This window comes from Halobacteriovorax sp. RT-2-6, assembly GCF_047085025.1.
Lineage (GTDB): Bacteria > Bdellovibrionota > Bacteriovoracia > Bacteriovoracales > Bacteriovoracaceae > Halobacteriovorax_A.
Genome location: NZ_JBKIYH010000002.1, coordinates 573,761 through 804,446, shown reverse-complemented (window position 1 = coordinate 804,446; position 230,686 = coordinate 573,761). Strand labels below are relative to the sequence as shown.

Genomic DNA, 230,686 nt, shown 5'->3' with positions numbered 1-230,686 from the left:
CCTGAAAAAGGTGATGACGATTTTACTTACTCTTTATTAGAAAATCGTCCGTTTTTAAGACCTGCTCTTTATGGAAAGGTTATCGATCGTTATTCAAAACAGCCGCTTATTCACTTAGTTGGTCTTCATTTAAAAGCTGGCCCAGATGGAATTAGTGAACGCTTAGAACAAGTTAATAACTTAAATAAGAGAGTACTAGAATACCGTGAAGCTAATTTGCCTGTAGTCATTGCAGGTGATCTTAATACTTACAGAAATACTCGCTATGAAGATAAAGAATCTGACTTAGTCGTTTTAGGTGAAGCATTTAATACAATTAATGTGACAAGAAGAACGAGTGACTATGATTATACTTATCGTAATGGTGGCTCAGGAAATGTTTTTGATCATTTCTATGTTTCAAATACAGTTGAAACAAAGTACGTTGAAATTTGGCGTGCTTGTAGTGGAAGTAGTCGAAACACAAAGAGACTTGAGAATCTTTCATGGTATCAGCGATTTATCTCAGATCACTGCCCAGTTTCATTAAGAGTTGATATTCAGTAGAAAGCTTAATTGTTAGTAAATTTTAACATTCGAATTTAACTTTAATTAGGCCTAACTGTTCATTTTTTTATGCTACTTTTTGTGGCATGAAAGCTTTAATTATTTTATCACTTACTGTTTTAACGTTTGTTTCTGCGCATTTCACGTATGCACAGGATGTGAAACCAAACGTTGTTTTATTAACCTCACTTGAAACACCAAAGGTTTGGTATCGTCCAAAAGGTTGGAAGATTGACCCCAAACTTGAAAAAATCTTCAAGAAGCACTTTAAAAAATCAGGCTACAATATTGTCATAAAGCATAGTGTGGATTTTCACGAGCTTCGCCGACAACTTCATAATCCAAATAATATCGCTGTTTTTTGGGCGTCTCATGCTGCAGGAACAAGTCAGAATACGACAGGTTCAAATAATATGGGAGCTGTCCTAAGTATTAACGGAAAGGATGTTAAGGATCTATTTAAGTCAGTCCATCCTAATATTCGCTACCTTGGTCTCGTTGGTTGTGATGCTCAGGGAATCTTAGATGAAATTTCACGTGAAGGACATTACCGTTATAATCCAAACCTAAAGACTCATTCATTTACAGAGAAAATCGATGCTAGAAAAGGACTTAGAACTTCACTAAAGGCATCGGTTGGACAACTCGGATATACAAAAAGAAGACTATTCTTCTTAAAAAAGAAGTCTCTTATTTTCCGTCACGATTTTTATGGAAGAGAGGATTTATTAAAAGTTAATCAATACTTTCATTGCGCAAAAGAGAATGGATATCTTGTTAAAGGTGTTCGTACATTAACTCAAGATTCGATGGAAGTTGCTATTACGAACCCTCAAGGTATTCTTAAAATTCTTCCGGCAGGAAAAGCTGGAGATCGCCAAGAATTTCAATTCTATCTACCATACCACCCAGAGTTTGCTCGTCGTGATATGAAAATTAATGTGGATAGTCTCATTTATTTTGGAGAAGAAAGAAAATATTTAGGTGAGTTTGATTTTTCAACAGAATGGGGAACAGACTGGCGTGTCTTTGCTAAGCCCGACGGAACGGTCTTAGGAGTTACTAAAAATCTATACTTACCAAGGGGAAGTTTGCCATCATTCGATGATGTTCAAACCTACAAGGAACTAAGTTGTAACGATACTGAAGAAATGAAAGTTCACGTCTTTTAATTAAGCGTGCAGACCCATGTAGCTGTCCGCTTGTAGGGCAGCTCCACCAACAAGGCCTCCGTCAATGTCTTTGCATGATAGGAGGTCTTCTACATTTGAAGGCTTAACTGATCCACCATAGAGAATCGATGTTTTATTTCCATCAATTGATAGATTATCATTTATATACTGACGTATATAGGCATGAGTTTCTTGTGCTTGCTCTGGAGTTGCTGTTACTCCTGTTCCTATTGCCCAAACTGGCTCGTAAGCAATAATAACGTTTACACTGTCAATATCAGCAAGACCTTTACTTAACTGCTCTGCTAAAACCTCTTCGACTTTTCCGGCTTCTCTTTGCTCAAGTGTTTCACCAATGCAGAAAATAACTGTTAGGTCGTTGGCCAGAGCAATCTTTGCTTTTGCATTTAGAGTTGCATCGTCCTCATTGTAGATAGAGCGACGTTCAGAGTGTCCAATGATAACAAAATGTGCACCGATATCTTTTAGTGATGCAGGTGAGATCTCTCCCGTAAATGCTCCGCTATTTTCTGTGGCACAATTTTGAGCACCAATTTTAAAATCATCAGTATTTTGCAGACAAATAGGGATGTGGATTGCTTGTGGAGCAATCCATGCTTCATGACGAAGTTTCGTGCTGTCGATAGCATCAAAGAAGGCGATAACGTCTTCAGTATTCTGATTCATCTTCCAGTTTCCTACGATATACTTCGTTCTCTCAGTCATATTTACATCCCTTATTATTACTTATTTATTCAACACCAAATTTTAGAGCACTAATACCTGGAAGGCTACCTTTCTCGATAAACTCAAGAGAAGCGCCACCGCCAGTCGATACATGACTCATTTTATTCGCAAGACCAGACTTATTAACTGCACTTACTGAATCACCTCCACCAACAAGAGTGTAGGCATTTGACTCGCTTAAAACTTCAGCAATAGCAAAAGTACCTTTTGCATAATCTTCATTCTCAAAAATACCCATTGGTCCATTCCAAAGGATTGTCTTTGCTTCACGAAGAATAGAGCTGTACTTTGCAATTGTTTGCTCACCGATATCTAAACCCATCTTTCCATCAGGGATACCAACTTTATCAACTGCTTCCGGCTTTCCACCAAACTCACTTGAAACGATATGGTCAATCGGAAGAATGATTTTATGTGCCGTACTTTGAGAAAAAATCTTTTTAGCAAGGCTTACATCTTCGTCACTACAAAGAGAAGTTCCAACCTCATTTCCTTTAGCTTTTAGGAAAGGGTAGGCCATAGCTCCACCAATAATAAGATTAGAAACACTTGAAAGAAGTCTTTCAATGATTTTAATCTTGTCACTAACTTTTGCACCACCAACGACTGCAACAAATGGTGTCTCAGGTCTTTGCGTAATTTTTGAAAGAGCTTCGATTTCTTTCTTCATAAGAAGTCCTGCATAGGCCTTGTTTTTGAAGAAAGCATTAATTTCATAAGTTGAAGCGTGTTTTCTATGAGCAGCTCCAAATGCATCGTTAACATAAATGTCAGCATACTCAGAAAGTTTACGTGCAAACTCACGATCGTTTTCAGTTTCTTCTTTGTGGAAACGAAGGTTTTCAAGAAGAATGATCTTATTTGAGTTTAAAGTTAGAAGAGTTTTAATTCCGCGATCAAGACATGACTCAGTTAACGTTACTTCTTCACCCAGTTTATCTGCAAGGTAAGTTGCAACAGGCTCAAGAGAGAAGTCTGAGTTTACTTGTCCTTTAGGACGTCCAAGGTGAGACATCATAATTAACTTAGATGCACCTTTGTCTAGGATTAGCTTGATTGTTTCAAGAGCATTATCAATTCTTGTTGTATCAGTAATCTCTTTAGTTTCTTTATCTAGAGGAACATTGAAATCAAAACGAACAAGAACTTTCTTGTCTTTGATTTTTGAATCATCAATGCTGTCAATAAATTGTAATGCCATAGTTTTTCCTAATTTTTTTTATTAAAGTTGGCTACCGATGAAACCTGCAAGGTCGATAACACGGTTAGAGAAACCTGCTTCGTTATCATACCAAGTAACAACTTTTACACTCTTTCCATCAATTACTTTTGTTAGATCAGCGTCTACACATGAAGACTCTCTCATACCCATGTAATCAACAGATACTAGTGGTTGTTTTTCAAAACCAAGAATACCTTTTAGAGTTGTTTCACTTGCTTCTTTTAGAGCTGCGTTTACTTCTTCTTCAGTAACTTCTGTTTCAACATTTACAGTTAGATCAACAAGAGAAACGTTTGGAGTTGGAACGCGAATTGCGAAACCATCTAGCTTTCCTTTAAGTTCAGGAATAACTAGACCAACAGCTTTTGCTGCACCTGTTGTTGTTGGAACCATTGATACTGCTGCTGCACGAGCACGACGAAGGTCTGAGTGTGAAGCATCTAGAAGACACTGGTCACCAGTGTAAGAGTGAACAGTAGTCATGTGACCGTTGATTACACCAAACTTATCGTTTAGTACTTTTGCAACTGGTGAAAGACAGTTAGTTGTACAAGATGCATTTGAAACAACTGTGTGTTTTTGAGCATCATAAGTGTTTTCGTTGATTCCCATAACGATTGTGTTATCAACGTCTTTACCTGGACAACATAGAATAACTTTTTTAACAGTTCCTGTTACGTGCTTCATTAGTGATTTTTGATCTTTGAAAACACCTGTTGCATCGATTACGATATCAACTTTATCTTGTGTCCAAGGAATTTCACTTGGGTCTCTATACTTGTGAAAAGAAATCTCTTTTCCGTTAATGTGCATTTTGTGTGATTCATCTACACTTACTTCACCGTTGAAACGACCAAATACTGAATCGTATTTGATAAGGTGAACGTAGTCGTGGATATCACCTGGTGAGTTAACAGCAACGACTTCTAAGTTTTCAATGTTGCGGTTAAAAATTTCTCTAAGAACTGTACGACCAATACGGCCCATACCATTAATACCAACGCGGATCTTTCCAGACATACCTGACTCCTGTGCTTAATTATTAAAAAAAATACCACTGTAATATGCCACAATCGAGAGAGATTGCCTACCGAAAGCACATATTTCTAGGAGGATGCGACGTTTTTGCTCACTGCCCAAAAAATAGCTGAACAGGCTATAATTTTACTAATGCAAACAAGTTCAAAAATGCCATCAAATATTATTCACTACAAATCCAAAGCGGATTATGAAAGTGGTGTTAAAAGCGAGGCCCCTGTCCCTGAAAAGCTTGTCAAAAACGCAACGAAAGTTGTGGAGAAAACTGCCAAGGTTGCCGAAGCCGCTGCTAAGGCTTCAATCTCAACAGATGCTCTTGCAATTGCTCAAGCCGGAAAGAAGTTGGCCGTAGATGCTGTGACAACAGTTGCAAAGTCTGCTGTTAATGCACCTGAAGAAGCTAGTGAAGTAAAAGAAGTTAGTCCAATTAAGGAGTTACTTCCAATAAATAAGCCTGCAATTTTCTTTTTAGAGGGACTTCATCTTTCAACTCTGAGTTCTAAAGGTGGACTTGAGGATATCGCCAAGTCATTTAGTGATGGCGAGTTTGTCAGTTGGAGTGATGAAGATAAGGTTTTGGAAGAAGTTTTAAGAAGGCCAAAGGATCAGCCAATTATTCTCGTAGGTCATTCTTTAGGAGGGGACGCTGTTGTTAACCTCGCTAATCGCTTAAATAGTGCGGAAGCAGGATTTCGAAGTGTGGATTTGCTCGTGACACTCGATTCAGTTGGCTTTGATAATGATATCATTCCAAAGAACGTCAAAAAGAATCTTAATTTCATGCTAGATCGATCTTTTATTTTCAATGATGGCCCTAATGTCGCTCGTGATTTTAAGACGACTGATGTGATTAATATCCTACGTCCTGAGGGGCATACGAAAATTGATGAAGCCCCAGATGTGCATCGCGAAATTTTTGAAGAAATCACCCAAATTTTAGACCAAAACTATCTGGCCAAGAGAAAGCAACAACTTGCGGGCCTTTATCGCGCCTTCTATGAGATGAATCAGCAAAATAACTCATAATCCTTTCTAGTCTTTATCTTCTGATTATGCTATGAAGTGTCATGATTCAGACTCTTTTGTTATTATGTATCGCTTTGGCCAGCTCTTGCTTTGCAATTGTTGGGGGGGAAGCTGTTAATAAAGGAGAGTATCAGAGTGTCGTTGCTCTCGTTAGACTTGGCCGTCCATTTTGTACTGGAGTGGCATTAACGCCTACTCATATCCTTACTGCCGCTCATTGTCTTGAGAATAAAAATTACAAATCGATTCGTATCTATACTGGAGCAGGAAAAATTATGACTGCGGCTTCTTCAAAAGAGAACCTTGATGCTCAGTATAGTGTGACTGGAGTGGAGCTTCATCCGAGCTTGAAATTCAAATATCCAAATGGACCTCTAGCAGACTTGGCCAGCTTGAAAACAGTTGATCTTGCTATCTTAACAACTGATGCTCCTCTTCGAGTGAAGAAATTCTACTCTCTTTTAACTGATCCCAAAGAGATTCTAGATAAGATCGCTCCTGGAAAGCTTACGACAGCGGTTGGATTTGGTTATACTGGCGAAATCGGCTTTATGCCAATGGACACTGCCCATGCTCATATTATTTACGGTCAAAAGAGAATGGCCATAATTCCAATTTTTGAAGTCTTTTTTAACGAGATTGATATGAGAAACAAGCAAACAGATACTTGTTATATTGATAGTGGTGGACCTGTCTTTGTTGATGTTAACGGAGAACTAAAAATTGCTGCCATTGTATCTGCTTCATTTGGCTTTTGTGCGGAAGGGAAGTACGCAACACTCTACTCTCTTGCATACCACTCTGTTTGTTGGATTAAGAAGGTTACAGGTATCTCTGATGAGCATAGTGGCTTCCACTGTGGGCGAAATATAAAAATAGCTCAAGAATGTTACGGAATTAAGAATGAGGAAGATCTTCGTAGTTGCGCAGATAAGTACTCTGATGAAATCCTTCGAAGCTATCCTTAGTTGAATATTCAGTAACTTAGAAGATCGATTCATTTTGTTAACCATTTATAAAGATTTTTGTGAATTATATCTCGCGGGCCGCGTGTTATAATCACGCGATGGAAAAATCAAATCTCTCTAATATAAAGAAGCTCTACGAGCACAAGAAAAAAGTTTGTCATGATACTGAAATCAAACCTGAGGTTATTGAGGATTTCGTTGAAGAGGCCCTCAATATTATTTTGCCAGGTTCTGTGCGAATGCAATTTCTAAATTATGAAGACTTTGAATTGTATTTCAATCGCCACATCATTAATACGGATCAAATTTTTAATCATTTGAAACTTGATGCGCATGTCAGAGAAAAGTTAATAGCGTCGTATAGCGAAGAATTAGTGACGTTGGCAAAGAAAATAGAAATTGATGCTATTGCGCTCTTAGAAGGTGATCCTGCTGCACAAAATATCTGTGAGGTTGTTCTATGCTATCCAGGACTTTTTGCAATTGCCTCTCATCGTCTGGCCCATTTTTTCTATGAAAAATCTTTAACAATCTTTCCTCGAATGATTGCAGAATATGCACATAATAAAACAGGTATTGATATCCATCCAGGTGCACAAATTGGAGATTCATTCTTTATCGATCATGGAACTGGTGTCGTTATAGGGGAGACCGCAGTTATTGGTAATCGAGTAAAGATTTATCAAGGGGTAACATTAGGTGCTCTCTCAGTGAGTAAGGACTTACAAAATACGAAACGCCATCCCACTATTGAAGATGATTGTGTGATCTATGCTCACGCAACAATCTTGGGAGGAACGACTGTTATTGGTGAGGGGTCAACGATTGGTGGTAACGTTTGGCTAACACAAAGTGTGAAGAAGAAGTCTATTGTTTATCATAAAAGCGAAGTTCACTTAGATGTGAAGGATCGACAATTCAATATAGAGGAGCTTACATATGAAATTTAATAATATTTTGGAATCTGTTGGAAATACACCACTTGTAAAAATAAATCGTCTCTTTCCTGAGGCAAATAAGAAAAATATAACTATTTATGCAAAGCTTGAGCGCGCAAACCCTGGTGGTTCAATTAAAGATCGAATCGCAAAGAGAATGATTGAAGACGCGCAAAAGAAGGGCCTTGTCAAAGAAGGAACGGTAATTGTTGAGCCTACTTCTGGTAACACTGGAGTTGGTCTTGCAATGGCATGTGCTGTTCTTGGTTACCGCTTAATCATTACAATGCCAGAGAGTATGAGTTTAGAGAGAAGGCGTCTTATGGCACTTTTTGGTGCAGAGCTAGTTTTAACTCCGAAAGAAAAAGGTATGAAGGGAGCGATTGAAAAGGCCCAAGAAATTTGTGAGCAAGAAGAAAATTCATGGATGCCAATGCAATTTGATAATCCATCAAATGTTGATGTACACAGAGATACAACGGCCAAGGAGATTCTCGCTGATATTGATGGAAGTATCGACTACCTTATTACTGGAGTAGGTACTGGTGGACATATTACTGGTGTATCAGAGGTCTTAAAAGAGAAGTTTAATAACCTGAAAGTTGTGGCGGTTGAACCTGCGGATTCTCCTGTTCTCTCTGGAGGTGAGCCTGGGCCGCATCCAATACAGGGAATAGGTGCTGGTTTTGTACCTAGTGTTTTAAATCGAGAACTTCTTGATGAAGTTGTGACAATTAGTAAAGATGAAGCCTTTGAATTTGCAAGAAGTGCTGCCCGTCTTGAAGGTATCCTTCTAGGAATTTCAAGTGGTGCTTCACTAGCTGCAATTGAAAAGAAAATTAGTGAAATGCCAGAAGGCTCAACAGTATTAACATTCTGTTATGATACTGGTGAGCGCTACTTATCGACTGAAGGATTATTTTAATTTAAAGAATAGATTTTCGGCGTTGCTATTAGCAACGTCGATTAATTCTTGAGGATCAATTCCTTTATGAGTTGCAATAAAATCTGCAACACATGGAAGATAGAACGGAGCATTCTCTCTTCCTCTAAATGGAACAGGAGTAAGATACGGAGAGTCCGTTTCTAGTAGCATTTGCTCGACTGGAACAATATCTAAAACATCACGAACGTTAGTAGCATTCTTAAATGTAACAATTCCATTAAATCCAATATGAAAGCCTTCACTAAGGCAAAACGAAGCAAGCTCAATTCCTGAAGTAAAAGAGTGGATAACTCCTTTTCTTTTTAGTGTAGTTGAGAAGTTTTTTAAAATGGCCTTAGTATCTTCATCTGCTTCACGTGTGTGAATAACAACTGGCAGGTCACTATCACAAGCAATTTGCAGTTGCCTTTCAAAAGATTCTTTTTGAATGCTCGGATCTGAAAACTCATAGTAGTAATCTAGACCAATTTCTCCAACTGCTACAATCTTAGGGTTTGCTAAGTTGTCTTGAATTTCTTGATAAGTTTCTTCTGTAATGTGTTTGGCCTCGTGAGGATGAATTCCTTGAGTACCATAGACGATATCATTGGCCGTAAGCTCTCTAACTTTTTTAAGATTGTCTGGAGATACTGCAATTGTCACAACTTTATTAACACCATATTCCTGGCATTTGTTAAGTGTATCAATTAATTCTTGGCCTTTGAGATAGTCGAGATGACAGTGGGTCTCTATTGGACCCACTGTATATTTAGGAATAATTCTTTCTTTTTTTTTACTCATTAGTTCTTAGCTTTATTTTCTTTAAGAAGGTGATCCATAATCGCTGTGTAATCACTTAGTGGCCTAACACCTTCAATTTTTACACCATTAATTAGCTGAGTTGGTGTTGATTGTACATTAAAAGAATTTGCCTGAGCGATCATATCCACGACTGCCTGCTTTGTTTCAGGCTTTGCCATACACTCAGTAACTCCAAATTCCTTACCTTTATCGCTAATCCATTCAGCAGTAAGGTTTGCTTGGTTTTCAAAAATTGCATCATGTACTGATTTAAACTTTTGAGGTCCTACACAACTTGCAAGATAAGCAGCTTCACAAGCTAGTTGATGAAGTGGTCCACTCATTCCCGCATTACAATTGTGATCTAGTGGGTAAAAGAAATATTGGATATTAATTTTCCCTTCATACTTTTTTTCAATCGTTGGAAGAACTAAGTTAAGTGCGTTACAGGCCGGACATTGAAAGTCTGAAAAAACAGACATCTGGATTGGTGCATCTTTAAAGTCCTCTGAAGAAGAAGCTAGACGGTAAGGTGATGCTTTTTCTGGAGTACCTAAATTATTTAGGTTCTTAAACATTGCAACAATTTGTGCGCTTCTAGCAGTTGAATTTTCAACCTTTGAATTTGTAAACGCATAACCAATTGAACCACTAATAAGCATACAGACAGCAGCAGTTGCAAAGAATTTAATATCAAAGTCACGAGCTGCCTTATATTGAAACATCAAAGCTAATGCTAACCAAGAAGCAACGTAGTAAAGAGTACAGAATGGACAAAGTGTACCAAGCATTACAATTGAGTAAATAAATAGTACTAAACATCCAATACCGTTTAGAAGAAGGAGAAGAAATAAGCTTCCTTCTGCATGCTTACTATTTACCATATAAAAAAGCATAACCATGGCACCCATAACAATTCCGAAGATTGAAATAGGAACACCTGCAATATTTGAAAGAGGTGAAAGTGTTGCAGCATCACATGTTAAGAAAGAGTTGATGTTACAAGCCGAAGCCGAACCAAATCCTACTGGAAACTTAATTTGGTAGTAGTGGTTTGTTAGATAAATTGAAAGAATAAACATCGACAGACCTGCGATGAAGAATAAAACTTTCTTGTTAAAATTTAGGCGATTTAAAAAACTATCAGTCATATTTTAATTCCTTTTTAAAATATTATAATTTCTCTTGGTTGTTTGGTTTCTTCTAAAGCTATTATAGTTGAGATTTGCGAATGTGCATATATTGGTAGATATGACATAGGCCTGTGGAAAATGTTCAGCAATTTGCTTCTTCACCTCCATCTCTAAGCTGAATGTTAATCTGCCTTCTACCATGTCAAAAGCTTGGGAGTTAGGAAAATTTTGTTTAAATTCTTCGCTAACCTCATAATTTACAGCACTTATATGAGGTCCAATGAGAATAATTTGAGGCTCTATTGCCTTAACTTCTTTATTTAGAATGATTTCTTGTGCAACTCCACGCCATCCAGCATGAAGATTGGCCACGCCAAACTTTCCTATAATGGCAATTGGTAGACAGTCAGCAGTTTTAATGGCCAATGGTTGGCTCAGTTCAAGTTTAGAGACAATCCCATCGGCCTCAATACTATTTGTGGTAGGTGTTTTAACTACAATATCCGAATGGATTTGCTTTACTTCATCAAATTCAAAGTCTGGACGATCATCGTAGGTTTCAAAGAGAAAATCACCAATTTTTTTTTGATAAAGTAGCTGTGCCATTTCTACTCCGAGTCTGATTCAAGAAAGTTTAGAACCTCTTGAAATACTGGTGGGGGAGGCTCTTCAAAGTAGAGCTTCTGTTTCGTAATTGGATGAACAAATCCAAGAATTTTTGCATGTAAAAATGGATGCTCGTAATCTTTGATAATGGCCTTAAGTCGATTATCAATTCTTAGAAGGTCATTCTTTGGAACACCGTAAAGTGGATCCATTAGAATGGGAGCATTTAGTAGCTGGCTTAAGTGAACACGAATTTGATGTGTTCTTCCCGTTTCAAGCTTTAATTCAACATGGCTTAGATTTTGGTAATATTTTAGTACTTTAAAATTTGTAATAGAGTTCTTTCCACCTCGTACATCAACGGCCATCTTTAAGCGATTATTTGGATGACGTCCTATTGTGGATTCAAGTCTTCCTTCTGGTGGAATTTTAGTACTGACGCTTATGCATTGATAGTAGCGGTCAATATCGTGGGCCTGAAATAATTTTACAAGTTCTTCATGGCATTTCTGGTTTTTTGCAATCACCATAACACCACTTGTTCCTTTATCAAGTCGATGAACAATTCCTGGACGCTTTTCATCCCCAACACCTTGAATGTCTTTACAGTGATGAAGAATAGCGTTTACAAGTGTTCCAGTATAATTACCAGGGGCTGGATGGGTAACCATGCCAACTGGTTTTACAACAATGGCAAGATGCTCATCTTCAAAGAGAATTTTTAAAGGAATATTTTCTGCTTTTGCTGTAGCCTCTCTTGGAGGAGGTATATCAATAGTAACTTCAGTACCTACTGGAGGCATTTTTTTTAATTCGATTTTATTATCAGAAGTAATGGAGCCTTTTTTAAAAAGCTCCTTTAGAAAACTACGAGACTGTTCAAGCTTACTCGCAAGAACTTGATCGAGCCTAGTAAACTCATCATGGTCTTCTTGGGTGATCGTAATAACAAACTTAGAATTTTGATCACTCATGACAGCTTAGTTGCCTTCTTTTAAAGCTTTAACTCTTTGTAGATAAGAGTTTGCAACTAAATCTGGATTAAGTTTTAGTACTTTCGCATATTGATAAACAAATCCTCTAACGTAAACGATAGCAGGCATCTTATCAACTTCTTCATTTTCAATATACTGTAGGAAAGTTTTCGATATTTTTGTCATATCAGACATACGACTTACATCTACTTTCTTGTATTCACGAACTTTCTTTAAGAATTCACCAGTATACTCACTACATTGCTCAATTTCTTTTTCAAATTCAGCATTTTGCTCGTATTCAAGTCCGTAGCGTTTTTTGGCAACGAGACGATTCATTTGATTCGTTACTTTTATTGTATTTTCATCAGCAGGCTTTGACGTTGGAATATAATTTGTATCATCTTCGATTACAATTCCACGAGCTTGATTGTATTTCTTTCTTTTCGTTGGATTGCTTAAAATATTGTAAGCTTCCTCGATAAGTTCAAGTACTTTATGTGCCTCTTCTTCTGATAGGAGAGAGTAAATGGCCAGACTATCTCCACTATAGGCTGCTCTTGCGGCCGCATATGCTTTTTGAATATCGTCTGCCGAAGCATTAGGTGCTACTTCTAATACTTCATAATAGTTCTTCTCTTTACTCATTTATTCCTCATTAATATATTAAACAATTTTCTTCGTTAGATTTAAGATTCTGTTGATTACGTGCTCAAAATTCTTTACTAGTGCAGAATTAGGAAACTCAAGAATAAGAGGTCTCTTCTTCTTCACACTTTGCCAAACTGTTGCATCGTACTCAAGAAAGCCAACGTAATCTAAGTTAATGCCAAAGTATTTCTTAGAAATAATTCTCATGGCAAAACCAATATCGATATCAGCTTGAGTTCGGGCCTGGTTAATAACTAGTTTCGGAGTAATTGCTTCAATTTCTCTTTTTAGTTTTAGACCTTGAGCTTCATTTATTTGCATGGCCTTTTCAATAATTTCAGATGGAGTGCGGTTTTCACCGACTTTTCCATTAAGAACTTTATCAATAAGTGGTCCAAGCTCTAGGAAGTCATCAACTGATTGCAGCTTGCGATGATATATTGACTTGATAAAACGATAAGTGTTTTCAATTGATGTTGGCTCTGGAAGAGTTACTAAGATTCCTTGGTCAGCTCCTAGGAAGAAGTCCAAAGTATTATTAGTTGTTCCCGCACCAAGATCCAGAAGTATATAGTCGGCATCAAGTTCACGAAGATCATTTAAAACTTTTGATTTATGAGCGGCTTTTAAATTGGCCATTCCTAGATTATCTTGAGCACCACTAATTAAACTTAAATTCTTAAGTGGAGTAGGAGTAATAAGATCAGAAAGTTTTGTATTTGGTTTTGTGAAATAATCACTTAAAGTTTTTGATGGAACATTTACGCCAAGACATGTGTGAAGGTTAGCACCTCCAAGATCCATATCAATGGCAATTACCTTCATTCCCATAAGGGCAAGGCAAATTGACAAGTTTGACGTAACAAGACTTTTACCTACGCCACCTTTTCCGCCACCAATGGCCCAGATTTTCTTGCCATTATTTGATGCACCTAGATATTGACCAGCATCTGCTAAATGTGAATTTGTACTATTATTCAAAATACGTCCTTGTATTACTTGCTTAACTTTCCATCATTATAGCCAAAATTAAAAAGCCTCGAAAAGGTCTTTATTTTATTTTTCTAAAATTATATATTGTTGTAATGGAAAGTATTTATAGATTCCCAAGTAAGTTTGAGCCGCACTTATTACGAAAGTTAGTTCATATTTTTGCAGGATTGGGAATTGCCTCAATTTATCTAATTTCAAATCTAGATTCATATAGGTTTTCAATTATTGTTCTTAGTGCAAGTGCCGTGTTTACTTTAATTGAAATTCTTCGATTGAAATTTGATGGAATTAATCAGGTATTCGTTAACTCTTGCCGAGGAATCTTAAGAGATACTGAGGTTAATGGATTTACAGGAACTCCTCTTTTTCTTTTGGGGATCGGGCTTTCATTCTTTCTCTTTGATGAACAAATTGCACTTTTAGCAACTCTTATTCTTTCATTAGCTGATCCGGCATCTTCATTTGTTGGAATTCGTTATGGGAAGAGAAAGGTTATGCAGGATCGTACTTTTGAAGGGTCTTATGCGTGTTTCCTGACAACATTTTTGATTGTTGCATTCTATGGCCTATTGTATTTTCCGCTGAGTCTGAAGATTGTAATCTTTGCTTTTTTTACTGCAATTGCGACAGCTTTTGTTGAATTGTTATCAACTAAGATTGATGATAATTTTACACTTTCATTCTTTAGCGCATGCGCGATGGCCTTAATCAATATATTAGTGGCCCTTGTTTAATTGGCCTGCTTAAGCTGTAGCTTTTCACTAACAAACTCTTCAAAAGCTTGGGCCACGATTGGGTCCTCGTGATAGATGTGCTCATCAGTAATCAAAGAATTTAAAATCTTGATTTTATCATTGATATTATTTTGTTCTAAGAGAAGCTGTCTAATTTGACGACTCTTGATGATAAAGGTTGCCACGTAGTTAATAATTTGATCTGGCTTGTTAAGTGTTTCGATAAAATAGTCGCGATCCTGATCGTTGGGAATATTTGTTTCTAACCAGTTATAAAGGATGCTTTCAAGACGATAAAATTCATCAATATTACTCATCACACATTCATCATCCTTTAAAATAGTCACATTATACATTGGATATGGATTTGATTGAGTAGGGTAATTGACTTGGCATTTGCCAATACAGCGAACGAGTACTTTCAAAGTGTTCCCATCGACTCTCTCAATCATAAGAGGCTGTCCCATTCCAAAAACTTCACATGGATAAGCAAAGTATGTTTCGAAATCTTTTTCCATTGCCAATGAAATACCAACGGGATTTCCTGCACAAGTAGCTTCTTCAAAAATATCTTGAAAAATGTCATCAACGACATATAAAGGAAGAGATGTTCCCGGGAAAAATACTATATTGGGAAGAGTGATAACAGGAATTTCAATTCGTTCTGGAAAGTTTAAAGTCATGCTTTATCATAGCTTTTATAGGCTCTTGAAGCTTATTAAACCTTATTAATATTGGTAAATCTTCTTTGCTCATGCTGTAAAGTACGATAGCATATACTAATGATTCTAAAGCAAATTCCACATTTAGTTACCACTGTTTGGGGTGGTGAAAAGTTAAAAAAATATAAAGACCCTGAGGGGATATTTGAAGGTCCACTGGGCGAAACATGGGAAGTTTCAACTTTAGAAAATGGCCTATCTCTTTGTGAGAATGGCCAAAGCCTTGAAGAAGTTCTTGAAGGAAAAGTATTAACTTATTTAATTAAATTTATCGATACAAGCCAGAATTTATCGATACAGGTTCACCCTGATAATGAGTACGCTCATATTCATGAAGATGCGCTTGGAAAAGATGAATGTTGGTATATTTTAGATGCCGAAGAAGATGCAGGGATTTATCTTGGTCTTAAAGAAGGTGTCACAAAAGAAAGACTACAAGAGGCCATCGAAAGTGGAGAAAATGTAAATGATCTCCTCAATTTCATAAATGTTCAAAAAGGTGATTTCTTTAATATTCCTGCTGGATCAATCCATGCCATTGGTGAAGGAGTAACTCTTGTCGAAGTTCAACAGAACTCGGGCGTTACTTATCGTGTTTGGGATTGGAACCGTATGGGTCTTGATGGTAAGCCTCGAGAACTTCATGTGAAGAAGGCCATGGATGTTATTAATTTTAATCCAAACGCTAATGTCGCGGAATATTTTCAATATAAGAATCTTGATAAGAGTGGACTACTAACAAGCAATAACTATTTTAATGCTAGAGTGAAAGTTCTAGGAGCAGGAGATGAGAGTGTTCTGTCGTTAAATGGTATAAGTTCAATTGTCGTTTTAGAAGGTACTTGTGAAATTGATGATACTGAAATTAAAGAGTATGGGTCTGCGGTAGTTAAGGATATTGAGTCCGCTATCTTGAAGGCAACAACGGACTCTAAGGTTTTAGTTGTAAAACAAGTTTAGATATTATTACAGCTCAGTGGGTAAGTTACTTCGTGCCCATTCTTTGTACGAATAGAAATATAAGTATTCATCTCATTTGAGTTTGTTACATCATCAAAATGAATTTGATATTTCTGGCCAGCAAGTTGGTAGTGCTTTGTTACAGAATTTCCAACTTTGTGAGTGCGTCCGATTAGGGCCTGTGCAGGAGTACGACCTTCTACTTGAATCTGATTTCCCTTTAGATTGAATTCAATATTCTTGCGCATAGTTGAACACTTAAAGTTGACTGCCGCGTGAGCAGAGGCCGTAAAGACTAGTGAAAGTGTAATTAGGCTAAGTAGTTTCATATTCCCTCCAAGATTTAGACAATCTATTAAGAGCAGGAATGATGCCAAGTAATTATTTGTGATATCAGTATGTTAGGTGTCCTAAGAAGGTAAAATGATTTTGCAACTGTCTAAAACTTATTCAAAATCCTTAAGGTAATACTCTGCTAAGTCCTCGTCAGATACCTCTTCATTCAAATCTTGCTTTCTAAGTTCTAGAGGAATATTGCTCGAGTCATCATCAGCTTTTTCGTTAAAGCCAAAAGGGCAATGAAGACAGCCACTTTCACAGCAGTAGCCACGACGTAAGTGGAATTCTTTTGTAAAAACAGTATTACCGTCTTCATTAATATAGAAATCTTTTTTGGAATCGTCGTGAGAGTTTGTCATAGGCTCTAAAAAAGTAAGGCCCCTAATTCAGGGGGCCTAAAGTGTGTGTGGTGTTTTGCAAAACGGTCACTCTTATATCTAATAAAATTTATTACATCAAGGAAATTTTCAAATTTGATCACTATAATGCAACACGCATTTAGATTCCGTATTGTAAGTAGCTAAAAATTAAAATACAATAAAATCTAGACTAAATTTATTAATAGTAACAAATGGAGCTGTCCTGTGACTAAACCTTGGCTTAAGCACTACCAAAATGGTGTTGCTGAAGAAATTAATCCTGAATTATATCCTTCAATTCCAGCATTATTAGATGAGAGTTTTACTAAATTTGCTAATAAGCCATCTTTCCATTGCATGGGAAAGACTCTAACTTATAAAGAGATTGATCATCTTTCAAAGAAATTTGCTTCTTATCTTCAAAATGATCTTGGGCTTAAAAAAGGTGACCGTGTCGCTATTATGATGCCTAATATTCTTCAATACCCTGTTGCTCTTTTTGGTATTCTTCGTGCAGGTATGGTTTGTGTAAACGTAAACCCTCTTTATACTGCTAGAGAACTTGAGCACCAATTAACGGATTCACAATCAAAAGTAATTATCATTTTTGAAAACTCAGCTTCTGTTCTTGCTGAAGTTGTAAAGAATACGCCAATTGAGCACGTACTTGTGACTCAAATTGGTGATATGCTTAAATTTCCAAAGTCACTACTTGTAAACTTTGTTATTAAGCATGTTAAGAAGATGGTTCCTTCATGGGATCTTCCTGGCGCTAAGTCATTTCTTGAGGCACTTGATAAAGGTGATGAGTCAAAATTTAAAAAGCCAGAAATTAATAGTTCTGATCTTGCTTTCCTACAGTATACAGGTGGGACAACAGGTGTTTCTAAAGGTGCAGAACTTATCCACCGTAACATCGTTGCAAACCTACTGCAGGCAGGCGAGTGGATTTCACCAGTTGTAAAAGAAGGTGAAGAAATTATCATTACTCCTCTTCCGCTTTATCATATCTTCTCACTTACAGCGAACTGTTTTACGTTCTCTAAAATTGGAGCACTAAACGTTCTAATTACTAACCCTAGAGATATTCCAGGATTTGTAAAAGAACTGAAGAAGTGGAAATTTACAGCATTTACTGGTGTAAACACACTATTTAACGGTCTTTTAAATAATGAAGACTTTAAATCAGTTGATTTTTCAAAACTAAAATTAACTCTTGGTGGTGGAATGGCCGTACAACGTGCTGTTGCTGAAAGATGGAAAGAGGTAACAAAAACTCCATTAATTGAAGCCTATGGATTAACTGAAACATCTCCAGCTGCTTGTATCAACCCAATGGATCTTAAAGACTACAATGGAATGATTGGTATCCCTGTTTCATCAACTGATGTATGTATCAAAGATGATGATGGAAATACTCTGAACGCTGGTGAGGTCGGTGAGATCTGTATTAAAGGTCCACAAGTTATGAAGGGTTACTGGGGACGTCCTGAAGAGACGGCAAAAGTAATGACTCCTGATGGTTATTTTAAATCTGGTGATATTGGTGTGATGGATGAAGAAGGTTTCTTCAAAATTGTTGACCGTAAGAAAGATATGATTCTTGTTTCAGGATTTAATGTTTATCCAAATGAAATTGAAGAAATCGTAGTTACTCATCCTAAAGTTTTTGAATGTGCTGCAGTTGGTGTACCACATGAAAAATCAGGTGAGATCGTAAAACTATTTGTCGTAAAAAATGATCAGTCTCTAACTGAAGATGAGCTTCTTGCATTCTGTAAAGAAAACCTAACTGCTTATAAGAGACCAAAGATTATTGAATTTAGAACTGAGCTTCCTAAGTCAAATGTTGGGAAGATTCTAAGAAAAGATCTAAGAGGACAATAACCTCATTAAAATAAAAAGGGAGCTAATCAGCTCCCTTTTTTATAACTTTAAACTTTTTAATTGTCTGATTGTATCTTGATTATAAGTATTAATTCTCAACGTCGAATAAGCAGCTTCCTTCACAACAGCATCAACAAATTCTGGCTTTGTCGCTCCTGTTAATGCATCCGTCATATCAGTTGGATGTTTTACTTTTTTAAATACTTCAGGATTGATTCCAATAAGTAGGTGTAGGCGATTGATATCATCGACAGTCATTGGTTTGTGAAACTTTTTAGTTAATCCTGCCTTAGATTTCAGCTTTAGAAATTCATACTTCGTGTTGTAATAGAGTGTAAAGATCACAGGTAGACATGCACTATTACATCCTGTCGTCGTATTTACTTCTCTAATAAATCCAAGCTTTTTACCATTTTTATCATAAGCTATTTGAATCGTAGTATTTATGGGATTCTCACTAATCGTATCAGTAATACTGGTCTTCTTCAGGTCTTCTACACTTGGGAAGATCTCTTTGTGGAAACTAATATTATTTGCAAAAGAAAAGGAGAATGATAAAAAGAAAAGAAAAAATATCTTAAACATAGGCTCCTCAATGAGATTTTTGTTATTAGCGTTAATTCTTTTTCATTCTATGACTTTTGCCCAAAAAGCGCAACGTGACGTTAAGGCCTCAACAGGCCTCGATGAGGGACAATTCGTCATTGTTCCAGGTCCTTCTTATATGCCAAGCACTAAACTAGGACTCGATCTTATTGGGATGTATCTCTTTGATGCAAATAGCGGAAAGTATAAGAATAGTACAAAGACTGTGCCACCTTCTATTATAGGTGCTTATGGAAAGATTACGACAAATGGAACCGCAATGGGGGCCATTGGAACGAAGCTTCATCTCGGTGAAGATAAGTGGCGTATCACAGGTGGTTATCTTGAAGGAAATATATTAAGTCAGATGTTTCAAGCTGAACTTGAGCGATTCCTTGATACATCTAATAAGATTCGTGCTGTTATTGTTAATGTTAACTATCGAGTGTGGGGTGATCTCTTTATTGGTGGTGGGATCATCTGGAATGAGGTTATTTTTAAGGCCGATATAAATCCTGAGAATTATGCAACAAATACAGGTCTTAAATTTAATTTATTCTATGATACGAGAGATAATACATTTTCTCCAACTAAAGGCTTTTACTTAAATACACGAACGAATTTCTATCGAGAAAATCTTGGAGGAGATGATAATATCACTACGCTAGAGGCAACTTTCTCGCATTATATTTCTCTGGCAGAAAATACGAATCATTTGTTTTCATGGCTATTTGATTCAAGCTTTAATCTAGGTGACACAAATCCTAATTATAATTATAACTATGGTTCACGAGGACCGCGAGGTTACACTGGAAAAGTGTATGAAGGTGCTAATATGATACGCTTTGAAGGTGAGTATAAGCACTACTTCCAATCGATTATGGATGGAAAGTTTGGTCTAGCTGGATTTGCCGGAGTTGGTTTTACATTTGGAGGAGAGTCGAGAGTTGGAAACCAGATTCCATCAGACTTATTTGAAGCCGATCCACTAACACATATTGGGACAGGAATTCGTTACAAAATTCTACCTAAGCAAAATCTCAACTCGAGAGTCGACATCGCCTATGGCCGAGAAAAAGAATTTACAATGTATTTTGCCTTAAATGAGGCGATCTGATCGAATCACATGAAGTAGACACTATGTTCATTTTTTAGACACCATGTAATACTGTAAGTAGCCAAAATTATTGATCTTTTGTCCCAGTTAGTTGGCACTGTGATTGCACTATATAGGGCATGAAACTAAAAAAGCTAATCTCATTCATTATTATTTCTCTTTGTTCATTCCAAATGGCGTTTGCTCAGACGATCGAAAATGCTCGATCTGTTGCAAGTGTTTATGACCTAGAGGAAGTTCTTTCAGAGCTTAGTGAAATTAAAAAGAATCTTCGTGGAAATGTTTCAAGTGATCTTTCTGAAGAAGAGCTTGGTCAAATTGCACAAGGCTTTCAAGCACAAAGTGCTCAAGAATCAGAAGGTGAAGCTGAGTTTCAAACTGAATTTATTACTTTTCTTGATTCAATCAAGAAGAATTCTTGTGGTGTAAAAGATTATCAAGATGAGCAAAGAGCACAAGAAGCAAAGAAAACTTCTCGTGGAGAAAACCTTTTTTCAAGCATTGCTTCTGTTCTTGCTGAAGTTGAAGTTGATGCAAAACTAAATCGTACTCAAAATAGAAAAATCGATACTTACTCTAAGCAAGCATTAAATTACTTCACAAGAGCGAAGTCACTTAAGACAAAGATCGAAGACATTATTAATAACACAAATGAAGCTTATGCTGATAAAGAGCAGCTTCTACTTGCTTATAATGATTCAGTTGTTAAGGGCCTATATGATATTAAGGTTATCCTTTCTCCTTTTAGAAATGTGTCTGAAATCAAAATGGATCAAATTCTTCCAAAGTTAACGACTGACTTTATTGAAGAAGAAACTGAGCTTTATAATTTTCTTGTTCACGGTGAAATGAAAGATAAGATTTTCTTCACTGTAAATATTGATGGAAGTGATGTTGAACTAAAGCTTAATTCATTTTTAAATTCTAAAAGAGATGTTGTAACAGTCAATGAATCTCCAAGTGCAAAGAGTTATCTACGTGCTTTAAGAATTCTAACGATTCAAATGATGGCAACTCAAATTAAAAACTACGACCTAATGATAGAATCTAAAGAAGATAAGATCGTGATTCCTAAGAGCTGTCGTAGTGAAGTTAATGGTTCATGGCCACAACTTTTAGAACTAAAAGTTGATGAATCAGTTGCAAAAACTTACCTAGATAACCTTATTAATAACTCTGGCCTTTCATATGATGAATCTAACCTTGAGCTTATGAGCGTTAGAGAGGCTGAGCAACTTAATCCTTTAGCTGAAACAATGGTTGCTTCAACTACTGTTGAAAATTTTCTAAGAGCGGCAAAGGGAAAAGAAGCTACAAACTTCTATCAAAAATATTTGAAAGCAGGTTTTGATGAAGTTAATGCATACAATAAGTTTGTTGATATGAAGATGGGTGAGATCGCTCAAGCCTATAAGAAAAATATCTACTCTTATAAAAGAGGTACAAGAACGCAAACTTCTAAGCAAGTAACAACAAAAGATATTGGCCTTATCAATGATATTATTGGTGTTGTTCCAGAATCGAAGACTATTGAAGTTGATATTTACGAAGGTGACCAGAAGTATGTTGAAAATATTTATCCTTCAGCAATTAATGCTTCACCATACCTGGCCTCTAAAATGGCACAAGCTAGAACTGAGAATTTAGAAGATATTATTAGTGATTCAATTAAAAATGAATTAAAGAACAATAAAGTTGTAATTGAGTTTCCTTCTCTCTATTCTCAAGAGTCATACCGTAACTGGGGACTAAATACTCTTTATCATAAAGCTCTTGAGCTTCAAGATTCACAAGAGTTTAAGGTTGGTTCTCGTCACAATACAATGCTTTTTGGTTTTTGTTACAGAAATCCAGCTCAGATTTGTAAGGGACTTTCAAGAAAAGATAATGTTCTAAAGAGAGTTGTAAGCTATATTGACTCTTTAAAGATTGATGGAAAATTCATTCCTGTTGCACGCCTTGATCAATCAAAAGTTAAAGAGAGTTATGTTACTCTTGCTAAAGTATTTGATTACCTAAGAACTGGTCCAAAAGTATTTTCTGAGCTTGTAACAAATGAATATGATTACTTACTTGACCAAATGCAGGCCCTTAATCCTCTTGCAAAGGTACGATTAGGATACTTAGTTGCTCGTGAAGAGCTGCAAAATATCAGAGATGGGCAGGTTAAGACATATAAGAAAACTTCTCGTGGAATGAGAGTAGATTATAGCTATAAATGTTTTAATAATAATATGAAGGCTTATCTTGAAAACCTTGAAGAGGCAGCTGAAATTCTTAAAGTAAACCGTAGCATCAAACCTAACTTTCTAACGAATGAGTTAAAGAAAGATGAATATGCGAGACTTTGGAACACAATCTTTGATGAGTTCAATAAAGACACGACTCAGATCATGACTGCTGAACTTAACTCTGGAAAAAAAGCATTTGAGTTAATTGACTCTTTATCAAATAAAGTAACTCTAGATCGTAATCAAATTGAAGATGCTGCCAATGAGACAATTGATGGCCGTCTTCTATATCAAACAACTGAGGATATCAACGAGCGCTTACAAGAAGAAGATGTAGAGAAAGTAGCATTCTTTAAAGAAATCTTAGCTGCTAAGTCACACAAAGAAAGATCAGCAATTTTTGATTCTCGTCCAGATAGTATTGATATCTTCGATGACTATGAATTAGTACATAACTTTCTAAAGTTAAATATGGATCTTAAGACTCCTGTATACAAAGAAATCTTAAAAAGATCTGCACTTAAGCGTCAGCAAGATACTTATAAGAAGCTTAATAAATTCTGTCAGATCGATGAAGATGATATCGATAGTTTAAAAGAAAACTTTTATGCAACAGTTAAGATCCAAGATCAACTAAATCAACTACTAGGTATCCCAGCTGTACCTAAAGAGTTAATGGATAGAATGGATGACTGGAATAGCGACGAGAAGTGGGCAATGTTTAATGGTGTATTTGGCTTCCTTTTAGGTATGGGTGCCGTACTTGCTGCAGGTTCATGTACACTTGTAACTGGTGGCCTATGCGGTCTTGCTATTGCAAGTGCTGGTGCAGTTGGATTTGGTATGCAAGCAAATGCCATTCGCTTAGAAACAAAAGTAAAATTTCGTGCCGATAGAAGTGAGGAATACGTAGGTGAGATGGCCGAGCTTGGTTACACAGATTCAAACTCAACTGAAAACGTAGCAAAAGGATGGATGGCCGTAGCATTTGAAGTCATTGGAACGATTTCAATGATCTCAATTCTTACTAGAAGTGTTTCAGTTGGTTCTAAGATCTTTAAAGAATCTCTAAAAGCAATTGTTAAGAATCGCTCTCAACTTGGTATTAAAGAAGCCTTAAAGCAGTCTGGTAAAGATGCTTCGGTTATCGTAAATGAGTCAGAGGTTGAATTTGCAAAGCTAGTTCTTGGTCTTAAGAAATATAGTGATGTATTTAAGAAAATGCTTTCATCAAAGTCGATGGATGATATTGCTCAAAATCTAAGAAATCTTGATCTTGATGAAGAATTTGTCGAGAAAACTCTTAAAAAAATGGACCGTATTGAAGCTAATTACACTGCTGGGAAGCTTTCTCAAGCAAGCTATAACAAAGCAATTAAGAATATTGTTGCAAGTGTTGAAGAAGCAATTACTCGTTCACATGGTGGAATCTACCGTTATACTAGTGATGTTGCTGTTAATTTAAATTACTCTCAAGTAGATGAAGCACTTGGAAGTACAGTTTCAAAGCTATTTAATGGAAGTCCATTAGAGCTTAGACACTATATGGGAAGTTATGTGAAGAGACTTAACTCTACAACTTTCAGTAACTCTTCTAAGGCAGCTCGCTCTAAGCTAAGAGTGAGAAAAGCAGACCAAGGTCACTACATGAGAGGGACAAATTGGATCGTTCGCGCTTGGAATGAAAACACTGCAAACCTTGCTAAGAATCGTCGCCAATTCTTAAAGATTTATGATGAATTACAAAGACTTCCTGAAGCAGAGCTTGCTGATTATATTGCAAAGAATGCTGATACTCTAACTGAGATTTTTGTAAAGATTCCTCTTAGAAAGAGAGACTTTCCATACATGCTAATTCAAGGTGCTCCTCACACTGGTGGATTCTTTGGAAAAAGACTACCTGTGATTTCAGCAGTAGGAGAGGGTGTTCTTATGAGAAAGATCTTTACTGCTCGTGCAAGACTTATTTCAGAAGTTGCTCGTCGCTCAGCACGTGAAACTTTAGGAATGAAGAAAGTTCTTATGGCCGAAACAGTAGGAGATATTTACCGTGGACTTGAAGTTTCAGTTCTTGAAGCTCTTCCTAAGATGAGTAAGAAGGAAGTTACTGAAGTTGAAACGATGATTGCTACTGTTAAAGAAAAGGCTATCTCTGGAATCGTTAGAAACCTAGAGAATGACCGCGCAGCTGTTAAATTCATGAATAAGTATAATGTAAGCTTTGATGGATTAACTCCAGAACAAACATTTAGTGAACTTAATAGAATTCTTTATTCTCCAAATGGAACAGTTGAGAATACTCTTTCACGCTATCTATGGGCAAGTGCAGATGTTGAAGGACTATTTAAGTCTCCAGAGTTTTCAGGATTAGCCTATAAAGTTATGAGAGATACAATGAAAGAAGAAAATATTGGAAGCTTACAACGCTACCTAAATGCTCTCAAAGTTCTAAAGATAAAGGACAATGGATCACTTGGTAGCGTCGAAATTTTTTAATTATTTAGAAAAACACTTAGTATCAGGATCTCTTAAATATTCAATTAATGCCAGCTTCTTTTGACGAGTTGCTGGTGTTCTCGCTTCATCAGCTTCTCTTTGAAGTACATCAAAGAATGCATCCATCGTACCTTTTTTAGTCTCTTTCATTTCATCAGAAGTTGCTTTAAGAAGACGAGTTAACTCCGTCATTTCTGCATCGCTGAATCCACTTGATAGAAACGAATAGAACTTATGTCCATTTGTATTGCTAAATAGGTCAACCTTTCCACCACTAACTGAAACATCTCTAATTGCAGAGATTAGATCTTTCTGCACTGGTGAACCTACTTTTTCGGCAGTTAAGAAATATAGTAATGATTCTTCATCCGTTGCATTTAACATTGGTGTACGGCTTGACCATTTTTGTGTCTTTACGGCAGAGTTTATCTGACGAGACATTTTTACTGGTGAGCTATAACGAGACATCACTTTAAAAATTCTTTGAGAATAATCATCTTTCATTTCAGATAAAACAAAGTTGAAACCAGCATCAGATAAATTTTTGTTCACACAAGGTGCACATGAAAGGATACCACTTTTGTTATACCCATAACGTTGTGATAGGTAGACAAAGTTATTGATAGCATTTTTGATTTCCTCTGGAGACGCGGAATCTTTTGTAAATACTTCTTCCATTCTCTGAAAACGGGCCTTGTCCTGCGATCCCGAAACCATCATCTTAAGGGTATTCATACTAAAGTCTTCTTTCTTTCCAGTGTGAGAAAGATCCTTCATTGCCAATTCAATATTATTCGCAACAACAGACCTCACTTCTTGGTCTGCGATTCCACTCTTAATCAAAAGCTCATCTAGGCCGTGACCTGCTGACTTAAATACACTGAATACCGAACCAAATGACAACTGGCTCGTAAGCATTAGGAATACTATTTTTGATGATAATTTCATTCAAACCCTCTTCTGATAATTTCTTAACTAAAATATCGGCTAATTTTGATCAAATATTTAGTAAGATGCTACGTGTCGGTGGGGAGAATCCTCAAAATACGAAGGAAATCAGGATGTTATGAAGATGAACAATCCTTGAATTAAGAGAATCGCTTGGGTACAATGACGCCTCACTTTGGGGAACGTATTATGGTAAACTTATTTAAGGTATTAGTTTTATCTACTTTTTTACTGCCAAATTTGGCCGTAGCAAGTATCGATGGAGCAACAGAATCTGAAATTGAAACCTGTCGTCGTCTAAGAACTTTCCTCGCTGGTGGCGTTGGTGAAGTTGAGTGCCAAACTGAATATCAAATCTATTCTAAATTCGTTGGAAATTATAATCGTCAAAGAGTTAAGAAAGAGTCCAAGCAAGTTCGCATTGGCGCTTTTAATTTATTTAAGCCAGGTGCAACTCAAACTGAATACAAAGATCACGAGTTAGTGGCAGAGATAATTAATCATTGGGATGTTGTTGCTGCTGTTGAGTTAACTTCAAATAATGGCCTTAGTAAAAGACACAATGATGCAATTGTTGAGTATTATACAAATCGTCTTGCTGAGCTTGAAACAACTAACGCAGATGTAAATGCACTAACAACAAGAAATGAACTTGCTCTAATTCGCGAGCAATACGATTTTCCTGGATATATTCTTCTTTTAAAAGAGCTTCAGAAACTTGATTCTTCTTGGTCACTTGTTCTATCTGGTAAACAAGAGGGAAGTGAGAATGCTACAGTAAAGGAGCTAACAGGTTACTACTATAGAAGTAGTGTTGTTGAGCTAAAGAAGACGGATTACTGCAGCGATCGTTACGGCCGTAATGGTAAATTTGGTTGTCTTCCAGTTTTAGATGAAAAGACATTTGGACGTGATGTTGATGGTCTTTTTTCACGTAGGCCTTTTATCTCGACATTTGAATCAGGGGAGTTTGATTTCACTCTTCTTTCAACTCACGTCATTCACAATGCTCCATCAGATGAAGCACTTCAAAAGAAGATTTTGAATAATGTTTTTGGTGTTGATGACTATAAAGATATTGGTCCAGGTGTAACACAACTTAAATACGCTCGTTTTGCGGAAGTAAGACTAATGGCAGAATTTGTTGATTACCTAAGAAAGTCTTACTATGAGCAAGACTATATTATTTTAGGTGACTTTAATTTAGAAAGTTCAAATAATTACTGGGAAACCTTCTTCAAGGATTTTAATAATCTTGAAATTAGAATTGAGGGAGCAACTTCAATGGCCGTTGGTAAGAGTCTTTCTGATGGGACGATCACTCATGGGACAAAGAGTAACTATGACCACTTTCTATTTGATCCTAAAGAAACGACAAATTGCCAAGGTGATGGAGCTGCTAAAATCTTTAACTTCATTGAAGGTGATTTTTCTCGTCTAATTAATAGAAGATACCTAATTCGTTCAAATGCAATGTACTACTCAACAACAAGAGAAAAAGATATGTACCGTCTAAAAGCAGGCGGACGTGAAAAAGTTGAATCACTTGTTAGTAATTATGTACGTTCAATTGAAAATAAAATGACAGTTAAAAGCGGTCAGCTGGTTAAAAGATTTGATATCGAAGAAAGCAAGCAAGAGTTCTACGATCGCGTGATCGATTCTCAGTTATTTGATAAGACTTATTACAGCTATCTAAAAGAGGTAATAAGTGATCACTTACCAATCTACATGAATTGCTCAAATCAATACGACAACGACTAAGTTTATCAGTGCTTAGGCATTGGTCGAATTTGGGGAACAACGAAATAGAAAGCCTCCGTATGGAGGCTTTTTTATTACCTAAATGCTTAAAAATACATTGTTTTGGGCCGTATTTATCCTGAACGGCCTATGAAATATGTTCACAATAGAAGATATTTAGCCTTATTCGTTCTAAGATCAATTTATTAATCAACTTAATGAAAGGTTTTACTATGAGCAAAGCTAAAGAACTTATTTGTATGACAGCGCTACTAATGGGGCTGACTTCTTGTCAAAATGACAGTGCAACTATTGAGAAAGTAGTCGAGGCAAGTAGTAGTAATATCATCATCGGAAATGATGATCGAAGATCAACGATCGATAATTTAAATAAAACTTTCTATCGAAAAGTTGGCCAGTTAAGGTCTGATCTGAAGCTTGGAAACTCTGGAATTAAAAAAACTGCAACATGTAGCGCGACACTTATAAAAAATAAATTTGTTATTACAGCAGCTCACTGTGTATACCTCTCAGATACAAGTAACTTACTTAAGAATACATACTTTTATCCAGGGATCGATGGTGTCGATAATTTTGATAGCGGACGTTATCCAGTTGTTCGTGTCTATCATCCTGAACTTTATGATAATGAGAGTTTTTCTTCTTCTGAAGATATTGCAATACTTGAACTTGGTGCTGGCAGTGATGGACAACACGCAGGGCAAAGAGTTGGAACGCATGGCTACTGGGGAACAGAGTCATTCCCAAATGGTGAAACACTAACAATCGGCTATCCTGGAGATAAGCCGAGTGCAAAACAATTTTATGAAACAGGTTGTGATATCACTAATAGTAATTATAACCATCTTTCTTTAAATGTAGAATGTGATGTTTTTAAAGGACAAAGTGGTTCTCCAATTTTTGTCTACAACTCAGAATACGATAATTTCTTTATTCATGGGGTAATCACTAGTGAGAGTCCTAGAATGAACTTTGGAAGTTTCCTATCTAAAGAAAGACAAAAAATCATTAATACAATTTTTGATGGAAGCTTTTCGACGAGTAATGAATTTGAAGAAAAGTGGATAACAAAGAAAATTGAACAGGATCTGCTAGTTCGCATCCTTGTTAAAAATACTTGTAAGAGTAATGAGGCGAGAGTCGCTTTAAAATATAAGAATATTGAGAATGAGTGGAATACAGTAGGTTTCTATACTGTTGGTGCAGGAGAAACAAAAGAACTTGCAGTAAGTCCAAACGGAGTTTTCTACTTAGCTGCTAAGAACAGAAGCTGGAAGTCAATTATCAGCGGTTCTTACTCATTTGATTTACCAAATAGTGGAGCCCAGAAATTTAATAAGTATTCAACTCAAAAGTATGGGGACTACGTTGTAACAGTACCGTGTTACTAATATCGAGTGACTTAAAGAACAAAGAAGTATGCCTTAGCACTAATAGCTATTGGCCTCAATAAAAAATACTTTTAATAGCATTTCATGTACCCTACAATAAATTAAGTTTTAATTTACTTAAGGGTTTATTTTGAGAAATCTTCTTACTTTATGCTTACTTGTCTTAATTTTATCGTCATGCACAGAGAGTGACATCGTTGTAGGTGTAGATGTTAATCCTCTGGAGAGCCTCTCTGTTGAAGAAGCATTCTATGCTCAGGCCATAGGTACTTGTACAAATAATACTCGCCAGCATAGGGCCTTGATGTTTACTGGAATTCTTTCAAGAGAAATCGCGGGAGAGCGCTACGTGGCCGAGGTAAAGATTATTCTTGATCGGAATGCAAAGACCTATGACATGATCTATTCGGAATATCCATTTCCGGCCAATATAGACCAAACAAACTTTACAACTAGTTTATCAAGTACATATGAAGTTGTGGAAAATACTATTGCTTTAAATAACTTTGCTATTATTAAAGCAACTGTAGAAAATGATAAAATTTCTCCTCTTATGGAAATCACAAATGACATTCGAAGTATTATTGATACTAGAGCTATTGTAGGACGTGCGAAGTTCTATTCAGATGATGATATTGTTAATGAGTGCTTGTAGATTTTTCTTTTCGTTTTATTCTTCAACTTTCCCATTGCTCCAGAGGCAACAGTCAGCTCCGGCTCCTGCCTCTCGCTGACATACAATTCATCCTTAACATAAAAGCCTGCATAAACGCAGGCTTGTTGAATTTGTTTTCTAGCTAAAGTGTAGGGGAGCTATAACAGCGTCAAATCTTAGCTTCGCTAAGATGCCGCAGTTATTTTAATTCTACCTTAGGGAAAAGTGCTTCCGGCGGTTGAGGCGTATAAGTCGCCTTACCAAACTCCATTAACTCAGATCCATTTACGCTTGAACCAATATATTCAAGAGCAGTCTTTGTACAGTTTGGTAGGAAGGCCTGTAGCATATAAGATGCTGCGGCCATTCCGTAGAAACAGTTATAAGCGATTGGAGCAAATGCTGCTTCATCAGCCTTGTGCTTCCAAGGCTCTTTGTCGTTAACGTAAACGTTGAGGCTAACGATTAGATCCCAAATAGCATCAATTGCTTTATTGTGCTCACGCTTTTCCATGAACTCTTTAGCGCGCTCAAAATATGGAAGAGCATCGATCTCTTGAGTTACACCTTCAGCGTTATAAACTTTATCTGGGAAGCTCTTAAGACCTAGCTTGATAACTCTCATTAGAAGGTTACCGTAGTCATTTGCAAGTTCACTATTGTGTTTATCTACTAACTCTTGCTCAGAGAATTTTCCATCTCCTGAAGAAGAAATATTCTTTAGCATATAGTAACGGAAAGTATCCGTTGGATATTTTTCAAGCATCTCAAATGGATCAACAACATTTCCAAGAGACTTACTCATTTTCTTTCCGTCTTCAGCAAGTACCATTCCGTGAACGTAAACTTGTTTTGGAAGAGGAAGATCAGAAGCCTTTAGCATACATGGCCAGATTACAGAGTGGAACCAAAGAATATCTTTTCCAATTACGTGCATATCTGCTGGCCAAAACTTTTCTCTCTGGTCTGTAGTAAGAGCAGAGTAGTAGTTAATTAAGGCATCAAACCAAGTATACATAACAAATTTGTCATGACCTGGAACTGGAACACCCCAGCCTTGGCTTGGACGAGAGATGGCAAGGTCTCTTAGATCGTCATTTTCAAGGCGAGAGAGGATTTCTTTGTAGCGTGCAGTTGGCACGATAAAGTCTGGATTTGCTTTTAGGTGATCGATAATCCAGTTTTGGTATTCACTTAGCTTAAAGAAGAAACCTTCTTCTTCTTTTAGTTCAAGTGGCTTGTGGTGTTCTGGACAATTGCCATCTGGCGCTTGTGCTTCTGTATAAAAAGACTCACATGAAAGACAGTAATTACCAGAGTAGTGACCGTGGTAAATCAGTCCTTTGCTTTCTAGGTTTTTCCATAGTTCAACACATGTATCAGCATGACGCTTTTCAGTTGTTCTAATGAAATCATCGTATTGGATATTTGCTTTAGCACATAGTTCTTTGAAGATCTCAACATTGGCATTTACGAACTCAAGTGTATCAAGTCCAGCGGCTTTTGCTGATTCAATTAGTTTTTGTCCGTTCTCATCAGTTCCTGTTAGGTAGTGAACTTCTTTTCCAAGAAGTTTATACCAACGAGCGTATGAGTCAGTTACGATCTTCTCATAGGCATGGCCAATATGTGGACGCCCATTAGGGTAGTCAATTGCAGTCGTCGTATAAAATGTATTTTTCATAATTATCCTTTTACAACAATATTACAAATTCTACCTGGTACGTAGATTTCTTTTACAATAGTTCCTGTTAGGAATTTCGCAACTTTCTCATCAGCTTTCGCTTGAGCTAGAAAGTCTTCTTTTGAAATATCTGCTGGAACATCAATTGTTGATCTCGTCTTACCATTTACTTGGATGGCCATTGTGATGAGGTCATCTTTTGCAAGGTCAGCATCAAATACTGGCCAAGCTGCAAGTGAACAAGAAGTCGTCTCACCTAGGTTTGCCCACATCTCTTCAGCAGCGTGTGGTGCAAATGGAGAAAGAAGTCTTGTGAAGGCCTTAGCTGTCTCAACAGAAACCTTGCCAAGCTTGATAACTTCATTATTCATTACCATCATTGCTGAGATAGCTGTGTTAAAACGTAGGTTCTCAACATCTTCAGTAACTTTCTTAATTGTCTTATGTAGGTGCTTTAGAACGTCTTGGTTTGTTTCTTGACCTTCGTAAGTATTTTCTGGGTTACCGTAGAAAGTGAAAGACTTTCTTAGGAAGTTAAATACTCCTTTTACACCTTTCGTTTGCCATGGCTTAACTTTTTCAAGTGGCCCCATAAACATTTCATAAAGTCTTAGAGCATCGGCACCGTATTCAGCGATAATATCATCTGGGTTTACAGTGTTTCCTTTAGACTTACTCATCTTCTCACCGTGCTCATCTAGGATAAGACCTTGGTTGAAAAGTTTTTGGAATGGCTCTTTTGTTGAAACTAGTCCTAGATCAAAAAGAACCTTGTGCCAGAAACGAGCATAAAGTAAGTGTAGAACTGCGTGCTCAACACCACCAACATATAAATCTACTGGCATCCAGTATTCTTCTAATTGTTTATCCCATGCAACTTCAGAGTTTTGTGGATCGATGAAGCGTAGGTAGTACCAACAAGAACCTGCCCACTGAGGCATCGTGTTTGTTTCACGTCTTGCTTTCTTTCCTGTCTTTGGATCAGTTAGGTATAACCAGTCATCAATACGTGCAAGTGGAGATTCACCAGTTCCAGATGGCTCATATTTTTCAACTTCTGGAAGACCAACTGGAAGCTCATCTTCATCAAGGCATCTTACTGTTCCATCTTCAAATTTAAGAATTGGGAATGGTTCCCCCCAGTATCTTTGGCGAGAGAATAACCAGTCACGAAGTTTGTAGTTAATTTCTTTTTTTCCAATTCCTTCAGCTTCAAGGTGAGCGATTGCTTTTGCGATACCGTCTGCCTTATTAAGCCCATCAAGGAAACCTGAATTAATATGAGTTCCGTCACCTGTGAATGCAGCTTCATTTACATCGCCACCTTCAAGTACTGGAGTAATTTCTAGGTCGTACTTCTTAGCAAATTCCCAGTCTCTTTCATCGTGAGCAGGAACGGCCATGATCGCACCAGTTCCGTACGAGATTAGTACATAGTCTGCAATCCAAACTGGAATCTCTTTTCCATTAAGTGGGTTGATTGCATAGGCTCCAGTGAATACACCAGATTTATTTTTGTTTAAGTCTGTTCGATCAAGATCTGACTTAAGAGATGCTTCTTTAATATAAGCTTCTACTTCAGCTTTCTTCTCATCTGTCGTAATTTGAGCAACTAGGTCGTGTTCAGGAGCTAGAACCATATATGTTGCACCAAATAGAGTATCTGGACGAGTTGTGAAAACATCAATTTTCGAATCAACACCTTTTACAGAAAAAGAAACTTGGGCACCTTCAGAGCGTCCAATCCAATTTCTTTGCAGCTCTTTAAGAGACTCTGGCCAATCAAGATCATCAAGGTCTTCTAAAAGACGATCAGCGTATTCAGTGATTTTTAACATCCACTGCTTCATTGGCTTTCTGATTACAGGGTGTCCACCAACTTCAGATTTACCATCGATTACTTCTTCGTTAGCTAAAACTGTTTTTAGCTCTGGACACCAGTTAACAGAGATCTCGTCTTCAAATGCTAAACCTTTATTGTAAAGTTGAGTGAAGATCCATTGAGTCCACTTATAGTAGTCAATACTTGATGTTGCGATCTCACGATCCCAATCATAAGAAAATCCACAGGCCTTTAGTTGTCTTGTGAAATTTCCAATATTTTCTTTTGTGATCACACTTGGGTGTGTTCCAGTTTTGATTGCATAGTTTTCTGCAGGAAGCCCAAAAGAATCCCATCCCATTGGATGAAGAACATTATGTCCGTTCATTCTCTTGAAACGTGCAAGAATATCTGTTGCTGTATAACCTTCAACGTGACCTACGTGAAGTCCTGCTCCAGAAGGGTATGGAAACATGTCCAATACATAGTATTTAGGTTTTGATTTGTCTGTTGAGTCTGTTCTAAAAGTTTTGTTGTCGTCCCAAAACTTCTGCCATTTTGGTTCAATTTCACCAAAGTTGTACTGCATTAAAAGCTCCTGAATTTACTAGTAAAATATCAGGCCGAATTATAAACCCTATAATGTAGATCGTCTATTATGTGTGTCGCGTTAACTTGGGGATGCCCCGCTAAAGGAATTGCCAAAATAAGTCAGTGGATTTATACTTAAGCCATTAAAAGTAGATTAATTTTTTGAATGGAGAAACGATGTATCGTTTAGTGCTTTTTTCCCTAACGCTAGTAGGGCTAGTTCTTGTTATGAACCTATCGGGTTACCAGAGTGTTGAAGTCAACAATGAGAAATATAACTTTGAAAATGCAAAGAAAGCGCACGCTGCTCACTTAGTTGAAGTTGCGGAACTTGCTAAGAAGCACGCAGAAGTAACAGCACCTCCAAAAGTTAGTGATGAAGTTATCGAAGAGAAGACTCTTATTCCTCTAGATACTCCACAACTTGTTAGAGCAGATAAACTTTATAAGCAATGTATTGCATGTCACGCTAAAGATGGTTCAGGGAAAGCTGCAAATAAGGCACCAAGAATCGGTGGTCAAATGGAATGGTATATTGAGAAGCAACTTCTTGATATGAAATCAGGGGCCCGTGTTAACCAACAGATGTTAACGATTGTTAAAAAACTATCGACTGAAGATATTGCAGACCTAGCGGCTTACTTATCTAAGGTGCCATGGGGCGGAGTTAAAAACTAAAATTGAATATCGATAAGAAGCCGCTTTTAAGCGGCTTTTTTTTTGGGAGCAACCATGAGAATATTTTCACTTTTACTACTTTTGACGATTACTGCTTGTGCATCTAAACCAAAGCTTTATCCGAACTCAGCCTATCAAAGATACGGAAAGGTCCAAGCCGATCGCGATATTGAAATTTGCATGGCCAAGGCCGACGAGTTTCTTGAGAGTGATCGTGGAAGACAAATGGTTCGTGAAGGTGGAAAAGGTGCTGCGTGGGGTGCTATTGTAGGCGCTGTGGCAAGTGCAGTCTTTGGTGGTAATGCTGGTAAAGGTGCTGCTCAGGGGGCCGCAATTGGTGGTGCTAGTGGAGCCGCTTCAGCGGGGCTTAGTGAAGATCAGATCAAGCAACGTTTCGTAAACCGTTGTCTTGCGGAGAAAGGCTACGAAGTAATTGGGTGGAGATAAATGACTTTATATCGTTATAAAAATATTGAACCGACAATTGGAGAGGGATGCTTTATTGCAGACTCTGCTGATGTTATTGGTAAAGTTTTCTTGGGAAAGAATGTTTCTCTTTGGTTTAAAGTTGTGGCCCGTGGGGATGTGAACGAGATTCATATTGGCGACAATTGTAATATTCAAGATTTAACAATGCTTCATGTAGAAGATAATATTCCCCTAATCATTAAAGAAAACGTTAGTGTTGGTCATAGTGTGACTCTTCATGCTTGTACAGTCGAAGAAGGCTGCTTAATTGGTATGGGGGCGACCGTCTTAGATGGAGCAGTTATTGGGAAAAACTCAATTGTAGCTGCCGGAAGTGTTGTTCCTCCTGGTAAGGTATATCCTCCTGAGAGCTTTATTATCGGAACGCCTGCTGTGGTTAAAAGGAAGCTTACTCCACAAGAAGTAGAGCAGTATAGTAACCACTATAAATCGTACTTAATAACAAAAGATGAGTATTTAAACGAAGTCGAAGTTATTTGCTAAGCTTTAATAGATTGAAGACTTTATCAACAAGGTCATCTCTTGAGAAAGGCTTAACAAGAACATTTGTTACTCCTGAATTGATTACACTCACCATTGATCGGTTATCTAAGAATCCTGAAATAAGAAGGTATTTCATCTTCTGATACTTCATCGACTTACTTGCTATATCAATGAAGTAAGTTCCATCTTTATCAGGTAATTTGTAATCAATAATAACTAGATCGAAATCTTCATTTCTTAGTTTTAATAAAGCAACACTTACAGAGTCGGCCGTGACAATATTTCTAAAAGCACCAGTTTGCTCCAGAAACGTTTTTATTAAAAAGCAAATCTTATCTTCATCATCTACGATGAGAATAGAAGGTTTTTTAGGTGTAAGTGAATTCTTAGAAGGGGACATGGCCATTAGTCCTGCTCCTCATTTTTAATACCAAGCATATTTAATATATCTTCTCTATTAAAAGGCTTCTCAATAAAGCCTTTAATCTCTTTATGATTATCAAATTTTGATTTATCCGCTACTCCTGACATTACGAAAGTAGGGGTATTGAGACCATTTTTTATGATATCTTTGGCAAACTCAACACCATTCATATTTGGCATATCATAATCAGTGATTATGGCATCAACATCAGTACCTTCTAAGATTCTTTTTGCTTCAATAGCACTTGATGCAAAGATCAAAGTAATAGGTCCTTTTGCAAAAAAGTTCGTAAAAAGATTTAAGATCTTTGGTTCATTATCAATGATTAAAACTTTTTGGAAGCTATGGTTTACACTAAGTTCACTATCCGTAAAAGTTGTCGTTTCCATTTTCGGAAGAGTGATTTGAAACTCACATCCAGTTTTTGTATCAATTAATTCAAGTGATCCCGAATATGAATCAATGATTTTAGAAGAAATTGAAAGTCCAAGACCTGTTCCTTCTCCTACCTCTTTCGTGGTAAAGAATGAATCAAATATCTTTCCTCGATTTTCTTCAGGAATACCTCTTCCATTATCTTTAACTGTAATGATGTAGCAGACATCATTGCTGGAGATTGAAAGTGAAATTTTTGGATCTTTAGTATTTGCCTCACCCAGAGCGTGAATTGCGTTGGTAACTAAATTGATAATAACCTGTTCTATCTCGATAGGATTAACTTTAACGATCGAAGATGTGTTTACATTAAAATCAAGAGATATCTGATTCTGCTCTAATGGTAGTTTCAGTAGGGTAAGAGACTTATTGATAATATCTTCAAGGGTAATAAACTTCTTATCACTCTCTCTATTATGAAGAAAGCTCTTTAAGCCTTTGACGATTTTAGTGATACGATCAATTGACTCACGAGTATCACTAATACTTTCGTGGATAATATCATTTTCTTTTAATTCTTCTCCGGCCAAAAGAACACTAATTAATTCAATATTTCCTGAAGCAATAGTAAGTGGATTTGAAATCTCATGGGAAATCGTTGCTGTAATTTCCCCAATTGTACTTAACTTATCAGCTTGAATAATTTGATTGTGAATTTGCTTCAGCTCTTCAATTTGATAACGATACTTCGTGTAGAGATTTTTCTCGATACTGATGTCGTTAAAACAAATTACTTTCTCGTTGTTGTCACTTTCAATTGCTTTGATAATAACGTGATAGAAGGTTTGATCTTCTAAGAAAATCTCTACTTCTGGCCCTACCTTTACATCATTCATATCTTCAAGAAAATCTTCAATATCAAAGCCGGTAAATAGGGTGCTAAGCTTTGGCGATTTTTTTAAAACTCTTGGCGACTTTTTGAAAAATGAAGCAAAGAAGTGATTATAATAAACTATCTCATTGTCATTATTTATGACACAGATTGGTTCAAAAATGGAGTCGTATAATTCGTATTTTGCCATCAGTTACATCTTTGTTTACTTCATCTGTTTAATGAATTGAAAGTACTGTGCTTCAATTGCATCAAACTCGAGTTCTTCACCTTCATCACTTTTCATAACAGGTGCCTTGTTATCAACGACATCACTTGTTTTAATAAGCATCATTTTTACATCGTCTGAAGATTCTTCGTAATATGGAGCATAGAAGCTTTCAACTTTTATTCCCGGTTTTATAAAGCCATGAACCATATTAATTTGTTCAATAACTGCCTGTGGACAATGAGAGTAGGTGATTGAACCAGTCAGCTCTGAAAGCATATTGATCCATTCACGAATTCCACATGAGTTAATCATCTCAACAGCATCGAAGTTGATATGAAGATTTTTATCTTTAACTCCAAGGATTGGTGTTAGATCAGCATCTTCATCAATTCTTCCAATTAAATTTAAAATCGTTTCATCATTTTCGGCCTTAATTTCGACCTTTAAGTTACTCATATTTTAATCCTTTAAATTATAAAAACTTATTGATGGTATTCTTTTACTAATATCTTTATACCGTTTATTTTTTTCAATATAGATGTAGAAACTAGTGCTATCTTGATTTCCAACAATGTGAAGTTGATCACAATTTTGAAGCATCAGATAAAGTCCAAGCCCTGCTCCACGTCCTTCCTGCCTCGGTGTCTTCTCTACAGCTGCTCGGTAGAGAGAATTTATAATTGAGGATTTTCCCACATTAGTATAACTCCTGTAGTGGAGGATCGTTTTATGTTCATCTTGAGAAATTTCAATTTCTCCATGTTTTTGGCTGTTTACTCGATGAAAAATATCATTCGTGTAAAATTCATTTGTAATCAATTTTAATTTATTTTCAAAGCTATCGTGATAATCTTTTAAGTCAATACCATCGAGTAATTGATGGCACTTCTGATCAAATTCATTTTCAAGAGTTATTTCTATTTTGTTTGTTTTTTTTGAATTGATTCTACTATCAAGATTGTTTTGTTTCTGCTTTGTTAGATAGGCAATAACGCTCTCAACCTCATCTTGTATGCAAGGGGAGGCTCCTATGAGGTGATTTGTTCTGTTGTCTTTAAGGTACTTTAAGTTCACAAGTATATCGTAGCGACTCAAAAAAATATCACTTGAATCGGCTAACTGATCACTGATTTTAAGATCAAGACTCGAGGATTGAATTTTCATTTTTTCAATCTCTTTAAATTGTTCGTTTGCAATCTTAAATTCTATACCCATAAGTACATCACTTTATTTCCTGGCAGATGAGTGTAAGATCATCATCAAATGAATCACTTCCTCTGTGGTCGTATACAACAGAAACTATTGTATCACGAATTTCAGTGGCCGTGTGCTCTCCATATGTCATTAAGATCTTTAGTAATTTTCTTAGGCCCCATTGTTTGCCTTCACTATTTTCTGCCTCTGTTATTCCATCTGTCATATAAACAAGCAGATCACCTTGTTCTAGAATGATCGTTTCATAGTCGTAGCTAGAGTCGGCACTTTCTCCAAGTCTTGGTCCTTTAGCATCAAGTAGGGGAATGATATCTGCTTTAGTAATCTCAGGCTTTTTAGGAACCTTAAGCACTTCTAAGTGACTTGCATTAGTATATGAGTATTCCTTAGTCATTGTGTTATAGACCGATACAAAGGCAGTAAGAAGTATTTTATTATTTGAAAGATTAATAACCTTATTTAGATGTGAAGTAATTAAAGCTGGCGAGATTTGACTCGAATCTTCTGTCAGTCTTATTTTAATACTATTAAATGCAGAATTGATTGCTGAAGTTAGAAGGGCCGCTGGCAGGCCGTGACCTGTTGCATCTGCTATGATGGTAATAATATATTCATTAAATTCGAAGTGTCCCCACCAATCTCCACCACACTCAGAAGCTGGAGCAGCATAAGAGCTTAGGCGAACATTTGGTGTATCAATATCTTTTGGCGGAAAGAACTCTTCTTGCACCATTTTAGCAACTTTCACTTCTTCATCTAAGCGTGCTTTCTCTTTCATTTTTTCAATATATTCTAGAATCTCACGACTCATTTGATTAAATGAGTCTCCAAGTGTCCCGAGCTCATCACTAGTGTTGATCTCTACTGTTGATTCAAAATCTCCCTGACCAATACTGATGGCCCTTTGGTAAAGCTTTTCTATCGGCTTTGAGATTGTTTTTGATAGAAGGATAATAATTATAGTCGACAGAGCAATAATAAAGACTGCAAAGAATATAGCTCGCTGAATAAGAAACTTTGTTACCGATAGTGCATCCGACTCTGAAATTGTTGAAACAACAGAAAGTGCAAATGCCTTTGTTTGTGCTATGGAAACAAGGTAGTCGTCATTATTGAAAGTTAACTTTTTTACAATGTTATTTCCCTTAAGCTCATTCTTATCATAATTATGAAGTCCAATAAGGTCATTTCCAAGAACAAGTGCTCCATCTTTAAAGACAAGCGTATTATATGTTCGATTTTGTGAGAGTAGGTTATTTAAAATATTTGCCTTGATAACAATTGAAGTAAGACCTTTATTTATCTTTTTAGTTAGAATAACAAAAACATCTTCTTTGTATTTGAAAGAAGTAAGTGAGTTATCTCTTGTGCTCTTAGGAATCACTAACTTGAAATCATTTTCATTTTGTTCAAAATCTTTATTGATTATGAATTGGTTCTTTTCAATGAAGGCGAGAATATACTTACTTTCTGCTACGGCCTTTGCTCTAAGTTTATTGTTCTTTATAAGAGATAAATTTTGGAGATCATTCTCAATTTTATTAAGAGTATAGTTCATCTCCTTAGCAACACTTGTAACATTGAATAGTGAGTTCTCATATAAGTAGGCTTTCTTATCCTTTTCAAAAAGGTGAGTGGCATACTTAGTTAGAAAAGCGATAACAATTATTAGCAGCGCTGTATTAAGCGATATTAATTTAAGCTTGATCGGAAATGTCGGTCTTTTGCCCATTATTTACCTATGTAGAAGTCTATTGAATATTTAGATACAATGATATTAACGATTTGCGTCATGCGCAAGAATGAGAAAAGAGTACCAGGAACAATTTTGGGGCGACTAAATTCATTAGTTGATACATTTCTAATCTTGATGTGCCTTTGTGTTGCGGCCTTTGCCGGCAACCAAGTTTTTAACACATCATATATTCCACCAATCATGGGTGGGGAGCGCATTACTTTAGGCCAAGTCTTCGAATTACAAAATGATGTGAGAAGAAGAAGTTTTGATAATTTCTCTTGGCATGATCTTGGTTCAAACGAAGCACTTTTCCATAATGATCGTATTTTCACAGATAGAGATTCTACTGCTCAGTTGGAATTTAGCTCTGGTAACCGCATTAAAGTCTCCGAAGAGAGTCTATTTAAAATCACACAAGAAACAGATGGAATTAATCTTAATATCGAACAAGGTGTTATCTTTGCTACTCTTAATAATGCAAGTGAAGCCTTTGTTGTTAAAGTAGGTGATCAGATCTATGAGATCACTTCAAATGATTCGAAGATTAAGATTTCAAATACAAATGGTAATAAAGAGTTATCTGTTCTTGATGGTAAGGCAAGCGTAAGACTAGGCGATCGTGAAGAAACCATTGAAAAGGGTGTAAGAGTACTGCTTACTGATGAGAGCTATACTATTAAGCAGAGCTGGCCAAGCGAATTTTCTCCCGTTGATGGTGATGTGTTCTATGTTAATGAAAAAAATAAAATTACATTTAAGTTTAATGAAAAAGTAGAAAAGTTATACATTTCAAACTCTCGTGAAGCTTTTGAAAACGGAGAAGCACATACTGTTAATGGACTCGAACTTAAGTTAGAGAATTTAGCTCAAGGCAGTTACTATTGGCAGGTAAGTGATGAAAGTAATGTTTCAACGGAAAAGTCATTTGAAGTTATCTATGAAGTTGTCCCTGAGTTTGAAAACCTCGATGAGATTCAAAACACCGTTTTAGTGAATAAAGAGAAGCTCATTTATACTCAAGCATTTGAAAATATCGAATTAATGATTAATGGAAAAGTTTGGGAAGATTTTGATTATGATGAAGGTGAGTTGAAAATTTCTTTTGAGGAAGTTGGTGAGTATGAACTTTCTTATCGAAATAAAAGTGAGACGCATCCTTATGCGCTCTTTTCTAATCCTGTTCTAATAAAGGCCGTTGCAAAGCCTGGAGATATTGTTTTAAAGAGACCATTTAATGGCGAAGAATATTATTTCTATAATGATGGTACTGTTAAATTTTCTTGGGAAACTCAAGATCTCTTTAGTGGGGTTAGTACTTATCTAGTTTTAAATGGCAAAAGACAACTGGTTGCTGGGAGTTCTTTTTCTACTAGTGTTAATGAAAGTGGAGAATATTTTTGGTCATTGGAGTATGTCCTAAATAATGAAGTGATTGCTCGTTCAAATGAAAATAAATATGTTGTTACTTTTGATAATGACAATAGTGCTCTTGAACAAGGACGTAAGATAGTTGTTAAAAAGCCAGGTGATGTTATTGATTTAACATGGCAGCAACAGGGGAGTGATGAGTTCATTGTTGAGATCTCTCGCGATCGTAATTTTAGTGCTATTAAAGAATCTATAAAGACCACTGAAAGTAATACTAAGCTACTTATTAAGGAACTTGGTGTTCACTATTGGCGTGTTAAGAATGAGGAAAATAAATTTGTTCCTCCCGTTAAAATAATTATTGTACCTCCGCCGCCACCAAAAGCGCCTCGTATTGATAAGGTCGAAAAGAGAGTTCAAGTTATTAGGCAGTCACTACCAATTGCCATCGTAAATTTACTAATTGATCAGGCATTTGCTCAAGAGAAGATTGAACTTAAGTGGGAGCCTGTAAGTGATGTTAAAGAGTATCGTATACAGATTCTTGATGGTGAAAAAATTATCGTTGATGAGAAAGTTAAGAATAATCGTTATGAGTGGGATGACTATCTAACAGGTAACTTCCAGTGGAGAGTTTCTGCAATTGATTATTGGAACCAGGAAAGTCCATTTTCTGCGCTTGAGGATTTAATCATTACAAAAAAGTTTGGTGGAGCAAAGGGGATTGATCTCGTTTCTCCAAGACACGGCCTTGTTATTAATGAAGGTGATATTGTTGAGATGAAGTTTGACCAAGTTCGTGGAGATAAATTCTTTATCGAAATTTCAAAAGATAAGTATTTCACAAATATTAAGGAAATACCTCTTGGAAATAAAACAACTTATACTTTTAGAAATAAATTAGCAGAAAGCTTTTATTGGCGCGTTAAGGCCATTGAAAAGAAGGACGTAATCTATTCTAAAAAAAGAAGAGTTGATGTTTTAAGTAAAAAAATTGCCAAAGTAGAAAACAGTAGAAAAAAGATTTTTACTACAGGTAATAAGAAAGAAAAAAATTGGTATGTAGGCTACGCTCCTGAAAAAACAAATTATGAAGCCATTAGTAATGGAAAGAAAATTGTCGTTGATGATATGAACTTGATCTCATTTTATGCTGGCCTTAAGAAAGATTTTAAGGTCGCTGTAACTGATTTTGAATTACGTCATTCAAGTGGTGTTGTTTTTGATGATCTAGCATTTAATCAAACGCGCTTAAAAGTTAGCAGTCACATGCCCTTAAAGAAGCTCCCTCGCTTCAAATATGGTGCGGCAGTTGCTTTTGATTATCGAAGTACCCTTGCTTATGAGGGAAGTGAAGTTGTTTCAAATGCTGAGTTTACTTTCAATATTGGTATAAGCGGTATTTATGAATTTGAAAAAATTAAGATAAAAGCAGAGTATTTCATCCTTGGTTTTTCTGGCCTTAATGCAGAGGCACTCTATCAGATTAATAATAAATATCAGGTTGGTTTCCAATATCAGACCCTTGAAAAAGATGACCCAAGTATCACGCTTGATAAGATGGCCTTCAAACTTCAGTATAGTTTTTGAAAATATATTTTATAGACTGACCAGTATATGGGCCAGATTTTTGGCCCAATAATCTTAATATTCCCTTCTAAGTTATTGATAATGAATAAAAGTAAGGCCATTTTCGGGGCATGCCGATGGGCGTTTTATAATTAGAGCAGGTTTAAACTTGAACTTGTGAGGGCATTTTGAAAAGAGAAAGTAAAAGGCCACATTCACATTTATATTCGGTAAAGCTATTTGCTTTTCTCGTTGGGGTTATGTTGGTTGCTTCATCTTGTGTTCCACAAGATGAAGTTGAGGATTTAGTAAATGTACCGGGAGCAGATCTACCAACGCTTCCAAATCTTGATGTAGCTTGTTACCAAGATGTGTATGCACCTAAAGAAGAAGATATTACGAGAAATATAGATATTCTGGTTATCCCAGATACTTCTGCTTCAATTATTTCTGAAAGAGCGCAAATTGCAGAAGGATTTAATGCCTTCTTAGATGTTCTTCCATCGGCCGCTGATGTAAATATCGCAGTTATGTTGGGGCATGGGTCTGGATCGACACACTTTGGTAAGCTTTATACAAAGTCGACGGAGCCGACAATTCTTTCAAATCGTTCATTAACAATTGAAGAGATTAAAACACACTTAAGAACAAAAATGGAGAACCCAGCTGGAGACTATCGAACTGATGGTGGGGAGGCCGGACTTGCATCTCTTAATCGTGCACTAGAAGACGATTACTATAGCTCTATTCAAGGACAAGGCTTCTTTAGAGAAGATGCAGCTCTTGTGGTTGTATTTGTCGCTGATGAGCAAGATATTTGTGCGATTTATCCGGAAGGTGTAACACCTGTTCCTGACCCTCAAGGTGGTGAGGATCGTTCACGTCTTACTGAATGTTTTGATGGTGAAACACAAATCGTAACTCCTAAGAGTGTTCTAGATAAATTAAAGGCCCGTTATACAGATCGTCCACTTGTTACAGGTGGTGTTATTTATAACAATCTAAGTACTATTCCATTTGGTGGAGAAAACGAAATTGGATATGGTTATAAAGAGTTTGTTGAATTCGGTGGTGGATTCACTGTCGACATGGCAACTGGTGAATACGGAGATGGGTTATCTAAACTAGGTACACTAGCAATGTCACGTATTGATCCAGTTAATTCATTTAACCTAGAAGTAACGAATATTGATACGAATACGATTCGAACTTTTGTTGATGGAAAAGAAGTACAGTATTCATACGATACTGAACTGAATATTGTTTCACTCAATGAGGAGCGAGGTCCATTTTCAATTGCAGCTGTTCAATACTGTGAAAAGCCTTCAGTTACAAAACAGGTTATTCAAATTGTAGCAGGTGGTTCACACTCTTGTGCTCTTATTGCAAATGGTGAAGTAAAGTGTTGGGGAGATAACTCTAAAGGTCAGTTAGGACAAGGTGATACTGTTAATCGTGGTGATGATGAGGGAATTGATTCGATTCCGGCCATTGATTTAAACGGAGAGCTTGCACTACAAGTCATTGCAGGAAATCTTCACACGTGTATTCTAACTGAATCTAATAAAGTTAAGTGTTTTGGTGACAATACTTATGGACAATTAGGGATGGCATCAACTGATACTTTAGGTGATGACGAACAATTATCAGAATACGGCTATACTGAAATTGGTGGAATTGTAAGAAAGCTTTATGGTGGTACTTATCATAACTGTGCTCTTCTAACGACAGGTGATGTTCGTTGTTGGGGGCAAAACTATTATGGTCAGCTTGGGACTGGTGATACTGAAATAATTGGAGATGATGAAACTCCAGCTCAGGGTAATCTTGTTGCTTTAGGGGCAAAGGCCATTCAAATGGATATTTCTTCGATGAGTTTCCATGCCTGTGCAATTTTATCTGGTGGTACTCTTAAGTGTTGGGGACGTGGGACTCACGGACAGCTTGGCCTAGGAAATACTGACAATGTGAATTCTCCAAGCTTGGCCACTCCAACGCCGAAAGGAGTAATTGCAGTTACAACTGGTGGTATCCATACTTGTGCACTTCTTTCTGATTCGACAGTATATTGTTTTGGGAATAATTCTCAAGGTCAGCTAGGAGATGGAACAAGTGAAGCAATGGGTGATAATGAAACTTTAGATAATCATACTGCTCTAGACTTAGGTTTTGAAGTTGCCTCAGTTGTTGCTTCAAACACTGCAACATGTGCTCTCTCTAAAGCTGGAGATGCAAAGTGTTGGGGTAACGGAACTTCTGGTAAGTTAGGTCAAGTTGGCACGGCCAAGATTACAGGTGATCTTGCAAACCTTCCAGCAATTGAACTTGGAAAGAGCGTTTCACAAGTTTCAGGTGGACTTAATCATCATTGTTTCTTAACAACTGATGAAGGTCTCGTGAAATGTATTGGTAATGGTAGTAAGGGACAACTTGGTAATGGAAATACAGATTCTATCGGTGATGATGAGTCACCTGTATTAGCAAACTTCCTTGCTCTTTTTAATATTTAAGAAATTAATTCCAAATAATAAAATCATAAGAACGATGGCACCGAGTATACTTTCATTATTCGGTGTCATATCTTCTCTCACAGCGCAGCCAGGATCAATTCCAGATTGAAGAGTTTCAAAACCGTTTGCTCCAAGGGTTACTATCGTTGGGTTAGGTGAGTAAGAACCACCAACTCCTGTAATGACTCCATCAACTTCATCAAGACGAATGATCCCGTCTCCGCCATTTCCACCGGCCCTTCCTAAAACTCCACCTGCGGCTCCACCTGTTCCACCAGAAGCATCGAGAGCAGCATTGAGTTCGATATTACCAACTGCTTGTAAGAAGATAACTCCACCGGCGCCGCCACCTGAGCCACCAGAGTCTCCGTTGGCAGAAGTTGTGCCCGGCTGTCCAGCTCCACCATTGGCCAGAATAGGAGCGTTGATATACATATCTCCACCTGCGGCGATATGAATGACTCCACCTCCGCTTCCTCCTGGAGTTGCACCAGTTTCAGTCGCACCACCTTGCTCGCAGCCACCTCCGCCATTTCCGCCACCGGCACCACCAAGCATTTGTGCTTCAAGATTTAAAGCTGAGTCATATGTTACAGATGTGGAACCAGGGGCACTTAGAGTGTCCGATCCATCAACTGGTCCTGAAGAAACACCTGAGCCACCATTTCCACCAAGGGTTGCATGGGAGCCACCGGCACCACCACTACCGCCAATATCTGAAAAGCTTGATCCACCACAGGCTGCATCCGTTGCACTCGATCCTTCTGATCCTGGAAATGCTACTGGACTTAATCCTGCACCATAGCCTCCAGCAAGGCCTTCTGCTACTGAGATTGTGTGAGCAATTGTAACGTCACCTTGAACTTTAATGATTAGTGGATTATTTCCAGTGATTGTAAGAGCACCTGTTGTCGTTAAGTCAGTACAATTATAAGTCCCACTTGGGATTAATCCTGTCCAGTTGCACGAAAGATCACTACCATCGCCAGTGTCAACAGCGGCAAAAGTAGTTGATGATAATAGTAGGAATATGGGTAGGATAAATCTCTTCACTGAAGAAATTTTAACATATCTTAACTATGTCTTTAACTAGGTATAAATGGCTAGAAATTGCCTTGAAAGAAGTTAAAGCGAACCGCCTCAATATCCTTTCTTCCTTGATTATATGAGAAGAAACTTTGTTTCAAAACTTGAGAGCGTACTTCAATCTGCTTTGCAGCTTCGTTAAAGATGAACTCAAGTTGAACTTCTTCATTTGTGGCCTTTAAATAGACCTCATTTCTTTCGATTTGATAGCCACCAATCTTTCTGATGACACTTGCAATCTTTTCAATATTCTCTTCAGGAGTTGCCCCTAGCATTTTAAAAGGCATGATATAACTTGAAGATGCTTTCTTCTCTTTAGAAGAAAGACAGTTGTCGATGGATGGACAAGTAAAATTATCTAGACTCGAAGACTCTTGAATTAGAAATTCCTTTGAGCATGATGCTGTTGTTAAAAGAACAGCAATAATCACTGATAGTCTAGCGAGTCTTTTCATTAAATTAGTCCTTCTCTTTTAATTTTCACTAAAACATACGGCTGAACTATTAGGTATTGGAATTCAGTGTTCTCTTCTTCCCACATTGTGATTTGTTCATCTGTTGGACGAAACATCTGTTCATCAGCAAGCCATTTCTTAATATATTCAACTTCGTCACGCGCCATTGTAAATCCTACGGCCGTAAGCTCAAGTTCATCAGTTATCATGAATAATGCTTCTCTTTCATGGTGAGGCTTTAGTAAGTCCCACTTTGCATCATCAATATCATTAGCTAATCTGTCTAATAGGTTCTCATTGTTATTTTCATCGTTCATATTAATTTCCTATTAAATTGCTTTCATCATTTTCTTATCATTATTAATTTGAGCAATTAACTTTTCATCAGTGTCGATGTAGTTAGAAGTGTGAACTTTTTTTGCTGCTTCAATTAATTCTTTAGAAGGATCTTCTTTGTCGATTTCGTTCTTAAGAAGAGAGTAATATTCTCTTTCTAGTTTATTCTTTTTTTCTTCTTTCTTACGGTAGTATGGAGTTAGGATAAAGAGGAAAGCAAGAACGGCAATCATCGACCAAACAATATGATAAATTTTCAAAAATACACCTCATGATTTAGTTTCGTTATAAATATACTATGTTAAAATTGCTCTGTGAATGATTTAAAGAAACTTGTTATTCTTGCCCAAAGCGGTGATGCACAGGCTTATCACGTCTTTTTGGAAACCGTATCGCAAACAATAAAACGCATTGTTTCTTTTAAGGTTTTTAACGAGTCACATCGCGACGATATATGTCAGGAAATCTTAATAAGTATTCATCATTCACTACCGACATACTCGCCAGATCGACCGATAATGCCTTGGATTAATTGTATTATTGAACGTCGAATAATCGATTACATTCGTAAATACACGAAATTAGAAGAAAGAGAAGAAATATTTGATGAGGCCGTCACAAAAGAGGCTAATGCATCGAATAATACAATAGAAAGAGTTGCGCTCGAGCAGCAGCTAGAGCTGTTGATTGAAAAGTATCTAACTGACGAATTGAGTAAACCGCTTCTCATGGCAAAACTTGAAGGGTTAAAAACGAAGGAAATCTCACAAGAGCTCGGAATTAGCGAGGCTGCGACACGAACGAGAATTTCTCGTGCTATGGCAAAGCTAAAAAAAGCGGTTAGGATTAATAATGGAAAATGAAAAGTTAATAAATTCATTAGTAAGTGACTTGAGGCCAGTAAAGAGATTGGCATCGCCAAGTCTTAGGACATTCTTTTGGCTTATTCCACAAGTCGCGATTAGTTTAATTGCAATTTCGATTAGTTCACCAATTGACTTTAAGTATATGCAAAATGCACAATTTATAATCCAAGTAATTGTTGCCCTAATTGCACTTGCCATTGGTTCTTACTTTGGTTTTGCTAATACTGTACCTGGTCTATTAAGTGAGAAGAAAGCAAAGCTTATTTTCGTACCATTTATTATTTTATTCGCTCTTATTATCTTTAATCTTTTATTTCCTATTGGCCTTGATTCGGCCCATGAGCATCGAGCAAATTGTTATCAAGAATTGAGTGTTCTTATGATTATTGGATTTGCTCACAATTACTATATGCTTAAGAAAGGCTTTATCGCTTTTAATAATGCAACTGTAGCGACAAGCTTATTAACAAGTGGGATGATCCCATTAGTAATTCTTTACTTTGGTTGTTCATTTTCGACAAAGCATCTAGTTATTTCTCATTATCTACCAATCTTGGTTATTACAACTTTAGGTATGATAATTTTTAAATTTACAAAAAAATAAAGTAGAATGTAACAATTTTAATTTTATATTCGAATAATTGAGTAAGAAGGAATTTAGCTTCTTAAAAAAAATAAAGGAGAATATTATGAATTCTAAAAAGTCACTATTAATGGGTGCCGCTGTTGCTGGTCTAATGATTTCATGTACGGGAACAGAAACTAAGATGCCAGAAACGGCTGCTAATGAAGTTATGTGTTACGGAGTAAACTCTTGTAAAGGTCAAGGGGCTTGCCACGGTAAAGTTGATGCTTGTAATGGAAAAAACGGATGTCAAGCAGAGCTTAAGTGTGGTGGACAAAACTCTTGTAAAGGTAAAGGCCTAATTAAACTTACAAAAGATGAGTGTGAAGCTAAAGGCGGAAAAGTAGCTGCAAGGTAAGAAATGCAAAAGTACGGTGTTGGATTAAGACATACACATTTTCCATATTTGGAAAGTGAACACTCGAAGTCACAAGAAGGTGTCGAGTGGTTTGAAGCTCTTCTCGAAAATTATATGGGAACTTACGGGCGACCATATAAAATGCTTGAGAAGATTAGGGCCGATTATCCAATAGCGTTTCACGGAGTCTCTTTATCAATTGCCTCTAGTGAAGAATTAAATTTCGATTATATGAAAAAGGCAAAAGAGCTATATGATAACTTCGACCCTTTCGTGACGAGTGATCATATGTGTTGGACAGGGCATGCCCATTCAAATTTACACAATCTTTTGCCTTTTGCGTATACTAAGGAAAATCTTGAATTCATTGCTGATAAGGTAATGAGAGTTCAAGACTTTTACGCAAGAGAGATGACCTTTGAAAATCTATCGGCCTATTTTACTTTAAATAAATCGACAATGAGTGAAGCCCAGTTCTTAAATGAATTGGCCAATAAAAGTGGCTGTAAAATTCTTTTAGACTTTAATAATGTCTACGTAAATGCAGTAAACCAAAAATTTGATGCAGCTGAATTTTTTGAAACAATTGAGACCAAGAATGTTTCTCAAATACATCTTGCTGGTTACTCTGACTTAGGTACACATCTTTTTGATACTCATTCTCATCCCGTTCACGCCGAGGTGTGGCAATTGTTTAAAAAGTATTGCCATAAATTTGATGTTCCAATTCTTCTAGAATGGGATGAAGACATTCCTGAATTCCCAGTTTTAGAAAGAGAAGTCTTAAAAGCAAAAGAGATTTTTGAAGGAGCCTTATTATGAATCATCATGATTTTCAAAATAAGTTCCTGAAGGGTGTTCTTTCGAAAGATATATCTCACGATATTATGAATGAAATGATTCCTATTGGTGAATTATCAAATGAACAAGTGATGGAAGTTTACCAAAATGACTATCGTGCACGCTTACAAGAAGTTATTGGTGATAATTTTGAAACATGTTGGTTTGTTATAGGCGATGATGACTTCCTTGATATTTCACTGGCCTATGTTGAGTCTAGGCCATCTGAATTTACAAATCTACTTCATTATGGAGATGACTTTCCCGAGTTTATTTCTTCACGTGTAAAAGAAGTTTCTTTTATTAGAGAACTCGCAGAGTTTGAAAAAAGATTTTGGAATTTATTTCATCAAAGAGACAATTCAAAATCGTTTATTCCTCAAGAATTTGGAGAAGGAATTTTTGAAATTCCTTTAAATTTAAAAGATACTTTCTCTCTTTTTTCTAGTGAAGTTCAGTTATCTGAGCTTTGGCAAATGAGAAAAGGTGATAGTGACAAGAGTTATCATGATATTCAAAATAATGAATTAACAATTCTCTATAAGAGAGATGAGAAAATGCAGATTCAAGTGATCTCAGAGGGGATCTTTGAACTCATTACAAACTTAAAGAATCATCAAACAATCCTTGAAGCTGTCGAAGAAATTGAGGAGGATAAATTAAGTGATCCAACTTTGTGGTCAGTTTTCTTCAATCTTCTTGGTTATATTGCCGAGATCAAAGGCAAATAAATCGTTGGCTATATTAAGACAGTCTTCTGTTACTGGGGACTCGATGACGATATCTTCTTGAGTGATTGGATGCTTAAAACATAATTTATAAGAATGAAGAAAGATTCGGTAGAACTTATAATCTTTCCTAAATTGATTGTTAATCGACGAATGGCCATATTTCGCATCACCAACTAAATTGTGCATACGACGAGAAAAGTGTTTTCTGATTTGATGTTGGCGACCTGTGAAGATTTCAATGTCAACAAGACTGTACTCTTCATTTGTAGCGAGTCTTTTAAATGCTGTCTTCGCATCTTGAATACCCTTGTCTGTTTTAATTGGAAAGTCGTACACGCCTTCTTCTTCCGCTACGCCCTTAACCATTGCAACATAGTGCTTTGATACATTGTCACTATTCCATTGTTCCTTCATGAGCTTTGTTGCTTCCTTTGACTTTGCAAAAAGAACAACTCCTGAAACTGGTTTATCAAGCCTGTGAATAGGAAAGAGATAAATATCTGTTTGTTTCTTTAGCGATCTTAGAAGACTTCTTCGATCAGAGCTTCTGGCCTTAAAAGGGTGGACTAAAAGATCACTTGGCTTTGTGGCCGCTATATAGTGATCATCTTCAAATAGGACTTGGATTTTATTCTTCACGAGTAAATATATATCAGATTTGATCGAGGTAAGTATATGAAATTTTAGGAAGTCTTACTCTTTTACTAAGGTACTGCTTATAAGTTACCGATATGTGAGATGTGAGAATATTAAGAGAGAAACTATTTTTTATTTTATTTATATGTGTGGGCCTTTCGCTGCCTTCCATGGCATCTGAATCGGGTGTTCTCTATCGCAATGGAGCGACAACGATTTCGTATGACCGCAGTAAAGATCAATTTATCTTTAGAGATGAAAAATCAGTTTCAGAATATTCAAGATTTCGCTACAACGATTTAATTCTCGAAAAATTTCATCGTATTCCTATCGAGGATCACGGGGAAGTCGAAAGAAGATTAAAAATGGTAAAGAAAACGTACCATCTTTCAGCTCCCGCTCCTGAAGAAATTTTACAGGAGAGTCTGGCCGTTGCTTCAAAAATTAATGAGGCAGATGATTATGGCTGTGGGGATTCGAGAATTAATATCGGAGATGACCAAGTTGCTTATACGGCAGAGATTGAAATAGAAAAGCTTGATGTTAAGAAAGAAGGCTTCTTTGGCCTTGGAGAACTTGAGGGTGCCGAGTTTGAATTAAATACTTCAAATGATAATCCATTACATGGTGGATTAATGGCCCTTGGGATAACTAACTTCAATGAGCGTGATGGTATTGAAGGAGATGATCGAGGTCTGACTTTTGGTGCAAAAATTTCAGCTAAGTTAAAATTTGAAAATGGTGAGGTCCTATTTAGCTATAACTCGAGGGCCTATACTAAACTTGTTGAAAAATCTTGTGGAGTCGTTGAAATCCATGGACGTTTATACGAGAGGTTCTGCTATCAAAACGACGACGGTACATGGAATCAAGAAGGATTAAATAGAGACGATATTGACCTTAGTGTTTATCGATTAATAGGTGATGATAAAAAGAGCTTTGTCCAACTTGGAGCAGGTTTAACAATCCTTGACGACAATGGGCTTGCGATGAATACGCAAAGAGCGTGGCATAAAATGTCTAAGTCCGCGGGAACGGTTCAGTATAAGAACTACGGTCATATGGATCAAGTGGTATCACCAAAAGCACATTTTAAGGTTGGAAAGATCTATGATTATAAAAATGAAGAGGGGACGATTTCAACAACCTCTCAAATCTATACTGGTGGACAACTTTCTCATATTAGTGGAAACGAAAATTATGTCGGCTTAGGTGGCGAGTTTAAAGTTAACTTCAAGCCACAAGATAGTAACGGTAAATTTCCAGCGGTAGAAACTCGTTTCTACTATGACGGCCAATATACACAAGAAGGTGAATTAAATCATTACTATGGTGTTGAAGCTAAAACAAATGTCTATACAACGAAAAAGTCTGTTATCTATATTAAAGCGGGTATGGGAATTGAAGATGATCAGTATACTCGCCAATACGAGAATTATGGAAAGTCTTTTCTTAATCGTAATTTAGATATTCAGCACTACTTAGGAATTGGTATAGAAAAAAGGTTCTAAGCAAAGCAAAGAACCTTTTGTATTTATTATGGTGATTATTTTTCTTGATAGATATGAACATCTCTTTGAGGAAATGGAATCGTAATCCCTTCTTTATCAAACTCTAGTTTTACATTCTCATGCATATCAAACATAACTTGCCAGTAGTCCGCAGACTTTACCCATGGCCTAACAGCAAAGTTAACTGAACTATCTGCAAGAGCAGCAACTGCAACGACAGCTTCAGGTTCATCAAGTACCATTGGATGCTCTTTTGTAAGTCTGATTAGAACTTCCTTGGCCTTCTTGATATCGTCTCCGTACCCAATTCCAAAAGTCATATCAACGCGTCTAATTCCTTCAGCTGAGTAGTTTACAATACTTCCAGATGAAAGTGATCCGTTTGGTAGAATGACAGTTTTATTATCTGCAGTATTTAAGATTGTGCAAAATAGTCCAATCTCTTTTACCTTACCAATAAACCCTTGAGCTTCGATTACATTTCCAACTCTAAATGGCTTAAAGAATAGAATAAGTACACCACCAGCAAGGTTACCAAGAGCTCCTTGTAGAGACATACCAAAAGCAAGACCTGCAGCACCAAGCATTGTAATGAAACTCGTTGTCTTAACTCCCACCATTCCAATGATAGTGATGAATAGTCCAATTTTTAGAGCAATACTTACGATTGAAGTGATAAAACCTCTTAGAGATAATTCAACTTCTTTCTTTTGTAGCGCTTTATCAACTAATCTATCGATGAAATTGATAACTTTAAGTCCGATAATTAGGACGACAATTACTTTGATAAATTGAATTCCATACTCAGCAGCATGATTCATTAATTTTTCAATATTGGCTTCATTTAATAATTCTTTCATTTATTCTCCTAAAAATTCGCCAAAAGACTAATTGTTGTTTTGTAATCGTGTTGATCTCTTCCTTCAACTGGCTCGTTTTCGTATTCCCAAATAACACCAGCTTTTAAAGAAAAAGTACTATTAATTAACATACGAATAGATGGCTCCATATTAATAATGTAATTTTCACTATTCTTTAGACTCGGAATATATTCTAGCCAGTAACGAGCATTCACACCTTTTCGAAGTTCCTTACTAATTTCATAATACGCACGCAGTTTTTGTTCGTGGCTATCTGGCTCATTTTGAACAAAATTTTCTCTTGTATAACGATAACCAAGTTCAGCAAACATTTTATAATCATCTTGATCGTAGAACTTATACTTAAAACCTATTTCCATGTTATTTCTGGCCCAAAAACCTTTAAAGCGATCCGACTCAAATAAGTCGCCAAGATAGATATCTACATTTTTTGAAAGTACGTGATCAAGTCTTAGTAGGGCACTCCATTTTTCATCATCAACAATTTCGTCGGACTCACCATAAGAGTATGTCCCATTAAAAGTCAGGGTATTGGTATCCCATTTATAAGAGTTACGTGATGCAAAGTCATATGTCTTTTTGTTAGTATTTCCACCAGAAGCAATAAATGTTACTTCATCTTCTGATTTAAATTGTGCATGAGTAAATTGGCCTACGATAAGGGCCAAAAATAGTAATTTCTTCATAACAAAATCCTTTTTAAAAAAACTATTCTATGTTCATTGTTAATAATAATTATCCTAAATTCTGTCTATTTATCTTAACTACGATTAACTTTTTTGTACAATTCAACCTTTAGCAAAATAATGCCAATAATCATTGGTTTGAGATAATGCTTATTTGAAACTAGTAATTATTTGGCCAACAATTACAGAAGCTTAAAGACTGATAAAAAAACTAGATTAATAATAGTGGGATTATCGGCAAAATGGAGTAAATGTTTGTAGGAAGTGTTTTTCTCAATTAAAATTAATTAATTGCGAAATTGGAGCTGTAATGGAGTTAATCGAACCTTTTTTAAACGCTTTACTTGAAGTGTTTAAAAAGCAACTAAATATCCCTCTTCTGGCAGGAGAGGTCCATCCAAATTATGAATTCAAGGATGTTGTTGATATTGTAGGACTTATTGGAATTAGTAGTGAAAAGATTAACGGAGAGTTAGCACTATGTTTTAATAAGGATAGTTTTTTAACTATTTATAACACAATGTTTTCTGAAAACCAGACAGAGCTAAATAAGGATATTTCAGATTCAGCTGCTGAATTTGTTAATATGGTTTTAGGTCAGGCCAAAGCTGACATTAATAAAATAACAGGACTTACTGTTGAAAGAACAACACCGGAAGTAATCATAGGGGAGAGTATTAAGAATGATCGAATAACAGGACCAAGAACTGTTACGATTCCATTTGAGCTTCCTGTTGGTATGAATAAACAAGTATTTTATATGAGCCTAACAATCGAAGAGTAATTAATGCAAAAAAAAATATTTCTAATTTCCTTTCTATCTATTTTTCTATTTATTTCATGTAACAAAAATGTAGCGCCTAAAGCTGATTTAAAATATTGGAATGATACTGCGGTAACAAATAAGATTAAAACTTATTTGAAAGATATTTCTGATGAAAAATCTAAAAACTTTATTCCTGTTAGTGAAAGAATTGCTGTTTTTGATAATGATGGAACACTTTGGGGCGAGTACCCGATGTATGTTCAATTTATTGCGTTGTTAGACTTCTATAAAGACATCATTGTTGGAAAGTATGATCGACCAAATGCCTTAGTTGATGAAGTCCTTAAGCAGTTTCCTAATGTTGAAGATAAGGGCAAGCTTTATCAGGCCCTACTTGATATGCAAGCTGGTGTTACTAATGACGAGTATATGGAATACATGGCAAAGTGGTTAGAGACTAAGAAGCACCCAAAGTTAAATAAGAAATACACAGAGCTGATCTACGCTCCAAGTGTTGAGCTAATGAGAACGCTTGAAGATTTTGGTTTTAAAGTTTTTATCGTAACAGGTGGGGGAACACACTTTGTTAGGGTTCTAAATAATATTGTATACGACCTTCCTTCATATCAAATTGTTGGAACAAAGTTTGGTAAGAAGTTTTCTGAAAATGGAAAAGTCGAATTTCAAAATGAGGCAAAGCTTGCTTTTTTAAATGACAAAGAAAATAAGCCTGTCGGTATTCTAGAACATATTGGAAAAGTTCCTGTATTTGTTTTAGGGAATTCAGATGGGGACTTTGCAATGGGGAAGTATGCTACTTTAAATTCAAAATATAAGTCATTTGTTGGTATTATTCATCACGATGATAGTGCACGTGAGTTTGCCTATGATAGAAAATCACACGTTGGTAAACTTGATAAGGTTCTAACTGAAGGTGATAAATACTTTGTAAATCTAATTAGTATGAAAAAAGATTTTAAGCAGATTTATTTTTCTGAATCAGATAAAGGCCATCGCGAATAGGGAGCATGGTCTTATAAAGATCATCTCTCGATTCAATATAGTTATTAAATTCAATGAGCGCATTGGTTGTCTTATCCTCAGGGTCAACAATATCAGAAGCGACCTTGCCATTCCAAAGAACGTTGTCCACAACAATCATACCATTTTCACTGAGTAGTTCTAAAGAGAGTTCTAAGTAGTTCTTATAACTTCCTTTGTCGGCATCAATGAAAATTAAATCAAAGCTTTGTCCTGCTAACTCTTTTAGAACTAAGTTAGCATCACCGAAGCGAGCTTCGATTTTCTTACCTACTTCGCTACGATCCCAGTAAGACTTTGCAAAAGTATTGATTTTTTTATTCTTATCAATGGTAATCACTTTTCCATCAACAGGAATATTCTCTGCCATGGCCAAGGCCGAATAGCCTGTGAAAGTACCGATCTCTAAAATATTCTTGTAATTATTTGAGCGAATAAAGAAGCCCAGAAGGGAAGCGACCAGTTCTCCCGAAATCATGCGTCCAAGTGGATGATTATCTTTTGTATAATCACCCAGCTCAACGCAAAGATCACTTGGGATATTTGATTTATTTAAACAATATTTTTCAATCTCTTTTAAATTTTCCACTGAAACTCGATAAGTTTATTTCCGCTTATTTCATCACAAACGCTAGTTAATTCTTTCGATAAGAATAGCATAGAAATATATGCATTGTATTTAATGATATATTTAAATCCAGGCGAAATATAACGATCGAGTTGTTCTTTTAGCACCATGCACTCTGGTGTATTTGTCATATATGATGTTTCAAAATCTAATCTCTTAAATCCTTTTTGTCTTGAAAAGTCTGCACTATAAAAGCATTGACCATCATTTGACTCAACATCAAGAATAATTCTTCTCGTCGAATCGGAAATACCTAGTTTCGTAAATGAAATATCAAGTCCCGCTATCTCATTTGGTGCAGCGACTTTATCGCGAAAGCTCTTGCACGCAAAAGTTGTAAATTCAGTGACAAATTTCATATCCGTGGCACTTGGAATGATCTCGTCTGAGGCGTAAGTATTTGAAATAAATAGAATTGTAAGCAGGAGTGTCTTCATTTATGAGGTCCTTTATCACTTTTGTTTGATGAGTAAAACATTAATTCTCCTTTTCATACTCCTGTCTTGGCAAAGAGTAAAGTTAGTATGAAAATTTGACGGGCCAATCTTAAAAAAAGTAAATAACCCGATGTTTTTACTAAAGTTTTAAGAAATCTCTCCGATAAGCCCAGTCCTATGGAGCAGTTTTTAAATAATTTTCTATTGGCATCTTCAATCTTACTTCTTTTAAGTATTGTGCTTAGTAAGTCTTCAAGCCGTTTTGGTCTGCCTGTTCTAGTACTATTTCTCTTCATAGGAATGATGGCCGGTTCTGACGGAATTGGTGGAATCAATTTTAGCAATTATGAGTTAACTCACTCTCTAAGTTTAGTGGCCTTATGCTTGATTATTTTTAATGGAGGTTTTGAAACTCCATTTAGTAAAGTTAAGAGGGACTTTGGGAGAGGTGTTGTTCTTTCTTCAATTGGTGTCATGCTCACAACATTTCTTGTGGGTGGTTTCACACATCTTGTAACGGACTTAGGTTTACTTGAATCACTACTCATTGGTGCCATTTTATCGGCAACAGATGCGGCAGCGGTCTTTTCTGCTTTTAAAGATCCAACTGCACAAGTTGGTGATGTTAAAAATATTCTTCGTTTTGAATCGGGAAGTAACGACCCTATGGCCTACTTTCTTGTTTCAGTCATCATTGGATTTATTGAACAAGGAATGGGGGACGTTAAAACAACAGCAATCATGTTTATTTCAAATCCAATTATTGGTCTAATTGGTGGTTGGGTAACTGCTCGCTCATTCATCTTAATCAATAATGTGGTTAAACTAGATTTTAACGGACTGTATCCACCTCTAACAATGGCCATGTTATTTCTTGGCTACTCTTTGACAACGAAGTTAGGTGGAAATGGATTCTTAGCTGTTTATGTATTTGGAATGATGATTGGTAATAGAAAGATTCTACACAAGAACCTACTATCACTATTCTTTGATGGAGTTACTTGGCTTTCTCAAATTGGACTCTTTATTATGCTAGGGCTACTTGTATTTCCAAGTCGTCTGCTTTCAATCGCTCCAGCTGGACTTTTCATTGCTTGCTTCCTGACATTTGCAGCAAGGCCAATAACTGTTTTCCTATGTTTAGTTAAGAGTCGTTTTAACTTAAATGAAAAGCTCTTTGTCTCATGGGCAGGGCTCAAAGGTGCAACACCAATTGTTTTTGCAAGTTTTGCAGCTACACATATCGGAGAAAAAGCACACGTCTTATTTGATATTGTATTCTTCGTTGTAATTGTTTCAGCTCTAATGCAAGGTTCATCTTTAAAGTTTGTAGCAAAGAAATTAGGTCTTATTGTTGAGCAAGAAGATGAAACAAACTTTCCTGTGGATCTGGAACTACTGGAGCAAACAAAGCATGGTATTGTTCAACTAGAAATTAGACAAACAGATTATGCGGTTGAGCACAGGGTTGTCGATCTACGACTTCCGACAGGGGCAATCGTTCTCTTTATTAAAAGACATGGTGCATTTATTATTCCAGATGGTGCAACAGTTTTTGAAAAAGGGGATAAAATTCTTTTAGTGACTAAACTAAAAGAGGATCTAGAAGCGGCTCAAGAGTGTTTCGTAAAAAAAAAGATTGAAGATTTAGATGAAGAGGATGATGATACACAAGAGTTACATGCGGCCTAAAATTAGTTAGGTCACTAACTAAAGGATATTTGTGGAAGCTCGTGATCTTACACAAGGATCTGTCATCAAGTCTTTGTTTAAATTATCGATACCAATTGTAATGGCCAATTTTCTACAAACGGCCTATCAACTTACGGATACATTTTGGGTTGGGCGTTTAGGAACAAACGCTATCGCAGCACTCTCTCTTTCTTTTCCTGTTATCTTTCTTTTAATTTCAATGGGCGCAGGCTTTGCTGTTTCTGGTACAATTCTTGTTTCTCAGTATACTGGTCAAAAAAATACTAAGATGGTTTCAAAAGTATGTCTTCATACTTTATTTATTATTCTTATTACTTCGGCTTTATTAGCAGGTGTTGCCTACGCAGTTATTCCTTATGTCATTCGCGCGATGACACCGACCGTGGATATTCAAGATATAACAATATCGTATTTAAGAATCTCATTTATTGGTTTGATTTTTAGTTATCTCTACATGATGTTTCAATCTCTATATCGAGGAGTTGGAGATGTTAAGACACCATTTTATATTGTTCTATTCTCTGTCATATTAAACTTCATCATTGATCCAATCCTAATCATGGGATATGGGCCTATTAAAGCTTATGGTGTAGATGGAGCAGCGTATGCGACTATTTGTACCCAAGGTTTATCAGCAGTTATTGGACTTTATTTACTAGCAAAAGGTAAGGGGGGAATAAAAATTGATTTCACAAAAATCTCTTTTGATCTTTCTTTGGCCAAAAGAATTATATATCTTGGCTTTCCTGCTTCGACAGAACAGTCCTCAAGGGCCATGGCCATGATGGTTATGACTTTTCTAATTGCAACTTTCGGTGATATTGCTCTTGCTGCTTACGGAATCGGAATTCGAGTTTTAACTTTAATGATTATTCCTAGTCTTGGTTTTGCGATGGCGACCTCAACTCTCGTAGGTCAAAATATAGGTGCGGGAAAAATTGAAAGAACGAAAGTTGTTACGAGTCAAGCGCTATGGGTAATATTCATTGCTTTATCAATTGCTGGAATAGGCTTTTTCATATTTGCTGAACAAACACTTCAGATTTTTGTACCGAATGAAATTGAAGTTATAAATGAAGGGGCGAAGTTTATTCGTATCATCGCTCTCACATTCGGTCTAATAGGTGTACAGCAGGTTGCTTCTGGTGCCATGAGAGGGGGAGGAAGTCCGATGATCTCGATGATGGTGGCCATCGTTTCTTTATGGGTCATTCGTTTTCCAATTGCTTATGTTCTTTCAAAGCATACAAGTCTTGGCCAAACAGGAATCTATTTGTCATTTGTTGTAGGTAATATTCTTGGTGCTTCCATTGCGATTTTTATTATTAAACAGAATCGATGGATTAAGAATCTAACGGATCCAATTACTGAAGAAGAGCGAAAGGTAATAGAAGAGACCATTGTTGAAGATGGTGTAATTTCTTGAATTCACTGGAATATAAAGAATAATTGTTAAGTAAGTAACCTAGTCCTCCGATAAGGTATTGAGAGATTTCTTTGAGAGGGGGGAGACGGTGAGAAAGGTTTACTTGATGCTTTGTATGCTGGCCGTACAGGCTTATGCTGATGCCGTTGTTGTTAATACTTACGAGAAAATTTCAACCTCAAACTATGTCGAAGAAGTCACTAATCAAGTTAATAATGTCGTCGATGAAGCAATTGAAGATATGGAAATGGACCCTGTTTCAAATCCTGAAAGTGCCGTCACTTGTAATCCAAATACAGCTATAGATAATCACGCTCCTGAGGCAAAGAGAGTTCTTGAAGAAGGACTTAAGTTAGCAGAAGCTGCCGCAAGAGGAGAGGATTGCCAATTTTATCAAAGATTTATCGATCAAGGTGTTCCTATCGAGGCACTTAAGCAGTCACTTCTTTATTATAAAGAGAATAAGAATAAGTTTAAGAATAAAAATTACATAACTATTGCTGACTACTCTCAGAATTCTAAAAGGAAACGCTTTTTTCTACTTGATATGAAAACTGGTGATGTGAAAAGTTATAAGGTTTCTCATGGTAGTGGAAAAGTTAAAGGAGTTACTTACGCTGATGCAACAATTGCTGATAGTGGTAGAGTGACTAGGGCATCAAATCATGTTGGAAGGTTAGTTCGCTGTCGTGTTCCTGCAAGGGCGAAACCTCAACATGACCAATGGGCGATGACGAGACCAGGCTTTTTTAAGACAGGTGAATTCTATATGTCTAGTAGTCACGACGAAAGAGTAAAAGGTGAGAGAGGATGGCCAACTTTCAAAGCATCTGGAAGAAATTATAACGGTATGCGATTAGATGGTCTTTCAAAAGGTGTAAATGATAAGGCCCGATCGCAAGGTGTTGTGATGCATGAGGCTTATTATAACCGCGGTAATATTATGGGAAGAAGCTTTGGTTGTCCTGCATTCGTACCAGGTGAGGGGCGAGAGATCATGGAGAAAATCAGCAACGGCTCCCTCTATTATTCATATGTTCCTAATGAAGGATGCCGTAGTGATTATAACAAGGCCCTGGGCGATGTTAAGGGTTGGGAAAGAATGTGTACAGGACGTGATTAGCCCTTATTAACATCAAGTGGATTGGAAAACTCAATTGTACGAATTGGAAATGGAATTGAGATACCATTTTGATCGTAGTACTTTTTAATATTAATAACAGCTTGGTGTCGTGCTTTGTAAAAGGCCACTCCTGTCTTGTAGTGAATCCAAACTCTTGCCGTAAGATTAATTGAACTGGCCCCAAATTCTTCAAAGAACACTTCGACTGGAACATTTTCAAGTCTTCCTTCGATTGCCTCTAGTGCTTCTCTAGTAACTTTTTCTACTTTCTCTAAATCATCATGATAAGAGACTCCAACGGAGATATCTACTCGACGTTGCGGGGTACTTGTGTAGTTGATAAAAGGTTTTGTGAACATATCTTTATTTGGAATAAAGACTTCAAGACCTTGATATGTTGTAATCCCCGTCGTTCTTAATTCAATATTTGTAACCTGACCAACGATCTTATCAATTTCGATAATATCTCCAATTTGATAAGGCTCACGAAAAGCAATCAGAACACCTGAAACGAAGTTTGCAGCAATTTCTTGGAAGGCAAAACCTAAGGCCAAACCAATTACCCCGGCCCCTGCAAGAATTGATGTAACGGTTTTTTCAAGACCGATAATTTCTAGTGCTGTAAATATTCCGACGACGATAACGATGACATTTGTCGTTGTTCCAAGAATCTCGTTAACTGATTTTTTATAAGAAACTTTTTGGAGAACTTTCTTAACTAAGTTTCGAAGAGTTTTTCCAAGATAGAAGAAAACAAATAGAGCGACGATAGCAACGATCAAATTAGGAATATTCTTAATAAATGCTTCGTACCAAAAAGTTAACTTTCCAGAAATAAGTGTAAAAACTCTATTTATATCAAACAATGTAAACTCCATTTAAATTATTTCCCTAAATTTTATCGTATTTAAAAGAAATAAAAAAGGAGCTTATTTGATTGAAATCTTTGCAAGCTTTTCTTTATAAAGATTTGAAATGACTTTAGGAACCTTAAATGGAATTGTTTCGATTATAAGCTTCTTAAAAAATTCAATATAACTTGCCCTGCGATACCATGTTAAGCTTGAAAGATTTTGAGTCATTGGCCCGTAGCCTTCATTGATTAACTCTTTAATACACTTTGAATTATCGAGTCTGTTGTATTTACTTAAGTCGAGAGAGAGGATGATGTCAGCATCTTGAATTTGCTCCCTTGTTCTAAGGTCTATTGCAATATCCATAGCATTACTTATGATCGCAAATGTATCATCTGGCTCCTGATATTTTTGTACACCATTCAAATCCACCGCAACGATAATACCCGCGCCCATATCTTCTAGAGGGGAAACCGGAACGTTCTCTGTGATACCTCCATCAACAAGAGTTCTACCATCGATTACTTGAGGAATAAATGCACCGGGAACACAGACAGAAGCACAGAGCGCATCCGCAAGATTACCCTTATAGAAAACAACTTGCTCTCCAGTTGAGATGTCTGTTGTACAAATTGCTAAGGGAATCCTTGCATCTTCAATATTCACATCTCCTAAATCTTTGATGATCATTTCTCGTATGGACTTCGTACTAAAAAATCCTTTTTTTGGTATTGTTAAGCTTATTGTATCTTTATAATTAAGCTTATTGGCCAATGCTAAGAAGTCATCGTAGTTCTTACCAAATGCGTAATAGGAAGCGATTATTGCACCGACACTTGTTCCTGATAAGTAGGAAATAGGAATTCTTTGTTCCTCAAAAGCTTTTAAGACGCCTATATGTGCGATACCTTTTGCAGCACCACCACCAAGAGCAAGACCAATTTTAGTATTTAGAAAGTTCCATCTCATATTCTAATCTTATAGGAATATGAGGGACATCTCCACATAAAATTGTAATACCTCTCTCTTGAAGAAAAGCGGCTTTTTTATCGAGAGAGTGGGAGTATTTAAGGGCGAAAATATTTTTTCTTAAATATTTGTTTAGAAGCTTTCTTGGTGATTTAAGACCTAGTTTATTGGCATGTTCGATATAGAAGGGAGTCAGAAATGAGCTGCGCCCAAGTGATTCAAGAACATGCTTTAGCATACAATTGTAATTTCCATATTTGCTTTTATCAGAGATCTCATTCTCGATATATTCAACCATTCCTAAGTAATCTTCATTTTTTAGTTGTTTGGATAGCTCGGAGCGAAGCTCTTTAATATCGACTGATTCAATATCACTATATTTTAAACGAGGAGCATGTAGTTTTGTTTCAATTTTTGGGGCCTTACTCATTTCGATAAAATCAAGGCAAAGAATTGGAATACCAGCAGTTCTGTATTTATCTAAACTTAGATTTAAGCTCTTTGCATAGATACGCGAGATCTTTTCTGCAAATATTAAGCTATTAGATATTTTCCTGCTTTCTGAATTTGAGATTTTTGAATAGATTTCACGACGTTGGCGATTGCTAGAGATGGCCGCATCGAGATGCTCTTCAAAACATTCCATGGCCATTGAGTCTTGGGCCAAGTTTAGGAAAACAAGAATGAAAAGAAGCGCTTTCATGCTCTAGTACTACCACTTGGCCAAATTTGAGTAAAGTGAGCATAGAAGTTTTTCAGGGAGCAACGGGTCGAGACTTTGGTGGTGAAATTGTTATAATTAGTCTGTAAAATCAGGAGCTTACCATGCAATATATCAAGCAAGAAGAATGTTACTTAATTAAATTATATAAGGATGAAGATCTTTTCACATCTCTAGAGGAATTCGCTGCTGCAGAAGAGCTGGGGGCGGGGATGTTAAAAGGCATTGGTGCTCTGAAAGACGTTGAGCTAGGCTTCTACCATCTTGATACTAAAACATATGATCGAAAAGAATTCAGTGGTGATTATGAATTATTAAGTCTTGATGGGAACTTGTCTCATTTGGATGGAAAACCATTCTTTCATATTCATACGGTTTTAGGTGATGAAGATTTTTCTTGTAAAGGTGGACATCTGTTTCGTGCCACTGTTGCGGTTACTACAGAAATCTATTTCTTTCCAATCATGCAAAAAATTGAAAGAAAGATGGATGAAGAAATCGGCTTAAACTTATTATCATTACCACAAGCTTTTTCTCGATGTGGAATTAAAGGATAGAATATGAAATTTAATCGCCTATTTTTTATTAAGATTCACCTATACTTATCGGCCCTCGCTTCGCCGCTACTTTTGATGATGGCCTTTACAGGTGTTTCTTACTTATTAGGTTTTAAAGGAAGTGAAGTTGTTGAACCTATAAAAGTTGTACAACTTTCAAAATCTGAACTTACGAAAGAAAATATTTCAGTTCAATTAAATGAAATCGATGAAAGCTATGACTTTGCCTATGTTAAACAAGTTGGAGATGGTGCAATCACTAGACCAACAACTCGTGACTACTATAAATTCCAAGTAAAAGAAGATGGAACACATATCTCTCATGTTAAGCCAAATCTTCTAAAAAGATTGATTGAACTACACAAAGGTCATGGCCCACAATTTCTTCGTTATATTGAAAAGATTATTGGGATTTTTTTACTGCTAATTATTTTAAGTGGATTGTACTTAGCTTATACAATGAAAAAGGAAAGAAAGATCGTAGGGATTTTATTTCTTATTGGACTAAGTGTTTACCTTTTTATGTAGAGGTTATTTAATCCATCTTGTGAAGCGCTCGTGATTGCTTAATCTCTTATTTTCTTTTTGGATTTTAAGCTTCACGCGCTCTTGTAAACTCAAATTTTCATAAATTGGAGCTTCTATAACCTTTGTATTGTCTCCAAACTCTAAAGTCTCAAGATCAATATACATAAGCTTATTTTTAGTTATAAAGAAATAGTTAAGTTGCCATTCAAAGTGATAGCCGTATGGAGCGGTCAGTTCATTTAGGCGAATTTGAATTTCGGAAACTTTTTTGGCCAAATCCTCATCAATTTTTTCTTCAACAAGCCTTGCAAGTTTTCCGTTAGGAATGTCATAGAGAATGAGTGAATCGGTTTCTTTTAGTAGGGTAGGAAGTTCAGGAAATTCCTCATTAAATCTTCTCATCAATGGAAGAGCTTCTGGTTCGATTTCATTTTTTAAGAGCACCATATAATTCTCTTTTTCATATTTCATGAAAAAGAAAAACTTACTTCTTTTGTCGATATAAAGTGTAATACCATCAAAGCCCAGCTCTGATTTAATAAGCTCTTTTGTATCCAAAACAATGACCTCTCTTTATGAGAGTATATCATAGTTTATTAGTTAGTGGGCCTTCTTCGATTTACGTGTTGAAAGACCAAATAGTAAGTATCCTGGGCATACACCAAAAGCACCTGTTGTAAGCGGGATTAAGCCAATTAGCCCCCAGTAAGTTTTTGGACCTACAAATACGAGAGATAAAAGTATTAGTCCTGCAATAATTCGGATACCTCTATCAGTATTATTCTCATTCATTTTCATCGCTAAACTCCTTGTTAACTCCTATGAATTCTATCTCCATAGTCTGAGGTTAGAATGAATTAATGTTAAAGAATTTTAAGAGTTATGCTCTAAGCCAACCGGTTAAAGAAAGCCTTGGCTTAAATGCTGGGAGAACTTCGTGTGGAAGGTCTTCAGAAAGAAAAATTAAGATTCTTCCAAGCATTGGATTAATGCGAGCAACTTCTTGATCTTGATCGTCGTGATGGTAGATAACGACTTCACCACCATCACCATCATTCATATCACTTAGATAAAGAATAACACTTAAGCGCCTTAGGCCTCTTCCACGGTGTTGATCCACATGCTTGCGATAAAATGCACCTTCATCATAACAAGCAAAGTGGCCTTCATATGAGCGAATACCTAGGTAGAAAATAGGATTAAGTAAATCTTTAAGATCATCGAGAAATTTTAAATATTCTTGTAGTGCCGGTGGATGGTCGGCCATCTCTCCCTCAATCCAAGAAGTGAGGTCTCCACGAATCTTTTCATCTAGGCGCTTTGTTAGCTGTCGTCCAACTTTGGCTTCTTGAAAGTCTCCAATGTGAAAACGTGTCTGGGCCTCGTCCTTTAAAGAACGAGCTAGTTCATTTGAAATAAGCGTATCACTCACGTAGTATCGTTTCTCAGTTAAGGATTCGACCAGCGTTTCAAGCTCTTGCATTAAAATGTTCTCACTAGGCCTAGGGCCTTAAAAGGTGACAGGAAGGATTGGTCACCAAAATAATGGATAAAATCATTTAATCCTAAAGGCTATCTAAGTCAATTTAATTGTTATAACATAAATAGAAATAGGATAAATCATGATCAAGGCACTTTCACATTTAGTCATTACCTCTAAGAATGTTACGAATATTTCGAATTTTTTCACTGATGTCTTCGGTGTTGAAGCGCATTTTGCTAATGAAGACTTTGCTGATTTTGTTCTACCTGACAAAAGCCGTGTGGCCTTTTTTCGTCCAGTAGGTAAAGCTTCTAAGTTCTTTGAATTAGTCGAGAATCCGGCCCAGGTCTCATATGGTGTCACTGTTGAGGATGTTGATGACTTCTACCATAAACTTATGGCGCAAAAGGCTAAGTATGAATTTGAAGTGAGTGGTAAACCAAAAGATCATCCGTGGGGAGAAAAGAGCTTTCTTTTGATTGATCCAGATGGAAATCGTTGGGAAATAACGCAGTCACCCAGTGATGATGGTCATCTCGTAAATATCTCATAATTAGATGAAATCTATATTTTTAATATAATTGATAACTGAACGGCCTCGCGGTAAATAAAGCCTGTGTTTATGTGGAGGTCGCTATGAAATCAGTTGTTGTTCTTTTATCAGTTATTCTTTTAAGCTCGGTCATGGCCTGTCCAGAGTTGAATAATGTTGATCTTGCATCAAGCTATGATCGTGATGAATACACTGAAGTTTACTCTGAGAGACTGCCAAAATTATCAAGAGAGGAATTTGCTAAGTATACAGAATTAGCAGATTTCGAATATGAGTACTGTGCAGACGCCCTAGAGCTTAGAAGAGTAGAGGCGACACAAACTGGCACTGTGTACACAATCGTAGTAACTGTTGAAGATAGCTGCGATGGTGGTAATTCTTATGGAAATATTTTCGATGAGTCTGGAAGTAAGATTCTAGGTAGCATCGGCGATTCGTATATTGCTTGTTTCTAATTTAGAAATAATTCAGCTTGCTTTGGGTATCTTTATCACAAAGCAAGTTGTTTTCTTATTTGGTTCTAAGAATAATTCCCCTTGATGCTTCTCTAAAATCCCTTTTGAAATCGATAGTCCTAATCCCGTTCCTTTCCCAACTTCTTTAGATGTATAGAATGGCTCAAAAATCTTATTTCGAAGATCAAGATTGATTCCGGGGCCAGAATCCATTACATAAACTAAAACGGAATCTTCTGTATTTTTTACGGAGATATCAATCCAAGCAGATTCACTTCCTTCAACGGCATCATAAGCGTTATTTAAAAGATTAATGAAGACTTGAGATAATTGGACTCTATCTACATTTACTTTTATGTTAAAGGCATCGTCGTCGAGATCAAATTTAAGTATAACCCCATGGGCCCTAAACTTCTCTGAACAAATGGCCGTCGCATCAATAATAATATCTCTAAGGGGAATAACTTCTTTTTTTATCTCACCGCTCTCGCGAGAAACAACTTTCAAGCTAGAGATAATGCGAGTAATTCGATCAATTGTATCTAGGATACGATTGATATGAATATCATACGCCTCTTTATTCATCTCACCGATACTTAGAAGTCGCTTGATCTGATAAATTGAGCCGTAAATAACTGTTAAAGGATTATTAATTTCGTGAGCGATTCCACCGGCCATTTCACCAATTGCACTTAGACGAGAACTATAGATAAGATTTTCTTTAGTGCTATTAAGCTTATCCATTGTTTCCTGTAAGGCAATCGACTTATTCACTTCACTTCGATAAGTGCGATCCACAAGACTAAGAAGTCTGTAGAAGAGTAGACTTAACATAATCATAGTCAGAGAATGAATTATGATAAGAGAAGTTTCTGGCTCATCAAGAAGTAAGTAACTTGAAGTAACATAGCTAATAATAGCTAAGAGAGTTATGAGTCCACTGTAGATATGCTTACCAGTAACTTCAAAGAAAATATTATTGCTGGCAACAATCATTATAAGATATAGATACCAAAAAGGTGAAAATGGCTCATCAATAATATAAATAGCAAATGGACAAAGAATACAAATTGCAAATACTTGTCTAAAAATTTCAATCTTTAAAGAGTTCTTAACACGAATACTTATTTGAGAAATTGTGAGATTGAAAATAAGGAAAGCGAAGATTCCAAAGAAGCTATTTAGTCTTTGTGAGATTTGATATTCGTAAACACCCACACAAATTGCAAAGAGCATTGCAAACGGTCCAAGAGTATAATCCATAATTCTCAAGATATCTTTAATACTCTCTGTAGGTCTTTTCGGATTTATTCTTAAATTCATTCTTTTCCTAACTAATTGAAGTCATTATAGATTTACCGCATTAATAAACTGAGTTCAATAATATTTAGATGAATTTGAAGTAATGTAAGGGTAGAGATTAGTACTTTTTCTTGTGAAAGTAACAAGTTAGCACAGAAGTTATGTTAAAATCTGTTCTTAATTTATTAAGAATATGAGGGGAGAAATGGATTTAAATCAGCATAATAAGCTATTGGTACAGCAAGTTAGAGAGAATTGGGAGCTTTTGGGCTATGAAACAAGAAATAAGTATCAATTCTTAGATGAGGCGCAAAACCCTATTGGCTATGCGGCAGAACAACAAAAGGGATTCCTTGGCTTTATCATGCGCCAGTTCCTGGGTCACTGGAGGACTTTTGATCTGCACTTCTTTGACCAAGCTCGTAATGAGTATATGATTGCTAAGCATCCATTTTGCTTCTTTTTTCAACGTCTTGAAATACAGGATCTGAATGGGCAGTTGATTGGTTCTCTTCAGCAAAGATTTTCTTTAATAACAAAGAAATTTGATGTCTTGGATGCTCAGGGAAATGTCATTATGGAAATGCGCTCACCAATTTGGAAGCCTTGGACTTATCCTTTCTATTCTCGAGGGCAAGAGGTTGCACTTGTGTTGAAAAAGTTTTCTGGACTATTTTCAGAGATGTTTACTGATCGAGACAACTTTGCCATTGATTTAAAGAGTCAGACACTAACGGAGCAGGAGAAGAAAATTATTCTCGCGACTTCGATTTTCATTGATCTCGTTTATTTTGAAAGAAAAGCAAAATAAAGAGAGTTCTTGTAAGAAAGAAATTGTTTACGGATAAAGTTGATAATTCTATTTTGTGAAAATGAATTGTCGACTTTGCCGTTATGCAATCTCTATTTCTATCCTTTGGTGGCGCTAGTGCGCCTTTCACACATTATTAGTTAATAATAAATTTCGATCTATTTTTTTAAAAAATTTAAGAGGTAATCATGAAAAAGATTATTTTATGCTTTGTTATATTAGGACAAAGTGATTTTACAAATACGAACTATATTAGAAGAGAGGATTCGTGCCATGAATGACTTTATTCAACAATTACATTCTCATCGTTCAATTAGAAAATTTTCTGATAAGGATATTTCACAAAGTGATTTAGAACTCATTCTTAGTGCAGCAGCAAGCGCATCAAGCTCTGGAAATATGCAATCCTTCTCAGTTGTTGTGACTAGAGATAGAGCAATGAAAGAGAAGATGTACCAGGCCCACTTTGAACAAAGTATGTTAATGGATGCTCCAATTTTTTTAACATTCTGTGCTGATTTCTATCGTATGAGAAGGTGGCTTAAATTAAGTGAGGCGGCCAATAACTTTGATAATTACATGAGCTTTATGATTGCTTCTATTGATGCCATTCTCGCTAGTCAGAATGCGGCATTAGCAGCTGAAAGTCTTGGAATGGGACTCTGTTATATGGGGACAACGTTGGCCAGTGCTGGCGAAATTGGTGAGATCTTAGCGTTGCCTGAGAATGTCGTTCCTGTCGTAGGCTTTGCTCTAGGCTACCCAGATGAGGCACCTGATTTAAGAAAGAGGCTTCCACTTGAATCTCTCGTTCATTATGAGAAATATCATAAATATTCAGATGAAGAAGTGCTAGAAATATATCGAGAAAGAGAAGTCGAGGGGATGAAGCGTTATCGTGACAACCCACGATTAAATCAAATGATTAAAGATGTCGGAGCAAAGAATTTGGCCCAAGTCTATACACAGGCGAAATATACAGAAGAGTCCCATCTTAAATATAGTGAAGATTTAATTGCTTATCTTAAACGTCAAAATTTCTTTTGATATTGGCCACTAGGGTATGCGAAAATAAATAAAAAACGTGTACCCTAGGAGTATTGCTTGAAAAAGATATATATATTTATAATCGTCATTATCTTTGTCGTCTCTGCGATACTTTTAAGAGTTTTCTATTTTAAAAATAATTATGAATTAATCTCCCCTAAAAAGGGTGATGTTGTGGAGGCCATTTATGGCCTCGGACGAGTCGATACAGATAAAGAGTTTAATGTAAAAATTGGAGTCTTATCTCTTGTCGAAAAACTCTATGTAAAAGAAGGCCAAAAAGTTAAAGAAGGTGACCGCCTTGTTAGCTTCGACGGCCGTGTTCTATTTAAAGCACCTTTTGATGGTACGGTTACTCTCGTTGCAAATAAAGAAAAAGAAGTTGTACTTCCACAAGTGACAGTTCTTAGAATGCAAAATCTTAATGAAAAATTTATTGAAGTTTCATTAGAGCAAGAAGCTGCACTGAGAGTTATCCCAAATCAAAAAACGAGAATTATTTTTGAAAGCCAGTCCCAAAGAAAATATGAAGGCTATGTAAAAACAATATATCCAAGGGAAGGAGAGTTCATCACGCGCATCGAGGTGAAGGGGTTGGAGAAAAGTATTCTTCCAGGCATGACTGCGGACGTAGTAATAGAAGTTGGAAAGAAAAAAGGTGTTCTTCTAATACCTGTAAAGGCGATAAGTAACGGAAAGGTTCTTCGTATGCGAGATAAGAAGAGGGAAAAAGTCGAAGTTGTTACAGGAAATAATGATGGAATGTGGGTTGAGGTTATCTCTGGAGATATTAAGCTTTCCGATCTACTTTTTATCAAGAGGTAGTCATGCTGTTCTTGTCGATGAAGCAACTATTTTCTAAAAAGAAGCAAACTCTTCTTATTCTGTTAGGTATTAGTTTCGGTACGATGCTCTACGTTGCTATCTCAGGGATTCAACTAGGACTTAGGCAGTATATCATTAAGGCCCTTTTAAATAATACCGCTCATATCCTGATTTCAGGAAAAGAAGATCTTATTGATCGTCCTCTTGTTAATAAGTGGTTTTATGAAAATAAACAAGTTGATTGGATAACTCCTCCATATGGAAAGAGAAGTGAATCAAAATTAGAAAATTATCAAGGCTGGGCCGATCGTCTTTCTCATCATCCAGATGTCTATGACTTTAGCCCCCGCTTAACAATACAGGTTATGTTAAAGCGTGGTGATCTTACTCACAGTATGGGGCTCATTGGAACAAATGCCAGACGACAAATCAGAATTAGTGATATTCCTGATTACATGGTGGAAGGTGATTTTTCGTCACTTGCCAGTGGAGGAAATAAGATCATTCTTGGTGCCGCTGCTGCTGAAGAAATTGGAGCACGTGTTGGTCAGTATGTAGAGGTCATAGCGGGAAGCCTGACACATAAAAACTCATTTAAAATCGTAGGCCTCTTTTCTTTCGGAGATGATCGAGCAGATAAGTCCATAGCATTCTCTCACCTTGAAGATGTACAAAAACTTAATAAGACACCTGGGCGAGTCTCTGAAATAGCAGTTTCACTATTCGACATGAATAAGTCACAAGAGCTTGCTGATCAGTGGTCTCTATTAAGCCATGATAAAGTTGAAGACTGGAAAGAGTCTAATCCCATGTTTATGGAAATGATAATGATGCAAGATATAGTTCGCTACTTTATTACAATTGCCATTCTCATTGTAGCTGCCTTTGGGGTTTATAATGTTCTAACAATTATGATTAACCAAAAGCGAAAGGAGATCGCTATTCTTCGCTCTATTGGCTATGGCCCCAAACGAATTCTTGAGCTTATTATGTATCAAGGCATATTCCTTGGTGTAAGTGGTGGAGTTGTTGGGCTAATCCTGGGATTCATCATTTGTCGAGCTGTCGAAAGTATTGAGTTAAATATAAATATTGGTGGCGATAATCACTTACTTATGGATTATACACCTTCAACGTATATCATTGCATTTGTTGCGGCCCTTGTTGCTTCGCTGGTTGCAAGCTTTCTTCCTGCTCTATCAGCAAGTCGAATGACTCCAATTGATATCATAAGGGGCGAGTAGTGATAAAAGCTGAAAGTATAGTTAAAGAGTTTGGTGATCCTCCACAACGTATTCTTCACAATATCTCCATGGAGATAAATAAGGGAGAGTTTGTTTCTATTTCAGGACGTTCTGGAAGTGGAAAATCAACCCTTCTTTATATTATTAGCTCCCTCGATGAACCAACATTTGGCCATATTTATATTGATGGAAAGAATGTTACTCATATGAGTGTTGATGAAATTCATGAGTTTCGAAATCGCCACATTGGTTTTATTTTTCAATTCCACTACTTGCTCCCAGAGTTGACGGCCTTAGAAAATATTCTATTACCTCCTCGAAATCTTGGTCTCTTAAAAAAGTATGAGCCTCGTGCAAATATGCTACTTGAAAAACTCAATATTCCACATACTCGTAATAAGCTTCCAGGGCAACTATCAGGTGGTGAACAGCAACGAGTTGCTATTGCTAGGGCCCTTATTATGGAGCCAAGTTATATCTTTGCGGATGAACCTACGGGGAATCTCGATACGGCAAATGCTGAGATTGTGATGAATATTTTAAAAGAAACTAATAAAGAGAAGGGAACGACAATTGCTCTGGTTACTCACGATCCTGATTATGCTGCTATGGCAGATCGAGAGATTTTCCTTGTTGATGGCCATGTTTCAGATACTTACACCGGTGACTAAGAATTATTCACCCATTAGAAATCTTACCTTATAGCTTATCTCGATCTATTTTTTTGATAAATTTAAGCTATGAAAACACTAAGCCCAAAACTAAAGAAAATTGTTCTAACGGGAGTTCTTTTACTCTCACAACTAAATCAAGCCGCGACATTTATTCAGGCCGAAGAGACTCCTTATAAGTATATTAAGGCAACGGAAATTGTTAATGACCGTTATATCTTCGAAGAATGTCATGGGAATAGAGAAGAGCTTAAATGCCGCAACCTCTTTTCTGATTACAGAACTTTTGCAAGAAGTGACATTAAGAAGATGGCCGACATGAATGGACGCCACGCTCTTTATGCCGCCGGTGCTGATGTCGCAATCTTAGCAGTTTCTGCTTACCTTGGTCTCATTATTGGTGCAAAGGCCACGGCCGCTTACTATATTGGAACAGGTGTGAGTCTTGATGGTGGTGTTGCCGCTGTTGGTGGGTTCTTCTTTGGTGTACCATCGGGAACGGCCGTGGGGACGACATTTGCAGCAGGCCTTGATGAGCTCGATCCATTTGTTCACAGAGATATGTCAATTGCACTTGAGCAAGTTATCGGCGTTGCTGATAGCGACGATCTTGACGATGTGGAAGCAAGGCAAATTGATGAAGGGATGATTGTTGAAATTGAAGATATTAATTTTGAACAATTAAAAAATAAAATTAAAACTCAGCTTGAAGATATTGATTAACAAAAAAGGCCTCAAATGAGGCCTTTTCTTTTATCTCTACTCAGCATCAACTGCTGGGAAGTATTCTACTTGTTCCCCAATCTTGTGATTTTCTGGGAATTCTTTTGCTAGCTCATCAATCGAGTAAACACTCTCTGGAAGATTTAAAGAGACGCGAAGCTTCTCCATTGTTTCCGGTGCAAATGGCCTAAGCATTACTAAGATATTTCTTAGAATGTAGAAACAAGAATAAAGAGCATCAGTTCTTTCTTTCTCATCAAAGCGGTCATCGTGAGGTTTGTGCGTATTAAATAGTCCGTTAATAATACGAGCATAGTTTTCAAGAGCACCAAGTGCTTTTGGGTATTCTCCCTTTTCCATGAATTTCGTATACTGTTGAACAATCTTAAGTGTTTCTTTTTCTGTCTTACCAATAAGCTCACCCTTAGGAACCACGCCACCAAATTGCTTGTGACAAGCAGAGATTGGCTTTTCAAATGAAGCATTCATTGGCCCAGCAAGAAATGCATTCTTTGCTTTGAAAACTTCAAAATCAAAGTTTGATGCTTTCTCTGAAAGACTTAGAGTTGATAGGAAGTAGCGAACTTGGTCTGCTGTATATCCCATCTCATCAATTAGCTGATCACCTGTGTAGAAGTTTCCTTTTGACTTACTCATCTTCTCACCATTGATTTGTAGGTGGAAATTAGAGAAGACATCTGTTTGTTGAAATTCACCATTAACAGCTTGTCTCATTGGGTCTTCTTGAACACCAAACCACATCGCTCCCTGCATAAGAACATAGAAGAAAACGTTATCAGTTCCAAGGAATTGGAAAACCTTTGCTTCTGGGTCAGTCCAAAATTCTTTGTAAGTTTGCGGATCTAGTCCTTTCTTTTTAAGGGCAACTTTTGTAAATGAGATCGGTGCAATTAATGACTCTGGCCATACATATAAAGTTTTACCTTCCATGCCTGGTTCAATATCTGTCGGAACAGGAATTCCCCATGATACATCACGAGTAATTGCTCTATGTGCCCAACCATCGTTAAGCTCACACTCAATTCCTTTTTCTTCTAAAAGTTTTTTACCTGTTGCAAGATCCGCAAGATTTTCAAATTGTACAAGAACTTTTCTTCCTGGAGCATAACGGCTCTTGTGAGTTGGAAGTGATTCTTTGATTTCTTTGTAATCAGGCTCTGATTTATTTGTGAATGTTACACATGGATAAACAGTTCCAAAAGCTTCTTGAAGAATTGGTTTTCTCCAAGTTTTCTGCTTTGTATTTAACCATTCAATTAACTGATCAGTTACTTTCCACATATTCAGATACCAGTGATCAGTATCTCTAAGCTCTGGTGTCGCATCACTTACTGCTGAAACAGGATTCTTTAACTCATGTGGATCGTAGTTCTTGCCACAAACATCACACTCGTCACTATATGCTTTTGTATTTGAGCAGTCCGGGTTTGGACAATCTCCCTGAACATAGCGATCAGGTAGGAACATATTAAGCTTTGGATCAAACCATTGCTGACTTGTTCTCTTGTCTAACATTCCATTAGCGTGCATTTTTCTAAGAAAATCCTGACAAAGTTCTTTGTGAGCTTCGTAATTTTCTTCTCTTGAAGTTCCAGTATAAGTATCTAGGCCAATCGAGTAGCGCTCCATTGTCTTAGATTGCTTTGCATGAACCTCACTAATGAACTCTTGTGTTGTTTTACCAAGTTTCTTTGCAGCAACTTCACTTGTTGATCCATGATCGTCAGTACCACAAACAAATAGTACGTTATCATCACCAATCAGTAGCCTCATCCAACGCGAGTAAATATCTGCTGGTACGTGGGCACCTGCTAAGTGACCAATGTGAACTGGCCCGTTTGCATATGGCATACCTGCTGTAATAACAGCTTTCTTTGGTCGACTTACACGAGATAGGATTGTTGGAATGTCCTGCTTTGGACGCATGTCTTTTTTGTTTTCTTTTACTTCATTATTCATAGGGAATAATTTAGCATTGCCCTGCGTTTTCGTCTATATAAAGGTACCTTCAAGATTGAGAAGGGCCTCTTTAGTTTGTGCTCCTGCAACGTATCCTGAAAGTTCGCCCGACTTGGCTATGACGCGGTGACAAGGAATCATTAAACAAATTGGATTTTTAGCATTGGCACTACCAACTGCTTGCACAGCGTTGGGGGAACCAACTTTATTTGCAATGTCTGAATAGGTTGTAACTTCGCCGTAGGGTATATCAAGAAGCTGGGCCCAAACTTGTTTTTGGAAGTCCGTTCCCTTGCTAATACTTAGAGGAATTGAAAACTTCTTACGACTACCTGCAAAGTATTCCTCAAGTTGATCGTGGGCCTCATTGAGATATTTTACAATCCTCTCGTCGTCTTCGTAATGAGGACCATCAAAATCTTGCTCTTGCCAACCCAGGTATGAGACACCGTTTTCATTAGCACAAATATAAATCGTGCCAAATTTTGAATGGAATTCAATTTGTCTATCAGTCATGCCGTGATTATAGCACTATCAAATCTTAAAAAGAACTTATGTTTATGTGATCTGTTTTGAAGTTTATTGCGTATATATAGTTAAGAGAGATAAACTTAACCAATTTTTAATTTCTGGAGGAATTATGAAAGTAATCAGTCGTTTATTTATTGCAATGTGTATCATGTTCTCTTTTGCCCATGGGGAAGAAATTAAATTAGGTCAAAGTGTGCCAGAATTTACAGCAAAGAATCATGAAGGCAAAAACTTTTCAATCGTATCACGCAAAGGAAAGTGGACTGTTCTTTACTTTTACCCAAAGGCGGGGACTCCTGGTTGTACTAAGCAGGCATGTGCCTTTCGCGACAGCATTAAATCAATTAGAAAATTAGGTGCTGAGGTTTATGGGATCAGTATGGACTCTGTAAAAGATCAAGCTGCTTTTCACGAAGAGCATGCTCTGCAATTCGATCTTCTTTCGGATGAAAAAGGTGAAGTGACAAAGAAGTTTGGTGCAAAGATGGCCGTATTTAATATTTCAAAAAGATGGACTTTTATTATTGATCCAAGTTTAAAGATTGTAGCAATTGATCGCGATGTTGATCCAATGTTAGATGCAGATCATGTATCGAAGAAATTAGCTGAACTGCAGAAAACGAAAAAGTAATCATTTATGAGTCAAGCGAGTAGTGCTTTATTATTTTTTCTCGTAAATCACGAAAGGAAATATCCTAATCGTAAATTGGCCGCTGCTATTGAGGCTGCATCAACACATGAAGACTACCTATCTATTTTAAAAACTTTTAACTTCAAAAAAGTTAAAGCAAAGGCCCTCAATGCTCTAATGCATTGGGGGAATAATCAATGGGAGTTTGAACTTCTCGATTATATTCCATCACCATATGAGGTTTTAAAGTTTCAAGCACAGGGGATTCGTCCAGTGACATTAATTGAGCAAGAAAACTTTAAACCGATACTCATGCGTGAAGATTGTTTAGAGTTTTTTCTACATGATCTTGAGCATGGCCATATGTTCTTTCACAATGAAGAATTAAAGAAAATGCAGATCAACTTTTTTAAAAAAGTTGAAGACTCTCTTGAGCGTGGAGAATGGAAACCCTATCTAAAATGTCGAGAATTTAAAGAAAAATTCTTCTACCTCATAAGCGACATGAATAGCCATATTGAGCACTATCGTCACTATCTGAACTCTATGCTTCCTCCGAAAGATATCAATAAATTCGAGTACTTATTTAATTAATTGACCTGTTGCGGTGATAGTTAAGAAAAATTAAGTTTGAGCTTCTATAGTCAAAATCTATCCTGATATAGACGAAATATATTATCTTTACACCTGTCTTTCATCGATACTGATTGCATCGAAAACATAGATTTTCAAAGGAGCTAAATATGAAAAGAAAACTTCCTTTGTTAATTGCTGCAGTAACGCTTTTGAGTTGTGCATCGAACTCAAATGATAATATGAAACAGCAATTTGCAAGCGGTGAAGCCAAGCCGAATAACTTTTGGTGGCCTAGCCGAATCGATTTAACACCACTTAGGCAGCACTCTCTCGAGTCAAGTCCATTAGGTCCTAAGTTTAATTATGCAAAAGAATTTAAATCACTAAATCTTTCAGCAGTGAAAAAAGACATCAGAAAAACATTAACAACATCCCAAGATTGGTGGCCAGCAGATTACGGTCACTATGGGCCATTTTTTATTCGTATGGCATGGCACAGTGTTGGAACATATAGATCTCATGATGGTCGCGGAGGCGGCGGTGGTGGTCAACAACGTTTTGAACCACTTAATAGTTGGCCAGATAACGTTTCACTAGACAAGGCCAGGAGATTACTTTGGCCAGTTAAAAAGAAATATGGAAATAAAATTTCATGGGCAGACTTAATGGTTCTTGCTGGTAACGTATCACTTGAAGATATGGGATTTAAAACAATCGGCTTTGCCGGTGGCCGAACAGACGATTGGGAAGCTGATCTTGTTTACTGGGGACCAGAGACTCAGTGGCTTGCTGGTGACAAAAGATATAAAGGTGAGCGCGATCTTGAAAGACCACTTGCCGCAGTACAGATGGGACTAATTTATGTAAACCCTGAAGGGCCAAACGGAAATCCTGATCCATTACTTGCTGCTAAAGATATTCGTGAAACATTTGGAAGAATGGGAATGGATGATGAAGAAACAGTTGCTCTTATCGCTGGTGGACACACTTTTGGTAAGGCACACGGTGCTCATAAACCAGATGACTGTTTAGAAAAAGATCCTGCCGGAGCACCAATTGAAAATCAAGGTTTTGGTTGGAAGAACAAGTGTGGAAAGGGTCACTCAGAAGACACAATTACTTCTGGTCTTGAAGGTGCTTGGAATGCAACACCTACTCAATGGACAACTGGTTACTTAGATAATCTATGGGCATTTGAGTGGAAGCTTACGAAATCTCCAGCGGGTGCACATCAGTGGATTCCAACAGATGAAGGCGCAGCTGATATGGTTCCAGATGCTCACATAAAAGATAAGCGTCACGCACCAATCATGTTCACAACAGATATTGCACTTAAAGAAGATCCTGCATATGCAAAAATCTCTAAGAGCTTTTTAGATGATCCAAAGAAATTTGAATACGCATTTGCTAAAGCATGGTTCAAACTTACTCACCGTGATATGGGGCCACAAGCTCGCTATATTGGTAAGGAAGTTCCAAAAACTTCTTTTAAATGGCAAGATCCAACACCGAAAGGAAAGAAGATCTCTAATGCAACAGCATCTGCAGTTAAGTCTGATATCTTAAAATCGGGTCTGTCTGTATCAGATCTTGTTAGAACTGCATGGGCTTCAGCTTCTACTTATCGTGGAACTGATATGCGTGGTGGTGCAAATGGTGCACGAATTCGTCTGGCCCCACAAAAAGATTGGGCAATTAATAAGGCTTCAAACGTTGATGCAGTGATTGCTAAGCTTTCAAAAATTAGTAAAAGACATGGAGTTTCTTTAGCTGACACAATTGTTCTTGGGGGAGCTGCTGCAATCGAGAAGGCTTCTGGTAACAAAGTTAAGGTTCCATTCTCTTCAGGGAGAGGGGACGCAACTCAGAGACAAACAGATGTAACATCTTTTGCTTTCTTAGAGCCAAAAGCAGATGCTTTCCGTAACTACTACACAGAAGAGTCTGGAAGAACTCCTATATATATGCTTATTGATAAAGCAAATATGTTAGGTCTAACAGTTCCTGAAATGACAGTTCTTATCGGTGGGATGCGCGCTCTTGATGCAAACGCAGATGGATCTAAAAATGGTGTTTTCACAAGTCGTCCTGGAAAACTTACAAATGACTTCTTTGTAAATCTTCTAACGATGGACAACAAGTGGGTTAAATCAAGTACTCCTGGACTATACAATGGTGTGGACAGAAAGTCTGGAAAGGTTAAGTACACTGCGACTCCTGTTGACTTAGTCTTTGGTTCTCATGCTGAGCTAAGAGCTGTCGCTGAAGTTTACGCTGCTAACGATGGTCAAAAGAAATTTATGCAAGACTTCGTTAAGGCTTGGACTAAAGTAATGCAAGCAGATCGTTTTGATTTAAAATACTAATTAGTAATATGCCTGGCCGAGCTTTCTCGGTCAGGTTCTGATGATTCCTCTCTGGAATAGTAAAAATACCGATTATATATTGTTCAGAAAATCTCTCACAAAGTAATGTTAAGCATGGAGAGTCGTCATGTTAGAAACATCATTTGGTCATTTAGTTAAGTTAGATATTAGTCAAGTAAGTGAAGTGAACTTCCTTTCTTTTTCAAAGAGGGGCCGTGCTCATAAGCATCCGCAAAAAGAAGTTGTTTATATTACATCAGGAAGTGGAGCGATTCATATTGAGGGTGAAATTACTAAAGTAAGTAAAGGAGACCTCATCACTATTGATAGAATGAAGTCTCACTATATGGTACCGACAGAAAATGAAGTTTTGGAGTTGATGCTATTTTATAGCTAGAGCCCGTAATACTTACTCATCCAGTAGATTAAAGTGATATCGTAGCCAGGGTTCTCGTCTCTAGCAGCACCTCTTTTTTCATAGCCTACAGTGTATGGTTCTCTTTGCCACATGAATGATCCACCAGGATGGCGATGCCTGATATCAAGTGGGTCTGCGGAAATAGACATGAAACCTTTTCCACCATACTCAGGGTATTGCACAAGTTCAATGTCTTCTAGTGGTGGTTTTACAACACTTACATTTCTTGGAGAGCGTTCTAAGAAGCGTACAAGATTTTCTTGAATTCGTGTGATCTTCTCTTGCGAAACCGCATCAGGATTAAAAGAGTATTCAATTAAATTAAAGAAAGAGTTGTCGTGATTTCCTGTGCTGTACTTAATAACGTTATAGCTTCTAAGCATATCTGCACGGCGCTCTTGGTTCTTTTCAAGTCTAAAGTAATTGTAGAAGTGCATATTAAGTAAGTTGAATTTATAATACTTATTAACATTATCTTTTGCTGTAATATTATGAAAAATATAAGCAGTCTTACTTAATTCAGACATGCGGTTAAGTTCTTGTGTGTATTGTCCAGGAAACATATGTTGTCCAATCAATAACATATTAAGTTGCTGCTCAGGACTTCCAAACCAGACAGTTGGAGCAATTACTTTTGCAGGAGTGATGCTGATTTCACGGTCTTCAGAAATTGTCCAATTATTACGAATAAGATAATCAAGCATCATGCGATAATATGAAGCAGCTTTTGTCTTAATCTCTTCGTCTTCAATAAGATCATAGACGATCGTAAGTCCAAAAATAATTCCTGTGTATTGATCTCTTGTAATACCTTTCTTCTCGTGATGGTTTACCCATTTTTCACCTTTGTAATCGACGATTTCATAATCAAGAGGGTCTCTATTGGCCATCAGAGCACGACCGGCCATGCTGTTAAGGGGTTGTGCAGATCTTGAAAGTAAACCAGTAAACCCATTTACTCCTAATAGATTTCCAATACCATCAAGATTGATTCTAATATTATTTAAGGCTTTTTCATTTTGAGAAACACTATAGCGAAAAGCTTGAGATGCAAGATAGGCACCATTCCAAATCGCAGCATCTGAAAAAGTTCCAAAACCAACGACATTTCCTTTTGTTCCAATACCATTTGGCCCATAAGCATCAAACCAAGAAATATAATCATTTTGATCATAAATTAAATTGAGAACAGTACCATTAATTAAATGTTTTTCTGCTATTTTGTCTTCGATATTTTCAATTGTGTCCTCTAGGTCTGAAAAGCTATAAAGTGGAGGAGTTTTTAGGCGCTCAGGAGTTGCTTGTCTAAAGCGCTCATTTAGTACGAATACTGTTTTTAATTGTTCACTACCTTGCGCCAATAATTTATCAAAGGATTTATTGATTTTCTTTTTTAGAACTTTTTTTGTCGCAACAAGTACACCGTTTAGAAGTACATTTGAAGCTTTAAGATCAAGTTTTAATTTCTTGTCGATAGTATCAATTGACTTAACTCTGATAACACTATTTTCATCTCTGTCATAATTGATAACGTATTTAAACTTTAGCTCTTTGATATTTAGCTTAATAAGCTTTGTCATGCGAAACCATTTTGTTTTGTATCTTAAACGAGCTCTTAGCTTTAATTTCCATTTATTAGAATCTGGAATACCAACAACAATTTTATTATCCGTAATTTCATAGAATTCTATTGGGAAGTCGAGAATATTTGTTTCAGCAATATTGGCACTCATAAGTTTTAAATTACTGCCAATTTCTTTGTTGTTAAAATTTTCTTTAACTTCTTTATTAATATTGAAAATAATGTCTTTTTTGAATCCATTGAATAATGATTTTAATTCATTATTTAGAGTGCTTTCGTGAGAAAAAGCGAATGAATAACTTTGCGCTAAGATGGCAAGGAATAAAACGTACTTCATACTACTATCCTATGTATTACAAGTTTAATTTATCCCTAAGTCAATTTAGAAATACTATAGTGATTCAATTTATTATTTGCAAATATGATAGATGAATTTTTAGGATGATTCTGTCAAAAGTAAGAAACTTAAGAAAAATTAAGTGATCTGACCAGTTGCCTGGTCAGAATGACATCACTTTCTAGTATTTGATTAGTGTTTTTGTATCCATGATAAACTCACCATCACGATCTGGTGAGTAAACTCTGGCCTTGCCATGAGTATAAATTTCAAGAACAATATCGACTTCGTTGTACTTGTCGATAACTTTATCTTCTACGCAAATTTTTTCAAAACACTCAACTGATTTACCTAGTTCTGAATATGGAAATGAGTATGTACCTGGCCCATGAGCAAGCTCTACCTCAACCATATCTTTTGATTGATCAAAGCTTACAACGTATCCAGACCAACCAAAGACATCCATAACCTTATCATCTTGGCATAGTGATTTATAACATTCACCTGCAAAGATAGGCATAGTGAGCATTAAGGTAAAAATAATTTTTTTCATTTAAACTTCCTTGTTTTATTCTTTTGAAAATGTATCAACAAATTTTTTGATTTCATCAACATGCTCAAGAATGTATTTTGCTTTAGTTAAGCCGAAACTCATTACCGTACCATACTTCTCAAGTTCGTTGCCTTCTTCATCAACTTTATAAATTTTGAATATTTTATTTCCTTTAAACTCTTCTACACCAACATTATGTGGAGGTAAGTCATAGCTCATATTAATCCCTTTATAAAATGTAGTTAATTATTCTTATTCTAACATTTAATTGTAAATTCATTAAACTATAAAAATTTAATATCATAAGTGATTATCCGAAAAGTAAAATATTGAAAAAACCATTTAAACTAATTTGATAACCAAGTTTATCACTAAGATATTTAAATATACTTAATTAAATCTATACCAAGGATTTTTTATGGAAAATAAGATCAAAGAAATTGAAAAAGTTTTAGAACTAAAAAATACAAGCTTATCTTACATAAGTTTAAAGAATCTATGTGAAAAGTATGGCGTAAATATTGAAACGCTTCCTCATACAATTAAAATTCTTCTTGAGAATATTGCAAGAAGAGTAGATGGAAAAGATGTTAAGCTCACTGATGTTGAAGCTCTCGTTAAATGGGGCAGTGGCTATGATAAAAAAGCCTCTCTTGCTTTTATGCCTGCAAGAGTTCTTATGCAAGACTTCACTGGTGTCCCGGCCGTTGTCGATTTGGCCGCAATGAGAAGTGCAATGGCCAGAGCAGGGGGAGATCCTAAAAAAGTAAATCCATATGTTGGAGTTGATTTAGTTATTGATCACTCTGTCCAAGTTGATAATTTCGGGCATGCTGATTCATATGAAAAGAACTTGGAGCTTGAATATGAGAGAAATGCAGAACGCTATGCTCTTTTAAACTGGGCCCAACAGGCATTTCAAGATTTTCGAGTGGTTCCTCCTGGTATGGGGATTTGCCATCAGGTAAACCTTGAGCACCTTGGTCATGTTGTTCAGAGTAAGAATGGATGGGCGATCCCTGATACTCTAGTGGGGACAGACTCACATACTCCAATGATTAATGGATTGGGTGTACTTGGTTGGGGCGTTGGTGGAATTGAGGCAGAAGCGGCAATGCTTGGACAACCAATGTTCTTACCTGCACCAATTGTTATCGGTATTCGTACAAAAGGGACATTGCCAGCTGGAGCAACTGCTACTGATTTAGTACTAACTCTTACTGAAATGCTTCGTAAACACGGTGTTGTTGGGAAGTTTGTTGAATTTTTCGGAGATGGCCTGAGTAGTTTAAGTATTGCAGATCGAGCCACTCTTTCAAATATGTCACCAGAATTCGGTGCAACTGCAACTTTATTCCCAGTGGATCAAGTGACTCTCGATTACTTAGTTATGACAGGTCGAGGTGATAAAGTAGAGTTGGTTGAAAAGTACACAAAAGAACAAGGGCTATTTAGAAATGATGGAGATAGAGAGCCTCAGTTTACTGAAGTTTTAGACTTAGATTTAAGTAGTGTTGTACCAAGTCTTGCCGGCCCTAAACTACCTCAGCAGAGAGTTAATCTTAATGATGCTCGTAAATCATTTGATGATAATTTTAAAGTTGGAAAAAATGAGGGAAAAGTTATTAAACATGGTGATGTTGCAATTGCAGCGATAACTAGTTGTACAAATACTTCAAATCCTTCAGTCATGCTTGCCGCAGGGCTTGTTGCAAAGAAGGCAGTTGAAGCAGGTCTTAGTACAAAACCTTGGGTTAAAACTTCTCTTGCTCCTGGTTCTCGTGTTGTTACAAATTATTTAAAAAAGGCAGGGCTACTTCCATATTTAGAGAAACTTGGATTTAACTTAGTAGGGTATGGTTGTACTACATGTATTGGAAACTCTGGGCCTCTACCTGAAGAAGTTTCAAAAGATATTAATGAGAATGAGCTTGCGGTAGTTTCTGTTTTATCAGGTAATCGAAACTTTGAAGGACGAGTTCATAGTCAAATTAAAGCAAGTTACCTGGCCTCACCACCTCTTTGTGTAGCCTATGCTCTCACAGGAACTTTCCTTTGTGACTTATCAACTGAAGCAATAGGGCAAAATAAAGATGGAAAAGATATTTTTCTAAAAGATATTTGGCCTACAGCAAGTGAAATTCAAGACTTGATCGCTTCTTCAGTAAGTTCAGAGCAATATGAGTATGAATACGGACGAATTTTTGCAGGTGATGATAAGTGGAAGAGTATGGCCGTACCAAAAGGTGATCTATTTGAATGGCAAACAAACTCGACATACGTTAGAGAGCCCGACTTCTTTGTAAATTTACCAAAAGATGTAGCACCTCTTAAGAATATCAATGAAGCAAGAGTCATGTGCTTACTTGGAGATTCTATAACGACAGACCATATCTCACCTGCTGGAACAATTGGAAAGGATTCTCCGGCCGGAAAGTATTTAATGGAGCAAGGTGTTTCACAAAAAGACTTTAATAGCTTTGGTTCACGCCGTGGTAATCACGAAGTAATGATTCGTGGAACTTTTGGAAATATTCGATTGAGAAATGATATGGCCCCAGGGACAGAAGGGCCATGGACAACACATCTACCAAGTCGTGAACAGATGAGTATTTATGATGCTTCTAAGCGCTATCAAGAAGATGATATTCCTTTAATTGTCATTGCAGGTAGTGCATATGGCTCGGGAAGTTCACGAGACTGGGCAGCAAAAGGAACGACATTACTTGGGATAAAGGCCGTCTTAGCTGAAAGTTATGAAAGAATCCACCGCAGTAATCTCGTTTGTATGGGAGTTCTACCGCTGCAGTTTAAAGAAGGTCAAAGTGCTAAAACTTTAAAGATTACTGGTTTAGAAACATTTACGATTAAAGGTATTGAAGAAGGTATCAGCCCGCGTAAAGAACTAAGCATCGAAATGAAACGTGATGATGGAAGTATTGAAGTGTTTGATGTTATTTTAAGAGTCGATGCACAAGCTGAAGTTGACTACTATACTCATGGTGGTATTTTACAAATGGTTCTTAGGGAAATGCAGAGTAAATGATTTTTTAGAAAAACTAATTTTTTACTAATTTGACTTAACTTGCTCTGCTATTAGGTGTTTACGTCTATCACGCTGGCCGTTTTGATTCTCTATTTCCGTGTTGTTATTCAATTTATAATGAAGAAACTCACAACAACATAGGAAGGATAATATGACGAACAAAACAGGTGTTTTAACATTCGGAGTGATTAGCTACTTAGTAGGCTTTTCTGCGCTTGTCGGTTGGATTGGTAGTATGCTGGGGCTAATTCCTTTTCAGTATGGAATTGTAAACTATACAACAGACTCTGTGGGAAGTGCCTTTGCAATTGCCATCGGGCTTACTAGTTTATTTGCGATCCAGCATACAGTAATGGCAAGGCAGACTTTTAAAAGATTTATTAATCAATATATTCCAGCTGCGGCAGAGAGATCGCTCTATGTTCTGATGTCGGGTATAACACTTCATTGTGCTATTTTATTTTGGCCTAAAAATGGAGTTGTTCTGTGGAATATTGAAAACTCAATTGCCTCGACTCTCATTATGAGTATCGGTGTTGCTGGTTGGGCCTACCTTTTTGTTGCAAGCTTTGCTTTAAATCATTTTGAACTGTTTGGTCTTGAGCAAACTTATAACTATTATCAAGGCAAGCCGCTTCATCGTGTGCCTTTTCAAGAAAGTTGGATGTACAGTTTTGATCGCCACCCAATCATGACAGGTGCACTTATCGGTATGTGGTTTACTCCTCAAATGACAGTTGATCATCTTATGTTTAGCGGAATTTTCTCTGCCTATATTATCGCAGGCGTTTCAGTTGAAGAAAGGGATCTTGTTAGGCAATGGGGGACGCGATACATGGATTATCGAAGTCGTGTAAAAACAATTGTTCCTACTTTTGATATGATTGGGCCAAGTGATATCAAGGCCAGTGAGTCTAAACAAAATAAACAAAAGAAAGGTGAAGATGAAACGAAAAAAGCAGCATAGTAAATAGTGAAGGAGTCTTTGACTCCTTCATGTTTATTGAAAAAACTTCATGAATGCGAAAGCATTTGTGAATTTGGTCCTATTTGGTGATAATAAGAGCTATGCGCAGGAATCGTTTTCTCTATTCGACAATTATTTCGATAGGAATTCACGGACTATTGATATTTGGATCAGCTTCGACTTTGAAGCCAGAGTCTTTTAATACGCATTTTTCTACAAATACTGCCCAAGTAATTCAAGTTAGACGTTTGGTGAAGCTGAAGAAGATTACCCAATCACCTAAGAAGACAATTCAAAAGAAGGCCAGATCTAAGCAGGTTGCTAGGCCAATATCAACGAAGCCGCTAGAGCAGTCTCTAGAGAATTCGCCAGTGGTAAATAAAGTCGTTAACACGGGACAGGCCAATGAGAAGGCCAGGTATCTCAAGAGTATTAGAGATCAAATTCTTTCCCAAAAGCGCTATCCAAAAATTGCTAAGATGTTAAAAAAACAAGGAATTGTTGATATTTACTTTGAGGTTTCTTATCCAAGTAATCTTTCAAATATTCAAATTCAAAAGGGGAGTGGCCACGCAATTCTTGATAAATCTGCCCTTGAGACAATAGAGGCACTTGATGAGCTGCCTCAAATGCCAGACTTCCTAAAGTCTGAAATTTTGAAGGTAGCAATACCAATTAAATATGAGTTGTTGTAACACGACTAACGCACTGTAAAAACTAACTTCTTTACTAAAACCATTCCAAAAATCATGTCAAATATGATAGTTTGCCTACATGATAAAAAAGTTTGATGGCCAATACAAGCTAGTCTTTTTAGGCCTTCTCTCAAATTCACTTATCTTTGCGCAAGACGTAAATCGTTTGGAGTCGATATATATTACCGACGAGGCGCAAATCTATGAGGATGCTCAAAGCACTGCTTTAGGTCTTCAAGATGAAATTACTTCAGACGAGCTTGAAGAGGAAATTGCTCAAAGCATTGATGATGTTTTAAAAAATACCTCTGGTGCTACAACTAAAGGTGGACCACGTGCTATTGGTGAGACTCCGCAGGTTCGTGGCCTTGAGGCCAATAAGCTTTTTGTTAACATTGATGGCGTGAAGCAGACTTTTTATTTTTCGAATCATAATTACTCGCATCTTGCAGTTGATCCAGATAGCATAAAGAAAGTTGATATCTTTAAATCTAATACAGATTATTCTCAAGGAATTAGTCTTGGTGGCGGAATGTCTTTTGCTACGAAAGATGGGCGAGATTATTTAGAGGCCGGTGAGAAGTCTGGAAGTATTGTTAAATACTCATATGAAGAAGCTTCAAATATGAATGCTGAGTCATTGAAAACTTTTGGTTTAATGGATGGTGGTGATTACCTCATAAGCGCTAGCTATAAAGATTCAAATGATCTTAAGCTAAGTGATAAGACAACTCTTAAGAATTCAGCTTTTGAAAATTATAATATTTCTTCAAAGTTCACTTTTGATCTTGGTAAAGGTCAAAAGTTAAAATTAAGTGGAGAGATTTATGACCTTGAAGATGAGTCGCCATTAAATGCAACTCTTGATCCACCAAGTGATTTAACAACACTTCATGGCAAGACAAGAATCAAACGTGAATCCTTAGGATTAAATTACACAAATAACTCTTACGCAGGAAATCTCTATTATTCTGGCCAGCTTAATAAGCAAGAGCGCGATAGTGATAATCGCCAAGAAGAGCGTAATATTCAAACGCTTGGAGCACGCCTTAAAGATCATATTGAATTTAGAGAAAATCTTAAACTTGTTATTGGTACGGATGCAACGATTGATAAAGTAACTGGAAAAAGCTCTGTAGGTAGTGTTTCTGATTATCCAGATGGACAAATAACTGAAGCCGCTGCATTTGCTCAGCTTAATTATAAGGTAGGTGGACTAACTGTTGCACCTGGGATTCGCTTCAGTGATTATAAACTTGAATCGAAAGATTCTGGTTTTGATGATGTAAAAGATAATAACCTTTCGTCAAAAATTTTATTAAATTACGAGTACAAAGGTTTTAATTTCTTTTCTAACTTTTCTCAGGGCTTTAATTCGCCAGATGTTCAAGAAGTCTATGCAACAGGACTGCACCGCCCGGGAGATGGATTCTTTATTTCAGATAATTACTTTGTGACTAATTTAGACTTAAAGCCTGAAACATCAAATACAATTGAATTTGGAACTGAGTTTAAGAAACAACTTTTTTCTGATTTAGATCTTCTGACATTTAGGGCAAGTGGGTATGTATCAAAGGCCCACAATTATATTGATCAAGAAATTATCGACTATGCCATTTTTGATGGAAAAAATGGAACGACCCAATTTGTTAACCGAGATAAAGTGACTCTTTATGGTCAAGAGTTTGATCTTAAATATCTTTACGACCAATTTGAGCTTGCCGCAAGTTATTCACGAAGTGTTGGTTGGGATAATTCAAGAAGGATGTGGCTTTCTAATATGCCAGCAAATACTTATACTTTTGGATTTAACTATCACCTCGATCAATACGGTATAAAGCTTGGTTATGATGCGCTTATGGCAATGAGGCAAGATCGAGTGAATCCGGCATCACTTGAGAGAACAACGGCAACATCAGGTTATACACTTCACAATGTCTTTGCTTCAAAAGAGTTTGTTTCAGGAGTATTTGAAGGAGTGAAGCTTACGACAAGACTTGATAACTTAAGTGATAAATCATATCGTCGACATGGCTCATATATTAATGAAGTTGGACGAAATTTTAAAATGAGTATTCAATATAAAATAAAGCATTTTTAATAAACGGAGTTTCTAATGAAAACAATTTTAGCCTTTTTAATGGCAACATCAGTATTTGCAACAATCCCTCAAGGGACATATCTTCTTGATCGTATTGAGTGTACGACAGGGGAGACATTAAAGCTTGGTGGTGCCTTTATGAGATATAATGTGACACTTAAAGTTGAAGAAGAGAAAGCTGAAATGACAGCAGTTGCAAAAAGTGCGAAGTGGGCACCGTACTTACTAAATTGTACTCAAGTTAACTCGGGTGACTTTAAATATGTTGGCCCAGGTCAGTATCAAGGTGGACTTGAAATGACTAAAGTTAAATGTAACCTTGGTGTTTGGGAAGGTATTTTAAAGAAGCAACACTTTGGTGTTGAATCAAATGGATCAATCTTTGATTATGAATATAACGACGGAAAGCTTGTCCTAAGTGTTAAAGACACTTTCACAAACTACAAGACATGTCGTGAAGCCGGTGGTTCACCAATTTATCACTATAATAAACAGTAGTATTTTTTATAAAGGTTGTGTCATCTTAGATGGCACAACAAATTTATCAAAATCATCAGCACTTAAAAGCCCTAATTCAATTGCTGATTCCTTAAGAGTAAATCCTTTTTCATGTGCATTCTTTGCAACCTTGGCAGCGTTATCATAACCAATATGTTGGTTTAAAGCCGTCACAAGCATTAGAGAATTACTTAGATGTTTCTCAATATTTTCATAGTTTGGTTCAATTCCAATTGCGCAATTTTCATTAAAAGAATCCATTGAATCAGCAAGTAATGTAAGTGAATGGAGAAAGTTATGAATCATAACTGGTTTATAAACATTAAGCTCAAAATTTCCTTGAGATCCAGCAAAGCCGATTGCAGCATCATTCCCTAGGACTTGTACGCATACCATTGTTAGCGCCTCACATTGTGTGGGGTTTACTTTTCCTGGCATGATAGATGAACCAGGCTCATTAGATGGAATTGAAATTTCTCCAATCCCACAGCGCGGACCACTGGCAAGCCACCTAATATCATTTGCAATTTTCATTAAAGCCGTTGCAAGTCTTCTCATGGCACCAGAACCTGCAACAATAGCATCATGTGCTGCAAGGGATGAGAATTTATTTGGGGCCGTCACAAATTTCTTACCTGATATTATAGTGATTTTTTGTGCTACAAGTTTAGCGTAATCAGGATGTGTATTTAATCCTGTTCCAACGGCCGTTCCACCTAGAGCAAGCTCTCTTAAATTTTCGATAGAATGAAGTATATCTTTCTTTGCTCCTTTAAGCTGAGCTGTGTAACCAGAAAACTCTTGTCCTAAAGTAAGTGGAGTTGCATCCATTAAGTGTGTTCTTCCAATTTTTACGATGTCTTGAAAATCTTCAGATTTAATTTCGAAGGTCTTAATTAAGCGATTGAGTGATGGAATTAATCGTTCTTCGATTTGCTCAATTGCTGCAATATGCATGGCCGTAGGGAAGGTGTCATTTGATGACTGTGACTTGTTGACATCATCATTGGGGTGAATTGGAGATTTAGTGCCCATGGTACCTCCACTAATTTCAATTGCGCGATTTGAAATAACTTCATTGGTGTTCATATTTGTCTGAGTGCCAGAGCCGGTTTGCCAAACAACCAGAGGGAAGTGTTCATCGAGTTTGCCTGCAATGACTTCATCCGCTGCCTGTATTATAAGAGTCGCTTTTTCTTTTGAAAGTTTACCGAGTTCTTGGTTCGCAAGAGCGGCACCTTTTTTAAGGATTCCAAATGCTCGTATCATTTCTCGTGTAAAGTGATCTTTACCAATCTTAAAGTTCTCTAATGAACGTTGAGTTTGTGCTCCCCAGTAGCGAGAAGACTCAACTTTTATTTCTCCATTACTATCTGTTTCAATTCTAAAGTCCATCACAATCCCTTCTGTTATTGTTAAGATTTTAGTACAGAAGCATGGCCGGCCATACCTTAAGAAAGGTTAAGTATGGAACTTTTATAACTCAAAAAGGTCTAATGTGAAGACAACAGGGATTTCTTCTCCCGTTTCGTTTAGAACAACTTCAAATTCTTCAAGTAGTTTTAAAACTTTCTCTTTTAGCACTGGTAGATCTTTTCGTGATATACCAAGTAAGCTTGAATAATGAAGATCATTTTCTCCGACATGATCGACTGACTCCATGGCCTTTTGGCGCCAGTTAACATGATGGCGTGGAAGCATGTCAGAGCCTTGGGGAAGATGGATTCTCGTACTGCCAATGGCAAGTTTTCCATGAGAATCTATCGTGACAAAATTTTTATCGATAAGAAAATCAAGTGCATCTTTAACGACTTTGATATTTAACTTTAAATGAGTCGCTATCTCTTGAGCCCCATTAAATGCAGGAAGTGCTGTTAAGATATGAATTGCAACATAGTACCAGCTTGAGTAGTACTTCATTTGATCTTCAGTAGTTAGTGTATTAGAGGCCTTTATTCGATTCGTAATTTCTTTACGTTTATTTTGTATGTCATTAATTTTTTCTAGAAAATATCTCTCAAGCTCTACACTACCGGCACGATCTTTTTGAACCATAAGAAGAAAATAGTCTTTCTCCTCATCTGTTAATTGGATATAATTTGAGGTTTTAATTGCATGCTCTAAAGATAAGTGAGAGCGAAATGTGAGTACCTGATTGATAAAGGAGAGCTGGCAATTAAGCTCGTCGCTTAGAGACTTCCTCGTAAAGTTCTTAGACTTTGGGCCAAGACATTCTCTTAAGTATTCTCTGTAATCGGTAAAATCATAAATATTCATATGTTAGTATTTTATAACATAATTAGTAATAAAGTTATAACTTTTATATAGAGTCGTGTCATTTATTTAGATATAAAGCCTTCACAATAATAAATATCAATGGAGGCATAAATGAAAACAGTAACTTATCTATTAATTTCTTTAATTTCACTCTCTGTCGCTGCAACTAGCTCTTCAGATTTAAAGTCACGAGTTCTATTAGATCAGCAATTAATTGAGCAAGAATTTTCAATTAATTTGGACTCAACAACTCTTGAATGTTTCTCTGGGTCTGAGTTTGGACACTGTCTTGTTCAAGGCGATCTTAGGGCCCCTAACTCTAGTTGTGACTTTATGATTTCCGTAAGAGCGTCTTCTTACAATGTGTATACGCTTCAATGTGAAGAGTAATTGTCTATGACACAGACAATGAACGTAATTATTTCAAAAAGTCATGAGTATCACTTAGAAGGTGATAAATTTGGAGATATGATGAAAGGTCTATTTTTAGTAACATCTTTATTCTTAGTTCAATCTGCGTTAGCGGAGCAGGTAAAGTGTATACCGTCTTTAGAAGTTCCTAAGGAGATTAAGAAAGATTTTTATCAGAATTATAAAATTCAAACTCAACGACTTGGTGTCGGAAGCAGTGGTGGTGGTGACAATATTCGCCACTACTTTATTTCTGAAGCTAATGAAATTCTCAATGAACTAAAAAAACATCCCAAATTGATTAAGGATCTTGTTTCTCTAAATAGCTTAAAGGAAGTCATTGATGTCAAATATATTAAAGTTACTTCAAAAAAGTTAATTGATAATACCGGCTCTATTGTTGATGCCTTTGCAAGTGAAGGTCAGATATCTTTAAATGAAGAAGTTTGGATTAACTATATCGAAAGAAACGATAATGTAAAATGGCTAGTTCTTCATGAGCTTCTTAGAGCAAGTGGAGTTAATGACGATAATTATATAATCTCTAATAAAATCATCGAGCGAGTGCCTGGAATTACTTTTAAAAGTTACTTAGCAAAATGTGGTGATTATAAATTCATATTGAATTCAAGTATTCCTGTTGCTGCATACGCTGGTGAAAAATATATAAAAATAGATTCTGTTAGTATCCATGATGGGAAAGCAAATATTAGTGTTCATAATAAGAAGTTAACGATAAATGAAAAGTCGTGTGAAAAACAGGCCGTTGAAAACGGTTTAGTTGCACAAATTTTAATTGAGAAAGACAAAATTCAACGAAGCCACAATATTAATCTTGAGACAAATACTTTAACTTGTTTAAAGAAACAGATCTACGGATTTGAAGGTGCATTTACTGGAGTCTGTACAGTAGAAGGAGATTTGAAAGCTCCTAATTCGAATTCGACTTTCTCTTTAAGTGCTTCAATATCAGATGGAACCCCTAGTATTAACTACAATATTTCTGTTATTGATGGTGAAGGGATTGATCCTTTTTAGAATATTAAAACCTTTGCTTGAATCTCTCCATCTTTGAAGGTGAATTCAATTGATAAGTCATTTTGCTTAATTCTCATTTGATTAGTTGGATTCTCACAATAGGTATCTAGCCAAAAGTTCATTCTAAAAATTGACTTTGTCCCATGAAAATTTGGCCTTTGCCAGTGACCATTATTTAAATTAAATCCATAAACAACTTCTTCATCTCCACAAGATAATTGCTTGTAGATAAGATTATCTAAACGTTCAACTTTTCCATTGTAGCTGTAACTTAAGTTTGAGCTTATAAAACTTTTTGCATTTGAAAATAGTCGTAGTGTAAGGGGAAGTTCATCGACCTTTATTTCAAATGATTGCCAATTCGAATCCCATTGATTTCTTACCTTAGTACCTAGTTGATCTAGGTAGCTATGACTAATAATCCCAATCTGGTGTCCTAATTCGTGGATTAGAATACTAATCATGGCAGGAATGTCATTAGCTATAATTTCTGACTCTTCAAGATTTATAAATATATGACTTTGTTGACTGAATCCCGTTTTAGCAATACGTGCCGTCATATCAACACTATTATGAAAGAATTCTCCAGCATATTTCTTACTAACAAAAATTAGAGGTCTTTTCATATAGATCTTATTAATAAATAACTGATTGATCTCTCTTAAAATTGCTTCTTCTAGGGCGTCGATTTGGCACTCGTATTTATTTGAGAGGCAATTAAAGATTGCTCTTTGAAGATTGTGGTAGGCAAAACTGAAGTTTTGTTCGATAAGTCCTGATCCATTACCAACGATATCTCCAGAGCCTAGTGCATCCATGATAGGTTTTGATTTTTTATTAAAATTCTTCGTTAAGATATAACTTTGAGAAGGGCTTAGCCTTTCAAGTTCTTTTGAAAATATATAATTTGAAAATAGTATTACTGATAAAATTAAGTAACTTTTCATTATTTTTTCCTAGTGCTTAACGACTTCCCCAGTATGGGCAAAGAATTGAGTATTTAATTGGTAGAGATTATCTGCTTCATTTGTTGAAAATTTCTCATTGAAGTCTTTTATAAAATCAAATATAAATTTTTTTGCTTCAGATACATCGCTTTGTTTAACTTTCATTGTGACTGATGTAATTTGACGCTCTTCTACTGGTTGTTCTTCGATTGCTTCTAGAGCACGATTTATCATACCGTAGTGATGTCGCTTAATTGCTGAGCTAGGCACATCATTGGTTGTAATAAGACCTTCTTTTTGTACTATCAGGCGGCCATTCTCATTCCTACCAATTGTCTTGGTTTCAAGCATTGTCTCAATAGCGTACTTGATTTGATTGATTGTCGGTTTCTTCCTGAGCTTATGATAGATCCATTCTTCGTCTTCTATAAATGACGGCATTGATATAAGTTGCTTTATTGCCAAAAAATACCAGTCACTAATTGCATTAAACTCTTTGAGGCTAAGAGCGATTGCTTTTCCTCTTGGATTGATTATCGCAATTTTTTCTAGAATCTCTTTTGTATCTTTATTTTTCTTTTGTGCTTTTTCTAGCTGAACAAGAAGCATGAAATATTGCTTCTCTTTCATATTCATTCCCAAATCTTCACTAAGAGCATTAATCATTTCGAGGCTAGGGGATCTTTGTCCCTTAATGACCATTGTTAAGGAACTTGGCGATCGATAACCAAGTCGATTTGCCCATGTTTTAAGATTATTGGATGTATGAGAGTAGAGGCCATCTGGCATCCCTGCCTTAATGAGGAAGTCACAATAATTTTCAAAGTCGAAAATTGAAACTTTTGGATCTTCAATTTTTTGTACTTCTTCCATCTTCGCCCTAATCAAAGAAAGGCCCTTTTAATAAGGGCCTTTAGATTTTTTAAAATTATTCACAAGCTTCAATTGTGTAGTTTTTAGTAAATAGTTTTCTACCCAGTTTATTATCATGTCTTCTACCGTGAAGTGTTTTGTGTACATCGATGTCATATGAAAGTGGGTGAGTATATGAATAAGTTTCATATTCTAGACAGATATCACGTCCATCTCTTCTTCCTTGGAGTGACCATCTTACACATCTTTCTCTTTCTGTAACGATCTCTGCTCTTCCGTAGAAGCTAGTATATGCTGTACAGATACTATCTCTATCGCCACCACGGTGTTGCCACTCAACACATCTCTTAAGCATTTTCTTTGTTCTAATTGTGTCGCCATCAATACAACCAAAGAATACTGAGATTGCTCCACCATTATCTAGGTTTAGTGCTGGCTCATTAAAAGTAACTTTCATAAAGTTGTCTTTGATTGTTTCCCATGAATCATTCTCATTAGGCATACCAGCGAATACTGATGTTGTTACGAATAGTGCGGCAATAAACGTGATTAGTTTTTTCATTTAATTCTCCCTATAGTTAGTTTGATTCAGTTGAATCATGTGATTTTGAATCTAAACTAAAAATATGTAGCAGATAAAAGTATGTAAATAAAATTTCACGATAAAGCAAACTATGTTTTCACAAGATGTGAATCTTGTTGTGCAAAGAGATAGTTGAATCTTGAGTCTAAGGAGTTAAGTTGTGGATTATTCAGGCAAGTTAAAATAGTAAAGATTTCGTTCTTTCTACATATGGAAATAAAATAAAGGCGTGATTTCTCACGCCCTATTCAATTACATTTTAGGTAAAGCTTTAGCTTCAAGTGACCCAAGGAAGGCCTTGATACTTTCTCTGTCTTCAGCAGAGATCTCTACACCTAATTGGTGCTTGGCCATAATAGTGATGGCCTCATCAAGAGTCTTTACGCTTCCATCGTGAAAATACGGAGCTGTCTTTGTGATATTTCTTAGAGTAGGTACCTTGAAGAAGAACTTATCATCTTCATTCTTAGTTACTTCAAAACGACCTTCATCTTTAGTCGGATACTCTTCAGCAAGTCCTAGTTTTTGGAACATTCCACCACCAACGTTGGCACCATCATGACATGTTGTACATCCAATCTCGTTAAACTTTTTTAAACCAACTTTTTCTTGGTAGCTAAGAGCTGAATGATCTCCATTTAAGTACTCATCATAGCGACTTGGTGTTAATAGTGTTTTTTCAAAAGCACCAATTGCAACACCAATATTATTAAAGTTGAAAGCTTCTTTATTTCCAAATGCTCTTTCAAAAAGCTCGCGGTACTCTTGTGTATCGATTTTTTTCATCGCATCTGATGCTTGTGCAAGACCATGCTCAACTGGATTTAAAATAGGGCCAAGTGCCTGCTCTTCAACATCTTTCGCTCTACCATCCCAAAACTGTAGGAAGTTTAAAGCTGCATTATAAACAGTAGGAGAGTTACGTCCACCAAGAGTTCCATCGTGACCTGGTGATGTTGGTAGGTTATCAACACCAAATTGATCTAGCTTGTGGCATGAATTACAAGAGATGGTGTCATTAATTGATAACTTCTTTTCAAAGTAAAGTGTCTTACCTAGATGAATAAGATCCTTATTTGATTTTGTATCAATTAGAGAAGCTGGTAGTGGAGCTAGAACTCCATCGATTTCAGTAAGTAATCCTTTATCATCAAATTGTTTAACCTCTTGCTTGTTACAGCTTACAGCAAGTACGAACATACCTAAAAGCATACACTTTTTCATGTCTTCTCCCTCTTTAAAAATATAGCGTTATCTACTTATTATATAAGATTTATTAAAATCTAAAATAGGAATTATTTCTCATTTAGATATTTAAGAACCTTGTTTTCAAGAGGTGCTTTTGTTAGTCCTGTTCTGCGAGCAAGTTCTGTTGCTTCTTGTTTAGTCATTCCTTCATACTGGTAGAGGTGAGTTAGATACCAAGCTGCTGCACGATTTCCGCTTGAGCAGTGAATATAGATCTTTTTGTCTTTATTAGCATCGATAAGTTTTGATATTTGATAAAGTGAGTTAGCATCAATTTCGCTCTTCTTATTAAAGAATGGGATTCGATGGTATTGAAGATTTAGCATTTTTGCCGTTGCCTCTTCGTTATATCCTTTAAATTCATCTTCTCCTCTTAGGTTTATTACCATTTCATAACCATCTTTTTTGATTTTACTAAGAGTCATTTTCGTCGGTTGCGGAGCAATTGCTAGATTTCCAACAACCTTGGCCTCTTCATAATTCATTACAAGTGGCTCGCTTGTCGAATTATTAGAAGTTGAGCAAGCTGTTAAGAAAATTGCCGTAATGATTATTGAAAGAAGTGATGTGATTGATTTCATATATTATTCCTTTTTTTATTTATAATTCACTAATCATACCTCCAAATTATTAAATGATATTTGACCTACATCAAATAATTCTTCAAGATAGTGGAATAGGATATTTTATATGCAAGAACTTATTCAATTTATACGACACAATATGGTTTTTATTATTATCTCTGCTTTTGTCTTGTGGCGAGTATATCGCTTTTTCAAGTCCAAAAAGGAGGTCGAAAAAATATTGAATTCTAATGATTATCAACTAGTCGATGTTCGTAGTGAAGGTGAGTTTCTCTCATTTTCAATTCCTAACTCAGTAAATATTCCAATTGATCGACTAGCCTCTGACTATGAAAAGCTTGATAAGAACAAGTCTGTCATTGTTTACTGCGCTTCAGGTGGAAGAAGTGCAATGGCCAAATTACACCTTCAAAGACTCGGCTTTAAGAATGTAGTCAATGCTGGTGGTGTACATGCATTATCCCGCATTCTACAGCGAAGATAATGGCCGAAAATCGATAATATTTACCCTAAAATACTATTGAAGTACCATATATTGGTACTATTGTGATAAGTATTTAAAATAGTTCTCGCTTGAACTACTTTCTCTTCATTAACTTAATAGCAAGGAGAATGAAATGAGAAATGACGTATTTGTTGCACTAAAAGAAGTAATGAAGGTTCGTAAGGTTAATTATAAGGATCTGGCGGCCCGAATCGATATGTCAGAGTCTGGCCTTAAGAAGCTTATGGCAAGTCAGGATTGTTCTATAAGTAAGTTAGATCAAATTTGTGATGTTATTAATATTGATCTAGGAGATCTCTTTGCCATTGCTCAGAATTCAAAAGAACCAACTTTAAAAATCAATGATAAACAAGAAGCTCTATTCTTAAAGAAACCAATTATCTATCACTTCTTTACAGAGTTGCTTTCTGTCGATGGCGATTGGAAGAAAATAGCTTCAAAACATCGACTCGATAAGAATGAATGTCTTTCAATGCTAAGAGATTTAGATAAGGTTAATCTTATTGAATTAGGAGAAAAGGATCGCGTAAAACTCCTGTTTAAATGGAGTGATATCAATATCTCTGCGAAGTTAGGTGCTCTAGTCAGCTTCAATATTGATCGTGCATTCTTCGAGTATGCTCAAGAACAATTTCAAATGGAACAAAAGACGTCACATGCTTCTAGGGGAAGTTTTTATCTAAAGAAGGAATCAGTATTAGACTATCTTAAGGCCCTGGATGATGTGCAATCGGAATTTGCTAAGAGGTCAAAGAGAGAAGAGCTGCTGTATGATAAAGAGAATCTTGAAAATATTACTTTCATGACTTATATGGCCTCTGACTTTAGAGCAACGGATTACGTATTCACTAAGTAAATAATTCAAGATTAAAGTTAACTAATGTTATTTAATTTCAAGGTTGCTATATCTCAATAAGTTTATAGAAATCTTTGAGGAGTGAGTATGAGTGGTTTTTTAAATACTATTGGCATAATTGCAATTATTTGCCTTGTTGTTCTGGGGATAGCTGTATTTTCTTCTTTTAAGTATTCAAAAGATGACGATGGTAAGGTTACACTTTCTCTTTTCTGGGGAGCAATTAAAGTTAATGAAAAAGAGCAAAAAGTGAATATCCTAGGGGACTTTATAGCGGTTGACGGTAAGGATGAAAAAGTTAAAGTTGCTGGTATTGTCGATGTTGATGGTAAAGATGAATTGGTAAATATTGATAATGGAAAGATACTTGTAGATGGAAAAGAGAGTGTTATAAAAGTAGAGAAGTCTCTCGTTGTTGAAGTAAAAGAAGATCATGTTATTATTCAAAATAATTTCAATTCTGATATTTTGAAAGTGATTACTTCTTTAAAGAAAAAAGATGATAAAAATTTAAAAGTCGAGGGGAGAGTTGTTGGTGAAGATGATCGCTATCTAATACTTGAGCCTAAGGATGCTTCAAAAATAAATATCAATGTAAAATTTGAGTCTTAATAAAAAAAAACGCCACTTACGTGGCGCCTTTCTTATATAGCATCTTTGAATCTTGAATCATCTGAACTTATTGAGTCAGAGTCAATCAGTTCCAAATTCTTTTTCTTAGAAAATGGCATTTTAATTACTGATGGAGTTACTTTTGACGCTGTCATAGTGCTTGCTCCAGTTTCATTCTCACCAAATACGATCATTTGAATATCTTGAACAATTCTTGAAAGATCGTTTGACTGTTCTTTCAGTTCTGCTGCTTTTGAAGATGATGTGTGGGCAACAGAAGTATTCTGTTGAGTAACCGCATCAAGTTGTTGAACAGCAGTTGTAATTTCGTTAACACCAGCAGATTGCTCTGTTGAAGAAGCTGCAATCTGTCTAACTGAACTATTTACTTCATTGAAGCTTTCTAGGATTTCACTTAGAACAGAATCACATGTTTTGATTTCAACTAAACTTTCATCTACTGACTTCTTACCATGCTCGATAATGCCAGACATTTTAGACTTAGAGCTTTCAACTGTACGGTGTACTTGCCCAATACTTCTATCTAGTAGTTCTGTAATTTCTTGTGCTGCTGTACCACTCATTGCTGCAAGAGCACCAACTTCTTCGGCTACGACAGCAAAACCTTTTCCATGTTCCCCAGCTCTGGCCGCTTCAACCGAAGCGTTGAAAGATAGAAGCTTTGTTTGGAACACGATATCGTTGATAACTTTTGTTTTTTCTGAAATTTCATCAATCACTTTAGTGATATTTTGAATTTCAACATTGTTTTCTTCAACACTCTTGATCAGAACTTCGTTATTCTTATGAATATCTTCGATTTTATGTTTTACGCTACTTACATATCTTTTACCTTCTTGAGCCTTTTCCTGACTTTTTTCTGATAGGTCTGAAGTTGTATTAGCATTCTCTGAGTTTCTATCAACCATTGCAGAGATCTCTGTAATTGAAGCCGAAGTCTCTTGTAAGCTGGCCGCTTGTTGCTCTGTTGCTGATGAAAGATCAGATGAACTTTGAGCTAAGGCATTGGCAGAGTTAAGTACATTGTGTGCTCCAATTTTTAACCCCTCAGCAAGCTTAACAAGGCTATTAGAAATTGTTTTAGCAAAAGTCAGGGCAAGTAGTAGAATTGCAATCCCTGAAATTGTAATTAAAGTCATGATAACTTTTCTTACAGTGTAGAGTGAAGATAAAGCTTCATCTTCATCCATTTCACTTAAGATATACCAGTTTAGACCATTTATGTTTAAAGGTTTATATGCACTAATTACATTTACATCTCTATAGTCTTTAAAGATTTCTGCACCAGACTTTCCTGCAATTGCATGATCTGCTCCAAGTGTATCAATCTTAGTTGCAAGCGCTGAAGTCTTCTTAGACTTCATATAATCGATAGCTTCTTTACTTAATCCAACTTCGTGCATTGTCTTAAAAAAGCTAGCTTCATCTTCTACTATTGTTCTAGAGATACTTCTCATAATCTTATCTTTACCGATTATATAAGTTTCTCCAGTATCACCTTGTCCTTGCTCTTTCCACTTTTCACCGCTTGTTAAGATTTGATTAATCTTTGCAACTGGAACTTGGAATACAAGTACTGCGCTAAGTTTGTTATTTTCAAAAATAGGTGCCGAAATAAATTGAGCAGGAGATTCATAACTTGGGTAATACTTTTTGATATCAGTAAAGAATACTTCATCTTTTGATGTCGCATTCATTGCTAAATTGTATGCTTCTGCTAATCCTGAGTCAGAGTAAGGACCAACTTTTAGATTTGTTGCGAAGTCAGCTTCTTTATATACTGAATAAACAACTTCACCCTTTCCCGCATCAATTAAGAAAATATCGTAGTAGCCAAACTTATTTAAGTAAGTACGAAATGCCTGGTGATATCTTTCGTGTGTTTTTGAATAGCTTGTTCCATCATTAAGAGAAATAAGTGCATCCTTTGAACCAAGAGGATTATTATTTGAACTGATGAAAGCATTTTGAAGAAGTAATTCATTTTTGCTCAGTTCTCTGATAATTTCACTAGTCTTATCAAACTCTTTTCCAATATTTGTTTTATTGTATTGTTGCCCAAACTCATTTGCATAAAAAGATGTTAATGAGGATTTTGCAGCATTAAAGTCTGTTCTCGTCTCTATTTCAAATGATTGAAATGAACTTTTGAACTTCCTAGCAGCATCAATCGTTGAAATATTTTGTGCCAATGCAGATGCCTGTCCGGCCATTGTTTTGTAAAGCTCTTCTAGTTGAAAACTTCTTCCCTCGCGGATCGAAACTAACATATTTTCTGCATTCTCATGTAGTGTCTTATCGACATTACTTAAGACAACAAAAGTAATTGTTAATGAAGGGATGAGCCCGGCCAATAAGAAACCGAGAACTAGTTTTTTATTAAGGGAAAATTTACTTATACTCATTAACTATCCTTTTTCATTACGCTAAAATAAAATTGTTAACTGAGTTATCGAAAACTTTCTAAATAACTTTATAGTAAATATTGATATTTTTTTTATAGATAAACTTTATTGAACTCGTGGGAGTCTTTTGATAACAGTTAGTTAAAGATTTTTTGAATAAAATAGCTGATTTTAATTATAAAAAAAACCTAATTAAAAATTATTAAGATAGGCAATTATGTTACTCGTGATACGAGTTGGAGATAGAGGACAAACTATGGAAGCTTTAAGTTATTTGAAGAGTGTGATGGATTCGTATCATGAGTTATCGAACGATTGTTGGGGAGAGCTTCAACAAGCATTGCGAATAAAGTCTTTTAAAAAGGGGACTGTTTTAGTCGACTTCGGCGATATTCCAACAAAGTTTTATTTTGTCTACAAAGGGCTTGTTAGGGCCTATTCCATGGGACAAGATGAGGCAGCGAAGGAGATCAATAAGAACTTCTTTGATGAAGGCAGGTTTCCATCTGCTGTCGTTGCAACACTTGATAGGACTCCTTCTGAGATATGTATCGAAACACTTGAGGATTCAACTCTAGTTGAAATAGATCATTCTAAGTATCGTGAACTACTTGAGAAGTATGAAGACCTAAAGTGGTATCACATAAAATATTTAGAAAAACACTGGGTAAAGGAAAAAGAGCCCGTTGAGATATCTTTATTGGATGGGGAAGCAAAGGAGCGCTATCTTTCCTTTATCGCAGAAAATCCTCTATTGGCGAAACGAGTCCCTCTCTATCATTTGGCTTCCAAGCTAGGCATTACACCAACCCAGTTGAGTCGAATCAGAAAAACAATTAATTGATTCTTCTCAACATATGTAAAGGAAATGTTACCTCTATTTTTATATATTAGGGGCATGACAAATTTAGCTTTAGTATTATTATCAATTCTTTCGGGATGTCTTATCCTTTTACAAAGTAGTCTTAATGGGCAACTTTCTAAGTATACGCATAATCCCTTCTTTTCATCGTTTGTGCTTTACTTCTTTAGTGCTGTTTTTATGATGTTCATATTTCTAAGTACACGTCTAAAAATACCAAGCCTAGAAGTTATAAAAGAGGTTCCTCTCTACCTTTGGGGAGCTGGAAGTATTCTGAGTATTGTGGGTCTAACTCTCGTTTATTGGTTAATGCCAATTTTAGGGGTTTCAAAAGTATTAAGTGGTATAATTACAGGACAAATTATTGCTGGAATGATTGTTTCTCATTTCGGTTTTTTTGACTTACCTGTAATTGAAATAAATCGTTACAAAATTCTTGGCGTAGCCTTCTTATTTATAGGTGTATATTTTATCAATTGGAGTGCAATTAATGAAACAGTTAAATAATGAAATTAAAGAGTTTCTTCTAAATAACACATTTAACAACATTGATATTTTAATCAGTGATAGAGAAATTTTAAAACTTGATGATGAGAGTTTAGAAAACAAACTTATTGTGAGAAAGCGTGGAGGTTATTGTTTTGAAAATAATCAATACTTCTACACAAAATTAAAAAAGAATGGCCTTGAGGTGAAAAGAGTTTTAGGTCGTGTTGTTTACGGTGATACACCTGATGATAAGCCGAGATCTCATCAGGCTACAGTCATAACACATGATGATAAGTTATACTTAGTGGATGTAGGATTTGGACCATATACACCTGGAGCAGTAATCCCTTTAACTGGTCAGGAAGTAGAAAGCTTCAATAAGCGAACTTATCGAGTTTCTAAAATTAATGATGTTGATTATCAATTAGAAATTAAAAAGGAGGATGGGTTCTTTTCTCTCTATCAATTTAACCTTGCTAATTATAACGATGCTGATTTTAAGGTCGCAAATTACTATACAAATACTCATGATGATTCAAAATTTACGACATCTCTCATCTTGTCTCAACAAATCGAAAATGGAACAAGATTTATCAATAATCTCATCTATTCTGAAATCTATGAAAATGAACGTAAAAGTATTGATATAAACTCAGCAGAGGAGTTATATAAGCTAATTAGTGATTCATTTAACGTTAATTTTACAAAAGAAGAATGCTCTTATCTATTCGATATTGTGAGCAATTTTTAATAAGCTAGTATGCTTAAATTGTTTAGGTTGACGGGAAGCTTATAAAAAGAGACTAATGACTTAATAAATATAATAAAAGAGAAATAAACTATATGAGCAATAGCTTCACTAATTTAAAGATAGATAGCAGATTAAAAAGCAATCTCAAAGATTTAAAGTTTGAGAATATGACACCTATTCAGGAAAAGTCTTTACCAATCATTCTTGAAGGCAAGGATATAATTGCTCAAGCTAAAACAGGTAGCGGGAAAACTGTAGCATTTGGACTTGGTGTCTTAAATACTATTGATGTTAAACAAACAAGACCACAATGTTTAATTTTATGTCCAACAAGAGAATTAGCAGAACAAGTTGCAATGGAGCTAAGGAAACTCGCTCGAGCAATTTCTAACATGAAAGTATTAACAATAACTGGTGGAAGATCAGAGTATCAACAAGAGAAGTCTCTATCTCATGGTGCCCATATTGTGGTAGGAACACCGGGAAGAGTATTGAAGCTTTTAAAAAGAAAAATTCTCGTTCTTGATTTTGTTAAAAATTATGTTCTTGATGAAGCTGACCGTATGCTTGATATGGGCTTTTATGAAGATATCTCGAGAATTTCAGCATTTGTTCCAAAGCAAAGACAGACTTTACTTTTTTCGGCAACATTTCCTGAAGACATCGAAGATTTAAGTAAAAAACTTCAAAACGATGCTATTAGACTTAGTGTTGATGTTGTTCATGAAGAAACAAATATCAAAGAAGAGTTTATTCAACTGGGTTCCCATAAAGATAAAATGGATATGCTTTTTAGAGTTCTTGGAAAGTATCAGTCTAAGCGCTTTATCGTTTTTTGTAAGACAAAGAGAATAACTGATGTTGTTGCTGATGGGCTTTATAAAGCCGGTGTGGCCGTCGAGTCAATTCATGGTGATCTGGACCAAAATGAAAGAACCGCTGTTTTAACGATGTTTTCAAATAAAAGTCTTTCTGGAGTTGCTGCAACTGATGTCGCGGCCAGAGGGATTGACATTAAAGATCTTGATCTTGTTGTTAATTATGATCTCTCTAATGATCCTGAGGTTTATGTTCATCGCATAGGACGTACTGGACGAGCTGGAAATGAAGGAAGGGCCGTTAGTTTCTTTGTTGAACAAGAGATTGATAATTTAGAGAACATAAAAGAGTATCAGTCACGAGATTATGAAATTATTGATCCATCTAATTTTAGTGAAAGCACTGAGTACAATATTAGACCACTTATGGCGACAATCTATATTCATGCAGGGAAAAGAGATAAACTAAGACCTGGTGATATTGTTGGGGCAATCGTCGGTGAGTCTGGAATTGATTCGAAAGAAATTGGTGATATTTCGGTGACTAAGAATATGAGTTATGTTGCTGTAAAAGCTGAGCATATAAAGCATGTCGTTGAAAGTCTTCGAAATGGAAAAATTAAAAAAAGAAAATTTAAGTTAGGAATTCTATGATGAATAAAGAGCTGATGAAGATTTGGGTCGATGCTGATGCCTGTCCTAAAGTTATAAAAGAGGTTTTATTCAAAACATCTATTCGTCTACAAATTCCATTAGTTCTTGTCGCAAACTCTTATATGAATATTCCTCTTCATGAACTTATTACTTTTATAAAAGTTGATAGCGGTGCGGATGTTGCTGATATGTATATCGCTGACAACGCTAAAATTAATGATCTCGTTATTACAGCAGATATTCCTTTAGCTGCAGAGGTCGTAAAAAATGGAACTCTTGCTATAAATCCTAGAGGAGAGCTTTATGATGAAGAAAATGTCGGAGAACGTTTGTCTATGCGTGACTTCATGAAAGAGCTTAGAGATGGTGGTCTTATTACAGGGGGACCTGATGCATTTAGTACTAAGGATAAGGCAAATTTCGCGAACTCGTTAAATAAAATCCTTTCTAAGAAGGGGTTTAAGTAAATATAGTTTACAGAGGGGATTATAAAGGTTGACTTGTATCTCTATTCGGGAGATGAAGAGGGTTGATCTAGATACATTTTAAATATTCGCCTTTGCTAGTATTTGGATTAAGCAATGGCACTAGCGCTTTTTAAGCAAGGATATTTATTATGTCTTCAGTCAAATCTTTTGATTCTTTAAATCTATTACCTGAAATTCTTTCTGCATTAAAAAAGAAAGGTTATACAGCACCAACGCCGATTCAAGCAAATTCAATTCCACACCTATTAGATGGTGGAGATATCTTAGGGATTGCTCAAACGGGAACTGGAAAGACTGCTGCATTCTCTCTTCCTATTTTAAATAATTTAAAAATTAAAAAAATAAAAACAAAACCAGCTCGTATGAGGTGTCTAATCTTAACTCCGACAAGAGAATTAGCATCGCAGATAGAAGAGAATATAAAAGAATACTCTAAAGGATTGGGGATTTCATCCGCAGTTATCTTTGGAGGTGTTAGTCCTAGGCCTCAAGTTCAGAAACTGTCACGTGGAATGGATATTATCGTTGCAACACCAGGCAGACTTCTAGATCTAATGGGTGATGGCCACGTTCGTTTTGAACAACTAGAAACTTTTGTTCTTGATGAAGCCGATCGTATGCTAGATATGGGCTTCATTAGAGACGTTAACAAGATCATTGCTAAACTCCCTGAAAAAAGACAAACTCTCTTATTTTCGGCCACAATGCCTCAGGATATTGTGAACCTTTCTAAGAAATTGCTTGTTAAGCCTAAGAAAGTTGAAGTGACACCTGAGTCGACAACAGTTGAAAAAATTGATCAAAAGATAAATCTTGTTCATAGAACAAATAAGCCGAAGCTTTTAAAGAATATTTTAGAGGATACTACAATTGAGCATGTGCTTGTTTTTACTAAAACTAAGCATGGCGCTAATCGTGTGGTTAAGCATCTGGATCAAGTTGGAATTACGGCCGCTGCAATACATGGCAATAAGTCTCAGGGGGCACGAGAGAAGGCCTTGGGTGGTTTTAGAAAGGGAACTGTTAGGGTGCTTGTTGCTACTGATATTGCGGCTCGTGGAATTGATGTTTCCCATATCACTCATGTTATTAATTATAATCTTCCTGATGATCCTAAGAGTTATGTACATCGTATTGGGAGAACTGCTCGTGCTGGAAGAGAAGGGATTGCTATCTCTTTTTGCGACGATACAGAAACAAAGCTATTAAACGATATTGAAAAAACGATTAACTACAAAATTCCTGTCGACACGAATCATGCTTTTCATGGAGTTGCGGGGCAACCTGACTCACAAGAGGCGCCTAGAGCTCCTAGGACGCCTAGGCTTAGAGCAAAATCTTCTAAAGATAATAACAATAAGCAAAGAAGCGCTAGGCGAAGAAGAGCAAAACAAAAGTCTAAATCATCGTCTCTTTAAGAACACTAAAAACGCGTTAAAAACTCAAAGTAAGTCGCACCATCTAGCATAAAAGTGGTGTAGACTTCTGTGTTTTGACCGATTTTCCCGCCAATTGGGGCAGTATTAATATCTGAGAAATCATAATTCTTATCACCGAATTCCTTAATAACAAAGACGAGTAAACCCGCACCTTGTGAAAGAAATTCTCCAAGTCCATTTTCTTTCGCTACAGCGTAAGCAACTTTAGAAAAGCCTGCATGACACCATTTATTTGAAATATCTCCTTGGTTATGTAAAGCACTACAAGGATCATCATTTTCGATAAAGTAGTCAGACTTAGAATTTGATAAGAAAAGGGCCGATTCACGACTTAGTCCTAGGACTTTAAAATCTTGGGGTCTTTCTTCATTATTCTTTATATATTTTTCAAAAAAGATTGAGGCAGCTCGAGTTGATTGTTCACTGTCTCCAATAACTATATCTTTGTACTTTTCAGAAAGCTCTACATACTCTCTGGCCATTCTAGAATATGAATCTTCTTGTGCCTGCATCATGTTTGGTTTGATGTTAAATCGCATATCACTAATATTTTCAGTGCTCGATAGGGCAGAGAGAGATAGTAAGATACTTAGTGGCATTATCAATTTCTTCATATGTCGTCCTCTTAAATTATTTTGATCATCTTAACTAATTAGTTAGTTTGATGGTGAAAATATGAAAAAATGAGTGCCTGTTCTAAGATTAGACAGACGTGATTTCATATGGTTATACTATGAATTGAGAGTTGGAGGTTATTGATATGAAAAAGATTTCCGAGCAATACAAGCGTGATTTACTGGAGTCGATTCCAGTCGTCTCAGGAATGAAGCTTGAAATTAAGACTGTAGAAGATCAGAAAATCGTACTAAAAGCTCCTTTAAGTAAGAATATTAATTATGAAGGAACTGCATTTGGTGGAAGTATTAATACACTAGCAATTCTTTCTTGCTACCTCTTAACTCATCATACGATGAAAGTTCATAATATTGATTTCAAGTCTCTCGTTATCCAAAATAGTGAGATTGATTATCTTATGCCCGTGGATTCTGACTTTGAGGCCATTGCAGAAATTGATGAAGCTTCAGTAAATAGTTTCATACAATCACTTAAGCGACGCAAAGTCGGCCGCTTAAATGTTCATTCAAAGATTATGGTAGGAGACAGTGTTAGAGCGAGCTTTAAAGGACGCTTTGTTGCTACTTTATAATACGAATTCTTCTCTTATTAGAAAGAAGCGACCACGCCCATTGCATAAAGACCATAACCTTATTTCTAAAGTTGATTAAGAAGAAGATATGGACAAGACTCCACGCAAGCCATGCAATTGGACCTGCTAGCTTAACACCTTTCCATTCTAGTACAGCTTTGTATTTACCTACTGTTGCCATCGATCCTTTATCAAGGTATTTGAAGGCAAAGCGCTTATTTTTTAGTAGTTGCTTGGCAAGATGCTTTCCTTGTTGGGCCGCAACTGGTGCAAGAGAGGGAAGTGGGCTACCGTCTAATGACTGGAAGTTAGCTGCATCTCCTAAAATGAAAATTTCGGGAAAATCTTTTAAACTTAAGTCTTTTTCTACTATTGCACGTCCCATTCTGTCTTGTTCAACACCAAGCTTTGAAATTAACTTTGTTGCGCGATTTCCTGCTGCCCATATGATATTCTTAGATTCAATTTTCTGGCTTTTAGTTTTTATATAATCGTCACCAATTTCTTCAACGACTTCATCTGTTAAAACAATCACACCTAGCTTTTCGAGATAGTTCTTGGCCTTTTCTGAAGTTGGATGGCTATAGCTTGAGAGAATATGTTGACCACCTTCAATTAGATATATCTTTGTTAGTTTTGGATCGAAGTCGTGATATTCGTTAACAAGAGTTTTATAGGCAACTTCTGCAAATGCCCCCGCAAGCTCTACTCCAGTTGGGCCACCACCAATAATAACAATGTTTAACTTCTTTTCTTCTTGATTAAGCTTTATCTCTTCTTTTTCAAATGAGTTAAGGACACGGTCACGAATACTAAGAGCATCAGTTAGAGTCTTTAAGCCAGGGGCACTCTTTTCCCAGTCATCATTGCCAAAGTAGAAAGGTTTTGATCCTGTTGCTACAGCTAGGTAGTCGTATTGATATTCATCACCACTTTTACATTCTATAACTTTTAGATCTTTATCAATTGAGACAACTTCCTGCATGTGTACTTTGATATTTTTAGCATGAGATAAGATTTCACGTATTGGCATTGATATATCTCCTGGAGATAGGGATGCAGATGCTACTTGGTAAAGAAGAGGGTGGAATAAATGATGATTTTTCTTGTCTAGTATCACGACTTCAAAAGAATCTTTATTAGCAAGACCTTTTGCCAGGGCAATTCCTGCAAAGCCAGCTCCAATAATGACCACTTTTATTTTCTTCATGATTTCCCCCTTGTTCTAGTACATTTTAAATTTAATTCAATTTTGCGCTTGAAACAATAAAGCTAATTTGAAATAATTTATTTCTAATATGGAAATAATAGAGAAGACTACATTTGATCGTTTATATGCCCTTCAGGTGGCAACTGTGGTTGCTAGAGAGGGAACATTTGCAAAAGCAGCTAAAGTTCTAGGAACATCAGCTTCAAATATAACTAAAGAGATTCAGAAATTAGAGAGTTATCTCGGAGTTGTACTATTTAAAAGAACAACTCGATCTTTTGTTCTTACCGAAGAGGGAATGCTCACTCTTGAGAAGTCTAAAAATCTTTTAGAGGAATTAAATAATCTAGAAGAGCAGTTACATGGAGTTGTTGACTCAGTTAAAGGTGTTATTCGTATTACTGCGCCAACGACAATCGGTCAAAGCTTCTTGGCGTCAATTTTTGCTGAATTTCAGCTTCATTATCCATATGTTGAAATTGATTTGATTTTGACAGATAGAGTACTTGACCCTGTTGAACATAATATCGATTTAAGTATTAGAACGGCATTTCAATTAAAAGATTCAAATCTTTATATGAAAAGAGTTACACAAATCGACCGTGTTATTTGTGCTTCCCCTTACTATATTGATCATTTTAAAAAGCCAACAAACCTTGAATCTTTAAGCAGGCATAACTGCTTGCTATATCTAAGAGGAGATAGCCCTTTTATTTGGAGCTTCAAGAAAGGTCAAAAGATTAGTCATATTCAAGTACAAGGCTCATATAAATCGAATAATTTAATGTCTCTTATAAAGGCTTGTGAGTTAGGAGTTGGGATTCTCAATGTACCTCGTTACTTAGTAGATGAACAAATACAAAGAGGTGAGTTAATTGAATTATTTAAGAGTTGGGAGCTTCCATCTCATAGTCTATTTTTCTTAACCTCTAGAAAACCTTCTAGTTCAAAGAAACTAGAAGTATTAGAAGAGTTTTTATCGGAGAGATTGACATAAAAAAGATAAGTGAAAAACTTGATTCATATATTATTCATGAGGAAGCGCAGGAATATAATGGTTGTTCATATATATATGAAGGAAAGTACTATATTCAACGATCTTCCAAAGTAACACCTAAGAAAATTGGCCAATTTGTCACATTGTGGAAGAGAGACGAAAGTGGAAAAACAATACCATACCACTTAAATGACCCTCTCGATTATGTTTTGATTATTTGCGATACAGAAAGTGAACAGGGTTACTTCTTATTTCCAAAAGATGCTCTAGTGAAAAAAGGTATTCTCTCTAGTGAATATAAAGAAGGAAAGCGTGGATTTCGTCTTTACCCCAAATGGGATCAACCTACTAGTAAACAGGCTATCAGTTCACAAAAATGGCAACTCGATTATTTCTTTAATGGAACTTTTCAAGGGATTCGTTAGAAGCTAGTATAGCCAAATGAAAAGATTAATACTTGTTACTGTTTTATGGGCATTTTCATTTAGTCTAATAGGGCAATATATTGCTGGTAAGATGGATACCTATCTGGCCATATTTCTAAGACTCTTTTTCGCATTCTTAGTGTTTGTTCCATTTTTAAATTTTAGAAATCTTTTTAGAGTAGAATCTCTTAAGACAATGCTCATTGGAATATTGCAAATCGGAGTGATGTACCTCTTTTATTACAATTCTTTTAAGTATCTATCAGTGTCAGAAGTAGCACTCTTTACTATTTCAACACCTCTCATTATTTCAATTATTGGAAATATTATCGAGAGACGCTTTATCTTAAGACAGCTCTTCAGTGTTTTCTTAGTTGTTTTTGGTGCGGCCATCATAAAGTGGAGTGAGATCTCAAATGATTATATTATTGGCTTCTTGCTTGTTCAGGGAGCAAATATCTGTTTTGGGCTAGGACAGGTTCTTTATCGCAAGATAATCTCTGAGCAAAATCAGATGCAAAAATTTGCACTGTTCTTTTTAGGTGCCCTTATTCCAATCTCATTTGTTTTAATCTCTAGATCAACCTTCGCAAATCTTTCACAAATTACATCCTTGCAGTGGGGAGTCTTGTTGTGGTTAGGCTTTATTGCATCTGGTGTGTGTTACTATCTTTGGAATACTGGTTCTAAGCAAGTTTCATACGGAGAACTCGCTGTTATGAATAATGCAGTTATCCCTGCAGCTATACTTGTTAACGTCTTCTTCTGGGGAGCAAAGATTCAATGGACATCATTTCTACTCGGTGCTTTCATTATAATTTGTGGTATTTTGATTGAAAATAGGAGAACTCAAGATTGTTAATGTAAGAGTTGTGAATATTATTTAAGTTTTTTTGTCCTAAACTGAAATGCTAGAATACATGTATGAAAGCAAATAGTATTCGCACAGAAGTCATAGCAGGAATAACAACCTTCTTAACGATGAGTTATATTATTTTTGTCAATCCGCTCATCTTATCATCAGATGGCACGGGAATGTCTTTTTCTGCTGTTATGACAGGGACTATCCTTGCCAGTTTCGTTGCAACACTTCTTATGGGTCTCATCGCAAAGCTACCTTTTGCCCTTGCTCCTGGAATGGGGCTTAATGCTTTCTTTACTTATACATTAATTCTCGACCAAAAAATTCCCTGGGAGCAAGCCTTGGGCCTGGTCTTTTGGTCAGGTGTTGTCTTTGTTATCTTATCAGTGACGCCATTTAGAGAGAAGTTAGTTAAATCGATTCCAAAGAACTTAAGAATGGCAATGGCCGTTGGGATCGGAATCTTTCTTGCTTTTATTGGACTTAAGAATACCGGTATTATCATTGACCATCCTGTAACACTTGTTCAAACAGCACCGCTTTCAAGTGAGGGGACAGCTGTCATCCTTGGATTTGTTCTTATTATTGCCTTATTTAAGAAGAATATTCCTGGAAGTCTTCTGATAGGGATATTTTTTACTTGGACACTAGGAGCTCTCTTTGGAAAGTCGACTCTTCCTGAAAACTTCTTTGCAACTCCTGACTTTAGCTACTTTATGCAAGCAGATATCTTGGGGGCCTTAAAGATTGCTTATATCCCAAGTATTCTCACTCTTATGATGACTGATCTTTTTGATTCTTTGTCGACTTTTATTGGCGTCGCAGAGACGGCCAATCTTAAAAATGAAAAGGGTGAAATTAAGAATATGAAACAGGCCCTAACTGTTGATGCACTTGCGACTCTCTTTTCTGCATTCTTTGGAACTTCTACGACGACAACCTTTGTCGAAAGTTCCGCAGGAGTAAGCGTCGGTGGCCGCACAGGATTAACATCAGTTATTACAGCAATCTGCTTCCTTCCGTTTCTCTTTCTTGCTCCATTTGCACAGTCCATTCCAAGCTATGCAACGGCCCCTGTTCTTATCTTTGTTGGGATTCTCATGTTTAAGAATATCTCATCAATAAACTTTGAAAAATTTGAAGAAATGATTCCTGCATTCTTATGTATTGTTCTTATTCCACTAAGTTTCTCAATTACAACAGGGATAATGTGGGGATTGTTTGTACATACTATTTTATATATTGTAGCTGGTCGCATAAAGGACTTAAGTCTAACAGAGTGCTTACTTTCTATTGTTGCCTGTCTATATATAATTTTTCATTGATCTCTATCAAATATTTTTTAAGTTTTTATTGGTATAGTAGGATTAAGGAGTGAAAAATGAAAAAAATTATTATCTGTGATTCATGTGGTGCAATTAATCGAATTGATACGACAAAGCTTTCTGCCAGTGGAGCTGTATGTGGAAAATGTTCTAAAGACTTGGACACTAGAGCAAAGGTTCAAAGTATTACCTTTGATAAGCTAGAAAAAATTATTCAACACTCTGAGCTTCCTGTCTTTGTTGACGCTTACGCAGATTGGTGTGGCCCGTGTAAAATGTATGGACCAACTTTTACGGAGTTTGCTCAAAAGAATTGGCAGTCTGCAGAGTTTTATAAAATCGATACTGAAAAGAATCCAATGATCTCGGTTAAGTATGGTATTCGTGGCATTCCCACGACTCTAATCTTTAAAGAGGCGAAGTTAGCGCATTCACAAAGTGGTGTTTTACAAGTTGTGCACTTAGATCAAATGCTTTCTAATTTTTAAAATAACTATCTCCAAATGAGCTTAATGAATTTGTCTACTTCTAGTTCAAAATCAAGTCTAGTTTGACTTAAAGAATTAAGCTCCTTCGTATCTAATGTTGCAGGTAATTTAGATGTCTGATAAAGGCCTATGATATATGTATATGTCATGAGAAGATTCTGAGTGGTCTCTTTAATATCACGTTTAAAATGATTAGCAATATTCTTACTTAAATTTAATAAGTCATCTTGGTGGCCCTTTTTAAAAGGGTAGATAATTTCTTTTGTAATATTTTTCTCTAAAATTAGACTTGCTCTGGATAATAATTCTAAGAATTTTGTGTCCTTAGTAAAAGACTTAACAAGCTCTTTAAGGAATGAATCGATACTAGAGGTATTGATGAGTTCATTATTAATATGCTCGAACCACTTCTGATAAAAGTCATAGAGAATATCTAAGTAAACTTCTTCCTTCGTTTTATAGTAGAGGTAGTATGTACCCTTAGCTACTTGGGCCTTGGCCACGATCTGGTTCACGCTAGCAAGTTCAAAATCTGAACTTATAAATAAATCATAAGCACTTGTTTTTATTAATGTTTTCTTATCCATTCTTACCTCTTTTAAAATTTTACTTGATTACTGACCGGTGGTCAATTAAGCTGTGACCACTGGTCATTTTGTAGGAGTGATAAAATGAATTTGAAAAAGCTAAGTAGAGGACTGTTGTATTTTACATTCTTCTATAACTTATTTGGAACAATCTCTTTTGCTTTCCCTGCTGCCTTTAATAATGCTTCCGGGCTTCCTTTTCCACCCCATGCGGTCTATGCAGCATTTGGGGCCGGAAATATTTTTATCTGGTCTTTCGTTTATCTATTTTTGGCCCGTCAAAGAGAATTTAATCGTCCCTTACTATTAGTTGGTGCCATAGGAAAGTTTAACCTTTTCGTTGCTTTGGTATTCGGTTGGTATGCAAAAGAAGTTGGAGGATCAACCCTGGCTCTCGGCTTGGTTGATGTGGCGATGGGAGTCGTTTGGATTAGTTACTTACTAAACTCAAAAAATCAAAAAAAGGAAATGATATGAATTTAATAAAGTATGCACAACAAAGATACTCTGCAAAATTATATGATGAAAGTAAAATGATACCAAAAGAGAAGGTCGATGAATTAAAGTCAGTCCTTCATCTTGCACCTTCATCAATTAATATTCAGCCTTGGAAGTTTACATTTGTTGAAGATAAAAAAGTAAAGTCTGATCTTGCTGATGCCTCACTTTTTAATGCTGATAAAATTAAACAAGCTAGTCTTCTAGTTGTGTTCAGCGTCCCCGAAGATCTTGAAACTTTTGAAGAAATGATTTCTGGAGAAATGCCTGAACGTACACTCGCAATGTACCAAGGTGGCAAAGAACAAATGTCTCCTGAACAGCTTAATGCGTGGTTTACTCGTCAGCTATACATTGCTCTAGGGCAGGCCTTGACTGCGACAGCACAACTTGGTCTAGACTCGACGCCAATGGAGGGGATAGAGGCGGATAAGTATATGGAGATTCTAAAGATGAAAGACTTTAGGCCTGTGGTGGCCCTGGCCGTAGGCTATGCTGCTAGCGATGATTATAATCGTTTAGAAGTTATGCCTAAATCTCGTCGTGCTTTTGAAAAGGTTATTGAGTCGGTATAGGAGTGGTCTAAACGAAGCTCTTAGTTCCATATTTTGGTACTTTGAAATCAGTTGTTCTGCGCTATCTTAATATAGGGTATGGTTTATTCATCATCTAAATCTCATTAGGTGAATATTTGAAGGAGCGTATCATGTTTAACTATTTAGGAACTATCATTATTAAATAATTTCGAAGCCTCCTTAAGCGGAGGCTTTCTCATTTGTACATATTTTCAAACCCTTACAGTTCAACAATATTGTAAAAGTAACTGATTCCTTAGAAGTCATTTGAATAAGCTCTTCCTTTCTATTAAATTCAGCGAGAATAAAGAAGGGAAATTCATGAAAATCATAATCTTAAGCCTATTATTATCTCTTGGTGTTAACGCTGAAATGGTGTCGATTAGACAATATCAAACTCCAGTTAAGAACCAAAAAGACAGAAATACATGTGCATACTTTGCGGTAACTGCCATGCTTGAGGGTGCTATTAAGAAGAGATTTGATATGGAGTTCGATATTTCAGAGCAATTTCAAATCTACTATGGGAAAGAGCACTTTGGAGAGTATCCAAATGCTGAGCATGGGTACACTTACGAGATTGCACGTAATTTTCGCAATCAATACTTCTTTATCGAAGAGGCCCAGCTTCCTTATCAGATGAGTTATTTTGAAAATAATGGCCCTTGCTCGCAATTCGATCCATTTGATGAAAGCGCGCCTTCATATTGCTTCTCACATGCTCCAGTCGATACTAGATCGCTTAAGAGAGTCAAGATGGATGGATTAGAAGTGAAAATGGTTACAAATTTATGGAGTTCTTGGAAATCCAAAACAGACTTATACGAAGATGAGATTAGAAGTGGGAATGGCCTTGTTGCAACAGTTCTCGTTTATTCTCCTCTTTGGGAAAATGCCCATGTTACACTTCCTGATGAAGTTTTTGCAAAGTGTGAGTCTGGTGAAGTTGCCTGCTATGGCCATGCGATTCACTTTACTGGCTATGACAAAGAAAAGAGAATCTTTCAATTCAAAAATAGTTGGTCAAGTGAGTGGGGTGATGAAGGATATGGTTATATGTCTTATGACTATGTCATGAAGCATGCAGTTGATCCCATCTCATTTAGATGGGACCGTTTCTTGGCCGATATCAGAAAATAATATCAAATAAGATATTTAAAATTCTGACTCTCAATTGAATTAATACTTTCAAATGTTGTCTGTGCAATATTACTTAATGCCTCATGAGTTAAGAAAGCTTGATGAGAAGTAATTAGAACATTTGGAAAAGTCATTAACCTTGCTAGGTCATCATCTTGAAGTACGTCTTGAGAGTGATCGTCAAAGAATAAATTTTCCTCTTCTTCGTAAACATCAAGACCTGCAGCTAAAATCTTCTTTTCTTTCAAGGCTTTTATTAGGGCCTTTGTATCGACAAGCCCACCACGACTTGTGTTGATGAAGACGACACCATCTTGCATCTTCGAAATATTGGCATCATTAATGAGATGATATGAGTTTTTATTAAGTGGGATATGAAGAGAGATGATCTTCGATTCTTTTAAAATCTCATCAAAGCCAACATACTCAACACCTAGATTCTCTAACTCAGAGTCTTTTGTTAAATCAAATGCCAGAACTCGACATCCAAAACCAAGGGCGATTTTACAAAAGGCCTTCCCAATCTTTCCTGTTCCAATAACACCAACAGTTTTCTTATAGAGATCAAAACCAACGAGGCCATCGAGGTTAAAATTATTCTCTCTAACGCGATTATACGCCTTATGAGTTTTTCTATTTAAAGTTAGAATCATTGCCATCGTATGCTCTGCAATTGCTTGAGGGGAGTATTCTGGAACTCTTGTAACAGGGATTTTTTTTGATTTAGCGTATTCCAAATCGACGTTATTAAACCCTGCACATCTTAGTGTGATGAGCTTAATACCAAAATCACTTAGCTGGTCTAGAACTTCTTTACTCACTTTATCATTTGTAAAAACACATACGACATCGTGACCATTAGCAAGTGGAGCAGTTTCTTGATTAAGTTGCTCTTTGATAAAAGTAATATTGTGTCCACTCGCTTGATCTAATAAATATTTTTTTTCAAAATTGTGGGTACTAAAAACAATTATCTTCATACTTCCTCTCTTAGGCGGTAATAAATTATATGTAGTATATGATACAGATTTTGTTAATATTGTAACTTATAATCTTTAAATGGATTTTTAATGAAACAAATAATACTAACACTCTTATCTTTACAAGCATTTGCGCAAGTACCGGCGATTAGACCAAATAACTCTGTTATTATTGAAGATTTTTGTATTTGTAGCGAACAAAAAGATATTCGAGCATCAGCAGGTGAGAGTTGTACTCAAGTATGTCAGAATACTTCTTTTGATATAACAACAATGATTGCTAAAGCTAGCGTAGGAAAAGATATTTCTACCAACCCTGACTTAAGAGATCTTAACGGTTGATGTTCTCATGATCTTGATAATGGAGCACTTAATCCAGCTTCATGCACATTAGTCGTAACTGATGAAGCAGGAGATCAGTATCGATTACTTCCAAAAACATATAATGGCACGAATTCATTTGAAGTTATTTTAAACGACCTTGCTACGAGCAAAGGCTCTGAATATTCTTTTTATTTGGAAGAAAGTGGTAGTGGTGTTGAGTTCGCTAGAAGTAAAGAAGGATATATTTCTTTTTAATGTTCATGAACTTTAAATGGGAATTATAGGAACTTAGTTAATGAAAAAACAAGAATTTAAAATATGGGTGGATGCGGACGCTTGCTATTAACCCACGCGGAGAGCTCTATGATGAAGAGAATATTGGAGAGCGCCTTTCAATGAGAGATTTCATGCAAGAGCTGGCCGAGATGGAGTTGCTATTTCATTTTGTGATGACACAGAAAAGAACCTTTTAAAGGATATTGAGAAAACGATTAAGTATCAAATTCCTCAAGATAAGGATCACCCATTTCATGGTGTCGCAGGAGCTCCTACACAACCTCAAAATAATCGACGTCCAGAAAAGAAGAAGCAGGCTTCTTCAAGAAGTGGTGCGAAGTCTAAAGGCAACAAAACGAGTAAGTCGAATAATCAGCAAAGAAGTGCGAGACGCAGACGTGCTGCAAGTAAAGCGAAGTAGATTGAAATAGGTTAGTGGGATTGCTTCTTTTATAGCCCAATATGCTTCCATACAGAAAGCAGGGTTTTAAGTGTTTGCTTATGATTTAAGTCTTGGGCTTCATTTAAATATTTAACTGTTGCCAACTTTATATCCCTGATAGTTGAATTCTTATTAAGATATTTCATGTAAGCATTGAAAAAAACTTTAGTTGCAACTTCATATCCTACACCCTCAAATTCAACTGTTCCCTCAGACAAGAGATAAAAAGCATTCGTTACTATACCTGCATTATAATAAACATTAGGGCCATTAGGCTTGTATTCGTCAAAGTTACTTGCTTGATCATTTTGTTCTGGGTTTGAAATATCACGTAAGCAAGTACCCTGACCAATATATGCTTCATGTCCTAACTGATAGCAATCTGCACTTGGATTATTTTTAAAGCAAACAAAAACCCCGATAATATCTGCAAATGCTTCATTGAGTGATCCCTGGTCACCTTCGGAAGCAAGTTCTATTGTATTTGCTAACAGCCCATGAGCAAATTCATGGGCAACGATTCCAATACTTGCAGACAAGTGAGTGTGATCTGAAATATTTGAACTCTGCCCGAATGTAATTATATTTTTATCTTTATCCCACCACTTTGCATTATCATTAAATGAGCCTTTTTTTAAAAGCACTGAAATTACTTCCGACCCTTTATTATCAAAGCTATTAAACCCTAAGTGCTCTTTTACGATTCTTATTGTTTTTATAGTATTAACATGAGTATCTACGAGAGCAGGGTTTGAGAATAAGCAATTTTGTGATTGTACAATTTTTCCTGGTACTCCCCAAAAATCATCAGAGAGGAAATACAATGGATCATTGTTTAGGTTGCCATTGCTGTGACCTGTAGTAGTTGTAACTTTATATTCTTTGGAGTGAAGGTATTGTTGAGCACTATAAATATTTTCAACAACGTCAAACACCTGAATCTGACCTCGAGAATCTTTACTATGACATGTGACCATACGGTGATCTTTAAACTGATTAGCAAAGTTATAAGGAAAAGCCTTAAGCGATATGAAAATAGTTACAAGAGCTAATAATTGATACATATGCTCTTATAAGGAATCTAAATATGAGTCGCAACTTATATAGTTATAATTTCAGTGTTTTGTAAAAACTACAGGAGTTCTTAATATAAATATTACAGTACCGAAAGCTTGACCTGCGGTGAGAGCGTAAGCTCTGATCGCTGAGTCTGCATAGGGTTGCGAAAGAATGGAACGAGTGTCAGCTTCGTGAGATTGCAGGGACGCGATACCGAGATGTAATTACAGTACTTTATGCTAAGTAAATAATTTTATTTATTAAGGAAAGCTGACGAAAAACCGATAATATTTATATGAGATTTTTCATTTTAACATTTTCATTTTTTTCAATATTAGTTTCTTGCTCTTCAACAAATAAGGAAGAGTATTCTTTGGTTTATGATCCATCAATAAAAGTTAAAGCCCCCCCCATGTTGAACAAGGAAAAAATAGATTTAGATGTAAATCTTGTTGAATATACTCTTAAAAATTCCTACTCAGGTTATTTTTTTAAAAATAAAAATAACGTAGAACTAGGAATTAAAAAATTAAAAGAATCTGTTGTAAATATTGAATCGATTAAACCAGGAGATTTTTGTAATGTATTAGGGGAATCGTTTTCTCATGTTCAAGATGAGCATTTGACTTTTCAGTTTGGCCCTATGAAATGTGCGAGAAATACATTCGTTGGAAATGTCGGTAAAAGAATCGATAGTGAAGAGAAGAGACTTTGGACGGTAAAAAAAGTTGTTGAAGGTAATAGTAACGTTCTCGTTATCACTATCTCTTGGTTTGCATCACACTCTTCAAATAAATGGGATGGGATGCTTAGAGAAATTAAGACGCATTTAGATAAGATCGATTTTGTTGTCGTTGACCTAAGAGGTAATAGTGGAGGAGATGATACTATTGGATATCAGTTAGCAAAATTATTAACTGGTGGCTCTCCGTTTTCAACACCATATGCAAATCAATACAAAGTCGTTACAAGAGCTGGTTTAGAAAGTCTAGCTAACTTATTTTCTTTCTTGGCACAGAGTGCAGAATCAAAGAAACAAAAAGATTTTTTTTTAGACTTCATAAAAAGAGATAAGCAAAAATATTCTGACTATAAAAAAGAGACCGCTATTGTAAATAAAGAAATACCTGAAGTTATTAGGGCCAAGGCATTAAAGCCAGTCGTGATTTTACAAGATCGTGCTTGTGCATCTTCATGTGAAAGTACAATAGACTTTTTTGAATATATTGATGATGTAACAAGAGTCGGTGAGAACACAGCTGGTCAGGTTCAATTCGGTAATCTTGGATTTGTCGTACTTCCTGAAAGTCGCATTCAGATAAATATACCTTCAACATTTAATAGCTATAGAGATAACAGATTTATAGAGTCTATAGGTATAAAGCCCGATGTTAATGTTCCAAAGGGTCAAGATGCATATGACTTTGCGATAACATATATGAAGAATAGACGTAAGTAATAGAATGTACGGTTAGTTATTAGAATTCCCACTATTTACGATTATTTCAATAATCTGATCATCAAAACCATCAGATTCTTATGTATACTTTTTAGACACTTTTACTTTCTCCATAAAAATTCTTCAATAGGACTGTCTCTCGATCAAGATAATCTATAAAATTGATTCGTATTCACATTTTTACTTTGGCCGAGGAGACACTATGAACAAGATTATTATTGGTTTTTCACTACTTTTAACATTACCAAGCATTACAGCTCAAGCAACACCTGTGTTGACATTTGACTCACTAGTAAACCCTGCAAAAGTAAAGCTTGTAGAAGAAAAAGTAACGAACATTTTAACTACGTCATTAGAGCGATCTAAAGTCTTAAAAGAAAACAACGAATCTGATTATAGAGACCTTGTTGAGCATATTAATATGTCATTCAATGGAGAACTTAAGCTTCTTCTAAAAAATAAAATCAAAACTGTATACGAAAGAAGAAAGAATACTTACACAGCAGATGAATCACTAGAAAGTGATATTGCAGAATTCTTCCAGGAGATTAATGAAATTCATTCAGAAATGTCTGAACTTAGAACTAAGTCTGAAGGAGTTAATGGATGGGAAAAAGATGTCGAGAATAGAACTCACAAGAAAATTGCACAGCTTTGTAAATCTAAAACTTCAAACCTTTGCAATACCTTAGAGAGCCTAATCAGAGGTAGAACATTACATGCAGGTAATAAATGTATTTCGACTTCTCTTTCAAACTGTACTATTGATATTATTAAAGACATTGCTCGTTTAGAAGACAAGCCAGTACGTGAGTACGATAAATCTAAATATATTCCACATAGAAGTATGTATCTTCTTCCGATTAGTTTCCTATCAGAAAATAGTTATATTGATTCTTTAAAAGAAATTCATAGAAATAAGACAGAGATCAAAGTGTCTCATAGTACTTTCTTCAATAACACTATTTCTTATTCAGCTGAGGAAGTAAGTTTCAAGCTTAGTCGTAATGGAGCTTCTAGAGTTATATTTGGAGGCCAATATAGTAAAGTAGAAGATTCACTAGGATATTTTTATGAACTATACTCTCAAAAAGAAACAACACCGAATATGTCAGCTTCATATTAATCAAGAAAAAGTTATATAGAACTTAAAAACAGTGCTTTAGGGTACTGTTTTTTTGTTTTTACTCGAAAAGAATTTTTATCAAATTCATTAAGAAGAACCCTTTAAAGGGGAGACTAATGATTTTGCCATACTGGCATTTCTTATTTGAAATTTAGTGATATTGAAAATGTTAGTGGGATTGCTTGGTTGGTTACCCGAATCGTCCCATCATCGTGTATACGTATAAATGTAGGTTGGAAATTTTGCGGAGAACCCTCTCTCACTCGCATCCTGCTCGGTCGTGCAGGGTTGTTCCGCGCAAAATGCCTTCGTGGCATTTTTCGCGTCCAAAAAAAAAGCCGAGTGGGTTAACTCGGCTTTTAATATCTTAGTCTCCGAAGAGATTAAAACTTGAATGTTACGAAATGAAAATGGCGGGAGCGTAAAGACACGATACCGAGTTAAAATACATATCTTGCAGTTCATTTAGATTTAAATTTAACAAAGAGTATAACAATTTGTGTGGTCATTTTTCTAAAGCTATCTAGGTAGGATAATTTTATGCTATCATTATTCTCAATAGTTTATATTTGTGTGCTCGACAAAATAGCAATTTTTTATAACCTTTGAAAAGGAACTTTTATGAGACTTCTAACTTTAGTTTTCATTGTGTTGTTATCTTCATGTGTGAAAAAAAATAACTTAAATACAAATAAACAAGTATCAATCTTATATGGTGGAGATATTATCACAATGGCCGGTGAGAAGATTGATTATGTTGAGGCACTTGCTCATAGTGATGGAAAGATCTTATATGTAGGAAATAAGGTCGAAGTTCAAGAGAAATATAAAAACGCAAAGATGATAGACTTAAAAGGTGGGACACTAATGCCAGGCTTTATTGAACCTCACTTACATGGTTCATTAGCAGCAGTCTTTCTACAAAATGAAATCATTGCTCCTTATGATTGGGTGATACCATCTGGAGTAAAAAAAGGTGTTGTTGGGCATAAAGCGTATATTAAAAGAATTACGGATTCTATAAAGGCGAATGCTAAAAAAGATAAAATATACTTTATCTGGGGATACCACCAATTATGGCATGGTGATATGTCTCGACAGATTCTAAACAACATTACAAAAGAATATCCCGTTGCTATTTTACATCGTTCATTTCATGAGATTTTCTTAAATGATGCTGCTATAAAAAAACTAGGAATTAAGGAAGAAGACTATAAAGCTAATCCTCAAGTAGAGTGGGGAAGAGGACACTTTTATGAAGGTGGTTGGTTAGCGCTGGTACCTAAAATGGCACCATATCTATTAGAACCTAATAGTTACTTGGCAGGCCTTAGTAATCTATCTAAGCTTCTACTATTAAATGGAGTAACAACTGCTGCAGACCCTGGCTTTCCAAACTCAAACTTTGAACAAGAGCTAAGTCTGCTTATGAAAGAAATGAGTAAGAATCCCCCTTATGATTTCTATCTTATTCCAAATGGTACTCAATTATATGCAATGAAAGGTGGAAACAAAAATACATTAAAGTTCATTGAAACTCTTAGTACAAATCCAGAATATAATAGTACTAATCTGAAGTTTCTTCCAAAGCAGGTAAAGCTCTTTGCAGATGGTGCCATATATTCTCAACTAATGCAGATGAAAGAAAACTATACTGATGGCCATAAAGGTGAATGGATGACTCCACTTGATCTACTTAAAGAACAGATTGAAATGTATTGGAAAAATTCTTACAAAATTCATATGCACTCGAATGGAGACCTTGGTCAGCAACAAGTGATTGATTATGTTAGAATTGCTAAGAAAAAATATCCACGTAATAATCATCGCTTTACACTTCATCACATGGGGTATTTTGATGAGAAGATTGCAAATGATATGTCTGAATTAAATATGGAAGCATCTGTGAATCCTTATTACTTATGGGCCTTAGCAGATAAATACACAAACTATGGTCTAGGAAAAAAAAGAGGTCACAATTTAGTGGCCATGAAGTTATTAATTGACAGAAAAATACCCTTATCTTTTCACTCCGATTTTTCGATGTCACCAGTCGAGCCCTTAACCTTAGCTTGGACAGCAGTCAATCGAGTTACGTCTGAAGGAAGTTCTGTTTCACAAGATCAGAAAATTTCTGTCTTTGATGCTATGAAGGCCATCACGATTACAGCAGCACGAACACTCGATCTTGAAAATGAAATTGGAAGTATTGAAGTAGGTAAAAGAGCAAATTTTACACTTCTAAAAGAGAACCCTTTTAAAGTAAAACCAATAAAGATTAAAGATATTAAAGTTGAAGGTGTGATTTATAATAGTGTCACTTATCTGAATGAGTAGCTTATAAAAATGTTATTGAGATTGCTTAGTTGGTTCTCCTGACCTTATGATCAGGATGATCGGTATGTCTGTGAGAGGCTGGAGCCGAAGCAGACCCCCTTCCGGGTCGGTCATGAGTTGTTCGTCGTCATTTTGCCATCGTGGCATCTTTAGTTTGAAATTAAGTGTTATCGAAAATGTGATTGAGGTTTCAGAGTTGGTTACCCGACTCGTCCCATCGTGGGACTCGCTGGGTTGAATTGCGTCATCTGCTCCTGCAGATGGCCGCAAACAAAAAAAAAAGCCGAGTGGGTTCTGACCTGCGGTGAGAGCGTAAGCTCTTAACGCTGAGTCTGCATAGGCTTGCGAAAGAATGGAACAAGCGTCAGCGCCGTGACATTGTGACCAAAGTTGCAGAAGCAAAAAATTGGCAAAAAAAAAGCCGAGTGGGTTAACTCGGCTTTTAATATCTTAGTCTCCGAAGAGATTAAAACTTGAATGTTACGAAATGAAAATGGCGGGAGCGAAGGGACTCGAACCCTCGGCCTTCTGCGTGACAGGCAGACGTTATAACCAACTTAACTACGCCCCCGCATTTCGTAAGACTTAATATAGGGATTTCGGTTTCATTCGTCAATAGAAAAATTTAAAAAAAGTTCAATTTTTTTTAGCCTGTCTATAAAATTTGTCTATGGTTGTGTGAAAAAGCCAGTAATAAAGGACGTTTCAGAATAATTCTGCTAAGATTGGTCAACGAAAAAAAGGTAAATTTTATGAGTTTTTTAACGTCACTTTGGAATTATTTATTAGTATCGGCTCCGTTTTTAATGTTTGGGCTTCTTGCTGCAGGAGTTATTAAAGCTTTTATCTCTGTTGAGCGCATAAAGAAGGCAATGGGTGGTAAGGGATTAAAGGGAGCGGTAAAAGCCTCTGTCTTAGGTATTCCACTTCCTCTTTGTAGTTGCGCTGTTATTCCTACTGCGGCCACATTAAAAAAGCAGGGGGCTTCAAATTCGGCCACTTCTGCGTTTTTGATTGCAACACCTGAGTCTGGGGTTGATTCAATAGCCATGACTTATGGAATGATGGATATCCCAATGACGATCATCCGCCCAGTCGCTGCTTTTGTGTCGGCGTTTGTTGCTGGTGCTCTTCAATTAGTTTTTAAAACAGATAAAGATGTTGAACAGGTTAGTGGGGAAGTTAAGCCTAGTTGTTGTGGAAGTTCAAAAAAGAAAGATGAAAGTGTTATTGTAAAGCAAAGCTTTGCAAAGAAGGCGCAAGCTTCTGTTCACTTTGGATTTGTTGAGCTTGTTGATGATATGGCCATCTGGCTTGCCTTTGGTATTGTGGCCGGAGCATTCATTGACTTTGCACTTCCTGCTAATTTCTTTGATGGCCTTTCTGGTTGGGGTGGAAGAGGGGCAATTCTACTTGTAGGGATTCCTCTTTATATTTGTGCATCAGCGACGACACCTATTGCAGCTTCTCTTGTAATGAAGGGAATGAGTCCTGGTATGGCATTACTTTTTCTTTTAGTAGGTCCAGCGACGAATATCTCAAATATTTTAGTTATCGGGCAGTATATTGGAAAAAAAGGTGTTGTGATCAACCTTCTTTCAATTGCTCTTGTTGCGCTAGGTTTTTCTTTTTTAACGGACTACCTTTACAGTGCATTTTCATGGCCTCTTAACTTTAATGTTTCTCATCACAATCACGAGACATCAAGCTGGTGGGAAGTTTCATTAGCGGTAGTGTTTACACTTCTACTTCTTCGCTCACTACTATTTGTCGAGCTACCTAAGAGAGTAAAGAAATATTTTGAAGATAAAGGAAATTCAGGTAGCTGTTGCGGTTAACAGCTACCTGTTTGAATATAGAACTCTTTATTATTTGTGGCGTTTTTCGATATCGTCTTTTGACTTATAGATCATACTTCCAAGAGCATTGATAATTGCAGATGAGCGTTTTCCAAAAGCAACCCCTTGAACATTTGCCTCAAAATTTTCGATATCAAAGATCTCCATCTTTTCTGAGTCGTGCCAGTCTCGACTAAAGCGTCTTTCAAAGCTTGCTACTTCTTTCTTATCAAAGATCTGTGCACCAAATTCTCTAAATGAACCTTGGAGAGTATCTGGATTAATATTTGATGAACCACCTAGAACAGTGATTCCATCAATCGATGTAATCTTTCTATGGTTTTCTTGGTGATACTCTTTAGTTGAGCCGTCTGGAAAGTTTGCTGTAATACCATAAGTCTTACGTGCACGTACTTGAATTCCTGCATCAACAAGCTTTTTAACGAATAGGGTATTTGGGAGGCCGTTCATTCCAAAGTTTCCGTTGTGATCGATAACTAGCTTAATATCGAGAAGAGGGTTCTGTCTCTTGGCTTTTACAAGGGCATCGATTACATATGAGTCATATAGGAATAGCTGTTCCATAAAAATATTCTTTTCTGCCTTTGAGATCATATCAACGAGGATATTTCGAACATTCTTAATTGTTCCATCAACATCGGCTTCGGCAAGGCGAATAACGGAGTCACCTTTAATTTCATATTTTTCTTTCTTGATTCGCATATCTTCTAAGATTTGATCTTTTTGAGAGAGGTAGGCACGGTTATCAAAACCTTGTTCTTTATAGTAGAAACCTACTAGCTCTTTTGGGTCTTCCGTAAGTGCCGCTTGAAGATCGCGGTAGTAAGAAGCTTGAACAAGTCCTGCTGCAGCACCTGTTACGTAGATAGCATCATCGTAGTAGTAACCACCACTATGGTCAGTCCAGTTTTTCGAACCAAAATATGCTTGTGCATTTTCAGTGTTTCCATCAACGACAATTACTTTAGAGTGATCAATTTTTGATTCAAAATATGTACTACCTGACTCAAAATATTTGATCGCTTCAGCAGTTTTTGGGATTAGTTTTGTAATTCCAAAAGGGATCCCTGGAGGGTGACGCTGAATATTTGCCTGAAGTAATGAGACACTTTTCTTTAAAACAGGGTCTTTTTCACGACGCTCTTTAATGTATTCAAAGATCGGCATCATCTCATCTAACATATTATAGTTAGTAGCATAGTCGTGTAGTAGGACAACTTTAAAATTAGGATTTTCTTTAAGCTTCTCTTTCGTTTGATCTAAAAGATACTCTGATAGAGTTGCTCCAAGAGTTCCTCCGAAGAGAAAAATATCGATAAAGATTGAGTCCTTAGAACTTGCAATCATATCACGAATCTTAATGTAAATCGGATCCTGTTGAAAAATGATATTTCCTGTAGGATCTTCAGGTGTTGGCATCTTAATATAATCAGAATCGAAGTCTAGAGTCCCACCTGCAAAGATAACTCTTTGATTCAGCCAATCGATACGCTCTAGCGAACGCTCGTTCTCCGAGACGATTTCTGTTTTATTTGAAGGAACAAAACCAAGCGCTGAAAGAGAGTAGTTATTAATATCACTAAATGTTTCTGAAAAATCAATTGTTGCAATTTCATTCTCTTTAATACTTCCGATTACATCTTTACTGCTTGCGATTTTCATTGCCTGTAGCTTTAATGTTGGAAAATAAGTTGAAATAGAATTTGATGTGATTCCTTTTCTCGTGATCTTTGTAAGAAGCTCTTGTGCAGCTTTTTTATCCTTATCCTTCGTTAGAGGATTATCAATAAAGTCTCTGAGTATAAATAGTTTATAGGCCAGGAAGTAGTAGAGAACCTTACCAAGCTCTTTTTCATTTGGAGAAACTTTTGTCCAGTAAGTAACAGGCATTGCTATTTTATTTGGCAAAACTTCGTCAATATTCTTTAAGAACTTTACTGCTTGTTTCTCTTTCGATTTATCGAGCTCTTTTATCGCATCAAAGAAAGTCGGAGCATGAGCATAGTCACGTTTTCCATAGACTGATTCGTAAGACTCTAGAAATAGTTTCTGTGAGTCGAGACGGTCTTTGATATTAAAGCTTGCTGCAAATGATTGCGTAGCAAGAGTTGAAAGTAGAGCTGTTGTTAATAATTTCTTTGTCGATTTCATTGTCGATCCTATTATTTAATAAATTTCTCTAGATTAAGTTTTTGTACAAGAAAGTCTGTATTTTCTTGTAGAAGAGTTTTTCTGATTGCATCTTTAACATGCATTCTTAAATCAAAATCTCTTGGGTTCGTTGTAATACGACTTTTACTCGTAAACTTTTTATCACTGTGGCTGTATACTAAAGTTTTTAGCTCACCGTTGAAGTTTGTACGGATTGTGCCATTAGAGTAGTCTCCTTGAAATTTGAATTTGGAAGTTCTAATGTCGTTCTTTTTATCAAATACACTAAAAAGTCTTTTGAAGAAGCTATCGTACTTCTTGTCAAGGGAAACAATCTCGCCAAAGTGAAAGATCGTTTTAGTTTTCTTAGGAACCAAGCTATCAAGATTGTATTCATAGATTGTATCAACAGTAAGAACTTGTGGTTCTTCATTCTTTGCTTCAAATTCCTGCTCTGTGATATTCAAATATTTTGATTTAAATGAATCTATTTTTAAGTCTGTAGGGTAGTTGATACGATAATACTTACGAAGTCGTACATATCCCTTTATTCCATTCTTTTTTGGATTGGGAATAGGCTGAGATATCTTCCAGTCTGTATCAATTAGCTCTGATGTCAGTGTAATTGCCCCACCGATATATTGATAAATATCGTTAGAAATTGGGATTTGTGTATCTAGGACACGATGTGAGAAATTCTTATTATATGTTTGGAAAGCTTCATAAAGTGATCCTTGAGTCTCAAGGTTTATAAGTTGATTTGTTTGTAACTCATCCTTATATGAAACAGAGTCTTTATTGTAAGGTGTAAACATAATATCGAACTCAAAATTAGAATCGATAAGCTTATGAACCTTAACTGTATAAACAAAAGTATTGAGGAATTCTTTTGTTAATTCAGGAAGTAGTTCCGATTTTAAAGTCGTCCCTTCCTTATTTCCTTTTTCGATAAGTCTTTTGAATCCAGCACTAAGGCCTTTTTCAATTGCTTCTTTACCGTTTTTTGTGAAGTATTTAGCGCCTTTGTCTGACCAGAAGTCTACAGACATCTTGTAGTCGACATTTCCATTGAAGTCTTCATAGATGACATACTCTTCAAAAGGGAATAGTTGTGGGAACTCTTTGTATTCGCCAGGAACTTTTTGAGACGCTGGAGCTCTTCGTTCATGGATTTTTTCTTTCGAATAGACGTTATCAAACTTAGATGTTGAAAAGAATTGATATGCAACAAATGCATTAACACTAAGTACGCACGCTAAAGCAATAAAACTTTGTTTCTTACCTTCACTCATAGTATGTCTCTCTCATTAGTATTTATCCTTCTTATCTTGTCGGATTTTAAATGCAAAAACTTTACTTTAAATTCGTAATCTCTTGAAAATACTTGATAGAAGTAAAGTCAGACTCTATCACTTGTAAAAATAGCGAGTTGTTTTTTATAAAATCTCGCTCGACATATTACCTTTATTTAAGTTTAGAAAAATCTAGTTGGGCGTTATCGTTATTTACAACCAAAAAAAACATGGAGGAAAAAAATGAAAAAGGTAATTCTAAGTCTACTTCTTGCAACAGGTCTTTCTTTTAATGCGTCTGCAGCAGTTGGTATGTTAACAGGTAACTGCTACATCGCTTATACTGGACTACTGGCAATGAAAGTAGGTGTTGGTTACTCAGTAAAAGCAATCTTCTCAGGTGACCAAAAAGATTGGGCAAAAGCCGCTAAGATTGGTCTTGCTGGATTAATTGTTCTTGATAATGAAGGACTAGCAGAGTTTGGCCCTGTGTATGGAACAATTAAAGGTGTGAGTGCAGATCAAATTGCTATCTACAACTCTGAAGTTGAAGAAGCAAATTTAATCCTTGAAGAAGTTGTTGCTCAAATGGATCGAGACACTTCTGTAGCAGAGACTAAAGAAATTTGGGCACGCTACGAATCATCACTATCTCCTGAAACATTAGATGTAATGCGTGCAATTGTTTCAGAATAATAAATAAAACCTTCTACAAAAAGAAAGGCCCTCTTTATTAAGAGGGCCTTTTTATTTTATAAATTTTCTTCGTAAACGAGCTTTTTTATATCCTTTACATTATCTACGTAAAGTTTCCCATATAGATGGTCGATCTCATGTTGAAAAACTGTTGCTAAAAAGTCTTGTGCTTCAAAAACGACTTCCTCTGCCTTTTCATTTAAATATGTCACACGAATATGATTTGGTCTTTCTACATATCCTCTCAGTCCAGGAACCGAAAGACACCCTTCCCAATATCCATCTTCTTGTTCTGTTAAGAACTCAATTCTTGGATTGAAAATAATGAGCTTTCCACTTGGTGTTGCATCTTCGTATCGTGAATCCTCAGGTACATCAATTATTGTAACTTTCTTAGAAACACCAATTTGGGGAGCAGCAATTCCTATTCCACCTACTGCTAGCATTGAATCATTCATATCTTCTAGAAGTTGCTTTGTCTCTTCACTAAGAATTTCTTCTTTAGTAAAATCTTGTGCTATTTCTCTTAGAACTGGATCTCCCATTGTTCTGATTCTTTGTACTGTCATAATTTTATTCCTTTAAATTTACTTTCACCCTCGATTCTATCATAATTTCGTAATGAAAATCTTATTTGTTTGTCTTGGAAATATATGTCGTTCACCGGCCGCTGATGGGGTACTTCTACATCGTATTCAGGAGCTGGCCTTAGAAGAACAGATTCAGGTTGATTCTGCAGGTACTAGTGCCTATCACGCAGGAGAAGGTGCCGATAGACGTATGCAGGAGCATGCCTTGAAAAGAGGATATAAGCTTCCAAGTATTTCAAGAGGTTTCACAAAAAGAGATTTTGAAGAGTTTGATCTTATCGTTGCTATGGATAAGTCTAATTATCGAAATATTTTAAAACTTGACCCTGAGGAAAATTATAAAAATAAGGTTAAATTATTTTGTAGTTTTTGTAGTGGTCCATATACTTCATATGAAGAAGTACCCGATCCATACTTTGGTGGTGCAAGAGGCTTTGAGGAAGTGATGGACCTCGTTGAAAATGGAGTAGAAGGAATTCTAAGTCAATATGGCAATAAAGAAAGATAATTATATTACTCCCAAAGGCTTTGCAAAGCTTGAAGAAGAGTTAAATTTTTTAATGAAAACTGAAAGACCAGAGATAACTGAAACAGTTAAATGGGCTGCTTCACTTGGAGATCGATCTGAAAATGCTGATTATCAGTATGGAAAGAAGAGGTTGCGTGAGATCGATCGTCGCATTCGCTTTCTAAATACAAGAATCAATGCCGCCTTAATTGTTGATCCTCTCTCTGTCACAACTGATAAGATTCAATTTGGTGCAACGGTTACCTTAGAAGATGAGAATGGAAAAGAGAAGAAATATTCAATTGTAGGCGTCGATGAAGTGGACACGACAAAAGGATATGTCAGTTGGAAGTCTCCAATTGCTAGGGCCATGATTGGAAAAGAAGAAGGTGATGAGGTTATTGTTCAGGCACCAGGGGATGATTTTGAGTACACAATTATAGAAATTAATTATATTGATATTGAGGTATAAGATGATTATTGAATGTCCTGTTTCACTTGGTGAGCTCGTTGATAAGATGACTATCTTAAAAATTAAGACAGAGCGTATAGAAGACAATGAGCACGTATCTTTGGCACAGGCCGAATATGATGAATTAGCGAAAACTTTGGCCGAACTAAATTTAGAAGGAATAGAATCTTTTATGAGTGAGCTTAAAGAGATTAATGAGAGGCTCTGGGTAATTGAAGATGATATCCGTCTTAAGGAAAAAGAAGCAGACTTTGGTGAGGAGTTTATCTCTCTGGCACGTAGTGTCTATAAAACAAATGATTTAAGATTTAAGGTTAAAAATTCAATCAATATGAGTTACAATTCAGGCATAAAAGAAGTCAAATCATATAAATAAATAACAAAAGAGTATTTAATGTCGAAAATTCCAACGAATTTAAAGTACGAACTTTATGAAAAGTCAGTCCAAAATCACGAAGTTGATATTGAATTTATCAACAAAGAATATAAGAAGATTTTTGGCCGCTCTCCAAGATCTCTACGTGAAGACTTTGGTGGTACAGCTGCAATGGCCTGTGACTGGGTAAAAGAAGGGAAGGATCGTGAAGCTTGGGGTATTGATCTTGATGAAGAGCCACAGGCATATGGAATGGAAAATCACTACTCTCGTTTAACAGAAGAAGAAAAAACACGTATGCATTATATTAATGGAAACGTGCTTGATGATTATGAATTTAAAGCTGACGTTACGGTTGCTTTTAATTTTTCGTATTTCATCTTCAAAGAAAGAAATGTTCTTCTTAATTATTTTAAACAAGTAAAAAAGAATATGGGACCTGAAAGTATCTTTATGGTGGATATCTTTGGTGGTGAAGAATGTCGTCAAGAGCTAGAAGAAGAGACTGAGCACGATGATCACACTTACTACTGGGATTGTGATAGTTACAATCCATTAACAGAGGAAGTTCAGTACTATATTCACTTTAAAACACATAAAGATGGAAAAATGTATCGTAAGGCCTTCTCATATGATTGGAGACATTGGTCAATTGGCGAGATCAAAGACATCATGAAGGATGCTGGATTTGAAAATATCATTACTTTCTGGGAAGGTGAGGATGATGATGGTTCAGGTGATGGTATCTTCTATCGTTCAACTGTTGAAGAGAACTGTGAGTCTTGGGTGACTTATATCATGGCCTACTAACGTATTTTCAATGCCTTAGTTAGTGTAAATTCGACAGAATTTCTTAAAACCTAAATAAATTCACATTTTTAGTGCTACAAGCTACTGTTTTTAAAATCTAAATAGGACAGTAGCTTGTGAAAAAACTAGTTTCATACTTTGTAGGAAATAGCTTTCTAGTAAACTTATTAAGTATCATGATGGTGCTCTTTGGGATTATCTCCCTTGCCCATATGAAACGAGATCTAATTTCAAATTGGTCATCAAAGAGAATTCAAATCACTGCCACATTGACTGGTGCAGGTGCATCTCAAATTGAAAGGTTTTTAACTTACCCAATTGAGCGTGCAATTAAAGGTAGTGCTGGTATCGATAAAATTTGGTCAAACTCGCAACAAGGGTATATGCGTATCAATGTTGATGTGAAAGATGAGTTTGAGGAAATAGGTGATTTAGAGACTCGAATTAAAGATGCTATTGAAACAATCCGTGGAGATCTTCCATCTGAAACTAAAGATATTGTCGTTCGCCATATTAAGCAAACAGATTCTTGGTTTAATTATTATGCAATTTTAAATTTTGAACAAAGTAATGACTTACACCAGAACTGGTTATTGAAAATAGAAGAAGAGCTTGAAAGAGTCGATGGAGTATCAAGAGTCGATACATATGGATATACAAAAGATCTTTATATTAAACTTAATGTCGATAATATGGCTCGCTATAGAATAGCGCCATCAGATGTTTATAATAAGATTAAAGAAACTTTTAGAATTTACCCTTTAGGAAGTATCCGTAAAGGAAGTGATTCTTATTCGATTGAAATTGAAAACTTAAACTACGATATTGAATCACTTAATAATCTTTTGATTCGTTCAAATAATTCAAACCATACTTTGCGTCTAAGGGACTTAGCAACTCTTGAGTATCGCTTACCTAAAATTAAACGATCTAATTACATAAATGGGAAGCCAGGGATTAACTTTAATATCTTTAAAGATGTTGAAGCCGATTCAATTACACTAAAGGAAAAACTAGAAGAGAAGCTTAAAAAGATTAATGAGCAAGCTCCTGAAGGTGTGAATATCATAAGTGTTGAAGATGGTCCGGCATTCATTGAAAGACAAATTAATGCTCTACAATCAAATGCTCTAATGGGAATCGTTCTTGTTTTGATCACGCTTTGTTTATTTTTAGGTTTTAGAACTGCAATTATGACTTCTCTTGGGATGCCTCTTGCATACTTTTTTACATTTACAGTTCTTGAAACAATGGGGATTTCAATTGATCTAATCTCTGTTGTAGGGATGCTTCTTGTTATTGGGATCCTAGTTGATGATGCTATTATTATCTCTGAACAGTATATGCAAAATCTTGAAAACGGTGCCAGTTCAAAAGATGCGGCCGTAGGTGCTGTTCTTTCGACTTGGAAACCTATTTGTGGAACTGTTGCAACGACACTGATTGCCTTTGCCCCAATTCTTGTTGGGAAGGATTCAATGTCAAATATCTTAATGGCGATTCCTGTTGTGGTTTTCTCGGCGCTTCTTTTAAGTTTATTTGAAAGTTTCTTTATCCTTCCAAACCACTTAAAACACTTTGTAACAAAAGCAAATGCACATCATGAGTCTAATTACTTCCAGCGCTTTAAAAGAGGGTATCTTAAATTACTCGATGGAGCACTAAGATGGCGCTATATTGTTTTAACAGGTTTCATTGTGGCAATGATTGGCTCAATAATCTTTGCGAGCAAGAATATTAACTTCAATTTCAATTTAAATATTTCTTCTGAAACAGTTGAATTTGTCGGTACTTTGAAAGAATCAAAAAATCTTGAAGACTCATATAAACAACTGACTCCTGTAGAAGAGGTTATGAGTAAGATTGACAAAAATAAGTATAATAACTACCAATTCTCAATTGGACAAAATTATACAAATGGTAAGAAGCAAGAGGGGCCACAGTATTTTAGTTATAGAGTTTCTTTTTCACAGCTTGATAATAATGTTGAAGCCAACAAGAAAGATGTACAAGACTTCCTTAAGGAACAACTTAAAGAGCTTGAGAAAACTGGTAAGTTTGAAAGGCTAGAGGTTAAGATTGCAAAGGGTGGAGATGATGAAAGTCGTGAAAACCTTGTCGAAGTAACAATTCAATCTCTTTCTCCATTTAACGTTGAAGAAGTGACAGAGTATACTAAAAAATCGATTGAGGATTTAAAAATTGAGGGAATTAAATCAGTTGATCTTGATGATTCGCTTTTTAAAGACGCTTGGATTTTTACACCTCATAAAAATGAGATTCAATCACGAGGACTTTCTCTGGCTCAAGTCTCAAGTCAATTAGTTCAGTTCATTAGTAAGAATGAAGTTTATGAGTATACAAGTGGTAATCGAAAGATTCGCTTTTTAACTTATGCAGCTGATGGCGATGATCTAAATTTCGAAGAACTAGGTAACCTTCCTGTCGTTCTGGCAAATGGTGAGATCATAAAGTCATCTGATATTGGAGTTTGGAAAAAAGAAAAGAAGCAATCGACAATTAGGCACTCAAATTTAATGAGAAAAGTTGTTGTTGATCTTCCGTTTGATAAAGAAATTATTAAAAAAGAAGTTCTAATTAAAAAGGTTGATCTACTAACTCAAAAGCTTTCAAAGAAGTATCCAGATTTGATGTTTAATGCACAGGATGCTGATGAGCAGTCGAGAAAGAATAAGAGTTCAATGGTTAAGAAATTTGCTTTTGCTCTTCTTGGTATCTTCTTTATTTTAGCGATTGTTTTAAGAAGTATTATGCAGCCGATCTTAATCTGTTCGGCCATTCCTTTTGGAGTGATAGGTGTTATCTGGGCATTCTACTTCCAAGGACTCGACATTAGTTTAATGGCGATTATTGGTATTATTGGTATGGCCGGAGTTGTTGTAAATGACAGCTTACTTCTTGTTGTTACAATTAATGAGAAAAGAAGTGATTGGTTTAGCTTTCATCGTCCAGAGATTTTAGAAGGGGCAGGAAGTCGTCTAAGAGCGATCATATTAACAAGTATTACAACACTTGGTGGTGTATTCCCTATGGCATATGCAATTGGTGGAGATGCCGGATTTACGAAAGGCCTTGCCATGAGTATGGGGTGGGGACTTCTATTTGCGACAGTTTTAACTCTTGTGGTTCTTCCATGTATGCTTCTTATCCAAAGAGACTTCATGGTTTTCTTTAAGCGCAAAATTTTAAGAATGAATAGAGTAGAAGAAGTTGAAGAAGATATTGATGATGTTGTGATCGTGACAAATAAATTAGAAGAAGAAAGTGTTATTCATTAGAATAACTCTTTCTCTGCTTCTTTCGCTTTTTGTTCTTCAATCTTTTTAATCATTGATTCACGTTTTAGAATACGTTCAATTCTATAGAGGATAGTTTTCTCTAGAATTCCATCCGAACGTACAAGGCGCCAACCTTGTAGAAAATCTTTTTCAATCATTTGGCGTCGGTAAATTGAAACCTTAGAAACTTCTTGCTTTCCGCGATATCCTTTAATGACATTGATAACTAATTTAAATTGGGCCGCTTTAACCATCTCTTTTGAGCCGAAGGCATCGGAGAAGTTAATTTGACTCGTGTTGTTGATCCAACGTGTTTTTACGACTCCAGCTTCTTGATTTTTTACTGAAATATCATACTGTTGCATGATCTCAAGAACAGCTTGCCATGTCTGGTTAAAATTCGACTTATAAGTTTTTGAAGGTATTTCTGATTCTTCAACTAATTGTTCAAATTGTTCATATGAACTACAACTAAATAGCAGGGAAAAAAGCACTATTATTTTTAACATTTTCATATAATTATAATAACATAGTCGTAGACTCGATCGAGATAGAAAAATTGACACTAAAGGAGATGGTAGTGGAGCATTTTGGTCAGATGAAGGAAGTTTTAAAACTTGAAGCTGATTCAATTCTAAGAGTAATAGATCTTTTAGATGAGAAGATGTGTAACAAACTGACTGGTGTCTTCGAATATCTGCATGCTCATAACGGCCAGATGGTTTTATGTGGTGTTGGTAAGTCAGGCCTTATTGGAGAGAAATTATCTTCTACATTTAGCTCTCTTGGCCTTCGCTCAATCTTTCTTCATCCAACTGAGGCCCTTCACGGAGACCTTGGGAGAGTTAGTGAAAACGATGCCATTATCTTTTTATCAAAATCTGGTACCACAAGTGAGATCTTAAAATTAATACCATTTCTAAGAATAAGAAAAGAGAACCGTATTGCTCTAGTAGGTGATTTAACGAAACAAATTGCACTTGAGTGTGGGATTTCTTTTGATTGCTCGGTAGAGCGCGAAGCCTGTATTAACGATCTTGCCCCAACTACTTCATCAACTGTTGCTCTGGCAATGGGAGATGCTATTGCTGTTGCCTATGAGAAATTTGTGGGTCTATCACGTGAAGGGTTTGCTATTAATCACCCTGGTGGGAAATTGGGCAAGTCTCTTACGATGAAAGTAAAAGATTTAATGTGGGTGGCGAAAGAGTGCCCAATTCTTAAACCATCAAATCTATTAAAAGATGCCGTTCTTGAAATGACGAATAAACCTCTTGGGGCCCTTGCTGTTATTGAGAATAATAGCTTTAGTGGAATTCTTGTCGAAGGTGATATCAGACGCTCGATTGCTAAAAATGCTAATGCACTTGAAACGGCTCTTAGCGAGATTATGACGAAAGAGCCTAAGAAAGTTTCTTCTGATGACCTTGCTATCGATGCCCTAACATCAATGGAGCAAAATAAGATTTATGTACTCCCTGTGATTGATGGAAATGAATTCAAGGGATTCATTCGAATGCATGATCTTCTTAAAGAAGGTTTTTAATTTTAAAGAGAAAAATCTTTTATTTCTTGTTTAAAATTTTCTGTACGAATTAACTCTCGACCATCTTGTTTGATGACGGCCGAGATTCCAGTATTGGTCGCTCTAATAATTGGAAGATTAAATTCCACAGCTCTCCACTTTGCCAAGAAGAGGTGCTGCTCTTGTTCTGAGTAAGGCCCATACCATGAATCGTTAGTCACATTGACGATGAAATCAATTTTCTCTCCACGCTTCTTCACTTCTTTAATATACTTGCCAACATAGCGAGGAAATAGGACTTCATAACAGATGAGTGAGATAAAGTGTTTATCTTTAACTTCAAAATTTGTGTACTTAGTTCCACTCGCAAAGAATGAGATATTTGTTAAGTAAGGCGCCAGGTATTGGTTAAGTGGCCCAAAAGGTAGTCCTTCTCCAAAAGGAATGAGTACTTGCTTATGATAGACCTGATCAATAATTCCTTCACCTCGAGATAGTACTGTCGCATTATACGTATTCTCTAAGACACTTGGATTTGTTGAAGCAAGATCGTATGTTCCAAAGAAGTAGCTAGCATTACTCTTAATAAAGAGATCCATTAGCTCGTCTGACAACTTTTTACTTTTTTCTGAGAAAACAAATCTAGGATAAGAAGTCTCCGGCCAAATAACCAAATCGATATCTTCAATTCCTTCGGCCAAGCTTAGTCCTTTATAGATATTAATAACTTCTGATGAGGCAAGCTTTATGCCCTGTTCAGATTTAAGCTTTAGGTCATTTCCAATATTTCCTTGAACAATTCGAATCTTAAGATCGTTACTTATATTAGACTTTATTGGGCCTACTCCAAAATTCATCAGTAAAAGTGCAAGGATGATACCACCTTGAACTCTTGGAAGCTTTTGTTTTTGGTAGAACATAAAAATAAGATGCCCAATGAATAAACTTAAGAAGCTATAGAAGGGAACTCCTAGGAGTCGTGCTGGTTTTAAGAATGGAGATATCTTAAGCCACGGATGGCCAAAAAGAGCTGGGAATTGTTGTGGCGTAAAATATTCAAGAATAACGAAGATTAGCGAATAAAGGATTCCTCCCGCTAATGTATCGATCTTCACATACTTCTTTAAAAAGAAAAAGATAATAAGAAAGAGATAGAATTGTGGCGCAATAATAACCGAAAAGAGCTGCCACAGGATAAAGTTAAATGGAAAAAATAGGTTTCCAAACTCGTTTAGTGTGAATGTTAACCAATAGTATCCTGCAAAATTATAACCCCAACAGAATAAGAAAATATTTATGAGGTTATACTTAAAACGAATTTCACTTTTAAGCCCGTAGAATAAAACGGCCGCACTAAAAAAGATTGTTGGAAAGATTGTGAACTTTCCTATGAATGGAAAATTTAATGCGTAAATGATACCTGCAAGAATATGAAGCACAGGTAGAAAGAATTTATTTTTCAGCAGGCTAGACATACTTTATTGTCGTATATGATTTAACATTTGCCAATACTAAGCTTATGAAATTACAATATTCTTATGGATAGAGAATTCTTAAACGACATACAAAAACATCAACATCTCTTCATGGAAGATAATATTGCACAGGATGTGCAACTTATAACATGTCCTAAGTGCGAAAGTGAAAATATTATTGAAGAACGCTGCCAAGATTGTGACTTCGATTTAACTTTTAATCCATTAGGAGAACCATTAGGGGAGAAGAGCTTCTATACTTTTCGTGAAAAGTATTGGCTGACACTTTCTCCTCTTGAAATGGAAAACCCTGCAATTTTCCAAGGTGATGTGAAGTTTAAGAAATTTATGATTAAAGTGCGTCGCCGTTATAATAATCTTCTTGATTACTTCTATAGTGAGCACTCAAAGACTGATAAGCTGAGAGCGCTTTATCTTCAAGAGTTAGTGGATATCGTTATTGAAATGATGAACTCTGGAGTGAGCGAGCAAGAAATTTGGCAACCATATACGCAAAAGGGTATCGAAGAGGTTTCTCTTTATGAGCGTATTAAGGAAGCAATATCTGAAACACGCGAGCTAAATAATAAGAGTCAAATTGAAAGTTTTCTTGATTATAAGATGATGGGATTTTTTAAGGTGTCTTATTTATTGTATGGAATGCTAGGAGTGATCTTTATTATGGGGACGACCCTTGCGCTTACGTCCTATTTTAGGGCCATCTAGGAATTAATTATTTTCTGATAATTACTTTTGGAGTGTTTGCTACTTCTCTTTTGCTTTCTTTGTAGTTAGCTAGTTGACCATTTGTCTTTGTGTTTAGCTTTTCAGCAAGTTCAACAGCTGCTGTAGCATCAACACGTCCTGAAGACTTAACCTTTCCATTAAAAGTGATCTCTTTCTTTGCAGTGATTGAGATGATCTTCTTAATTTGCTTTGCTGAAAGACCTGGGTATCCAGCTTTTAACATTGCTGCTACTCCAGAAACAAAAGCAGTAGCTTGTGAAGTTCCTGTTAGTAGTCCGTTTCTTGAAGTCGGGATAGCAGAGTTGATCTTATATCCTGGTGCAGAAACGTCTACTGTTTGTGCTCCCCAGTTTGAAGAGTTAAGAATCTTCATCGACTGATCGTGAGCAGTTACAGTAATAATATTTGATAACTTGTAGCTTGCTGGGAAGTAAGCAGTATTCTTGTTATCGATATTTTCTTGCTCGTTTCCTGCTGCTGCAACTACGATGATTCCTTTTCTTTCTGCTTTCTTTAGAATTTCAAGTTCTTCTAAATCCGGCTCTGGTCCACCACCTGAGTAGTTAATGATATCAACACCAAGATCAACTGCGTAACGTAGAGCCTTGATTGTTGAATTTAAGTTGTCCTTACCTGAAGCGTGACGGTTGTAGTACTTCAGTGAAAGAATCTTAACATTTGGAAATACTGACTTAATAATTCCTGAAACGTGAGTTCCGTGACGATTCTTATCGTAAGGAGTATTTACATTATCAGCACCTTTAGAGAAATCTAGTCCAAAATTAGAAATGCTAGCATCTCCTTTAGGTACGTAGATATTATCTTTAAGGAATGGGTGAGTTGGATCAATACCTGTATCAATAACAGCTACAACAACTTCTTTTTGTGTCTTTAATTTTTTAAGTGCACCTGGAAGATTAATTGATCCTTGTGCAAAGTTATTTTTGATACCCCAGCTTGAAAAGCGTGAGTGTAGTACGTCAGTATTTGATGTTTCCTGTTGGTATTCTTTTTTGAAAACACGTTGTCTTAGTTGATCAAATGATAATTTCTGACCTTCACCAGCTCCAAAAGCAAAAGAGCTAGCAATTAAAGTAGAAAGTAGTAGAAAAGATTTTAGTTTCAAAAAGTGCTCCTTAGTAACTCAAACTCACTGTTATAGAATGCACAGCTTGTGCCAACACTATGACAGGATTCTACCTACTTAAGTTGTTCACCTATAGCCCATATGGATACTTTATAGATAGGTGTCAAAATCTTATACACTATTTTAAAAGTGGTGGTAGAAAATAAGGCCAAAAAGCCACCGTGTTCATTACTCCACTAAGTTAAGTTGCCGTAATCATTGTACCAGAATTTGGCATGGGCCGTGCTTAATTATGAACAGAAGAAGAACTTACCATGGAGGGTAATTCAGTGAAAACTATTTGGACATTATCAATCAGTATTTTTGTGTTTGCATATGTCATGATCGTCGCGCCAATAAATAATACGAACTCAAGTACAATAAGTCCTAAAGTGGAAGAAGTACTTAAAACAAATGAACAGGTTAAGAAAGTGCTTAAGAGAGACATATCGAAGTATGTCTATATAAAGAAGGAGACCTTTAGTGTAGACGAGGGGATGGCCCTATAAAAAAAGCCTGCATAAGCAGGCTTTTTTACTAACATTTGGAATATGAAAAAAGCTATACGGCTCTTCGCATGTGTTGTTCTTCACGCTCTCTTTCTTCTGCGTGTGTGATACAAAGATCGGCCCATGGTTGATTTTCAAGCCTTTTCTTACCGATTGGCTCGTCACAATCTTCACAGTGCCCATAAGTACCTTCTTCAATTCGGTGAAGGGCCTCTTCGATTTGTCTTAGCTTAGTCATTGCTCGAGCACGCATATTAAATGTAACCTGTTGGTTAATTACTGCGTTTGCTACATCACCTTCATCAGGTAGATCATCTGTCGACATCTTAAGGTCTTCAGTACTTGTTAGAATACCACCGTTAAGAATCTCAGCTTTAGCGGCCAATAACTTCTTTTTAAAATATTCTAGTCTTTCAGCTTCCATTTAGTCCTCCTCCTTAACGAAGTAAAACAAGCAAAGTTTGTTGGTTAAACTATTACGCGACACTTAATTTTAACCCTGAATTTATTTAGTTCAAAAGTCTTCTTAAAAGTCGGCAATTGTTGCTTTTAATACATATTCAATAGTTGCCCTAAAACCTCAGCCTTTGCTTCGCTCTGAAGCTTCATGGGAACCTATTGTAGGCACTCTTCGTGTTTGGCGGGAAAATAATTAAGTTAATTTCTTTTTACCAGTAATATCGGTAAGTTCTGCCGATAATAAAAAAAGGACGCTGAACGCGTCCTTATTTTTTTCGCCTAAATTTATTGGCATTAAACTATGCTTATCGTTGTTCGAACTCTTCTTGAATCATTGGACGATTTAAATCGACAGCTCCTGTTGTTGAATTCACTAGGAAGTACTTATCAAAAGCCGTTGTCGCCATATCTGCAAGAGCGTAATTCGTCCCATTGGTTAGTATCGCTGTATCAAGAACACCTGCAAATGAAGTAGGGTTAATGAATACGTAATGATTCTTTACTAACATTGCTGAACCAGCATTATTCGTGCTGTGAATATCTGTTGGATTGTGTCCATCTTTATGTCCCACGTAGAGAACATTTTCGAAGCTAACATCAAATGTATTATTTCCTTTATTTGAGAAGAATGCATATGTATTGACTGGCGCAGGATCAGTGAACTTATTGCCAATAAACTCAAGATTCTTAAAGGCGAATGTTTCAGCCGCTGATGTTGAGTAAACAATACGGTCAACAAAGAGAGAACCTGTAGGTGAGCCAAATGTATTATTTTTCACACTAATATTTTCAAATACTGGCCCATCTCCGCTATTCTCTGTTGAATAAGTTCCTGCAACTAGTCCTGTTGCTGTACATCCGATACTACTTTCAATCGTATTATTATCAAATTGAATATTATGAAATTGCGCTCGATCATCACCAGAGTTATTGTAGCGACTAATTCTTCCCATGAGAATTCCAGCATCACCTGAAGCATCACAATCGAATTTCACCGTTGAGTTTGCAATTCTTAAGTTTCTGATACGCCCATGTTCAACGTGTGGAAAGATACCATTAAACATTTGATTGGCACCAGTGTAGTCATTGTAGAAATTTGAAATAGTGAAGCCATTTCCATCAAGAGAGCCATTGTATGAATTATTAAAGTCTGATAACTGAAGTGATTGTCCACCCATATCAATGTTATTCATTAGTTTAAAACTAAAATTACTTAGGAATAAATTATTCTTAATGAATGTTAAATCACTTGCATTTGAAATAAGGAATGGACTTTCCTCTAATCCTGTTACGATTGCACGACCGTTAGTTGCAAACTTCATAAAACGATTAAATGCTACGTTTAGTTTTGAGTCTCCAGTTGCTGTAAAGTACTGACTTCCAGCAAAAGTCGAAGGAAGAGATTTATTGGCAAGATCATTGAAAGTAAGGCTTATTTCGCCCCCTGGTGTTCCATACTTTAAAGCACTTTGAGCAAGTGCTGTTGTACTATCACTATAGCCATTGTAAACAACATGATTTGCTGTGATTCTGTCTAGGACGTTTGATAGAGTAGAGTCATTGATAAATCCAATGAAGTCGATAATGTGAGAAGTACTCGTTCCCCATCTTGTATAATGGTGTCCATTAACTATAACGAATGTGTTGATGTCTGGCATAACTCCAACAAGAGATCCACTTGAATTTCCAGTAGCATAGCCAAGGTTATTAAAAAGTAGTCCTGAATAATAATTATTATCAAAGTTTGCTGAGGAAAGATTTGTCGTTGATGAAAGTGTCCCTAGGGCTCCACCAACACCTTCAAGTCCTGCTGATCCCGCAGCTGCACCTGTGACTGAACTTGTTGCGATATGATTAAGTGCAAAATTTGCAGAAGTTCCATCGAGATTTAGTCTTCCAATTAAGCCACCAGCGCTTCCATCTGCACTAACGCTTACACTTGTTGCTGAAGAATAAATTCCAAGTGTGTTACCAGGATTAGTAAAAGCAGCATGACCAATAAACCCACCTGCATTTTTTAATGTCGTATCAATACTTCCTGTTGTAATAGATGAGCGAATCTGAAAAGTTTCAGGATTAAATATCTTTCCAGCAATTCCGCCAGCACCTTGAATCGTACTATATGGAAGATCACTTGAAATTGCTAAGTGAATATTATTTTCACCAAGCTCTAGACGGCCTAGATAGTTTGCGGCCGTTGACTGATGTTGTCCTAGAAGGCCACCAATAATCGCTGGTGCCGCTGAAGTATATGAGTTAGTAAAAACATAACTATTACTATAAGTACTAATATTAGTAAGATTTTCTGAGAAGCCGATTAGGCCACCAACTGATTGTTGTGGATTAGCTGCATCAACTTCGATATTAATATTTCCATTAACATCATAAATTTTAACTTCACGACTATTAGTTGCAGTATCAGTTGAGCCACTTGTTAGGGCACCAATAAGGGAGCCTACGTAAGCACTATCAGAACCAGGAAGTCCCGTACATTTTAAACTAAAGTTACTAAAAGTGATTCTTTCAACTTGTGCGAATACATTCTTTGTTGATGTTCCATCATAGTAAGACTGATTAAATAATCCACCGCACGAGTAACCAAAGCTTGAACCAGGTGGTGTTGTTGATGGATTCGAGTTTGTCATTGAACCTGAGATTATTAATTCATGAAGATTTGAAGAATCGCCTAAGTACTTTGCAAGTGCCGGCCCTGCTGTTAACGAATTAACATTGATATTTAAGTTACTAAGTCCTGACTCAGCGTTAGCAACCGTGCTTCCAATACTATTAAATAATGAGTCAGATGCTCCAATAATATGTGGAAGCTTCTTAAGACTTATAAGAATATCTCCCTCTAATTTTCCACTAAAGTCAGTAGCGCCCGTTGCTGGTGCTGAACCTGCAAAATCAATTGTTCTCGCAACAATATAATTCTCTGAAGGGTAGGAAGCGATATTATTAAATTGATCGGCCGTACAAATAATATTAAATCCTCTTGATCCAGCGCTATCAGCTGCAAATGGAGAGCTTGTTGCCGCTCCTGCAAACGCACAAGAATCAAAGCCTGCAAGTAGAGTAAGACCTGTCGCTGAATCTTCTGTTGCTAGTAGATACTCCTCTGAAGGAAGTCCTGCTGTTCTTGGAATCCTTTTAACTTGAGAGGCTCCAGAGCAAGCAGTATCATAGTAGGCTACAATTTCAACTGGATTATAAAAACCACTATCACTAGTAACAACGTTATAGTCGGCAGTTAGGTCATAGGTGAAAATATCTCCAGCATTTGGTGTTAAGCATTTTGATTCAAGAATTAAGCTTGGATCGACGACTCCTTCAGCATTAATTGAAGGGTAGCGAATCTTAAGTGATTGAGCGTTACTTGGAGCTTCATCGCAGCTTTCTCTTTTTCCTTTCCCAAAAACTTGGACAACCCCGTGACAAGTTTCAACCTTGAACTGATTTCCTGTCGTACTGTCATGAACAACTGTATTAGTTAGTGATGCACAATTGGCCGTTGTCATTACTAGATTCATTGGAGTTTCAGTAGAGTCAACTTGAGTATTAATTTGAGAACAATACTTTGTTCCAACTAGATTCGTTGGAGTCGTTCCTTGGTGCCAACCGATGGCCTTTACATCGTAGTTTCCAAAAGGAAGCTCAATTTCGATTTCAGAAGGGGAGCTTGGATCAAGACCAATTTGAAAAACTTGTTTTGTATCGTTATTTCTTCCAAAGATAAGTACACCACCATCAAAGTTTGAGTTTAAGTCTCCAACTAAGAATTGTGATTTTGAAAAAGTAACTTTTGTGTTTGATGTTTTTACTCCACATGAAGTGAGAAGAAGTGAAACAAGAAATAATCCAAATATATGACGGTGCATACGGTCCCCAAATTCAATTTAATCCACAAAACTCATCGGTTAAGCAAATCTTAACCTTTAAAGAATTGGGGACAAAAACTTACGGGATTTCAGTTGGTTATGGTTTTAACCTCAATAGTGAATGCCATTTCTTAGTGCCATATTAATAATATGTGTAATTAAAAAGCTGACCATTGGCATTTAAGTCAAAATTTCCTGTACCTGCAGGAGAGCCTGTGATTGTAAGTGTACAAGTCGTATAGGGAGAACATGAAATGTCTCCTGAGATTGATAAGGTGTCTGGTGTTGAATAGATACTAAAAGTCACAATACCATCAGTGTTATTATTAAATGTAATTGTCGTGCTTCCACCTGTTGTAATATCAACATTTGATCCAGGTGCTGGTATGAAATCTGAATCCGGAATCATAACAATAGGGTTTGCCATTACGCTAAAGCGCTTCTCTGGAGAATAGATTAATCTACTTGAAGCGTCATCAAAATACGATCCAATCATTCTAAACTCAAAAGTATCTCCAAGATTAAAACTAGTAGTATTACCGTCGAGAACAACATCTCCTGACGTCGTATCAAATGATATAGGGCCTGAGCCGATTGGATATCCACAGGCAACAAAAGTTGAATCATCTGTTCCAGCGACTTTGTACTCACAAGTATAGTTCATCGAGTTGCCAAGATAAGTATCGTTTCCAACATTATATGGGCCACCAACCTGTACTGTCGTTGCAGAGTTTCTTTCAAATGAATAACTCGAATTTGTAAGAGAAAGTTCAAATGGAGTAGGTGGCATAATATAAGTGAAGTATGTGCCATCGTAGAAGTGACGATCGTTTCCTGCTAGGTCTTTTTCACCGATACTGTTCATGGTCATAAGTGTACCAACTGGCCCGGTAGAGCAGTCAGTTGTTCCACTATCTTTATCTTCATATCCTTCTATTCTAAGAGGTAAGTGGAATCCGCCTGTTAGCCTTACTGGAAGAACCATTCCAACAGAAGCATCAAGAACCATTTTAGCATAGTCGACACCATCGAGTAAATTTCCATTAACATTGCTATAGCAAGTATTCATCGATTCATTAAATCTTGATTGAGTATAGATTAGATCCTTATTAATTGGTCCTTCGTAGTGAGGAATACCAAATTTAATAGATAGGTCAGTTGAATTAAATCTTATGTATTCACCAACATTACAAGCTGAAGTTTCACAAACAGACATATATTTGGCGGTTTGTAGGCCATCAATAAACTCAGCACAAGGGTGACTTGTATCAACGACGTTGGCAGGTGCCACTGAATCGACTTGAGTTAGATTGAAAGTAAAAGTTGTCTGCTCTGGGATTGCTGCGTTTTTTACGACTGAACAATAAAGGCTTCCTTCCATCATCTCGCCTGCAGTTGAACCATGCCAACCAAGAATCATAATATTCCAATTTCCATTATCAAATTCGTGATCAAGTGTTGCTTGTGAAAGAGGAACAACATAGAGAAGAGGAGGTTTATCCGCTGGCCCACCAACTGCTAGCATGACCGCACCATTATCAAAGAGTCCTGCTACTTGAGAGAACGCACCTTGAAGCTTTACTTCGACGTTTGAGGACTTTCCTCCACATGAAGTAAGGATAATTGCGAATGATATTAGTAGCATATTGATAATTTTCATAATTCCCTCAGGCAGTTAACTAAATAAATTATCGTCTATAGCTATAATAAACTTTAATTTAGTGTGGACTAAATTTCTCGTGATTCTAGGTGTTTAGTAGGATTCTCATAAAGAGATCTGCCAATAATTAGCGTAAGAACTTCGATTTAATATGCGAGAGGATACTGAAAACGATAAGGGCCGAAAAACCTCCAATGACACCTAAGAATAGGTTTTGCAGTATTTCATAGGTATAGAGGTCTAAGTGAAAGCTATGAGCAAAGATTCCACCAGCTACGAGAAACATTGCAATTGTCCCAACTATTCCAAGTCCTCTCATAATCCAAGGCATTGAACTGACACAAGCGTAGCCAAGTCTCTTATACTCTTTTCTTATAAGGTAGAGGCCAAGATCATCAATTTTAACTAAGACAGCGACAAGTCCATAGATAAGGACAGATGCTAAAAGCCCCACAATTACAAGAGTCATTAGCTGATTTACAAAAGGTCCACTAATGCTATTTTGTGCAATTACGATAATTTCAATTGAAAGAATTAAATCTGTGCGAATCGCTCCTGAAACTTTTTTCTCTTCACTAATTTCGGCCAGGATCTTCTTGCTATCTTGCTTGGTAATCTTTTCGACCACTTTGTGGGCGCCTTCATATGCTAAATAAATTCCACCAATTAGAAGAACGATTTGTAGAGCTGGAGGATAAAAATAGGTAAGGGCAACAACGCCTAAGATGCTGTAGACTTTATTTAAAAGTGAGCCTACAAAAATCTTCCAGACCATTGGAAGCTCCTGATCGGCGTTTACTCCATGGATAACACCTGCATTAACTGCAAGATCATCACTCATTAGAGCACTGGTCTTCTTGATGGCAACTTTAGACATGATGGCCACGTCATCAAATGTTGTTGCAATATCATCGAGAAGAGATAGGAGACTAAACATACTTAACAAATGACTTCGGGCTTAAAACAAGCTCGCCCGAGCGCTCCTTTTCATGAATATACTTTCTTAACTCGTCTTGTGCTTTATTGATTGCTGAAGCTGGCTTTGGTTGATCATACTTCATAAGAAATTCTTCTCTTACACCAGCAGTAACTTCAGAAAGAAGATCATTGATTAATTCTTTAGACGACATTCTTAAAGCACAGGCCATAAGATCAAGACTAAATTGTAAAAAGAACTCACGCTTCATATCGATTGTCATATAGCGAAGGCGATCGATATCTTCTACTGACTCTGAGATATTGATAGCGAGTTGAGGGTTTTTTTCATGTATCTTAGCTAGTTGCTTTTGATAATCATCAGGATTTAGGCCATTGAATAGATTTGTATCAAGACCTTTTAATTTATTTTGTCTCTTTTTAACAAGAGAGCCAATTGAATCATATGTAATTGAGTTTAGCGTTTGTGTGAATTCAACTCCAATGCGTAGGAGGTGAGTTTGAAGTCCTTCTCCTGAAACACGGTAGCGATTAACTGAGGCAATCTTCGCTTCGTGTAGCTCAGGTAATTCCTGATCTGTAATTGAAGTAATAAAAATTGATTTTCCTATTTCGTACTTCGCTTTTCTTTTCGCATCGATAACAAATGCAAGACCTCTTAAAGAGATATCGAGAATAATATCATGTTGAGTTTCATCTTCACCCTCAACTTTGTATGAGATATTTTTGAAGTCTGGATATTTATAATTGAATCTCTCCACACTTCGTCGATCGCGCATACGAACTTCACTAGGAGTCTTGAACGAAAGACCACCATTTTCAAGTTTGAAAATATCTTTTTTGAAAATCATATCCCCAGCAGGATAGTGAAAAAAGACAGGTGAAAGAGGTGCTATTCGAGTATAAAAAGGAGCACTTTCTTTTGTGAGCCTGATAGAGCATTTTTCAATTGTAACTGAGCTGAAAGTTGCAGTGTACTCTTCGCGCATGTCTTCATTGTTTTGCCAAAATTTCAAAACTGCGCCTTCCTCATAAAGTTCAGTAAGCCTCTTGAGGATATATTCCTGATCGAATGATGACCATAATTTCATAGTTAATTACTTCTTTAAGTTTTATTGTTTTTTATTTAAGTCTCGCCAGCTACGCCCCTTACGGTTCGCTCTGTTCTTTTGCCAGTAATCTACTGCCTGGCTGTGTTCTTTGTATGTTTTTGAAAAAACGTGTGTTCCATCATTTTTAGAAACAAAGTAAATATATTCGTGCTTCTTTGGGTTTAGAGCAGCTTTAAGTGCCTCTAGCCCAGGGTTTGCAATTGGCCCAACCGGAAGACCTGAGATCTTATAAGTATTATAAGGAGTTTTCTGTCTTAGGTGCTTTTTGCTGATATTTCCTTTATACGACTCCCAGATCCCGTAAATTGTCGTTGGATCTGATTGAAGACGCATTCTCTTTTTTAAACGATTGTGAAAAACACCAGAAATTGTTGGTCTTTCAAATTTTGCACCAGTTTCTTTTTCTACCATTGAAGCAAGAGTTACTAGTTGGTGCTTTGTTAGTCTTACTTTAGAAAAATCAAGTTCTTTCGTTTTATCTTTAAAGTTGTCATACATGCGGTGAATGATTGCACGTGCTTTCATCTTCTCGTGAAATTGATATGTATCAGGGTAAAGGTATCCTTCAACTCGATCAGCTGGAATTCCTAGTGAGTGAACAAATTTCTTATCTTTTGCTTCTTTGATAAATTCATTTTCATCAACAATTTTCTCGTCGGCCAGAACTTTAGCAATTTGGAATAAGTTATATCCTTCTGGAATTGTCACGCGAACAGTTAAACTCTTTCCGCTAATTAAAAGGTCTACTAGCTCATCCATAGTGATCCCTTTTGGGATGATGTAGCGTCCGGCCTTAAAGCTGGTTAGTTTACCCTCGAATTTCACATAGCGGTGAAAGAGGCGAGGAGAGTAGATAATTTTATCTTGGGCAAGACGGTAGTTGATTGTTCCAAAAGTGTCGCCACTATTAATTTGGAATTCAGTCTCTGGACCGTTGTATTGCCAATGATAAATGTTGTAATAAGTGTGGGCCACTAAAAGGCAGATCGATAATGCTGGTGCTAGCACCAAAAATACAAATAAGTTTTTCTTCATCATAATGATAATAGGATATCTTATTTTTATATTTTGTGAAATTAACTTCTTATGAAATCTTCTAAGATGATCACCGCACTAAGCTCATCAATTTTTGTTGGATCAAATTGAAAATTATACTCCGGAGAGTTAAGCATTCTCTCTTTTGCCGACTTAGTCGTAAGTGTTTCATCTTGTTGATAGAACTTTATACTAGGAAATTTCTCAACTAAAGCGTTAAAAATGGCCTTGTGCTCTTTTGTTTTCTCACTCTCATTGCCATCAACATAATAAGGTATTCCCATAACAATAACTTCTACCACTTGATCATCGATCACTTGTTCAAGTTCTGTATAGAAATGTGCAATTCCCTTATTAATGATACGTCCTGCACCTATTGGGAAAGGCTCACGTCCTGGGCAGAAGAAGCCAAGGCCTATGACTTTTTCACCGTAGTCGATGGAAAGGATGTTGAGACCACGTAATTCTTCAAATTTTGGATAGCTAGAAAACTCATTCATATTAGGTAGTTATGCCCATTTTGGCGCCTCAAGTCAATCTCTAAAGTCAGCTTGACTAGGAAAGGGTGAAGGTTTATGATGAGTTTATCTAATTAAATCAATACCAACCAATTTAATCTTATAAAATCCATGCCATTAATGGATCATTAATAGAGGCAAATTCTAAACCAATCCAATTTTATATATTCAGATATTTCAGGAGTAGTACATTTTATGCATTTAAGTGAATTGAGAGAGATGGAAATCAAAGAGTTAAACAAGATTGCGGAAAAAGCAAAAATTGAAAACTCTGCGGGTATGAAAAAACATGAACTAATCTTTGCTATCCTAAAAGCACATGCAAAAGAGAAGCAGGACATTTTCGGAAACGGTGTTCTTGAAATTTTACCAGATGGTTTCGGTTTCTTAAGGTCTCCAGGCTATAACTACCTTCCTGGTGCCGATGATATTTATGTATCTCCAAGTCAGATTAGAAAATTCGCTCTTAAAAAGGGTGACTCTGTAGAAGGACAAATTCGTCCACCAAAAGACAACGAGAGATACTTTGCTCTTCTAAAGGTTAGCACAATCAATGACCAAACACCTGAAGCGCACAAAAAGACAGTACTATTCGATAACTTAACTCCACTATATCCACAAAAGAAAATCAACCTTGAGTTTAATCCAAGCAATTACTCAACTCGTATGATTGATATGTTCGTACCACAAGGTTTTGGTCAGCGTTGTCTAATCGTTGCACCTCCAAAAGCTGGTAAGACGCATTTACTACAAGAAGTTGCTAACGCAATTACTGAAAATCACCCAGATTCAGTTCTAATCGTTCTTCTAATCGATGAAAGACCGGAAGAAGTAACTGACATGAAGAGAAATGTTAACGCAGAAGTTGTTTCATCAACATTTGATGAGCCAGCAAACCGTCACGTTCAAGTAGCAGAGATGGTTCTTGAAAAAGCGAAGCGTTTAACTGAAGCAGGAAAAGATGTAATCATCCTTCTTGACTCAATTACTCGTCTTGCTCGTGCATATAACACTGTTGTTCCACCGTCTGGAAAGATCCTTTCTGGTGGGGTTGACTCAAATGCTCTACACAGACCAAAGAGATTCTTCGGTGCTGCTAGAAATATTGAAAATGGTGGATCACTTACAATTATCGCAACAGCTCTTGTTGATACAGGTTCAAGAATGGATGAAGTTATCTTTGAAGAATTCAAAGGTACAGGTAACTCTGAAATTCAACTTGATCGTAAGCTTCTTGAAAAGAGAATCTTCCCAGCACTTGATATCAATAAGTCATCGACTCGTAAGGAAGATCTACTTATGGATCAACTTGATCTTCAAAGAACATATGTACTTAGAAAGGTTCTACACCCAATGAGTACAATTGATGCAATGGAGTTCATGCTACAAAGAATTACGAAGACTAAAACTAATGCTGAATTCATGGATTCAATGAATAGCTAAGAAGCAGCTAAAAGGATTTTCAAATGAGCATGTTTGATAAGCTTGATTCAGTTGTACAGCGCTTTGAAGTACTAACTGAAAAAATGGCAGACCCAACATTATATGATAGGCAAGAGGAGTTCAAAAAGATTTCAGCTGAGCGCTCAAATCTTGAAGAAGTTGTTATTGCTTACAAGAAATATAAGCAGATCAAAGAAGATATTGCGGAAGCAAAAGAGATGCTTAAGGAAAATGATCCTGATATGAAGGAGATGGCAAAAGAAGTTCTTGATGAGAACGAGCCATTAATTCCTGAACTTGAAGATGAGTTAAAGATTCTTCTTCTGCCAAAAGACCCATTAGATGATAAGAACGTTATGGTTGAAATTCGTGCCGGTGCTGGTGGGGATGAGGCTTCGATCTTCTCTGGTGATGTTCTAAGAATGTATCAAAACTACGCTCGCTCAGTTGGATGGAAAGTTGAAATTGATTCTCTTTCTGAAAACGATGAGGGGATTAAAGAAGTTATCTTCTCAATCTCTGGTGAGAAAGTTTACTCAAAAATGAAATATGAGTCTGGAGTACATAGAGTTCAACGTGTTCCAAAGACTGAGTCTCAGGGACGTGTTCACACATCAACAATCACTGTTGCAGTTATGCCAGAGACTGAAGATCTTGAGTGGGAACTTGATATGAATGATGTTCGTGTTGAAGTTATGCGCGCATCTGGTTCAGGTGGACAGCACGTTAACACGACAGACTCTGCGGTTCGTATGACTCACATTCCAACAGGAATTGCAGTTTATAACCAGGATCAAAAGTCACAGTTAAAAAATAAAGAGAAGGCGAAGAAGATTCTTGCGGCTCGTATCTTTGATAAAATGCTTCAAGAAAAAAATGCTTCTGAAGCAGCTGAGAGAAAAGGTCTAATTGGTACTGGTGATCGTTCTGAGCGTATTAGAACTTATAACTATCCACAAGGTCGTTTAACTGACCACCGTATTGGCCTGACTCTTTACTCTCTCGATAAAATCGTAGAAGGTGATTTAGCTCCAGTTCTTGATGCTCTTATTGCTCATAACCAAGCTGAACTCTTAAAGGGCCAAGAAGAGTAGTAAATGAGTTTTACAACTCTCGGTGACTACATTAGCTCGTTCTTTAATGAGAATAAAAAATTCTTAGAGGCAAATTACCCTGGAATTACAATTTCTCGCTTAAAGGGTGAGCTAAAAGATTTCTGTCGCATCCTTGAATCTCAATTCGATGACATTTATATTTCTGAAAATAAAGGTGTCATCGAGCAATTCTTAAAAAAAGTCAGGCAGGGGATTCCCCTCGAATATATTAGTAATCGTGCATTCTTTTATCGTTCTTCATTTTACATAAATGAGAATGTTCTTATTCCACGTAGTGAAACTGAAATCATGGTGGAGTGGACTTCTGAATATATTAAAAAAAATAAGCTAAATGATATTTCAATTGCTGATATCGGCACGGGAAGTGGCGCTATTGCCTTAAGTTTAGCAGGTGAGATTGGTGAAATAGAAGCGCGTATTGTGGCCAGTGACATTAGTCCAAAGGCCCTTGAAGTTGCTCGTGCCAATAAATTCTTTCACCGTTACCGTTATCCAAAGACTGTGAAAATAGTCTTTGAAGAGTCTGATTTATTAACTAACCTCAATGAAAATTTTGATATCATCATTAGTAACCCTCCATATATAAAGGAGAGTGCTGACTTAAGTGAAGTGCATGGACAGGTTCATCGTTTTGAGCCACATCTGGCCCTTTACTTAAAAGATGAAGATTACGATAATTGGTTTAAAAATTTCTTCCAACAGGTGGAGGAAAAGCTGAAAGCAGGTGGACTGTTCATAATGGAAGGTAGTGAATTGCATTTAGAACACTTAAAAGATATTTTGAGTGAATATAAATTTACTAATCTCGAGTTGATTAAGGACTACACAGACCGCTACCGTTTTCTAAAAGGAATTAAAAATGGATAAGATTATAGTTAAAGGACCAGCTCGTCTTTCTGGTGAAGTTGAAATTTCTCCTGCAAAGAACGCGTACCTGCCAATTTTAGCAGCAATCCTTTTAACAGATAAGAAAGTAACACTAACGAATCTTCCAAAGCTTCGTGACATCAATACAATGCTTAAGCTTCTTGAAATGATGGGAGTTGAGTGTAATCGTGATGGTAAGAATGTGACTTTCGATGCATCAACTCTAAGTTCTCACGAAGCAACTTATGAGCTTGTTAAAACAATGCGTGCATCAATCTTTGTACTAGGGCCGCTTTTATCACGTCTTGGAAAAGCAAAGGTTTCTCTTCCTGGAGGGTGCGCAATTGGGACACGTCCAATTGATATCCACCTAGATAATCTAGAGAAGATGAATGTAAAAATCGAAATGAAGAATGGTTTTGTTTTTGCTGAAACTGATCATTTAAAAGGCGCACATGTGAAACTTAAGTTTCCATCAGTCGGTGCCACTGAGAATTTAATGATGGCCGGTGTCTTTGCTGATGGTCAGACTATTATTGAAAACGCAGCGATGGAGCCAGAAATTGACGATCTTGCAAACTTCCTAAATACATTAGGTGCAAAAGTTTCAGGTATCGGTACATCTCGCATTGTTGTTGATGGAATTAAAGAATTAAGTGGTGGAACGTACCAAGCAATTGGTGATCGTATTGAAGCTGCTACTTATATTATTGGTGGCCTTATGACAAAGTCAGAGGTTACGGTAAAGAACTTTAATCCTAAGCATCTTTTTAATGTTCTTGAAAACCTTCAAGGCATGGGAGCCAAGCTTGAGATCGGTGATGACTTCGTTAAGACATACCCATCATCACTAAAAGGTTCTAAAGTAATTACAGAGCCATTTCCTGGATTCCCAACTGATGTGCAGGCACAAATGGTAGCACTTCTAACAGTTGTAGAAGGGAACTCTCTTGTAACAGAAAATATTTTTGAAAATCGTTTCATGCACGTACCAGAACTAACTCGTCTTGGTGCAAGTATTGAACAACTTGGTAGCTCTGTCTTTATTGAAGGTGGTAAACCTCTAACAGCTGCACCTGTTATGTGTACAGACCTAAGAGCGTCTGCGGCCCTTGTTCTTGCTGCTCTTTGTGCATATGGTGAAACAAAAATTGATCGTGTCTACCACTTACAACGTGGTTATGAAGATCTACCTGAAAAGCTTAAGAAGCTTGGTGCAAGTGTCGAACTCGTAAACGAATAGGGAGAAGCGTAATGAGTGATTGTTTATTTTGCAAAATTCTAAATGGTGAGATTCCTTCAACGAAGGTATTTGAAAATGAAAATGTTTATGCATTTCAAGATATTCAACCGCTAGCAAAAGAGCACTACTTATTTATTCACCGCAATCACTCTAAGAATATTAATGAGATGAACCGCGATGATATGGCCCAAGTTTTTGATGCCATCAAAGAGTTCTCTCAATCAAATGAGCTTGAAAAGAATGGCTTCCGCGTAGTTTCAAATATCAACCAACATGGCTGTCAAAGTGTATTCCATACGCATTTTCACGTACTTGGCGGGGAACAGCTTAAGGGTTTTGGGTCTTAAGTCGCTTTTTAGTATTCCAAATTAAAAAACAACTATTTCAAAATAGAAAAAATATCTCCTTTGGATTGATTTTCGCTATAACGGCAAAAATTAATTTTAAGGAGATTTTTTATGCGTTCATTTTTTCTGATTCCCATGATCCTACTTCTTTCATGTGGGAAACCTAACGAAAGAGCATTTTATGGCCAAAATCTTAATCCAAGCTTTAAAGGCCAGTCACTTACTGCAACACAAATTCAATGTGAATCAATAAAAACGAATATTACAGACATAGAAATTACGTGCCCTATGTCTTTTATCAATGAAGATAAACAATTTCTTTTCTCTATTGATATGGACGAGCAAGCTATCGATATGAAGAAGTATCCAGAGCTTGGCGAAGTAGAACTTGAAATTTCAATTAAAGAAATGATTCATGCAAGATTCTACCTTGTATCTAAATATGGAAAAAGACTAAGTGAAGATACTTTATTTGACGGAAGTCGTACTCTTAAGTTTCAAGAGTTAAATCGTGGAGATTTTGCGGCCCATGAAATTTACTTAAAGATTAATAATTATTTTACGGGAGATCGTCCGAAAGTCGTATCACCAGAGGAAGATCTAAATTGTAATACAGGTATTTTTAATATTAATGATGTGAATCTTGCAGATCTTAAAGGTCAGTGTGAAAATTTAAAATTCATTCCTCTTGTAAAGGCCAAGGTTATTATTCCAAAAGTGGAGACTGTTTCGACCAATGGAAGGCTTTCAGCACTTACTACAGCAAATAGTCCAATAAAATTACCAAATCGAGATCTCGTAAATTTTAAATATGTATCAGTAAGTGATTTTGAAGAAGGTGAAGTCGATCCAAGTTTATTTTATCTTGAAAGTATTGACCAATATGGCCTTCACTACTTTTTAAATGATTCAAGTTACTGTGTAACTGTAGGAGTGATGGAAGTTTTTAAAGTTAATATCGACAAGAGCTTACATCGTTTGAACATTAGTCATTTTGAAGGTCTTAATATCATAAAAGATAAATCTAGCTATAAAATAAGTCGTCAAAAAAAGTGTTATCCTGTTGAGCCTGTTTTAACTGGATTTGTAGTAGTTAAGGAATAGGGAGAGTTATGAAAGTATTAAGTTTAGTTATGTTATTTGTATTAGTTTCTTGTGGCTCAGGTAGTGACAAAAGTAAAGAAAGTGCTAATCAAGCAATGATCTCAAGCAAATCATTTCTACTTGAATGTAATATGTTAGAGAGTTCTCTATTTAGCGATAGTGAGTGTAACAAGATCGGTATTACAAACCAAAAATTATTTCTATTTAATTTTGATTATTCTAACAATCAAAACATTTATGAAGATGGAGTAGAGAACTTCGTAAATCTTAAAATAAATCTAGGTGAAGATGTTATTGAAGGCCGTTTCATATTGATTTCAAAATATGGGAAGGTTTTATCAAATGAAGCTGTTTATAATCAAAACGAAGGAAAACTTTCGTTTTTTGAACTTGAAGAAGGAAATTTTCTTTCACATGAAGTCTATCTGCAGACAAAGTCCCTAATTCTTACTAATGGGGAAAATATTAAATATGATTTAGGAAAATCTTTAAAGTGTGTAACAGGAAAAGTGAATTTTGAAGAGTTTCAAAATTTAGTTCAACCTGACGGATGTGAAAACTTGAGGATGGAAAAAATCTATACTGGTGCTCTTGTTCAAAAAGCTGAGTTTTATGAAGCTGAAGAAACAAGGTTAGTCACACGCGTAATGAAAAATGGAGTGATCTCTAAGCCTAAGAAAGGGCAAGAATTTGTAAGTATTTCAGTTTTATCAAAATATGAGGTGAAGTTATTTAATCATTTCTCTAAAGAAGTGAAAGAATTTTCTGAAGTATATGAAATAGATGAAGAGTCAGGGACACTTTTTATTAAAAAGGAGAAACAGTGTTTAACAACTGGAATCTTGAAATATACAGATCGAGAAGTTAGAACTGGGAAATGGTTTGTCGTAGCAGATGAGATTGTGATGAAAGCTGCTTCGGGAAGTATTGAAGTTCAAGGTACTATTTTAGATGCAAAAGAAGATTATAAACGAAATGAATGTTTTGATCTAAATCCACAACCGATTGGATATATGTTAATTAAAGAATAAAAAAAGCCTCCGTAATGGAGGCTTTCTTTTTATATGCTGATTAAGCTTTAACAATTGTCATTTTTAGATTTTCATCATCAACCTTAAACTCATGCTCAAGTTCCCCTGTGCTAACAGTTAGAGAGTTAGCAAGAGTTTCTTTTGTGATGTAATCAGTATGAGTCGTGATTGCTTTTGCAAGAAGATCAGTAGCTGCAAAAGTTACTTCAATTCTATCTTCAACATTGAAACCAGAATCTTTTCTTGTTCTTTGGATTCTGTTTACAACCTCACGAGCAAGACCTTCAAGGATTAGCTCTTCTGAAAGGTTCGTGTCGATATCAATTGAGATATAACGATTTGATAGGGCCTGAGTACCTTCTTTTGCTTCACGGAAGATTAAGATATCTGAAGGCTCAAATGTTTCTCCAGCAAGTTCTAGGCTTCCTTTTTCTTCAAGCTCATTCAGCTCAGCTGCTCCAAGCTTTGAGATGATCCCCATAAACTTACCAAAATCTTTTCCTAGACGTTTTCCTAGAACAGGAGAATTTGGTTTAGCGTATAGTTTGATGTAGTGGTCTTCATCAGTAGTATACTCAACAGTTTTAACGTTAAGTTCTGACTGGATATATCCTTCAAGCTTCTTGATTTCATCAAGTAAAGCTTGGTCTTTGTGGATTACACTTAGACGAGCAAGTGGAGTCTTAACCTTGATTTGTACTTGATTACGCTTTTGACGTCCAAGAAGAATAATCTGTTGCATTCTATCAACTGCATCTTCAAGGATTGAATTTTTAAGTTCTTTATTAGCAACAGGGTAGTCACAAAGGTGAACTGAAAGATTCTTTTCACTTGAATCAAATTTCTTAAGTTCACTAAAGATATGCTCAGATAAGAATGGTGCAAATGGTGCCATTGCAATCGTAACTTCTTTTAGTGTTGTGAAAAGTGCAGTGTATGCTTGTTTCTTATCTGATGTTAGTCCTTCGCCCCAGAAACGTGATCGGTTAAGGCGAATATACCAATTTGTTAAATCTTCAATGAAGTGGAATAGGGCAGGAACAACGTTGTAAAGTTGGTACTGTGCCATTTCAGCTTCGATATTTTCTTTAAGAGTTTGTAGTTTTGAGATTACCCAATTGTCAGTAATATTGTCGCCACTTTCAGCATGCTCACTTAAATTCCATCCATCAATTGATGCATATGTTTGGAAGAATTTGAAAGAGTTTAGCCATGGTAGAAGGGCACGACGAACCATGTCCTTAACACCTGCATCTGTAAAGCGTTGTTCTTCACCTTTCACAAGTCCTGAGTTGATTAGGTATAGTCTTAGAGCGTCTGATCCGAATTCTTCCATAAGCTCATCTGGAGCAGTGAAGTTTCTTAGAGACTTACTCATTTTCTTTCCATCTTCAGCAAGAACTAAACCATTAACAATTACGTTCTTGAAAGCTGGCTTATCAAATAGGGCAGTTGAAAGGATTGTTAGTGTGTAGAACCAACCACGTGTCTGGTCTAGACCTTCAGCAATAAACTCTGCAGGGAAACCATTTTCAAACATTTCTTGGTTTTCAAATGGGTAGTGAAGTTGAGCGTAAGGCATTGATCCTGATTCGAACCAACAGTCGAATACATCAGGAATACGCTTATAAGTTCCAGCTTCACCTTCGATTGTAAATGTCACTTCATCTGTGTACTCACGGTGAAGGTCAGTTAGCTCAACACCTGAAAGCTCTTTAAGCTCTGCAATTGAGCCAAGGCATTTCATATTTCCTGTTTCATCGTTGATCCAAACTGGAAGAGGAGTTCCCCAAACACGTGTACGAGAAACTGCCCAGTCGCGAGCGTTCTCTAGCCACTTACCAAAACGACCTGCTTTGATGTGACCAGGTACCCAGTGGATTTGCTCGTTATTTGCAACAAGCTTATCAACGATCTCTTCTACTTTTACATACCACTGTGGGATTGTACGATAGATTAGTGGAGTTCCTGAGCGGTAGCAGAATGGATAGCTGTGCACTAGGTTTCCGTGATCGTATAATTTTGTATTATCTTTTAGTTCTTTGATGATTTCTTTATCAGCATCTTTTACATAAAGACCTGCATAAGTTGAAACTTCTTTTGTAAATTGACCAGCATCATCGATAGGGCAAACTTCTGCCATCATGCCAGCTTCTTTACAAATTCTATTATCGTCTTCCCCGAATGCCGGTGCTTGGTGAACAATACCAGTACCACTGTCAGTTGTTACGTAGTCGTCATTTAAGATTTTGAAAGCACCTTCAGCTTTGAGATCAGCGAAGAAGTCAAAAAGTGGCTCATAAGTAAGACCTAGAAGTTCGCTTCCTTTGAATGATTCCCCAACAACTTCAAGGTTGCGCTTCTTTGCAAAAGCTTCAACTCTTGCTTCAGCGAAGATGATTGTTACACCACGGTCGTTATCTTTTACACGAACGTAATCAACATCTGGCCCAACACAAAGAGCAAGGTTCGATGGAAGCGTCCATGGAGTTGTCGTCCATGCGGCAACATAATCTGCACCTGCTTTAGCTGGATCATCTAATTTGAAAAGTACAGTTACGGCCGGATCTTGAACGTCACGGTAATCAAGACCTGCTTCAAAGTTTGATAGACCTGTTCCTAGACCAGTTGAGTAAGGAACAACTTTTGTTCCCTTGTAGACCATATTCTTATCCCAAAGAGATTTGAATACCCACCAGCATGATTCCATGAAAGTTGGATCCATTGTCTTATAGTCATTGTCAAAGTCTACCCAACGTCCAAGGCGTGTTACAGTTTTACGCCATTCAGTTGTGTAGCGATCAACAATTGAGCGACACTCTTGGTTGTAACCAGCAACACCAAGTTTCTCTAGTGCTTCGTGTGCAGTCATTTCTAATTTTTTATTAATTTCTTGCTCGATCGGTAGACCGTGAGTATCCCATCCAAATCTTCTTTGAACGTAGCGACCTTTCATTGTCCAATATCTTGGAACGATATCTTTTAGCGTTCCAGCAAGTAGGTGACCGTGGTGAGGAAGACCTGTGGCAAATGGAGGGCCATCGTAGAAAATATATGGCTCTTTCTCTTTTGTTTGTTCTAGTGATTTTTGGAAAATTTCATTCTCTTCCCAAAATTTTAAGACTTCATGTTCTGTGTTAACAAAAGAAAATTGTCCGTTATCCTGACTCATCGTATCAACCTTGTCTGTTATAGTTTTGTGTAAATTAATATTTGGCCCAAAATTTAACATGAAACCCATGATTTTGACAGTTTAGATGGGCCTGAAAGTGGCAATTCTTACCGAAAAACTTGCAAATTCGCGGCACAGTTAGGGCCGGTGGCCGAAATTGTCGATAAAGTTCATGATGCTACGTATTTTATTTATTTTAACCATTACACTTTCAACTTTTGCTAGCTCATCAGAGTTAGAAACAAAGTTTAAGGACGACCGTAAGTCTCTAATCAAATGGGATGAGCTTAAGGCCCAGAAGTGGCTAGACTTTGATGAGTGGAAAGAGGAATTACGCTTCAAAGAAAGCTATCCACTTTGGCGTGATCTTGAAAAAATCTCAGGTATCGATGAAGAGATTGGCCGTGTGATCAAATGTGTGGGGGAGTGTACTCTCTTTCGAAAGCTTGGAAATAATAAAATTGGTTTTCGATCTCTGATAAAAGAAAATGATGATATTGAAACTGGTATCGATAGCTACCTTTGGCTTATGCTCTTTGATGGTACATTGATTCGTATAGCACCTGAAAGTTCAATCTCACTAAAAGAAATGAATATTTTAAAAGACGAAGTATTTTTCAATATTCGTATGAATGTAGGAAATGTTCTTTTGATTTCACGCTCAAAAGAAAAACTTAAAGAGTTGGACCAAAGAGATACTGATTCTGTTTTCTTTCCTCTTCCTATTAATAAAACCAATCCCGTCGTCTTTGATAAAGATGTTTCTATGAATGAGTATCTTTTTGAAGATGGACTACGTTATAAATCTCGTACTCGCTTTATTAATGAGGCGATAGAAAAGAACAATAAAAATGTCATAAGAAAGAGTCGATTCTTTATACAATCTCCATTGTATTCATTTGAAGCCTATTCTCCATCATTTGAAACTTATGTTTCAATTGGTGATGATAGCTACCTTAAATTCAGAGATGATGAACAGTTAGGATACAAAAATGACTTGGCCTCATCTCCAAAAGTAAACTTACGTGGTTATGAAAATGATAGTTTTGAAGAGTTAGAATATGGAAGTTGGTATAAATTTTCTTTCATTAATCGAAATGTTTTTGTCACGAAAGACTCTGAAGTTTTAAGTCAAAATGAATTATTTACGAAGCGAATTTACGGAATCTACTATACTCGTGAAATCTTTTTAGAACGCTACGGAAAGCCATTATTTGCTGAAGGTGATGAGGTTCAGCTAGCCAAAAATTATGGTTTGAGACTTTGGAAAAAAGAAGAATTAGAAAAGCGTCTAAAATTTCTATGGACTCATGTTAGAGAGGTTGAAACGACAAATCTTGCGATCGCTGATCGTTATCGAAAGTCTGTTTTAAATCGAGCAAACCGTCGTGATAAAGATGTCCTACGAAAAGATTTTTACACGAAGGCACAAGAAAGTTACTATAAAATCGGTGCGATGGAGAATTCGAGAAGTTATTTTCCAAAGCTTAATTCAGAAAAACAAGAACTATGGAAGAAGTTAAATGGTATCTACACTGAAATTTATCCTGGCCTCAGGGAGTCCACGTCGAAAGGAACTACTATCTTGGATGAAAGTTCCGATTCAAATTAAGCCTTCAGCTGTTGAAGAAATAACAACTAAAGAACATCCAAAAGATATTGTCGAAGAATTGGCCGAGCTAAAGGGAAGAGATATCTTTACGCAAGAATTTCCAAAAGATGGAAATGTCTTTGTTGTCGCTTCTGATACTCTCGTTGCTATAGGTGATAAAGTTTTAGGAAAACCTAATGATCGCGACCATGCAAGGCAGATGCTACTAGAGTTATCTGGTAAAGAGCACGATGTTTTTACAGCTGTATATATGGCCTATAGAGACAAGGAATATACTTTTTCAAGATGTTCAAAAGTAAAGTTCACAGATATTTCACCGGAAATTTTAGAACTTTATTTAGAAAGTGATGAGGCCCTTGATAAGGCGGGGTCATACGGAATTCAAGGACAAGGTCTACTCTTTGTTGAACATATGAGTGGCTCGTATTCAAATGTTGTAGGTTTTCCTCTCGCTGACTTTATTGCTGAAATGAAAACTTTTCTTGATGAGCTTGGATTTGAGAGCAACAATTGGAGAGAATTATTTCAATAAAAGACTATTTAAAAACACAATGCCTGAACTTCATTACTCTTTCGAATAGTGAAAGTGAATTAATAGTTGAACTTGAAGTTTGGGCAAAGCCTGGTGCAAAAGTTGAAAAGGTGAGTGTTGCGGAAACTGGGCAACTTATCGTTAGCACTCAGGCCCCACCTGAAGATGGAAAGGCCAATGCTGGTATTGAAAAGTTAGTTGCAAAGAAATTCGGCGTAGCAAAAAATCAAGTTCAACTTACTCAAGGACTTCAGTCTAAGTTTAAAAAAATGGCCATAAGCTTCGTCTTTGCGCATAATAAAGATACTGAATATTACTTAGCTAAGATAAAAAAGGCCCTAAATTGAAATCAGTTTTAATGACTCTTTTATTCATACCGACTTTGACTGTCTATGCTCAAGCAGACAAAGGTGAGACTCAATCTGAAAAAGAGATGAGTAAAGTAATGTATGCGAAAATTGAAGAGGTGAAGAATATCCCTCCAAAAGATTACGTAACAAAGACTCAAATCATAAGAAAAGAAATTGATCATTATATTGATCTTAAAAAGGGTGTTTGCTCTGGGGATTACTCGACATTTGTTTTAGATCATAAGGATATCGAGGCCAGTCAGCATAAATTAACTAAAATAGAAAAAGATCTTTGCTACAGAGAGCTTAGAGGCTTTCAAGTTACTTATATCAATAACTTATTCATAGCCAAAAAGAATTACCTCAATCATTTACATGAAGAGAGACTGAAAAAACTGGAAGAGATACGCGAGGAAACACTACGTAGCTTAAAAGCTACGTACGACAAGCAGCTGATTTCTCCTAAGGGAAATCGCAAGAAAAGATAAATAAGAAAAAAGCTGTGGGCCTATTCTTATTCCGCGTCTTCTTGTGTTGCTGTTCTACCAAGAACTGCACGAGTTGGTCTTAAGCTTCTCACTTTTAATAGTGATTTTCTTGGCTTTAGTGAAGCTGACTTACGAATAGTCTTTAGCTTAATTTGACCAATTACGCTGTTGTTCGTGTTAGACGATAATTTTTCGTTAGATGTTTCTTGTGATGACATCTCCATCTCCTTATTAAACGATTAAAGGTTAAAAATCACTTACCTTAATCGTAATAAGATTCAAGAGACTCCAGAACTTAAATCCGATTAGGTAAGTAGTTCATCTACTCGTAGAAAAACTACTCTCAATGGTCACTCCGTGACAAAGTTTAGTAACTTAAATATATACTCGGCACAAATTAGCAAAAAATTGAGCCTTTCGAAATATTTCCCTAATCATATCACGAGGTTAGAAATGGTGCAACACGGCTATCACTAAGGGATTTGGGCGTCAATGAAAATGCATTAACCACTTGTAATTACTGAATAGATAAGGCAAATTACTACTATATTAATTATAAGGATCGCCTGTGAATTGCAAAAAAATGTTGGCATTGCTGATATTGTTCATAAATCTAGTTTCTTGCTCAAGTATAAAGAAAGTGGCCACTAACCAGATGGGGGATATGATCTTTGAGACATCTGAGGCCGTTTTTACTGAAGATAACTGGGACTTATTTGAATCGACAATTGATAGCAATATTAAATTAGTTGAAAACCTCTACGCCGCTGATCGCGAAAATCCTGAATTCATTGTTACTCTCATAAAAGCATATAGCGGTAAGGCATTTGCCATCGATGAAACTTACTATCTTAAAGATCAACTTAAAGAACTATCAAATTCAAAATACCGAGTTAATGCTCTTTCAAATTACACTCGTGCTCTAAATTATTCTGCGCTATTTTTTGAAGTACGAGGATTTAAAGATTTTGATTTCACTCGCTACATTTCTTCACCAGAAGATTTTAAAAAATTACTTGATGAAAACTTAAGTGATAACGCTACAAATATCGAAGGTGTTTTTTATACAGGACAAACGCTTGCTTCAATCATTAATCTACAAAGAGATAATATGAGGGCCGTCGCTTATCTTCCTCTTGCAAAGGTTATGTACGACTGGTCATGTGAAAAAAATGGAAATTTAGCGCAAGGTGCTTGTGATATTTTCAATGCTTCTTACGCTGCTTCAAGACCTCGTGGACTTGGTGGGGACCCTGTAACTGGTAAGCGCTTATTTGAAGAAGCTATTCAAAAATGGCCAAATAATATGTTAGTTAGACTTTCATTTATTCAGTTTTATGCAGTTCCAATGTTTGAAGAAAATATCTATCGTAATCAGAAATTAGAAATGAATAAATTTCACCGTGAGCAGATGGAGCCAACTTATTGGAGTGGTGGAAAAATTGAAACACCAAAGGTTGATTACAATAACCTTTTTAATTTAATTGCACGTAAGAGATTAAAAATAATTGAAGGCTTAGAAGAAGAGATCTTCTAATTGGAAAAATCATGTCAAAATTTAAAGCATTATTAATTCTACTATTAACGACGAATGTAATGGCCCTAACTTTAAAAGTTGGTGTTCTAACTCCTGAGGGAACGAACTGGGCAAAGAATCTTAAGAAAATGGCAAAGGCCATTAAGAAAGAAACAAATGGTGAAGTAAAAGTGAAGTTCTACTTCGGTGGATCTCAAGGAGATGAGCCGGATGTCTTAAGAAAGATTCGCGTTGGACAACTTCACGGTGGAGTTTTTACTGCTAAGACACTTGGTGATATCAATGGTGATGTTCGTGTTGTGGAAATTCCTTTTAACTTTTTTCATGATCGCAAGAAGGCCCTAAAGACACTTGATGATTTAACGCCATTTTTAAATAAGAAAATTAATGAAAGTAATTTCGTTAATCTTGGCTTCTTTGATATTGGGATGGTTTACTTTGTTTCAAAAACAAAGATTTCTTCTATTGATAGTCTAAAAGGTGTAAAAATCTGGTCTTGGGAAGGGGATCCTCTTGTTGAAACTATTCTTGGAGAGATGAAGCTTGTTTCGGTTCAGCTACCTCTTCCTGATGTTTTGTCTTCTCTTTCAACTGGAATCATTGAAGCAGCTTATGCACCACCTTTAGCGATTCTATCAATGCAGTGGAATACTAAAGTTAAATATCTTATTGATTTCCCTCTTACAATGTCTGTTGGAGCCTTCTTAGTAAATGATAAAGTCTTTAATAAGATCTCTCCTGCAAACCAAAAGAAGGTATTAGCAATTTCTAAGAAGTATATTGATCTTGTTAAGGCGACAAATGAAAAAGACAATCAAGATGCTCTTGATCTGATGAAGGCATCTGGTGTTGAATTTGTTAAATTTAGTGATGCCGATATTAAACGTGGATATGAAGTACGTGAGGCAACAATTAAAAAGTTAAAAGGAAAATTATTTTCTGAAGAAGCATATAATAGACTTGAAAAAAGTTTAAAAGCTCAAAAGAAGTAGAAAGAACTCATGATACGCAAGATAGAAGAAGTTACAGATCTCGTTGTTGGCTGGCTAGTTGTGGCCAATGTTGCTGTTATGCTAGGCTTAAGTGTTTTGGCCATTATCTTTCGTTGGTTTGATATTTCATTTTCTTGGGTTGATCCACTTGTTCGACATCTCGTATTTGCTCTGGCCTTCTTAGGTGCAACACTTGCCAGTGGAAAGTCGAGGCATATTGCAATTGAGATTTTACCAAAATTTTTAGAGAGTGAAGGTAAACACCGTTCTTTATTCATTCTAAATAAGATAACTCAAGTGTGTATTATTGTTGGAACGACTTGGCTTTTTGCTTCAGGTGTTCAGTTCTATAATGTCGAGAAACAATTTGGAAACTTAACTTCACTGGGATTGCACTCTTCTGTTTTAGTTGCAATCATCCCAATTGGCTTTGCCCTGATCTTCATTCGCACGATCTTGGCATTTTTAAATTTTAAGGAAGATTATGAGCCTCATAACAATTAGTATTGCCGCATTTATTTTGGCACTAATTGGAGTGCCACTCTTTGTAGTTCTTGGAAGTCTTGCCCTTGCAGCTTTCTTTCATAATGGAATTGAGCCGTCGGCCGTCTCTGTTGAAATTTACCGTCTCGCATCGGCTCCGACAATTCTAACGATACCTCTTTTTACTTTTGCTGGTTACTTACTTGCTGAATCGAATGCACCAAAAAGACTATTTCGTTTCACGAATGCGCTACTTTCATGGATGCCTGGAGGAGTTGCTATTGTTGGACTTGTTCTTTGTGCTTTCTTTACTGCCTTTACTGGTGCTAGTGGGGTAACGATTGTTGCTTTAGGTGGATTAATTTATCCAATTCTTATGAATCGCGGCCACGATGATAAATTCACGATGGGATTTATTACGACTTCAGGTTCTTTAGGTCTTCTCTTTCCACCAAGCTTACCAATTATTCTCTATGGAATTGTAGCAGGAGTGGATATTGATCAGCTTTTTAAGGCCGGTATTGTTCCAGGAATGCTTCTCATCATTGGTTTAGCAATTTATTCAATCTTAAAGGCTCCGAAGAACCATAGTGAAAGAGGGAAGTTTGATTTGAAAGAGGCGCTTCTTTCTTTAAAGGGCGCAGCGTTTGAATTATTTTTGGCCCCTGCTGTACTTGTCGGAATTTACGGTGGGATTGTAACGGTTACAGAAGCAGCTGCCTTTACTGCGTTTTATATTTTAATGATCGAGTGCTTTGTCTATCGTGATCTAAGCTTTACAAAGGATGTACCTAAAATCGTTGTGGATTCAATGACAATGGTAGGTGCTATTTTAATTATTCTCTGTTGTGCTCTTGGCTTAACTAATTTCTTAGTAGATGAAGAGGTGCCTAATCAACTCTTTGGTGCTTTTAACCACATTCTTACGAACAAGTACGCTTTTCTTGCTTTCTTGAACATCTTCCTTTTAATTGTTGGAAGTTTAATGGATATATTTAGTGCGATAATTGTCGTCGTACCTCTCATCCTTCCATTAGCTCAAGAGTTTGATATTCATCCAATTCACTTGGCCATCGTCTTTTTAACAAATTTAGAGATCGGCTATATAACTCCTCCAGTGGGAATAAACCTCTTTATTAGTTCTATTCGATTTAAGAGACCGATTACTGAACTGTATCGCTCGGCCTTACCTTTTCTTCTTATTTTACTAATTTGTTTGGCCATTATTACCTATGTTCCTGCCCTGAGTCTTATCTGGGTAAAATAAAGAGGATGAATATTTTTAAATACTTACAAATTTTTGCCTTGGGTTTTACTGCCTCGGCCTTAGACGTGAATAAAGGTGAGTGGGACTTTGAAGTCTATGAAGGACCACTGGACCCTCGATTAGTTATTGATTATCAAAACGATAAACAAGAGTTCCTTGATGAGGTTACAGGGCGCACATACTTTAGTGTAATGCTTGAGCCTGCTATCTTTGATTTAACTCAAGAATTTGATCGCTATATCTATCCTAACTTTGCTTGTTCAAAGCATGAGATGACTGAAAATATTGAGTATATGCGCTACCTAGTGCGACTAACAAGTATTGCAAGTCTTTATGAGTTTTACCGTCAATCAAGTATTGCTCTTTATCAGTTAGGTGATGAAAAGAGTTGCGCTCTTAGCTATGATGCAATTTTTAAATCATGTAAGCCGAAGTCTAAAGATATGAAACTCTTTACTAAAAGAGTATCTGACTACTTTCCCGATATCGTTGACTGGGGGAAGTATCCTATTAAGCTCCAAACGGATCGACGTTTTGATTTAGCAAATTACCATCCAACTTTAGTTAAGATTCTTAGCAGTCACTTTGGTGGTGATAGCAAGACTTCTATTATTAACAGCTGCCAATTCGTTAAGAGTGAAATTCAAAGCTTGTGTAGTGAGGAAGATAGCTATTTATCTGCGCTAAATGTTGAAGAGATTAAGAAAGAAATTTTAACGACGAGTGCCTATAAAATTATCAATGCTAGTGGAAAAGGTGAGTCTTGTTTTTCTCGTTATGAAGAGATGACAAAGGATCAAGTTTCTATCGATAAGAAGAGTGCTGAGATTATTCGTACCGCATTAAAGGGTGAGGATGACTTAAAAGTTTTCTGGTTTGGTTCTTTGCGAGAGTTTGATGAGAAGGGGATTACTTTAGTTGAAGAAAAGGTCGTTAAAGAAGAACCTAAAATTGTAGCAAAGGTTGAAGTTAAAGAGCCTAAGGTTATCAAAACTGTTGATATAAAAACAATTAAAATCATTAGAAAACCTAAGCCTGAACCAAAGAAGCCTGAGCCAGTTAAAGAGATTGTTTTTTCTGCGTTTGAAACGGCAGTCTTAAATTATGAGAAGTCTAAGAAACAAACTGAAGTAGCAATGCCTTCTTTTAAAGACGATTATAAATTCTCAAAGAAAACTCTTGAAAGATTCAACGGTTCATTAAGAAGCTATCAAACAAGAAAACAACTTTCTAAAATGAAGAGAGTTGATAACCTTGGAAGCCTTCAGGCCCCAATGAGTTTAACGTTTATTAAGTATCTAATCGATTATAACCTTCATCAAGGTCTTTATAATATGACAAGTATTCTAGGAAATGAATTCTTTGTTATTAACGATCTAGAGGGGAGAACTCGTCCAATTAAGATTGTTCTTGATAATAATGAAGAGACGAAGTTTAGATGGAAGATTTGGGTTACTCAAGCTGAATAAGAAAGGCCCGCTATAAGCGGGCCTTCTATTTTGTAGATGCTTAATACTTACGTGATAGCTTCTTAAGTCTCTTCTCGTATGCAGATTTAACTGATAGAGCTAGGAAGAAACCTGCGTTTTCACCATTCTCATCTTGACCAAATAGTGAGATGTTACCAACTCTCTTGTCACCAGCTTTGAATGATTTTGTCCATGCAAATCCGTAAAGGTTAAAGTTTTGTAGTGGTACCCAAATACCAAAAACTTTTGGACCAACATAGAATGCCATGTTTTTAACTTTTTCAACAGTAAATGCTACTGCTGGTAGAGCACCTGCTGCTACACCTGGGATCATACGTCCACCAGGAAGAGTCTTAGGGTCTAGTCTATTTACATCTGATGAGAAAATATCATCAAGTGAAACAGTAAACGTTAGAACTGAACCAGCACCTTCTAGGTTAGGGTTAAGTCCGATAAATGACTTCTTGTACTTTGGTACTTTGTAAGTAGCACCTGCCATAATTGAAACATCTTCAAGTACCATTGAAACGACAACGTTATCTTCAAGTAGATTAACATTCGGTCCATCAACACCTGGGATTTCAACATTTCCTTCTCCACAAGAAACAGAGAAGAAAGAGAAGCTTAGTAGAGCCACGACTGTCAGTAGTCTTTTTCTTAATGTGATTTCCATATCCATACCTCACTAGTTTATAGGAAAAAATTCTCTCGTATGTTCATCTATCGACAGATATGAAGGGGTTCTTAATTTTTTTTGAAGAAAAAAAAAGCCCCTAGATTCCTAGGGGCATTTTTCCTGTATAGAATGTTTTGGTCAGTTATTACAGAATTTTTAAAACTTCTGATTAGTATCTATCAGCAAGTCTTTCAAGTGATCTTTCTTGTGAGCTTGAAACTGTAAGCGCTAAGAAGAAACCACCGTTTTCACCATTTGCATCTTCACCAACAAGTGAAAGGTTACCAACTCTCTTGCTATCAGTATAGAAACGAGTTGTAAGCATTGCACCTGCCATATTAAGGTTGTTTACTGGAACCCAAATACCAAAGATTTGTGGACCTACGTAAAAAGCAATATTCTTAATACTTGGTACTGAGAAAGCAACTGCTGGAAGGGCACCACCAGAAACACCTGGAATTGCACGTCCACCTGGTAGAGTAAGTGGATCAAGACGATCAACTTTTCCGCCAAAAATATCATCTAACGATACAGAGAAAGCAAGTAGTGTACCGTTTGATTGAAGGTCTGGTGAAATTTCAACATAAGAATTTGTGTAGTTAGGGATATTGAAACGAGCTCCACCCTCAACAACAACGTTTTCTAAAATAATATCAACTAAGATATCATCACCTAGAAGGACTACTTTTGGTCCATCTACACCTGGAATGTCCATGTTTCTAGAACTGTCCCCCGAACCACATGACGTCGTTAATAGTGACAGGGCCATAAGTGCAGAAGTGATTAAAAGTTTTGATTGCTTAAATACTACAGAATTTTTCATAATTACCTCAAATGACTTTCTATTGATTATTCATTTTCCTTTTAATAGAAGTCTCTTTGAAGGCTTGTGCTCTTTTACAACTAATTGAACTCCACTGACGTACGACAAAGACCACAAATCGTTCTCTCTTCAATTTCGATAAATGCATTATGAAGAAATCAAGAATTTAAACAAGGTGATGTTGATCTGAATTTACTTTTTTTGAAAAAAATGTAAATTTTTTCAGAAATGGTCTTGTTATTTCAGCTACTTACTTGTTCTCTACATGACTTTTTTTGAGGGTGATCGCCTCGGATGGTCGTTTAGAATTTTACTTTCAAAACTGCCGTAGAAAATGGACACTGCCTTTGTAACTAGTCGAAACCTTAATCGAAAAGGCCCATCCCCCGAAATTTTCCACCTAACATCTCAAGTGAGAAAAGGTTAAAATATAGGGGTGAGATTATTAAGTGACAGAACAAATTTACGAACTAATTCAACAACGGCCACTAAGAAAGTAGGGCGTAGTAATGCCGCTGCAGACTTACCTGTTGCTTCAAAATCTACTGGTGGTCAAAGTATCGTTCGACGTGAAAGGCCTTCTGAGCTAAGTAGAGGCGAAATTAAGGCAAAAATAGAAAATCACAAAAGAGAAAAAGAAGAAAAAATGAAGGCCGCAATTGCTGAACATAAAGCTACTAAGCAAGGGCAAGCAGTGCAAAAAGCGTCTTCACCTGTAGAGAAAAAAGCGCAGGCCATTAAAGAGGCGACAAAGGCGGAAGTAAAGATCACTCCTGAAGGAGAGCCTTTTGGTGATATCGCAAAGAATGATCCAAAAGATCCAGCTACTCAAGAAAAGCTTAAGGGTGTACTAACAGCAGGGGCATTTAATTTTTCTGATAAAGAAAGAGATGTTCTGGCAAAAATTCTTAATCAGTAGAGTCTACTTACTCAATCATTAATTCAATTTTTTCAATCACCTCAGGAATGACCTTTGCAAGATTTCCATCAATGATTGTAGCTGCTGAGTGGTTGTGTCCACCACCACCAAGGGCCTGGGCAATCACGCCAACGTCAACTGTTTGATTGACTGAGCGAAATGAGATCTTAACTTTGTCACCAACTTCTCTAAACATACAAGCAACCTCAATACCTTCAAGAATGAGTAGGTGATTGATAAAGCCGTGAGTGTCTTCAGTTTCACAACCAAAGCTTTCAATCTCTTCTTCTGTTAGAGAAATCCAAGCAACCTTGCCATTAGGACTCATTTGACAAGAGGATAGAACCTTTCCTATGAGCTTCATGTATTCAACTTGTTTAACACCGTTGATTTGATTAAATGCTTGAGGAGGAGAAATTCCAGTATCCATAAGTTTTGCAACAATACGATGCGTATTACCTGTTACAGTAGGATAGCGGAATGAGCTTGTGTCGATAATAATTGAAGTATAAAGGGCCAAGGCCATTTTCTTATCAAATTTTACACCAAGCGCCTCAATTAACTCGCCAACTAGTTCTCCTGTTGCTGCCTTTGAAGAATCGACACAGTGGATAGCTGCAATTTCTTTTGGGCAAGGGTGGTGATCGATAAATAGAAGCTCGCTTGATTTTAAAACAAGCTCTTGAACGTTCTTTCCGATGCGAGGAAGAGCGTTAGTATCTGTTACGATAAATAAATCAATTTTATCAAAGTAGTCTTTTGAATCATTGTAATTTGTAATCACACCATCTGGATCTAGGTAGCGATAGCGATCGAATAATTTTTCTTCATTAATGCAGATTGCATTCTTCCCAAGCTTTCTTAAGGCCATGCAAAGGGCAATCTCACTTCCGATACCATCGGCGTCTGGAAAGATGTGAGTTGTAATAACAATATTATTAGCTTTTTCAATAAGCTTCTTGAAGCGTTCTACATTTCTGGTCATATTTATCCTAGTCGGCAGAGTTAGGTAAATGATTAAATTTTAAGACTTTTCTTATTGTTTCATTTTTTGCTAGGATTTTAAAGAAGGATTTTTAATTAAGGACTTATGGAATGAGTGACAATAACCTTGTAGAGTTGTCGGACATTAGAAAAACATTTCCTGGTAAAGATGTTCTCAAAGGGGTGAATCTCACAATTGGTCGCAAAGGAGTTTTAGGATTCCTTGGACCAAATGGTGCAGGTAAGTCGACTCTAATGAAAATCATCCTTGAAGAGCAGGAGTATACGGGGGGAAGTCTCGTTAAAGATAGCGAGCTAACGATTGGCTACCTTCCTGAAGAGCCAGCGCTCTATCGCCATATGTGTGTTAGGCCATTTCTAAAATTCGTCCAAGAAATTTATCAAGTTGAAGAAAATATCTATTCAATCGAAGAAGTTATTGAGAAGTGCGGACTTAAAGAAGTTGCTCATCAAAGAATTGAGAATTTATCTAAAGGTTATAAACAAAAAGTAGGGATTGCTGCTGCAATTTGCCACAATCCAAAGCTTCTTGTGCTAGATGAACCACTTGTTGGGCTTGACCCACATGCCATTATTCAAATTAAGGACGTGATTAAGGATCTTTCAAAAGATCACACGATCTTCATTTCTTCTCATCAGTTAAGTGATCTTGCTTCGATTTGTGATGATATTGCAATCCTTAATGAAGGTATCATTGTTGCTCATGGGCCTATAGGTGATATTGAAAAGCAGCTTGAAGTTGATCAAAGAGTTGAAGTTGAGTTTGAATTAGTTGATGAAAATAAGCTTCAAGGCCTAAAAGAGATGGGAATAAGCTTTATTAAAAAGAATGATCTTTATGAGTTTAGCGGACAAACACAAGACAGTGATTTAAGAATTACGCTATCTAAATATTTTGCTCAAAATGATTTAGCTATTTTATCGCAGCAAAATATTAAGGTAGGACTTGAGGATATCTTTAAAAAGCTAACAGCAAAAAAGGAGGGAACTCATGAATAAGAAGCTTCCTCTGTTTAAAGGTATTAAGTTGATTTATAAGAAAGAAATTAGCGAAAGCTTTTCTTCTCCAATTATTTATATCTTTGCGGCCATCTCAAATTTTATTATGTCTGCAATCTTTTACAATAATCTACAAATGGCACCGCAATTAACAAATAAGACAATAGTGGACTTTGTTATTGCACCGACATTTTCAGCACTTAATTTTATTCTTCTCTTCTTTGCTCCAATGCTAACGATGGGAGCCTTTGTGAAGGAGAAGAGAGAAAATACTTTTGGGCTTTTAAAGCTTTCAAATTTAACTGACGATTCAATCTTCTTTGCAAAGTATTTTGCAGCTGCAACGAAGCTTGTTTTCATTACTTTACCTATTTTTATTATTCCACTTTTCTTAGCGCCAAAAGGCTTTAACGACTTTGCCATTTTATTTACAAATATGCTGGGAATTTATGGACTAGGGCTTTGTTACTTAATTGTTGGGCTTAACGCTTCATTATTAAGTCGCTCTTATATTGCATCCATTGTTATTTCATTTGGTGCACTTTTTTCTTTCTTAATTATTTATGCAAGCTCGAATGTTATTGATAATGAAATGATTCAGGCCATGATGAGATACTTTAGTTTTAGCTCACATATCTTCTATTTCGCTAGAGGAGCTGTTTCTAGCTTTGACTTAGTTTATATCCTTTCTTTCGTTGGCTTCTTTAGCTTTATTGGTATTCGAAACTTGGGAGTTAGAAAATGAAGAAAATTACCCTAAGCCTCTGTGCCATTTTTTATCTTATTGCTTGTTTTCTATTTCTTATAATTCCTGAGCATATTTTTTTAGTTGGCGCGACATTTATCATTGCTCTTTGTTTAACTCTTCTAACTTTTTACTTTCATCTTGAAGAAGTTAAAAATTTTGTTAAGAGTACATTTGGAAAAAATCTTCTATCAAACTTTACTGCCTTCTTTCTAATATTTTGTATCCTTGCAGTATTAAACCTAATTGTTTTTAAACGAGGACCAATCTGGGACTTAAGTAAAAGACAATTAAATACTCTTTCTGAACTAACAATTAAAACTGTTAAGAAGATTGATGATAAGGTTGAAATGGTGGTCTTTTCTAATAAAGAATCAAAGAATGCTATTCTTTCACTACTTGAACTTTATAAGAATCAAAATCCTTCACTTGTGACTAAGTTTTATGATCCTGAGTTAAGGCCAGATATGATTGCTCAATATGGAGTGACAGTTTCTCCTTCAATTGTATTAGCAAAACAAGATGGACAAGAACTTAAGAAAGTTGTGGTGACTCGTATTCTTGAGTTAGGAATTACTAATGGTCTCATTCGACTTGAAAGAGATAAGGATCCAACTATTTGTTTTAATTATAATGCGAAATTTCAAGATAGTTCTGATAATGGTTTTACAGGACTATTACATGTTCTTAAGCAGTCGGCTTATCGTTTAAATGTAGTTGATCTTTTAAAAGCAAATGAAATTCCCAAGTCTTGTGATGTCTTTACGATTCTTGAGCCAACAAATGATTTCTCAAAAGAAGAAATCTCAAAACTAGAAAATTACTACTTCGATGGTGGTCGAGTTTTTGCAGCGATTATGCCGAATTTCCACGGAGAAAAGCTGGCAAATATAAAGAAATTCTTTTCGGATAACGGACTTAATATTGCAAATGACATCGTGATGGATCCTGTTAATGGACTTGAGTCATCAAAAGGGACTGCGCCGATTATTTCTCGCTACGATTCTTTAAATATCAATTCAGACTTTACTGAGAGAGTTTTCTTTCCGCTTGTTTCGTCCATAACTTCAACTCTACCACAAGAAGAGAAGGGAAGTTTCCACGCCCTGGCAACCTCGACGCCTGAAGGCTGGGCAGAGAAGAAGATGATTTCTGTTATCGCTGGGGATGTAAAAAAAGATAGTGAGGATATTGAAGGACCTATTGATATGGCCGCGGCCATTACAAGAGATGGAGTTCCTGCAATTGTTGCTATTGGAAACTCTGCCTTTATTTCAAATAAGTTCTTTAGTTATCAAAGTAATTTTAAATATGTATCAAATCTTTATCACTGGTTATCAGGTCAAGGACAACTGACTTCTCTACACTCAGTCGTATTTAAAGAAATTCCACTTTTAGTTTCAGATATTGAAAAGAAAGTGATTTTTTATTTCTCTATTGTTGTTCTGCCTCTTGTTTATCTTGTGATCGCTTTAGTTCTTTACCAGAGAAGGAAGTTTGCAGCTTAATGAAGAATCGTTATCTCTTTGTCATATTAGTTCTTTCTATTTTTGCAGCGTATTTCTTAGTTGAAAAAGATGAGCAGAAGGAAGTTGCCTTAATAACTCAGAAAAGAAATATTCTTAGCTTCTCTACTTATGGAAAGATTAAATCAATTACTGTTGCTGGAAATACAATTGAGATAAAAGAAGCAATTGAAGATAATCTTAACCTTTTCTATGATGAATTACAGAAGCTGAAAGTTGATCGCATCCTTGAAAGTGATGAAGTAGACGAGAATCTTTTAAAATTTGATGGGGCAGAGACTATCACATTTAATTTTACTAGCGGAAAAGTTGTCAGCTTCTTAGTGGGAAAGAAGATTGAATTAAATCAGTCTTTTTATATGGCCGTAATTGATGGACAAAAGTCGACATGGCTTATTGCTCGCTTCGAAACAGCTTTTCCAGCAGATGCTAACGATAAGAATCGCGATCGCTCAAGTATTCCTTATGAGAAATTTCGTGAAGTTTTACAAACACCTAAAGAGTTTTTTTATACTGAACTTAAAGAGTAGGTCATTGCCTAGTTTCAATTTATGAGGAACTCGATTAAAATAGAGACGTGCTAGAAATATATATTCAATACATTAAATTTCTTCTTTATCCGAAACTTGTGAACTCTAATATAGCTCACCACAGGTTAGAGATAGAACGCATTAAAGAAGCGAGGCTTTTTGAGATCGTTAAAGAGGAGAGTGAGCGTGGAGTTAATTTAAAGTTTGCAGACTTCGCTCTAGCTTCATGGCCCTTTGTTTTCATTTATGGACTATACTCTCTTGCACAAATTCATATTGGAATAAATCTTGCGGGGAAAATGGCCGAAGATGGTTTCTTGCCAGCAATCTTTTCTTCAAGTGAATTTCAACAGAAGCTTTTTCTCTTTTCGACACTTTTTAAAGTCGTCTTCTTTCCACTTTCTGCTTGGGTATTTGTTAAGTTCTGGCGTTTAATTATCACAATGTTTGCAAGTCTATTCGATAAAGACCTAAAGGATATTGAGTTAGAAGATGTGATAGCAGGTGCGTTAGTTGGGAATTTCTTCTTAATCATCCCAATTTTTGGAGATTTTTTAAAATTTATTTCTCAAGTGATCTACTTGTACTTTGGACTGCGTTATAATCTGCAATTCTCATTTGTGCAGAGCTTCTTCATCCTTATGTCTCCGTTATTACTCATCGTGGGCTTCATGCTCTTTATGGTGATGTACCTAACGCTCATGATAAGCTTTATTTAGTCTTTACGCGTTGAGCGCATTGCCTTCCTTTTTTGAAAGAAGATGTAAGTGGCCTAAAACTGGCCCGGCCGTCATAATAGAATTTAGAGACACAACACAAAAAAAATCTGACATTAAGAGGAGTTTAAGTCAATGTACGCAAGTCACGCACACGCAACTGGTGGCATTGAAGTCGTATGCGGCCCAATGTTTTCTGGAAAAACGGAAGAACTTATCCGTCGAGTAACTAGAGCACAAATTGCTCGTCAAAAAGTTCAAATTTTCAAGCCTGTTATTGATGATCGCTATCACAAGACAAATGTCGTAAGTCATTCGTCACGTCATGTGGAAGCTGAGCCTGTCAAAGACGCAGTTGAAATCTTACAGAAGGTTTATGATTCAACTCGTATCGTGGCAATTGATGAGGTTCAATTCTTTGATGCAACAATTATCAAAGTTGTTTCAAAGTTAGCACGTCGTGGAATTCGCGTTATCTGTGCTGGTCTTGATCAAGATTTCAAATCAAAGCCATTTGGTCCAATGCCTGAGCTTTTATGTATTGCTGATGATGTTATGAAGATTCAAGCGATTTGTACTGTTTGTGGCGCACCTGCTTCGAAGTCTTACAGACTACCATCTGACAATAATAAAACAGTATTAGTAGGTGAGGCCGATCTTTACGAAGCTCGTTGTCGTGCTCACTTCGATTACTACGAAGAAGATGAAGATGTTAAGGCATTTTCGATTTCACTTGGAGGCCTAAAAGAGGTAAACTCTAATGGCGAGGTGAAATTGAACAATGAAAACACAATCTAAAAATTCGAACCAATATAAAATTAGTCAAATCGAACATAAGTATGGAGAGAATGTTTTTATTCTCTCCAATCCTCTTGCTGAAAGTTTACTTGCACGCTTCTCAAGCGAAGGTGTTATTCAGCCAGAATTAAATCACTTAATTCATAAACTCTATTTCATTTTATTAGAATCTGTTTTAGGAAACTCGTTTCCTAAAGAAGTCGTGGAAGTGCGCTCTCGTATGGCCGGATTAACAGAGAAGGCCATCTTTAAACAAGAGGTGATAAAAAGGGAACAGCCAGTTCTTTGTGTGGACCTTGCTCGCGCTGGAACTTTTCCAAGTCATATCTGTTTTGAGAATTTAAATTACTTTTTAAATCCTGAACTAATTCGCCAAGACCATTTCTATGTTCAGCGCAAAGTCGATGAGAATGAGCAGGTCATTGGTGTTGATGTTTCGGGCTCAAAAATTGGTGGTGGCCAAGAAAATGCTATTGTTCTGCTTCCTGATCCAATGGGAGCAACAGGTGGTTCAATGTCATTTGCCGTTGGTCATTATAAAGACAAAGTTAAAGGGCGTGCACTTAAGTATATTTCACTTAATCTTATCGTAACTCCTGAGTATATTAAGAGAATGCAAAAAGATCATCCAGATGTTGAAATCTATGCTCTTAGACTTGATCGTGGGCTATCTCCAGATCATGTTCTTAAAACAATTCCAGGAACACTGTGGGATGAAGAAGTTGGGCTTACTGGAAAGCAATATATTGTTCCGGGCGCAGGTGGCGTTGGGGAAATTTTAAATAATTCATTTGTATAGGAATTGGGGAAGAATTCATGGCAATCGAAACTTATTTTTCTGAAGAGAAAATTAACGAAAGAATCAAAGAGCTTGCAACTAAGATTGATTCAGACTTTCAAGGTGAGGAAGTTGTGATCATTGGCGTGCTTAACGGAGCCTTCGTTTTTGTGGCCGATCTAATTCGCCAAATGAGTTCTCCTGTATATTTTGACTTCATTGGAGCAAGTTCTTACAAAGGGACCGAAAGTACTGGAAAGGTTTCCATTACAAAAGATATTAAAGTCGATATCAAAGATAAGAATGTTATTCTTGTTGAAGATATCGTGGACACAGGTCTTACAATTAGTGAGCTAACGAAAATGTTAAAAGAAAGAGGGCCTAAGACAATTAAGCTAGCGACTCTTTTACATAAGAAAGTAAAAACACAACACGAAGTTCAAATTGATTACCTCGGCTTTGAAATTGAGGATAAATTTGTTATCGGCTATGGGCTTGACTTTGATGGCCGCTACCGAGAGCTTCCGTTTATTGGAATTTATAATGGATAATATGATTGCCAAGGCCGAAGGATCGGTTCGCGTTGACCTTCTTGGTGGAACTCTTGATATTGTTCCACTAAATCAGGTCTTAAGACATACAATTACTCTTAATCTTGCAACTTCTCTTAAGGCCAAGGTTAAGGTTGAAGAAATAGAATTTGAGGGTGTTGAGTTTGTTTCAGTTGATTACGATTCGGTAACAAGACACTCTAGCGTAGAATTCACATACGAAGACTTTGATAGTGATACATTTGGAGCTTTATCTTTTCTGGCCCAAATTCTTCATCACTTTAAATTAACTAGTGGTATTCGTTTAACGACAGAGTCTGGTTCTCCTCCGGGGGCAGGCCTTGGTGGTTCGTCTTCTATGGGAGTAACTGTTTATAAGGCCCTGTGTGACTATTGTGGAGTTGAGTTTCATCGCCAAACTGCGATTAATACAGTTCAAAATATTGAGGCCAAGATTTTAAATAAGGGCCCTTGTGGGTATCAGGATTATTATCCTGCTCTTTATGGTGGCGTACTTGCTCTAAAGGCGACAAATAGTTGTATTGAAGTTGAGCAGCTCTACAATGAAGAATTTAAGAGCTTTGTGGAGTCACACTTAACACTTGTGTATTCAGGACAACTTAGACTTTCGGCCATTAATAATTGGCAAGTTTATAAAGACTTCTTTGATAATCAAAATGGTGTAAGAGAAGGGCTTGGAAAAATTCGTGATTTAACTTTTAGCGCATACAATGCAATTCGAAATGGTGAGTACGATGACTTTCTTGGAATGCTTTGCCAAGAGGGTGTGCAAAGAGAAAAGCTATTTTCGGGTATTGTTACAGATGATATGCGAGATATTTATAATAAACTTCGTGAAAAAGACTTGGTTATTGGAATGAAGGTTTGTGGAGCTGGCGGAGGCGGATGTTTCTTACTGGCACATGGCCCTCAGCATAAGTCCCAGGTTTTAAAAGAACTAGCACGTGTAAAAGATATGCAAGTGTTAGAGTTTAGTGTTGAGAAACCGCTATGAATTTAAGCTTCAATCGTGTTGCAGGACTATCAATGAAAGGTGGACGAAGAGATAATTTCTTCTTCTGTCTTCTTGATCATCACGAGGGGAGCGGACGCTGGTTTTTAAAATCAATTCTACATGTAAAAGATGAAGTTCGTGATGAAGACGTTGAGGATGGTGATGATATCCTCAATCAGTGGATAGATAAGTATAATCTTAAGCACGTTATTATCGACTTTCCATTATCGAAGCCTCCTTGTCATAACTGTGACCTTAAGTGTCCAGGTGTCGCAAAATGCCCAGTTGGCGATGTGAAGCAGGTTCGTGAAGATATTGCATCGATCTTAGAGATGGATCGAAAGATGGAAGAGGAAAATCCAAAAGAGTATGAGCGAAAGAGAAATTTTGAAGACCTCACTCATTTTGATCGCGATACATTTGTAAAAGAGTCTAATGATTTCATGCTTTCGAAGTCTTTTAAGAGAAGATTAAAGAAAGGCTTTATTCCTTACTGGAATCGCTCTCTTGATTTTTGGATATGGTGCTCTTATCACGATCAGCTATTAGAGCTCTTCAATACAACTTTTGATTCATTTGGAAATACATCTCTTATGATGCTTTCACGCTTCTCATATATGAAGAGACACTTTCCTGAAGAGTGCCAATTCTATGAAGGACATGTAAACCTCATTCTATTAGAGCTTCTAAAGAGTCGCATTGTCCTTAAAAAAAATATCGTCAATTTAACGGATCTTGATCTTGGAGTTGAGGCACGCCTTGATATCGTTAAAAAGATTGAGAATAAATTGGGAATCTTTATTTACGATAATGATCTTGAAGTTATTGTAAAAAATGTAAGGGCCTTTGACTCATTCTTACTTGCTGTTTGTGGATTGCAAAAAGCAAAGGGACAAGCTCGCAGTATGCCAGATTGGACTCTTCCTCACTTAACAAATTTTATTCTTCCTTCATTTGATCCACGTGCTTAAAGCCTAGTGCATTAAATAAAAGTAAAACCCCTGGAATCATAAACATGGCCACTCTTGGAGTATCAAGATTAAAGAGCGCTATAGAGATCATAAGCACGCCACCTGTCCATGAATAGAGTTTGATATAACTCTGTGCAAACTTTTTATTATAGAGGCGAAAGATATAAATAATTAGGTGAATAATTAAGTAGACACAAATAATTGAGATCACCGTATGGACCATTAATTGGATAACTTGATCTTGAAAGTGAGGATCTTTTATTCCATTTGCAATATTCGGATCAACAAGCCTTAGTGATTGATAAGCAATCTTAAAGCTTTCTCGATAGGTTTGCGGATTTGCGTAAACTAAATAAAGATAAAAAGCGACAAAAGCATCTGCAATCATACATGTCGAAATACTTAGAAATTTGAATTTCTTTTTGCTAAACTTAGAAAAAATATTTTTTAGAAATGAAGAGTTATTTGAATTAGTCATAAGCTAATTATTGGAAATAAAATATGGTTTTACAAGTTGTGTTATTAATTCTTGCTATTGTTATGCTTTACTATGGTGCAGAGTTCGCTCTGGAGTCAGCTGAAAAGATTGGACTTGCTCTAGGGTTATCACCACTTGTTATCGGTTTATTAATTGTGGGCTTTGGGACTTCGCTTCCGGAATTCTTCGTTTCTCAACTTGCAAGTTATCGCGGTGAGCCGGGAATTGCTCTGGGAAATATTGTCGGCTCTAATATTGCCAACCTTTTTCTAATTCTTGGTGTATCTGGATTAATGGGACGTCTTTTCATCTCTGGAACAGAAATCAAGAAACAACTTCTTCTACACCTTGCACTTACAGTAATTCTTGGGATCGTTCTTCTACAAGATCAAATCTACTGGTGGGGAAGTGCTCTACTAATTGGTTTTATGCTTTTCTATCTATGGGACACATTTGCTTCGATGAAAAAAGAGCGTGCTCACCTAGGTAATCAAGAACAGCCTCATCACATGGATGAGAAAATAGGGCCAAAAGAAATCATTCACCTTTTTGCTGGCTTTGCCCTTTTATATGGAGGGGGAGAGTTACTGGTTAAAAGTGGAACAGCTGTTGCTCTTGAGTTTGGAATTTCAAATTATGTTATTTCGGCAATTTTCGTTGCCTTTGGTACTTCATTCCCTGAACTGGTTACGGCAATCATGACAAGTCGTAAGGGAAAGAACTCGGATATCATTACAGGAAATATTATCGGTTCAAATATTTTCAATGCGGCTTTTGTTTTAGGTAGTTTAGTGTTCTATAAAATCAAGATTGCGGAAAACTTTATACCGGAGATGTCCGCTCTACTATTTGCTTCACTATTTTTACTAGCAATCTGTTTTGCAAAAAGGGCCTTTTACCGCATCGCTGGTGGAGTTTTCCTGGCCTGCTATATTGCCATGGTCCTATACTGGGTTCGTTAAAGCACAAAGTTCCTTCTAGTTTATAAACATGGAAGTGTTAAAATAACTCCTATGAGCTTTAACGTACTAGTGGCCGAACCAGATTTTGAACTAAGTGATATTTATGTCTTGGGTATTGAAAATGCATTTCAAGGTGTAAACGTCATTCGTGTTTCAAACTTTCGCGAATTAAAATTAAAGCTTCAATCATCAAAAGATTATAAATTAATTGTCACAGACTATTTTAGAGAAGGTGATGATGATATCTTCTCATTCTATGATTCAATTGATTGTAATATCCCATCTCTTGTCATTACTTCATACACTGAAGCAGAGTTTGTTAACTTTGAAAGAGATGTAACTTATCATAAGAAAAGAGAACATCTACCAAAGCCATTTTCATTTGTTAAATTTGAAAAGCTTCTAACTCAATTAGGTGGTGTTTCTACTTTTGTTCAATCAAGTAGTGCATATAAGAAAATTAATACAGAGTACTTCTTAAGAGGAACTCTGGCCATTTGTGATACATACGTAAAGCTTAGTGACTCTAAATTCGTAAAGGTTATTCACCGCGGAGACACATTTACGATTTCACAAATTGAGAGCTATCTTGATCGCGATATAAACTACCTCTATATCAACAAAGACGATATCGATGAGTACGTTAAGAAAGCAGGAGAGGTTTCATTTTTAAAGTATGATCCCTCAACTCCAGCAGAGCATCTTGATATAGCTCAAAAGTCCATGATGACTCTAAAGCGCCTCGTTGGCCGCTATGGAATTAGCACAGGAACATCTACTGTTGTTGATAGCTATGTTTCAAATATTTCAAAACTTGCGCAGGGAAGTCCAAAACTTCGAAACCTTTTAAAAGAGCGCGAGAATATGACAAATTATCTCTACGATCATTGTTATCTAACAAGCCTCTTTGCCGTTGAAATTTCAAAGCAACTAGAGTGGGGGAAGAAAGATAATATTGAAACTCTTATTCGAACAGCTGTCTTTCATGATCTTCTACTTGAAGATGAGGCCCTTGCTCGTATTTCGTCACAAGAAGAACTACTTAAGGCCGAGCTTACAGATTATGATAAGAACCTTGTCCTTGGGCACGGACGCTTAATTAGTGAGATGCTTGAGAAGGAAGGGCTGGCAGATCAGAATATGTATGAGATTCTAATTAACCACCACGAAAGGCCAGATGGGTCCGGATTTCCTCGTGGACTTTATGCGAATCAGATTAAGCCACTAACGGCCGTCTTTATTGTTGCCCATGAACTTGCTAAGCAAATTGAGCTTCGAAACTACAATCTCGACGAAAGCCGTACTATTTATCAGTACTTAGCGGATAATTTCGGACGCGATCACTTTGAAAAAATCATCAAAATTGTCGATAAAATCTTAAAATAATGATAGGGTGCATCTTATTATTTAATCGTAAGAACGGAATATTTCGTGGCCACTAAATATATTTTAGGTATTGAAACAAGTTGTGATGATACATCAGTAGCAGTTCTAAAGGGAGATCCTGATAAGATTTCTCAAGGTGAAGTGCCTGAGGTGTTGGCCTTTGAGCTATTTTCTCAAGAACAAATGCTCGCCCAATGGGGTGGAGTTGTTCCAGAAATTGCCTCTCGAAATCATCTTGAAAAATTAGCACCTCTTATCAAGCAAACAATTGGTAAGGCCGGTGTAAACCTTTCTGATATTGATCTTGTTGGTGTGACGACTTTCCCTGGACTGCTAGGGCCATTACTTACAGGACTTAATGCTGCTAAGACAATTTCTCTTTTAAAGAAAGTTGATCTCTTTGCAGTAAACCATCTCTTTGCTCACCTGGAAGCAATCCACTTAACAGAAAAAGTCTCATATCCATACTTAGGACTTCTCGTAAGTGGAGGCCACAGCCTCTACACACTTGTGAGCGCAAGTGATGAGATTGAAGTTCTTGGCTCAACAATTGATGACGCCGCTGGTGAAGCATATGACAAAGGTGGAAAGCTAATGGGGCTAGGCTATCCTGCTGGTCGCATTATTGATGATCTTGCAAAAGAAGGTGATATTAATCGCTTTGAGTTTCCAATTGGGCTTAAGACATCAAAAGATTGCAACCTAAGCTTTTCTGGTGTGAAGACATCTTTAAGAACCTTTCTCGATAAGAATCCTCAGTATCTTGTAAAGTCTCCAGAAGATATTAATCAAGATACAAAAGATATTTGTGCTTCTTATCAGCATGCTATCGTTTCAGCTCTTAAGCTTAAGCTACGTTATGCACTTGAAGCAGCAAAAGAGAAGGGATTTAATAATCTTCCAATTGTTGTTGGTGGTGGAGTTGCTTGTAATAGCTATCTTAGAAAAGTGCTTCAAGAAAAGTATAAGCAGGTACATTTTGTACAGCCGAAATTTTGTACCGACAATGGTGCAATGATCGCTAATTATGCTTTTAGAAACTATAATAGTCGTATCCAGTATCCTGATACACTAAGTATCGATGCCAGATCACGATTTATTAATAAGAAAGAACATAGGAAGGCCTAATCATGGAAGAATCAAAATCAAAACTACCTTGGGCCAATAAAGAACTCGGTCAGCACTTTTTAAATAATCAAAATATCATTACTAAAATTACAGATGATTATGCAGATGTTGCAAAGAATATCATCGAAGTTGGACCTGGTCCTGGAATCCTAACAAAGCATCTTGCTGCTCATGATGGCAATCTTAACGTTGTTGAAATGGATACTCGTATGATCGAATATCTTGGACCAATCGTTAAAGAAGAAAATATTCTTTTCACAGATGCCCTTGCGCTAGATTTTGATCAATTTATTAGCGATAAGAATATTAGTGACGAGTTATGGCTGGTTTCAAACCTACCATACAATATCTCGACACCACTTCTTTTAAAATTTCTACAAACACCAGCGATTAAGTATATGACGCTGATGTTTCAAAAAGAAGTTGCTGATAAGGTTTTTGCCTTTGCTTCAAAGAAGAATTACATGGGGTCTTTAATGGCCCTATCACAAACATATTTTAAGACATCTTTGCTTGTAAAAGCGCCTCCAGGTGCCTTTACACCTCCGCCAAAGGTTGACTCTGCTGTAATTAGCTTTGAGCGCCTGGAGAGTCCAGTGATTCCTCTGTCTGAATTTAGTAAATTTGAGAAATTCTTAAGAGCTGTCTTTCAATTTAAGAGAAAACAGCTTGGAAAAGTTCTTAAAACTTATGCTCCAGCGGATAAGATTGCCGAGGCCCTGGCCAAAATCAATCAGCCTTTGACAGTTAGAGCAGAAGCGCTAAAATTAGAGGACCTTCAAAATTTATATAAGTATCTAAATGAGTAAATAATGGGAAAGAAAATAATCGCCAAAAATAAAAGAGCAAAGTTCGACTATCAAATACTTGAACTTTACGAAGCAGGAATGATGTTAGTGGGAACTGAGGTTAAGTCTTTGCGCGCTGGAAAAGTCTCAATTGGTGAGTCCCATATTACAATTGATAAGAACGGCGAAGTTTGGGCCAATAATATCAAAATCCCTGAATACGAATTTGGAAATCAATTCAATCACGAAGAGGCGAGAAAGAGAAAACTTCTTTTAAATGAAAAGGAAATTGCTGAAATCGCTCACCGTGTGAAGGCCGAAAGGCTTACGATTGTTCCAACGATCATCTATTTTAAAGGCTCACGTGTTAAGCTTGAAATTGCTCTTGCAAAAGGGAAGAAGCTTCATGATAAGAGATCTGATCAGCAGAAAAAAGATGTTGAGAAGAAGCTAAGAAAAGGGGACTATCAGTAAGAAACTGAAGTCCCCGTCGTATTTTTAGTGTGTCATTTTTTGATACATTTTATCGAAGTACTCGTCATTTACTCCAGAATAAATTCCATCGCGATCTTTCTTATACCACTCTGGTGATTGGTCACTAGTGTGACAACCAAGACATTTATTCTTAATGGCCGCTTTTGTATGGGCCTTTTTTTGTGTCTCATCTTCAATGGCAAATGGGTGATCTGTTACCATCGAGTGGCAGTTTAGACACTGAACATTAGCAAATGAGTGCTCCACATTGTGTTTCTCATTGGCCTTATCCCATGCAACGCGAATTGATTTTATTTTTTTAGGATCAAGCTTGCGAACAGAAGCAACACCACTAAAGGCCTTTGATACATCCTGCCAGTACTTTTGTTTGTGAGCATTAAATTTGGCATCACTTGTTTTTAAATCTTTAAAGTGCACGATATCGTTGTGGTTGATATAGCCACCTTCTTCATTCATTCCAAGAGAGTGACACTGCATACAGCTCGTTTTATTCTCTTCTTTGGCAATCATAAGAGTTCCAAAAGAAATCGCGTGAGGTGTCTTGGCCCAGTGATCACCTTGATCTGAGTGACACTCAAGACAGCTTTTTGTATCGGCAAGCTTTTTAATACCGCTATCAGCAAAGCTTAGGCTTTTTTGTTCTTTATCGCGAATGCTATCAAGCTCTTGTTTGTGATTATTGATATAGCTTGTAAAAGGGTTATTTGGAATCCTCTCTCCCAACTGCTCACGCATTTCATGGTAAGAGAATTCTTTTTCAATTTTTTCAGTCCCTGCAGAGAAGGCGACTTCTCCGATATAGTGGTTCTTTGAGAGAACTTGAACGATTTGTGTTGTACCAACGTCAATAGAGTAATTTGTAAAACTTTGTGAGTGTGAACCAATTATCCAATCGATCATCGGGTATGTTTCAGCAAATTTCTTATCGTAATCAAGTCCAGCATGGGACATGAGAACTAGTTTATGGAGTGGATTCTTATCATCAAAGCCAGCTTCTTTAAGCGTTGTTAATGTATTTTTAAAGTTTTTAACTGGATTGATAAATAGATCTCTAAACTCTGATTGCAAGCTTCCGGCCGCCACGATTCCTGTTAGAAAGATTGTGCTCTTTCCAAATTGAATCTTTGCATATTCTTGGTGGGGTAGGGACTTCTTATCAGCAAGGTTTGAAACGAGAACTTTAAAACTTACTTGTGAAAGTACTTCTTTGTAGAAATCAAGTCCAGCAGCTAGATCCTGATCTCCTGGGATTGTGTATTTAAGCCCAAGTTTATCTAATCCTTTTGCAAGTGATAAGGCCGCAAATTTCTGAGACTTTTCAATATGGCCAGGAACAACTGATGAAGGAAAGAGCATATCACCAGTGTCAATATAGAGGTATTGATGATCCTTTTTAAAATCACTCATAAAGCCTGCAACTTGCGGAAGACCTCCTAATGGAAATTGGCGGCATCCACATGGGTGAGTCTCTCCAGAGATTGAGTGAGAGAAGAGGATTGAAAATTTTGGTCCTTCAATTTTTAACTCTTCACTATCGCGATCCAGGTCAATAATACTTTGACACGAAAGTGCGAAAGTTAAGCTTAGGAGTCCTAAAATTTTTTTCATGCTATTCCTTATTTTTTGTAGCTTGCTAATAACTTTTTAGCAGTAGGGACGTGGCGACTTTTTGGGAATGACTTAAGCATCTCCTCAAGTGTCACAACTGCTTGTTCGGCTTGGCCTTGTCTTTTAAAAGTTCTGGCCAAATAAACTAGTCCATTAGCATTGTAAGCAGACGAAGGCATTGATGTATAAAGAGTTGAAAAGTATGTGACAGCATCGTCATTTCTTTTTTGGATATACGAGATCATTCCTAGATTGTGAATGATACGACCTCTTCTTTTACCTTTGATTTTATTTTCATTATAGAGTTTTTCAAGAATAGGGCGAGCTTCGCTGTATTTACCTTTTCCATAAAGAAACATGGCCTGATCATAAGGTGAGCGACTTTTAGCTTTCGCTATCTCTTTTCTTTCAGTTTCTTTTTTTTTTAGGAGTGCTAATACTTCCTTGATGAACTTATCTTGTTCTTCAATCTTAGCTGTAAGCTTTGTTACCTCATCAGTTAAGACAGTATTCTGTTCTTCTAGTTTTAGAAGTTTTTGATCAACTGTTTCTAGCTTTTGATCCTTACCGTTTGTGTACTCTTCAAGTTGTCCTTGAAATTGAAGAACGCTATCTTGTAGCTCTTGTACTTTTGAGAGTGAATCAGCATTAAGCTTTTGATTCTGTTGCATTTGCACAGACATCGTATTGATCTTTTGTTCGCGCTCAATTTGTTCTTGTGTTTTACAAGATGTCATTGAAGCACCCATTAAAATTGTTAATGTAATCGTTGTAAGTAGGGAAGGTTTCTTCATGAGAAATTCTCCGAATAAGATATATTAAATGCTATCGAGAGTTTTCTTACGATATGCCTTGAACTCGGCCTTTTCTGAGAATTGCTTAGATAGAATGGCGTACTTCTTAGCTTTGTTAAAAAATTTTCTCTTGTAGCTTGATTTTGCTTTTAAGTAGTAGAATTCGGCTTTTCGGTAAAGGTTAGGGGCGAGTGTTTGTCCGCCAGCTTCCTTGGCCGCAAGGAAAGCAACCTGTGCATAAGTCATTTCTAACTTCGGGCGTACGGTCGTTAGACCGCAGCTACCCAAAGATAGAAGTAAAATTAAAAATGTGATTTTATTTTTTAATTCTTTCATTTTTTAAAGATTACTTAGCAATAATTACGAAGTTTCCTCTTCTGTTTTGTGACCAAGAATCTTCATTGTGACCAAATGAAATTGGTCTTTCTTTACCGTAAGAAGTAGTAGAGATTCTTGAAGCATCAACACCAAGAGCTACTAGGTAGTTCTTAATTGCACGTGCACGGTTTTCACCAAGTGCCATGTTGTACTCACGTCCACCTCTTTCATCAGCGTGACCTTCTACTTGTACTTCAACAGAAGTATTTCCTTTAAGGAAGTCAGCGTTTGCTTCAAGAGTTGCTTTAGTTGATGAGCTAAGTCCTGATGAATTAAATGCAAAATAAACAGTTCTTAGTGCACCAGCTTTACCTGAATCTGAGTCACCATTCACTTCAAGAGAAGCATTGCTGTAATCAACAGATTCTACAGAAGTTGTGTCATCAGTTTTTGATGATGAACCACATGAAGTCATAACTAGTGCAGAACCTAAAAGTAATAGTGTAAAAAGCTTTTTCATTTGTTCCCCCTTTCCATTTTATGTAGAGATTTTATTGTTATCTGGAAAATAGCTATACCTATAAAGTATATAATAAATTTAGGTGTTTAGATACCGGCAGAAAAGGAGATTTCACTAGAGTAATTTGCTCGGGTTATTAAAAACCCATACTTGATTGACTTTATCTTTTGAAAAATGTCTTTTTCCAAAATAAGGAAATCTTCAAATAATTGCCAAGTATTTAAGTAAAGAAAAAGTAAAGTTTAACAAGAGCTATTTACAATGTGATTCGCTCAAAATAATGTTTATTTGAGGTTATTGAAAAGTCCTTATCTTGTGTGTAAAAGCCTGGCCGCCGTCTTTTCCTGTCTCTGCTTAAGTTGCGGCCAGGCATTTTTCAATCCTCAAATTTATAATTAAATCTCAAGTTGCTTTAATACTCCTCACAAAATTTAGATGCACTGAGACTGTTGGTAATACCAATAGGCGGTTTTTTGTGCATAAAGTTAGTCTTTTGAACTTTTAGAAGAAGGGGAGAAATATGAATACAATTGGAATTAGTAAAAAATTAGTTATTTTATCACTTATGGCCGTTGCTTCACATGCAACATTACCTGATGAAATTGATTATCAAAAGTATTCGAAGCTTTATGATACTTCGAAGGCCCAAAGCCATTCAGCGATGTTTAAAGTAGAAGAGCTTAAAGCTGAAATTATGAAAATTGCTGAGCTTCTTGAAGTTAATACTCACGATGTTGAATTAACTCAGAAAATCGTTGCTGATGCGACTGCTATGATTGATCAATTAAGCGGGGAAAGCGAAATTCTCGAAGTTAACTTAAATGAGCTAGTTAGAGAACAGGGGCAAGTAGAAGAGCTCTTAGTTTCTGTAAAAAAGGAACTGAGTGAAGGTCAAGTCATCATTAGTAATAATGAGGCCATGCTTACATCTCTTAAAAAGAGTGTTGAACTTGAGCAGTCAATTCTAAAAGAAACAATCGCACAACTTGATGCTAATAGTCGTTTAGCTAAAGAGAATGAAGATCAACTTATCTCTTTAAAGGCAAGAGTTACTCTTTTAAGTAAGCAAACTGATAATAAGACTGTTGAAGTGAAGAGCTTAACGAATGAGTACAGTAGTGTACTTAGTAAAGTCTCTAAGAATAAGAAGCAGCTCGATACTCTTTTACCAAAAGTTAGACCATTAGAATTAGAAATGGAAAAGCTTGATAATTTTGTTGCCCGAAAAAGAGAAATCTTTCGTTCAGCAAAACTTAAGGCCGAAGAAATTAATATCGACTATAACGAGCAAACAAGTAATATTCGTCCTCTTTTAAGAAAGAGAGATACAATTCTTGCAAATCTTAGTGTTGAAAAGAAAGAATATTCTAAAACTCATGTTGCCCTCATTAAGTACCAAGAAATTATGGATACTGTTAAAGAAGAAGCAACTGCTCTTGAAGCTGAGATTGAAAGAATTGAAGCAGATCAAACGATTAAAAAACATGAATTAGAAAAGATCGAAATCGACTTACTACAGTTAGGTGATGATCAGACTTCTCAAAGAAAAGATTTACTAGCTAGAAAGTTACTCGTTGAAGGTGAAATTAAAGCATTAAATGATGATTTCCAAGCTGTTAAAAAGAAACTTTCAGTAGTTGAGTACAGGATTAAAGAAGGCGATTTAAAGCTAATGTTCCTTGAAAAACAATATATTAGTGCTGAGAAGAAACTAAGATATCAAGAGTCACTACTTGTCTCTGTTGATGAGAGGATTATTAGAACTGCTCCACGATTTAAACAAGTCGAAGCTGCTCTAGAAGAAGCTAAGTTAGAGTTAAAACGTTCTCAAGATGATCTTGGTGCATCGATCAATGATTATGAAGAAGTGAAGCATAAACTTACTGTTTTAAATGGTGAGATTAAAGTACTTAGTGAAGAAGGTGCTGATCTTAGAAAGAAAGAGCTTCTTGCAAAGGATAAGCTAAGAGTTGCTCAAGTGTCTCTTAAAGAACTTAAAGAAGAGCATGTAAATACTCAAAATAAACTCGTTGAAACTGAAGTGAACTCAGGAAAGATCTCAAGAAATCAGACGACTCTTGAATCAAATCGTGACTTACATCAGAAGAAAATTTCAAGTCTTAATGACAAGATTTTTGAAACTAAAAAAATGTCTGAAGATACTGCTAAGAGAACAGAAGAGTTAAATATCATTGTTTCTGAAAAGACTAAGAGAAAATCTGAGCTTACAGATGAAATCATAACAACACGTTCTCGTCTTAGAACAAATTCTTCTGCTATCGTTGAAAATCAAGCGGAACTTAAGGCCGGTCAGGATTTCTTGGCCAAGCTAGAAAAAGAAAGTACAGAACTTCTTATGCGTAAGACTAAGAGTGAAGAAACTCTAATTGTCTCTGAAGCAAGAGCAGAAGAATTAGAGCAAAAAACTCAAGATGCTCGAATTAAGTTTGAAACTCGTCAAAACCTATTCAATGAGTATGTAAGTGAGTCTAAGGTTCTTGGACAAGTTGATGCTATTACTGATGGTGCAAGTATTGGTTCTGAAACAGCATCTGCAGATGCAACAGCGGATGCTAATAAGTACGGTGGTCTAAATGGTCAAAGTGTAGGAGAGTTAGATAGCTACCTTGTTGGTCTTGAAGAAGGACTTGAACAAGGCAAGACTGATGGCTATGAGCAAGGTGTTAATTCAAAAGAAGATTACGACCTAGGACATAATGAAGGTTATGCAATAGGGCTTCAAAATGCCAAAAATATTGCTATGGAAGAAGACTTTCACACTGCGTTTACGCAAGCAAAAGAGCTTAAGATGTCAGTTCTTCCAGACAGTCATGTTGTTCTTGTTAATAAAGTACAAGAAAAAGCTTTCTTTATGGGTGCTGTGGAAATGCCATATCTTGCAGGCCTTGATGAGAACACATCTGATGATACTCATTCAGATCATGTTCCATTTGATCTTGGAAATTCAAAAGATACTTATGAGGAAGAAGTTACTCGTATCCAAGCTGAAATAGAATCTCTTACAAGTAATATTGAAGAGATCAAAGGAAGTGCTGAATATGTATATACAGCGCCAGCTAAGATTGCAGAAGGTAAGGCAGAGCTTCGTTGTCAAAAAGTATATAAAGCGGTTGCTGAGCTAAGGGCCATTTGTGAATCTTCTTATCATGAGCTTTACGGGCAAGAGTTCCTAGCTTCACATCGAAAGGTATACTTTGAAGAGTACGATCAACTCTTTGTCGATGCCAGAGAAGAAGCGAGAACTAACGATCATGCTGACACTCGTAAGATTGGTTTTGATCGTGGACACCGTTATGGATTTGGTGATGCGATGGTTGAAGGTAAGAACGTGGCCTTCGAAAATGGAAAGAAAGATGGAGCACTTTTAGCTGAAGAGGAAAATCTTGGAGAGCTACGCGAACAAATGGCAATGGAAGGAAAAGAGAAAGGAAACGCTCTTTTTGAAGAACAAGCTGTTGTAAGAGTTGATAAGTCGAGAGGGGCCATTTTAACAAGTGGAGATCCTAGAGGACTTGCTCAAGATAGTAACTTTGGAGTTGGACTTGGACTTGTAAACTTCGGAAAGATGGCAAGTGAGAAAGGCGCTATCTCTGCAAAGGTTATTTCTACAACTGATAACGTTGAAGTTTTCGATAAGAAGGTAAACCTTATTGATCTTCCAGCAGAAACTAAGATGGATCTAAAAGATGTGATTTTTGCGAAAATTGCAAATAATGCTCAACCAGGTTCTGAAGTAATTATGGATATTGAACTTACTTACCCAGGTGATAGCTTAAAAGATAAGTATACTGAAGTGACAACTTTCAAATCTGTTGTTCTTCCTAATCCTGACATTAGATATGCGGTTTCATTCGATGAAACTGTCGAGTACGGGAAGTGTTGGCTAGGATGTAAGTATAAAACTCACGATGTTAAGTTCCAACTTAAGGGAGTACGTGACAATATCCCTGGTGAATTTAATGTTAGATTAGAGGTTCTAGAAGGTGGTAAGTATATAGATTTAAAAGAATCAGCACTTACTCTTGGGGTTCCTGGGCAAGGTAAAATTGAGTCAGGAAAACTTTCTTACAAATTTAAAGAGAAGGCTTCTGGAAAAGAGTTAAAATTTAAATTTGAAGTCCTCTATAAGGGGAGCGTACTGCATACCAAAGTTTTCAATGTTAAAGTAAAGTAATGTCAAAAGGGCCCACTTAGCAAATAGGTGGGCCTTTTTGGCCTTTAGATCCTGTAAATATTTCAAATCACAATGTCATATTCTGATAAAAACTTACAATTGCCTCGATAAATTAATTTCTTTTTGAAGTGCCCTCAACATTCTCAAAAGGGAATTATAAAACAATTCTTATCAAAGTGATCAAAAGGAGAGGGAATCATGATGAGATCAATTGCTGAAGTAGCAAAGAAGAGAAATGTTGTTTTATTAGCTGTTATGGCCATGGCCGCCAATGCACATGCGGGGCTTCCAGACGAGATTGATTACCGTACCTATCTTTCCGCATACAACTCAGCTAAGTCTCAAAGTGATGCTGCTAGAATGTCTGCCACTCAAATCAGTGATCTTATCCTTGAAATCGTTGCTAGGCTTGAGGCCAATGGAAGTGAGATCTCAATCTCAAAAAGAGAGATCGAAGAGGCCATCCTTCTTGTTTCTGATTTAAGTACACAAAATATGAATCTTGAAACGACAATTTCAGAGCTAAGCTTTGAAAACCAAGGCCTAGAACAAGAACTTCAAAGACTTGCTGACTCACTAAGCGATGTAAACGGAGAAATTAATCGCACTGAATCTGATCTTTCAGGCCCTCAAAATACGGCCCGCAACCTTAAGCGTGCTCTAGACTCTGTTCTCTCAAGTCTAAGAGCTAATGGAGATCGACTCGATAAAGCACAAAAGAAATTAGACCGCACAAGAGATCAGATCAAATCACTAGAATCAAATATCTCTAAAGCAATAGATGAGCGCGACCGCTTAAATATCAAACTCCCAAAAATCCAAGAAGAAATAAAATCAAAGAAACAAGATCTTGCGCAAGCAACTTCTAAGGTTTCTACTTTTGAGTCACAAGTCGTAAATGCTCGCACAAAACTTCAAACGGCAAATTCTGAAGTTAGTGAAGCACAAGCGCAAGTAACTCAAATCGAAAATAAGATCAGTAAACAAGAACAAGCAGTTAAGCCACTAGTTCAAAAAAGAAGTAATTTACAGTCTCAATTAAGTACTGCTCAAACAGTATTATCTGCTAAAACAAGCGAACTTGAAAAAGCGAAGAGGGAACTTGAGAGTGCAAAGTCACAAATCGATGGACTTAAATCACAAAGAGGTCCTCTTGCTTCTCAAAAGACTAATCTTGATAATAAGAGATCTGTACTAGAAGCTGAAATGGTACAAGTTGAGGAGGCCCTTAAAACTCTAATGGCCGGTGATCGCAACGATCGAGGTAATGCTAATCAAATCAAAAATCTTAGAGAGCGTCGTAAAATTTTAAGAGATAAAATCCAAGAAACAAAAACACGCCTAACTCAAGTGACTACAGAGCTTGAGCAACTTGCTAAAAAGATTGCTAAGGCCGAAAGTACAATCAGTGGTGGTAGCAATCAGATTGCTATCCTTGAGTCTGAAATAAATACGAAAAAGGGTGAGGTTAGAAGTCTTCGCCAAGATATTAAAGATATTGAAGCTGAGATCGCACAAGCGGCACCTCAGCTTGAAAAGCTAAAGCAAAGACTAGTTGCAGCTCAAAATAGTTTAAATAGTGCAAAGACAGCTCAAGCATCGGCCAAGTCTGATCTTGATAAGGCACAAGCTAAGCTTGCCCTAGTTAAATCTGATATAAAGCGTCTTGAAGGTGATATCGCTTCACTTCAAGATCAAAAGCAAAAAGCATCACAAAGAGTCGCACTCATTGATTCAGATCTAAAGAAATTTAGAAATGAACTAAACCGTGAGAAGAATCAGTTTGATAGTCAGCGCCGTGAAGTTGGCTCACTAAGAAATACTCAAAATGCACTCGTGGCAGAACGTGATTCATATGAAAGAAGACTATCAGTAGTTGAGTCAGACATTAAATTACTTGTTGATCGTCTTGATTCACTTCACGTAACTCGCTTAGAGTTAGAAGAGCAGTCTCAAGCAAGAAGTGAAAGACTTGTTGCCAACCAAAATATCATCGCTGATTCATCACAACGAATCATGCAAAACTCAAGTGTTATCGCTTCGAAAAGATCACAGATGGCAAGTAACGAAGACCGTATCGCAGATCTTGAAGTTGAAAGAAGTCGTCTTCTTGAAGATAAGCTAGTTAAAGAGCAAGAGTTTGCAAGAGCAGACACTGTTGCAAGTGATCTTGAAAATATCACAAATAATAAGTACCAAGCGTACCAAGGCCGCAGCAACCTTTATGTTCAATATGAAAGAGATGCAAAAGCTCTTGGAGCATCTCAAGGTGAAGCCGCTGGAGCAACTGCAGGTGAGTACAAGGCAAGTGCTGATGTACAAGAAGATGCAAGTTTCTTTGGAGGTGCCAACGGGAAGAAGCTAGGTGAGTTACGTGGCTACCTTGCGGGACTTGTGGATGGAAAAGAAGATGGTCTTACAAAGGGGTATGAGGCCGGTGTTAATTCTCAAGCAAGCTATGATGAAGGTTTTGCAAAAGGGTATGAAGCTGGTGTTGCAAAAGCTAAGAGCTTAGCAAAGTCACAAGAATTTCCAAAAGGATATGAGCAAGTTAAGAGCGAGACTTTCTCTAATAAACCAACAAATAGAGTGATGTTATCAAATAGTGTTAACGGAAGCCTTTTCCTTGAAAAAGCATTCTCAATGGCACAAGAATTTGTTTCTCCAGCTTTTGAAGCATTAGATTTTATCGCTCCTGAATACACAGCGACTACTGAATCATTAGGTTCAAGATTTACTTCAAAAGTAGATCAAGAGATCGCCAAAACACAAAGAGAGATCGAGTCATATGAAAATGATAGTGCAAAAACAAAAGCGCTTCCTCAGTATGCCTACACTGCGCCAACTCGTATCGATATCGATGAAGACTTCAAAAATTGCTTTGATGTTTACAAAGGTGTTAATGAGTTCAAGAAAGCGTGTGGTGCTTCTTACGATGCCGCTTATAAAGCTGAATTTAGTGTTAGTCACAAAGATACTTACTTCGCAGGCTACGTGGACTTCTTTGAGAGTTCTCGTGATGAAGCTGCCGCTGGTAATTTTGAAGCAGAAACGCAAAAAGGTTTCGACAAAGCTTACAAGACTGCCTTTGCTGAAGCTCGCTTAGAAGGAGAAGGTGTTGCCTTCAAAAATGGTGTTGCAGATGGTGAGGAAGCTGGATTTGATGAAAATATCCAAGCAGCAAAAGAAGAAATGCTTGCTCTTGGTAAGGCCCAAGCAAAGAAGCTATTTGCTAGTAACGCTGTTGTTCGCCTTAACCAAGCAGCACAAACAAGTGTAAAAACTGAAGATGCAAAAGGTCTAACTCAAGATGGAAAATTCTCTGTAGGTCTTGGGCTTGTAAACTTTGGAAAACTTGCTTCAAACCGCGGTGCGATTAGTGCAAAAGTAGTTGCAGCAACTTCAAATGTTGAAATCGTAAACTCTCGTACAAACTTAAGAGTTCTACCAGCACAAGCACAAATTGAGCTAACAGATGTTATCCAAGCGAAAGTTGCCAATAACGCTCGTCCAGGTTCAGATATCGAAATGAAGATCGAGTTAACTTACCCAGGTGATGAGCTAAGTGGAAGCTACACTGAGATTGCAACATTCAATGCAAATGTTGTCGTTAACCCAGAGGTTCAAGTTGCCCTTGATTTTGAAGATAAGGTTAAGGATCGCAAGTGTGCGCTAGGTCTATTTAACTGTAAGTTTAGAAGCCACGATGTAAAAGTTAAGCTAACAGGTCTACGTGACTTTGTTCCTGGAAGCTACGATGTTGCAATCAGTGTACTAGAAGGGGATAAGTTTGTTGAACTTAAGAAAGGATCAACTAAGGTTGCAGCTCCTGGTCGCGGTGTAACAGCAACTGGTGCCCTAACTTACAAGTTTAAGAAAAAGACAAAAGACGACAAACTTAAGTTTAAAGTCGATGTTTCTTACAAAGGCGAATTACTACAAAGTAAAGTAATCGATGTAAAAGCAAAATAAGAATCAAAGAAATTTATAATTAAAATTAGACCCCTCGTCCAAGGGGTCTTTTTTTATTCATTTAGTGGACAATCTTTTTCACTTGCACAATGACTTCTTAACTCATGAAATTGAACAGCAGCATCAGCATTATCATTGTGAGCGATTGTCGCTCCTCCAAGCTCTCCCCAATTTGGAAAGTTGTAGTAAAGGCCGCCATTCTCATTGATTTTAATTCTATTGTGACACATGTGATTTAAAAAAGGTTCGTTGTCGTTGTCTCGTACGCAAAGTTCGATATTTCCATCGACGATTCGATAATCAGAAATTAGGGTTGTATGAGTAAAACCAGCGCTTTCTTTTCTTGTGAAGACAAGTTGTGGCTGTTGGTTATTGTCAATTTTCTTCTTTATATCCTCAAGTAGCTTTTGAGAATCTTCACGCTTCATTGGTGACGTTGACAATGTTGTCTTTAGGCCTTGAAAAGTCATGGCCTTGTTGGCCCACTCTTTTGACATTTTCGTCGCAAGATATGATTGAAGATCTGGATGAGAAGAGAGCTCATAAAGATTGTTAAAGCCAGAAATTTTTCGAACTTTATTATCGGCAATATCATCAATAATCTTCTTGTAGTATTCAAGGGATTCTTTGCGCTCTTTTGAATCTGGAGCAGCATCCAAGTTAGCGCGAGCTTCTTTCTTACTTCCATCAAAGAAGGCAAGGCGATTAAACTTTGATGTTAGAGAAGCATGTCCCCAGCAATACCCCTGAGTCCCTTCAATATCTGATAATGTGATGGAATCGTAATTTCTAAAGGCCATTGAATTATTTATTTTGCTATTTTCAATTATGGGATCGCGTCTTTTGAAAATATCAAAGTTATTTGGACATAGGGTTTCACATGAGCAAGTCTCACTTGTGCAGCTTCCCCAACTCTTACACGAACAAACCTGCTGGCGAACTTCTTTAAGGATATTTCCAAAGTCTTCAAAAGCTGTTTCTCTTGTCGGACGCTGACAATCCACTTGTTCAGATGACAGAAGTTGTACATGTTGCTGAAATGAAAGTCTCTTGGTTTCCTCAGCGGTTTTAATTTGATTGTATTGATAATTACTAATGGCCGACTTCGCTCCACGATAAGGAGTTGTGATAAGATTTTTTACCGCCGTAACAGCTCCTAGTCCTGCTTGGTTACATGAGCCGAGAGCTAGTAAAGAAATAAGAAAGAAAGCGGATACCAGTAACTTCATTACTTAATATCCTTAAGAGCAGAGGCTATATGCACCAGAGCAGGAGCTTCTTTCTTTGCTCTTTCAATTAACTCATTTAATCCCTTATGCTTTAGCTTTCCTGATTTTAAATAGCGACAGATCTCCATCGAGACCGCGTAGGAATTTGGAAACTCTTTAAGCATTTGCTCACAGTAGAAGCCATGCTTTTTACCCTTTAGACGTGAAAGAGTGTCGTATTCAAGCTTGGCATTTATATTTGCATGTTCTAGTCCTGAAGGATTTCTAAGAGCTAGGGCCTTTGAGTATTTCTTCTTGGCCATGAGTTCTTTGACATTCTTATCTTTAAAGAATTGGCCATAGAATCCGCTTTGAATTTGTTTTGAATTAGAAAAGACATTCTTCCAAAAACGCAGGATCTCGTCTTTATCGGAATCTTTAGAAGAAGCAATCGCTTTTTGATATGACTGAAAATAGCTCTTGGCCTTGGCCTGATCGAATTTATAAAGCGCAAAGAGGTAGGACGTTTCTAACTCTAATGGGTCAACTTTTTTAGGTTTAAGTTTTTGGGCCTTTTCATAGAAGTTTACGGCCTTGTCTAAGTGGCCGTAGGTTTCAAGCTCAAATGCTAAGACGATATAGGCATTAAACTTTTCTTCGCTCGTAAGGCCATCTTCAATACCGTGCTTTTTTATAATTTCTTGGGCACTACTTAATAGGGCAGCATCTAATGCAGAGGCCGTGGCATTAAGTAGCATTAAGAGGAGTAAAAGTATTGAAATTACATATTTCTTCACAGACTTCTTATCGGAATCTGTTCGAATATATTGATAGGGTAAGTACTTGATATGTCATTAGATGTCATAAGTTTTTATTAGGCGATGGGACCAGAATTTGGGAGGATATTCCTATGAAAAAAATAATCCTAATCGCAATTTTAAGTCTTAGCTCTTACGCAAATAACTGCTCAAATCTTGAGGTCATCGCAGACACTTACAAAAGTGATCTTAAGGCCGAGCTACAAAAGACATTTTATCCCGAAGACGCCGAAGGCCAGGCCAAGTTTCGCACAAGTGTTGGCCAGAAGCTTAACTACTTAAAGGCCCTAAAGCATCAAGTGGATGTGTGCTATCAAGATTATCAAATGAAGGATGAGGTTTATAATTGCAGTCTATCTGCTGATCTTCTAAAGTCACGCCACCCTGGAGGTCTAACCACAAGTTATACCGGAGCGATCTCTACTGATGGTGATTGTATGGCCTATCTCTATCTTGGGCATACCATGACTCGAAATCGAGAAGGCAAAGTGGTGCTAAAAAACCTTGGTGGGAAATTTGAAATCAACACGCTTTATAAGTGCAGTGGCGCTTATACAACTGAGGAAGATTCATTTCGTAAGATGATCTTATCAGGTGATAATTTCTTTGTGATGGATCAGTACATGATTTATCGCACCGATGTGAAGGTACTTGGCAAAAAGTATGTGACGCAAAACCTTCTTGAGATTAATTATAAAGATTCTGAAATAGTCTTTCATTACGGCGCAGCTGAACTTGCTATATCGACAAAAGATGGAAGTGTTATTCGCACGAACTTCCTGACGATGGATGAGGTGAGTGAGGGAAGTTGTGAGACTTCGTATAGTGAAAAGAATAACTCAATCTATCCACGCACAAATATTGACGAAGAGGCGTGGGGATTTAAGTTAGAATACGTGGCATACTGAGATTTATGATATGAGAGCAAAGAAAGTTTTAATCACAGGCTTTGATGCCTTTGGAAATAATCTCATTAATCCAAGCGGCGAAGTGGTTCAAGCAACCACGGCGAACTTCTCGCACCTTGAGGTTCACAAATTAATTCTTCCAACAGTTTTTGAAAAGAGCTTGGCCATCTTAAAGAAGGAGGCCTTCTTTTTAAATCCCGACTATATCATCTGCTTTGGCCTTAACGAAAAGGCCCGCGAAATAAATCTCGAAGTTCTGGCCCACAACCTTAACGATGCAAATATCGCAGACAACGAAGGCAATTGCCCCGTAAACGAAGTGATCTTTGAGGGAGCAGCCGCAACTTATGATTCCACTCTTCCTATAGGGGAGATTGAAGACGCCCTTCTTGCTGCGCAAATTCCCGTGGCCATCTCTCGCGACTGCGGACGCTTCGTGTGCAATCACGTCTTCTATGGCATTCGCCACATAATTGAAGAAAAAAAGATGCGCGCCAAGGCCGGCTTCGTTCATCTTCCAAACTTTGAGACCATGGGGCTCAGTGATCAGGTTGAGGCGCTTGAGGTGATTTTGGCGGTGGTTAATCATTAGAGTCTTTTCTCTTTTAAAATTTCTTATTTCATTTTGGGAATATTTCGTTTTTGAGGTGTTTCTCACGTAGTTTCGGATAAATTCGTTACTAAGAGGGAGATCTTATGAAGATGATAAAATTAATATTAACAATACTTTTAACTAGCTCCGTATTTGCAGGCCAACAATTATTGTGTACTGATAGAAAATGTGTACAAGATAGAGCTGAGAGTTTTAAGTCCTTTTTACGCCATGAAGAGAAATTTACTAATGAATTAAGTAAATCATTTCCAAATAAACTTCTTGAAAAATTAACATCAAATTTAGTGGATGAGATTCGATTAGACTTTTTAGATCCAACAATCGATCGCAAATCAACTCTTGATCAAATGAAAATCAATATACGAGAAAATGGAGTTCATAGTGGTCTTTTAGATCCAGCTATTGTCTTCATGGATATTTATGCTTCTCTTGGAAAGAAGGATAAAGTTCTAAGTATGGCAAATATTATTAATATTTTAAATCCTGCTATCGGAGATAAGCTTGAAAAGGATTTTGGAATCGAAATCGATCGAAATTATGAGCCAAGTATCGATGTTCCAAAACAAAGGAGCCAGTTACCGTTTAATTTTAACCCTAGATCTATTAATCATGGTGATAATCCATTTGGTGGCCCTCGTATGGCGGGGTTCAATAATCAATTTAATGATAACAATGAGGAAGCTAAAAATAGAGAAAAAAATTTTGCTAATAATGTACTTAAACCTCGTATGGGAGACTCTAAACCTGGAGTTAGAGAAGAAGAAATGATAAGTCCAATTCTTGCTAATAAGCTTGAGCAGGATAAGAATAGTTTGCTTTATTCAATGAATAGTGGAGTTGATACAAGAAGAACAAAGCTGTGTTTTGGTGTATGTGGTGTTGTTACAGGTTTAGGTACACTCGGTTCAATCCTGTCTGGAGGAGCCTTATTACCTGCGGTCATAAAGGGGGGATTATCATGCTCAATTGGTTGCCTAGGTGTTGCATACTCGGAAATGGAAAGTGCGAAAAAGAAAAATGAAAAGCCACAGGAAGCAGATCGTCCTAGAACGAGCGTTGGTGCTCCTGAAGTCCCAGAGAGCAAGCCGGATATTCCTAAGGTTGATCTAGGGCCTAAGTCTGGAGACGACGAAAAGCCGGATGAAGATGGAGATAAGCCTAAAGATGTTGATAAACCAAAAAAGAAAGAAGAGCCAAAGAAGAAAGAAGAAGTAACACCACCAAAAAAAGATATTACAAATGAAGATTGCAATGGTGCTGGTAAATGTGAGGATAATACTGCTGTTAATACTGCTCGAGTAAGAGATGGAGACGAGATTATTTTTGGAAGTATGATAGACTTAAAAGAAAGAGTAGAAGTAAACCTTCAAGAGGTACAGATTAACTTTGGTATACCACAGATTGGGATGTAGGAGATTAAGATGAAAAATAAACGAATGATAAATGTATTGGTTCTTTTTCCACTCCTCGTTGCATTTTATGTAGGTTTTCAAAGTTATGAGAAAAGTATTGGACAAGGAAGTCTGGTAGAGACATGGACTTTCTCTGTTCTTGAAGGAGCTTTATTTTTTATACTTGGAGTAATTATTGAAATTGTCGTTGTTGGGATTATTATCAATATTGTAAAAATAGTAAGGCCATCAATTCAAAAGAGTATAGATGACTACGTAGCTAAAAATCCTATCTTAGAAAAGGTAATACTAAACTCACGAATGGCTGAGTTAGGAGGAGCCCTTGTTCTATTTAATCTTTTTCTTTATAAAAATGTGAACTTAGAGCTAGGATACGAATTAGGAATCATCCACCCTTTATTCACAGCAATGTCAGTAGCCTTTGTCTTCATCGCAGTTATTAAAGTTATTAACTTTGGAGCTTCATTATTTTCTAAGAAGTAATTGCGCTTAGCGCATTTATCGAAAGGTGAGTGAGAGGACGTTTTCGTTTTGCAAATACGCAATAAAACTATGAACCGTTTTCTTTCCACTTTTGAAATGCTGTGCTATACTGCCGCTTACGTATATTTGTTCCAAATATCCGCAAGTCAAAATCTAATGGGGGTGCCCTGGTTTCGACGGGATGGTTGACAGGTATCCGGGCGTGTCCAGGTTGGTCTCCACGGTCCTGGTAAAAAGGAGTCCACCGTTAATTGCAGACGATTATGCAATGCCAATGGCTGCCTAATTAATTAGGAATAGTCTTGTGAGGCGCTACTGCCAAGAAACAGAATGTAGCAATCCAGTTGAATCTGCTGGTTAACTAGGTTTCGAGCCTGCCGGGGCATCTCGTTAATCACTCACCGGGGTTCGCCGAGGTCACGTATCACGGACAGTCTTGTCTTCTGACGATAACCGAAGACTACACACGTAGGCCGCTATCAAGACGCTATTTCGGACGTGGGTTCGATTCCCACCACCTCCACCAGAACTTAGTAACTATTTGAAATTAAAGACTTTTTTCTGGTGATTTTGCCCGATTGTGGCAAAAATGTGGCAGAGTTATTTTTTGGTTAGTGGCATCTAGGGTACTTCTTTTTGAATTCATCTATGAACTTAGTTTGCTTAGAGTCTGTTATGGTACTCATTCCATTTCTAGTTATTTTGTAACTGTGTAAACCTGATAATGTTCTGTCAGGCTTGAAGTTTTTTTTCATTATCATTCCAATCCCTGTAGTACTTTGTTCTCTCTTTGTTAGGTTAAGGGCTTCATATATTTGATTGTATATTTGATCAATTGATGATGGCTTTTCTTCTTTTAGTTGGGCAAAATAAGCTTCAGCCTTTGAATAGTCGGCATTTTCAATAGTTGTACTTAGGTAAGCTAAATCTATTTGATCTTGGTACATATGTAGTGTTTTATTTAAGCCTATTACGTCGCTCTTCTGACAGTAAGTCTTATATTTGTTTTCAGTTTTTAGCTCGGTATCCAGATAACATAACTTTCCATTTAAGTGGCAAGGAGCAAGAACCCAAAACTTTTTAGATTCTTGAGAGCAAAATGAAGAATTATAAAAGTCATTTTTAAAAACATATTTACAACCTAAGTCGTTATTTGCAAGGGTTGTTATACTTATCAAATTTAAAATCATAAGAAATAGTTTTTGTGCTTCCATTGTATTCATATACCTTGTATTGAGTATCACACGTTGTAACGTATGACTTATTACCTTGTTGCCATATTAGTATGTAATCTTTCGGTGTATTATTTTCAAATATTGTTACACTGGGAAATTTGGTAAATTTATAATCTAAACTACCTAGGACATGAATAGATGAAAGTATAATTATGGATGAGAATACAATATTCTGATCTAATACAATATTCTGATCTAATACAATATTCTGATCTAATACAATATTCTGATTTAATGCAATTCTTGCTCTTGTTTTGTAAATTATTCTAATGAAAAGGTATGTTATAAGTGGGATTACAAAAATTTCAGCATTCTTTAGGTAAATTGCAAAAGCTAGAAATATTAAGCCAAATATTGAGAAAAATATGTTTCCAGCCTTGCTAAATATAGAGTCAATTTGTCTTTGTCTAACAATACTGTAGATAGCAATAATAATAGAAAGTATAAAAATCACTTTCTTTTTAAAGAGATACATCATCATAATATTGAAGTCATAAGATGTGGAAAAATTGAAGTTACTTGTATAGCCATGAATATAGGTGAAAGCAAATATTGTAAAAATAAGTGTTAGCAAAGCTATAATAGTAGGAATTCTATCAAACAATATTATTATCCTGTTAATAAAAGGTTAAGTATCAATTTATTTTATTATATTTATGGAAATGGAAAAAGAGGCAAAAGCCTCTTTTTCTATTTTAGAATGAAATAAACTCACACGCTCGTTGCATGAACTTTTTGTCCAAGTGAGCATATATCATTGTTGTCTGAATTTCGTTGTGACCTAAGAGCTGTTGTAGCACGTAGATGTTACCGCCATTCATGACAAAATGACTTGCAAAAGTATGTCTTAAATCGTGGAATCTAATGATCTTAGACACGCCTGAATTGATTTGAGAGGGCTTGAAATTCCTCTGAGTGATATGAACGTAGCGAACTGGAGTTCCATCTTCTTTCGAGAAAATAAATGGACCTCTCATTTGCGTTTTAAGGCGATTTTTTAAGATGGCTCTTACCTTATCATTCATTGGAATGTAACGAGTTTTACCTCTCTTCGTATTTTCAATTAATCCTTCACGCTTCATTGAACGAGAAATCACTAATTGATTACCTTCAAAATCAACTTTAAAAAGGCTCCAGGTACTTTTTCTAAACGCGGTAATTATGAAAAAGCATATTGAACTTTTCCTAGAAATATGCAGATGAGGCATATAGATTTTACTGACTAATAAATCTGTTAGTGGGTCTATACTTGTCAATTCACCATGTAAGCTAAAGAGAACCTAAAGATTAATAAAATCTAATTATTTTATTTAAAACTCCCGATAAGTACTTGTAACCAATAAAAAAGAAAACTGAAATGATCCATTATTGCGATTTGAATATTCAAGTTAGGGAAGAGCTCTCTAAGGCTAAAGAATCTATATGTATCTTTAGTCCTTATATGAAGATAAGTGCTCTAAGAGATATAACAGCTAATTTAGGTGATAATGTTAAGAAAACATTCATCGTAAGCTTTGATGTAGGCTCATTCTGTAGAAATGCTATTGATCTTGAAGTTCTCGAGCAATTTAAAGAAAAGAATACATATGTATACATAAATAATCGTTTACATATGAAGGCGTATTTAAAAGACTTTGAGTCCGGATTGATTGGGTCTGCAAACTGTACAAAACGTGGACTTGGTTTGTGTTCTAATGCAAATTATGAAGTACTTTCACACCTGAACGAGATGAGTGAATCATTTAAATGCTACTGTGACTTTATAATAAGTCGGTCTGTTTTAGTCGATAAGAGTCTTTTTGATAGGATAAGTGAAAAAGTAAAAGAATTAGATATTGAAAAAATCTCAAATCAAGAGATAGATATTATTCAATGTTTGATTCAAGATGAATTTGACAGTTCTGAAGGAGTTTTTGCATCACAACTCCCTCGCTCGAATAGCTTTTCTGAAGTTGTAGAATGCATTTTAAATAATAATGAAAAGTCTTTTAATATTGAATCTGATGCATTGGCTTTTTCTATCTTAGAAAATAGAGATCTAACATATGAGCAAGTAAAGAAGCATGCTGCAGAGGTTTTCTTTAGTCTACCCTTTAGTCGGTATTTACTAAACTCTTTTAATGAGAGTGTGAATTTCGGTAAAATTAGAAAAGAATTAGAGAGGCTATGTTTAGATAACCCTAGGCCAAATCGTGATGAAATAAATGTATTAATTAATAATTACTTGAACTGGCTTGAAGAGCTTGCTGATGAAAAATTATATATTAAGCAATTTAGACATACTAAAGCAATTTTTAAGAATGGAGTAGCAGATGAATAAGGTAGATCCATATGTAGCGATTTGGTCAATCTTAAATTACTTTTATGTGAGTGATACTAGATCTCCTAATATTAAAGACTCTTCTTATGTCCACACTCTTGAAAAATGGAGCTTAGGTGATGGAGAGTACAGGCTTAGGTTTTTTGAAGCTAGTGAGAAGAATAATTTAACAGAGCAAGAGGCTATAAATAATTGTATCGATATATCTGAAAATATTGATGCACTTTTACTTGGGATTTTATATGAAGACTTAAATGAGATACTGTCTAAAGTTCCTGTGTTTGGACAGAGTTTTATGAAAATTTTAAAGATTCATTGGGAACATAAAATTGAAGATCCTGATAATTTTCTTGAATATAATTATGATAGTCGTTCATTCGTACCTAAAAATAGTCTTGCTGCTTTAGGGGTTTTGTTCCTAATTACAATGAAGTCTGATGGACATATAGATAAATCTGAAATTGATAAATTAAAGTCTAATCTCTCTCTTTGGAATAACTCAAATGCAAGAAAGATCTTACTCGCGGTTAATCAGTCAGAGAAAGCTATAGAGTCAAAGAATATTTTAGATATGTTTGATAATAACGATTATTTTACAGACGAAGTAAAATCAACAGTTTTAAGTTGTATAGAATTTTTAAAAGACTCTGAGTACAAAGGCTTAAGGCAAATAATGTATCAGCAAATAATGGGACTCATTAAGGCTGATGGTCAAATTCATGAAAATGAACGTTGGATTAGAGAGAGAATGAGGGAGATTTGGAATGATGCAGAAATCTGATTCCGATATACTTAGTAATTTACTAAAAAAATGTAACTTTGATGAATTAAGAACAGCGCTTGGAGAAGAGATTGTAAATCTCACAGAGTACTTAACAGATGATGTAACGATATCTGATATTGTTAAAGTTGGTATATCTGCATATGGTACTAACTTACTTTTTGACCCAAAAGTACGCTTTATAATTATTTTAAATAATTTGGAACAATCTGAAATTGAGGATCTTTGTAGATGTTTTAAGGTTCCTATATCAAAAAATATACCTGTGATGATTTACGAAGTAGCTCATAAGCCCTTTAAAGATAATAAAGGGACCATAGAGCTTTTAAAGTTGCTTGGATTTAGTCAAGATGTGCTTAATACTCCAATTGAGGCTGTCGATGAGCTGTCTTTTACATTAGAAAAAGATAAGTCTAATGTGTTTTACGAAACTCTTGACTATCAATATGATATTAGACGCAAGGTTATTAAGCTCTTTTTAGAGCAAGAGGCTGCAAGATGTCTTGTTCATATGCCTACAGGAGCGGGAAAAACAAAAACCTCAATGCATATTTTACAGGAACTGTGGAGCTTTAATTATGCTAAAAGAGGAGATATTCTTTGGATTGCGCACTCTGAAGAACTGTTAAACCAAGCTCTAGCCACATTTGTAAATACTTGGGATGTCCTAGGGGCATTCTCCGTTGATGTTGAAAAGCTATGGGGAGCAGCGACTATTCCTGAAAAAAAAGAAAACCCTAGAATAATTTTTGCAAGTATTCAAAAACTGCAAGCCATATTAAAAAAAAGTGAGAGTGATTTTTTAAAACTCACTAAAGATGTAAATTTACTTTTAGTTGATGAGTGTCATAAGGCTCCTGCTAGTAAGACTCATGAAGTTATCTTAAAAGTTCTTAATACTACAAATACCTATGGTCGGCATCCTAATCTGATTGGTTTAACAGCTACTCCTGGGCGAACAAATAGTTATGATATTGAGGATAGAAAATTAAAAATGCTTTTTGATAATGTGAAGTTTGGAATCAGTATGGATATTATTGAACGTTATAGCCCTGTAAATTTTGAAGCAGAAAATGAAATTGATCTTCTTCAGAAAAGAGAAATTTTATCAACGTTTGTAAGAGAGCCAATAAAGCTGTCGGCGACTGATTTAAAACTTTCACCAGCAGAGATTAATAGTATGAAGAGGTCATTAGAGAAAGAAAAAGAATTTTCCTCTGAAATCTTACATAAGTTATCAATAAATAAAGAAAGAAATAGAAGGATTATAAACAAATTAATTGAAGTTGATTCAAAAGGACTTAAAACGATATTTTTTGCCTGTAATATAGCTCATGCAAAGCTAATAAATGCTGCTTTGAAATTGTCTGGAATTAAGTCGGGACTTGTTCTTGGAGAGACTCCTCCTATTGAGAGAAATCGTGTCATTAAGAAGTTTCAAGAGAATAATGACGAATTAAGTATTTTAATTAATGTGGGTGTTTTAACGACGGGATTTGATAGCCCTAATATTGATTGCGTTTTTGTCGGCCGCCCTATCTCTTCTATTATCTTGTATAGCCAGATAATAGGTCGAGGCATCAGAGGGAGGCTAATGGGCGGAAAACAAGAGTGTTTGCTAATCGATGTAATCGACAATGAAAATTTTGGCGATGAAAAGTGGGCTTTTAATTATTTTGATAAATATTGGAGTTAGAAGGGGAGAGATATGTCAGATATTATTAATATAAAGAATTATACAGATGCTTTAAGAAATACTGGATATAGGAATGCGGAAAGTGCAATTGCTGAAATTGTCGATAATAGCCTGGAGGCTGAGGCAAATGACATCCTAATTATATGTACCCAAGACAGTTCTTCAGGTAAACGAAGAAGTATTAATGAAATTGCTATTTTAGATAATGGTATAGGTATGGATATCGAAACATTAAGTAGTTCACTAGTGATTGGAGAGAGTTCTCGAAGAGCGAGAAAAGGCATGGGGAGATTTGGTGTAGGTTTGCCTCAAGCCTCGTTGCATGTATGCCCTCGTGTAGAAGTATATTCTTGGCAAAAAGATGGCGAGATAAATATGGTCTATCTTGATATATCAGAAATAAAAGCAGGAGATCAATCATCTGTCATTTTGAAGAAAAGCGTTAAAGTACCTACTATTTATAAAAGATTTTTTAAAAAGTATGTCCAAAATGATATAGAAATGGATTTCTCAAAATCAGGTACGCTTGTTGTATGGAAGAATTGCGATCGCTTGAAGCCTAAAACAGTAGCTCCATTATTTGAAAGATTTAAAAGATTGTTAGGACGAAAATTTAGATATTTTGTTAATAATGAAAAACATAATATTGGCTTAACTGTAGCAAACTCTAATGCATATGATGAAATTTTAAAACCTAATGATCCACTGTGCTTAATGAAGGATAATTTAGTTCTAGGTGATGTGAAGAATCCAGATAAGATATTATCAAATGGAGAACCTATATTTGAGTTATGGGACAATGGAGATGTATGTGGCGTAGTGGAAAAAGATGTACCATATTACAATTCTAAGGATGAACTTAAAAAATCTAAAATTCAAATCAAGTTCAGTATAGCTAAAGAAGAATATCAGAAAGCTGGAGGGAGCTCTGAAATAGGTAAGTTTTTAAAGGATAATGTAGGAGTATCTATAATAAGAGCAAATCGAGAAATTGACTTTGGAAAATTTGACTTTTTTTCTGAGGTTAATAAGCCAACACATCGATGGTGGGGGTGCGAAGTAATATTTGGGCCCGAACTTGATGAAGTCTTTGGAGTTGCAAATAACAAACAGCAGGTCGAATTGTATGAGTTAAATAAAGATGAATATTCTGAAGAGGAAGTTCAACCTGTCTGGTTCATGCTAAATGATCTTATCTCAAAAGAAATTAATAATATGATTAATTTTCTAGCCGCTAGAGCTAAAGGATCAAGGACAAAGAAAAAAGAACTGGTGACAGAAGAGCAAATTGTTAAGCAGGTAGAAGAAGGAAATACAAAAGAGTCAGCCTCTCAACACTATAAAAATATTACTGAAAAAGAAGAGTTGTTAAAACTTGGGAAAGAGAAGTTAATTGATGGTGGAATTCCTGATCCATCTGAAGATGACATTGAGAATGCTTTAAGTGTTCCTGTTAAGCTTGCGTACAAAGACCTAGGGGATAACTCTACATTTATCGATATTGATGGAAAGATGGGGAATACTTGGCTAACAATTAATACTGGATCAGTGTTTTATAGAGAACTGTATTCAAAAATTGAAGACGAAGATCACTCAGTAAAAAAAGCATTTAACTTAATTCTAATGGCATTTGCAAAAGCTGAGGATGAGTCTTTTAATGATAAGAACTTATACGAATCCTTTAAAGATGTGCGTGAGCAGTGGGGAATAAAGTTACGAAAATATTTACGCACTGACTATAAAGCCTAATCTTTTGTCATTAAATAAAAACTAGATTTAATTTCTTTATTTAAAAGATTCAGTGTTTACTTTCCCCGAAATTTACCCCAAAATTACCTTAGGACAACACACAACCCCTAAGGTAATTTTGCAACATGTTACTTCCACTTTCTGAAAGACAAGAGGAGACCTTGCAGGTCATTCGCACTTTTATTCGCGAAAAAAACTATCCTCCAACAATCCCAGAAGTTCAGGAATGCTTATCTATAAGTAATCCCGGAGCTGTCCATAAGTGCTTTCAAGCGCTTGAAAAAAAAGGTTACATTTTAAGAACTAAAGGAATGCATAGAGGCCTTGATTTGACTCAAGAGGCCAAGGAGTATCTTCAATGAGATTTGGCGCACACCAGACTTTTCACCTTCGTGACACGTGGCTTCTTAAAGGCTATGACGCACTTGAAGTTGATAATAAGTTGTTTAAGAGTACAAAAGCTATTGAGACACTGGGTGTCGGAAAGAATATGGTTGAATCGATTGAGTACTGGATGACTGCTTTAAGTCTTCTTGTAAAAGGTTCTGAAGGCCATGAGTTAACTGAAATTGCAGCCTCTATTTTTACAAATGACCAATTCCTTGAATTAGATGGATCATTAATCTTGCTTCATTACTTATTAGTGACGAATAAAGAGCAAGCGACAAGCTTTTATTGGTTCTTTAATAATTTTGCAGCGACTGAGTTTGATTCAGATTCTCTTCAAGTTTATCTAGAAGCATTTGTTCAATCACAAGATAAAAAAATTAATCCAAATACTCTTAAGAAAGATATTAATTGTTTACTACGTACTTATCGTGAACCAATTTATAAAGATAAAGTTACTCCAGAGTCAGAGAATCCATCACCATTTTCAAGATTTAATTTAATAACTGCTGATAATAAGAAATTTACTAAGAATAAACTTAGACTTTCAGATATTCATCCTCTTGTGTTTATTTATTTAGCTTATTTGTTTTGGAACGATGTTCTTATGGGAGCTGAGTCTTTTAATTTAGATGAGCTACTTAAGAAAGAGATGAGCCCAGGTTTAGTTCTTGGTCTTAATGAAGACGATATTGTTCAAATGATTGAAGAAATAGAAAGAGAATACGGGGATAAGTACTTAACTTACTCTCGTACAGGTGGTTATTTCATCTTAAATTTAAAGTATAAGAATGCCCAAAAAGCTCTAGAAGACTACTATAATGAAACACTCTCAAGGTTAGGAAATTAATATGTCACAATCTCAACTATTTAATAATGATATTGTAAAATTAGCTTCAAGCTTTAATAGATCAACTAATCTAGAGTTAGATTATAAGAGTGGAAATAAACTTAGCGATATTTTTATTACACCTAAATTCTCATCTGCTATTCAGGAAGTTTTGGGTTCGATTACTGAATCAAACTCAAATCAAAGAGTTCGTGTATTATCAGGGTCTCCTGGATTAGGAAAATCAACATTTGCTCTACTTATGTCGACAATTGTTGCAAAGAATAACCCTAAGTCCATTAAGAAACAATTACTTTCAGGTGAAGGGGATAAGATTGAGAGTCTAGTCTCATCATATGAAAAGTTTCAAAAGAGTAAGACGACAAAACTTCTTCCCGTTTTTCTAAATGGGTATATAGGAAATATTGAAGATGCTTTCCTTGAAAAGTTACATGATGCTTTCTCATTAATTGGACTAGAAAAAGACTTAGAGAAAATTATGAAGTCTTCTTCTAAGAAATATTATTCTATAGTGTCTAAGTGGGAAAAAAACTACCCAGAGATATATACAAAATACTTAAGTGAGCTTGAAATTGAAACAGATTCAATTGATGAATTTCATAAATCTTTAAAGAAGGGAAGAGTTTCTGCAAAAGAAGTATTTGAAAGAGTCTATGTTAATGTAACAGGAGGATCATCTCTTGAGACAAAAGCAAATAATGACGTTGTTTCAATTTATAAAAAGGCTATATCTTTATTAAAGGAAAATGGATATCACGGTCTATTTGTTGTTTATGATGAGTTTGGTAAGTATTTAGAGAAGGGGATTCATAACCCTTCTGCACTTAATATTCAGTTCTTACAAGACTTTGCAGAGTTTTGTGATCGCTCAGGGGAGTCTCAGTGTCACTTAACTTTAATTACGCACTTATCAGTTTCTCAATACGCAACTCAATTACCTATTAATATACAAAAAGAGTGGGCCAAGATTGAAGGACGTTTTCATGAAACATCTTTTTATGACCGAGGTACCACTGGCTATGACATGATATCACATGTTTTTGAGCAAAATGTATATGTAGGTGCACCAAAGCTCGCTAATAAAGTAGAGAAGTTCTCAACTAACTTTGTGAAGAAAATGTCTAAGGTTGGATTAGAAGGAGTTGTCGATGGTAAAGGTGCAACTAAACTTTTAACTTCATGTTTCCCTCTACACCCTGTAACTCTAGCTTTCCTTCCATCTCTTTCTCAAAGAGTTGCTCAAAATGAAAGAACGCTTTATACATTTCTTACTCGAGATGAAGAATTTGGGTTAAAGAGATTTCTTGACAAAGGTATTATCGAAGATGAATTAGATTTCATTATGCCTCTTGATTTATATCAATACTTCTCTCCTCTTATCGCAAAAGATGTAGGAGTGGGGGGGTCGTATAAAATTAATCTTATTGTTGAAGAGTCATTTGGAAAAATTAAAAAGGAAGATGAACTATCTAGGCAGATAGTTTCACTTGTCGCTCTTTCTACAATTATTAAAAACTACAACTTTGCTCCTTTAACAAAAGAATTTATTACAGCAACTTTTGAAGGAATTTATTCTGAAAAAGAAGTCGATAAAACACTAAAGTCATTATTGAAGATGAAGATTTTCTTCTTTAATAAGATTCTAAAACAATACGAACTTCAACAAGGTTCTAGTATTGATATTGATGAAGAAATCAACAAGTTTAGAGAAATTAAACTAACAGGAAAAGACCTCGTTAATAAAGTGAAAGCTCATTATAAAAGAGATTTCATCATTCCTAAGCGTTATAATTATAAGAATTCAATTACACGCTTCTGTCGAACGGAACTGATTTCAGTAGAGGAGCTACAAGCTAAGAAGTATATCTCAACTCCAGATTATTATAGAGAAGACGCTTTGCTTTTCTATGTAATTCCATTTGATCAAGATGAATTAGAATTAGCGAGAAAGCTTGTACTTGAGAATAAGGATGAGATGAATGTTTTTGTTCTTCCTAAAACATTCGTTGAGTGTAAAAGAGATATTGAAGAGCTAAATGCAATTAATTCTCTATTCGGAAACAAAGACTTATTAAACTCTGGCCCTCTTGTTAAGAAGGAACTTGAAAGACATAAAGTTATAACTCTTCAGGCGATTAAATCAGTTCTAAATCCATTAATTGGAAAATTTAATTTAGATGCAGAGTTTTTCTACTCTAAAGTAAATATTAGAAAATCTTTATCTAGTTATGCTGATTTAAATATTGAAGTAGGTAGAGTATTTGAAGCTGAATACTCTAAGTTTACACCATTTAATAATGAAATGATTAATAAACATAAAGTTTCTGGGAATATCTCACTTGCTAGAAAACAGATTATTGATCGATTAATTCATAACAAAGATGAGAAAAATCTTGGAATGGAAGGTAATGGACCTGAAGTTTCAATCTATAAATGCTTAAAGCTAGTAAGTGGACTTAAGTACGATAAAGAATCAGATCGATACCAGATTAAAAAGAATTCAGAATACGGTACTCTTTTAAGTGAATACGCAAATATTCTTAAGGACTATCCAAAAGGACTAGTTGTTAAGAAGCTATATGATATATTTGTAGCTCCTCCATATGGTCTTAGAAAGTCAATGATTCCGTTACTTGTGGCAATGTTTGATCAATGCTTGGAACATCCTGTAAATCATTATTTTGATCAAGAGTATATTCCTGTACCAGACGGTGATCATTACGATTTAATGCTGAAGCATCCAAAGAATTGTTTTGTAAAATATGCTGTTATTTCTAAAGAAAAAGTAATGCTACTACAAAGTATTGGACATATTTTTGGTGATAGTAGTGATAAGCCAAATGTTAGCTCAGTTGTAGAAGCTATCTTTAAGTGGAAGAGATCTGTACCAGACTACACTAAGAATAGTGGAAAGCTAACTGTTGAAGAAAAGAAAGTACTAATTTACCTCGAATCAGCTAAAGAGCCTGATACTCTAGTTTTTGAGCTTATACCAGAAGCATTAGGCTATGAACGAATTACTTCAAAAACGACAAAGTCTGATATTGAAGGAATTACAAAAAAATTAAAAGACGCTAAAGACAAAATCTTTGCAGTTTACCCTGCCTTAGTAAAAGAACTTAATGCTTCACTTGTTTCATTTTTACAAAATGTTCAAACTGCGTGTTTAGGTGAGAATGCATTTGAGTATAAGAAAGGATTTAATTTAGCTGCTGAGTTTCAAGCAACATTCTCAAGGCTACCAGAAGAGGTGAGAACTTATTCTTTTAATAGACTTACTGCAAAGTTCTTCGGACGCTTAAAATCTTTCAATTCTGAAAAACATGCTCAGTACTTTATTGAGACTTGTGGTGATGCTCTAACTGAGTCAAATCCTCGAAATTGGTCAGAGAAAGGTAAGTCGCTTTTTGAAATTAACCTAACAAAATGTCTAAATGAGTTAGAGATGGTTACAGAGCTTCTTGATGAAAGCTTTGCTGGCCAGTCAGTCATTGCATTCTTAAGTAAGAATGATGGTGAAAAAGAGTACTTAAGACTTGGTGTTTATACTGAGTCTAAAGAAAATGATGTGAAATCAAAAATGGAGGATCTGCTAAAAGATCTAGACTCAAAAACGAGAAATAATCTACTTTTATCTCTTTTAAAACCTGTTGCTGAAAATAATGAGTCAGTTGAGATCCAAAATATAAAGGGAAAATACATTGAGTAATATATTCGATTTAAAAGATTTCAAATATGATCCAACTCGTCGACAGATTTGTCCTTTATCGGGGGGGAAAGATTCGACAGCTCTAGCAATTCTTCTAAAAGGGAAAATTCCTAACTTAGAATATGTCTTCACAGACACAGGAGCTGAGCTACCAGAAGCTTATGAATACCTTGATAAGCTTGAGGCTTTTCTAGGTCAGCCAATTATTAGACTTAACTCAGAAAAGACTTTTGATTACTTATTACAAAAAAATGGTAATTATTTGCCTTCAGCACGTGCAAGATGGTGTACAGCTGAGATGAAAATTAAGTCTTACGAAAAATTTGTAGGGGACGACTTAATCGAATCTTATGTCGGTATTAGAGCAGATGAGAATAGAGAAGGTTATATTTCTGATAAGGATAATATTAAGCCAAGATATCCATTTAAAGAGTATGGTATTGACTTAGATGGTGTTAACCAATTACTTGAAGAATCAGGTATTGGGATGCCAAAGTATTACGAATGGAGATCTCGCTCTGGTTGTTACTTTTGCTTTTTTCAACGTCAAATTGAATGGGTTGGACTTAAAGAACGTCATCCTGACTTATTTGAAAAAGCTAAAGAATATGAAAAACGTGGATACGTCGGAGAAGGTAGAAACTTTACCTGGGTAAATGGCACATCTCTTGAGGAGATGGAAGCTCGTGCTGATGAAATCAAACAAAAGCATGAAGATAAGATGGCCAAAGCTAAAGCGAAAGCCTGCTCTAAAAAAGATCTTTCAGACATTTTCAAAGATGTCGTTAATGATGACGATGGTGAAGACTCTTGTCTCATTTGTGACTTATAAAGGCATCAAGTGACACTAAGTGAGTTTAGAAAGCTTAAGATCAGTAAACCAATTGTTTACCTCGTTGCAAACTATAACTCGGAATACTTAAAAATTGGTAGGGCCATGCACCCATGCGATAGAATTCGTCAGATCCAAACGGGTAACCCGGGGCCAATTGATATCATTGACTTTATTGAGTCTGATAGCTTCATAGATATCGAAAAAGAGCTTCATGAAAAGCTATCCATGTATAACGTATTCGGAGAATGGTTTGAAAACCGTGATGAAGTTAGAGAAGCATTCCATAAGTGTAAATCGAATGCAATTAACTAGTTGAATTGCCCATCTCAATTATTGCTTTGTGTTGATCAATTTTCTTACATTCGCATTACAATATAGAGCTAAAATGCTATGCTTAAACGATGATATACTTAGACTATAATGCAACTGCACCATATTCTGACTCTGTTAAAGACTACATCTCTAATACAATGATAAACGACTGGGCCAATCCATCATCTGAACATGATGCTGGTTATGCACTGACAATTAAAATTAAAGAGGCCAGATCAAATATTGCAGAATACTTAGATATTAGTACTAAAAACCTATTTTTTACAAGTGGTGCAACAGAGAGTATTAATAATGTTCTCTCATCACAAAACCTTATTTCAAATAATATAAAACGCATTATAACTTCAAAGATGGAGCATCATGCAACACTTGATACTGTAAAGAAGCGTGAGGAAGAAGGTTTTGAAGTTCATTATATCAATAATGATAAACATGGAGCTTTAGATCTATTGGAGTTAGAGGAATTTCTTCAAGATGGAAAACCAACTCTAGTTTCATTACTCTACGTAAATAATGAAACAGGTGTCATTAATGATATTTCAGAAGTATCAAAGCTTTGTAGAACAAATAATGCCTTACTCCATGTCGATGCAGTTCAGGCTCTTGGAAAGATAAAGTTTAGTCTTGATGATCTCGATGTAGATTTTGCTAGTTTCGCAGGACATAAAATAGGTGCAATGAAGGGAGTCGGTTTACTCTATATTGCAAATTTAAAAAAGTTTTCTCCTAATCAAACTGGAGGTGGGCAAGAGAAACGAATTCGTCCTGGTACGTATAATTTACCTGCAATTGAAAGCTTTGCCTTAGCACTAAAGGATATTAAAACTGAATCATATGATAAACTTATTTCACTAAGTTCTCAAACAACTGAATATATAAAAAATAATACAAGTATAGTGATCAATTGTGAGCAATCTATACGATCTCCAAATACATTTAATCTATATCTTAGAGGTACTGATTCACGAACTGTAATGCTTAATTTGAGTCGTTCTGACATTATGTTAAGTACTGGAAGCGCATGCTCATCTGGTAGCTATGAACCTAGTCATGTAATAAAGGCACTTGGCTATGATCGAGAATATGCTTCATCATGCTTAAGGCTTTCTTTTGGTACGAACTCTAGGATTGAAGATATTAAGTTAGCACTAGATAGAATTAATTCATTTTTATGAACACTAATACTTTTTAATGTTATTGAAAAGTATTAGTGTGCATGCTTTAGACTATATTCAGGAATCTTACCAGAAAGTGGCTCCAGGTGATTTTTCTTGAAGCTCATTAGAATATATTTTTTTATTACTAACATTTATATACTTTGTCATTTTAGGCAGTATTTTTCAAACTATGAGTGTATAATCCATCTTTGTAAAAAATATTTTCACAATGTGGACATATATAGTCATCATTTTCATTTACATAAACTTGTTTGCTACAATCAGGACAGTTAAATGTATAGTTATCAGATGTATATTGATTTAGATTATTTTTCTTTATTGATCTTTTTCTACATTTGAATGAACTAGAACTTGATACCTCTAGATATTCATCTGCATAGTATATATACTCTTGATGACCTGGAACCCAGTTAGTAACATCATGGTTGATTAAGTTCTTGATTCCTTTAATTTTATTTCTACCTATTGGTTTACTTGTTAATCCTGTTACACCTTGATAGAGATTCTTAAGAACAAGATCATTCATTGAATAATAGTTGTGTATTTTATAGATGTTTAACTTTTTTATTTCTTTTAGCTCTTTCTCATTGGCACCAACAGCTCCTCCAAAAAAATGAACTTCATGAATTTTGTTAAAAGCGTTCTTATTATTTTCTGATTTTGATAAAGATAGTAGTGTGAAATAAGCAGTTCTAGCACCCAAGCTATGACCCATAAGTGTAAATTTTTGATCAGTTGGCGTCCTAGCAATTAATTCAGCTAGAACTTGACCTGTCGCTTGAGCTTTGTACATTGCTTGATAAAATGGACTGTCTGCAATATCTGCTCCGGCATTAAGAATTGCAAGAATTGTTTTCTTGAAACCTCTTTTTCCTATGAACCTGAGAAGTGCAGATGGACTTTTTACCATATTTGACCAATCTTTTAATTTTTTGGACTCCCACTCAACTTCGTAAGCAATTCTATCTGGATACTTTTCTTTTATAAGCATTAACCATTCTTTTCGATTCATTTCTAAATTAGACATAAAGCCATTTATAAAAATCAGGGCCGGTTTGCTTTTATCACCATTTTTTACTTTTCTTATTTTAAACGGATTAATATCTCCGAAATAACCTTGGGCAATAGCTCCACCTTTCCAAGCACCAAAGGCTGCTCCTGTAGCAGTAAAAATTGCAATACCGCCCGCAACAGAGCCTCCTATAGCTGCTAGTGAGGCACTTGCTAGTGCTGCCCCACTAAGAGAGGCAATTGCCGTACCTGTACCTGCTGCACCTAACACTCCCATGCTACCAGCTTTAGCAGCTACAACAGGAGCAGCCGCTCCTGCTGTGAAAAATGTAACAGCTGCAACAGCGACAGCACTACCAGCTCCAATTGTAATAGTTCTCCAGTTCCATGATCGTCTTTTCATAAAGCTCTCATATTTATCTAAAGAGCTTATTTGCTTGTTTACTGTTTTAAAGTTTCTGATTCCACCTTTATGTTCGGCACAAAAGTAATCAGCAATTTTCATTTTTTCCTGCTTTCCATTTTTATCAAGTTTTGTCGTTAAGGCCATTGCATCGCAACTGGTAATTGAGCAAGTTACTTGTTCAGTTGCACAATTATTACATGTATATGTATCATTACTAAATTTCTTTTTTTCTTTCATTTTGAAATGTGACTTTTGAAAGCAATTAGAACAATATTTATGCATAGCTATTCCTCATATAAGATTATGGTTTTGTATGTTCTTATCGGAAAAATAACATCATTATTAAGTTAATCTATAGGTATTGGTATAAAAATATTGATGAGTTAAACCATTTAAAAGGATTTTTTTATTGTTGAAAGTAGAAATGAAAATGCTTAAATTTATTTCAAACTCATAAAATGAAGGTTTTAGGTGACCTTTTCATTTTGCTAGCGTTTCTTGATTTTTGTAATCTATTTATAATTTTTTAAAAAAAATTAAAAGCTTTTCAAACATATCGAGTTCTTTCGTTTACTTTATTGATAACTCTCTTTGCATATTACTTGTATTTGAGGAGGCGAAATGGGACGAAGAAAAATACTAAGATCTAATAAGTATCCGTATCATGTTGTAGCTAGGTCACATAACAAAACTTGGTTTCCTTTGCCAATAAAAGAGATGTGGATAATCTATTTAAATGCTCTAGAGAAAGTAGTAAAGGATTATAAAGTTAAAATATATGCCTTTACTCTCATGAAAAAACATTTTCACTTAACTTTAAACGTCAATGGCAAATATTGATGAAGTTATGTATTGGATTATGAAAATCTCTACTCTTGAAGTCCAGAAAAACGCCGGTGTTTTAAATTCAATTTATGGTGGTCGTTATAAATCTTCTCTTTTAATTAATGCAAGCTATAGGGCGAATACTTTCAAGTATATTTTAAGAAATCCTGTAAAGGCTAATTTTGTGTCTGAAGTTCAAGAGTCCCCTTATTCAGTTTGCACGCAATTCGGTTGTGAAGTATCTTTTGCTCTCTACGAAGTTGTTAATCTATTTGAGTTTGATCTATTTAAGACTAATGAAAATCTTGAGTGGTTAAATAATAGCTTTAATGTCGATGAAGATAAAAGTATCTCTCAAGGACTTCTTCGTCCAGGTTTTCGTTATTGCAAGGACTTTCAAAATAGAATAGTTGAGCCAGATGTTATTCATCCAAGATACGTTAAATACGATAGCCTTTGGGAAAAGATTATTTCTGTCGATAAATCGAATTCAAATCAAATTTCACTTTTTTAGTTATAGTAAACTATCTCAGTAAAAACTAATACTTAGTCCCTGAAGCTTATGTCTATCTCAAGTTGATGATTTTGTTCAACTTTCTTCTTTAAATTGTCGAATAATAACTAAGAAAAATTACAATAGGTCTACGCGGTGTCAACGAAAAAGCACGTGGAACGAGATCTTTCATTTAACTTAAACTTTAAACAGTCGATAGATAGATATTATTGATTTTTGAATTGAGATAATTGTATGTCTAAAAAAACTACTAAGAAGGTAGCGAAAAAAACCACTAAAAAAGTGGGGAAGAAGGCAGCATCAAAAAAACAATCAGATGAAGCTAAAAAAATTAGTAGAAGAAAAAGAGCAAAGTTTCGGCCAGAATTTAAAGAAAGATCCATGAGATCTTTTGCAATGAGTGTGTTTTACTTAGAGGATATTTCGGATATCTTAAAAGGTGGAGATGAAGATATAGATGGCTTTAACTTAGTATCATCTTGTACTTCGCTTGCTCACGCTTTTGAGATGCTTTCTAAAGCAATCTTAAAACGAGTTAGTCCATATCTATTACTAACGAAGTTAGACTTGTTTGATAACCAGGCATATCAAGTTACAGCTTCATATAAATTTTTGGCAGATAGTTCTGAAGATAAAGCTTCTTATTGCGTTGGGCGTGTGGCATTTGCAAGAGCTCTTAAGTTACTAAAGAACCCTCTTGATGAAAGAGAAACAAGTCTAATCCTTTCTATAATAAATAAAAGAAACCTATTTGAGCATCGTGATAATGCACACATTGTAAACTACGATAATTTCCTAGAAGAACTTGTAGAAGCGATGAGGGTATATAAGAAAGTTTATACACGAGAATTTAGAAGTGCTAATTTATTCAAGGATCTGAAAACTGTCACCTCATTTGGTAACCTAAATTCAATATATGATATTTTAGATAAGCACTTTTCTAATAGGATGAAAGAAGTAACTGCGTTAAAAAAGAAAAAAACTAAAACTGGGAAAAATTTTTATCGTTGTCCTCACTGCTATTATGATTTCTCTGAATCCATCTCTTCGTCTAAACGTAAATGCCTATGGTGTGATACTGTTGTTTTGCTCAAGAAATGCACTGTCGAAGGTTGTGAATATAAGGTTTGGACAACTGATGATAAGGATGTTTTTTGCCAAGATCATCGAATAGAGTATCTTCGACTTCAGAGCGAAAGGTCATTAGCTGCAATTCGTAATTTAAGTGTGGTTTTAAGTTCGTCATTACCCGAACTTAAAATGCCTGAAATGCACGAGATCAAGATGCCGGTGATGCCCAAGATTAAAATGCCTGAAATGCCAGAGATTAAGATACCTGAAATCAAGATGCCGGATCTAAGTATTAAAGTGCCTAAAAGTGACGATGACGAAGAAGATTAAAGCAAGTCGAGATGTTTAAAGTTGTAATTTAAAGTAGGTTACCCTGAAATGAGTTTAGAAGTATCTGGTCCAGTTGTGCATATTATTTCCCTTGCTATATTTAGTTGAAAGGTTTTATTGACTTAGATGTAAGTATGAAGAAGTACCAGATATATAAGTTACTAAGTTGTTTTGGGGCATAGAAAAGGAGGGAGTGATGATTGTTGAAATTGAAGAACATCCAAATTGGTATCATCATGTTGAAGGAATGAGATGCTTAATATTAGGGACTTATCCCCCAAGTGTAAAGCGAAGGAATTATTCTTTCTATTATCCAAATAAGAGTAATAGATTTTGGGAGACATTAGCAGCTGTAGCTGGTCACGAACTAAAGTTCTTTGATGAAGAAAGTGCAGTTGCTGAAAGAATAGGACTTATGGAAGAACTCAAGGTTGGTGTTGAAAATCTGGGGCAAGTGATTGAGCGTATTGATGGAAGTGCAGAAGATAAGAAGATTAAAATAAAAGAGTATAGAGATATACTCGGGATTATAAAGAGAAGTTCAAATCTTAAGAATATTCTACTTACAGGCTTCTCTTCTAGTACAAATACATATGACGATTTTTTAAGGTATCTCTCTCAGAATGAAATTCATATTGAAAGATTCAAGAACCCAAAAGCGAAAGATAGTTTTAAGATCACAGTAGAAGCTAGAGAGATTAAAGTAATTATTGGGAATTCAACATCAAGGGCTGCCCGGCGTGTGAAGGATGAGTCTCTGGTCGAGCAGTTTAAGTTAGCAATATTTAATAATTAGCTTTGAATGGATTCACATATAGTACTTTTTTTATGCTCGTTGACGCTGAAGACTTGTTAAGAATTTCTATATTAATGAGCTGTATCTTCACGTTTTTATTGTATGTAATTTTCTTCTATTCCTATGTTCATTTTTGTCGATAAGAATTACTATGAGAAGTGAACAAGTTTATGATTTTTTAGAAAATAACACTATATATACAATTGCACTGTCCGCCTTGGCCTTGATTTCCGGAATAGAGAGTGTTTTTGAATTTTCATTAGGAAAGACCTTTGTGCCTCATTGGGTTGATTCTGCTGTATTCTCACTTTTTTGCTTTGATCTATTTATGAAAATTGTAGTGTATGTTGGAGAAAAGTTAAAGAACTCGAAAGTTAAGTTCTCTGGACTTTTCAGTCTCTCCTTTACACTTGTTGATTTGGTCGCTCTAGTTCCTGATATTGTTAGTCATATATTTGGAAGTCATTTGATTGATCTAAAAGCACTTAGAGCATTACGTGCGTTGAAGCTTTTACGTTTATCCCGTGTTTTCTCAAAGAATAAGTTACTTTTTGATTATATTCTTAATTTTTTTAGATATCGCCTTTATGGCCAAGGTCTCGTCCTAGGTATTAACCTTTCTGTCCTCGTTGTTTTTGGTGCAGTTTTTTCTTTTGTTCATTACGAATATTTAGTCTACCTAGGTAAATCGAATATCGCTTTAAGTAATTCAATAAACTGGGGACTGAATATTTTTATTAGTCCTTATGGTGAATCCTACACAAATGCTCCAAGTAATAGTTTAAAGGTTATTGCATTTATTGGATCAAGTTTTGGCCTTTTTGTTTACGCCTCTATTATTGGGGTCTTTTCAAATATGTATGACGGAATTTTTGATATTATGGATAAGGGAGTCGGAATGACGACAATTAAGAAAGATGATTTTGTTATTGTTGGATGGAATAATCTTATTCCTAGCCTCTGCGAACATGTTGTTAAAACTTTAGGACGAAGGGTTGTGGTTGTTGCAGGAATGGACAAGTTAAAGGTGAGAGATGCCTTTGAAAACTCATCATGTGGAGAAGTGGTTTTTAACCACTCCCTATTTGAATATGTAAAAACTGATTACTCCTGTAAAGATGAACTAGAAAAAATCAATATCTGGCATGCTTCAAAAATAGTGATAGTCTATGATGAAGAAGTTAAAGAAGGAAATGAAAGCTCTTTTTACTCTGGGAATATAAAAGATGCTAAAATCCTTTTTACAATGAAAACAATCCTTCATATGTTAAAAAAACATGGAGCCGATACGAGAATTGTTTGTGAGATTTTTAGTAAATCAAATACAGGTTTATTTGAAGATTATCCAGAGGTTGAGATTGTAAGTAAGGAATCACTTTTCTCGAATGTGTTTAGTCAGGTTGTATTACAAGATGATATTTTGAATGTATATAAACGTCTTCTAAAAACAGAAGATAAGGAGTTATATGTAGTACCTTTTCAGGATGGGAATTATCAAATTGCAGATTGTCCTTCGAATTACTACTCATATCAGGAGAACTTCTCTAAACAGGGAGTAGGTGTAATTGGTCTCTACTTTGCTAGTTTTATGGGGGAAAGGTCTGGTGTAATTCTTTCCCCATCTGAGACGGAGTTAAAGAATGCGATAGACAACTATCCTAAAAATAGGTTTAAACCAAACTTTATTCTTTTAGCCGAAAGTCCACAGGTTCTTGATGAATTTAAGCTAACAAATAAACTAAGGTGTGCGTAATGAGAAAGTTAAAGTTTGATGGAGTGAAACTGAAGAATGGAAGTCGTACGATTGCTAATGTGAGCGGCGATAAAATTCGTGTGGGGACAGGTTCGCGTACTGTCTTAATTATCAGTGGCGATAAGGTTAGAGAAGGAACCGGCTCAAGAACCCTATTCAATGTAAAGACGATAACCTACGAGAAGGGACGGGGTCAAGGCGCATTGCTGATATGGATGATGTCGATAAAGCTATTGATGGACCAGGTAAGATCGTTAAAGCGGCACTTTGGTTTTACTTTTTGCGATAGACATTAATCTGTTTTGATTTATATTTTAATTCTAACTTTTATATTCATCCTCTATTTAATTGCCTTTTCTCGTATTAATTTGAAGGGAGAGAGGAAAACCGCACTTATTCTAAAAGTCGAGTTAGAAAAAGAAGTATGTAGTTATTACCATGATTTAATTATACCTGCATCAAATGGCACGGCCCAACTGGATCATGTTATCGTTTCAAAGTACGGTTTATTCATTATTGAAACGAAAAGCCTTAAAGGGTGAATATTTGGCGATGAAAGTCAGAGTAAATGGACTCAGGTTCTTTACGGCTAAAAATATTCGTTTCAGAATCCTCTAAGACAAGTCTTCCGACAAAAGTTGGTACTATCTGAGTTTCTGGGTTAAAATGATGAACAAATTTTTCAATCATTTATTTTAATGGCAATTTTAAATTTAAAACAGTTCTACCTGAGAATGTTATCGATACCGGGCTTGGTTATTATATAAAGCGAATTGAGCGTGAAATTTTTAATGATGAAGAGGTGAGCGCTCTTAATGAGAATATCGTCTATCTTATGAATACATCAAAATTAAAATTAGCTGATCACCTCGAATCATTAGATCAACGACATAATTCATTGATTGCTTGTCCGCGTTGTGGTGGAAAACTTTTAAAAAAAGTAGCTCGTAAGGGGAGGCATGCGGGGAAAGGATTTTTGGGTTGTCATAACTATCCAAAATGTAAGTTCACTAGAGATTTATAAATACACGATGTAACCTATTAAGATTATTGATATTTGAACTTGTGTTAAAATATTTGAATGAGTTTAAAGAATATATCTAAATTCAAAAGTTGTGAAAAACGCTCAAAGAAAGAATGGCTTTTTGTTATAGCCGTTGTAGTTTTTGCAATTTATGTCAAAGTAACCTCTACAGAACAAACAAAACGTTATCCTGCAGGCTATCCAAGCCAGATCATTCTACAAAAAGATACTGACGGGAACTCTTATATTGTAAATTAATCTATTAGTTGAAATAAACCGATACGCTATGTATGAAATACATAACCCTCACACTCCTAATCACACTTTTCCAACTAACAACATACGCAACATCAGACTGCACCCACGACGCTAAGAATTTTCGCTGCGTAAAGTATGTGAAGAACTACGACGCGGACACGGTGACATTTGATATTCCAAATGTGCATCCGCTAATTGGAAGTCGAATCAATGTACGAGTGAGTGGGGTGGATACGCCGGAGATTCGAACGAAGAATGCGTGCGAGAAGAGTAAGGGGCGAGATGCGAAGAAGATTGTGACGAATCTTTTAAAGCACGCCAAGCGCATTGATCTAGAGAATGTGCAAAGAGGTAAGTACTTTCGCGTGGTAGCCGATGTGAAAATCGATGGCCAGTCCCTGTCATACTATCTTCTTAAAAATGGCCTTGCCTATGCGTATGACGGCGGCACTAAGAAGAAGGTGGATTGGTGTAAGTCGAATCGCGAGATTGCGTCGGAGAACTAGGATGCTGGGACGCATCCCGAAAAGGTTCCAGGAACCTTTTACATTTTAGAAACCTTCAAGCTTACAGGTTTATATATTTACTTTCTTTTAAGCATTTTAAGGCACTACCTGCTCTAGATGACCAGCTGACCTTCTTGTAACAAGATTCAAGCTGTCTTGAATTTTCAAATTCTTTATTTTTTATAAATGAAAGGCAATCATTAGCTTCGCCAATTTGAGAGCTCCAACTTTCAGAAATGGCATAACATACTGCCACAGCATTTCGATCAAAGAATCCAACATCTACGATCTCCATGCACTTTTCATAACCGTCACTAGATTGACTAGTCCAAGAGCTATCTTGAGAGTCACATACGTCATACGTAGACATTGGAGTAAACTCACCAGCAAAGCTTAAAAAGTTTCCAAGGACAAGAAGTGTAACTAATAACATTCTCATTATATTCTCCTATCATCTATGTAATGTTTAATGAAAAATATTTGTATTGATTATCCCTACTTTTATGATTAGTTTCATTCATTTTGAAGAATTTTTATAGGCCGTTAGAAAGCTAACACTTAATAACTTTTCC

The 230,686-nt window shown here is 36.2% G+C and carries 224 protein-coding genes, 1 tRNA gene, 1 other RNA gene and 1 pseudogene (1 of these 227 only partly in view); 142 read left to right on the top strand and 85 right to left on the bottom strand.

Features of this window, described 5'->3' with window-relative positions; translation table 11 throughout:
* A protein-coding gene (locus ACMAYS_RS12355) for an endonuclease/exonuclease/phosphatase family protein (RefSeq protein WP_103217871.1) crosses the window boundary here: on the top strand, window positions 1-546 show its 3' portion. It extends 354 nt beyond the left edge of the window; the window shows 546 of its 900 coding nt (coding positions 355-900); the start codon falls outside the window, past its left edge; the stop codon is at window positions 544-546.
* Window positions 547-632: 86 nt separating this feature from the next.
* A complete protein-coding gene (locus ACMAYS_RS12350) occupies window positions 633-1,718 on the top strand; it encodes a hypothetical protein (RefSeq protein ID WP_103217872.1) in 1,086 nt (361 codons plus the stop codon).
* On the opposite strand, the gene tpiA is transcribed toward ACMAYS_RS12350, so the two are convergent.
* From tpiA to gap, 3 genes are read right to left on the bottom strand one after another with little or no spacing between them, the layout of a single operon-like run.
* Window positions 1,719-2,444 carry a triose-phosphate isomerase gene (tpiA, locus tag ACMAYS_RS12345; protein ID WP_412463403.1) on the bottom strand — a complete coding sequence of 242 codons (726 nt, stop codon included), beginning with the start codon at window positions 2,442-2,444 and terminating at the stop codon, window positions 1,719-1,721. It lies immediately after the preceding gene.
* Between the two features lie 25 nt (window positions 2,445-2,469).
* Entirely contained in the window at window positions 2,470-3,666 is a 1,197-nt protein-coding gene (locus ACMAYS_RS12340) for a phosphoglycerate kinase (protein ID WP_392993311.1), read from the bottom strand.
* 21 nt (window positions 3,667-3,687) lie between these two features.
* A complete protein-coding gene (gene gap / locus ACMAYS_RS12335; RefSeq protein ID WP_103217875.1) occupies window positions 3,688-4,707 on the bottom strand; it encodes a type I glyceraldehyde-3-phosphate dehydrogenase in 1,020 nt (339 codons plus the stop codon).
* Window positions 4,708-4,857: 150 nt separating this feature from the next.
* Here gap and ACMAYS_RS12330 point away from each other — a divergent pair, with 150 nt between their 5' ends.
* From ACMAYS_RS12330 to cysK, 4 genes are all read left to right on the top strand, one after another.
* Entirely contained in the window at window positions 4,858-5,751 is an 894-nt protein-coding gene (locus tag ACMAYS_RS12330) for a hypothetical protein (protein WP_412463402.1), read from the top strand.
* A gap of 41 nt (window positions 5,752-5,792) precedes the next feature.
* Window positions 5,793-6,719 carry a S1 family peptidase gene (locus tag ACMAYS_RS12325; protein ID WP_412463401.1) on the top strand — a complete coding sequence of 309 codons (927 nt, stop codon included), beginning with the start codon at window positions 5,793-5,795 and terminating at the stop codon, window positions 6,717-6,719.
* 98 nt (window positions 6,720-6,817) lie between these two features.
* Entirely contained in the window at window positions 6,818-7,669 is an 852-nt protein-coding gene (gene epsC, locus ACMAYS_RS12320) for a serine O-acetyltransferase EpsC (protein WP_103217878.1), read from the top strand.
* A complete protein-coding gene (cysK, locus tag ACMAYS_RS12315; protein ID WP_412463400.1) occupies window positions 7,659-8,582 on the top strand; it encodes a cysteine synthase A in 924 nt (307 codons plus the stop codon). Before epsC ends, cysK begins: the two co-directional genes overlap by 11 nt.
* Here the strand turns inward: cysK and ACMAYS_RS12310 are convergent.
* Genes ACMAYS_RS12310 through ACMAYS_RS12285 form a run of 6 tightly spaced genes read right to left on the bottom strand, consistent with a single transcriptional unit; the run spans window position 8,574 to window position 13,728 of the window.
* Window positions 8,574-9,383, bottom strand: a complete 810-nt coding sequence (locus tag ACMAYS_RS12310; protein WP_103217880.1) for a TatD family hydrolase — start codon at window positions 9,381-9,383, stop codon at window positions 8,574-8,576. The two genes, cysK and ACMAYS_RS12310, sit on opposite strands and share 9 nt — an antisense overlap.
* Window positions 9,383-10,534: a thioredoxin domain-containing protein gene (locus tag ACMAYS_RS12305; RefSeq protein ID WP_412463399.1), complete on the bottom strand. Its 1,152-nt coding sequence runs from the start codon at window positions 10,532-10,534 to the stop codon at window positions 9,383-9,385. The genes ACMAYS_RS12310 and ACMAYS_RS12305 overlap by 1 nt, the downstream gene beginning before the upstream one ends.
* 3 nt (window positions 10,535-10,537) lie before the next feature.
* Window positions 10,538-11,122, bottom strand: coding sequence for a polyphenol oxidase family protein (locus ACMAYS_RS12300; protein WP_392993297.1), 585 nt, complete (start codon window positions 11,120-11,122; stop codon window positions 10,538-10,540).
* Between the two features lie 2 nt (window positions 11,123-11,124).
* Entirely contained in the window at window positions 11,125-12,096 is a 972-nt protein-coding gene (locus ACMAYS_RS12295) for an RluA family pseudouridine synthase (RefSeq protein ID WP_103217883.1), read from the bottom strand.
* A 6-nt stretch (window positions 12,097-12,102) separates the two neighbouring features.
* Window positions 12,103-12,744: a helix-turn-helix domain-containing protein gene (locus tag ACMAYS_RS12290; RefSeq protein WP_103217884.1), complete on the bottom strand. Its 642-nt coding sequence runs from the start codon at window positions 12,742-12,744 to the stop codon at window positions 12,103-12,105.
* An 18-nt stretch (window positions 12,745-12,762) separates the two neighbouring features.
* Window positions 12,763-13,728: a P-loop NTPase gene (locus ACMAYS_RS12285; protein WP_158246858.1), complete on the bottom strand. Its 966-nt coding sequence runs from the start codon at window positions 13,726-13,728 to the stop codon at window positions 12,763-12,765.
* Window positions 13,729-13,832: 104 nt separating this feature from the next.
* Here ACMAYS_RS12285 and ACMAYS_RS12280 point away from each other — a divergent pair, with 104 nt between their 5' ends.
* Entirely contained in the window at window positions 13,833-14,474 is a 642-nt protein-coding gene (locus tag ACMAYS_RS12280) for a diacylglycerol/polyprenol kinase family protein (protein ID WP_103217886.1), read from the top strand.
* Here ACMAYS_RS12280 and ACMAYS_RS12275 read toward each other — a convergent pair.
* Window positions 14,471-15,157 carry an LON peptidase substrate-binding domain-containing protein gene (locus ACMAYS_RS12275; RefSeq protein WP_103217887.1) on the bottom strand — a complete coding sequence of 229 codons (687 nt, stop codon included), beginning with the start codon at window positions 15,155-15,157 and terminating at the stop codon, window positions 14,471-14,473. The two genes, ACMAYS_RS12280 and ACMAYS_RS12275, sit on opposite strands and share 4 nt — an antisense overlap.
* A 99-nt stretch (window positions 15,158-15,256) precedes the next feature.
* Between ACMAYS_RS12275 and ACMAYS_RS12270 the strand changes: the two genes are divergently transcribed.
* Complete coding sequence (locus tag ACMAYS_RS12270) at window positions 15,257-16,156, top strand: type I phosphomannose isomerase catalytic subunit (protein ID WP_103217888.1); 900 nt, start codon at window positions 15,257-15,259, stop codon at window positions 16,154-16,156.
* Here ACMAYS_RS12270 and ACMAYS_RS12265 read toward each other — a convergent pair.
* Window positions 16,153-16,485, bottom strand: coding sequence for a hypothetical protein (locus ACMAYS_RS12265; RefSeq protein WP_103217889.1), 333 nt, complete (start codon window positions 16,483-16,485; stop codon window positions 16,153-16,155). The genes ACMAYS_RS12270 and ACMAYS_RS12265 overlap by 4 nt on opposite strands.
* Window positions 16,486-16,602: 117 nt before the next feature.
* The gene (locus ACMAYS_RS12260) at window positions 16,603-16,854 is read right to left on the bottom strand and encodes a DUF5522 domain-containing protein (protein WP_103217890.1); all 252 of its coding nucleotides are present in this window, start codon (window positions 16,852-16,854) and stop codon (window positions 16,603-16,605) included.
* Window positions 16,855-17,079: 225 nt separating this feature from the next.
* Here ACMAYS_RS12260 and ACMAYS_RS12255 point away from each other — a divergent pair, with 225 nt between their 5' ends.
* The gene (locus ACMAYS_RS12255) at window positions 17,080-18,741 is read left to right on the top strand and encodes a long-chain-fatty-acid--CoA ligase (RefSeq protein ID WP_103217891.1); all 1,662 of its coding nucleotides are present in this window, start codon (window positions 17,080-17,082) and stop codon (window positions 18,739-18,741) included.
* A gap of 39 nt (window positions 18,742-18,780) precedes the next feature.
* On the opposite strand, the gene ACMAYS_RS12250 is transcribed toward ACMAYS_RS12255, so the two are convergent.
* Window positions 18,781-19,326: a hypothetical protein gene (locus ACMAYS_RS12250; protein WP_103217892.1), complete on the bottom strand. Its 546-nt coding sequence runs from the start codon at window positions 19,324-19,326 to the stop codon at window positions 18,781-18,783.
* A gap of 10 nt (window positions 19,327-19,336) precedes the next feature.
* Here ACMAYS_RS12250 and ACMAYS_RS12245 point away from each other — a divergent pair, with 10 nt between their 5' ends.
* Both ACMAYS_RS12245 and ACMAYS_RS12240 read left to right on the top strand, forming a co-directional pair.
* The gene (locus ACMAYS_RS12245; protein WP_412463398.1) at window positions 19,337-20,443 is read left to right on the top strand and encodes a BamA/TamA family outer membrane protein; all 1,107 of its coding nucleotides are present in this window, start codon (window positions 19,337-19,339) and stop codon (window positions 20,441-20,443) included.
* Window positions 20,444-20,562: 119 nt separating this feature from the next.
* Window positions 20,563-25,170, top strand: a complete 4,608-nt coding sequence (locus ACMAYS_RS12240) for a hypothetical protein (RefSeq protein WP_412463397.1) — start codon at window positions 20,563-20,565, stop codon at window positions 25,168-25,170.
* Here the strand turns inward: ACMAYS_RS12240 and ACMAYS_RS12235 are convergent, their stop codons facing one another.
* Window positions 25,171-26,118 (bottom strand): hypothetical protein, encoded by a 948-nt coding sequence (locus ACMAYS_RS12235; RefSeq protein WP_103217895.1) that lies wholly within the window; start codon window positions 26,116-26,118, stop codon window positions 25,171-25,173.
* Window positions 26,119-26,307: 189 nt separating this feature from the next.
* Here ACMAYS_RS12235 and ACMAYS_RS12230 point away from each other — a divergent pair, with 189 nt between their 5' ends.
* From ACMAYS_RS12230 to ACMAYS_RS12220, 3 genes are all read left to right on the top strand, one after another.
* Window positions 26,308-27,882: a hypothetical protein gene (locus ACMAYS_RS12230; RefSeq protein ID WP_412463396.1), complete on the top strand. Its 1,575-nt coding sequence runs from the start codon at window positions 26,308-26,310 to the stop codon at window positions 27,880-27,882.
* Between the two features lie 212 nt (window positions 27,883-28,094).
* Window positions 28,095-29,273, top strand: a complete 1,179-nt coding sequence (locus tag ACMAYS_RS12225) for a trypsin-like serine peptidase (protein WP_412463395.1) — start codon at window positions 28,095-28,097, stop codon at window positions 29,271-29,273.
* 130 nt (window positions 29,274-29,403) lie between these two features.
* Entirely contained in the window at window positions 29,404-29,928 is a 525-nt protein-coding gene (locus tag ACMAYS_RS12220; RefSeq protein ID WP_412463394.1) for a hypothetical protein, read from the top strand.
* Between the two features lie 199 nt (window positions 29,929-30,127).
* On the opposite strand, the gene metG is transcribed toward ACMAYS_RS12220, so the two are convergent.
* On the bottom strand, window positions 30,128-31,612 hold the full coding sequence (gene metG / locus ACMAYS_RS12215) for a methionine--tRNA ligase (RefSeq protein WP_103217899.1): 1,485 nt from the start codon (window positions 31,610-31,612) through the stop codon (window positions 30,128-30,130).
* Between the two features lie 2 nt (window positions 31,613-31,614).
* Window positions 31,615-34,023, bottom strand: coding sequence for a leucine--tRNA ligase (leuS, locus tag ACMAYS_RS12210; RefSeq protein ID WP_103217900.1), 2,409 nt, complete (start codon window positions 34,021-34,023; stop codon window positions 31,615-31,617).
* Window positions 34,024-34,202: 179 nt separating this feature from the next.
* On the opposite strand from leuS, the gene ACMAYS_RS12205 reads away from it, so the two are divergent.
* From ACMAYS_RS12205 to ACMAYS_RS12195, 3 genes are read left to right on the top strand one after another with little or no spacing between them, the layout of a single operon-like run.
* Window positions 34,203-34,703, top strand: coding sequence for a c-type cytochrome (locus ACMAYS_RS12205; RefSeq protein ID WP_103217901.1), 501 nt, complete (start codon window positions 34,203-34,205; stop codon window positions 34,701-34,703).
* A gap of 54 nt (window positions 34,704-34,757) precedes the next feature.
* Complete coding sequence (locus ACMAYS_RS12200; RefSeq protein ID WP_103217902.1) at window positions 34,758-35,150, top strand: cell envelope biogenesis protein OmpA; 393 nt, start codon at window positions 34,758-34,760, stop codon at window positions 35,148-35,150.
* On the top strand, window positions 35,151-35,675 hold the full coding sequence (locus tag ACMAYS_RS12195) for a gamma carbonic anhydrase family protein (RefSeq protein ID WP_103217903.1): 525 nt from the start codon (window positions 35,151-35,153) through the stop codon (window positions 35,673-35,675). It begins immediately after the preceding gene.
* Here the strand turns inward: ACMAYS_RS12195 and ACMAYS_RS12190 are convergent.
* The 5 genes from ACMAYS_RS12190 to ACMAYS_RS12170 are packed head-to-tail and all read right to left on the bottom strand — an operon-like array spanning window position 35,665 to window position 40,524.
* Window positions 35,665-36,081: a response regulator gene (locus ACMAYS_RS12190; protein WP_103217904.1), complete on the bottom strand. Its 417-nt coding sequence runs from the start codon at window positions 36,079-36,081 to the stop codon at window positions 35,665-35,667. The genes ACMAYS_RS12195 and ACMAYS_RS12190 overlap by 11 nt on opposite strands.
* Window positions 36,081-37,556 carry an ATP-binding protein gene (locus ACMAYS_RS12185; protein ID WP_103217905.1) on the bottom strand — a complete coding sequence of 492 codons (1,476 nt, stop codon included), beginning with the start codon at window positions 37,554-37,556 and terminating at the stop codon, window positions 36,081-36,083. The genes ACMAYS_RS12190 and ACMAYS_RS12185 overlap by 1 nt, the downstream gene beginning before the upstream one ends.
* 15 nt (window positions 37,557-37,571) lie before the next feature.
* Window positions 37,572-38,033, bottom strand: a complete 462-nt coding sequence (locus ACMAYS_RS12180) for a hypothetical protein (protein WP_103217906.1) — start codon at window positions 38,031-38,033, stop codon at window positions 37,572-37,574.
* A 3-nt stretch (window positions 38,034-38,036) separates the two neighbouring features.
* Complete coding sequence (locus ACMAYS_RS12175) at window positions 38,037-38,792, bottom strand: hypothetical protein (RefSeq protein ID WP_103217907.1); 756 nt, start codon at window positions 38,790-38,792, stop codon at window positions 38,037-38,039.
* Between the two features lie 7 nt (window positions 38,793-38,799).
* The gene (locus ACMAYS_RS12170) at window positions 38,800-40,524 is read right to left on the bottom strand and encodes a SpoIIE family protein phosphatase (protein WP_103217908.1); all 1,725 of its coding nucleotides are present in this window, start codon (window positions 40,522-40,524) and stop codon (window positions 38,800-38,802) included.
* A gap of 60 nt (window positions 40,525-40,584) precedes the next feature.
* Between ACMAYS_RS12170 and ACMAYS_RS12165 the strand changes: the two genes are divergently transcribed.
* Together ACMAYS_RS12165 and ACMAYS_RS12160 are read left to right on the top strand one after the other, a co-directional pair.
* Window positions 40,585-43,488 (top strand): hypothetical protein, encoded by a 2,904-nt coding sequence (locus ACMAYS_RS12165; protein ID WP_412463393.1) that lies wholly within the window; start codon window positions 40,585-40,587, stop codon window positions 43,486-43,488.
* A gap of 167 nt (window positions 43,489-43,655) precedes the next feature.
* Window positions 43,656-45,977 (top strand): RCC1 domain-containing protein, encoded by a 2,322-nt coding sequence (locus ACMAYS_RS12160; protein ID WP_392993260.1) that lies wholly within the window; start codon window positions 43,656-43,658, stop codon window positions 45,975-45,977.
* Here ACMAYS_RS12160 and ACMAYS_RS12155 read toward each other — a convergent pair.
* From ACMAYS_RS12155 to ACMAYS_RS12140, 4 genes are read right to left on the bottom strand one after another with little or no spacing between them, the layout of a single operon-like run.
* Window positions 45,945-47,030, bottom strand: a complete 1,086-nt coding sequence (locus tag ACMAYS_RS12155; RefSeq protein WP_103217911.1) for a hypothetical protein — start codon at window positions 47,028-47,030, stop codon at window positions 45,945-45,947. The two genes, ACMAYS_RS12160 and ACMAYS_RS12155, sit on opposite strands and share 33 nt — an antisense overlap.
* A 50-nt stretch (window positions 47,031-47,080) precedes the next feature.
* On the bottom strand, window positions 47,081-47,518 hold the full coding sequence (locus ACMAYS_RS12150; protein ID WP_392993254.1) for a DUF1499 domain-containing protein: 438 nt from the start codon (window positions 47,516-47,518) through the stop codon (window positions 47,081-47,083).
* Window positions 47,518-47,835, bottom strand: a complete 318-nt coding sequence (locus tag ACMAYS_RS12145; protein WP_412463392.1) for a DUF2288 family protein — start codon at window positions 47,833-47,835, stop codon at window positions 47,518-47,520. Before ACMAYS_RS12145 ends, ACMAYS_RS12150 begins: the two co-directional genes overlap by 1 nt.
* A gap of 12 nt (window positions 47,836-47,847) precedes the next feature.
* Window positions 47,848-48,114 (bottom strand): hypothetical protein, encoded by a 267-nt coding sequence (locus tag ACMAYS_RS12140; RefSeq protein WP_103217914.1) that lies wholly within the window; start codon window positions 48,112-48,114, stop codon window positions 47,848-47,850.
* Between the two features lie 54 nt (window positions 48,115-48,168).
* Here ACMAYS_RS12140 and ACMAYS_RS12135 point away from each other — a divergent pair, with 54 nt between their 5' ends.
* The 5 genes from ACMAYS_RS12135 (at window position 48,169) to ACMAYS_RS12115 (ending at window position 51,274) form a co-directional block, all read left to right on the top strand.
* Complete coding sequence (locus ACMAYS_RS12135) at window positions 48,169-48,717, top strand: RNA polymerase sigma factor (protein WP_103217915.1); 549 nt, start codon at window positions 48,169-48,171, stop codon at window positions 48,715-48,717.
* The gene (locus ACMAYS_RS12130; protein WP_392993248.1) at window positions 48,707-49,324 is read left to right on the top strand and encodes an NrsF family protein; all 618 of its coding nucleotides are present in this window, start codon (window positions 48,707-48,709) and stop codon (window positions 49,322-49,324) included. Before ACMAYS_RS12135 ends, ACMAYS_RS12130 begins: the two co-directional genes overlap by 11 nt.
* 85 nt (window positions 49,325-49,409) lie before the next feature.
* The gene (locus tag ACMAYS_RS12125; RefSeq protein ID WP_392993245.1) at window positions 49,410-49,703 is read left to right on the top strand and encodes a hypothetical protein; all 294 of its coding nucleotides are present in this window, start codon (window positions 49,410-49,412) and stop codon (window positions 49,701-49,703) included.
* A 3-nt stretch (window positions 49,704-49,706) separates the two neighbouring features.
* Window positions 49,707-50,525 carry a DUF692 domain-containing protein gene (locus ACMAYS_RS12120; RefSeq protein WP_412463391.1) on the top strand — a complete coding sequence of 273 codons (819 nt, stop codon included), beginning with the start codon at window positions 49,707-49,709 and terminating at the stop codon, window positions 50,523-50,525.
* On the top strand, window positions 50,522-51,274 hold the full coding sequence (locus ACMAYS_RS12115; RefSeq protein ID WP_412463390.1) for a DNA-binding domain-containing protein: 753 nt from the start codon (window positions 50,522-50,524) through the stop codon (window positions 51,272-51,274). The genes ACMAYS_RS12120 and ACMAYS_RS12115 overlap by 4 nt, the downstream gene beginning before the upstream one ends.
* On the opposite strand, the gene ACMAYS_RS12110 is transcribed toward ACMAYS_RS12115, so the two are convergent.
* The gene (locus ACMAYS_RS12110; RefSeq protein WP_412463389.1) at window positions 51,224-51,913 is read right to left on the bottom strand and encodes an RluA family pseudouridine synthase; all 690 of its coding nucleotides are present in this window, start codon (window positions 51,911-51,913) and stop codon (window positions 51,224-51,226) included. The genes ACMAYS_RS12115 and ACMAYS_RS12110 overlap by 51 nt on opposite strands.
* A gap of 167 nt (window positions 51,914-52,080) precedes the next feature.
* Between ACMAYS_RS12110 and ACMAYS_RS12105 the strand changes: the two genes are divergently transcribed.
* Complete coding sequence (locus ACMAYS_RS12105; RefSeq protein ID WP_103217921.1) at window positions 52,081-53,421, top strand: hypothetical protein; 1,341 nt, start codon at window positions 52,081-52,083, stop codon at window positions 53,419-53,421.
* Between the two features lie 35 nt (window positions 53,422-53,456).
* On the opposite strand, the gene ACMAYS_RS12100 is transcribed toward ACMAYS_RS12105, so the two are convergent.
* Window positions 53,457-54,281: a mechanosensitive ion channel family protein gene (locus ACMAYS_RS12100; RefSeq protein WP_412463388.1), complete on the bottom strand. Its 825-nt coding sequence runs from the start codon at window positions 54,279-54,281 to the stop codon at window positions 53,457-53,459.
* Window positions 54,282-54,289: 8 nt separating this feature from the next.
* Window positions 54,290-54,988 carry a YdiY family protein gene (locus ACMAYS_RS12095; RefSeq protein WP_103217923.1) on the bottom strand — a complete coding sequence of 233 codons (699 nt, stop codon included), beginning with the start codon at window positions 54,986-54,988 and terminating at the stop codon, window positions 54,290-54,292.
* Window positions 54,989-55,298: 310 nt separating this feature from the next.
* On the opposite strand from ACMAYS_RS12095, the gene ACMAYS_RS12090 reads away from it, so the two are divergent.
* Together ACMAYS_RS12090 and ACMAYS_RS12085 are read left to right on the top strand one after the other, a co-directional pair.
* Window positions 55,299-55,772, top strand: coding sequence for a chemotaxis protein CheX (locus ACMAYS_RS12090; protein WP_412463387.1), 474 nt, complete (start codon window positions 55,299-55,301; stop codon window positions 55,770-55,772).
* 3 nt (window positions 55,773-55,775) lie between these two features.
* Window positions 55,776-56,777, top strand: coding sequence for an HAD family hydrolase (locus ACMAYS_RS12085; protein ID WP_103217925.1), 1,002 nt, complete (start codon window positions 55,776-55,778; stop codon window positions 56,775-56,777).
* Here ACMAYS_RS12085 and ACMAYS_RS12080 read toward each other — a convergent pair.
* Both ACMAYS_RS12080 and ACMAYS_RS12075 read right to left on the bottom strand, forming a co-directional pair.
* Entirely contained in the window at window positions 56,731-57,384 is a 654-nt protein-coding gene (locus ACMAYS_RS12080) for an O-methyltransferase (RefSeq protein WP_103217926.1), read from the bottom strand. The two genes, ACMAYS_RS12085 and ACMAYS_RS12080, sit on opposite strands and share 47 nt — an antisense overlap.
* Window positions 57,372-57,860: a hypothetical protein gene (locus ACMAYS_RS12075; protein ID WP_412463386.1), complete on the bottom strand. Its 489-nt coding sequence runs from the start codon at window positions 57,858-57,860 to the stop codon at window positions 57,372-57,374. Before ACMAYS_RS12075 ends, ACMAYS_RS12080 begins: the two co-directional genes overlap by 13 nt.
* Window positions 57,861-58,037: 177 nt before the next feature.
* Here ACMAYS_RS12075 and ACMAYS_RS12070 point away from each other — a divergent pair, with 177 nt between their 5' ends.
* From ACMAYS_RS12070 to ACMAYS_RS12060, 3 genes are all read left to right on the top strand, one after another.
* Window positions 58,038-59,552, top strand: a complete 1,515-nt coding sequence (locus ACMAYS_RS12070) for a potassium/proton antiporter (protein WP_412463385.1) — start codon at window positions 58,038-58,040, stop codon at window positions 59,550-59,552.
* Between the two features lie 31 nt (window positions 59,553-59,583).
* Window positions 59,584-60,999, top strand: a complete 1,416-nt coding sequence (locus tag ACMAYS_RS12065; protein WP_103217929.1) for an MATE family efflux transporter — start codon at window positions 59,584-59,586, stop codon at window positions 60,997-60,999.
* Window positions 61,000-61,087: 88 nt separating this feature from the next.
* Window positions 61,088-62,122 (top strand): murein L,D-transpeptidase catalytic domain-containing protein, encoded by a 1,035-nt coding sequence (locus ACMAYS_RS12060; protein ID WP_103217930.1) that lies wholly within the window; start codon window positions 61,088-61,090, stop codon window positions 62,120-62,122.
* Here the strand turns inward: ACMAYS_RS12060 and ACMAYS_RS12055 are convergent.
* From ACMAYS_RS12055 to ACMAYS_RS12045, 3 genes are all read right to left on the bottom strand, one after another.
* Window positions 62,119-62,988, bottom strand: coding sequence for a mechanosensitive ion channel family protein (locus ACMAYS_RS12055; RefSeq protein WP_158246862.1), 870 nt, complete (start codon window positions 62,986-62,988; stop codon window positions 62,119-62,121). The two genes, ACMAYS_RS12060 and ACMAYS_RS12055, sit on opposite strands and share 4 nt — an antisense overlap.
* A gap of 63 nt (window positions 62,989-63,051) precedes the next feature.
* Window positions 63,052-63,945 (bottom strand): patatin-like phospholipase family protein, encoded by an 894-nt coding sequence (locus ACMAYS_RS12050; protein ID WP_103217932.1) that lies wholly within the window; start codon window positions 63,943-63,945, stop codon window positions 63,052-63,054.
* Window positions 63,920-64,648 carry a hypothetical protein gene (locus ACMAYS_RS12045; protein ID WP_103217933.1) on the bottom strand — a complete coding sequence of 243 codons (729 nt, stop codon included), beginning with the start codon at window positions 64,646-64,648 and terminating at the stop codon, window positions 63,920-63,922. The genes ACMAYS_RS12050 and ACMAYS_RS12045 overlap by 26 nt, the downstream gene beginning before the upstream one ends.
* Window positions 64,649-64,770: 122 nt before the next feature.
* Here ACMAYS_RS12045 and ACMAYS_RS12040 point away from each other — a divergent pair, with 122 nt between their 5' ends.
* Both ACMAYS_RS12040 and ACMAYS_RS12035 read left to right on the top strand, forming a co-directional pair.
* Window positions 64,771-65,223: a PPC domain-containing DNA-binding protein gene (locus ACMAYS_RS12040; protein ID WP_103217934.1), complete on the top strand. Its 453-nt coding sequence runs from the start codon at window positions 64,771-64,773 to the stop codon at window positions 65,221-65,223.
* A 3-nt stretch (window positions 65,224-65,226) separates the two neighbouring features.
* Window positions 65,227-65,751, top strand: a complete 525-nt coding sequence (locus ACMAYS_RS12035; RefSeq protein ID WP_412463384.1) for a PepSY domain-containing protein — start codon at window positions 65,227-65,229, stop codon at window positions 65,749-65,751.
* 3 nt (window positions 65,752-65,754) lie between these two features.
* On the opposite strand, the gene ACMAYS_RS12030 is transcribed toward ACMAYS_RS12035, so the two are convergent.
* The 3 genes from ACMAYS_RS12030 to ACMAYS_RS12020 form a co-directional block, all read right to left on the bottom strand.
* Window positions 65,755-66,309: a hypothetical protein gene (locus tag ACMAYS_RS12030; RefSeq protein ID WP_412463383.1), complete on the bottom strand. Its 555-nt coding sequence runs from the start codon at window positions 66,307-66,309 to the stop codon at window positions 65,755-65,757.
* A 42-nt stretch (window positions 66,310-66,351) separates the two neighbouring features.
* A complete protein-coding gene (locus ACMAYS_RS12025) occupies window positions 66,352-66,549 on the bottom strand; it encodes a DUF2892 domain-containing protein (protein ID WP_392993218.1) in 198 nt (65 codons plus the stop codon).
* Window positions 66,550-66,631: 82 nt separating this feature from the next.
* Window positions 66,632-67,234: a 2OG-Fe(II) oxygenase gene (locus tag ACMAYS_RS12020; protein ID WP_412463382.1), complete on the bottom strand. Its 603-nt coding sequence runs from the start codon at window positions 67,232-67,234 to the stop codon at window positions 66,632-66,634.
* A gap of 139 nt (window positions 67,235-67,373) precedes the next feature.
* On the opposite strand from ACMAYS_RS12020, the gene ACMAYS_RS12015 reads away from it, so the two are divergent.
* Window positions 67,374-67,787, top strand: a complete 414-nt coding sequence (locus ACMAYS_RS12015; RefSeq protein ID WP_103217939.1) for a VOC family protein — start codon at window positions 67,374-67,376, stop codon at window positions 67,785-67,787.
* Between the two features lie 83 nt (window positions 67,788-67,870).
* A complete protein-coding gene (locus tag ACMAYS_RS12010) occupies window positions 67,871-68,242 on the top strand; it encodes a hypothetical protein (protein WP_392993215.1) in 372 nt (123 codons plus the stop codon).
* A gap of 12 nt (window positions 68,243-68,254) precedes the next feature.
* On the opposite strand, the gene ACMAYS_RS12005 is transcribed toward ACMAYS_RS12010, so the two are convergent.
* Window positions 68,255-69,565 carry a sensor histidine kinase gene (locus tag ACMAYS_RS12005; protein ID WP_412463381.1) on the bottom strand — a complete coding sequence of 437 codons (1,311 nt, stop codon included), beginning with the start codon at window positions 69,563-69,565 and terminating at the stop codon, window positions 68,255-68,257.
* A 184-nt stretch (window positions 69,566-69,749) separates the two neighbouring features.
* Between ACMAYS_RS12005 and ACMAYS_RS12000 the strand changes: the two genes are divergently transcribed.
* The 6 genes from ACMAYS_RS12000 to ACMAYS_RS11975 all read left to right on the top strand — a co-directional run bounded on the left by ACMAYS_RS12000 (window position 69,750) and on the right by ACMAYS_RS11975 (window position 74,865).
* Window positions 69,750-70,355: a phospholipid scramblase-related protein gene (locus tag ACMAYS_RS12000; RefSeq protein ID WP_158246863.1), complete on the top strand. Its 606-nt coding sequence runs from the start codon at window positions 69,750-69,752 to the stop codon at window positions 70,353-70,355.
* A gap of 273 nt (window positions 70,356-70,628) precedes the next feature.
* On the top strand, window positions 70,629-71,402 hold the full coding sequence (locus tag ACMAYS_RS11995; RefSeq protein WP_103217943.1) for a nitroreductase family protein: 774 nt from the start codon (window positions 70,629-70,631) through the stop codon (window positions 71,400-71,402).
* Window positions 71,403-71,459: 57 nt separating this feature from the next.
* Window positions 71,460-72,227, top strand: a complete 768-nt coding sequence (locus ACMAYS_RS11990; protein ID WP_103217944.1) for an efflux RND transporter periplasmic adaptor subunit — start codon at window positions 71,460-71,462, stop codon at window positions 72,225-72,227.
* Window positions 72,228-72,229: 2 nt separating this feature from the next.
* Window positions 72,230-73,471: an ABC transporter permease gene (locus ACMAYS_RS11985; RefSeq protein ID WP_103217945.1), complete on the top strand. Its 1,242-nt coding sequence runs from the start codon at window positions 72,230-72,232 to the stop codon at window positions 73,469-73,471.
* A complete protein-coding gene (locus tag ACMAYS_RS11980) occupies window positions 73,471-74,142 on the top strand; it encodes an ABC transporter ATP-binding protein (RefSeq protein WP_199177540.1) in 672 nt (223 codons plus the stop codon). Before ACMAYS_RS11985 ends, ACMAYS_RS11980 begins: the two co-directional genes overlap by 1 nt.
* Window positions 74,143-74,211: 69 nt before the next feature.
* A complete protein-coding gene (locus ACMAYS_RS11975; protein ID WP_412463380.1) occupies window positions 74,212-74,865 on the top strand; it encodes a hypothetical protein in 654 nt (217 codons plus the stop codon).
* A 36-nt stretch (window positions 74,866-74,901) separates the two neighbouring features.
* Here ACMAYS_RS11975 and ACMAYS_RS11970 read toward each other — a convergent pair whose 3' ends face one another.
* Together ACMAYS_RS11970 and ACMAYS_RS11965 are read right to left on the bottom strand one after the other, a co-directional pair.
* The gene (locus ACMAYS_RS11970; RefSeq protein WP_412463379.1) at window positions 74,902-76,845 is read right to left on the bottom strand and encodes a methionine--tRNA ligase; all 1,944 of its coding nucleotides are present in this window, start codon (window positions 76,843-76,845) and stop codon (window positions 74,902-74,904) included.
* Between the two features lie 33 nt (window positions 76,846-76,878).
* Complete coding sequence (locus tag ACMAYS_RS11965) at window positions 76,879-77,361, bottom strand: methylated-DNA--[protein]-cysteine S-methyltransferase (protein WP_392993205.1); 483 nt, start codon at window positions 77,359-77,361, stop codon at window positions 76,879-76,881.
* A 124-nt stretch (window positions 77,362-77,485) separates the two neighbouring features.
* On the opposite strand from ACMAYS_RS11965, the gene ACMAYS_RS11960 reads away from it, so the two are divergent.
* The 4 genes from ACMAYS_RS11960 to ACMAYS_RS11945 all read left to right on the top strand — a co-directional run bounded on the left by ACMAYS_RS11960 (window position 77,486) and on the right by ACMAYS_RS11945 (window position 81,346).
* On the top strand, window positions 77,486-78,007 hold the full coding sequence (locus ACMAYS_RS11960; RefSeq protein WP_103217949.1) for a peroxiredoxin: 522 nt from the start codon (window positions 77,486-77,488) through the stop codon (window positions 78,005-78,007).
* A 6-nt stretch (window positions 78,008-78,013) separates the two neighbouring features.
* On the top strand, window positions 78,014-78,601 hold the full coding sequence (locus tag ACMAYS_RS11955; RefSeq protein ID WP_146037847.1) for a hypothetical protein: 588 nt from the start codon (window positions 78,014-78,016) through the stop codon (window positions 78,599-78,601).
* A 221-nt stretch (window positions 78,602-78,822) separates the two neighbouring features.
* Window positions 78,823-80,949, top strand: coding sequence for a catalase/peroxidase HPI (katG, locus tag ACMAYS_RS11950; RefSeq protein ID WP_368667184.1), 2,127 nt, complete (start codon window positions 78,823-78,825; stop codon window positions 80,947-80,949).
* Between the two features lie 127 nt (window positions 80,950-81,076).
* Entirely contained in the window at window positions 81,077-81,346 is a 270-nt protein-coding gene (locus ACMAYS_RS11945) for a cupin domain-containing protein (protein ID WP_103217952.1), read from the top strand.
* On the opposite strand, the gene ACMAYS_RS11940 is transcribed toward ACMAYS_RS11945, so the two are convergent.
* From ACMAYS_RS11940 to ACMAYS_RS11930, 3 genes are all read right to left on the bottom strand, one after another.
* Window positions 81,343-83,286, bottom strand: a complete 1,944-nt coding sequence (locus ACMAYS_RS11940) for a hypothetical protein (RefSeq protein WP_412463378.1) — start codon at window positions 83,284-83,286, stop codon at window positions 81,343-81,345. The genes ACMAYS_RS11945 and ACMAYS_RS11940 overlap by 4 nt on opposite strands.
* A 181-nt stretch (window positions 83,287-83,467) precedes the next feature.
* A complete protein-coding gene (locus ACMAYS_RS11935; RefSeq protein WP_392993194.1) occupies window positions 83,468-83,839 on the bottom strand; it encodes a hypothetical protein in 372 nt (123 codons plus the stop codon).
* A 15-nt stretch (window positions 83,840-83,854) separates the two neighbouring features.
* Window positions 83,855-84,058 carry a hypothetical protein gene (locus ACMAYS_RS11930; RefSeq protein ID WP_103217955.1) on the bottom strand — a complete coding sequence of 68 codons (204 nt, stop codon included), beginning with the start codon at window positions 84,056-84,058 and terminating at the stop codon, window positions 83,855-83,857.
* A 199-nt stretch (window positions 84,059-84,257) separates the two neighbouring features.
* Between ACMAYS_RS11930 and acnA the strand changes: the two genes are divergently transcribed.
* The 5 genes from acnA to ACMAYS_RS11905 all read left to right on the top strand — a co-directional run bounded on the left by acnA (window position 84,258) and on the right by ACMAYS_RS11905 (window position 91,146).
* Window positions 84,258-86,885, top strand: a complete 2,628-nt coding sequence (gene acnA, locus ACMAYS_RS11925; RefSeq protein ID WP_412463377.1) for an aconitate hydratase AcnA — start codon at window positions 84,258-84,260, stop codon at window positions 86,883-86,885.
* A 151-nt stretch (window positions 86,886-87,036) separates the two neighbouring features.
* On the top strand, window positions 87,037-87,852 hold the full coding sequence (locus ACMAYS_RS11920; protein ID WP_392993187.1) for a methyltransferase family protein: 816 nt from the start codon (window positions 87,037-87,039) through the stop codon (window positions 87,850-87,852).
* Window positions 87,853-87,953: 101 nt separating this feature from the next.
* Window positions 87,954-88,547, top strand: coding sequence for an energy transducer TonB (locus ACMAYS_RS11915; RefSeq protein ID WP_392993185.1), 594 nt, complete (start codon window positions 87,954-87,956; stop codon window positions 88,545-88,547).
* A gap of 79 nt (window positions 88,548-88,626) precedes the next feature.
* The gene (locus ACMAYS_RS11910) at window positions 88,627-90,648 is read left to right on the top strand and encodes a TonB-dependent receptor domain-containing protein (RefSeq protein WP_412463376.1); all 2,022 of its coding nucleotides are present in this window, start codon (window positions 88,627-88,629) and stop codon (window positions 90,646-90,648) included.
* A gap of 15 nt (window positions 90,649-90,663) precedes the next feature.
* A complete protein-coding gene (locus ACMAYS_RS11905) occupies window positions 90,664-91,146 on the top strand; it encodes a hypothetical protein (RefSeq protein ID WP_392993181.1) in 483 nt (160 codons plus the stop codon).
* Between the two features lie 6 nt (window positions 91,147-91,152).
* Here ACMAYS_RS11905 and fumC read toward each other — a convergent pair whose 3' ends face one another.
* Window positions 91,153-92,541 carry a class II fumarate hydratase gene (fumC, locus tag ACMAYS_RS11900; RefSeq protein ID WP_412463474.1) on the bottom strand — a complete coding sequence of 463 codons (1,389 nt, stop codon included), beginning with the start codon at window positions 92,539-92,541 and terminating at the stop codon, window positions 91,153-91,155.
* Between the two features lie 81 nt (window positions 92,542-92,622).
* Entirely contained in the window at window positions 92,623-93,423 is an 801-nt protein-coding gene (locus tag ACMAYS_RS11895; RefSeq protein ID WP_412463375.1) for a TIGR02147 family protein, read from the bottom strand.
* A 111-nt stretch (window positions 93,424-93,534) separates the two neighbouring features.
* Between ACMAYS_RS11895 and ACMAYS_RS11890 the strand changes: the two genes are divergently transcribed.
* Both ACMAYS_RS11890 and ACMAYS_RS11885 read left to right on the top strand, forming a co-directional pair.
* Window positions 93,535-93,813: a hypothetical protein gene (locus ACMAYS_RS11890; RefSeq protein WP_392993176.1), complete on the top strand. Its 279-nt coding sequence runs from the start codon at window positions 93,535-93,537 to the stop codon at window positions 93,811-93,813.
* A gap of 6 nt (window positions 93,814-93,819) precedes the next feature.
* On the top strand, window positions 93,820-94,872 hold the full coding sequence (locus tag ACMAYS_RS11885; RefSeq protein WP_392993174.1) for a hypothetical protein: 1,053 nt from the start codon (window positions 93,820-93,822) through the stop codon (window positions 94,870-94,872).
* Here the strand turns inward: ACMAYS_RS11885 and ACMAYS_RS11880 are convergent.
* From ACMAYS_RS11880 to ACMAYS_RS11860, 5 genes are all read right to left on the bottom strand, one after another.
* Complete coding sequence (locus tag ACMAYS_RS11880) at window positions 94,869-95,819, bottom strand: hypothetical protein (RefSeq protein ID WP_412463374.1); 951 nt, start codon at window positions 95,817-95,819, stop codon at window positions 94,869-94,871. The two genes, ACMAYS_RS11885 and ACMAYS_RS11880, sit on opposite strands and share 4 nt — an antisense overlap.
* A 9-nt stretch (window positions 95,820-95,828) precedes the next feature.
* Window positions 95,829-96,692 carry a DUF4423 domain-containing protein gene (locus ACMAYS_RS11875; RefSeq protein ID WP_412463373.1) on the bottom strand — a complete coding sequence of 288 codons (864 nt, stop codon included), beginning with the start codon at window positions 96,690-96,692 and terminating at the stop codon, window positions 95,829-95,831.
* 55 nt (window positions 96,693-96,747) lie between these two features.
* The gene (locus ACMAYS_RS11870) at window positions 96,748-97,254 is read right to left on the bottom strand and encodes a hypothetical protein (RefSeq protein WP_392993165.1); all 507 of its coding nucleotides are present in this window, start codon (window positions 97,252-97,254) and stop codon (window positions 96,748-96,750) included.
* Window positions 97,255-97,527: 273 nt separating this feature from the next.
* Window positions 97,528-98,499, bottom strand: a complete 972-nt coding sequence (locus tag ACMAYS_RS11865; RefSeq protein ID WP_412463372.1) for a cytochrome c peroxidase — start codon at window positions 98,497-98,499, stop codon at window positions 97,528-97,530.
* A 71-nt stretch (window positions 98,500-98,570) separates the two neighbouring features.
* Window positions 98,571-99,104 (bottom strand): hypothetical protein, encoded by a 534-nt coding sequence (locus tag ACMAYS_RS11860; protein WP_412463371.1) that lies wholly within the window; start codon window positions 99,102-99,104, stop codon window positions 98,571-98,573.
* Between the two features lie 109 nt (window positions 99,105-99,213).
* Between ACMAYS_RS11860 and ACMAYS_RS11855 the strand changes: the two genes are divergently transcribed.
* The 3 genes from ACMAYS_RS11855 (at window position 99,214) to ACMAYS_RS11845 (ending at window position 101,080) form a co-directional block, all read left to right on the top strand.
* Window positions 99,214-99,591 (top strand): rhodanese-like domain-containing protein, encoded by a 378-nt coding sequence (locus tag ACMAYS_RS11855; RefSeq protein WP_392993161.1) that lies wholly within the window; start codon window positions 99,214-99,216, stop codon window positions 99,589-99,591.
* Between the two features lie 133 nt (window positions 99,592-99,724).
* Window positions 99,725-100,468, top strand: a complete 744-nt coding sequence (locus ACMAYS_RS11850) for a helix-turn-helix domain-containing protein (RefSeq protein ID WP_412463370.1) — start codon at window positions 99,725-99,727, stop codon at window positions 100,466-100,468.
* A gap of 87 nt (window positions 100,469-100,555) precedes the next feature.
* Complete coding sequence (locus ACMAYS_RS11845; RefSeq protein WP_392993156.1) at window positions 100,556-101,080, top strand: hypothetical protein; 525 nt, start codon at window positions 100,556-100,558, stop codon at window positions 101,078-101,080.
* A 32-nt stretch (window positions 101,081-101,112) separates the two neighbouring features.
* Here the strand turns inward: ACMAYS_RS11845 and ACMAYS_RS11840 are convergent, their stop codons facing one another.
* On the bottom strand, window positions 101,113-103,506 hold the full coding sequence (locus ACMAYS_RS11840; RefSeq protein ID WP_392993154.1) for a methyl-accepting chemotaxis protein: 2,394 nt from the start codon (window positions 103,504-103,506) through the stop codon (window positions 101,113-101,115).
* A 256-nt stretch (window positions 103,507-103,762) separates the two neighbouring features.
* On the opposite strand from ACMAYS_RS11840, the gene ACMAYS_RS11835 reads away from it, so the two are divergent.
* The 6 genes from ACMAYS_RS11835 to ACMAYS_RS11810 all read left to right on the top strand — a co-directional run bounded on the left by ACMAYS_RS11835 (window position 103,763) and on the right by ACMAYS_RS11810 (window position 108,986).
* Window positions 103,763-104,350, top strand: a complete 588-nt coding sequence (locus tag ACMAYS_RS11835; RefSeq protein ID WP_392993151.1) for a Crp/Fnr family transcriptional regulator — start codon at window positions 103,763-103,765, stop codon at window positions 104,348-104,350.
* Between the two features lie 54 nt (window positions 104,351-104,404).
* Complete coding sequence (locus tag ACMAYS_RS11830; protein ID WP_158246866.1) at window positions 104,405-104,875, top strand: DMT family transporter; 471 nt, start codon at window positions 104,405-104,407, stop codon at window positions 104,873-104,875.
* A complete protein-coding gene (locus ACMAYS_RS11825; protein ID WP_412463369.1) occupies window positions 104,859-105,608 on the top strand; it encodes an arylamine N-acetyltransferase family protein in 750 nt (249 codons plus the stop codon). The genes ACMAYS_RS11830 and ACMAYS_RS11825 overlap by 17 nt, the downstream gene beginning before the upstream one ends.
* A 92-nt stretch (window positions 105,609-105,700) precedes the next feature.
* Entirely contained in the window at window positions 105,701-107,080 is a 1,380-nt protein-coding gene (gene dbpA / locus ACMAYS_RS11820; RefSeq protein ID WP_412463368.1) for an ATP-dependent RNA helicase DbpA, read from the top strand.
* 14 nt (window positions 107,081-107,094) lie between these two features.
* On the top strand, window positions 107,095-107,547 hold the full coding sequence (locus tag ACMAYS_RS11815) for a YaiI/YqxD family protein (RefSeq protein ID WP_103217996.1): 453 nt from the start codon (window positions 107,095-107,097) through the stop codon (window positions 107,545-107,547).
* A gap of 149 nt (window positions 107,548-107,696) precedes the next feature.
* A complete protein-coding gene (locus ACMAYS_RS11810) occupies window positions 107,697-108,986 on the top strand; it encodes a DEAD/DEAH box helicase (protein WP_103217976.1) in 1,290 nt (429 codons plus the stop codon).
* Window positions 108,987-108,991: 5 nt separating this feature from the next.
* Here ACMAYS_RS11810 and ACMAYS_RS11805 read toward each other — a convergent pair whose 3' ends face one another.
* Window positions 108,992-109,621 (bottom strand): hypothetical protein, encoded by a 630-nt coding sequence (locus ACMAYS_RS11805; RefSeq protein ID WP_392993139.1) that lies wholly within the window; start codon window positions 109,619-109,621, stop codon window positions 108,992-108,994.
* 146 nt (window positions 109,622-109,767) lie between these two features.
* Between ACMAYS_RS11805 and ACMAYS_RS11800 the strand changes: the two genes are divergently transcribed.
* Window positions 109,768-110,214, top strand: coding sequence for a YiiD C-terminal domain-containing protein (locus ACMAYS_RS11800; RefSeq protein ID WP_392993137.1), 447 nt, complete (start codon window positions 109,768-109,770; stop codon window positions 110,212-110,214).
* Here ACMAYS_RS11800 and ACMAYS_RS11795 read toward each other — a convergent pair.
* A complete protein-coding gene (locus ACMAYS_RS11795; RefSeq protein WP_412463367.1) occupies window positions 110,204-111,424 on the bottom strand; it encodes an NAD(P)/FAD-dependent oxidoreductase in 1,221 nt (406 codons plus the stop codon). The genes ACMAYS_RS11800 and ACMAYS_RS11795 overlap by 11 nt on opposite strands.
* Window positions 111,425-111,512: 88 nt before the next feature.
* Between ACMAYS_RS11795 and ACMAYS_RS11790 the strand changes: the two genes are divergently transcribed.
* The 5 genes from ACMAYS_RS11790 (at window position 111,513) to ACMAYS_RS11770 (ending at window position 115,521) form a co-directional block, all read left to right on the top strand.
* Window positions 111,513-112,421 (top strand): LysR family transcriptional regulator, encoded by a 909-nt coding sequence (locus ACMAYS_RS11790; RefSeq protein ID WP_392993132.1) that lies wholly within the window; start codon window positions 111,513-111,515, stop codon window positions 112,419-112,421.
* Window positions 112,388-112,846: a MepB family protein gene (locus tag ACMAYS_RS11785; protein ID WP_412463473.1), complete on the top strand. Its 459-nt coding sequence runs from the start codon at window positions 112,388-112,390 to the stop codon at window positions 112,844-112,846. The genes ACMAYS_RS11790 and ACMAYS_RS11785 overlap by 34 nt, the downstream gene beginning before the upstream one ends.
* Before the next feature lie 16 nt (window positions 112,847-112,862).
* A complete protein-coding gene (locus ACMAYS_RS11780; protein ID WP_412463366.1) occupies window positions 112,863-113,708 on the top strand; it encodes an EamA family transporter in 846 nt (281 codons plus the stop codon).
* Between the two features lie 62 nt (window positions 113,709-113,770).
* Window positions 113,771-115,033: an NCS2 family permease gene (locus tag ACMAYS_RS11775; protein ID WP_392993129.1), complete on the top strand. Its 1,263-nt coding sequence runs from the start codon at window positions 113,771-113,773 to the stop codon at window positions 115,031-115,033.
* Window positions 115,034-115,089: 56 nt separating this feature from the next.
* Window positions 115,090-115,521: a thioredoxin family protein gene (locus ACMAYS_RS11770; RefSeq protein ID WP_392858803.1), complete on the top strand. Its 432-nt coding sequence runs from the start codon at window positions 115,090-115,092 to the stop codon at window positions 115,519-115,521.
* Between the two features lie 5 nt (window positions 115,522-115,526).
* Here the strand turns inward: ACMAYS_RS11770 and ACMAYS_RS11765 are convergent, their stop codons facing one another.
* The gene (locus tag ACMAYS_RS11765) at window positions 115,527-116,108 is read right to left on the bottom strand and encodes a TetR family transcriptional regulator (protein ID WP_392993128.1); all 582 of its coding nucleotides are present in this window, start codon (window positions 116,106-116,108) and stop codon (window positions 115,527-115,529) included.
* 84 nt (window positions 116,109-116,192) lie between these two features.
* Between ACMAYS_RS11765 and ACMAYS_RS11760 the strand changes: the two genes are divergently transcribed.
* From ACMAYS_RS11760 to ACMAYS_RS11750, 3 genes are all read left to right on the top strand, one after another.
* A complete protein-coding gene (locus tag ACMAYS_RS11760; RefSeq protein ID WP_412463365.1) occupies window positions 116,193-116,585 on the top strand; it encodes a hypothetical protein in 393 nt (130 codons plus the stop codon).
* On the top strand, window positions 116,582-117,181 hold the full coding sequence (locus ACMAYS_RS11755; RefSeq protein ID WP_392993125.1) for a nitroreductase family protein: 600 nt from the start codon (window positions 116,582-116,584) through the stop codon (window positions 117,179-117,181). The genes ACMAYS_RS11760 and ACMAYS_RS11755 overlap by 4 nt, the downstream gene beginning before the upstream one ends.
* A 321-nt stretch (window positions 117,182-117,502) precedes the next feature.
* The gene (locus ACMAYS_RS11750) at window positions 117,503-118,321 is read left to right on the top strand and encodes a C1 family peptidase (RefSeq protein ID WP_392993123.1); all 819 of its coding nucleotides are present in this window, start codon (window positions 117,503-117,505) and stop codon (window positions 118,319-118,321) included.
* A 2-nt stretch (window positions 118,322-118,323) separates the two neighbouring features.
* Here ACMAYS_RS11750 and ACMAYS_RS11745 read toward each other — a convergent pair whose 3' ends face one another.
* Entirely contained in the window at window positions 118,324-119,301 is a 978-nt protein-coding gene (locus tag ACMAYS_RS11745) for a 2-hydroxyacid dehydrogenase (RefSeq protein ID WP_412463364.1), read from the bottom strand.
* 90 nt (window positions 119,302-119,391) lie between these two features.
* Here ACMAYS_RS11745 and ACMAYS_RS11740 point away from each other — a divergent pair, with 90 nt between their 5' ends.
* Window positions 119,392-119,643 (top strand): hypothetical protein, encoded by a 252-nt coding sequence (locus ACMAYS_RS11740; RefSeq protein ID WP_412463363.1) that lies wholly within the window; start codon window positions 119,392-119,394, stop codon window positions 119,641-119,643.
* 317 nt (window positions 119,644-119,960) lie between these two features.
* Window positions 119,961-120,054: pseudogene (locus ACMAYS_RS11735) on the top strand (DUF188 domain-containing protein); the annotation flags it as partial.
* 297 nt (window positions 120,055-120,351) lie between these two features.
* On the opposite strand, the gene ACMAYS_RS11730 reads toward ACMAYS_RS11735, so the two are convergent.
* Window positions 120,352-121,407, bottom strand: a complete 1,056-nt coding sequence (locus ACMAYS_RS11730; protein ID WP_412463362.1) for a M4 family metallopeptidase — start codon at window positions 121,405-121,407, stop codon at window positions 120,352-120,354.
* A gap of 407 nt (window positions 121,408-121,814) precedes the next feature.
* Between ACMAYS_RS11730 and ACMAYS_RS11725 the strand changes: the two genes are divergently transcribed.
* From ACMAYS_RS11725 to ACMAYS_RS11715, 3 genes are all read left to right on the top strand, one after another.
* Window positions 121,815-122,861, top strand: coding sequence for a S41 family peptidase (locus tag ACMAYS_RS11725; protein WP_412463361.1), 1,047 nt, complete (start codon window positions 121,815-121,817; stop codon window positions 122,859-122,861).
* Window positions 122,862-123,063: 202 nt separating this feature from the next.
* Entirely contained in the window at window positions 123,064-123,987 is a 924-nt protein-coding gene (locus ACMAYS_RS11720) for a hypothetical protein (RefSeq protein ID WP_412463360.1), read from the top strand.
* 621 nt (window positions 123,988-124,608) lie between these two features.
* Window positions 124,609-126,324 carry an amidohydrolase gene (locus tag ACMAYS_RS11715; protein ID WP_412463359.1) on the top strand — a complete coding sequence of 572 codons (1,716 nt, stop codon included), beginning with the start codon at window positions 124,609-124,611 and terminating at the stop codon, window positions 126,322-126,324.
* Window positions 126,325-126,818: 494 nt separating this feature from the next.
* Here the strand turns inward: ACMAYS_RS11715 and ACMAYS_RS11710 are convergent.
* Window positions 126,819-126,895 (bottom strand) — tRNA-Asp (locus tag ACMAYS_RS11710).
* A gap of 181 nt (window positions 126,896-127,076) precedes the next feature.
* On the opposite strand from ACMAYS_RS11710, the gene ACMAYS_RS11705 reads away from it, so the two are divergent.
* On the top strand, window positions 127,077-128,162 hold the full coding sequence (locus tag ACMAYS_RS11705) for an SO_0444 family Cu/Zn efflux transporter (protein WP_412463358.1): 1,086 nt from the start codon (window positions 127,077-127,079) through the stop codon (window positions 128,160-128,162).
* Between the two features lie 30 nt (window positions 128,163-128,192).
* Here the strand turns inward: ACMAYS_RS11705 and ACMAYS_RS11700 are convergent, their stop codons facing one another.
* Together ACMAYS_RS11700 and ACMAYS_RS11695 are read right to left on the bottom strand one after the other, a co-directional pair.
* Window positions 128,193-130,334, bottom strand: coding sequence for a phospholipase D-like domain-containing protein (locus ACMAYS_RS11700; RefSeq protein WP_103219179.1), 2,142 nt, complete (start codon window positions 130,332-130,334; stop codon window positions 128,193-128,195).
* An 11-nt stretch (window positions 130,335-130,345) separates the two neighbouring features.
* A complete protein-coding gene (locus tag ACMAYS_RS11695) occupies window positions 130,346-131,626 on the bottom strand; it encodes a hypothetical protein (RefSeq protein ID WP_392993109.1) in 1,281 nt (426 codons plus the stop codon).
* Between the two features lie 243 nt (window positions 131,627-131,869).
* Between ACMAYS_RS11695 and ACMAYS_RS11690 the strand changes: the two genes are divergently transcribed.
* The gene (locus ACMAYS_RS11690; RefSeq protein ID WP_103219181.1) at window positions 131,870-132,322 is read left to right on the top strand and encodes a hypothetical protein; all 453 of its coding nucleotides are present in this window, start codon (window positions 131,870-131,872) and stop codon (window positions 132,320-132,322) included.
* Between the two features lie 56 nt (window positions 132,323-132,378).
* On the opposite strand, the gene def is transcribed toward ACMAYS_RS11690, so the two are convergent.
* Window positions 132,379-132,891 (bottom strand): peptide deformylase, encoded by a 513-nt coding sequence (gene def / locus ACMAYS_RS11685; RefSeq protein WP_103219182.1) that lies wholly within the window; start codon window positions 132,889-132,891, stop codon window positions 132,379-132,381.
* 52 nt (window positions 132,892-132,943) lie between these two features.
* Between def and ACMAYS_RS11680 the strand changes: the two genes are divergently transcribed.
* The 5 genes from ACMAYS_RS11680 (at window position 132,944) to ACMAYS_RS11660 (ending at window position 138,377) form a co-directional block, all read left to right on the top strand.
* On the top strand, window positions 132,944-133,420 hold the full coding sequence (locus tag ACMAYS_RS11680) for a low molecular weight protein-tyrosine-phosphatase (RefSeq protein WP_103219183.1): 477 nt from the start codon (window positions 132,944-132,946) through the stop codon (window positions 133,418-133,420).
* Complete coding sequence (greB, locus tag ACMAYS_RS11675) at window positions 133,401-133,892, top strand: transcription elongation factor GreB (RefSeq protein ID WP_103219184.1); 492 nt, start codon at window positions 133,401-133,403, stop codon at window positions 133,890-133,892. The genes ACMAYS_RS11680 and greB overlap by 20 nt, the downstream gene beginning before the upstream one ends.
* Before the next feature lies 1 nt (window position 133,893).
* Entirely contained in the window at window positions 133,894-134,268 is a 375-nt protein-coding gene (locus ACMAYS_RS11670; protein ID WP_412463357.1) for a DUF6165 family protein, read from the top strand.
* A gap of 18 nt (window positions 134,269-134,286) precedes the next feature.
* Window positions 134,287-135,078 carry a hypothetical protein gene (locus ACMAYS_RS11665; protein ID WP_103219186.1) on the top strand — a complete coding sequence of 264 codons (792 nt, stop codon included), beginning with the start codon at window positions 134,287-134,289 and terminating at the stop codon, window positions 135,076-135,078.
* Window positions 135,079-135,194: 116 nt separating this feature from the next.
* Window positions 135,195-138,377: an efflux RND transporter permease subunit gene (locus ACMAYS_RS11660; protein WP_412463356.1), complete on the top strand. Its 3,183-nt coding sequence runs from the start codon at window positions 135,195-135,197 to the stop codon at window positions 138,375-138,377.
* Here ACMAYS_RS11660 and ACMAYS_RS11655 read toward each other — a convergent pair.
* The gene (locus ACMAYS_RS11655; protein WP_146037919.1) at window positions 138,374-138,892 is read right to left on the bottom strand and encodes a hypothetical protein; all 519 of its coding nucleotides are present in this window, start codon (window positions 138,890-138,892) and stop codon (window positions 138,374-138,376) included. The genes ACMAYS_RS11660 and ACMAYS_RS11655 overlap by 4 nt on opposite strands.
* A gap of 65 nt (window positions 138,893-138,957) precedes the next feature.
* Here ACMAYS_RS11655 and ACMAYS_RS11650 point away from each other — a divergent pair, with 65 nt between their 5' ends.
* Window positions 138,958-139,923 (top strand): KpsF/GutQ family sugar-phosphate isomerase, encoded by a 966-nt coding sequence (locus tag ACMAYS_RS11650; RefSeq protein ID WP_392993097.1) that lies wholly within the window; start codon window positions 138,958-138,960, stop codon window positions 139,921-139,923.
* A 2-nt stretch (window positions 139,924-139,925) separates the two neighbouring features.
* Here the strand turns inward: ACMAYS_RS11650 and lnt are convergent, their stop codons facing one another.
* Window positions 139,926-141,377 carry an apolipoprotein N-acyltransferase gene (gene lnt, locus ACMAYS_RS11645; RefSeq protein WP_412463355.1) on the bottom strand — a complete coding sequence of 484 codons (1,452 nt, stop codon included), beginning with the start codon at window positions 141,375-141,377 and terminating at the stop codon, window positions 139,926-139,928.
* A gap of 63 nt (window positions 141,378-141,440) precedes the next feature.
* On the opposite strand from lnt, the gene ACMAYS_RS11640 reads away from it, so the two are divergent.
* Window positions 141,441-142,103: a hypothetical protein gene (locus ACMAYS_RS11640; protein ID WP_146037921.1), complete on the top strand. Its 663-nt coding sequence runs from the start codon at window positions 141,441-141,443 to the stop codon at window positions 142,101-142,103.
* Window positions 142,104-142,110: 7 nt separating this feature from the next.
* Here ACMAYS_RS11640 and ACMAYS_RS11635 read toward each other — a convergent pair whose 3' ends face one another.
* Window positions 142,111-143,250 carry a S8 family serine peptidase gene (locus ACMAYS_RS11635; protein ID WP_103219192.1) on the bottom strand — a complete coding sequence of 380 codons (1,140 nt, stop codon included), beginning with the start codon at window positions 143,248-143,250 and terminating at the stop codon, window positions 142,111-142,113.
* A gap of 290 nt (window positions 143,251-143,540) precedes the next feature.
* Between ACMAYS_RS11635 and ACMAYS_RS11630 the strand changes: the two genes are divergently transcribed.
* A complete protein-coding gene (locus ACMAYS_RS11630; RefSeq protein WP_392993094.1) occupies window positions 143,541-143,759 on the top strand; it encodes a hypothetical protein in 219 nt (72 codons plus the stop codon).
* Between the two features lie 52 nt (window positions 143,760-143,811).
* Here ACMAYS_RS11630 and ACMAYS_RS11625 read toward each other — a convergent pair whose 3' ends face one another.
* From ACMAYS_RS11625 to ruvX, 7 genes are all read right to left on the bottom strand, one after another.
* Window positions 143,812-144,183, bottom strand: a complete 372-nt coding sequence (locus tag ACMAYS_RS11625) for a TraR/DksA family transcriptional regulator (RefSeq protein ID WP_103219194.1) — start codon at window positions 144,181-144,183, stop codon at window positions 143,812-143,814.
* A 340-nt stretch (window positions 144,184-144,523) separates the two neighbouring features.
* A complete protein-coding gene (locus tag ACMAYS_RS11620) occupies window positions 144,524-148,096 on the bottom strand; it encodes a hypothetical protein (protein ID WP_412463354.1) in 3,573 nt (1,190 codons plus the stop codon).
* 142 nt (window positions 148,097-148,238) lie between these two features.
* Complete coding sequence (locus tag ACMAYS_RS11615) at window positions 148,239-149,756, bottom strand: hypothetical protein (protein WP_412463353.1); 1,518 nt, start codon at window positions 149,754-149,756, stop codon at window positions 148,239-148,241.
* Window positions 149,757-149,883: 127 nt separating this feature from the next.
* Window positions 149,884-150,693: a DUF808 family protein gene (locus ACMAYS_RS11610; protein ID WP_412463352.1), complete on the bottom strand. Its 810-nt coding sequence runs from the start codon at window positions 150,691-150,693 to the stop codon at window positions 149,884-149,886.
* A complete protein-coding gene (locus tag ACMAYS_RS11605; RefSeq protein ID WP_103219198.1) occupies window positions 150,686-151,783 on the bottom strand; it encodes a FliG C-terminal domain-containing protein in 1,098 nt (365 codons plus the stop codon). The genes ACMAYS_RS11610 and ACMAYS_RS11605 overlap by 8 nt, the downstream gene beginning before the upstream one ends.
* A 21-nt stretch (window positions 151,784-151,804) precedes the next feature.
* A complete protein-coding gene (gene mltG / locus ACMAYS_RS11600; RefSeq protein WP_158246950.1) occupies window positions 151,805-152,839 on the bottom strand; it encodes an endolytic transglycosylase MltG in 1,035 nt (344 codons plus the stop codon).
* A gap of 41 nt (window positions 152,840-152,880) precedes the next feature.
* Window positions 152,881-153,339 (bottom strand): Holliday junction resolvase RuvX, encoded by a 459-nt coding sequence (ruvX, locus tag ACMAYS_RS11595; protein WP_103219200.1) that lies wholly within the window; start codon window positions 153,337-153,339, stop codon window positions 152,881-152,883.
* 213 nt (window positions 153,340-153,552) lie between these two features.
* Between ruvX and rho the strand changes: the two genes are divergently transcribed.
* The 7 genes from rho (at window position 153,553) to ACMAYS_RS11560 (ending at window position 160,507) form a co-directional block, all read left to right on the top strand.
* Complete coding sequence (gene rho / locus ACMAYS_RS11590) at window positions 153,553-154,800, top strand: transcription termination factor Rho (protein ID WP_103219201.1); 1,248 nt, start codon at window positions 153,553-153,555, stop codon at window positions 154,798-154,800.
* A 29-nt stretch (window positions 154,801-154,829) separates the two neighbouring features.
* A complete protein-coding gene (gene prfA / locus ACMAYS_RS11585; protein WP_103219247.1) occupies window positions 154,830-155,894 on the top strand; it encodes a peptide chain release factor 1 in 1,065 nt (354 codons plus the stop codon).
* A 3-nt stretch (window positions 155,895-155,897) separates the two neighbouring features.
* Window positions 155,898-156,782 carry a N5-glutamine methyltransferase family protein gene (locus ACMAYS_RS11580; protein ID WP_412463351.1) on the top strand — a complete coding sequence of 295 codons (885 nt, stop codon included), beginning with the start codon at window positions 155,898-155,900 and terminating at the stop codon, window positions 156,780-156,782.
* The gene (gene murA / locus ACMAYS_RS11575) at window positions 156,775-158,025 is read left to right on the top strand and encodes a UDP-N-acetylglucosamine 1-carboxyvinyltransferase (protein WP_103219203.1); all 1,251 of its coding nucleotides are present in this window, start codon (window positions 156,775-156,777) and stop codon (window positions 158,023-158,025) included. Before ACMAYS_RS11580 ends, murA begins: the two co-directional genes overlap by 8 nt.
* Before the next feature lie 11 nt (window positions 158,026-158,036).
* Entirely contained in the window at window positions 158,037-158,372 is a 336-nt protein-coding gene (locus ACMAYS_RS11570) for an HIT domain-containing protein (protein WP_392993083.1), read from the top strand.
* Between the two features lie 111 nt (window positions 158,373-158,483).
* Window positions 158,484-159,476 carry a hypothetical protein gene (locus tag ACMAYS_RS11565; protein ID WP_412463350.1) on the top strand — a complete coding sequence of 331 codons (993 nt, stop codon included), beginning with the start codon at window positions 158,484-158,486 and terminating at the stop codon, window positions 159,474-159,476.
* Window positions 159,477-159,484: 8 nt separating this feature from the next.
* On the top strand, window positions 159,485-160,507 hold the full coding sequence (locus ACMAYS_RS11560) for a hypothetical protein (RefSeq protein ID WP_412463349.1): 1,023 nt from the start codon (window positions 159,485-159,487) through the stop codon (window positions 160,505-160,507).
* 40 nt (window positions 160,508-160,547) lie between these two features.
* Here ACMAYS_RS11560 and ileS read toward each other — a convergent pair whose 3' ends face one another.
* The gene (gene ileS / locus ACMAYS_RS11555) at window positions 160,548-163,679 is read right to left on the bottom strand and encodes an isoleucine--tRNA ligase (RefSeq protein WP_103219248.1); all 3,132 of its coding nucleotides are present in this window, start codon (window positions 163,677-163,679) and stop codon (window positions 160,548-160,550) included.
* Window positions 163,680-163,851: 172 nt separating this feature from the next.
* On the opposite strand from ileS, the gene ACMAYS_RS11550 reads away from it, so the two are divergent.
* The 4 genes from ACMAYS_RS11550 to ACMAYS_RS11535 are packed head-to-tail and all read left to right on the top strand — an operon-like array spanning window position 163,852 to window position 166,661.
* Entirely contained in the window at window positions 163,852-165,291 is a 1,440-nt protein-coding gene (locus tag ACMAYS_RS11550) for a hypothetical protein (RefSeq protein WP_392993074.1), read from the top strand.
* Window positions 165,269-165,823 carry a Maf family protein gene (locus tag ACMAYS_RS11545; RefSeq protein ID WP_412463348.1) on the top strand — a complete coding sequence of 185 codons (555 nt, stop codon included), beginning with the start codon at window positions 165,269-165,271 and terminating at the stop codon, window positions 165,821-165,823. Before ACMAYS_RS11550 ends, ACMAYS_RS11545 begins: the two co-directional genes overlap by 23 nt.
* The gene (locus tag ACMAYS_RS11540) at window positions 165,802-166,170 is read left to right on the top strand and encodes a DUF167 domain-containing protein (protein WP_103219209.1); all 369 of its coding nucleotides are present in this window, start codon (window positions 165,802-165,804) and stop codon (window positions 166,168-166,170) included. The genes ACMAYS_RS11545 and ACMAYS_RS11540 overlap by 22 nt, the downstream gene beginning before the upstream one ends.
* Entirely contained in the window at window positions 166,167-166,661 is a 495-nt protein-coding gene (locus tag ACMAYS_RS11535; protein WP_103219210.1) for a hypothetical protein, read from the top strand. The genes ACMAYS_RS11540 and ACMAYS_RS11535 overlap by 4 nt, the downstream gene beginning before the upstream one ends.
* 26 nt (window positions 166,662-166,687) lie before the next feature.
* Here the strand turns inward: ACMAYS_RS11535 and ACMAYS_RS11530 are convergent, their stop codons facing one another.
* Window positions 166,688-166,879, bottom strand: coding sequence for a hypothetical protein (locus ACMAYS_RS11530; protein WP_103219211.1), 192 nt, complete (start codon window positions 166,877-166,879; stop codon window positions 166,688-166,690).
* Window positions 166,880-167,301: 422 nt separating this feature from the next.
* Here ACMAYS_RS11530 and ACMAYS_RS11525 point away from each other — a divergent pair, with 422 nt between their 5' ends.
* Genes ACMAYS_RS11525 through ACMAYS_RS11505 form a run of 5 tightly spaced genes read left to right on the top strand, consistent with a single transcriptional unit; the run spans window position 167,302 to window position 172,409 of the window.
* A complete protein-coding gene (locus tag ACMAYS_RS11525) occupies window positions 167,302-168,198 on the top strand; it encodes a TRAP transporter TatT component family protein (protein ID WP_392993069.1) in 897 nt (298 codons plus the stop codon).
* Between the two features lie 11 nt (window positions 168,199-168,209).
* Window positions 168,210-169,190, top strand: a complete 981-nt coding sequence (gene dctP, locus ACMAYS_RS11520; protein WP_103219213.1) for a TRAP transporter substrate-binding protein DctP — start codon at window positions 168,210-168,212, stop codon at window positions 169,188-169,190.
* Between the two features lie 9 nt (window positions 169,191-169,199).
* Window positions 169,200-169,694 (top strand): TRAP transporter small permease, encoded by a 495-nt coding sequence (locus tag ACMAYS_RS11515; RefSeq protein ID WP_103219214.1) that lies wholly within the window; start codon window positions 169,200-169,202, stop codon window positions 169,692-169,694.
* Window positions 169,675-170,940 carry a TRAP transporter large permease gene (locus ACMAYS_RS11510; protein ID WP_103219215.1) on the top strand — a complete coding sequence of 422 codons (1,266 nt, stop codon included), beginning with the start codon at window positions 169,675-169,677 and terminating at the stop codon, window positions 170,938-170,940. Before ACMAYS_RS11515 ends, ACMAYS_RS11510 begins: the two co-directional genes overlap by 20 nt.
* A gap of 5 nt (window positions 170,941-170,945) precedes the next feature.
* Window positions 170,946-172,409, top strand: a complete 1,464-nt coding sequence (locus ACMAYS_RS11505) for a hypothetical protein (protein WP_412463347.1) — start codon at window positions 170,946-170,948, stop codon at window positions 172,407-172,409.
* A gap of 40 nt (window positions 172,410-172,449) precedes the next feature.
* Here the strand turns inward: ACMAYS_RS11505 and ACMAYS_RS11500 are convergent, their stop codons facing one another.
* Together ACMAYS_RS11500 and ACMAYS_RS11495 are read right to left on the bottom strand one after the other, a co-directional pair.
* The gene (locus ACMAYS_RS11500) at window positions 172,450-173,082 is read right to left on the bottom strand and encodes a hypothetical protein (protein WP_103219217.1); all 633 of its coding nucleotides are present in this window, start codon (window positions 173,080-173,082) and stop codon (window positions 172,450-172,452) included.
* A gap of 172 nt (window positions 173,083-173,254) precedes the next feature.
* Complete coding sequence (locus ACMAYS_RS11495; protein WP_103219218.1) at window positions 173,255-173,908, bottom strand: hypothetical protein; 654 nt, start codon at window positions 173,906-173,908, stop codon at window positions 173,255-173,257.
* Between the two features lie 436 nt (window positions 173,909-174,344).
* On the opposite strand from ACMAYS_RS11495, the gene ACMAYS_RS11490 reads away from it, so the two are divergent.
* A complete protein-coding gene (locus ACMAYS_RS11490; RefSeq protein ID WP_103219219.1) occupies window positions 174,345-174,827 on the top strand; it encodes a hypothetical protein in 483 nt (160 codons plus the stop codon).
* A gap of 7 nt (window positions 174,828-174,834) precedes the next feature.
* On the opposite strand, the gene ACMAYS_RS11485 is transcribed toward ACMAYS_RS11490, so the two are convergent.
* Window positions 174,835-175,812 (bottom strand): DHH family phosphoesterase, encoded by a 978-nt coding sequence (locus tag ACMAYS_RS11485; RefSeq protein WP_103219220.1) that lies wholly within the window; start codon window positions 175,810-175,812, stop codon window positions 174,835-174,837.
* A gap of 110 nt (window positions 175,813-175,922) precedes the next feature.
* Here ACMAYS_RS11485 and ACMAYS_RS11480 point away from each other — a divergent pair, with 110 nt between their 5' ends.
* The 10 genes from ACMAYS_RS11480 (at window position 175,923) to ACMAYS_RS11435 (ending at window position 184,461) form a co-directional block, all read left to right on the top strand.
* Window positions 175,923-176,831, top strand: a complete 909-nt coding sequence (locus ACMAYS_RS11480) for an ABC transporter ATP-binding protein (RefSeq protein ID WP_412463346.1) — start codon at window positions 175,923-175,925, stop codon at window positions 176,829-176,831.
* A complete protein-coding gene (locus ACMAYS_RS11475; protein WP_103219222.1) occupies window positions 176,824-177,576 on the top strand; it encodes an ABC transporter permease in 753 nt (250 codons plus the stop codon). Before ACMAYS_RS11480 ends, ACMAYS_RS11475 begins: the two co-directional genes overlap by 8 nt.
* Entirely contained in the window at window positions 177,573-179,084 is a 1,512-nt protein-coding gene (locus tag ACMAYS_RS11470; RefSeq protein WP_412463345.1) for a Gldg family protein, read from the top strand. Before ACMAYS_RS11475 ends, ACMAYS_RS11470 begins: the two co-directional genes overlap by 4 nt.
* Window positions 179,084-179,632, top strand: coding sequence for a hypothetical protein (locus ACMAYS_RS11465; RefSeq protein ID WP_412463344.1), 549 nt, complete (start codon window positions 179,084-179,086; stop codon window positions 179,630-179,632). Before ACMAYS_RS11470 ends, ACMAYS_RS11465 begins: the two co-directional genes overlap by 1 nt.
* A gap of 98 nt (window positions 179,633-179,730) precedes the next feature.
* Window positions 179,731-180,351, top strand: coding sequence for a hypothetical protein (locus ACMAYS_RS11460; RefSeq protein WP_393099598.1), 621 nt, complete (start codon window positions 179,731-179,733; stop codon window positions 180,349-180,351).
* 132 nt (window positions 180,352-180,483) lie between these two features.
* Complete coding sequence (locus tag ACMAYS_RS11455; protein WP_103219226.1) at window positions 180,484-181,146, top strand: thymidine kinase; 663 nt, start codon at window positions 180,484-180,486, stop codon at window positions 181,144-181,146.
* The gene (locus ACMAYS_RS11450; protein ID WP_103219227.1) at window positions 181,130-181,945 is read left to right on the top strand and encodes a uracil phosphoribosyltransferase; all 816 of its coding nucleotides are present in this window, start codon (window positions 181,130-181,132) and stop codon (window positions 181,943-181,945) included. The genes ACMAYS_RS11455 and ACMAYS_RS11450 overlap by 17 nt, the downstream gene beginning before the upstream one ends.
* A gap of 17 nt (window positions 181,946-181,962) precedes the next feature.
* Entirely contained in the window at window positions 181,963-182,475 is a 513-nt protein-coding gene (gene hpt, locus ACMAYS_RS11445) for a hypoxanthine phosphoribosyltransferase (RefSeq protein WP_103219228.1), read from the top strand.
* A complete protein-coding gene (locus ACMAYS_RS11440) occupies window positions 182,468-183,490 on the top strand; it encodes a hypothetical protein (RefSeq protein WP_412463343.1) in 1,023 nt (340 codons plus the stop codon). Before hpt ends, ACMAYS_RS11440 begins: the two co-directional genes overlap by 8 nt.
* Window positions 183,487-184,461: a hypothetical protein gene (locus ACMAYS_RS11435; RefSeq protein WP_412463342.1), complete on the top strand. Its 975-nt coding sequence runs from the start codon at window positions 183,487-183,489 to the stop codon at window positions 184,459-184,461. Before ACMAYS_RS11440 ends, ACMAYS_RS11435 begins: the two co-directional genes overlap by 4 nt.
* Here the strand turns inward: ACMAYS_RS11435 and ACMAYS_RS11430 are convergent.
* Window positions 184,430-184,939, bottom strand: a complete 510-nt coding sequence (locus tag ACMAYS_RS11430) for a hypothetical protein (protein ID WP_392993051.1) — start codon at window positions 184,937-184,939, stop codon at window positions 184,430-184,432. The genes ACMAYS_RS11435 and ACMAYS_RS11430 overlap by 32 nt on opposite strands.
* 23 nt (window positions 184,940-184,962) lie before the next feature.
* On the opposite strand from ACMAYS_RS11430, the gene ACMAYS_RS11425 reads away from it, so the two are divergent.
* From ACMAYS_RS11425 to smpB, 5 genes are read left to right on the top strand one after another with little or no spacing between them, the layout of a single operon-like run.
* Window positions 184,963-185,901 (top strand): calcium/sodium antiporter, encoded by a 939-nt coding sequence (locus tag ACMAYS_RS11425; RefSeq protein ID WP_103219232.1) that lies wholly within the window; start codon window positions 184,963-184,965, stop codon window positions 185,899-185,901.
* Between the two features lie 51 nt (window positions 185,902-185,952).
* A complete protein-coding gene (locus ACMAYS_RS11420) occupies window positions 185,953-187,287 on the top strand; it encodes an HD domain-containing phosphohydrolase (protein ID WP_392993047.1) in 1,335 nt (444 codons plus the stop codon).
* Window positions 187,288-187,332: 45 nt separating this feature from the next.
* Window positions 187,333-188,415, top strand: coding sequence for a tRNA (adenosine(37)-N6)-threonylcarbamoyltransferase complex transferase subunit TsaD (gene tsaD / locus ACMAYS_RS11415; protein WP_158246953.1), 1,083 nt, complete (start codon window positions 187,333-187,335; stop codon window positions 188,413-188,415).
* A gap of 2 nt (window positions 188,416-188,417) precedes the next feature.
* Complete coding sequence (gene rsmA / locus ACMAYS_RS11410) at window positions 188,418-189,224, top strand: 16S rRNA (adenine(1518)-N(6)/adenine(1519)-N(6))-dimethyltransferase RsmA (protein WP_412463341.1); 807 nt, start codon at window positions 188,418-188,420, stop codon at window positions 189,222-189,224.
* A 3-nt stretch (window positions 189,225-189,227) separates the two neighbouring features.
* Window positions 189,228-189,677 (top strand): SsrA-binding protein SmpB, encoded by a 450-nt coding sequence (gene smpB / locus ACMAYS_RS11405; RefSeq protein ID WP_103219236.1) that lies wholly within the window; start codon window positions 189,228-189,230, stop codon window positions 189,675-189,677.
* Window positions 189,678-189,701: 24 nt separating this feature from the next.
* Here the strand turns inward: smpB and ACMAYS_RS11400 are convergent, their stop codons facing one another.
* The 4 genes from ACMAYS_RS11400 to pal are packed head-to-tail and all read right to left on the bottom strand — an operon-like array spanning window position 189,702 to window position 192,938.
* Complete coding sequence (locus ACMAYS_RS11400) at window positions 189,702-191,306, bottom strand: multiheme c-type cytochrome (RefSeq protein ID WP_412463340.1); 1,605 nt, start codon at window positions 191,304-191,306, stop codon at window positions 189,702-189,704.
* An 8-nt stretch (window positions 191,307-191,314) separates the two neighbouring features.
* Window positions 191,315-192,100, bottom strand: coding sequence for a tetratricopeptide repeat protein (locus ACMAYS_RS11395; RefSeq protein WP_103219238.1), 786 nt, complete (start codon window positions 192,098-192,100; stop codon window positions 191,315-191,317).
* Window positions 192,101-192,124: 24 nt separating this feature from the next.
* Window positions 192,125-192,436 (bottom strand): DUF4398 domain-containing protein, encoded by a 312-nt coding sequence (locus tag ACMAYS_RS11390; RefSeq protein ID WP_103219239.1) that lies wholly within the window; start codon window positions 192,434-192,436, stop codon window positions 192,125-192,127.
* 10 nt (window positions 192,437-192,446) lie between these two features.
* Window positions 192,447-192,938, bottom strand: a complete 492-nt coding sequence (gene pal, locus ACMAYS_RS11385; RefSeq protein ID WP_103219240.1) for a peptidoglycan-associated lipoprotein Pal — start codon at window positions 192,936-192,938, stop codon at window positions 192,447-192,449.
* 520 nt (window positions 192,939-193,458) lie between these two features.
* Between pal and ACMAYS_RS11380 the strand changes: the two genes are divergently transcribed.
* Window positions 193,459-197,133, top strand: coding sequence for a hypothetical protein (locus ACMAYS_RS11380; RefSeq protein WP_412463339.1), 3,675 nt, complete (start codon window positions 193,459-193,461; stop codon window positions 197,131-197,133).
* 198 nt (window positions 197,134-197,331) lie between these two features.
* Window positions 197,332-201,105, top strand: coding sequence for a hypothetical protein (locus ACMAYS_RS11375; RefSeq protein WP_412463338.1), 3,774 nt, complete (start codon window positions 197,332-197,334; stop codon window positions 201,103-201,105).
* A 53-nt stretch (window positions 201,106-201,158) separates the two neighbouring features.
* On the opposite strand, the gene ACMAYS_RS11370 is transcribed toward ACMAYS_RS11375, so the two are convergent.
* Both ACMAYS_RS11370 and ACMAYS_RS11365 read right to left on the bottom strand, forming a co-directional pair.
* Window positions 201,159-202,334, bottom strand: a complete 1,176-nt coding sequence (locus ACMAYS_RS11370) for a hypothetical protein (protein ID WP_412463337.1) — start codon at window positions 202,332-202,334, stop codon at window positions 201,159-201,161.
* Entirely contained in the window at window positions 202,334-203,110 is a 777-nt protein-coding gene (locus ACMAYS_RS11365) for a hypothetical protein (RefSeq protein WP_412463336.1), read from the bottom strand. The genes ACMAYS_RS11370 and ACMAYS_RS11365 overlap by 1 nt, the downstream gene beginning before the upstream one ends.
* Window positions 203,111-203,223: 113 nt before the next feature.
* Here ACMAYS_RS11365 and ACMAYS_RS11360 point away from each other — a divergent pair, with 113 nt between their 5' ends.
* The 5 genes from ACMAYS_RS11360 (at window position 203,224) to ssrA (ending at window position 207,073) form a co-directional block, all read left to right on the top strand.
* Complete coding sequence (locus ACMAYS_RS11360) at window positions 203,224-204,039, top strand: hypothetical protein (protein ID WP_412463335.1); 816 nt, start codon at window positions 203,224-203,226, stop codon at window positions 204,037-204,039.
* A gap of 10 nt (window positions 204,040-204,049) precedes the next feature.
* Window positions 204,050-204,631: a pyroglutamyl-peptidase I gene (locus tag ACMAYS_RS11355; protein ID WP_412463334.1), complete on the top strand. Its 582-nt coding sequence runs from the start codon at window positions 204,050-204,052 to the stop codon at window positions 204,629-204,631.
* A gap of 104 nt (window positions 204,632-204,735) precedes the next feature.
* On the top strand, window positions 204,736-206,064 hold the full coding sequence (locus ACMAYS_RS11350) for a hypothetical protein (protein ID WP_412463333.1): 1,329 nt from the start codon (window positions 204,736-204,738) through the stop codon (window positions 206,062-206,064).
* 9 nt (window positions 206,065-206,073) lie between these two features.
* Entirely contained in the window at window positions 206,074-206,547 is a 474-nt protein-coding gene (locus ACMAYS_RS11345; protein WP_412463332.1) for a hypothetical protein, read from the top strand.
* Window positions 206,548-206,705: 158 nt separating this feature from the next.
* Window positions 206,706-207,073, top strand: a transfer-messenger RNA (tmRNA) gene (ssrA, locus tag ACMAYS_RS11340).
* Between the two features lie 85 nt (window positions 207,074-207,158).
* Here ssrA and ACMAYS_RS11335 read toward each other — a convergent pair.
* Both ACMAYS_RS11335 and ACMAYS_RS11330 read right to left on the bottom strand, forming a co-directional pair.
* Entirely contained in the window at window positions 207,159-207,761 is a 603-nt protein-coding gene (locus tag ACMAYS_RS11335) for a hypothetical protein (protein ID WP_412463331.1), read from the bottom strand.
* Window positions 207,762-208,477: 716 nt separating this feature from the next.
* Window positions 208,478-208,990 carry a tyrosine-type recombinase/integrase gene (locus tag ACMAYS_RS11330; RefSeq protein ID WP_412463472.1) on the bottom strand — a complete coding sequence of 171 codons (513 nt, stop codon included), beginning with the start codon at window positions 208,988-208,990 and terminating at the stop codon, window positions 208,478-208,480.
* A 149-nt stretch (window positions 208,991-209,139) separates the two neighbouring features.
* Between ACMAYS_RS11330 and ACMAYS_RS11325 the strand changes: the two genes are divergently transcribed.
* From ACMAYS_RS11325 to ACMAYS_RS11280, 10 genes are all read left to right on the top strand, one after another.
* Window positions 209,140-210,102, top strand: coding sequence for a phospholipase D-like domain-containing protein (locus ACMAYS_RS11325; protein ID WP_412463330.1), 963 nt, complete (start codon window positions 209,140-209,142; stop codon window positions 210,100-210,102).
* A complete protein-coding gene (locus tag ACMAYS_RS11320; protein WP_412463329.1) occupies window positions 210,095-210,883 on the top strand; it encodes a hypothetical protein in 789 nt (262 codons plus the stop codon). The genes ACMAYS_RS11325 and ACMAYS_RS11320 overlap by 8 nt, the downstream gene beginning before the upstream one ends.
* Window positions 210,867-212,579 (top strand): DEAD/DEAH box helicase, encoded by a 1,713-nt coding sequence (locus ACMAYS_RS11315; protein ID WP_412463328.1) that lies wholly within the window; start codon window positions 210,867-210,869, stop codon window positions 212,577-212,579. The genes ACMAYS_RS11320 and ACMAYS_RS11315 overlap by 17 nt, the downstream gene beginning before the upstream one ends.
* A 12-nt stretch (window positions 212,580-212,591) precedes the next feature.
* The gene (locus ACMAYS_RS11310) at window positions 212,592-214,328 is read left to right on the top strand and encodes an ATP-binding protein (protein ID WP_412463327.1); all 1,737 of its coding nucleotides are present in this window, start codon (window positions 212,592-212,594) and stop codon (window positions 214,326-214,328) included.
* A gap of 125 nt (window positions 214,329-214,453) precedes the next feature.
* Window positions 214,454-214,690 (top strand): LexA family protein, encoded by a 237-nt coding sequence (locus ACMAYS_RS11305; protein ID WP_412463326.1) that lies wholly within the window; start codon window positions 214,454-214,456, stop codon window positions 214,688-214,690.
* A complete protein-coding gene (locus tag ACMAYS_RS11300; protein WP_412463325.1) occupies window positions 214,687-215,565 on the top strand; it encodes a DUF4007 family protein in 879 nt (292 codons plus the stop codon). The genes ACMAYS_RS11305 and ACMAYS_RS11300 overlap by 4 nt, the downstream gene beginning before the upstream one ends.
* A 1-nt stretch (window position 215,566) precedes the next feature.
* Window positions 215,567-219,274, top strand: a complete 3,708-nt coding sequence (locus tag ACMAYS_RS11295) for a hypothetical protein (RefSeq protein ID WP_412463324.1) — start codon at window positions 215,567-215,569, stop codon at window positions 219,272-219,274.
* Window positions 219,267-220,106 (top strand): phosphoadenosine phosphosulfate reductase family protein, encoded by an 840-nt coding sequence (locus ACMAYS_RS11290; protein ID WP_412463323.1) that lies wholly within the window; start codon window positions 219,267-219,269, stop codon window positions 220,104-220,106. The genes ACMAYS_RS11295 and ACMAYS_RS11290 overlap by 8 nt, the downstream gene beginning before the upstream one ends.
* Window positions 220,107-220,115: 9 nt before the next feature.
* Complete coding sequence (locus ACMAYS_RS11285; protein WP_412463322.1) at window positions 220,116-220,421, top strand: GIY-YIG nuclease family protein; 306 nt, start codon at window positions 220,116-220,118, stop codon at window positions 220,419-220,421.
* A gap of 89 nt (window positions 220,422-220,510) precedes the next feature.
* A complete protein-coding gene (locus ACMAYS_RS11280) occupies window positions 220,511-221,617 on the top strand; it encodes a cysteine desulfurase family protein (RefSeq protein WP_412463321.1) in 1,107 nt (368 codons plus the stop codon).
* Between the two features lie 151 nt (window positions 221,618-221,768).
* On the opposite strand, the gene ACMAYS_RS11275 is transcribed toward ACMAYS_RS11280, so the two are convergent.
* Complete coding sequence (locus ACMAYS_RS11275; protein WP_412463320.1) at window positions 221,769-223,319, bottom strand: DUF726 domain-containing protein; 1,551 nt, start codon at window positions 223,317-223,319, stop codon at window positions 221,769-221,771.
* A 544-nt stretch (window positions 223,320-223,863) separates the two neighbouring features.
* Here ACMAYS_RS11275 and ACMAYS_RS11270 point away from each other — a divergent pair.
* From ACMAYS_RS11270 to ACMAYS_RS11230, 9 genes are all read left to right on the top strand, one after another.
* Complete coding sequence (locus ACMAYS_RS11270; protein WP_412463319.1) at window positions 223,864-224,376, top strand: hypothetical protein; 513 nt, start codon at window positions 223,864-223,866, stop codon at window positions 224,374-224,376.
* 234 nt (window positions 224,377-224,610) lie between these two features.
* On the top strand, window positions 224,611-225,777 hold the full coding sequence (locus ACMAYS_RS11265) for a hypothetical protein (protein ID WP_412463318.1): 1,167 nt from the start codon (window positions 224,611-224,613) through the stop codon (window positions 225,775-225,777).
* Window positions 225,778-225,973: 196 nt separating this feature from the next.
* On the top strand, window positions 225,974-226,573 hold the full coding sequence (locus ACMAYS_RS11260; protein ID WP_412463317.1) for a hypothetical protein: 600 nt from the start codon (window positions 225,974-225,976) through the stop codon (window positions 226,571-226,573).
* Between the two features lie 328 nt (window positions 226,574-226,901).
* Window positions 226,902-228,326, top strand: a complete 1,425-nt coding sequence (locus ACMAYS_RS11255) for a hypothetical protein (RefSeq protein ID WP_412463316.1) — start codon at window positions 226,902-226,904, stop codon at window positions 228,324-228,326.
* Window positions 228,326-228,622 carry a hypothetical protein gene (locus ACMAYS_RS11250; protein ID WP_412463315.1) on the top strand — a complete coding sequence of 99 codons (297 nt, stop codon included), beginning with the start codon at window positions 228,326-228,328 and terminating at the stop codon, window positions 228,620-228,622. Before ACMAYS_RS11255 ends, ACMAYS_RS11250 begins: the two co-directional genes overlap by 1 nt.
* A 6-nt stretch (window positions 228,623-228,628) precedes the next feature.
* Window positions 228,629-228,868, top strand: a complete 240-nt coding sequence (locus ACMAYS_RS11245; RefSeq protein WP_412463314.1) for a nuclease-related domain-containing protein — start codon at window positions 228,629-228,631, stop codon at window positions 228,866-228,868.
* A 260-nt stretch (window positions 228,869-229,128) separates the two neighbouring features.
* Complete coding sequence (locus ACMAYS_RS11240; RefSeq protein ID WP_412463313.1) at window positions 229,129-229,350, top strand: topoisomerase DNA-binding C4 zinc finger domain-containing protein; 222 nt, start codon at window positions 229,129-229,131, stop codon at window positions 229,348-229,350.
* 57 nt (window positions 229,351-229,407) lie between these two features.
* A complete protein-coding gene (locus ACMAYS_RS11235; protein ID WP_412463312.1) occupies window positions 229,408-229,608 on the top strand; it encodes a hypothetical protein in 201 nt (66 codons plus the stop codon).
* 182 nt (window positions 229,609-229,790) lie between these two features.
* Window positions 229,791-230,114 (top strand): thermonuclease family protein, encoded by a 324-nt coding sequence (locus ACMAYS_RS11230; RefSeq protein ID WP_412463311.1) that lies wholly within the window; start codon window positions 229,791-229,793, stop codon window positions 230,112-230,114.
* Window positions 230,115-230,175: 61 nt separating this feature from the next.
* Here the strand turns inward: ACMAYS_RS11230 and ACMAYS_RS11225 are convergent, their stop codons facing one another.
* Entirely contained in the window at window positions 230,176-230,553 is a 378-nt protein-coding gene (locus tag ACMAYS_RS11225) for a hypothetical protein (protein WP_392992983.1), read from the bottom strand.
* Window positions 230,554-230,686: the final 133 nt, after the last annotated feature.

Coding starts and splice junctions, on each gene's coding strand:
- ACMAYS_RS11565 (WP_412463350.1), top strand. CDS start 158,484: ATGCGTTCATTTTTTCTGATTCCCATGATCCTACTTCTTTCATGTGGG.
- ACMAYS_RS12105 (WP_103217921.1), top strand. CDS start 52,081: ATGGCATCTGAATCGGGTGTTCTCTATCGCAATGGAGCGACAACGATT.
- ACMAYS_RS11705 (WP_412463358.1), top strand. CDS start 127,077: ATGAGTTTTTTAACGTCACTTTGGAATTATTTATTAGTATCGGCTCCG.
- ACMAYS_RS11440 (WP_412463343.1), top strand. CDS start 182,468: ATGGATAATATGATTGCCAAGGCCGAAGGATCGGTTCGCGTTGACCTT.
- ACMAYS_RS12115 (WP_412463390.1), top strand. CDS start 50,522: ATGAATCATCATGATTTTCAAAATAAGTTCCTGAAGGGTGTTCTTTCG.
- ACMAYS_RS12130 (WP_392993248.1), top strand. CDS start 48,707: ATGGAAAATGAAAAGTTAATAAATTCATTAGTAAGTGACTTGAGGCCA.
- tpiA (WP_412463403.1), bottom strand. CDS start 2,444: ATGACTGAGAGAACGAAGTATATCGTAGGAAACTGGAAGATGAATCAG.
- ACMAYS_RS11325 (WP_412463330.1), top strand. CDS start 209,140: ATGATCCATTATTGCGATTTGAATATTCAAGTTAGGGAAGAGCTCTCT.
- ACMAYS_RS12225 (WP_412463395.1), top strand. CDS start 28,095: ATGAGCAAAGCTAAAGAACTTATTTGTATGACAGCGCTACTAATGGGG.
- ACMAYS_RS11960 (WP_103217949.1), top strand. CDS start 77,486: ATGAAAGTAATCAGTCGTTTATTTATTGCAATGTGTATCATGTTCTCT.
- ACMAYS_RS11755 (WP_392993125.1), top strand. CDS start 116,582: ATGAATTTAATAAAGTATGCACAACAAAGATACTCTGCAAAATTATAT.
- ACMAYS_RS12310 (WP_103217880.1), bottom strand. CDS start 9,383: ATGAGTAAAAAAAAAGAAAGAATTATTCCTAAATATACAGTGGGTCCA.
- cysK (WP_412463400.1), top strand. CDS start 7,659: ATGAAATTTAATAATATTTTGGAATCTGTTGGAAATACACCACTTGTA.
- ACMAYS_RS11905 (WP_392993181.1), top strand. CDS start 90,664: ATGAAAACAATTTTAGCCTTTTTAATGGCAACATCAGTATTTGCAACA.
- ACMAYS_RS11380 (WP_412463339.1), top strand. CDS start 193,459: ATGAATACAATTGGAATTAGTAAAAAATTAGTTATTTTATCACTTATG.
- ACMAYS_RS11850 (WP_412463370.1), top strand. CDS start 99,725: ATGAGAAATGACGTATTTGTTGCACTAAAAGAAGTAATGAAGGTTCGT.
- ACMAYS_RS11450 (WP_103219227.1), top strand. CDS start 181,130: ATGAAAACACAATCTAAAAATTCGAACCAATATAAAATTAGTCAAATC.
- ACMAYS_RS11310 (WP_412463327.1), top strand. CDS start 212,592: ATGTCAGATATTATTAATATAAAGAATTATACAGATGCTTTAAGAAAT.
- ACMAYS_RS11495 (WP_103219218.1), bottom strand. CDS start 173,908: ATGAAAAATTCTGTAGTATTTAAGCAATCAAAACTTTTAATCACTTCT.
- ACMAYS_RS12015 (WP_103217939.1), top strand. CDS start 67,374: ATGATCAAGGCACTTTCACATTTAGTCATTACCTCTAAGAATGTTACG.
- ACMAYS_RS11975 (WP_412463380.1), top strand. CDS start 74,212: ATGAAAACACTAAGCCCAAAACTAAAGAAAATTGTTCTAACGGGAGTT.
- ACMAYS_RS11935 (WP_392993194.1), bottom strand. CDS start 83,839: ATGAAAAAAATTATTTTTACCTTAATGCTCACTATGCCTATCTTTGCA.
- ACMAYS_RS11840 (WP_392993154.1), bottom strand. CDS start 103,506: ATGAGTATAAGTAAATTTTCCCTTAATAAAAAACTAGTTCTCGGTTTC.
- ACMAYS_RS12300 (WP_392993297.1), bottom strand. CDS start 11,122: ATGGCACAGCTACTTTATCAAAAAAAAATTGGTGATTTTCTCTTTGAA.
- ACMAYS_RS11430 (WP_392993051.1), bottom strand. CDS start 184,939: ATGACTAATTCAAATAACTCTTCATTTCTAAAAAATATTTTTTCTAAG.
- dbpA (WP_412463368.1), top strand. CDS start 105,701: ATGAGCAATAGCTTCACTAATTTAAAGATAGATAGCAGATTAAAAAGC.
- ACMAYS_RS12070 (WP_412463385.1), top strand. CDS start 58,038: ATGGAGCAGTTTTTAAATAATTTTCTATTGGCATCTTCAATCTTACTT.
- ACMAYS_RS11895 (WP_412463375.1), bottom strand. CDS start 93,423: ATGAATATTTATGATTTTACCGATTACAGAGAATACTTAAGAGAATGT.
- ACMAYS_RS11640 (WP_146037921.1), top strand. CDS start 141,441: ATGGATAGAGAATTCTTAAACGACATACAAAAACATCAACATCTCTTC.
- ACMAYS_RS11395 (WP_103219238.1), bottom strand. CDS start 192,100: ATGAAGAAACCTTCCCTACTTACAACGATTACATTAACAATTTTAATG.
- ACMAYS_RS12050 (WP_103217932.1), bottom strand. CDS start 63,945: ATGAGATGGAACTTTCTAAATACTAAAATTGGTCTTGCTCTTGGTGGT.
- ACMAYS_RS11665 (WP_103219186.1), top strand. CDS start 134,287: ATGTCGAAAATTCCAACGAATTTAAAGTACGAACTTTATGAAAAGTCA.
- ACMAYS_RS11350 (WP_412463333.1), top strand. CDS start 204,736: ATGAAGATGATAAAATTAATATTAACAATACTTTTAACTAGCTCCGTA.
- ACMAYS_RS11235 (WP_412463312.1), top strand. CDS start 229,408: ATGAGTTTAAAGAATATATCTAAATTCAAAAGTTGTGAAAAACGCTCA.
- ACMAYS_RS12260 (WP_103217890.1), bottom strand. CDS start 16,854: ATGACAAACTCTCACGACGATTCCAAAAAAGATTTCTATATTAATGAA.
- ACMAYS_RS12280 (WP_103217886.1), top strand. CDS start 13,833: ATGGAAAGTATTTATAGATTCCCAAGTAAGTTTGAGCCGCACTTATTA.
- ACMAYS_RS11455 (WP_103219226.1), top strand. CDS start 180,484: ATGTACGCAAGTCACGCACACGCAACTGGTGGCATTGAAGTCGTATGC.
- ACMAYS_RS11715 (WP_412463359.1), top strand. CDS start 124,609: ATGAGACTTCTAACTTTAGTTTTCATTGTGTTGTTATCTTCATGTGTG.
- ACMAYS_RS11865 (WP_412463372.1), bottom strand. CDS start 98,499: ATGAAAAAGTGTATGCTTTTAGGTATGTTCGTACTTGCTGTAAGCTGT.
- ACMAYS_RS11270 (WP_412463319.1), top strand. CDS start 223,864: ATGGCAAATATTGATGAAGTTATGTATTGGATTATGAAAATCTCTACT.
- murA (WP_103219203.1), top strand. CDS start 156,775: ATGGATAAGATTATAGTTAAAGGACCAGCTCGTCTTTCTGGTGAAGTT.
- ACMAYS_RS11475 (WP_103219222.1), top strand. CDS start 176,824: ATGAATAAGAAGCTTCCTCTGTTTAAAGGTATTAAGTTGATTTATAAG.
- ACMAYS_RS11425 (WP_103219232.1), top strand. CDS start 184,963: ATGGTTTTACAAGTTGTGTTATTAATTCTTGCTATTGTTATGCTTTAC.
- hpt (WP_103219228.1), top strand. CDS start 181,963: ATGGCAATCGAAACTTATTTTTCTGAAGAGAAAATTAACGAAAGAATC.
- ACMAYS_RS12305 (WP_412463399.1), bottom strand. CDS start 10,534: ATGACTGATAGTTTTTTAAATCGCCTAAATTTTAACAAGAAAGTTTTA.
- gap (WP_103217875.1), bottom strand. CDS start 4,707: ATGTCTGGAAAGATCCGCGTTGGTATTAATGGTATGGGCCGTATTGGT.
- ACMAYS_RS12230 (WP_412463396.1), top strand. CDS start 26,308: ATGGTAAACTTATTTAAGGTATTAGTTTTATCTACTTTTTTACTGCCA.
- dctP (WP_103219213.1), top strand. CDS start 168,210: ATGTCAAAATTTAAAGCATTATTAATTCTACTATTAACGACGAATGTA.
- ACMAYS_RS12020 (WP_412463382.1), bottom strand. CDS start 67,234: ATGCAAGAGCTTGAAACGCTGGTCGAATCCTTAACTGAGAAACGATAC.
- ACMAYS_RS11620 (WP_412463354.1), bottom strand. CDS start 148,096: ATGCACCGTCATATATTTGGATTATTTCTTGTTTCACTTCTTCTCACT.
- ACMAYS_RS11815 (WP_103217996.1), top strand. CDS start 107,095: ATGAAGATTTGGGTCGATGCTGATGCCTGTCCTAAAGTTATAAAAGAG.
- fumC (WP_412463474.1), bottom strand. CDS start 92,541: ATGGACTTTAGAATTGAAACAGATAGTAATGGAGAAATAAAAGTTGAG.
- ACMAYS_RS12120 (WP_412463391.1), top strand. CDS start 49,707: ATGCAAAAGTACGGTGTTGGATTAAGACATACACATTTTCCATATTTG.
- ACMAYS_RS11915 (WP_392993185.1), top strand. CDS start 87,954: ATGCGCAGGAATCGTTTTCTCTATTCGACAATTATTTCGATAGGAATT.
- ACMAYS_RS11985 (WP_103217945.1), top strand. CDS start 72,230: ATGCTGTTCTTGTCGATGAAGCAACTATTTTCTAAAAAGAAGCAAACT.
- ACMAYS_RS12340 (WP_392993311.1), bottom strand. CDS start 3,666: ATGGCATTACAATTTATTGACAGCATTGATGATTCAAAAATCAAAGAC.
- ACMAYS_RS11670 (WP_412463357.1), top strand. CDS start 133,894: ATGATTATTGAATGTCCTGTTTCACTTGGTGAGCTCGTTGATAAGATG.
- greB (WP_103219184.1), top strand. CDS start 133,401: ATGGCAATAAAGAAAGATAATTATATTACTCCCAAAGGCTTTGCAAAG.
- ACMAYS_RS11940 (WP_412463378.1), bottom strand. CDS start 83,286: ATGAAGTACGTTTTATTCCTTGCCATCTTAGCGCAAAGTTATTCATTC.
- ACMAYS_RS11655 (WP_146037919.1), bottom strand. CDS start 138,892: ATGAAAATGTTAAAAATAATAGTGCTTTTTTCCCTGCTATTTAGTTGT.
- ACMAYS_RS11465 (WP_412463344.1), top strand. CDS start 179,084: ATGAAGAATCGTTATCTCTTTGTCATATTAGTTCTTTCTATTTTTGCA.
- ACMAYS_RS11225 (WP_392992983.1), bottom strand. CDS start 230,553: ATGAGAATGTTATTAGTTACACTTCTTGTCCTTGGAAACTTTTTAAGC.
- ACMAYS_RS12145 (WP_412463392.1), bottom strand. CDS start 47,835: ATGAACGATGAAAATAACAATGAGAACCTATTAGACAGATTAGCTAAT.
- ACMAYS_RS11435 (WP_412463342.1), top strand. CDS start 183,487: ATGAATTTAAGCTTCAATCGTGTTGCAGGACTATCAATGAAAGGTGGA.
- ACMAYS_RS12235 (WP_103217895.1), bottom strand. CDS start 26,118: ATGAAATTATCATCAAAAATAGTATTCCTAATGCTTACGAGCCAGTTG.
- ACMAYS_RS11315 (WP_412463328.1), top strand. CDS start 210,867: ATGATGCAGAAATCTGATTCCGATATACTTAGTAATTTACTAAAAAAA.
- ACMAYS_RS12100 (WP_412463388.1), bottom strand. CDS start 54,281: ATGAAAGAATTATTAAATGAAGCCAATATTGAAAAATTAATGAATCAT.
- ACMAYS_RS11580 (WP_412463351.1), top strand. CDS start 155,898: ATGAGTTTTACAACTCTCGGTGACTACATTAGCTCGTTCTTTAATGAG.
- ACMAYS_RS11875 (WP_412463373.1), bottom strand. CDS start 96,692: ATGGAAGAAGTACAAAAAATTGAAGATCCAAAAGTTTCAATTTTCGAC.
- ACMAYS_RS11500 (WP_103219217.1), bottom strand. CDS start 173,082: ATGGAAATCACATTAAGAAAAAGACTACTGACAGTCGTGGCTCTACTA.
- ACMAYS_RS11320 (WP_412463329.1), top strand. CDS start 210,095: ATGAATAAGGTAGATCCATATGTAGCGATTTGGTCAATCTTAAATTAC.
- ACMAYS_RS11730 (WP_412463362.1), bottom strand. CDS start 121,407: ATGTATCAATTATTAGCTCTTGTAACTATTTTCATATCGCTTAAGGCT.
- ACMAYS_RS11605 (WP_103219198.1), bottom strand. CDS start 151,783: ATGAAATTATGGTCATCATTCGATCAGGAATATATCCTCAAGAGGCTT.
- ACMAYS_RS11480 (WP_412463346.1), top strand. CDS start 175,923: ATGAGTGACAATAACCTTGTAGAGTTGTCGGACATTAGAAAAACATTT.
- ACMAYS_RS12125 (WP_392993245.1), top strand. CDS start 49,410: ATGAATTCTAAAAAGTCACTATTAATGGGTGCCGCTGTTGCTGGTCTA.
- ACMAYS_RS12095 (WP_103217923.1), bottom strand. CDS start 54,988: ATGAAGAAATTACTATTTTTGGCCCTTATCGTAGGCCAATTTACTCAT.
- ACMAYS_RS11800 (WP_392993137.1), top strand. CDS start 109,768: ATGAAAAAGATTTCCGAGCAATACAAGCGTGATTTACTGGAGTCGATT.
- ACMAYS_RS11880 (WP_412463374.1), bottom strand. CDS start 95,819: ATGAAAAGTTACTTAATTTTATCAGTAATACTATTTTCAAATTATATA.
- ACMAYS_RS11505 (WP_412463347.1), top strand. CDS start 170,946: ATGAATATTTTTAAATACTTACAAATTTTTGCCTTGGGTTTTACTGCC.
- ACMAYS_RS11545 (WP_412463348.1), top strand. CDS start 165,269: ATGAAAGTTCCGATTCAAATTAAGCCTTCAGCTGTTGAAGAAATAACA.
- ACMAYS_RS11550 (WP_392993074.1), top strand. CDS start 163,852: ATGATGCTACGTATTTTATTTATTTTAACCATTACACTTTCAACTTTT.
- ACMAYS_RS11485 (WP_103219220.1), bottom strand. CDS start 175,812: ATGACCAGAAATGTAGAACGCTTCAAGAAGCTTATTGAAAAAGCTAAT.
- ACMAYS_RS12010 (WP_392993215.1), top strand. CDS start 67,871: ATGAAATCAGTTGTTGTTCTTTTATCAGTTATTCTTTTAAGCTCGGTC.
- ACMAYS_RS12290 (WP_103217884.1), bottom strand. CDS start 12,744: ATGAGTAAAGAGAAGAACTATTATGAAGTATTAGAAGTAGCACCTAAT.
- epsC (WP_103217878.1), top strand. CDS start 6,818: ATGGAAAAATCAAATCTCTCTAATATAAAGAAGCTCTACGAGCACAAG.
- ACMAYS_RS12090 (WP_412463387.1), top strand. CDS start 55,299: ATGGAGTTAATCGAACCTTTTTTAAACGCTTTACTTGAAGTGTTTAAA.
- ACMAYS_RS11695 (WP_392993109.1), bottom strand. CDS start 131,626: ATGAGTGAAGGTAAGAAACAAAGTTTTATTGCTTTAGCGTGCGTACTT.
- ACMAYS_RS12240 (WP_412463397.1), top strand. CDS start 20,563: ATGAAACTAAAAAAGCTAATCTCATTCATTATTATTTCTCTTTGTTCA.
- ACMAYS_RS12170 (WP_103217908.1), bottom strand. CDS start 40,524: ATGGGCAAAAGACCGACATTTCCGATCAAGCTTAAATTAATATCGCTT.
- rsmA (WP_412463341.1), top strand. CDS start 188,418: ATGGAAGAATCAAAATCAAAACTACCTTGGGCCAATAAAGAACTCGGT.
- ACMAYS_RS11570 (WP_392993083.1), top strand. CDS start 158,037: ATGAGTGATTGTTTATTTTGCAAAATTCTAAATGGTGAGATTCCTTCA.
- ACMAYS_RS12025 (WP_392993218.1), bottom strand. CDS start 66,549: ATGAAAATGAATGAGAATAATACTGATAGAGGTATCCGAATTATTGCA.
- ACMAYS_RS11360 (WP_412463335.1), top strand. CDS start 203,224: ATGAAAAAAATAATCCTAATCGCAATTTTAAGTCTTAGCTCTTACGCA.
- ACMAYS_RS12185 (WP_103217905.1), bottom strand. CDS start 37,556: ATGGCAAAATACGAATTATACGACTCCATTTTTGAACCAATCTGTGTC.
- ACMAYS_RS11890 (WP_392993176.1), top strand. CDS start 93,535: ATGAAAACAGTAACTTATCTATTAATTTCTTTAATTTCACTCTCTGTC.
- ACMAYS_RS12075 (WP_412463386.1), bottom strand. CDS start 57,860: ATGAAGACACTCCTGCTTACAATTCTATTTATTTCAAATACTTACGCC.
- ACMAYS_RS11250 (WP_412463315.1), top strand. CDS start 228,326: ATGAGAAAGTTAAAGTTTGATGGAGTGAAACTGAAGAATGGAAGTCGT.
- lnt (WP_412463355.1), bottom strand. CDS start 141,377: ATGTCTAGCCTGCTGAAAAATAAATTCTTTCTACCTGTGCTTCATATT.
- ACMAYS_RS11305 (WP_412463326.1), top strand. CDS start 214,454: ATGTTACTTCCACTTTCTGAAAGACAAGAGGAGACCTTGCAGGTCATT.
- ACMAYS_RS11330 (WP_412463472.1), bottom strand. CDS start 208,990: ATGCCTCATCTGCATATTTCTAGGAAAAGTTCAATATGCTTTTTCATA.
- smpB (WP_103219236.1), top strand. CDS start 189,228: ATGGGAAAGAAAATAATCGCCAAAAATAAAAGAGCAAAGTTCGACTAT.
- ACMAYS_RS11680 (WP_103219183.1), top strand. CDS start 132,944: ATGAAAATCTTATTTGTTTGTCTTGGAAATATATGTCGTTCACCGGCC.
- ACMAYS_RS11750 (WP_392993123.1), top strand. CDS start 117,503: ATGAAAATCATAATCTTAAGCCTATTATTATCTCTTGGTGTTAACGCT.
- ACMAYS_RS12190 (WP_103217904.1), bottom strand. CDS start 36,081: ATGGCCATGTCCCCTTCTAAGAATTCACTTACACCTAAAAAACCTTCT.
- acnA (WP_412463377.1), top strand. CDS start 84,258: ATGGAAAATAAGATCAAAGAAATTGAAAAAGTTTTAGAACTAAAAAAT.
- ACMAYS_RS12150 (WP_392993254.1), bottom strand. CDS start 47,518: ATGAAAAGACTCGCTAGACTATCAGTGATTATTGCTGTTCTTTTAACA.
- ACMAYS_RS11300 (WP_412463325.1), top strand. CDS start 214,687: ATGAGATTTGGCGCACACCAGACTTTTCACCTTCGTGACACGTGGCTT.
- ACMAYS_RS11420 (WP_392993047.1), top strand. CDS start 185,953: ATGAGCTTTAACGTACTAGTGGCCGAACCAGATTTTGAACTAAGTGAT.
- ACMAYS_RS12350 (WP_103217872.1), top strand. CDS start 633: ATGAAAGCTTTAATTATTTTATCACTTACTGTTTTAACGTTTGTTTCT.
- def (WP_103219182.1), bottom strand. CDS start 132,891: ATGACAGTACAAAGAATCAGAACAATGGGAGATCCAGTTCTAAGAGAA.
- ACMAYS_RS11955 (WP_146037847.1), top strand. CDS start 78,014: ATGAGTCAAGCGAGTAGTGCTTTATTATTTTTTCTCGTAAATCACGAA.
- ACMAYS_RS11835 (WP_392993151.1), top strand. CDS start 103,763: ATGGAAGCTTTAAGTTATTTGAAGAGTGTGATGGATTCGTATCATGAG.
- ACMAYS_RS11780 (WP_412463366.1), top strand. CDS start 112,863: ATGAAAAGATTAATACTTGTTACTGTTTTATGGGCATTTTCATTTAGT.
- ruvX (WP_103219200.1), bottom strand. CDS start 153,339: ATGAATGAGTTTTCTAGCTATCCAAAATTTGAAGAATTACGTGGTCTC.
- ACMAYS_RS12165 (WP_412463393.1), top strand. CDS start 40,585: ATGCGCAAGAATGAGAAAAGAGTACCAGGAACAATTTTGGGGCGACTA.
- katG (WP_368667184.1), top strand. CDS start 78,823: ATGAAACAGCAATTTGCAAGCGGTGAAGCCAAGCCGAATAACTTTTGG.
- ACMAYS_RS11810 (WP_103217976.1), top strand. CDS start 107,697: ATGTCTTCAGTCAAATCTTTTGATTCTTTAAATCTATTACCTGAAATT.
- ACMAYS_RS12330 (WP_412463402.1), top strand. CDS start 4,858: ATGCAAACAAGTTCAAAAATGCCATCAAATATTATTCACTACAAATCC.
- ACMAYS_RS11260 (WP_412463317.1), top strand. CDS start 225,974: ATGATTGTTGAAATTGAAGAACATCCAAATTGGTATCATCATGTTGAA.
- ACMAYS_RS11720 (WP_412463360.1), top strand. CDS start 123,064: ATGAACAAGATTATTATTGGTTTTTCACTACTTTTAACATTACCAAGC.
- ACMAYS_RS11355 (WP_412463334.1), top strand. CDS start 204,050: ATGAGAGCAAAGAAAGTTTTAATCACAGGCTTTGATGCCTTTGGAAAT.
- ACMAYS_RS12035 (WP_412463384.1), top strand. CDS start 65,227: ATGAAATTTAATCGCCTATTTTTTATTAAGATTCACCTATACTTATCG.
- ACMAYS_RS12200 (WP_103217902.1), top strand. CDS start 34,758: ATGAGAATATTTTCACTTTTACTACTTTTGACGATTACTGCTTGTGCA.
- ACMAYS_RS11970 (WP_412463379.1), bottom strand. CDS start 76,845: ATGAATAATGAAGTAAAAGAAAACAAAAAAGACATGCGTCCAAAGCAG.
- ACMAYS_RS12045 (WP_103217933.1), bottom strand. CDS start 64,648: ATGAAAGCGCTTCTTTTCATTCTTGTTTTCCTAAACTTGGCCCAAGAC.
- ACMAYS_RS11390 (WP_103219239.1), bottom strand. CDS start 192,436: ATGAAAGAATTAAAAAATAAAATCACATTTTTAATTTTACTTCTATCT.
- leuS (WP_103217900.1), bottom strand. CDS start 34,023: ATGCAGTACAACTTTGGTGAAATTGAACCAAAATGGCAGAAGTTTTGG.
- ACMAYS_RS11400 (WP_412463340.1), bottom strand. CDS start 191,306: ATGAAAAAAATTTTAGGACTCCTAAGCTTAACTTTCGCACTTTCGTGT.
- ACMAYS_RS12295 (WP_103217883.1), bottom strand. CDS start 12,096: ATGAGTGATCAAAATTCTAAGTTTGTTATTACGATCACCCAAGAAGAC.
- ACMAYS_RS11280 (WP_412463321.1), top strand. CDS start 220,511: ATGATATACTTAGACTATAATGCAACTGCACCATATTCTGACTCTGTT.
- ACMAYS_RS11725 (WP_412463361.1), top strand. CDS start 121,815: ATGTTGAACAAGGAAAAAATAGATTTAGATGTAAATCTTGTTGAATAT.
- ACMAYS_RS11870 (WP_392993165.1), bottom strand. CDS start 97,254: ATGAAAAAACTAATCACGTTTATTGCCGCACTATTCGTAACAACATCA.
- ACMAYS_RS11745 (WP_412463364.1), bottom strand. CDS start 119,301: ATGAAGATAATTGTTTTTAGTACCCACAATTTTGAAAAAAAATATTTA.
- ACMAYS_RS11515 (WP_103219214.1), top strand. CDS start 169,200: ATGATACGCAAGATAGAAGAAGTTACAGATCTCGTTGTTGGCTGGCTA.
- ACMAYS_RS11770 (WP_392858803.1), top strand. CDS start 115,090: ATGAAAAAAATTATTATCTGTGATTCATGTGGTGCAATTAATCGAATT.
- ACMAYS_RS11795 (WP_412463367.1), bottom strand. CDS start 111,424: ATGAAGAAAATAAAAGTGGTCATTATTGGAGCTGGCTTTGCAGGAATT.
- ACMAYS_RS12205 (WP_103217901.1), top strand. CDS start 34,203: ATGTATCGTTTAGTGCTTTTTTCCCTAACGCTAGTAGGGCTAGTTCTT.
- ACMAYS_RS11275 (WP_412463320.1), bottom strand. CDS start 223,319: ATGCATAAATATTGTTCTAATTGCTTTCAAAAGTCACATTTCAAAATG.
- ACMAYS_RS11965 (WP_392993205.1), bottom strand. CDS start 77,361: ATGACTGATAGACAAATTGAATTCCATTCAAAATTTGGCACGATTTAT.
- ACMAYS_RS12250 (WP_103217892.1), bottom strand. CDS start 19,326: ATGTTTAAGATATTTTTTCTTTTCTTTTTATCATTCTCCTTTTCTTTT.
- ACMAYS_RS12085 (WP_103217925.1), top strand. CDS start 55,776: ATGCAAAAAAAAATATTTCTAATTTCCTTTCTATCTATTTTTCTATTT.
- ACMAYS_RS11255 (WP_412463316.1), top strand. CDS start 226,902: ATGAAAATTGTAGTGTATGTTGGAGAAAAGTTAAAGAACTCGAAAGTT.
- ACMAYS_RS11265 (WP_412463318.1), top strand. CDS start 224,611: ATGTCTAAAAAAACTACTAAGAAGGTAGCGAAAAAAACCACTAAAAAA.
- pal (WP_103219240.1), bottom strand. CDS start 192,938: ATGAAAAAGCTTTTTACACTATTACTTTTAGGTTCTGCACTAGTTATG.
- ACMAYS_RS12000 (WP_158246863.1), top strand. CDS start 69,750: ATGGATTTAAATCAGCATAATAAGCTATTGGTACAGCAAGTTAGAGAG.
- rho (WP_103219201.1), top strand. CDS start 153,553: ATGCATTTAAGTGAATTGAGAGAGATGGAAATCAAAGAGTTAAACAAG.
- ACMAYS_RS12325 (WP_412463401.1), top strand. CDS start 5,793: ATGATTCAGACTCTTTTGTTATTATGTATCGCTTTGGCCAGCTCTTGC.
- ACMAYS_RS11560 (WP_412463349.1), top strand. CDS start 159,485: ATGAAAGTATTAAGTTTAGTTATGTTATTTGTATTAGTTTCTTGTGGC.
- ACMAYS_RS11765 (WP_392993128.1), bottom strand. CDS start 116,108: ATGGATAAGAAAACATTAATAAAAACAAGTGCTTATGATTTATTTATA.
- ACMAYS_RS12005 (WP_412463381.1), bottom strand. CDS start 69,565: ATGAATTTAAGAATAAATCCGAAAAGACCTACAGAGAGTATTAAAGAT.
- ACMAYS_RS12245 (WP_412463398.1), top strand. CDS start 19,337: ATGAGATTTTTGTTATTAGCGTTAATTCTTTTTCATTCTATGACTTTT.
- ACMAYS_RS12040 (WP_103217934.1), top strand. CDS start 64,771: ATGCAATATATCAAGCAAGAAGAATGTTACTTAATTAAATTATATAAG.
- ACMAYS_RS11370 (WP_412463337.1), bottom strand. CDS start 202,334: ATGAAGTTACTGGTATCCGCTTTCTTTCTTATTTCTTTACTAGCTCTC.
- ACMAYS_RS12180 (WP_103217906.1), bottom strand. CDS start 38,033: ATGAGTAACTTAAAGGTCGAAATTAAGGCCGAAAATGATGAAACGATT.
- ACMAYS_RS11375 (WP_412463338.1), top strand. CDS start 197,332: ATGATGAGATCAATTGCTGAAGTAGCAAAGAAGAGAAATGTTGTTTTA.
- ACMAYS_RS11615 (WP_412463353.1), bottom strand. CDS start 149,756: ATGAAAATTATCAATATGCTACTAATATCATTCGCAATTATCCTTACT.
- ACMAYS_RS11885 (WP_392993174.1), top strand. CDS start 93,820: ATGACACAGACAATGAACGTAATTATTTCAAAAAGTCATGAGTATCAC.
- ACMAYS_RS11830 (WP_158246866.1), top strand. CDS start 104,405: ATGACAAATTTAGCTTTAGTATTATTATCAATTCTTTCGGGATGTCTT.
- ACMAYS_RS11930 (WP_103217955.1), bottom strand. CDS start 84,058: ATGAGCTATGACTTACCTCCACATAATGTTGGTGTAGAAGAGTTTAAA.
- ACMAYS_RS11700 (WP_103219179.1), bottom strand. CDS start 130,334: ATGAAATCGACAAAGAAATTATTAACAACAGCTCTACTTTCAACTCTT.
- ACMAYS_RS11345 (WP_412463332.1), top strand. CDS start 206,074: ATGAAAAATAAACGAATGATAAATGTATTGGTTCTTTTTCCACTCCTC.
- ACMAYS_RS11295 (WP_412463324.1), top strand. CDS start 215,567: ATGTCACAATCTCAACTATTTAATAATGATATTGTAAAATTAGCTTCA.
- ACMAYS_RS12175 (WP_103217907.1), bottom strand. CDS start 38,792: ATGGGTATAGAATTTAAGATTGCAAACGAACAATTTAAAGAGATTGAA.
- ACMAYS_RS11995 (WP_103217943.1), top strand. CDS start 70,629: ATGAATGACTTTATTCAACAATTACATTCTCATCGTTCAATTAGAAAA.
- ACMAYS_RS11805 (WP_392993139.1), bottom strand. CDS start 109,621: ATGAAGAAATTGATAATGCCACTAAGTATCTTACTATCTCTCTCTGCC.
- ACMAYS_RS12270 (WP_103217888.1), top strand. CDS start 15,257: ATGATTCTAAAGCAAATTCCACATTTAGTTACCACTGTTTGGGGTGGT.
- ACMAYS_RS11790 (WP_392993132.1), top strand. CDS start 111,513: ATGGAAATAATAGAGAAGACTACATTTGATCGTTTATATGCCCTTCAG.
- ACMAYS_RS11910 (WP_412463376.1), top strand. CDS start 88,627: ATGATAAAAAAGTTTGATGGCCAATACAAGCTAGTCTTTTTAGGCCTT.
- ACMAYS_RS12265 (WP_103217889.1), bottom strand. CDS start 16,485: ATGAAACTACTTAGCCTAATTACACTTTCACTAGTCTTTACGGCCTCT.
- ACMAYS_RS11530 (WP_103219211.1), bottom strand. CDS start 166,879: ATGTCATCACAAGAAACATCTAACGAAAAATTATCGTCTAACACGAAC.
- ACMAYS_RS11860 (WP_412463371.1), bottom strand. CDS start 99,104: ATGAAATCAATCACATCACTTCTTTCAATAATCATTACGGCAATTTTC.
- ACMAYS_RS11920 (WP_392993187.1), top strand. CDS start 87,037: ATGACGAACAAAACAGGTGTTTTAACATTCGGAGTGATTAGCTACTTA.
- ACMAYS_RS12275 (WP_103217887.1), bottom strand. CDS start 15,157: ATGACTTTAAACTTTCCAGAACGAATTGAAATTCCTGTTATCACTCTT.
- ACMAYS_RS11690 (WP_103219181.1), top strand. CDS start 131,870: ATGAAAAAGGTAATTCTAAGTCTACTTCTTGCAACAGGTCTTTCTTTT.
- ACMAYS_RS11845 (WP_392993156.1), top strand. CDS start 100,556: ATGAGTGGTTTTTTAAATACTATTGGCATAATTGCAATTATTTGCCTT.
- mltG (WP_158246950.1), bottom strand. CDS start 152,839: ATGAAGAAAAACTTATTTGTATTTTTGGTGCTAGCACCAGCATTATCG.
- ACMAYS_RS11510 (WP_103219215.1), top strand. CDS start 169,675: ATGAGCCTCATAACAATTAGTATTGCCGCATTTATTTTGGCACTAATT.
- ACMAYS_RS12195 (WP_103217903.1), top strand. CDS start 35,151: ATGACTTTATATCGTTATAAAAATATTGAACCGACAATTGGAGAGGGA.
- ACMAYS_RS11825 (WP_412463369.1), top strand. CDS start 104,859: ATGAAACAGTTAAATAATGAAATTAAAGAGTTTCTTCTAAATAACACA.
- ACMAYS_RS11625 (WP_103219194.1), bottom strand. CDS start 144,183: ATGGAAGCTGAAAGACTAGAATATTTTAAAAAGAAGTTATTGGCCGCT.
- ACMAYS_RS11855 (WP_392993161.1), top strand. CDS start 99,214: ATGCAAGAACTTATTCAATTTATACGACACAATATGGTTTTTATTATT.
- metG (WP_103217899.1), bottom strand. CDS start 31,612: ATGAAAAATACATTTTATACGACGACTGCAATTGACTACCCTAATGGG.
- ACMAYS_RS11610 (WP_412463352.1), bottom strand. CDS start 150,693: ATGTTTAGTCTCCTATCTCTTCTCGATGATATTGCAACAACATTTGAT.
- ACMAYS_RS11470 (WP_412463345.1), top strand. CDS start 177,573: ATGAAGAAAATTACCCTAAGCCTCTGTGCCATTTTTTATCTTATTGCT.
- prfA (WP_103219247.1), top strand. CDS start 154,830: ATGTTTGATAAGCTTGATTCAGTTGTACAGCGCTTTGAAGTACTAACT.
- ACMAYS_RS11775 (WP_392993129.1), top strand. CDS start 113,771: ATGAAAGCAAATAGTATTCGCACAGAAGTCATAGCAGGAATAACAACC.
- ACMAYS_RS11760 (WP_412463365.1), top strand. CDS start 116,193: ATGAATTTGAAAAAGCTAAGTAGAGGACTGTTGTATTTTACATTCTTC.
- ACMAYS_RS11335 (WP_412463331.1), bottom strand. CDS start 207,761: ATGGAAGCACAAAAACTATTTCTTATGATTTTAAATTTGATAAGTATA.
- ACMAYS_RS11945 (WP_103217952.1), top strand. CDS start 81,077: ATGTTAGAAACATCATTTGGTCATTTAGTTAAGTTAGATATTAGTCAA.
- ileS (WP_103219248.1), bottom strand. CDS start 163,679: ATGAGTCAGGATAACGGACAATTTTCTTTTGTTAACACAGAACATGAA.
- ACMAYS_RS11740 (WP_412463363.1), top strand. CDS start 119,392: ATGAAACAAATAATACTAACACTCTTATCTTTACAAGCATTTGCGCAA.